Raw genomic sequence first — 230,686 nt, forward strand, 5'->3', positions numbered from 1 at the left:
TGATACAGAATATGATCTAATCACCCATGAACAGGCCATGAAAGACCTAGAAGAAGCCATGCATTCTTTTAAAAATGGGTTTACCACAATACGTATTCCACATATTGTTATAAAATACAATCTATATAAGACTGTAAACAATATTTTGGGAATTGTGGAAGGACTAAAAGCCAATATAAAAGTCATTTAAACTTTTACATTGGGCAGAATAACCTAAAAACTAAAGCCTTATGTCTAACCAAAAAAAATACCTTACAATTCCTATTAGGATATCCCTGTTACTGATTCTTGTAGGAATGCTTTTTAAAGCGTTACATTGGATACCTGTTTTCACCAATGGCATAATCCTTTGTAGTTTTGTAGCCATAAGTATCTTATACTCATTGCGTTTTTCTAAAAAACAAACCAAAGGTTCCATAGCCTATATAAAATTGGTCTTGGTTATTTTTTGGTCTCTAAATGGTATTTTTACCATTCTTCATCTTCCTTACGGAGAAGTTTTTCAAATAGTGAGTCTTATAGCTTTCCTTTTTTGGACAGCTATGGAAGGAACTAGTTATTTCTTTAATAAAGAAGCCCAGGAAAACAATACGAGCTATCTTTTATGGAACGGCATCATGATCTTGGGTGCATTCTCCATTGTATTGGGTACCCTTTTCAGTTTTCTTAATTGGGACTATGCCGTACCTTTATTAGTTTTTGGTATTTCATCCGTGGTAGTTTATATTCTAAGAGATGTTTTTGCCCAAAAACAAGAAGGAGAAACTTCTTCCTAGTCACTATTACTAATTACAAAAATTTGATGTCTTAAAAAAATTGCTTCCTAAATTAGAAAGCAACAAGATTATGTACTTCAAATCCATAATATGAAATAACTCAAATTTATCTTTTGAGCCTTCCGTATATTCTCCTTAATTTTTAATATATTTCATTAGACTTCAATGGAATATCATGAAAAAAAGGGACTTTATAAGACATTTGGGAAGTGCAGCGGTTGGGTTGCCGTTTTTATCTTTTGACATACCTAATAAAAAATCTGAAACCTTTAAACCATACCCAACTAATGATGAGGCATTCTGGAAACGAATTAGAGCAGACTACACCTTAAAAGAACAGTATATAAATCTTGAAAATGGGTACTACAATATTATCCCCAATCCCACCTTAGAAAAATTTACGGAGCATGTAAAAATGGTTAATAAGGAGGGTGCATATTATATGCGTACTGTACAGTGGGACAACAAGAAAAAAATGGCATCCAAATTAGCTAATTTTGTTGGATGTAAATCCAATGAGCTGATTATTACCCGGAATGCCACAGAATCTTTGGATATGATTATTGCCGGTTTTCCATGGAAAGAAGGTGATGAAGCCATTTATGCATTACAAGATTATGGTTCTATGGTAGATATGTTTGAGCAAGTTGCCAAAAGACATGGGATTGTAAACAAAGTTGTTTCTGTTCCAAATCATCCAAAATCTGATAGGGAATTGGTTGCATTATATGAAGAACAAATAACCCCCAAGACCAAACTTTTGTTTGTCTCTCACATGATAAACATTACAGGTCATATTCTTCCCATCAGGAAGATATGTGACATGGCCCATTCATACGGTGTGGATGTTTTGGTAGATGGGGCTCATTGTATTGGCCATTTTGATATTAATATTTCTGAGCTTAATTGTGATTATTATGGCTCCAGTCTACATAAGTGGTTGAGTACTCCTTTAGGGGTGGGCATGTTGTATATAAACGAGGAAAAAATTTCAAAAATTTGGTCCTTATTGGCAGAGCATGAACGCGACCCTGGAGATATAACCAGATTGAACCATACAGGAACTCATCCTGTCCATTCCGATCTGGCCATTGAAAATGCTCTGGAATATTTAAACCTTATCGGAATACAACGAAAAGAGAAAAGAATGCGTTTTTTGCAACGATATTGGTCCGACCAATTAAGGGAAGTAAAAAACATTGTTGTAAATACTCCTATCAATGAACAACGAAGTTGTGGTATTGGCAATGTAGGGATAGCCGGACTTGAACCAACAGAACTTGCCAAAATACTTTTGAATGAATTTCAAATTTATACAGTTGGGGTAAATTGGAAAAATGTGGTTGGGTGTAGAATCACTCCCAATGTCTATACAACTACAAAAGAACTGGACCATTTTGTTTCATCTATGAAAACCATAGCAGCAAGGGTTTAAAGGGTTATCCTAATTTTCTATATCTTGTAATTTAAAACAACCAACTAAGTAAAACCAACTCCTATAACTAACTCAAATGAAAAAAATCTTATACTTCCTATTGGCTATTATTTTATTAATAGCTGCAGTTCTGTTATTCAACACACTTAGATTAACTTCCAAACAAGTAGCTTCTGAACCTATTAAAGAATTAAATATTACAGATAATGTGTTCCAGAACCTTTCTCAGGCGGTTTCTTACCCCACAATATCTTTTAGTGAAGAATCAATACCTGATTCTACCGCCTTCAATGGATTTCATCAATTTTTGGATAGTACCTTCCCTTTGATACGTAAAAATCTTTCCCTGGAAAAAATTAGCGAATATAGTCTTCTATATAAATGGGAAGGAACTGATTCTTCCAAAAAACCCATTATTTTAATGTCACACCAAGACGTTGTGCCAGTAGATGAGCCTACACTGGAAAATTGGGAAGCAGGCCCATTCGAAGGAAAAATTTCCAATACCCATATTATAGGGAGAGGAACAATGGATGATAAAAGTTCTTTAATTGCCGTAATGGAATCTGTAGAAAAATTGTTGCAAGAATCATTCGCCCCATCCCAAACCATCTATCTGGCGTTTGGCCATGATGAAGAAGTTGGCGGTAAAAATGGAGCAGCCCAAATTGCCGCTCATTTAAAGAAAAAAGGGATTCATGCAGCCATGACCTTAGATGAAGGTGGTTTTCTTGCAGATGGTATGATTCCAGGAATAGAAAAATCAGTGGCCATGGTCAATCTTGCAGAAAAAGGGTTTGCGTCTTTTCGTCTTATTGTTGAAACTGAAGGAGGGCATAGTTCCCAACCTCCGCGAGAGAATACTATTGGTATGTTGGCACAGGCCATAGTGGACTTAGAAAGCAATCAATTGCCCTATAAGCTAGAAAAACCTGTGGACTATCAATTGGAATACATTGGAGCTGAACTATCATTTTTTAAAAAAATGGCCTTTGCCAATCCATGGTTGTTTAAAAAGCCCATTTTAAAAGCCCTAAATGCACATACCACCACGGCGCCCACAATCATAGGTGGTGGAGTAAAGAACAATGTAATACCTACAGTTGCAGAAGCCACTATTAACTTTAGGATTCTGCCTGGGGAAAGCATTGAATCTGTTAAAAAGCATATTGAAGAAACCATAAGTGATAAAATTAAGGTAGAGCCTGTTGGTTTTCTGACTAATCCTTCCCCTGTTTCAAAAATTGATTCTGACGCTTACAAAACTTTGGAAAAAACAATACGTTCTGTATTTCCAGAAGCCTTAGTGGTTCCCGGACTTGTGGGCGGTGGTACAGATGCCCGGTATTTTTATGATATTTCTGATGATGTATACCGCTTTTATCCCATGCGCATTAATGCCGATAATATGAAAGGCTTTCATGGTATCGATGAAAAAATAACCAAGGAGAACTACAAGGAAATTATTGCATTCACCTATAATTTGATTAAGAAATTTGGTTGAATATGATATGAGAAGCTTAGTTGGAATATTTATCCCAACCAACCTTCCCTATCCAAACTACGGTATTGTATGGCCTCGCTAATGTGATTACCACTAACATTTGGCGCGTTCTCCAAATCGGCAATGGTACGTGCCACTTTTAGAATACGGTCATAGGCCCTAGCAGAAAGGTTTAAACGTTCCATGGCATTTTTAAGTAATTCTTTGGAAGCGTCATCCAACCTACAGTATTCCCGTATCTGTTTGGTGTTCATCTGTGCATTGTAATGCACACTGTCCATTTCCTTAAATCGTGTAGTTTGTTTTTCCCGCGCTGCAGTCACCCTTTTTCTAATATCCACACTACTTTCCCCTTTTCTATCTTCAGAGAGTTTTTCAAAGGGTACTGGTGTTACCTCTATATGAATGTCTATTCTATCCAGTAAGGGCCCTGAAATTTTACTCAGATACCGTTGCATTTCCATGGGCGAAGAAGTCACGGGAGCATCTGGGTCGTTAAAATAACCACTGGGACTTGGGTTCATGCTTGCCACCAGCATAAAACTACTGGGATAGGTTACGGTAAACCTGGCACGGGAAATAGTTACTTCCCTGTCCTCCAAAGGCTGTCTCATTACTTCCAATACGCCCCTTTTAAATTCTGGCAACTCATCCAAAAATAAAACCCCATTGTGTGAAAGAGAGATTTCTCCCGGTTGGGGATACGCGCCCCCACCAACCAAAGCAACATCACTAATGGTGTGATGAGGGCTTCGAAAAGGTCTTTGGCTCATTAACCCCATATTCTTTACCTTGCCAACCACGCTATGTATTTTGGTGGTTTCCAAGGCTTCGTGCAAAGTCATTGGAGGTAAAATAGAAGGCAAACGTTTGGCCAGCATTGTTTTTCCCGCTCCTGGAGGACCAATCAATATAATATTATGTCCTCCTGCAGCTGCAATTTCCATACAGCGCTTTATACTTTCTTGACCTTTTACATCAGAAAAATCAAACTCAGGAAAATCCAAATTTTTATAAAACTCGGCACGGGTATCAATTATGGTTCTCTCTAGCTCCGCTCCCTTATCAAAATAATCAATTACTTCCTTTATATTCTCAACTCCATATACTTCCAAATCACCCACAATTGCAGCTTCCTTGGCATTTTCTTTGGGAAGGATAAATCCTTTAAAACCTTCTTGTTGTGCTTTTATGGCAATGGGCAACGCACCCTTTATGGGCTGTAAGCTACCGTCCAAGGAAAGTTCTCCCATAATAATATACTTCTCTATGTTTTCTGATTGAATTTGGTCAGAAGCGGATAAAATCCCCAATGCCAGGGTAAGGTCATAAGCAGAACCTTCCTTGCGCATGTCCGCAGGAGCCATGTTGATTGTGATTTTCTTCCCTGGGATTTTATACCCATTATTTTGAAGTGCAGCCGCAATACGATAATTACTTTCCTTTATGGCGTTGTCCGGGAGTCCCACTAAATGATAACCAATGCCCTTGTCAATGTTCACCTCAACTGTAATAGTTTCCGCTTCTACGCCAAATACAGCACTACCATAAATTTTTGTAAGCATAAAAAAGTTTATGGGTAAAAATAAGGTTTATTTTAAACTGATAAAATATACGGAATCTACTCCACAACAAATGTCTGTGTTAGGGTAAGTGGTTTGCCATAGGTTGTAAAGCCATTTAAGGTAATTTCATAAACACCAGAAATATCTGAAGTATAAAATTCAAAAACCTGGTTACTATTGTCTACAGTAAAGTTAGGGTTCCAATATAGCTGATTTCTATAATCTGGTATATGTTTATATTTCTCCATGGACATTTCATCATATGACTGATTATAATATCTTTTAGGTACCTCTGCCTTAAATAGTTCAAGGCTTTCTATATTTTCATTGGTCAATATTCCTTCTAGGCCCACTCCCTTCTTTGTCTCAATATAAATCATTCCCTTGTATTCCTTTCCTGCAAATACAAACTTTTCCCTAACCAGGCTAATGGTTTCCACCAAATTAGAATCGAACTCCATTAACTTTTCCACATTTTGAACCATTAATCCATTTACCAAAAACACAGGCGGAAAATCAACGTAGTCTGTGTAATTGTTTTCATAATCTTCTCTTACCCAAGCCGTTAATTTTCCATCTTGCCTTTTTACTCCCACATTCTCCACTACTTCTATAAGGCTTTCCCTTACTGTAGGAAATCTTGTGTATTCGTCCAAAATAAACACATCTGGAATACTTCCATTAAATGGCACTCCATACTCCATACTAATAATGGTGTCCTGTTTTATTTGGAAATATGCATTTTCTATTTGGTTATAAATACTACGTTTTACAATACTTTTTTCCATCTCTGGATTTATTTCCAATGTAGGAAATTGCAATTTTGAGTATTCTATATTGGGTTTAGAAAGAGGTTTAACTTCAAAATTCTCGGAATTATTTCCCATTAATTGAAAAAAGGCATTTTCTGCGCTTTGCTCCTTTTTAAAATAGCTATAAAAAATACCATTCTCAGTTGTATTAACCGCCCTTAGAACAAAGTCCTTTCCTGGCAAGGAAATAGCAACCGACTGGTTTGCCATTACTTCTTTGGTTTCTGCATTCCATACTTGTCCTGCCAACAATTCCCCTGTTTGCTCAGGAATTATGATACTATCATTTATTTTTTGGGGGATTGTTCTTTTAAGGTTTGGATATTTTTTTGCAAAATTCACAGATGTATGCTCCCTTACTTTAATTAGTTCTTCCTTCTTCCGTACGGACAAAGAATAGTTTCCATATCCCAAAGCACTCTTGTAATTCTTAAGTCCCAGAATAATTTTATCCCTTGTGGTGAACCTTTTTTTATTCAATGTATATGCAAAAGTAGAATCTACAAATTCGGGTGTCTTACCGTTCTCTTCCTTTACAATATCCTTTTTGTCCATATTAGCAGCAATCCCGTTATTAGGCTGGTTATTCTGATACGGGTTTACAATTGCTACATCAGTAGAAAAAAGCTGTTTTATGCCTCCATTGAGCATCCATCTTGTATAACCCAGTAATTTATAACTACCAGAAGGTAAAGAAGCCGGTACAAAAAAATCGCCCTGCCCCCTTCCTTGGTCCAAGATAATCTTATGCTCAAAAACTATATTTTTATCACTATCAATTAATTCAACATATCCTATTTTACTAATATTGCTCAATCTATAGGTGCTGGCATTAATATTATAGATACTGTAATAGAGGTACTCTCCTGGGAAGAACAAGGGACTATTTACATGTATGTACATGGTTTCCATGGAGGTCTGTTGCAAGCTTCTAAGCTCATCGGCATTTTCAATACGTACTTGCCCGGACAAACACAATGTTTGCAATAGAATAAGGAAAACTATGAGATTCTTCATTTGCACTATAATTTAGTTTAGTCAACCCAAAATTCAGGTTCAATATTACTACCCAATGTCGTGCAATCACCGCATTCACTTGGGGTTATTAAATAGGGTCCTGGACATGTTCCGATATTGCTTCCATTTTCACCATCATAATTTATAATACCTGCGTGAATGCTTTCTATGATAGATAATGGGCAAGGATTGGGATCCGAAGGACCTGAATAACAATACGACACATGCTCTAATGGTGCAGAATGGAAACTATCACAGTTATATGGGTTTGTTGGTAAATCCTCTCCCGCAAAAAAGTCTTCATAATTAAAGAATAATCTTTTTTCAGTAACCGAGGTTACTTCAAAATACCCTAAAGTAGTGGCTTCGCTATTTCCAATTTGGTGCACATTGCTATTAAGCAAGCCGGGTTGAATTTGGGAGAAAATATTCCCTGATTCAGAAAATTTACCAAGGCGATCATAATATGAGTAGGCTTCTGCAGACTGTACATATTGTTTTACCAAAATACTGTACCTGTGTGTTAATATATAATCGTCCCTACCAATAAATCTAATGGGAAACCTTATGAGTTTATCAGAAACAAGGTTTTCACTACTTGCCTGAATTATTGAATTTGAAGCAACGGTATTGTAGCACACTCTATTTTGTACTTCCCTAGGCACAATTTCCAAGTCATAGGTAATAGTAGGAAGTGCGCAGGGATCATAATTGGTTAGTTTAAAGTCATACTGGTTCCAATTCTCCGCTATTATCTTATACGTTTCCTCATACTCGTACTTATAATATTTGGATGCACTTGTCGAGTCATCATTGTCAATGAATATGGACATGCCCTCTACTCCCAAATCGTTTGTAATACGTTCTGCATAAAGATTGGTGATTTCTGATGTACCAACAATACTCATTTCATCAGATGTATATGATTCCCCATTCACTGTATTTATCTCTAAGCGATATGTTTTCCCCTCTTCTGCAGAAAAGGGGTTGCTAGATACATAGGTTCCAGGTTCAGATTCAAAAAAAGAGTATGTGGTGGCCTCGCTGTCTACTATGGACACCTCTGCATTTCTTTCAAAAGGGGGTACCGTATCATTCTCAAAACTGGATGCCCTACTCAACAGTACCTGCTGTTGTTTTATCTCGTTAGTGATAGAAGCCTCCACCACTAGGACATTTTCAAAATCCTGAGTCTGTACTTGTACACTTTCGGGTTCTATCTCCTCTATACAATTACATAGGATGACGCCTAATAAGGCAATTAAACAAGTTTGTATGTATCTTCTTTTTTCTTTCATAGTTACTCTTCTATCCAAAACTCTGGTACTACATTACTCCCCAAGGTGGTACAGTCCCCGCAAATATTTGGGGTAAAAATATGGGGCCCTGGACAAGCTCCCAAACCAATATCATTATCCGAAACATAAGATATCAAATCCATGTTCACTCTTTCAATGACAGATTGAGGGCAAGAGTTCATTGACAGTCCGGAAAAGCAAAATGAAACATGGGATTCTGGTGCCGAAAGCAAATTGTCACAATTAAAAACATATGGCGGCAAAGGCTCATTGGGGAAAAAGTCCTCGTAATTAAAGAACAACCTTCTTTCCGTTACGGAAGCCACTTCAAAATAGCCCAAAACATTGTCCCCCAAATCATTTTTGTTGACAATATTGCCATTGAGCAAACCGGGCTGTATTTGTGAAAACAAGGACCCTGTCTGCGAAAACTTCTCCAATCTATTGTAATAGGAATAAGCCGGTGCCGATTGCACAAATTGCTTCGCCAATATACTATATCTATAGGTTAAGATATAATCATTCCTGTTTATAAACCGTATAGGGAATCGCAAAACCTTGTTTTCCGACAACTCCACTGTACTGTTCTGTATTATGGTATTGGAATCAACAGTATTGTAACATACCCGCTCTTCCTCCTCCCTTGGGATAATCTCCAAATCATAGGTGGGTACCGGTAATGCGCAGGGCTCATAATTAGAAAGCTTAAAATCCATTGGCGCCCAATTTGGCGCTATAATCTTATAGGATTCTTCATAGGTATAACGATAAAACTGGCTATCCCCCTGAACCTCCTCACTATTTATATAAATGGACATACCCTCTTCCCCAAGGTCATTTATTATGCGCTCCGCATATAAATCCGTGATTTGGGAAATCCCTGCAATCGACATCTCATTGGAAATATATTGTTCCCCGTCCTTGGTGGTAATTTCCAAATGATAGTTCTTGCCCAGTTCCGCTTGGAACGGTTGCAGGGACATATAGGTCCCAGACACCACTTCTTCAAAATCAAATTTATTTCCCAATTCGTCCAAAATCATTACACTCGCATTTTCTTCCGTGTCCACCCCTACCCCTTTATTATAGTTTATAGGTGTGGCAGGATCATAAATTGTATCCGTTATTATATCCAACCTATTTGTAGCACGGCTCAACAATACCCTTTGCTTTTTCATTTCATTGGTCAAAACGGCTTCCACTACCAATACATCATCAAAATCATTAGTATCCAGTCTCTCCAGTTCCAATTCTTCTATGCACCCCACAAGAAAAACACATGGGATAAATAAGAAAATTAAAGAACATTCGCATCTCCTTTTTTCATTCATACCTAAAATTTAAAGTTATAGGTGATGGATGGGACAGGGATTGAAAAAATAGAACTTTGATACGCCTTTACTTCTCCATTCTCTGTTACAAAAAACACAGAATATGGATTATTCCTTCCCAATACATTGTATACAGAAATGGTCCAAAAACTATGGGCAAACTTCTTTATTTTATGGTTTCCCTCTATATTGAGTCCCAAATCCAACCTATAGTAATCAGGTATTCTAAACTCATTCCTATTGCTATAATATACATAATCAGCATTGTTGAATCTATAAGTCCCTATGGGATAAGTAACCGGTCTCCCTGTTTGATATACAAAATTGGCGGAAACACTGTAGCGCTTTGTAAACTTATAGTTGGTCACTAAACTAAGGTCATGCGGTTTGTCATAGTTTGAAGAAAAATATTCTCCATTATTAATGCGCTCATCGGCATATTCACTATCGAACTTTAAAAAGGACCTGGAATAGGTATACCCCAACCAACCGTTCAACTTCCCAGTGTTTTTTCTTAATAATAATTCCACCCCATACGCCTTGCCATCCCCCTGCAGGACTTCCGTTTCTATGTTCTCATTTAGAAGCAATTGAGCTCCTGTCTTAAAATCAATGGCATTTTTAAACTGCTTGTAATATCCTTCCAAACTATATTCATACATATTATCCTCAGAATTTTTGTATAGCCCCAAAGCATATTGGTAGCCCTGTTGAGGCTTTATATTAAGGTCAGAAAGTTTCCAAGTATCTATAGGTGATACAGTTGTATTGTTCGATAATGTATGAATGTATTGATAGCCACTATTAACGCTTCCTTTAATAGAAAATGTGGGTGTAAACAAGTATCTGGTTGAAAATCTGGCTTCTGGTCCTATATAGGTTTTAATAAATTCATATTCCCCATACTCCTCACTTCCCGTTCTACTACCATCATTTCTGGGCTCTCCTTCTTGATAGATATTTTGTGTGGAAGCCCCCAAAGCTGTAAAAAGGGAAAGCCTAAACCCAGCATCAATCAAAAGTTTATCATTGACTTTATAAGCATCTGAAATATAAATGGCAGATTCCAAGCCCTTCTCTTGGTCAACCGCCCTTGCTTCAATAGATGAATCCGACCCAGAAGGTTCAATACTTCCTGGCTCTACTACATATAACTTTGAGGCTATTCCGTAGTCAAATGTATGTTTAGAGTTGTATAGGTATCTTAAGTTGTATTTTAATTCAGTTTCGTTTACTTTATAACCTAACAAAAAATCTGTATTGGCTTCACCATCATAATCTATGTTAAATTGATAATTACTATTGGACAGGATTAAATCCCCCCGATTCTTCTCGCTATATGCATGTTTCCATTTTAAAGAAAAAAGTCGGTTACTGTATTTATATAATGAATCTGAGGTAATACTAAAAGCATCCTTACTATAATAGCCCATAGCACTTATACTATGCTTATCACTTATCTTATGGTCATACTTAGCAATAACATCATAAAAATTGGCAGAGCTATTTGCGAGATCAGGCTCATCTAAAGATTTCAATATCCAATCAGAATAAGTCCCTCTACCACCCAAGAGCAGCGATGATTCTTCTTTTTTCATGGGAACTTCCAACGCAATATTACTAGTCACAGGACCAATAGAAGCTTCCCCGCTAAATTTCTCCGTATTTCCTTCCTTACTTTGAATATCAAAAACCGAAGAGAGCCTACCTCCAAATTTAGCGGGAACGTTTCCCTTATAGATATCCACTCCCTTAGTGGTATAAGGGTTCAATGCCTGAAAAATTCCGAAGAAATGTGATGGATTATAAATTGTGGCATCATCCAATAATATTAAGTTTTGATCCGTTTTACCTCCTCTTACATTAAAACCAGCAGCACCTTCACCTGCAGAAGAAATTCCAGGAAGGTTTCTAGCTACCTGTAAAATATCCCGTTCTCCCAAAACCAATGGAATATTCTTGGATTCTTCAGAATCTATCTGGGCGCTACCTGTAGTAGCTTCTTCCACATTTCTAAAGGCATCTGCTTCCAGAACAACTTCATCCAACTGTTCCAGTCCTTCATTTAATGCAAGGTCCACGGTTCCTGAATTATAGACATAAAGTTCAAAAGTGGCATCTTCGATTCCCAATGCCCTGGTATTCATACGATTAATCCCATATGGGAGCTCTAATTCGTAATATCCAGTCTCATCTGTGGTTGTCCTAATATTTTGATTTTTTATTTGCACCACCAAATCCGGAATAGGTAAACCATTGGAAGCGTTGATGGCAACGCCAGAAATTTTTGCCAAACTGGTTTTTACTTCTTTTGAGGCTTTTCCTACTTGAATTTTCTGTACTCTATTGTCATTGGCAACCAACCGATCTGAATAAAAAATTGGGCGCAGTTGACGCTGATCTGTACCTGCTGTTGTTAGAATGGAGCTAGAATCTCTTTTAATAAAAAAATTGTTTGGTAGCTCATCATAAATAATATTGTTCTTTGTTAGAATAACTTTGTCACCATCAAGAATATAGAAATTAAGCTCTGTTTTACTTAAAAGTTCTTCTAAAACAACGGGCAAAGTTTCATTTTCAAAAGCTATGGAAATTAACTCATCACCAAACCATTCTTCAAGATAAAAGAATGTAGCATTGGTCTTGGTTTCCAGACTATCAATTACATTCTTTAAAGATTCATTCTCAACAACTAAAGTTATTCTTGTTGAATCAGACTGAGCTAATGAAAAGTTGAAGCATAAAGCGAACAATAAAAAAAGAAAAAAATGCTTGTAAAAATTATGAATAACATGATTAATTTTCAAACAAAATAATTTTAGTTCCTTCATTATATTCTTTTGATGCCCTAATATAAAAAAAGTGATTTAATATCATTGCTCTACAGGTGCAAATGTTAAAGAAGACTTGGCAGTTTTCTCAATCTCCTTTTTATTCATCATCATTTTTCTGAATTCTCCATTAATGTACATGTCTGCTTGATCATCATAATGGGGACTAAAAGGATTACCTGACTGACCCGTGGGCAATATGCTCATACTATTTTCTACATCAGAAAAATCTATGACCCGTCGTGTAGATGGTCCACCTGTTACCTTATATTTACCTGTACCATCATACCCAAAGGCCATATTGTTAATTACCTCTCTAGAGCCTTGTACGGGAAAAGGTCCTACATTAAAGTAAGAACGTAAAGATTCCACTTGCCCAATTGGATGACCATGCTCAATGGTATGTACCTTGTCCCATGTCCAGCTACTAATTTTATTTCCAAAATCATTTCTTAAGGATTCCATAGCTTCCACATAGGACTTATGAACAACATCTTGAAGAGTTTCCTCCTTATCTACTGTACGTATATCATTCCACCAAATGGAATTCTTATTTTCCAACAAAGGAGCAATTAAGCGTTTATGGAAGTGGGTGGATAAAAACTGCTTGAACATCTCTTCTCCCAATTCATCGTGAAAAGTGTTCTTTAAAACAAAATAAAGCCATCTTGTATATACAGTGGCCTCAATGCTATTAAGGGTATATGTCCCATTCCATAAACTAAGCTTATCCAGTAAAATTATTTGCTCATCTACCAACTCCTTTACTTTGACACTATTATACAAGTTCAAAAGTATTCTCGGATCAACTGCGGAGGTTACATCAGTAATCATTTCTCCAACAGCATCCCTATCCCAATCGTTTTTAGGTTCTAAGAGCTGGACTATTCTTTTTGCTCTATTCTCTGGTAGATAATACCCTGGATACAACATTCCTGCGATAGAATCGGGCTGGTTATTAGCAGAGTAGACATAATCCCAGGGAGGGTTGACCGCCTGTGGGTTTTCCGAAAAATCTATATAATTAACAAGTTCTTCTTTCCCAGATTCACCATTCAAAATAAACTTGGTATGCACACTATCTGACATGTGATAAAGCTTGGCACTAGCAAACCAAGCTACATTATTTTCTGCATCACCATACATTATATTTAAGCCTGGTGCGTGTAAATTAGGAAGCGCAGCCTTAAATTCAGTTAAATTATTGGCATGGGACATATCATAGACCACATCCAATATTTTGTTTTCGTGCTTTGTATACACCCAGGACATACTAATAGGTTCTTCTCCTTTGATTTGATTCGCTATTCCATTTAAAATAGGACCATGGTGTGTTTTTTTATAACTGAAGGTTACATCAACACTATCTTTTACTTTAATAATTTTATTTACAGTCTCATAGGTATTCCACCCACCAGCGGTTTGGTATTGAGTAGAGTCCTCTGGGTTTGTCTTTTCATAATAAAAATCAATATCATCATTCTCGAACATGGTCAATCCATAAGCCAATTTTCTATCATGTGCCAATAAAGGAAAAGGAACTCCTGCCAAATGATAACCATATTTTTCATACGTTGGTGTATTGAGATGGGCTTCATACCAAACTGAAGGTTGGGCAAAACCAATATGGGGATCATTAGCAAATATAACTTTACCATTCTTTGTTTTACTGGCTCCAATGACCCAACTGTTGCTTCCTTCAAATTGAGGTATGGGCAAACCTTTTAATGCATTGGTAACGGCGGCCATAACATTACCCAATAAAGAGTCTGAAGGTTGTTTGTTGTGGTTTTTTATCAATGTTGAGTTAGGATCTATGTCAATTGCAAGGTCCATTAAATACTCCACCCCCAATTTATTTTTGATATCAGTCAATAATGGATCTGTCTTATGGGCCTGCGCAAAACTAAAGGCCATATAGCCGAATGTATTATAAATATCAGTAAGGGTAAATGGTTCTTTGTCAATTCCAGTGAGATAGAACTCTATAGGGGTAGGCCCCTCCTCTATAAACTGGTTTATCCCATCTAAATAAGCCTCTGATAACTGAACCTTTTTGCTGCTCATGTCCAACTTTTTCAATGTTTCTTCAGTGGCATCATCTATTCCAAGAGAAAGAAAAAATTTATCGGTACCCAGCATATCCTTTCCAAAAACCTCAGAAAGTCCACCCCTACCTATTCTGCGTAATAATTCCATTTGCCAAAGCCTATCTTGGGCATGAACATAACCAAGTGCTCTTATAGCATCTTCTTCATTTTCTCCATAAATATGGGGAATTCCATAGGCATCATAATGCACAGTGACTTCTTGGGTGAGTTTTGATAGCCCTTTTTTTCCCTTATAGTCAGGTTTTAACGTATTGGCAAATATTCCGGCTCCTAAAAGCAGTATCAATATCAGAATGCCCAATATGGCAAGTACTCTTTTAATATTTTTCACAAACAGAATTATTAGAAACTTAAAGGTAATTGTTTTTAAAAATAACCAAAAACAAAAAGTTCCTATCGTCTATAATTCTTCAAACCTTTCTCCAACCAATGCTTATACGTATCCTTATCCACATATTGCATGGATGAATTAAGCACTTCCATTTGCGGTGAGAGAAGCACATAAAATGGCTGTGAAGCTGCATTAAAGTTAAGGGTTTGAAAAGTGCCCCACTTTTTTCCCACTGTATTGATGGTCTTTACCCTTCCAGAATTAAATTTATAATCAAATTGCTGGTTTTCAGGTAATTCTTTTCTGTCATCCACATAGAGTGAAATCAAAACATATTCTTCATTAATGATTTTGTATACATCTGGCTCACTCCATACATTCTCCTCCATCTTGCGGCAATTTACACAAGCCCAACCTGTAAAATCCAATAAAATGGGCTTACCTGCATTCTTAGCATGAGCAACCCCCTCATCAAAATCCTTATAACAATCAATCCCTAAAGGGCAATCACTTTTTTGCTCAAAAACACTGTAGAATTTAGGAGGTGGAAATCCACTTAATAATTTAAGGTCGTTTACTTTGAACAACCCCAAAATGAGGTACAACGAAAAAACAGCACTGACAATCCCTATAAATATTCTAGGTAATGATGGTCTCTGTTTTGGCGCATCATGGGAAAAACGAATCAACCCAAAAAGGTATAGGGTCAATAAAATGGAAATAACAATCCATATCCCCATAAAAATTTCCCATTTCAAAAATCCCCAATTACCAACCAAATCAGCATTGGATAAAAACTTAAGTGCCAATGCCAATTCCAAAAACCCTAACACCACTTTGACAGTCGTCATCCAACCACCGGATTTTGGTAAGGAATTTAACCATGCAGGAAAAAGAGCAAACAATGCAAACGGCAACGCCAAAGCAACTCCAAATCCAAGCATCCCGACCGATAAATTTGTAGCTACATCGCCTTCGGCTAATGCAGTACTGCCCAAAAGACCTCCTAAAATAGGCCCGGTACAAGAAAAAGAAACAATGGCCAAGGTAACTGCCATAAAGAAAATACCAATAACACCACCTACTTTGGAGGATGCATTATCCATTTTATTGGCCCATGAACTTGGTAATGTCAATTCATAGTATCCAAAAAAAGAAAAGGCAAAAAACACAAAAATCAAAAAGAAAAACACATTAAGCCATATGTTGGTTGCAATGGTATTTAGTATCTGTGAATCAACGGAATCAAACAAATGAAAAGGAAGACTCAATAAAAAATAAATGACCACTATAAAAAGACCGTACAAAATAGCATTTGCAATGCCTTTGGATTTAGTCTTGGATTGTTTGGTAAAAAAGGAAACAGTAAGGGGAATCATAGGAAACACACAGGGTGTCAAAAGAGCTATTAACCCTCCTAAAAAACCAAGCCCAAAAATGGTCCACAATCCTGAACTACCATTGGCCACATCCTCCACCCCTTCATTGAGACGTTCTTTATTCTTTAAATCCAGCTCCATTGAGGCACTTAACGTTTTGCTTAGGTCATCAACAACCTTATCCTCCAAAACAACTGTATTTCCTCCAAGGGATATAGTAAAATCGAATTCCTTATTAAAACAAACTTCTTTACATACTTGATACCATAGATTTACATCAATTAAATCAATATCAGGTTTTAAAAGTTTTATTTTCTGGGTAAAAACAGCAATGTCCGAGAAAAAAGTTTCATCCACTTCAAAAGCCTCACTATACTCAGTATGTGTCTCACTTTCCAATGTTTCACCAACCAACTCATAATCCTCACCTGCATTTACATAGGTAAACTCACTAGGTAGCGAACCTCCATCCGAGGTGTGTTGGGAATATACATGCCAATCCTTTAATATTATCCCTGTAAAGATCAACTCGTATTCGGTATCGGAAAGTTTGTTTACCGTATGGGACCAGGCCACTGGGTCATCCTCCTTTTGCGCATTCCCAAATGCAAATGCCAAAATAATGATGAATAGAGTTACTACATTTTTAATCACAATACCGAAAACTTTAAAATTGATTTGGTCTTATTACTTATTTTATAACGTTCATCCGCTCTTTTTCCTATAATCCAGACAATATTATTCTCCGAACACAGGATCCATTGCTTTTCTTTTTCAATAAGGCTCATCTTCTCGTCCTTAAAAAATTTAGAAACTTTTTTCTTTTGTCCTTTCATTCCTATAGGATAAAAATAGTCGCCTTTTTCCCATTTCCTTATCGTTAAAGGATATTTTAACGTTTCCTCATCAACATACAATGTAGTTCCTGATGTTTTTGTCATTGTCTTTACCTCAGAAATGGACATATGGAAAGGAACTTTCAAATCAATCCGATCACTATCAATTTGATACCTCTGATTGACTTCAGTATTCAAATTTTGCAGTAAAAGATACTCTCTATTCTTAAGCAATCTATGGGTTTTAGAAAATACCTCCTTACCACTTTCACCTACTAAGAGTCCAGCAACATCATCCCATTCCGTAAACCCATATTCTTTAAACAACCCATATAAGTAAGCATTCAACGGAACACATTTTTTAAGCTCAGCAATTTCAATCTTTACTATATCCCCTTCTTTTTTTAAAAGCTTCTCTTTTACTTGTTCTAAATAATCTTCAGCCAATATGGAAGATTGCTTCAAATAGTCTTGGGTCTTTATAAAATTGGCCAAAAAAGTAGGGTTTAGCTCTTTAAGTAATGGAACTATTTGATGCCGAATTTTATTCCTCACATACTTAATTTCCTTATTGGTGCTGTCCTCTCTCCATTTCAGTTTCTCTGAATTTGCATACTCTAAAATTTGCTCCCGTGAGAATCTTAACAAAGGTCTGGAAATGGTATCAGTTTTAGCAGGAATTCCGGTAAGACCATCAATACCTGTACCTCTAGAAAGATTAATTAAAAAAGTCTCTAAATTATCATCTGCATGATGGGCCGTTACCAATTTTTCAATCCCATTCTTCTCCATTACTTTCGCAAACCAATTGTATCGTAATTCTCTAGCTGCTACTTGTAGTGATACTTTATTTTTTGAAATATATTCCTTTGTATTAAAACTAGTTACAAAACATTCTTTTTTTAATTCAATAGCTAAACTTTCTACAAACTTTTCATCCCCATTGCTTTCTTTTCCCCTTAAATTAAAGTTGCAATGTGCCAAGGCATATTGCAAATTTAGTTTTGCGAAAAGATGTGCCAAAACCACACTATCCAATCCACCACTGCACGCCAATAAAAATACTGTGTTCTTTAGTTCTGGAAAATGATTCTTAATATGTAAATGGAATTCTTTTAGCACTGGACAAAAGTACTCAAAGTTGTTGCTGTAACCAATTCTTAACAGTCTCTAACATTTCATCCCTACAAAGGTCATAATGTAATTCGTGATACCCGCCTTCAAAAAGTTTTAACTCAGTTACACTGGCGTTATCATGAAAGTCGACCGTTCCTTTATAATCTATTATAGAATCAGCCGTACCATGAAGCAATAGGGTTTTTATCTTGAGTTGATTTGCTTGTTCTATGGCCCATTCCCCAGCATTGATTACTGGAAAAGTGTACATAGGACTCACTTTGTCATGTGTCAAAGGGTCGTTTATATACTTTTCTACTTCGTTCGAAATGCTTGAAATTCCTTTTGGGTCCAATCCAGAAGGCAATGTAATTGCTGGCCATATGGTCATCATAATTTTTCCCATAATCATTTTCCACTTTGGTGGCACCATAGCCAACCTTAGATATGGACTTGTAGCAATAACTCCCCTAATGTTCGGTGATTTTCTTAAGGCATAGTTTAAAACCAAATTCCCCCCCATACTGTGACCATAAAGAAATAACGGCTTGGTAGGGAATAAAGTTTCCGCCTTTATCAATACCCTGGTAATGATATTTAATAGGCCATCATAGCTTGGACAATGCCCTCTCTTACCTTCCGACTTTCCGTGGCCAATATTATCATAAAGCACTACCGCCAAGGAGCACTTTAAAAGCATGGGGACCACATGTTCTAAATAACGGCCAGAATGCCCTCCCATACCGTGGATTACTACAACAACACCTTTTACTTCTTCTGGTTGAGTGTGTTTTCCAAATATGGAGGCTCCATTATATTGGAAAGAAAATTCTTCAAGCTGCATTGGTTCAATAGTTTGGCAGCCTCAATTTAAGGAATTATTTTGAAGTATCAGCACCTTCCAAGACCTCTCTCATGGCCTTTGCCTTAATTAAACACTCTTCGTATTCTTTTTCCGGTATAGCTTTTGCCGTTATGGCCCCTCCAACGGAATAGGAAACATATTTATTTGTAGCATTGTATAATATACTGCGAATGACCACATTAAAGTCAAATTCATTATTAGGGGTAAAATAACCTACAGCTCCACTATACAAGCCACGTTTGGTTGCTTCCAGTTCTTCTATAATCTTCATTGCGGAGACTTTTGGTGCCCCTGTCATACTGCCCATGGGAAAGGTTTCCTTTATAATTTCCACTGGGTCTTTGGATTTTGAAACTTTGGCGACAACTGTAGAAATCATTTGATGTACTTGTTCAAAAGTATATACCTTGCATAGCTCCTTCACCTTTACACTTCCTTTTTTAGCACTTTTAGAAAGGTCATTGCGCACCAAATCCACGATCATGATATTCTCTGCTCTTTCTTTTGTATCATTTTCAAGGCTTTTGATCAATAAAGCATCTTCCTCTTTGTTGGGGGAACGTTTGGCCGTTCCTTTTATGGGTTGCGAAACCACATTGTTCTTTCTCCTTTTTATATATCTTTCTGGCGAAGCAGACAACAAATACTTATCCCAAATTTTTAAATAGGTTGCAAAGGGGGCTCTTGAAATTTCATTAAGTCTATTATATATTTTAAGAGGGTCTATAACAGTATCTTGTGCATAGAACTCCTGACAAAAATTAGCTTCATATATATCTCCAATTTGAATATGATTCAGCATTTTCTCTACCCTTTTAAAATATTCATCCTTAAAAATTCTAAGCTTTATTTTTACAGGATGCGTTTCAATTATTGGATGTGGTTTTTCAAAAAATCCTTTGGAGATTAAATTAAAATCATCTTCAATTTCATCATTAACCATCTTTAAATAAAGGAAATCCACTTTATTCCCTTTTATTCTGATTATTTTTTTAGGTTGAAAAAAGCAGAGTTCCGGAAACTCCAAACCATCAAAATTACTAGAAGAAAGTACTTCAACATCATTTTTTAAATCGTAGGATAAATACCCAAAAATCCAGTCCTTGGCACCATTCTGGTACTCCTTTAAATCATTGAAGGCATCTTGGGAGTCGGTCACCAAACTTGTTAGGGCATCCACTGCCAACAGTCCATCAAAAGAACTGTATTTATCATTGTGCCCATTGCTATCCAGCCATACAACTTCATCAAACTGTTGGGCCCATTGGAGTAAAGCATGCTTAAAACTAGTACTTTGGGGGACAGTAAAAGAAACCTTTTTGCGCAAGTTCTTTGTTTTTAGATGGAACTTAAAAAGTCATTCAAGGCATCCTTGTAGGCATCGGACAATTCAGAATCGGTAATTCCCTTTTCTTCGTTAAAATTAGTGTTGAAAGAAGGCAATGAAAAAGAAGAAACAATCTCACCTCCAAATCTTGGAAAAGAAGAAGATATAACACCCAAGGAACTTTTGGCCCCTCCTTTTCCAGGAGAAGTGGACATCAACAATATTTTTTTTCCTTCTAAAAATTTTCGCTCTACTCGTGATAACCAATCCAACAGATTCTTAAAATAAGCAGACGGATTTCCATTGTGTTCATTTACAGATACAACCAGTGCATGAGCAGACTTAATATCATTTTTAAGTTCAATCAATGAGTTGGAATAGCCATTTTCTCTTTCGTAATCTTCACTATACATGGGAAACGGAAAGTTTGCCAAATTAAGAAGTTGTATATCATGCCCATCTATTTGGGATATAGTATGTTGTACTAATTTAAAATTAATAGAGGTAGAAGAATTGCTTCCAGCAAATGCCAATATCTTTGCCATAGTTTTGTGTTTAGATGGACTAAAATACCCAAATAACGTCAATTTGTGAGGAATTTGCATAATTTTACGCCGCTAAAAACCCGAAGTCACTGACTTATAAGCACATTGAGGATATTCCATAGTAAATGAAGCAAAGAACCGGTCGTTTATATTTTATTGATGCCATGCGTGCATGGGCCATTCTAATGATGCTGCAAGGGCATTTTGTAGATGGTCTTTTGGATAACTCTTTTAGGGATGATGCCAATTGGGCGTATGCTACATGGAAATATTTTAGAGGGATTACCGCTCCTGTATTTTTTACAGTATCAGGCTTTATTTTCACATTTTTGTTGACCAGAACGGACCGCATAGGCAAGAACAATCCTAGGGTTAAAAAAGGGTTAAAACGGGGTGTACAATTACTGCTAATAGGGTATCTACTTCGTACTAATTTTGGAGGGCTGTTCAAAGGGCACATTTATGGTGGGTTTTATCTAGTGGATGTATTGCATTGTATTGGGCTGTCATTAATTGGCATCATCATTATTTATCTGGTAAGCTATAGGAGTATCAAATATATTTTCCCATCGCTATTGCTTGTCATCAGTTTATTGCTTTTTCTGTTAGAACCCCAATACAAGGCTCTATCTTACTCCTTTCTTCCTGAAGCTTTGGCCAATTATTTTACGAGGGCCAACGGCTCGGTCTTTACTGTAATTCCTTGGTTTGGCTATGCCGCTATTGGCGGATTCCTATCTACTCTTTTTAACCGTTTTAAGGATGCTAAGCATTTATATATTTACACCATTTCTATAGCTTCTATTGCAGGGTTATGGCTCATTTATAAGTCATCCGCTTTTTTTGTTAACATGGAAAGATGGACCGGCTTGGAGCTCTTCAAAGGCGTCTATTCCAATAACTACTTGTTCATAAGGTTAGGTGATGTTTTACTTGTTTTTGCGGTATTTATGCTGCTTAGAAGGTTAATGGAGAACAAAACATTGTTAAAAATAGGACAGAGCACCCTTTCCATCTATGTGGTTCATTTTATAATTCTATACGGTAGTTTTACAGGAATGGGGCTGTACCGTTATTTTAATCATTCCCTCGCACCCCAAGTAGTAATTCCCTGTGCCATTCTATTTATGTTTATTTGCACATTTATTGCCCTCCAGTACGAAAAGTATAAAGAAACAATAAAGGGTTTACTATTAACACTACGTAAATATTTTTGGGAGCACCTAAAGGCCTGGTACAGAATGGGAATACAATTGCTTAAACGAAGATAAAAACTTACGCTATTTTTTTGTAGATTTCATCTAGTTAAATAGTCCAACATACAGAGATGAAAAATCTAGACGACAATACCTTAGATTGGAATGATTTCATGAAAGTTGAAATAAGGGCAGGTACCGTTATTGATGCAGAAATTTTCAAGGAAGCAAAAAATCCAGCCTACAAACTCATGGTAGATTTTGGGGAACATGGATTACGAAAAACCTCAGCTCAAATAACCAAACTGTATGCTGATTCCAAAACCTTAATTGGGAGTCAAGTTATAGCGGTAATTAATTTTCCTCCTAAACAGATTGCCAATATTATGAGTGAGTGTCTTGTTTTGGGTTGTGTTGGTGAAAATAAAGAGGTTACTTTAATTCAACCTGAAAGAAAAGTTGAAAATGGCACTAGAGTAGGTTGATTTTTAATTTGAGTTGCTCTAAAAGTTTTAAAATCTGGTCCTTTATGTATAAAAGGTGAATTTGATATAAATTAAAAACAAAAGATTATGAAACCAAAGTTTTGGACAAGTGAAAAAGTACTCAGCCTATCAGCCCTGTTGGTTAGTTTATTGACTTTGGCGGTTTTCATATACCAAACACAACTAATTAGAAAACAGCAATATATGTCGGTCTACCCTCATTTAAATTTTGCAAACATTGGGGGGCATACCTTGGAATACACCTATGTATTAAAAAATGATGGTGTTGGACCCGCATTTATACGGTCGGTAAAGGTCAATGGCCCCAATGGAAAGTCTTACAAAGATGTAATTAACTACGTAGAAGAAAATTTAGCTAAAAATGATTCCGTCTTGTTCTACTACGCAAATCTTTCAGAAGGACGTTTGGTTTCTGCAGAGGAAGAAATTCCTATAATAACACTTATGAATAAGGAAAAAACCCGGGAATTGAACTTATCGGACAATACATTGGAAAAATCAAACAAGTTGTATGACATCTTAAATAATGATAGTCTTAAAATTGAGATTGAATACGAATCCATCTATGGAGAAAAATGGGTTCTAAAAAATGGAGGAAGCGGGCCTGTAAAAAAGTAGCTCCCTTTTACACCCTAAGACATTCTATTTTTAATTAAATTTGAGTAAAACCAATTAATCAAGATATTATGAAAAAAATTATCGTGGCACTATTTGTTGCCACTTGCTTTGTTCAAGTTAATGCCCAAGAAGTGGGTATTATCATGGGCACGGCCAGAGAACTAATGAGAGATGATGTTGAGGATGGACTCATTAAGCTAAAGGAAATGGGCGTAAAGTATATTGAGGGTGCAGGAACCAGAAGTATGCCAAGAGAACAGTACAAAGCGTTGTTGGACAAACATGGTTTTGATGTAGTTGCCGGTGGAACTGGGTTTGAAATGTTGCAGCACCGAGATAGTGTGGCCAAGGTCATAGAAAATTTAAAATTCTTTGGCGCAGAGTATGCCACCTGTTATTGGATTCCCCATGATGGAAACAATTTCACCTTTGAGGACATGAAAAAAGGGGTCGAGGTCTTTAATAAGGCTGGAAAACAATTTGCTGAAGCGGGCATATCCTTTTTGTACCATGCACATGGATATGAATTTAGACCCTATGATGGACCGGGCACCATGTACGACTATATGATGGAGAATACAGACCCAAGGTATGTAAACATAGAAATGGATGTGTTTTGGATGAGAAACCCTGGGCAGGACCCAGCCGCACTTTTAAGAAAGTATGCAGGCAGGTACCCAATTACACATTTAAAGGATAGACTAATAGGAACAGAAGACAATTTAAATGGTAGACAGGACAAGGAGAAAAATGTGGTGTTGGGTTCTGGAGATGTAAACATTGCCGCGGTAATGAAGGCTGCCCGAGAAACAGGGGTAAAATATCACTTTATTGAGGATGAATCCTCTAGGGCTGCCATACAATTACCCATGCATTTGGCCTATTTAAAATCATTGGATTATGATGTTAAAGCTGTGGATGCCACTGTTGTAAAACTACACAAAGCTATGGTGGAAGCCGATTCTCTTAACCTGTACAACCTTACATCAAAGGAGCTTACTTATGGCCATTCCAGTGGCGCCATAGAAGACCAAGATGCCTATGTATATGCCTTGGTAAGTGGTGGGTCCGATTTTGCGAAAATTGAATTTGCAGACCAAGACATTACCGTAAAAGGCAATGTTGCTTGGGTACGTGGAGTTATGCAGGCAGATTTGGTGAATGCAGGGGTCACAAGTCCCATTACACTAAAAATGTTGTATGTGTTTACCAAAGAAAGTGGGTACTGGAAACTGTTGGCAAGACAGGCCGTACGATAAATATAGTATTCTGAAATATTGAAAAGCACCGTGATTTTAACTCTTGGATAAAGGGATGAAAAAGGCGATTGGCTAAAGAATCTAAAAAAAGTAAGAACTCCAAAAGAAGGTTTTCTTGTGGAAATCAAGTAAAATTCTATCAATTAAGATTTAAAGACAAAAGCGGTCCAGAAATATCTGGACCACTTTTACTTTTTTATCATTCTAAAAAATAGTACCCTAAAAACGTTCTTAAGAGAACATTTTAAATATGCATAGCTCTATCCGCTGTAGCGGCCATTGCTGCTTCTTTTACAGCTTCCGCGTATGTTGGGTGTGCATGGCTCATTCTGGCAATATCCTCTGCAGATGCCCTAAATTCCATCGCAGTTACCGCCTCGGCTATTAAATCGGCCACACGAGCACCAACCATATGTATTCCCAATACTTCATCAGTAGCTGAATCCGCTAAGATTTTTACAAATCCATCTATATCCATACTGGCTCTAGCTCTACCCAAAGCACGCATTGGAAACTGTCCCACCTTATAAGAAACCCCAGCTTCTTTTAGCTCTTCTTCAGTTTTGCCAACAGCTGCAACTTCAGGCCAGGTGTAAACCACTCCAGGAATCAAATTATAATCAATATGTGGTTTTTGCCCTGCCAAGATTTCAGCAACCAAGGTTCCTTCTTCTTCTGCTTTATGGGCGAGCATTGCTCCTTTTACCACATCTCCAATTGCATAGATGTTAGAAACATTGGTCTGTAAATGTCCGTTAACCTCTACTCTACCCCTATCATCCAATTTTACACCTGCAGCATCTGCATTTAATCCATCTGTATAAGGTTTTCTCCCTACAGAAACCAAGCAATAATCGCCTGTAAAAACTACTTCTTCTCCTTTTTTGTTATCGGCTTTTACAATAACCTCATCCCCTTTTCTCTCTACAGACTTTACTTTGTGCGAAAGGTTAAACTTCATTTTACCTTTTTTAAGGACTTTCATTAATTCTTTGGAAAGTGCCCCGTCCATTCCAGGGATAATACGGTCCATATATTCCACAACAGTTACCTCTGCTCCCAATCGTTTGTATACCTGACCCAATTCCAGACCAATAACGCCACCCCCAATCACAATCATGTGTTTTGGAATTTCTTTAAGCTCTAAAGCCTCTGTGGAAGTAATGATTCGTTCCTTATCTATTTTGATAAACGGTAAAGAAGAAGGCTTGGAACCGGTAGCAATAATTATATTCTTGGCTTCAATCGTTTCTACCTTACCATCATTTTTGGTTATGTTTACGTGAGTGGTATCTTTAAAACTGCCCAAACCCTCAAAAACATCAATCTTGTTTTTATCCATTAAAAACTGAATGCCTTTTGTAGTTTGGTCTACCACACCTTGTTTACGGGCCACCATTTGCTTTAAATTCACTTTTATCTCACCTGGAATATCAATACCATGCTCCTCAAAATGCTTTATAGCATCCTCATAATGGTGAGAGGAGTCCAACATGGCCTTGGAAGGAATACAACCCACATTTAAGCATGTACCACCCAAAGTGGAATATTTTTCAATAATTGCAGTTTTCATTCCTAATTGTGCGCAACGTATTGCTGCAACGTACCCTCCTGGGCCAGAGCCAATAATGGCCACATCATATTGAGTCATATTGTAAATTTAATGAACTATAGTAGTACAAAAGTACAAATGTTTTTGTTTAGAAGGCAATGAAGATTCTAATGAATTACAAGGCCATGCATGGTATTATCCATAAATCTTTATCATAGTTTCCTTGGCGCCAAGAGACTCTAAGTATTCTTTGACCTCCAAGGCGTCATCACCTCCTTTTTCCGCATGGTGCAATAAAGTAAAACCATGGGGACCAATGGCATGTACTGTTTGTGGAAAAGCCGTAAGCATGGGTTTTACTATTTCTATTTTACCAAAAAGACAAGCGGTAAAGATATTTGCCTGTGCTCCATTATTCAAAAGATGTTGCGCCAGTTCCTTATATCCAACATGACTGGCCGCTCCCAAACCAGTTTCAAAATCACCCCGTTTCCAGTCATGTGCGGCATTGATTAAATTAGGGAACTCTTCTAACATAGCACTTACTTTATCCAAATTCTTATGGGATTGAGTAACAAATTCCTGAACTATTTTTTTATCAAAGGACTCTCCTTCTTGATCAGTGAAAGACACTAAGGGAAGCGCAGCCAAAACCATACCCGTTCCAACGGATGTTTTTATAAACTGATTTCTATTCATTGTGGAAGTTTTACTAACCAATATAACGATTAATACAATCACCACCACCTGTTTAACAAGACTTTAGATGTATTGGCTACAAGGAAATTGCTGTGGTATTCTTTACTTCATTAATTACAAAGGAGCTCTGTGTACTGCCTATGTTGGCAATTGCCGTAAGCTTGGTAACCATAAAATCTCTATAGGCTTCCATATCACTTACATTAATTTTTAAAATATAATCATAATCACCACTAATATGGAAACATTCTGTTACCTCTTCAAGTTGTTGAACCTGTCTTTCAAATTGAAGTACAAACTCCTTAATATGTTGCACCAGTTTAACATGGCATAAGACCAAAAATGATTTGTTAACCGCCTTCTTATTAACCAATGCTACATATTTATCTATCACATTATTCTTTTCCAAACGCTTAATACGTTCATAAACAGCGGTGGTAGAAAGCCCTAACCTATGTGCATATTCTTTGGTTGTCTTTTTGCTATCAGCCTGTAAAAGACCCAACAGTTTCAAATCCAGTTCATCTAGCTTTAACATGATTTATTTTCGGTTTATTATAACAACAAACGATTTGTTAACGATAATATTCTACAATATAAATTAAATATAGTTTTATTTTCTATAAAATGTATTTTTTATTGATTTTAAAACCAATTAAACATATTTTTATAAAAAAAAACAACCATGAAACATAACTCATCCGACAATATTCAAGATTTACAATATTTTGGTGAATTTGGAGGTGTAAACCCTTCAATATCAGATTCATCTACATATACGTTTATATCAGCCAAAACCATGTTTGATACCTTTGAGGGCAATACTGAAGGATGTTATCTATATAGTAGGCATTCCTCACCATCGAACTTATACCTAGGGGAAGCTTTAGCGGCATTGGAAGGAACGGAAACTGCCAATGTATATGCAAGTGGCATGGGAGCCATTACCTCTGTAATTTTACAACTTTGTGATACTGGGGATGAACTGGTAAGTAGTCGCACCATCTATGGGGGCACTTATGCTTTTATGAAGAATTTTCTAAAGAAATTTAATATTGGAACTTCATTTGTGGATATCACGAATATAAAACTTGTAGAGAAGGCCATTACTTCAAAAACTAAAATGATATACTGTGAAGCAGTAAGCAACCCGCTTTTGGAGGTTGCAGATATTAAAGCTTTGTCAAAGCTGGCGAAAAAACATAATATTCCTCTAGTAGTGGACAACACATTTTCTCCATTATCCATAGCAGCTGGAAAACTTGGGGCCGACATTGTTATCCATAGTCTTACCAAATTTATAAATGGCACTAGCGACTGTGTTGCTGGAGTGGTTTGCGGTACGGCCGATTTTTGTTTGCGGTTAAAAAACGTGAACAGTGGTGCAGGAATGCTATTAGGCAGTACCTTGGACAGTCTACGAGCTGCTTCCATTCTTAAAAATCTCCGTACCCTGCACATAAGAATGAAAAAACATAGTGAGAATGCTCTTTATCTAGCACAAAATTTCGAAAAAGATGGATTAAAAGTGGTGTATCCCGGATTGAAATCACATGCAGGACATACTACTTTTAAAACCCAAATGTGCAGTGAATATGGCTATGGTGGACTTTTAACTATAGATGTGGGATCTTTGGAGAAAGCCAATAAGTTTATGGAACTCATGCAAGAAAAGAATTTAGGTTACTTAGCGGTAAGTTTAGGATTTTACAAAACATTGTTCAGTGCTCCAGGCACTTCCACCTCTTCGGAAATACCGTTGGAAGAACAAAAGGAAATGGGGTTGTCCGATGGATTAATCCGCTTTTCAATTGGTTTGGACAATGATATACACCGAACCTATGAAATGATGAAAAACTGTATGGAAAAATTGGGGATTCTCCATAAAAAGACAATGTCCATATAATCTGTTTGCAGAACAAAAGGCAAAATCGTAATATTACGAACAAACCAAGTAAATATATATGCAAAGTCAGAATATCAACCCAACAGAACCTCAAAACGAAAATGTTGTAGAAAATAAAGAACTTAATATTTGGGAAGCCTTGATTCCTGTTATTGCCTTGGTGGGCATGCTTTTTTACAATGTCTATTTTGCGTTTGGTGACGATGCTTTGAGCGGCAGCAACCAGTTTATTCTACTTTTGGGTGCCGCAGTAGCTGCCATTGTTGGTTTCTTTAATAAAGTATCCTATAAACAGATGTTGGAAGAAGTGGCAGAAAATGTAAAATCGACCACAGGTGCTCTTCTTATTTTACTATTTGTTGGATCTCTGGCGGGAACTTGGCTTATTAGCGGCATTATCCCTTCCATGATCTATTATGGTTTAAAAATCTTGAATCCTTCTATATTTCTTCCGGCTTGCGTTGTAATATGCGCCATTATTTCCATTGCCACAGGAAGTAGTTGGACCACTTCTGCTACTGTTGGTATTGCATTGATAGGTATTGGTAATGCGTTGGGCATCAACCCTGGAATGACGGCGGGTGCCGTGATTTCTGGAGCCTATTTTGGAGATAAAATGTCTCCCCTTAGCGACACCACCAATTTAGCACCTGCGATGGCGGGTGGGGAACTGTTTAGCCATATAAAGTACATGACCTATACCACGGTTCCAACTATAGCGGTCACACTTATCATATTTATAGGTATTAGCCTTTCTTTGGATGTTAGTGGTAGTACAGATACAAGCAGTATGCTTAATGCCATTAAAGCTTCTTTTAATATTAGCCCTTGGTTGTTTTTGGTTCCTGTTGTTGTTGTCCTTATGATTATTAAGAAGACCCCGCCCCTAGTAGCTTTAATGGTCGGTACTTTGTTGGGGGGCATATTTGCATTGATCTTTCAACCAGAAATTGTTGCCAATATTACAGGAAGTTCCAAATTGGATTTTTTATCTGGCTACAAAGGCATTATGACAGCAATGACAGTGGATACATCTGTGGAAACAACAAATACAGTTTTAAATGATTTGTTCTCGTCTGGAGGTATGAGTGGTATGCTTGGAACCATTTGGCTAATTGTTTGCGCAATGGTCTTTGGTGGCGTTATGGATGCTATTGGGGCATTATCAAGAATTAGTGGAGCCATTCTTAATCTTTTTGATTCCATTTTTGGCCTATTTTTAAGCACCGTAATAAGTTGTGTTGGTTTAAACGCTATTGCGTCCGACCAGTATTTAGCAATTGTAATTCCCGGTAGAATGTATGCCAAGGCATTTAAGGACAAGGGGTTGGCTCCAGAAAATTTAAGCCGAACTTTAGAAGATTCTGGTACAGTAACTTCCGTTTTGATTCCATATAATACATGTGGTGCGTATCAATCTGGGGTTTTGGGCGTTGATACCCTGTCCTACGCGGGCTATGCATTCTTTAATTGGATGAGTCCAATAACAACGCTTATTTTTGCTGGCTTCAGAATAAAAATAAAACAACTGGCGTCATCTAAATAATAAGAGAGAACTACTCTATTCAATATTTTGTTTCATTTATATTCTTTAATTTCGCAGAGAATTAAAACACTATGCAATGGCAATCGTAACCTTAAAAGGAAATAAATTAAATACTATAGGCTCATTACCCACAATTGGTAGTTCTGCACCTCATTTCAGTCTAACCAAGAATGACCTATCTCAGGATAGTTTAGATAACTACAAAGGAAAAAAAGTAGTTCTTAATATTTTCCCGAGTATAGATACGGGTACATGTGCGCAATCGGTTAGACAGTTTAACCAAGAAGCTGCAGAATTGGATAATACTGTAGTTTTATGTATCTCCAAAGACCTTCCATTTGCCCAGGCCCGTTTTTGTGGAGCGGAAGGAATTAGCAATGTTGTAATGCTTTCGGACTTTAGGGATGGTTCTTTTGGCAAAGATTACCAAGTGGAATTTACGGATGGGCCTCTATCAAGCCTACTTTCTAGATCTATAGTGGTTATTGATGAAAACGGCACTGTTTCCTATACAGAACAAGTTCCTGAAACAGTAGACGAACCTAATTACAAAGCTGCCCTAGAAGCATTGATGGATGCCTAAAGAAAATTTTTTTGCAAATAGAATCCGTAGTGTTGGCTATGCCTTAAAGGGGGCTGTTTTACTTATAAAAACCGAGGCAAGTATTAAGGTTCAGGTATTTATTGCCATTTTAGTCACTGCAGCAGGATTCTATTTTGAAATTTCAAGCATAGAATGGATAGTGCAATTATTGGCAATTGGGGTGGTAATGGGAGTAGAAGGCGCCAACACGGCGATTGAAAAAATGGCAGATTATATTCAGCCCAAATATGACGAAAAAATTGGGTTCATCAAAGATGTCTCAGCTGGGGCAGTAATGTTGGTTTCCATTGTGGCTTCTATAATAGGGCTCATAATTTACATTCCAAAAATATTTTAAAAGCACATAACCAAAGCTTAGATTGTAAATTTGTAATTTAGTCCCAAACAATTAACACTTAATGGCAAAGAAAAGAACAAAGTCAAAGCCAAAATCCAAACCCACTAAAAAAGGCTTTTCTTTTAAACTGTCCAAGCAAAACAAGATTATCCTAGGAAGCCTTCTTATTCTTCTTAGCATTGCTATGTTCTTTTCCTTTGTTTCCTTCTACTTTACTTGGCAAGATGACCAAAGTTTATTGTCAGAATTTGCCAATAGGAACCAAGAAGCCAAAAATCTATTAAATAAATTCGGGGCCAGCGTTGGACATTTTTTTATGTACCAAGGTTTTGGGCTTTCCTCTTTCATATTTCCCTTTTTAGTCTGTATAACAGGGCTTTACATGTTTTTAGGGTTAGACAAAAAGGGGTTGCTGAGCAAATGGATTTGGGGGATTGTATTTGTAATTTGGATATCCATAGCTTTAGGTTTCTTTGCAATTACCAGACCTCTTATGGGAGGTCTAATTGGTTATGAAATGAATGATTTTTTACAGGATTACACTGGAAGAATAGGTGTCCTTCTACTTCTTATGTTTGGGTTGATGATCATTTTGGTTCGCTTGTTCAAATTTACGCCCGATGGAATTGTTAATTATTTCAAGGAACAGAGAAAAACGGTAGTATCGGAATTTAATACGGATGAACCTGATGAAGAAAATGGTGTTGTATTTAAAAAAGAAGACTCGACCCCGGTAATTCTTGACACCTACACACACAAAGAGAATATTCCCAAACTCAAAAAAGAACCAAAAGATGACTTTGAAATAAAAGTTATCGAAGAAGAGGTGATTGAAGAGGAAAAGCTAGAAATGAAGGTGGAAAAAGTCACTACAGAAAAAGAGGAGACAAAAAACATTGCAGATAAATTGGTTGCCGATTATGGCGAATTTGACCCTACTTTGGAATTGGGCAATTATAAATTCCCAACATTGGATTTATTGGAACAACATGGTGCCGGTACAGGCATTACCATTGACCAAGATGAACTAGAAGAGAATAAGAATAAGATTGTTGACACGCTTAAGAATTATAAAATAGGAATCGCCCAAATTAAGGCAACCATAGGGCCAACCGTGACCTTGTATGAAATTGTTCCAGAAGCCGGGGTGCGTATTTCCAAAATTAAAAATCTTGAAGATGATATTGCCCTTTCCCTAGCGGCATTGGGTATTAGGATAATTGCCCCAATCCCAGGTAAAGGAACCATAGGTATAGAAGTTCCGAACAAAAAACCATCTACCGTATCAATGCGGTCGGTCATCGCTTCTAAAAAGTTTCAAAATTCAACAATGGAATTGCCCATTGCATTTGGAAAAACAATTAGCAATGAAACCTTTGTGGTAGACTTGGCAAAGATGCCTCACTTGCTTATGGCCGGTGCAACCGGACAGGGTAAATCGGTTGGGCTCAATGCTGTATTAACATCCCTACTGTATAAAAAACATCCCGCAGAAGTTAAGTTTATTTTGGTAGATCCCAAAAAAGTGGAATTAACTCTCTACAACAAAATAGAGCGTCATTTTTTGGCCAAGTTACCAGATTCAGAAGAGGCCATTATAACCGACAATACCAAAGTAATACACACCCTCAATTCACTTTGTATTGAAATGGATAATAGGTACGAATTGTTGAAATTAGCTATGGTTCGAAACCTAAAAGAATATAATACCAAGTTCAGGGCACGGAAGTTAAACCCAAATGATGGGCACAAGTTTTTGCCCTACATTGTTTTGGTCATTGATGAGTTCGCAGATTTAATTATGACTGCTGGTAAAGAAGTGGAAACTCCTGTTGCCAGACTGGCACAATTGGCACGTGCCATTGGAATTCATTTGATAATAGCGACCCAAAGACCATCCGTTAACGTAATTACTGGCCTAATAAAGGCAAATTTTCCGGCCAGAATTGCTTTTAGGGTAACATCAAAGATAGATTCCAGAACCATTTTGGACTCTCAAGGAGCCGACCAATTAATTGGTCGTGGAGATATGCTTTTTACACAAGGAAATGACATAACTCGAATACAGTGTGCTTTTGTGGACACCCCAGAAGTGGACAAAATAACTGCTTATATTGGCGCCCAACGTGCCTACGCAGATGCACATTTATTACCAGAGTATGTAGGTGAAGATTCTGGCACAAGTCTTGATAATAATATATCAGACAGGGATGCCATGTTTAGGGAAGCGGCTGAAGTTATTGTAATAGCACAGCAAGGCTCTGCTTCTTTAATACAGAGAAAGCTAAAATTGGGTTACAACAGAGCAGGTAGAATTATTGACCAATTGGAAGCTGCTGGAATAGTAGGCCCTTTTGAAGGCAGTAAAGCCCGGCAAGTATTAGTTCCAGACATGTATGCCTTAGATCAATTACTGAACAATGAAATAAATTAAAAAATAGATGAAACAATTATTTCTTTTTACAACACTTTTAATCACCTCTATATCTATAAATGCTCAAAACTCCTCAAAAGCAAAAGCCTTGTTGGATGAGGTATACAACAAAGTAAAGAGCTACGATAATATTTATATTAATTTTAAGCATAGCCTTAATAATGAGGAAGCCAATATAAACCATGAAACCAGAGGTGATGTCACAATGGAGGGAGACAAATATCTTTTTAATTATATGGGCTCACTACAGATGTACGATGGCAATAAAGTTTACACTGTTGTTCCAGAAAACGAAGAAGTTACCATTGAGAATAAATCAGAAGATGACAACACAATAACTCCTTCAAAAATGCTCACTTTTTACAAGCAAGGGCATACCTATGCATGGGATATTCTTCAAAATGTTCAAGGAAGGAAAATTCAATTTGTAAAATTAACGCCGATTGATACCAATTCAGAAATAAAGTCTATTTTATTGGGCATTGATGTTGAAACAAAACATATTCACAAACTTATAGAGACTGGTAGTAATGGCACCAAAACAACCATTACTGTTAATTCTTTTAAAACTGACCAAGCATTGTCAAAAACCTTGTTTACTTTTGATGAGAATAAGTATAAAGATGAAGGGTACTACATCATAAGAAGTTAGCCATTGCGAATTCTAGACCGATATATACTACATAGGTTCCTATTTAATTTTTTCAGTTCGTTTGTTATATTGATGTTTATCTTCATATTTCAAACGATTTGGCTTTTTATTGACGACTTGGCCGGAAAAGGTTTGGACATTGTTATTATTGGTAAGTTCATATTTTATTTAATGCCCAACCTAACAGAAAAGGTTTTACCACTTACTGTTCTTCTCTCCTCCATATTGACGTTTGGGACTTTTGCCGAAAACTACGAGTTTGCGGCAATGAAGGCATCAGGAATTTCCTTGCAGAGGGCCATGTTAAGCCTAATTGTTTTCGTAGTCTTTTTAGGTGGTGTTACTTTCTTTTTTGCAAATAGCGTTATTCCAGCATCGGAACAAAAGATATACAACCTAAGAAAGAATATTGCTAAAGTAAAACCGGCAGTTGCCATTGCGGAAGGGGTTTTTAGTGATTTTGAAGGTACCGGGGAAGGAACAAATATTAAGGTCAGCCGAAAATATGGGGACAATGACCGTTTCTTGGAAGACGTCATTATTCATAAAAAAAATAAGGTCAACGTTAATAATACGGTTATTAAAGCAAAAACAGGAGAATTGGCAAGTAGTGAGGATTCAGATATTCTTCAACTTATTCTAAAGGATGGACATTATTATGAAGAAGTAAAATCTGATGGAAAAAGTAAAAGCAATGATGCGCTTTATCCCTTTGCCAAATCCAACTTTGAAACGTATACTATAAATATTGATTTGTCCGATTTTAACAATGTGGATTTGGAGGAAGAGGGAAATGTGAGCACGGACAAAATGAAAAACATCTCTCGTTTATCGAAAGATATAGATTCCATAAAAAAGGACAACCACAAAACCATTACGGCTTTTTCCAAAAACATTACCAACAGAATGGGAGCTTTTATTCCCAATACTCCAGACTCACTAAAGAAAAAGAAAGTTTCTACAGTAGATAGCCTTAAAAAAGCTAACGCCAAGTCATTTAGCGAGAACAATAAAAAATCTGTGGATTCCCTTCAAGACATCATAGGGTTGGTTAAAGAGTGGCAGCAAGAACAATTATTGACTCAGGCCAAAAATTCTACTACCAACATTCTAAACTCCATATCCGGAAGAAAAGAAGATATCGATAGGCGTTATAAAATTTATAACCTCCACATTTTATCCCTTCACAAAAAGTATGCATTGGCCTTCTCATGTATTATTCTCTTTTTTGTGGGTGCCCCCTTAGGTGCTATTATTAGAAAAGGAGGCTTGGGATTACCCATGGTCATTGCCATTATTTTGTTCCTGACCTATTACTTCATTGGCGTTTTTGCTGGAAATTATGCAAAGGAAGGAGCTATACACCCAATGTTGGGCGCATGGGTTTCTACATTAATAATGTTACCTTTGGGTGTTATTTTAACCAAAAGGGCGACGGCAGATAGAGGACTTACAAGTTTTGGCAGTATTATAGATTCTATTAAAAATCTGTTCAAAAAGAAAGAAAAAGAAGAAGCTACGATATGAGTGTGACAATGGAAAAAAATATTCAGCTCAATACAATAGAAGAAGCCATCTCTGATATTAGAAATGGCAAGGTCATAATTGTAGTTGATGATGAAAATAGGGAGAATGAGGGGGATTTTGTAGCGGCTGCCGAATTGGCAACTCCTGAGATGGTGAATTTTATGGCCTCTCATGGAAAAGGGTTAATATGTGCTCCCCTTACTGAAAGTAGATGTACATCCTTGGGGCTCCATATGATGGTAAGTCATAATACGGATGCCTTGGAGACCGCTTTTACGGTTTCTGTTGATCTTAGGGGAAATGGTGTCACAACAGGAATATCAGCTTCGGATAGGGCAAAAACAATAGTCGCCTTGACTGATTCCAAAACTAAATCACATGATTTAGCTAGACCAGGGCATATTTTTCCATTAGTGGCAAAAGAAGGGGGTGTTTTGCGCAGAACGGGCCATACTGAAGCTGCCATTGACTTTGCCCGTTTGGCTGGATTAAAACCGGCTGGTGTCATAGTCGAGATTATGAACGAAGATGGCTCTATGGCCAGATTGCCGCAATTAGTAGAAGTTGCCAAAAAATTTGATTTAAAAATAGTTTCCATAGAATCATTGGTTGCCTATAGAATGGAACACGATAGCCTTATCGAAAAAGCCAATGATTTCAATATTAAGACCCGTTTTGGAGAATTTAGGCTGCGAGCTTACAAACAAACTACCAACAATCATGTGCATATTGCATTGACAAAAGGCAACTGGGGAAAAGATGAAAAAGTGCTTACAAGAATAAATTCCACCTTAATTAACAATGACATACTGGGCACATTGACCAACAACCCTGATCAAAAGCTGGAAGATATGTTCAATGCCATTAACAAAGAAGAGAAAGGTGCTTTTGTGTTTATAAACCAAGATTCCCAGTCATTAGATTTATTGAACCGTTTGTCCCAACTAAAAGAACTACAAAGCAACAATGAATTAAAAGCTCCAAAAATAGAAATGGATACCAAGGATTTTGGTATTGGAGCTCAGATTTTACATGACCTCAACATCAACAAAATGAGATTATTGACCAACTCTGCACAAACTAAACGTGTAGGTATGGTTGGTTATGGTTTGGAGATTGTAGAATACGTTCCTTACTAACAAACTAAATTATATTCTTTAATACAATGGCCATTTTCATGGCCCGCTCCTTTACTTCTTCTTTGGTCCATCCCAATTTTATCAAGCAAGAAATATTTCTGCCCACCCAATGGTCAGACAGTGAGAAATCAGATTTAGTGTAATCAGGCAATTGTTCGTATACTTCTTTCGGTAATTTACCCAGAGAGGTTAGATTGGTTAAATGTGACCATTTTTTGTAATAGTGCCAATTATTATCATACCAATAGAAACAAGCATCCAAACCAGCATGGGCCAATTCTACTGACGCCTTTTTTGCCAATTCTTCCGTAGGCATAAAGAAACTTAAAAAGGAATAATTTTCAACCCCTCCTTCTGGAACTGCCCTGAAACTAATTCCATGAATACTACTTAAAGCATTTTTTAAAATAGTATAATGTTTTTCTTGAATTTTTAAAAACTCGTCCAATCGTCCGATTTGTGCAACTCCCACGGCCGCATTAAGCTCAGAAATGCGATAGTTATATCCCAAAAAGGGATGATCCTCTGCTCCCCTATTATTTCCAACATGATCATGTCCATGATCAGAATAATGGTCAGCATTTTTATGGAATATTGAATTATTGGTAATTACTGCCCCACCTTCACCACACGTAATGGTCTTTACATAATCAAAAGAAAAGCAACCCAAATCTCCAAAACTTCCCAAAGGTTTCCCTTTATAACTGCCTCCAATTGCTTGGCATGCATCTTCTAACAACAATACGTTGTGCTTGGCACAAATTGCTTTTAGGGCTTCCAAATGTGCCATGGAACCACACATATGGACGGGCATCACTACCTTGGTCTTTTTATTTATAGCTTTTTCAACAGCTGCTGGGTTCAAAGTAAGAGTATCATCCACATCCACTAAAATAGGAATGGCCCCCAAAGCCAAAACAGCTTCAAAACTGGCAACAAAGGTAAAAGTGGGCAAAATAACCTCATCCCCTGCGCCCACTCCAGCACTCGCCATTGCAATTGTCAAGGCAGCAGTACCACTGCTTACCAATTGGGTATGTTCCACTTGCATACGCTTGGATATTGCTTTTTCCAATTCCAAAGCTTTCCAGTGTCCATTTCTCATTCCATCAAATCCATAGCGCATTAATACGCCAGAATCCAACACATCTTGTACTTGTTTTTTTTCACTATCTCCAAAAAGTTCAAATCCGGGCATAAATATTCTTCTTCTATGAAATTTCTATTACACTATCATTTATATCTTTTCGAACTTTTTTAAATTCTGAAAACATATCATCGGGCGCTCTATAACCAACTGGCATTACCAATACAGATTGTAGTCCTTTATTTCTTAAACCAAGTAATTCATCATAGGCAGAAGGTACAAAACCGGCCATTGGGCATGCATCTATTCTTTCAATGGCGCAGATGGTTAATAGATTACCCATTGCCAAATGAGCCTGATTAACGGCCCATTCCCTAATTTCCTTCGGGCTTTGACTTGAAAAACTTTCAATCATTCTTTCCTTAAATGGATCCAATATTTCATCACTTGTACCCCTGACTTCTTTCACCCTTTCAAAATAGTTGATAATGTAGTTTTTATCAATCTTCTCTTCTATACAAATAATTAATACATGTGAGGCTTGGTACACCTGAGCTTGGTCAAAAGAACTGGCTACAAGTTCCTTTTGTAACCCTTTATTTTGCAACACAACCAACCGTATAGGCTGGAGACCATATGAAGTAGCAGTAAGGTTAAATGCTTCTTTTAATTTTTCTATTTTGGATGCCGGTAATTCCTTTTTCGAATCAAATTTCTTAACCGCATACCGCCACTCCAAATCTTTAATACTATCAATCATTCCTATCAATTAAAAAACCATAATTTAATAGCCATTACAACTACCATAATAATCAAAAAAGTTTTTATAAAACCATCTCCTTTTTTTACTGAAATCCTACTGGATACCCATGCTCCGGTACCGTTACCTATGGCAAGTATCAATCCAATTTTCCAATTCACCTTATCATTTAAAACAAATACCGCCAAGGCGGATAGCGTATAGATACAAACCACTGCAACTTTTGTGGCATTGGCCCTCACCAAGGTCATATGGTTAACATAGTGTAAAAATAAGATAATTATAAATCCGAGCCCAGCATTGATGAACCCACCATAAATACCAAAAAAGAAAAAAGCAAGAATACCCAACCATAAATATTTTCCCGTTACTCTTTCTTGCAAATCAGTAACATTTATTTTGGGCATAAATAGAATAATGAACACTACGGTTACCATAATTATGGCCAAAATCTTATTGAAGACCGCTCCACTAATATCCACTGCAATAGTAGCCCCAACAACAGCACCCAATAAAGCCGAGATCCCCAAATACATATTAAAAGGAAATGTGGAAACTCCTTTGCTTTTAAAACCTGTTGTTGCCAAGGCAGTCTGTATTATAATAGCCACTCTATTGGTGCCATTGGCCACGCTTGGCGGTAACCCCAAAAAAATAAGCACAGGAAGAGATAGTAAAGAGCCCCCACCAGCTATAGTGTTTATAAAACCAACCGCAAAACCAGTAACAATGAGTAGGATATAATGGTACCATTCGTCCATGGCACAAAAATACGGGCAAAAGATTAAAAGGAATGAATAATAAATTAAAACTTAAAGCAAAAAAGTACCCATCTACCATTTATGATAGACAGGTACCAACAATCACCCTGGAATTAAAAAAATAATTTCTATAATTAAAGTATCTTTTCTTCTATAAGTTATTCTTTTGCTTTATTGAATCTCCTGTAGCTTTAAAAGTGCTTCAGACTTGGAATTAACATTCAGTTTTAAATATATATTCTGAATATGAAAATTTACAGCACTCGTGGTTATGAATAACCTGTCCGCTATAGTTTTATAGGTTGCACCCTTACTTAGGTGTTCTATAATTTGGTTTTCCCTTTTTGAAAAAATGTCATATGATTTTTGTTGAAACATGGACATAACCTTTTTGGCAATATCATTGGTGATCACCGCACCATCCAATCTTACGGAATCCAATGCATGGAAAAACCTCTCTGCACTAAGCGGTTTGGACACATATCCGTCGCAACCACTTGAAAAGGCTTTTTTTATTGATTTGGAATCGGAATCTTCACTCATCATCACAACTTTTACATTGGGATCCCTTTGCTTAAACATTTGTATACCGGCAATACCAGATACAACAGGCAAAGAAACTTCCGAGACTATAATATCTGGTTTAATCTTATTGTAACTGTCAAGAGCATCATTTACTGAAGCGTAAATATCCATAAGGGAATAGTTCTTGGTTTCCTCAAAATATTCCGTGTATCTATAATTGCTTACCGGGTCGTCATCAATCACGATAATTTTTAAAATATTAGATTTCATAACTATTGGGGGATTTAGGACATTCCGATCTTTAAAGGTGGAACTATCCATGGTTATAAATAAAATCTTTAATGAATTAAATCTTTGGCATGAATTTCTTAAATAGGTATCCAAAAAGCCCTATGTATAAAAGAAGGTAATCTTTCACTCCTACTTAATGGAAAACCAAATACAATGAAACGACCAAAGTATAGCCAATTCCATATAGTTGATTTTTGAGCCTTTAACTATTAAGAAGAAAATGAAAAATGAATTCTTTATCAATAGAGTTCTAAACCCTAGCTCAAGAATTTCAGCTTTTGATGACCTCTGCCCAAGAAGGCTGAAGCGGTTCTGTTTTCAAATTAAAGCTTTGTTTACCATGAAAATCATGGTCAGCGTTGCGGTTAAGAAGTAGTTTTCTAATCATAAGTTTGGGGGTTTTAATACTATAACTATATATAAATCAGTAATAAACTTATTCAAATTTTAATAAAATTGGGAATTATATTAAACTTTTTCGATGAAATACAAGTAATATTTGTAATCCTTTTCCTATAAAAGTACTTAGGCCACATACAGTTTTATGTATGTGGCCTAAGTACTGGAATAAAAAAATGTTCTCGTTTAGTCAATAAAAACAGGGGGTCCCTGCATTTTATTAGAAAAGGACATGTAAATTATTCATCTTCGTAAACCGAGGTGGAATAATCAACTTTCCAACTTTTACGAATAGCCTCCATGGAATTGTATTTTCCTTGCTCTTGGGTATCAGTATCCAATCTATCGCTAGATGTGAATGCAACCCGTTGAAGATCAGAATCACCACCTCGGTTAGACATTACAAAACCTCCTTTATCATTCTTAAAGGAGATTGAAAAATCATCTTTTTTACTGTTTATAGGACTTCCCATATTCATAGCCAGGTCAACCCTGTTTTGACCTACTTGTGTCATATAAATATCTAAACCTCCATGACCTTTTCTTCCTTCAGAAGCAAAAAACAAGGTGCTTCCATCAACTAAACTTGGATAGAGGTCGTTTTTCTTTGTGTTAACTTTTTGTCCCAGGTTTTTAGAAACCCCAACCTTTCCATTCTTGTATAGATCGGCAACATAAATATCATATTCACCAAAGCTTCCTGGCATGTTTGATGCAAAAAACAAACGCTTTCCATCGGCCGACACAGCTGGGTGTTTGGCAGAAGAGTTCTTGGGGCATACTGCAACCTTCTCAAAATTGGTCCATACTCCATCAACCTTTTCAGCTTTGTATATTTTGTGTACCAATTCCTTTTTGGAAAACATACCGTACATAGGCTTTACATAATCAGTTTTGCTGAAGTATGCTGTTTTTCCATTCGCAGTCAAAGTGATTGGTGCATCGTATTCTTTAGAATTTTCTTTGTTTTTTCCAATAAACGAAAGGATTTCCTTAGGCTCTTTTTCCTCTATAGAGAATTGTGCATTTGCTGGCTCAAAAACAAGTTCTTTAAATCTATCTTCCGAAGAATTATCATAATCTTTTTTTAAATACTTCTTTTTAAGCAAGTAATCTGCCTTTACAATAGCCTCCCAATCTTTTTGTTCACTAGGGCTTAAAGCTGTTTTACTATTTAATTGTTTTAATGAATACTGATAACGTTCTTGACAACCAGAATTTAAAGAACCATTGACACTTGAACTCATAAGTTTATCGTACCAAAAGATGGCCTTGTCATAATTTTGGGTCAAAAAATTAGCGTTGCCCAAATCTTCATAAATCTCTAGATCATTAAAACCTAGGGCTTTTAATTTTTCATAGTTATTGGGACTGGTTGCTCCATCCGTAATTTCACTTTGGGCAATTATTACGTTACAACAAAATAATGTAATAATAGATCCAATGATTGCCTTGTAGGTAGTGGCTTTTTTCATAAGAGTAAGATTTAGAGTTATTCGTTATAACAAATTTGAGCAATTGTTTGTAATGTCGTACTAGCAAAATTTCATAGGTTTTCATTAATTTGTAGGAAAATACATCAAAAATAAAGTTTAAAAACTGCATTTCGTCGTAATTAGTAGAACATTTACCGACAATTATGTTTTTTTAAGCTGTGGAATTATGTGGTACGCTATAAGTTTAAGAAGAAAGTATAAAAGGGATAATAAAAAAGCAATAAACTCTTTATAGAATAGAAAAAGCTTTTTATATTTGCAGCCGCATTAGGAGAAATGGCAGAGTGGTCGAATGCGGCAGTCTTGAAAACTGTTGAGGGTCACACCTCCGGGGGTTCGAATCCCTCTTTCTCCGCTGAAAACGCTATCAAATAGCAACAAAAGCCTACAAATAAAATTATTTGTGGGCTTTCTGTTTGTAAATAAAGTGCTTAGACTGTGTTCACAATGTTTTTTGGTATAGTTTGTACTCGTTTGAATTCAAATGATATCAAAAAAGAAGTGGCTCTCACGGTGTCACTTCTTTTTTTCTACTACTGACACCTCACTAATCATTTTATTTACGCTGATTTATAGTGAATTATTATCTTTTTTGATAGTAAGATTTAGGTTCGGGAGTAAACATTTCATATTTGTTAATCATGCCGAATAAGTTTTTGAAGGAGAGAGAGTAAAGGGGGATCAGTAATTCGATGAGCATTTTTACAAATAAATTTACTCACCTATTTAGCTCTAGTGTATTATTAATAATACTAAATAAATGTTAAAACAGAACAGACTTGTCTGTTCTTTAATTTTTTTTTATAAGTTTGTCTCATGAAAAAAGTAGGAGTAAAAGAAAGAATTATTGAAGCTGCATCGCATTTATTCTATTTTGAGGGCTATAACCAAACGGGAATAAATAAGATTTTGAAAGAAGCGAATGCCTCTAAAGATAGTATGTATCGTTATTTTAGATCGAAAGAAGATATAGCAGTGGCTTACTTGGTAAGAAGACATACTATGTGGATGGGAAAATTGAATGACTGTGTGGCAAAGCAAAATACACCTAAGGGTAAGGTAATTGGTTGCTTTGACTACTTAGTGGAATGGCTTACTGAAGTTCATTTTAGAGGCTGTGGTTGGCAGAATATTATTGTTGACTTGCCTGAAGGACAGCAGAAAATAAAAGATCAAGCTATTTATCATAAAAATGAACTCCGCAGCTGGATACATGACCTTTTAGCTCAAGAAAATCAATATTCACAAGAACAAGCGCAGCAGTTGGGTGATGAGGTTTTAATATTAATTGAAGGAGCCATAATACTTTCGCAAATACAAAAAAATTCTTGGCCTATTGAAACAGCCAAAAGATCATGCGTAAAGTTGTTATCATAATACGACTAAAATTTTGATTAATAAATACAGACTTGTCTGTACTAAAATTAATAGAAATGAAAAATTTAACACCTCCATTTACAAAGGAAACGGCTAAAGCTAAGGTACAACTAGCAGAAGATGCTTGGAATAGTAAGAATCCTGAAAAGGTATTCCTAGCTTATTCGAAAGATTCGCAATGGCGTAACAGAGATGAGTTTTTTATCGGTAGAGATTCCATTGTAAAATTCTTAACTAAAAAATGGGATAAAGAACAACAATATAAACTAAAAAAACATTTATGGTCATTTACTGATAATAAAATATCAGTTCGATTCGAATATGAATGGTTAGATGAGACTACGCAACAGTGGTATAGAACACATGGAAATGAACATTGGCAGTTTAATAAAGACGGCCTAATGGAAGTGCGCGATATGAGTGCCAATGACATAAAGATTACTGCTGCAGAGCGAAAATTGTAAACACATTATTAATCTTTAAATATTTTAAATTATGAGAACACAAATTTCAAAACTATTGCTTACACTAATTGTAACAATAACAACGAGTACAAGTGTACTTGCACAATTACCAGATCCAGGGTTTACAATCGATGGAACAACTGCAATTGTGATTACCGATCCGCAAAACGATTTCTTAAGTCCCAAAGGTGTGACTTGGGGAGTTATAGGAGAAAGTGTGACAAAAAATAATACTGTTGAAAACTTAGAAACACTTTTTAAACTAGCCGAGGCGAATAATATTAAGGTGTTTATCTCTCCTCATTATTATTATAAACATGATCATAGGTGGAAATTTGAAGGGGCTTTAGAAAAATTAATGCACGACATAAGTATGTTTGATAGAGATGATCAAATATCTGCAAAAGGATTTGAAGGTTCTGGAGCAGATTTTCTAGACCAGTATAAGAAATATATCAATAAAAATTTCGTAACTGTTGTTGGTCCACACAAAGTATTTGGTCCTGAGCAAAATGATTTGAGCTTACAATTAAGAAAGCAAAAAATCGACAAAGTAATCCTTGCCGGAATGTCTGGCAACTTATGTGTTGAATCTCATCTGCGAGAATTATTGGAAAATGGATTTGAAGTAGCAGTAGTGGGAGACGCAACAGCATCAGCTATAGTTCCCGGATATGATGGAAACGCAGCAGCACAAACTAACTATCGCTTTTTATCCAGTCATGTGTACACAACACAAGAACTTAAAAAAGAACTCAATAAATAAGTATAAAAATGAAAACAATTATCAAATCAGCATCAACATTAGTAATTATTACGATACTGTTTCTAGGGTTTATTTCCTTTAAGAGTAATCCAGTTACTAAGAATGTATTGAAAACGGAGCTTAACACTACCAAAACCTTTCATAAAACATTGAAGGTCAATGGATTAAATATTTTCTATCGGGAGGCAGGTGATGTGAGTAAACCAACCATCCTTTTATTACATGGTTATCCTACTTCGTCACATATGTTTCGCAAATTAATTACAGACCTATCTGTACGTTATCATGTGTTAGCACCTGATTATCCCGGATTTGGAAGAAGTGATCAACCAAAAATGAAAGATTTTGAATACACCTTCGATAATATGGCAACAATCATAGAAGGATTTCTAAAAGAACTAAAATTAGATCGCTACAGTATTTACCTAATGGATTATGGAGCACCTATAGGTTATAGAATTGCAGCTAAATATCCTGAAAAAGTGGATGCATTGATCGTTCAAAACGGAAATGCATACGACGAAGGTCTGCGTGATTTCTGGAAGCCAATAAAAAAATATTGGAAAAACAATACGGTAGAGAACGGAAAAGCCCTAGAGGTTTTCCATTCCCCGGCAGGTTTAAAATGGCAATATATGCATGGTGTACAGGATACTTTAATGATCAGTCCCGATAACTGGCATATTGACCTCCAGCATTTAACACGCGAAGAAAATAATGAAATTCAATTGGCCATGTTTTACAGCTACAGAACCAATGTACCCTTGTATCCTAAATGGCAAGCATATTTCAGAGAGTACCAACCACCAACATTGATCGTGTGGGGCAAGAATGATTATATCTTTCCGGCGGAAGGGGCTTATCCCTATAAAAGAGATTTAAAAAACCTGGATTTTCATTTGTTAAATACAGGGCATTTTGCCCTAGAAGAAAAAGGTGATGAAATCGCTAAGTACATTCTTAATTTTTTAGAAAAAAACAATATTAAATAACACCTAAAACAATTATCATATAATCTATTAACAAACAACACAGTGCAAAACTCCTTGACGATACAAGCAATCAAAATGACAAAACACAAATGAGGGTGGCTTGGAGAAACAGACGGCGATACACAATGGGTTATTGGGAATCTGCTGTACATTCAAAATAATGGTATAATCAATCAACATAAATGGGAACCTGTCAAAGAGGATATCGATTTGGCAGGTTCCAATTATCAAATGAAACCTATGCGATGTGGTTAGTACAGTCTAGTAAAATCTATATTGATTTGTAAAATGACGTATTAACGCTATAATGATATAAGGCCTTGAATAGAAGTTGCTTCTTTAAAGGATACTTAAAACACAACCAATGAAAGTAAAAAGAGCATTAGAAGAACAATGTCATGTATTATCTAAAGAATTTAAAAATAAAATAAAGTAGATATGGACACTAATAATTTTAAATACACCAGTGATATTGCGTTCACTCGGGCTGTAAAATCTTTACAAGAGCAATATGGGTCACGTCAAGGATATTCACAAATGGAACGATCAGGCGGTTGGCAAAATGAAGTAACACCAGCCTTAGTAGATTTCTTGAGTAAAATGGATTCATTTTATTTTGGCACATCAAATTCGAATGGACAACCTTATATTCAACATCGTGGTGGACCAAAAGGATTTATAGAAAAACTGAACAGTAAGCAATTGGCCTTTGTCGACTATCGAGGAAATAAACAATTCATTTCATCAGGTAATTTGAGTGAAAACAACAAGGCTTTTATCTTTTTAATGGATTATCCTAATCGTACACGCATTAAAATTTGGGGAACGGCAAAAGTGGAATATGATGATAAAGAGTTAATAACTTCATTAGGTGATCCAAATTATAAGGCACACCTAGAAAGAGCAATTATATTTACAGTTGAAGCCTGGGATGTAAATTGTCCGCAGCATATCAAACCACGTTTTACCGAAGAAGCTATCGAAAAAATGACCAAGCCTTTACATGAGAGAATTAAAGAACTGGAAAGGAAGTTACTCACAACTACTCAATCAAAAAAAAGAAATCATGAAGAAAAATAAAGTTAAAGTACAAATCCTTAACGCATTTGTTGATAACGACAAGGGAGGTAATCCTGCAGGTGTTGTATTAGATGCAGATCATTTATCTAATAAGGATAAGTTAGAAATTGCCAGAAAAGTTGGCTTATCAGAAACAGCGTTTGTGTCCACTTCTAAAAGTGCTGACTTCAAATTAGATTTTTTTACCCCAACTAAACAAATTGCACATTGTGGTCATGCTACTGTTGCTACTTTTTCATACTTAAGACAATTAGGATCAGTGAGAGCCATAAAATCTTCAAAAGAAACTATTGATGGAAGAAGAGAAATTAATTTTGATGGTGATTTGGCATTTATGCAACAAACGGCACCAAAATATAAAAATGTTTCTGACCAAAAAGATTTAGTACTTGAATCACTTAAAATTAAAAATTCAGATTTAGTACCAAATACCTCTATAGAAATAGTAAATACTGGCAACTCATTTATTATAGTTCCCGTTAAGGATGCTGAAGTATTAAAAAATATTACTCCCGAATTTGACTTAATAAATAAAATTAGTGAAGAATTTGATTTAATTGGTTTTTATGTATTTACGAATAATACTGAAAATCTTAAAAGAGATGCAAGCGCAAGAATGTTTGGGCCAAGATATGGTATAATAGAAGAAGCCGGAACAGGTATGGCAGCCGGCCCCTTAGCATGCTATCTCTTTGATAAATTAGAAATAAATAAAGAACGGTTATTAATACAACAAGGAGAGTATATGGAAACCCCGTCACCAAGTTTAATTATTGTGGATTTAAAAGTTGAAGATAATAGCATTATAAGTTTGATGGCAGGAGGAAAAGGAATTGTCAAATCTAATATGGAAATTGAATTATAACTTCATTAAAATTACTATTTTAAATTTTAACAAAACTATATATCATGAAAAATAGCAGAAATTTAAAAATTAATACTTATACGATTCTTGCCGTTTTTGCTTTAATTTCCATTGCAGTTAATGGTCAAATATCCAAACGCATTGATAGCTTAGCTTTAGAGTATGTATACAAAGGTTTCAACGGTAATATTCTTTACTCAAAAAATGATTCAATTTTGTTTACCGGTAACTATGGCTATATAGACCTTGTTACCAAAAAACCGTTAAATGATAACTCATTATTTGAATTAGCATCTGTTTCTAAGCAATTCACGGCTTTAGCCATTGTTCAGTTGGCGGAAAAGGGTCTTTTGCAATATGAAACCAAAGTATATGAATTGATAGAGAGATTTCCATATAAGAATATCACAATAGAACATTTACTAAGACATCAATCAGGGCTTCCTGATTATCAAAAGCTTCTTTACGATAAGAAGATTTGGAACCGAAAGAAAATGGCTACAAATCGAGATGTGGTGAAGTTGTTAACCCAGTTGAAGCCAGATTTGGTTTTTGACCCTGGTAGTAAATATGATTATGACAACACAGGATATGTCCTACTCGCAATCATTATAGAGCAAGTAAGTGGTCAATCATACAGTAAGTATATTAAAGAGCACATTTTTATCCCTTCCGAAATGGTAAACTCGAAAACTTATTCGTTTACTGAAAGTCCAGAAGATTTTCAAAATGTAGCCAAGGGACACACCTATAATAAACGAACTAAAAAATACCAAAAGGTAGAAAAAGATAAAAACCATAAACATATTCATTGGATGAACGGAATTGTTGGAGACAGAGGAATTTATGCTTCAATTATTGATCTTGAGAAATGGAAACAAGCATTAAAAAATAATGTCTTAATCACTAAAGACGGTTGGAAGAAAATGACTTCTATTGATAGTGTATCTACAAAGTACGGTTACGGTTTTGCCATCTACAATACGAAAAGTAAAGGCAAATGGATATATCATAATGGTAGTTGGTCGGGCTATAAAACTTCCGCCATTTATTTACCCGACAGCAATGAATATTTGGTAATCTTAAGCAACAATAGGTATAAAGAAACCTACAAAAAATTTGAAGAAGATTTATATAAATTAATACAATAAATATGAAAGTAGCAATTAATGGAATGGGACGCATTGGTAGAGCAGCCCTAAAAAAGTAATTTTAGAAACACCGAAACTGGAATTGCGCCCTGTTTCGATTTTATCCAACGCTTACCTATCTGGACACTATAAAATCGAAACAGGGCGCAAGGTAAGTTATGGTAAGATTTGTTTTAAATATCCATTACAAATCGTTTTTATTGACCTTGGCCACACTCGTTAATCCTTCCATAATTTTAGGCAGCCCTAAAGAAGAGGTCGCGATTAAATTCTTTAAACTTTCTTTTCCTATTTTTTCTTCTATTTCAGCATTTGAATAAAACTCGAATAGATTTTCCATTTTTCTGAACTTATCAAACTCGGGCTCATTTGGTAATTTATCTTTCATCCTCTTCACCCAATCTTTCATAGCCTTTCTTAATCTATTTCTAGATTGATCATCAAATACTATATAATACAAACTCTCTTCAAAACCGTCTCGTCTGTTTTGTTCTTCAAATTGATTTAAACCCTCATTGCGATGAATACTAACGGCAAACAACGAAGTGCTTAACTTAGAATAAAGCGATTTACCTCGACTATCTTTTCCTAAGTCAAACATTTCATCGTTGTAATAAATGTTTAGCACAAATAGTGCAGATAGAATGTCCAAAAGATTTTTAATTGAAGCTTCCTTTACAAATTTCCCCCTATTATGCTTTATATTTTGATACGCAATGTTCCACCTAAATTGCATTTTTCTATTTCTTTTATTAAGTGTTTTGGAAAATGGCCTCAATTTTGTTTCTGAAACGTGAAGATTTGGAGAGTTTATCATTAATAGCTTTTTGTTAAGTTTCCATTTTTTATCGAGATACTTCAGAGCATCATCATATCTTAAGTTGTTAACTTCTTTACCCCCCTCGCGATAATAAAGTTCCTTTGAAATTGATTCAATTTCAATAGCCGACCTCAAAATCAATTCAGAAATTTTATAAGAGTATGTATCCAATTGATTATCATCAATAAAAATGTTAAAAGATAATTGAGTAAATTCTTTTTCGAGGTTTTCATAGACCGGCCAATATAAATTTGGCTTTCCACTTTTTAAGGGAAACATGAGATTGTAATCTAGCTTTTTAACGTTGACCATTGTTAAAGGTTTTGTAAACACATTTATACTTTACTATTTTACCAAAGGTAAAGCCTTGGGAATTGTCATAAAAATATCTATAATACATAGACCTAATTAAAGAATTCTATGGCTTGCAAAGTTTAAAAGGTGGAAATAATACATAATAAGCAATTGATTTTTAATTGTTTACAAATAAAGTTCTTGTCCCTCATCCTCCGCAATATGGAAACCCATAACGGAAGTTATGGGTTTTTTATTAAAACTAAATTCAACTTTCTACTAATCCCGTGGGCATGAATCCTACCCTTCCCATTTTAGTTAAATAATATTCTTAGCCAATACCAAATAGGTTTTATACTTTTTCAATGAAAACAATCTTTCACGAGAACATTTATACCATAAAACTAATACCATTAAGCATGTCGAGAATATTGATTTACTGGACTATTGTATAAAAAAAACTAATTACTTTAGACAACAAATTCCTTTTAAAATAAATCATTGACTTAAATGCATAAAATTGAATTTATTAAGAGTTATGCGCTTAGGGTCTTCGATATCAAAGAAGAAGAACTAAAGAAAACATTATTACTGCAGCTCAATATTTTTTTAATAATTACTACACTACTAATTGTTAAACCTACAGTAAATTCTTTATTTCTTTCTGAACTTGGTTCTAATGCATTACCACTAGGTTATGTTTTAACCGCTATTGCAGCTGTTATAGGTTCTTACTTTTATAACAAGGCACTTGAAAAAGCACAATTAAATAGAATCATAGTTTTTACACTTTATATCTCCATAACCTCATTGATCGTGTTTGGTTTGGCATTTAAATATCAAATGGCAAAAGGTCTTTTACTTTACATACCTTATATATGGGTTGCTATATTTGGCTTGTTGGCAGCATCTCAATTTTGGATTCTTGCTAACTTAGTTTACAATATAAGAGAGGCCAAACGTATATTTGGTTTTATTGGTTCCGGGGCCATTGCCGGAGGAATTTCAGGTGGTTATATTACCTCTATTCTTGCCAAATTCATGGAGGCCGAAGATTTATTATTTGTAGCTGCCTTACTTTTGTTGTTCTGCGTTCCTATTGTACGCTATATCTGGAAAAAAGAAGTCTTGAAACTTAATACATTTCAGGTTGGTTTGCGTTCAAGTACTGAAAGTGAAAATTCTTTTAAATTAATTCAAAAATCAAAGTTACTCTCTTTAATAGCAGTAGTCATTGGATTAAGTGTTCTAGTAGCTAAATTAATTGATTATCAATATAGCGATTATGCTTCTACTCTAATAGAAGATCCTGAGGAACTGGCTTCTTTCTTTGGATTTTGGCTTTCTACTTTAAGTGTGGTTTCTTTAATAGTGCAATTGTTTTTTACAAAGAAAATAGTTGGTATGTTTGGTGTTGGCAAATCATTATTATGGTTACCTACAGGTGTACTTCTTGGGTCTATTTTACTCTTAATAGTTCCCCAACTCTGGGTCGTTGTCTTTATTAAAATAATTGATGGTAGCTTAAAACAATCCGTAAACAGGGCTGCAACAGAATTACTTTCCATTCCTATTGCCATTGACATTAAAAAGAAAACTAAAACATTCATTGATGTCGTTGTAGATAGCATAGCAACTGGGATAGCCGGTTTTATTCTTATTTTTTTCATCAATGGTCTAGACATTCCTTCAAAGTATGTAAGTTTAATCATTATTGGGTTGATATCGTTATGGATATACTTAATCCTACTTTTAAAACGAGAATATATAAATGCCTTTAAAAATTTAATTATAAACATTAATGGCAATAAAAAACCCAATAAAGTAGAGGCTCCTATTACTTCAATAGTTGATTCAGTAAAAAAGGTTTTCAAAACAGGTACTGAGAATCAAATTCTTTATATGCTCAAAAAGACATTGGAAATAAAAGACAACCGTTTCTTCTACGAAATACAACCTTTATTAAACCATTCATCCTCAAAAGTTCGGGCGTTGGCCATAGAAAACCTATACTTTTTAAGCAAAGAAAACCTATGTCAGCAAATTGAACCTATGGTACACGACTCTGATCAACTAGTAACCACTGCTGCCTTTAGATACTTATTAAAACATTACGAAATGGACACCATTCAATTATTTGATAAATACTTAACCAGCAATGACCTTACTATACGCAATGCCGCATTGCTTGGACTTTCCCTTGAATTAAGAAATCACGAAAAACTACAATTGGAATTCGATTTAGAAGCGAAAATAGGCACTGTTTTAGTAGCAATTAGCGAACTAACCGATCCAACAATAGTGAAGGATAAGACTTTAATTGTTTTAGCCTCTATTGGTAACGGAAAGGTCACAAAATATTATTCTGCTATTAGCAAACACCTTCACAATCAAGATCAAGAAATAGTAAGAATGGCGTTACGAAGTGCTTCTAAAACACTTGACGCTCAATTTATAGATGACATTGTCAAAAATCTTTCAAAAAAAGACAATAGAGATTCTGCTTCAGAGGCATTGTTAAATTATGGGGAATCCATTATCGATATTCTTACAAAGAATACCATTGACGGTAAATTTAAGATGGAAGATGCACGATTAATCCCCTCTGCAATTGCAAAATTCAATTCTCAAAAAGCGGTAAAATCATTAATTACGTTAATTGAAAGTACTGAACACGATATAAAGATAGAGGCTATTGAATCACTAAGAAAGTTAAAATGGAACAATAGTGGTCTAGAAATAAAAGATCGTCTGATTATTGATAAAATTCTTGATGAATGCAACCTCTACCAAGATACGCTAGCGGCCATTCATTCCCAGATTGTTACCCAATACAAAAAGAAAGATACCAACAATGAATCGGCCCTGGAAAAAAAAGCCAGAACCTCGCTTATTGAGTTGTTGGAAAACAGATTGGATAGACAATTAAAACGTATTTTTAAGTTTCTTGGTATGAAATATCCACCAGAAGATATAGATTCTGTATTAGAAGTTATACTAGATGGAAAAGAAGAACAACGAATTCATGCCATCGAGTTTTTAGATAATATTCTGGACATACAACTTAAAAGAGAACTTATCCCAATTGCAGAATCTACACTTATAGACATTGCATCCGAAGAAAGAGTAAAGAAGTTGAACATAAGAGTTCCAAGCGAGTTGGAATGCTTCACAAATTTGTTACAACGCAATGATAATAAATTGAGACTTGCGGTTCTTAATTTAATAGAAAAAACCAACGATAAAAAATTTATACCGTTGGTTAATCTTTATACAAACGACCAAAATAACACCTTAAAAAGACAGGCCAATCTGGTATTAAAACAATTATTTAATGCCTAGTTTCCAACAACTTTATCAATAACTTGATACCATTATCAAGTAATCTCCTATAAAATTTTTATTAAGTACATGGTTTTTCTATTTTTTAATATGTAGGAACCGTCAATTAATAAACTTTAGCTTTTTTTCTATTGCAGTTATCATGCTATCTGCAATGTCCTTACCAGTAGCTTTTTCTATACCCTCCAAACCAGGGGATGAATTTACCTCCAATAATAATGGTCCCTTATTGGAACGTATTATGTCCACACCGGCAACAGCAAGATTTAAAACTTTAGCGGCCTTTATGGCCAGTTTTTTTTCTTCTGGGGTAATTTTAATTACAGATGCCTTTCCACCTTGATGGATATTGGCCCTAAACTCCCCCTTTTCTGCCTGCCTTTGCATGGATGCCACAACCTTGCCGTTAATTACAAAACAGCGAATATCCTGCCCATTGGCTTCTTTTATAAATTCTTGTACTAGTATGTTTGTCTGCACACTCTTGAAAGCATTAATTACACTTTCTGCCGCCTTATTGGTTTCGGCCAGTACAACTCCTTTTCCCTGAGTGCTCTCAAGCAACTTAATTATTAGAGGTGCTCCATTCACCATCCGAATCAAATCTTTAGTATCCATTGGGGATTTTGCAAATCCCGTAGTGGGGATATGAATATCGTTCTTGGAAAACAATTGTGATGCAAAGAGTTTATCCCGGGATTGGGTAATGGCCTCTGCTGAATTTAAACAATACACCCCAAGGTTGTTAAACTGCCTAATTAAAGCACAGCCATAGAAAGTTACTGCGGGTTTTATTCTAGGGATGATCGCATCAAACTCATTAAGGACATTTCCTCCCCTATACCGTATTTCAGGAGAATTTGCATCCAACTTCATGTATACATGCTCTACATTTAAGAAGACTATTTCGTGCCCTCTGGCATTGGCAGCTTCCATTAACCTCTGATTGCTATATAAATTTGGGTTACTGGCCAAAAGAGCAATCTTTAAACCGGTTTTCTCTTTTATGAATGATTTATATTTTTCAGCAATATCACTATCGGAAAATGGTTGCAGGGAATAACTTTGGGCAGGGTTGACCATGTAACGCTGATTAAGGGCTTCCCTTCCCAGCAACATACGGAATTCCATAGTATCCCTGTTGGCAAGAGTTAATTCAATATCAAACGTAGTGTCTCCTATGGTCACAGGGGTTTTTACCACCAAACGTTCTTCGGATATACCCAATGAGCTTTTAACCGACCGTCTATCTACAAGTTTAGCTTCACATTCTATGTTAATACTACGGTTCTCTTGGATTGGGTTTACATCAAACTTTACCCAATCTACTCCTCCTTTATTGTATACCTTTATATTGGTGGCCTGTATGGATGAGGTTTTTGCACCAGAATCAACCCGCGCCTTTATCGCTGGAATTCCCAGCTGATCAAATACGCACCATTCCTCACTACCAATAATCTTTAAATCATTCAAATCCCTATCTTTTTCTAAGTTCAAAAATATCTTTTCTTCTATCTCTTAAATTTTTTACTGCGCCAAATTGATTAAGTTCCCGTAAAAGGGCAATATCCACATCGGCAATCAATATCATTTCTGTATTGGGGGTAGCCTCCGCTTTTATACCATTTGTTGGAAAGGAAAAATCACATGGGGTAAAAACCATGGATTGGGCAAATTGTATATCCATATTTTGCACGTTAGGCAAATTGCCTACACTCCCAGCAATGGCAACATAGCACTCATTTTCAATGGCTCTTGCCCTTGCACAATTTCTGACCCTTGAATATCCGTTTTGAGTATCGGTCAAAAAAGGAACAAACAAAATATCCATTCCCTCATCTGCCAAGATACGGCTCAGTTCTGGAAACTCAGAATCATAACAGATTAAAATACCAATCTTACCGCAATCTGTATCAAAGGCCTTTAATTGAGTACCTCCCTGCATTCCCCAAACTTTTGACTCATCTGGGGTTACATGCAGTTTTTCATATCGCTCTAAACTACCATCCCTCCTGCATAAATACCCTACATTATAAAGTCGGCCATCTATTACTTCTGGCATGCTTCCTGTAATAATATTTATATTATATGATATAGAAAACTCCGTGAATTTTTGAACAATGTCCTTGGTATGCTTTGCCAGTTCCCTAATAGCCTCAGGAGTGGACAAATGGTTATTAACCGCCATTAGTGGTGCATTAAAAAACTCTGGAAACAAGGCAAAATCCGAGCGATATCCAGAAACTGCATCAATAAAAAACTCTGCCTGTTGCAATAAGTCCTCCAAATTGTCATAAGGTCTCATTTGCCATTGAATAAGTCCCAAGCGGACAATAGTTTTTTTTGTTGCCGCTTTTTTTGTTGGTTTTTGATAATAAATATTATCCCATTCCATTAGTACCGCAAACTCATTGGAGGCCTCATCCCCCTCCAAATATCCCTTCAATACTTTTGCTGGGTGAAAATCATTGGATATTTGAAAATTTAGGACCGGATCATGTATTTCTTTTACTTTTACCTTATCTATATATTCTTTTGGAGTAAGAGTATTGGAATATTTATGATAATTGGGAATTCTACCCCCAAAAACAATACTTTTTAAGTTTAATTTTTCACAAAGCTCTTTTCTATAATCATACAACCTACGGCCCAACCTAAGCCCACGAAATTGTGGTTTTATAAAAATCTCTATACCATAAAGCACATCGCCGTTGTTGGTATGCGTATTAAACGTATAATTACCAGTAATTTTATTGTAAGTCTCGTTTTCCTCCATAAAATCTTGGTCCACGATTATGGATAGAGCCACTCCTGCCAATTGCCCATTTATTTTAATGACCACTTGTCCTTCAGGGAATTTTTCTATCAACGTCTTTATCTGTTCCTCTTTCCAATAAGAATCGGGCATGTTTAAGTAAGAAGAAAGCATTGCTTCCTTAAGCTCTTGATAATCATCAAGGTCCAAAAACTTTAAATCTATATTTTCTATGTCCTCTACTTTCATATTAAGGATGATTATGTTAGTGATAAATGAGTAAGCCCTTTCCCACTATTAAAAGTATAGGAAAAACAGGGCTTTTAATCAAGGAAAATTTATAACAGAGAAAAAGAATGGTTAATCGTTTTCATTCTCATCCCCTATTTCATCCGGGTCCACTACTGCCTCTGGATCATCATCATCAAAATCTTCATAATCATCTTCATCATAATTTTCCATGGTTTTCTCCAGCTTGGCACTAATTTTTACCAAAAACTTGGTGTCCTCAGTTAGAACTTCTACTGCCTCTATACGTTCCCCATGAGCATTTCGGAAAGAAATGATATCATCATCATCATACCCATCCGGGTATTTATCAACCAGCATTTTTAACACCTCTGGGGTTAGTTTTTTAAAATCTACGATTACCTTTTTTAAATGTGCGTGCTTGTCCATAATTACATATCTAATAAGTAGGCAAAAATTAATGGTGCAACAATGGTTGCATCACTTTCTATTATAAATTTTGGGGTATCAATATCTAGCTTTCCCCATGTGATTTTTTCATTGGGCACGGCACCGGAATACGAGCCATAACTAGTTGTAGAATCACTTATCTGACAGAAATAGCTCCAAAATGGAGTATCTGTTCTTTCCATATCCTGATATAGCATAGGCACAACACAAATAGGAAAATCGCCTGCAATACCACCTCCAATTTGAAAGAAACCAATACCATTGTTGGAATTACCTGTGTACCACTCTGCCAAAAAGGTCATATACTCAATTCCAGATTTCATTGTACTTGCCTTTAACTCTCCTTTGAGTACATAAGAAGCAAAGATATTGCCCATTGTACTATCCTCCCATCCTGGGCATATAATAGGCAGGTTCTTTTCTGCAGCGGCATACATCCATGAATCTTTTAAATCTATTTCATAATATTCTTCCAAAACACCGGACAATAACATTTTATACATAAATTCATGTGGAAAATACCGTTCTCCAGCTTCCTCTGCTTCTTTCCAAATTTTATGAATATGGCTCTGTAACCTTCTAAAGGCCTCTTCCTCTGGTATACAAGTATCCGTAACCCTGTTTAATCCTTTTTCTAAAAGGTCCCATTCTTGTTGAGGGGTTAAATCCCGATAGTTGGGTACCCTCTTATAATGGGAATGGGCCACCAAGTTCATAATATCTTCCTCCAAGTTGGCGCCTGTACAGGATATTATTTGCACTTTGTCCTGACGGATTACCTCTGCGAAAATTTTACCCAATTCTGCCGTACTCATAGCACCAGCCAAAGAAACCAGCATTTTGGCTCCATTTTCCAACTGCTCTTCATAACCTTTGGCTGCATCTACCAATGCTGCAGCATTGAAATGTAAATAGTACTTCTCTATAAATTTAGAAATTTCTCCTTTAGTCTTCATCATCTTCTATGAATTTTGATTGACTTGGTTTTTCGTTTGTATCATAAGTATTGTCATATTCATCCTCTACCGTTTCTTCGGAAAACTTATAGCTCAACATTTTATAGTACAGTTTGGCTGCCAAAAAATCTGAGGATTTATCAGATGGATTTGGACATAGTTCCACCATATCAAAACCCACTACATTTTTTTCTTCAAATACTTGTTTTAGAAACTCTAGGGTTTCGTACCACAAAAGTCCCCCAGGTTCTGGTGTTCCAGTAGACGGCATTATAGATGGGTCCAGTGCATCCAAATCAAACGTAATAAATACATTGTCTGTCATTAACTCAATAACACTGTCCATCCAATATTCGTCATTAACCATATCATGTGCGAAGAAGGTTTTATCTTTATCCATGTATGTGGTTTCAATAACATCCATACTGCGAATTCCAACCTGAATCAAATTTGTTGTCTTTGATGCTTCGTGTACAGCACAAGCATGATTATATGTTGTACCATCGTAGGATTCCCTTAAATCTGCGTGTGCATCTATGTGCAAAACTGTAAGGTTGTTAAAACACTCACTAAAAGCTCTTATAGAGCCAATAGAAATTGAATGCTCCCCCCCAAAAAGCGTTACAAATTTGTTTCTTTTTATATACTCTTTTGCAGTTTTGTGCACCTCGTTTACTACTGCTTCCGGGGTAGCTTTTTCTGTTATTTTGTCTGCCAAATAGACCCCTTGCAAATACACCTCCGTCCCTGTCTCTATATCATACAGTTCCATATTTTCAGAAGCTTCCAAAAAAGCCTCTGGTCCTTTATCTGCGCCTTTGCCCCAAGTACTGGTTCCATCATAGGGCACTGGTATTAATACTATTTTAGATGTGTCCAGTTTTGCATATTTATCTGGAATACCGGCATAATTTTTAGTTGCACTCATATCCTAAAATTTTAAGCATGTCTTTTGATTTCTGCTGTTCGCTAAATAATTTTATGGTTTGTTTTCCTTTTTTATCTAAATCTATCAATAAATGTTTTGGATGTGGAATTAAGCAATGCTGTAGCCCTCCATACCCCCCTATGGTCTCTTGGTATGCCCCAATATTAAAAAAACCAATATATAACGGTTTGTCCTTTTTGTATTTGGGCAAATAAATGGCATTCATATGTTGCTCACTGTTATAATAATCGTCACTATCACAGGTTAATCCACCTAACAATATCCTTTCGTACTCATCATTCCACCTATTTAAGGGAAGCATTATAAACCTTCTGTTTATTGCCCATGTGTCTGGTAAAGTAGTGATAAAGGAAGAATCTATCATATTCCATTTTTCTCGGTCATTTTGTTGCTTCTGGTATAGAATTTCATAGATGGCCCCTCCACTTTCTCCCACCGTAAAGCTGCCAAATTCTGTGAAAATATCAGGAACGGGTACGTCTGCTTCCTGGCAGGCAATGTTTATTTGGTTTATGATTTCATCAATCATATATTGGTAATCATAATCAAAAGCCAATGAATTTTTAATTGGAAAACCCCCGCCAATGTTAAGACTGTCCAAAGATGGGCATACTTTTTTCAAACGCACATAGACCTTAAGACATTTAACCAGTTCATTCCAATAATAAGCATTATCACGAATACCTGTGTTTATAAAAAAGTGAAGCATTTTAAGTTCCACCTTTTCATTATCCCGTATTTGACTTTCATAAAAGGGAACAATATTTTTATACCCAATTCCCAAACGTGAGGTATAAAACTCAAATTTGGGCTCCTCTTCCGAGGCTATTCGTATTCCTACTTTGAAATTGCCCTCTATTGCATCCGAAAGCAAACTAATCTCTTCATAGTTATCAATAATTGGAATACAATTCTGATGTCCTTTATTAATTAGACGGGCAATGTTTTCAATATACTGAGCTCTTTTAAAACCATTGCATATAACATACGTATCATCTTTTATCTTACCTTTTTCTTTAAGCTCCTCTACAATATCTATATCAAAGGCAGAAGAAGTCTCTATATGGATATCGTTCTTTAAGGCTTCATTTAAAACAGGCTGAAAATGGGAGCTTTTAGTGCAATAACTATAGTAGTATTTTCCTTTATACCCTCGCTTTCCTATTGCAAACTGAAACCATTTCTTTACTTTATTGATGTTTTCGGAAATTTTTGGCAAATAAGTAAACTTTAAAGGACTGCCATACTCCTTCATAAGTTTCATAAGGTCAATATCATGAAAATGCAAATTATTTTCATGTATAGAAAACTCCTCTTGGGGAAAATCAAAAGTTTGATTGATTAAATCAATATATTTTGTATTCATTAAATTGTATTGAAAATTGAACTTAAATTATTTGTGCGCAAATGATGCCTGCACCTTGTGTATTATTTAAGCTCTCAGATATTGATTTGTTGTTCAGTAGTAGGAACAAAGAAATAGTCGTGTTGACTAGATATAATCTCAGAAGAAAAATCGGAAGTTAGCCTTAATATTCGGTCACTTATCCTATAAGCTGCCTTTGGGTTTGACTTCCTAATTCCCATTGGCCCGAACATAGAAACATGGTTCATAATGTTCGCTAAATGCTGGGGCAAAGAAAACAAAAAAAATGAAAAAACAACCTTTTAGAAAAAAAAAATTAACCTAGCGTTATTTTTATAATAATGTGGCAAAACAATACAGTTATTGCACCAATAAAATACCCCAAACAAGCAATAGAACAGCACTCTAAGAATACGTCCTTAATTGCAAAGGTTTTCCTTTGCAATAAGTTATTTATTTTCTTTTTGCAAATGATTTTCATAACTTTAATACCATATTGTACTTACCCCTATATATAATAGTATTAACAAAATTAAGTATGGCAAATTTTAACTTAAAAGTAAACGGAAAAAACGAGCAAGTAGACGTTGATCCCGCTACACCTATGTTATGGGTGTTACGGGATCACCTTAAATTAGTGGGCACAAAATATGGCTGCGGTATCGCCCAATGTGGTGCGTGTACAATTCACCTTGGCGATAATGCTGTGCGCTCCTGTCAATTACCTGTTTCTGCTGTTAATGACCAAGACATTACCACTATTGAAGGACTATCTGAAAATGGTGACCACCCTGTCCAAAAAGCTTGGATGGAAGTAGATGTGTACCAATGCGGTTATTGCCAAGCTGGTCAAATAATGAATGCAAGTGCATTTCTAAAAAACAATCCAAATCCTACGGATGAGGAAATTGAAGGGGCTATGAACGGTAATATTTGCCGGTGTGGTACCTATACACGAATTAAGAAAGCAATTAAAGAAGCTGCCAGTTCTGAAAACGCATAAAAATGGTTAGGTGCATCTTAAAACAAAAATCATGACAAAGATAAAAACACAATATAATCGTCGCTCATTTATTAAGGTCTCTGCGGCCGCTAGTGGTGGCATGCTTATAGGATTTAGTTGGCTCAATGGATGTAAGCCAAATACTTCATTGGATACAGGAGTGGCGATTCCAAAAGAATGGTTCGATATTAATGGATATATAAAAATTGGGGACACAGGCATGGTCACAATCTTTTCCCCCAATCCCGAAATTGGTCAGAACGTAAAAACTTCAATGCCCATGATTGTAGCGGAAGAACTTGATGTTCCGTGGGAAAATGTGGTGGTTGAACAAGCACCACTGAATACAGGTTTTTACCAAAACCAGTTTGCAGGAGGCAGTTTATCAATTCGTTTAAGTTGGAATGCCCTTAGAATGGCCGGTGCAACAGGTAGAAGAATGTTGTTGGAAGCAGCAGCAAAAGAATGGGGTGTAGAAGTTTCCAGTTTAACAGCCAGCGAAGGAGTAATAAAGGAAAATAGTGGAGAGCGTAGTGTTTCTTATGGTGAAATAGCCTCGAAAGCAGTGGGCATTGAAATACCCGAAGAGGTTGACCTTAAAGACCTCAAAGACTTTAAGTTAATTGGAACCAGTAAAAAAAATGTAGATGGAAGGAAAATTGTCACAGGCGAACCCTTATATGGTTTAGATTTTCATAGGGAGGGTATGAAGCTGGCTATGATACAACATCCACCAGCATTTGGCATGACCGTTAAAGACTTTAACAAGGAGGAAATAAAAAACATGCCAGGAGTTACAGATGCCTTCATTATTGATACAACAATTGACGAACCCGGTTGGTTCGATGAGAAAGGTTTTAACCATTTAATTGCCATTGTAGGGGATTCTACTTGGGAACTTATGCAAGCCAAAAAGGCCATTAAAGCAGAATGGGAAACTGTAAGCGAACCTGAAAATTCTGATATTCATATAGAAAAATTGGAAAAAGCCCTTGTATCTGGTGAAGTAGAGGAAAGTAGAAAGGATGGTAATGCTGATGCGGCTTTTAAGAAAGCGGCTAAGATTATTGAGAGAACTTACAGTGCGCCATTTATTGCGCACAATACTTTGGAGCCAATGAATTTCTTTGCCAATGTTACCGAAAATTCAGCGGAACTAGTTGGGCCTACCCAAACACCGGAATCTCTCGAGGGCTCGGTTTCCAAATTGTTGAACATGCCCCTTGAAAATATTACCGTTGACATGACTAGAATTGGTGGAGGGTTTGGTAGAAGGCTCTATGTACATTTTGGGGTTGAAGCCGCGGCCATTTCTAAAAAAATAGGTGGTCCGGTAAAGCTGATTTATACAAGAGAAGACGACATGAGTCAAGGCACCTATAGGCCTACTTACCGTTCAACATACAAAGCAGGTCTGGATGAAAATAACAATCTAATAGCGTTTTCAGTTAAGGGCGCAGGGTTACCAGAGGGTCCCGTATTCCCAAACCGTTTCCCTGCTGGAACGGTAGAAAATTATTCTGCCGAAAAAATTAAAGCAGAAACCAATGTAACCACAGGAGCATGGCGGGCACCAAGATCTAATTTTACAGCAGGTGCTGAGCAATCATTTCTTGATGAAGTAGCAGAAGCAGCAGGCAAAGATCCTATAGATTTCCGTTTGGAATTATTTAATCGGGCCATAAATGACCCTATTGGAGAAAAACATGATTATGAAGCAGAAAGATATGCTGGAGTGCTCAAATTAGTAAAGGAAAAAGCCAATTGGGGAGAAACAAAACCAGGTGTTCATCGCGGAGTAGCAGCCTATTTTTGTCATGCTAGTTATGTTGCAGAGGTTATGGACATAATTATGGAGAATGGGCAACCCATAGTGGATAAAGTTTGGTGTGCAGTAGATTGCGGTATTGTTGTGAATAAAGATGGTGCAAAAAATATAATCGAAGGCGGGGTGGTTGATGGCATTGGACATGCCATGTATAGTCAGTTGACCTTTGAAAATGGAACAGCCAAAGAATCAAATTTTGATAAATACCAATTAATTCGCCATTCACAAGCACCTAAAAAAATAGAGGTTTTCTTTGTTGAAAATGAAATAGACCCAACTGGATTGGGGGAACCAGGACTTCCTCCAGCTATGGCTGCGTTGGCAAATGCCTTATATAAGGCAACTGGCCAACGACACTACCATCAGCCATTTTCAACTGAGAGAAAATTGGTTGGATAAAAAAATATAGATTATATAAGAGCTTACACATTACAATAAAACCCTGTAAATAATTAATTTACAGGGTTTTATCTTGGATAATCTTCGGCGTTATGGTCATTTCATAAAACCACCAATAACCACTAAATAAAACTTATTATTTAATTTTTAAAAAGTACCACTCATCTATAGAAATGAACCTACAGCCTAACTCAATACTTCCATTCATCGTTTAATAACAGTTTTTACTTTTTATAATTAGAGTTTTGCAATACTAGAAACAGCTATCCTATGCTTTCTATAGGATTAAGCATATAATTATGGAAAATAATACAACCCAGTTAAGAGCTGCTTTTTTTGACATGTCTCATTCACCCTATATCATTTTGGATGAAAATCTCATTCTTATTGATATTAATACTAATGCACTAGCAAATATTCCTGTCAACAAAAAAGACATTATTGGTAAAAAGTTTACCGATCTGTTTCCAGATGCACCAAATAATAGGCTTAACGCATATAGAGAAGTTATTAATACAGGGGTGCCTATTGATGTTGAAGAAGTTAAGCTTTGCTTACCATCTGGGGAGTTTGTATTCTTCGTAAAAGTATTTAGAGTTGGTGAAGGGATTGGTTTTGCTGCATTAAATATTACTAAAATGATCAATACCATTGACAGCCAAAAAAAAGTAGCATTAAAACTTAAAGATTTTAATACAAGACTAAAACAAAGAAACAAAGATCTTGAGGTATTTTCATATGTGGCCGCCCATGACATAAAAGCACCACTGACCAATATTCATACTTTATTGTCCTTTCTAGAAAATGAGGGACTTATAAAAAAGTCCGGTAGGCCTGTTTTTTTAAAGGTTATTCAATCCTTAGATATAATGACTTCAAAGTTAAAGGCACTCAATGATGTGATTGCCCTAAAGTATAGCCTGTCCGAAAAACAAGAGCTTGTGACTTTCAAGGAAATTATAACCAATGTCAAAAGTGAAATATCAGAGGATATAAAAAAATTTGATGTTCAAATTCGTGAAGATTTTTCCCAATGTAATGCGATTTTATATAATCCAGAACAGCTACATAGTGTACTTCAAAATTTGCTTACAAATTCAATTAAATATAGAAACCCCAATATTTCACCCATAATAAAAATATCAACAAAAAAGGAAAACGGAAAGTGCGTTTTGAAAATATCAGACAATGGAATTGGCATTAATATGAAGTTAGGACAGAATAAAATGTTTGGTCTTTTTAAAAGAATGCATACCCATGTGGAAGGGTTGGGTGTAGGCCTATATATTGTAAAATCCATAATAACCTCCCATGGTGGTAGTATAAAAGTTACAAGCAAAATAAATCAAGGAACTAAATTTAAAATTGTACTATAATGAACAGCACTAACTTAAATCAAATTAAAATACTGGTGGTTGAGGACGACCCAATAACAACCTATATTATTTTAAGTAATCTTAAAACTCTTGGAATAGAACAAATTGACTCGGTTGAAAATGGGTTAATGGCTTTAGAATATCTAAAAACCCAAAAGCCTGATCTTATTCTACTAGATTTAAATATGCCGATTATGGATGGCTTTGAGTTCTTAAAAGCAAAAAAAAGGAAGAAGATTTGCCCTAGAACATCTGTAGCTATTTTAACGTCATCCATCCGCCCCAATGACCAAAAAAAGGCCAGTAAATTCAAAAACGTAATTAAATACCTAGAAAAACCCATAAATATGGACTCAATGTCACAGATACTTTTTAAAATACTTAAGGATAAATCACACTTACAAAGTTCAAAAACTCTGACCCAAACTTAGTGCTCGCCCAATAATATTGGTAGCCGGGGTAAATAGGTAAGGTTTTGACCTAAGGAAAATTGCCGTCTATCTAATTTCCGTTCAAAATGTACTAGATGAACTTTAAATTCACATGAACTAAATAATATATCCTCTACTAGTTTACTTATTGAAAGAGAATTTGAAATAATGATAAAAGAATTATATGAAAACTGGAATAATATTTACTTTTTACAATCAAGAAAATAAAATTAATAGAAATGAACTATTTCAATTTATGAAGGACAATGACAACATTCACTTATGTCTTATTAATAATGGAAGTACAGATAATACCTTACTTAAATTGGAAGAACTAAAGAATGCCTTTCCTAACAAAATAACATTGGGAAACATTAGGGCCCACAAAGGGCGATTGGCCGCATTAAGAATAGGGTTTAGAATTTTGACAAAATCCCAAAAAATAGATACTTTGGCATTTTCATCTGAATTCAATGGCAAGCAAATAAATAAGTTAGCTAGTCTCTATAATAGTTAGATTTCTATAGATTAAGCCATTGCTTAAATTCAGCAGCCTTATTTTTACTTATTATTATATCTACTTCAGAATTTGGGTTTACAAGAATTTTAAGTTGGTTGTTACCGTATTTCACAATCTTATCTATTGCTGATATTGCAATTATGAACTGCCTATTGGCCCTGTAAAAAAAACTACTGTCCAGATTAGAAAATAATTCATCCAAACTTACATTTGTTGTAGAGCGTTTTCCATCGAAACAAACTACGTAAGTAATTGTATTTTCGGTATATATATGGGCAATATCTTCTGTTGCTATTGGTAAAAGTTCATTTCTAACATAGGTAAGAATTCTTTTTTTGTTCTTATCGTTGGTATTGTCTGTAATTTTTTCGGGTTGAGTTTCACTAACTTTTTGTTGATAATCACCAACGGCCCTATTTAATTTGGAAAGATTTATCACCTCATCTTCCAGTTTTTGATTCTTTAGTTCTAATCGCTTTTCATAAGCACTGCCAATAAGCCTCACGGTAATCACAGAAGAAAGAATAATGATGAAACCCATTATCAGCAATATGTTATAAAATTTATTTCTGAGGGCATCTATCTGAGATGATATCTTACTGGTATTTGCGTGAGCAGCTATAATCCAATCAGAATTAGCTACTGGGTACAAATAGATTACTTCTGATTCCTGTTCGGAATCCTCAAAATTACGCACTCCCCCGGCCTCTTGTTTGTTTTGTAACAAATCATAGAAGTCTTCAGAGGACAAATCATCTGTCACAGAAGAAACAAAAGATTGGTTTGGGCTTACCAACTGCCCCACTCTTTTAATATCCGGATGGCACACCTCTTTCCCAGACCAATCAAAGACAGAGACAAAGCCGGTTTCTAGATTGGTACTTTCAATGCTTTGCTGTACATTTTGTATTACGATCTCTTTGTTGATTCCATTTTCCAATTCGTACCCAACTAAATTGGCAATTTCCTTTGCTTCCCGCTTACTGGATTCCAATTGGGTTTCCAGCAATTGATTTGCGCTTGCCTTTACAAAAAACTGTATAGCAATACTGGCTATCACAATAAAAATGATGGATATGGATAAAAAAGTAAAAAAGTAAAGACGGTCCTTTCTCATATAAATGGTCTGGCTGACATTTTTTGATGTCTAAGATAGGGATTTGATAAAAACTAAATGTATGATATAGATAGTCCTAACAATTTTAACCAATTAGCCACTTAAAAATATTCCCTTTTAAACCCCATTTTTCCCTTTCACGAACATTTTGTCTTTAGGAGCCCCAGTTATATGGTTGTTTTGGGAAAAATAATAGAACATCAATAATCACAAAAAAACAACTATGACAAACAAAACGAAAATGTTATGTGCTTTACTGTCCTTCATTCTATTGGCATGCACCAATGACAGCGAAAGCGACCTGTTACTGGAACCTGAAACCAACTCTGAACAAGAAACTGAAGAACCCAGTGGAATCATTACTTACAACGCAAACATAAAAAGTATAATAGATGGCAATTGTTTGGGGTGCCATTCCAATCCACCTCGTAACGGAGCACCTTTCTCTTTAACAACCTATGAGCAAGTAAAGACAAGAGCGGACAATGGTTCTTTACTAAGTTCTCTATCCAAACAAACAAGTGAAAATGGCTCTATGCCTCCAGCCAATAGGTTACCACAATCAACTATTGATCTTATTGAACAATGGATACAGGACGGAACATTAGAAAACTAATTAAACAGTAAAAAACAAAACATTATGAAAAACAAAAAAAATAAACTAGTAGCACTTTTGGTGGTTGGTCTTATTGGAATAAATATGGTCAGTGCGCAAGAAAAATATATTGATAAAAATGGAACCTTGGTTTTTGAGGCTTCAGAAAAACTATTTGAAGAAGTTAAGGCAGAAAATACATCGGTAACGGCAATTTTAGACACTAAAACGGGAGAAATTGCAGCCTTGGGTCTCATGAAAGGCTTTCGTTTTAAAAACTCTTTAATGGAGGAACACTTCAACGAAAATTATATTGAATCTGAAACCTATCCAAAAGCAATTTTCAAGGGCAACTTAATAGATTTTGAGTTTAAAAGCCTTAGTGAAATTGAGCAAAAACTAACAACAACCGGAATATTGGAATTACATGGAAAAGAGAAAGAAATCTCTACAATCCTAACGATTAAAAAAATTGACAAGAGTATCTCCATACAAGGGAATTTCGCAGTCACTCCCGAAGATTTCGACATAGAGATACCAAAAATTGTAAAAAATAAAATTGCAAGGGAAGTTCTGGTACAACTCACATTTAATCTTATAGAAAAATGAGCAAGAAAAAATATTACCTACTAGTTTCTCTAATAGCATTACTCTTTTTTCTGGCCTTATTGGTAAAACAATACTTATATGGTGAGCATAGAAACATAGCCAGTGAAAAAGCTACTATGGAAATCTCCGCTACGGAATTAGAGTCAAGGTTTGCATCTAACCAAAGTTTGACTTCAAAAAACCTCTTGGATAAAGTTATTGCAGTCCACGGTAAAATTAATGCAATTGAAATCAACAGTGTCATTATAGATAATAAAGTACAAGCAAATTTATTAAATGGAAACATGGACAATATCGCTGTTGGTGATATAATTACGGTTAAAGGTAGGTGCATAGGCTATGACGACCTACTTGAAATAGTGAAAATTGACCAAGCAACACAAATACTCAACTAATAAAAATATAGAAATATGAAAATCTTAAATATTCTCCTCCTTATTTTTCCCGTCCTACTCTTTTCACAAGATGACCTGTTTTCGGAAATAGACACCGACGTTGCCGACGAGTTTGAAACTGCAGCTTTCAAAGGTTTAAAGATTGTGAATTTTGAATCTACCAAGATGATATCAAATAAAGAGCTTTACTTTGTTGTATCGCACAGGTTTGGTTCTGTAAAAACAGGATTCAAAGACTTTTTTGGCCTTGACCAAGCTGTTACCCGTCTCAATTTTATATATGGGGTTTCAGATGGAATAAATATTGGAGTCTCTAGAAGCTCGTTTCTAAAGACTTATGAAACTTCGATTAAGTTGCGATTACTACGTCAAAAAAATGGCGGTTCACCATTCACGATTGTATCATTCAATACGCTACTAATAAATTCTGCTTTGGAAAAAGAGAACCTACCTGGATTGGAATTTGACCATCGACTAGGATACACAGTGCAATTATTAATCTCCAGAAAGGTAAATAAAAACTTCTCATTGGAATTAATCCCTACTTATTTTCATGATAACCTGGTACAATTGGATGAGCAGGAAAATTCACAATACTCCCTAGGTCTTGGGGGCAGACATAAACTTTCTAAAAGATGGTCCTTAAATGCAGATTACGGCTATCATTTGAATAGAGCGGAAAACTCCCCATTTAAAAATCCTTTTTCAATTGGTTTTGACCTTGAAACCGGTGGCCATGTGTTTCAATTACATTTTACAAATGCTCAACCCATGAATACCAATGGTTTTCTTGGTCAGGCAATTGGAGATTGGGGAGAAGGTGATTTTTTCTTTGGTTTCAACGTATCACGGGTATTTTAAATCTAAAACCATGAATTCAGGATTCGCCACAGTTCACGTTCAAAACGCATTCTGTCAAAAATGTTCGTCAACTATCAAAAAAGAGCTTTTAAAAATTATGGATATTACAAATGTATATCTATACCCCACGGACTCTCTTGTGGTATTCAATTTTGTAAAGGCCAATGAGCTTTCAACCGCGTTAAATATTCTAACAGATTTAGGCTATCCACCAGAAGGAGAAAGAATAAATTCCAAAAAACCATCTATTACAGCATGTAACTGTTAATCTTTTTCTTTCTTGAAAGAAAATTTTAACCAACCTCCAATTGAATAATCTATTGGAGGTTTTTTTTTGCATATAGATTTTATAAGTATGGTTAAAAGTCATTTTCAGGGTAATAAATTCTAAATGTATACCATAGCTATTCCTTATCATTTTTTTTCCTTGGTTTAGCTATACTTCGAAGTTTCTCATTTCTTAGCCAAATACTTAACCAAACAAGTATTCCAAAAACAATTGGAAACAAAATATTAATGATGGGATCGTTATGGATGATATGAGTGGCTATTGCCCCTCCCAACCATGCTGTAAGTAATAAGCAACCTAAAAATGTCGTTTGTGGAATTGCATATAACACGGTTGAAATCAATAATACTATTCCTAAATAAATAACTGAAGCTTTTGGGTAACCCATTTCAATGGCACCACTAACTGCCATATCAGTCTGTAAAAGATTATTAAAAGCCCCCACTAAGAGCATTATGGCTATTAAGCTTTGTAAAATATAAGAAATCCACAAAGTTCCTTTGGATACTTTTCTACTTGTTTTCATTTATATTTTTGTATTTAACATATTCATCTAAATTCTTAAGGGCCATGGTAAATCCTTCTTTAAAGCCCATTTTAATTACCTTTTCAAGGTCGGAAAGACTTTCATAAGAGGCCACAATCGAAACTAGTGTTTTATTAGCTTTTTCTTCACTAAATGTATTTGTCCACTGAGTTCGTGGCATTTCTTCGTTCAGAACTCCATTTTCATCACAAAAGGCATCTAAACCAGTAAAACTACTTTTGGGCTTAATTTGCAAATAATTGTTTTTGCACCAATGTTTTTCGTTTTCAGGACTTACCATATAATACAACCACATACCTCCTTCTCTAAAATCCATGGATTTGGTTACCGTTTTATACGGTTTTGGTGCCCACCATTGGTCTAAGATTTCGGGTTTTGTCCAAGCGTCCCATACTAAATCAAGATTTGCAGCAAATTCTCGCTTTACATTAACGGTGTTGTTTTCTTTATTAACCTTAAATTTGAATAATAAATTAGCGCTCATATTTCACATTTTTTTGTTACACATTTCTTAAGCCCATCAACGTTTTACTTTAGGCCTTCTTCAACTTTGTATTCTTTAATTATAATTTCCTGCATTGGCATGGTCAATTCCATAGACCACTCTACTAAACAAGCTTTTCATGCATAGCAAGGGTACTCTTTTTGGCCCCTACCAATTGAAAATATGTTTTGGATTGGTCCAAATCTCCCTCACAATCATAATGGAAGCATTAAATGTTCGAGTCATTTGTATTTCCTTGTTCATGTTATTTGCTTATTTCCCCTCTTTTTGAATTTTATTTAAGTAATTGTCAAGATTGCTAAACCTATCTTCCCAACGTCCACGTAATTGATTTACCCAAATATCAATTTCATTTATTTTTTCAATTTTAATTTGATAGTAAATCTCTCGCCCCTTTTTATTTGATTCAATGAGTTCACATTCGTTTAAAATTTGAATATGTTTTGAAATTGTAGGTCTGGATGCATCAAAATTATTTGCAATTGCTCCTGCTGTCATTGTCTGAGATGCTAATAATGCTAAAATTGATCGTCTGGTCGGATCTGCAATCGCTTGATAAATATCTCTCCTTAATTTCATTACGAAGTCATTTGACTACAAATATATATGAAGTTATTTAGCTACACAATTTTTTTTAAGTACACTAGTGGTAATCATTATTCTAAGTAAACCCACTCCTATAGAAATAATGGAAATACCATGGGGATTCCCCAAAATTTCATTCCATTTTATTCCCTTTCAAGGGTCATTTTTCCCCTTCACACACCTTTTGTCCATATAAACGCCCAAGAAGCAGTTGTTTTGATCAACATTAATATTTAATCCTTTTAAAATTCAAACAAAATGAAAAAGCTTTTATTACTATTCGTCCTCTCATTAATTGTCATTAGCTGTTCTGATGATTCCGATGATACCTACAACAACCCAAATCCTAATCCAGATTCCGAAACTGAAACCGAAACCGAAGTTGGTAACTCGGTTGGTCTTAGGTCAGATGCAACTTTTGGTGAGGTATTAACAAACTCTGAAGGAAAAACATTGTATTTCTTTGGAAAAGATGCCAAAGGAGCATCTAACTGTAGCGGTGGATGTGCCGATGTGTGGCCCATTTTTTTTACCGATGACTTAACCCTGGATTCAGGTCTAAGTGCTTCTGACTTTGGGACCATTACAAGAGAAGATGGTGAACAACAAACTACTTACAAAGGGTGGCCATTGTACCTTTTTACAAACGATGCTGCCACAACCGATATAAATGGTGATAATACCAATAATTTCTTTGTTGCAAAACCAGATTATTCTATAATGATAACCGTTGCCCAATTGGTAGGAAGAGATTCCAGTGGAGGTGAAACCAATCTTACAAGTGAATTTATCGCTGGCGATGAAGAAACACTTTATATAACAGATGAAAAAGGAAACACATTGTACATTTTCATAAATGATAAGAAGAACCAAAACAATTTTACTGCTGAAGATTTTTCAAATAATGGGGTATGGCCAATATTCAATACCACTATTGGGAGCTTGCCAAGTATTTTAAGTGCTGATGATTTTGGAACCATTGATGTTTTTGGAGAATCCCAATTAACCTACAAAGGATGGCCTCTATACTATTTTGGTCAAGATCAGGAACGGGGTGACAACTTTGGGGTTGGTTTTCCAGCTGCTGGAATATGGCCAATCATAAATCCAGACACAGAAGAAGCTCCAGAACCAGACCCAAATGCCGTAAGAATTTCTGAAAATACAACTTTTGGAAATGTAATGACAAACGCAGAAGGCATGACCTTATATTTCTTTGGAAAAGATGCCAAAGGAACATCTAACTGTAGCGGTGGTTGTTCTGGTGTATGGCCAACTTTCTTTGCTGAGAACCTTACTTTGGATGCAGGATTGAATGCAGACGACTTTGCAACCATTACCAGAGAAGATGGTGCACAACAAACTACTTACAAAGGATGGCCACTATACTTATTTGCCAATGACGCAAGCTCTGGAGATATAAACGGAGACAACGCCAATAATTTCTTTGTTGCAAAACCAGATTATTCTTTAATGATTAGTGTTGCCCAATTGGTAGGTAGGGACTCTGACGGAAACGAAACCAACCTTACAGGTGAATACATTCCTGGTGATGAGGAAACTCTCTATGTTACAGATGATGAAGGGAACACTCTTTACACTTTTATTGGAGACAAAAAGAACCAAAACAACTTTACAGCAGATGATTTTTCCAATAATGGTGTATGGCCCATATTCCATACAAGTATAGAAGGGCTGCCTAGTATATTGGACAGTAGTGATTTTGGAACCATTGATGTGTTTGGAGAGTCACAGTTAACCTACAAAGGATGGCCTTTATACTATTTTGGTCAAGATCAGGAACGTGGTGATAATTATGGAGTTGGATTTCCTGCTGCTGGAGTTTGGCCAATAATCAACCCAGACATAGAGGAGGCTCCAGAACCAGAAGACACATCAAGTGTTGCGGCTACCTATGAGGTATCTAATAATGGGGCCACGGCCTATCTATTTAGCGGTAATGGATTAACAGATGCAAGTAACCCTGACTTTACGTTAAAAAGAGGGGAAACATATGAATTCAATGTAAATACTCCTGGGCATCCATTTTTGGTTAAGTCTGTTCAAGGTACAGGTACTGCAAACACATTTGATGATGGTGTTACCAATAATGGTGCATCAACAGGAACTATAAGCTTTACAGTTCCTAATGACGCTCCAAATACATTATTTTATAATTGTGAGTTCCATGGTCAAATGACTGGAACCATAACAATAGTTGATTGAGGAAGTTGAGTATTGGTGAAGAAACCTTGGGAAATTGCTATGCTTCCCAAGGTTTTACCATTAACAATTGGAAATAACATTTTCTATAATGCTTTTGTGCTAACTTTAGTGCAGTATAACCGCTTATTACTTGCTATAAACTTTATTTTAAATATGAATAGAATTACCAAAAGAATAATAATTGTTTTAACAATCTTAATACTTGGGGTGATTTTTTATTGGTATTTATCCTATGATTCACATATCAATATATTGGATAAAAAGACAGAAGTGCATACAAATGCAGAAAATTTGATGTCTTCATTTATTTTAAACAAAGAACAAGCAAATTCCGATTACAAGGAGAAAATAGTTGAAATTAAAGGTATTGTAACAAAAGTTAGTTATTTAAATAAAAAATGTACTGTATTTTTAGAAGCTGGAAAAAATAAAGAAGAAGGCTATATAATATGTGATATGCAAACCAACCAATTACACAATGTTCAACAAATAAAAAATGGAGATTCTGTTCTAATCAAAGGTATTTTTAAAGGATTCCTTATGGATGGAATCATGTTAAATTGTGTACTACTCAACACTTATATTGATGAATAAACTAATTAAGTTTCTTTTTGTTTTTTCATTTTTCACCGGAATTGGGCAGAACTCGGAACAAATAATTGCTCGACAGGGACAAGTATCCTTCTTTTCCTATACATCCGTTGAAAATATTAAAGCAGAGAACAACCAAGCGCTTAGTATTATTGATTTTTCCAATAATAAAATTGCTGCCAGTATGCTAATGAATGCTTTTATTTTTGAAAAAGCATTGATGAAGGAGCATTTTAACGAAAGTTATATCGAATCGGACATTCATCCAAAAGCCACTTTTGAAGGTGAAATCATTGATTTTGATGCTTCAATAAATGGTATACAAACGAAAATGGTACAAGGAATATTTACATTACATGGCATATCGAAAGAGTTGGAAATAAAAACCGATATTGATAGTTCTAGTGGAAAGTTTGTTCTAACTGGCACTTTTGAAACTTTTGTAAAAGATTATGATATTAAAGTTCCGCCATTACTGGCCGGTAACATTGCCAAAACAATTTCAGTAACCTTTAGATTTGAATATGAGCCTTATGAGAAATAGAAAATTACTTTTTGTAGTATTCCTAATTACTGGTTTATATACTCATATAAATGCACAGGATGATTTGTTGGGAATCTTAGATCAAGAACAACCCAATATAGTTGATTATACTTCGGCAACCTTTAAGATGACCAGAATATCTTATGGTCACTCAATTGAAACCAGAAAGAAAGGAATCCTCGAAATTTTTGTTGCAAACAGGTTTTGGAACATTCCTGACAGCAAAGCCCAGAGTTTTGCGGCTGATCGTCTAGCTGCCAGAATAGCTTTGGAGTATGGTGTTACAGACCGCTTTTCCATGGGGTTTGGAGGTTCTAATTTTGATGGTTTATTTGATGGGTACCTAAAATATAAACTAGTTAGACAGCGTAAGGGGGGCTCCCCTTTCAGTATCACCTTATTGCAAGGAGGTAGTTACAATAGCAATGCTTTTCCTGATGCAACCATTCAAGATGATTTTTCCAATAGATTATCCTTTACTACCCAAGCTTTAATAGCTAGAAAGATATCATCTAATTTCTCTCTCCAGGTTGCCCCATCATTTATTCATAAGGGTATGGTTCCATCCCCTATTGATCCAAAAAATGTTTTTGCCGTAGGTTTTGGGGGCAGGTATAAATTAGGGGGGCATGTATCTGTTGTATCAGAATATTATTATGTTACCAATCCTTTGGAATCTGTAGACACATACGGTCCATTTTCATTAGGTGTAAATTGGGAGGTTGGGGATTTAATGCTCCAGTTTATGCTTACCAATACCAGAAATATGGTGGAGGACACCTTTATAGTGCAAACCCCTAACAATTTTAATTTTAGGGATCCTAACCTAAACTTTGGATTTAATGCGACCTATGTTCTACATTTAAAAAGAAAAAAGTAAGTCCGTAAATTCCAAAAGACATGTTATTTAACTGATTTACAGTGTTTAAAATCACCCCTACGGCCTTTAGAGAACATTCACTTGGCTTCTCATTGGTAGTCAATCTTACAAAACCTTCGTTCCTTTCTTGTATAGAAATTGACAGTCCAGAATAAGGCGTCAACAGAATATAAGAAGACAAGGCTCCTATGTTTTTAGCCATTTTCATCTATCCATAAAACCTGCTTTAAAGCATAAATTACTAATATTGTGGCATAAAACATTTCTTTTCCATTACTTCCATTTTCTTTTTGTTATTTTTGGTAAATTTTGCACGAAAACTACATTAAATGAGAAAAATCGCTGTAATCCTTATTGGATTGATAATGTCCTGTAACTCTTCCCAAAAAACTGTGGAAGAAAAGAGTACAACCAAAGGTGTTGAAGCCAATACCATATATGCTAAAACAATAACACAAGAAGAACTAAAAGAACATCTATACATCTATGCTTCAGATGAGTTTGAAGGACGTGAAACAGGAAAACCTGGTCAAAAAAAGGCAGTTGCCTACCTTAAAGAAGCCTATGAGAAAATGGAAATTGCTGCTGCAAAGGATGATGGAGACTACATTCAAAATGTTCCATTAGAAATGAGCAACCTGCCTACCGGTTCCATTAACATAGACAATCAAGAATACCCCATAGGCGAAGATTTTGTTACTTTTTCCAAAGCAACCGGCACCTATTCTGATATTATTTATGCTGGTTATGGCATAGACGATGAAAATTACTCCGATTATAAAGGGTTGGATGTAAAAGGAAAATTGGTATTAATAAAGTTTGGAGAACCAAAGAATGCCAATGGTTCTTATGCAGTATCTGGTACGGATGAAAAATCCGATTGGAGCAATATGTCAGAATCTTTTGGAAAAAGGGCTAAAGCAGCAACAGACAATGGTGCAGTTGGCATGCTATACTACGATGATTCCAATTTTGGAAGGTACAAAGGATATTTTGACTTTTCCAAAAGGAACAACAGGGGTAGAATGGCATTAAAAAGTGAATCCACGGATTTTTCTAGTTTCATTATTAATTCTGAAATTGGAAAAAAACTATTGCCCAATATTGATGATAATGATGTTCCAAAAACAGTTTCTGTTCCATTAACATTGAAAATAGAAAGCTCTAATGATGAAGTTAGTTCAGAAAACGTAGTAGCCTATATCAAAGGGTCAGAAAAACCAAATGAGTATGTGGTTATCTCCTCCCACTTGGACCATATTGGCATAACTAGTGATGGCGAAATAAATAATGGTGCCGATGATGATGGTTCCGGAACAGTGGCCCTTTTAGAGATTGCACAAGCATTTAAAAAAGCCAAAGACGAAGGAAATGGGCCAAAAAGATCCGTCGTGTTTTTGCATGTAACAGGTGAGGAAAAAGGGTTGTTTGGCTCACAATATTATACGGACTTTGAACCAGTTTTTCCATTGTCTCAAACTGTGGCCAATTTAAATATTGATATGATTGGTCGTATTGACCCAAAAAGAGAAGGGGACAGAAACTACATTTATCTTATTGGTTCAGATAAATTGAGCTCAGATTTGCATGAACTCTCAGAAGCCATCAATGAAAAGTACACCCAAATAGAATTGGACTATACTTATAATGATGAAAATGACCCCAATCGTTTTTATTATAGAAGTGACCATTACAATTTTGCAAAAAACAATATTCCTATTATTTTTTATTTTAACGGTACCCATGCGGATTACCATAAGCCAAGCGACACACCCGATAAAATAAATTATGACTTGTTAGAGAATAGGTCTAGATTAATTTTTTACACTGCTTGGGAGGTTGCCAACCGAGACCAAAGGGTTATCGTAGATAAAGCTACCAAGTAAACTCTTTACATCCTAAAATAAAAAAACCCAATCATAATGATTGGGTTTTTGCCTTTCTGGGTGGAAGACCGGGTTCACTTCGGCTCCGCTCGGCATAAACTTCTCACCCTAAATTCTGACCACAAAAAAACCCCGCCATAAAATATACAGCAGGGTAATTTTCTTGCTATTGGGTGGAAGACCGGGTTCGAACCGGCGACCCTCGGTACCACAAACCGATGCTCTAACCAGCTGAGCTACAACCACCATTTATAAGCGGTTGCAAAGATAATTTTTTTTGTGCCATCTTTCAAAATAAAACAGCGTATATTTTTTAGTAGAATATCCATTATTAGGGTTGTCCTACTAAATAAGTGCAGACTTCTTTTTGATAAAATCGATGAAATACACTCTTAACATCCTATAACACACAAAAAATAGTGTTTCACAACATTAATTGGCAATAGGTGAATACATAGGTTATTTTTAAAACCGTAAACTATATTTTATTTTTTTAGTGGCACACAACTGTATTTTTAATCATCGATACTCAAAGCAATGGTTGGCAATAACCATTTTTATATTTTTTATTGGGCAAACTTATGCTCAACAAAAAATAAAAGATAGTATTGAAAAGGAAATAGAGGTTGTCCAAGCTAAAAAGAATTTTAGTGTAAAAGATACTACCTATATAAAACTTCTTAATAATCTAGGAAAACAACTTAGGTTCATTAAAACAGATAGTTTATTTCTTCTTTCTCAACAAGCTTTTAAATACAGTAAATCTGCAGGATACAAAAAAGGAGAGGCTCATTCGCTAATTCTAATGAGCCGTTATTACTCGGACAAGGGTGATTATGCCGAAGCGATAAATTACTGTAGGTCTGCCCTATCCATTGCAAATGAGCTTAAGGACTCAAATTTAATACTCAATATTCAAAATGATTTGGCAGGACAGTATGCCTACATGGGTGATTATGCCAAAGCCTTAAACGTTTATTTAATAAGTTTGGAATTTGCTGAAAGAGTGGACAACAAGCTGATGCTTTCTATAATTAACGAAAATGTTGCTAACCTTTACGCCTCCCAAAAAGACTATGATCAGGCATTGAGTTTTTACAAAAAGGTGAAAAGCATTAATGATGAGATTGGCAACGATATATACTCAGCTGAAACAATGAGTAATATAGCGTCTATTTATGCGGATATTGGCAATTTGGATTATGCCATGTTTAACATAAACAAGAGCATTACTATTTTTGAAGCACACAATATTATAGATTGGTTGGCATATGCCTATGAGGTAAAGGGTAAAACGTACCTCAAAAAAGAAAAATATATATGGGCTCTACATTGGTACCACCAAGCGGAAATGATTCATGATAAAATTGAGGACGATAGAAGTAAAATTGATTTGGTAAATGGAATGGCCGAAGCATATTATGGGTTAAAAAGAGATAGTATTTCAGAAATTTATGCCTTGGAAGCTTACGAAATATCCAGTAGGATTAAGTTTAAGGAGGGAATTGAAAAATGTGCAAAAACTCTTTACAAAATAAGTAAGAACAAAAAAGACTATGTCAATGCCCTAAAATATCACGAGCTCTTCCAAGCTATATCGGACACACTATCAAGAAATGACAATAAAAAAGGGCTTACCATGTTAAAAACACAGTTGGCCCATGATAGGCAAAAAGAAGCTCTAATACTACAAAACGAGAAAGCGCTAAGAAAACAAAGGAGCTATATCTATGGAGGTCTGGTAATTCTTTTAATTTTAGGATTGATAACTTTTCTAGTCTATAGAAATGAAAAAACCCAGAAAAAGTTAAATAAGGAATTACATGTTAAACAAGATATTCTGGAAAATAGAAAAGTAGAATTAAAAGGATTAAATAATACCAAGGATAAATTATTCTCCATAATCGGCCATGACCTTAGAGGACCTATTGCAGCTTTAGAAGGACTTCTAAAGTTATTCAAGGATGGAGAAATGCATAAAAATGAATTCTTAAAACTTGTTCCTAAATTATGGGACGATGTAAGCCACATCTCTTTTACACTTAACAATTTGCTTTCATGGGGGCAAACACAAATGAATGGGGCTGTCACAAAACCAAAAGCAGTAAATATTGATAACATTGTTGAGGATAATGTTAATTTACTATCCGAAATAGCAAATAAAAAAGCAATCAGGATTGTAAATAGAATTTCCGAGAATATCGTTGTTTGGGCCGATAAGAATCAAGTTGATATTATTATTAGAAACTTAATGAGCAATGCCTTAAAATTTACTCCTGAAAATGGCATGATTGTAATTGAGGCTAAAGAGAACGAAAATAATTGGGAAATCTGTGTTCGCGATACTGGAATAGGAATGACGCAAGAAGTACAGGAAAAGTTATTCATTAAAAATTCAAACTTCACAACATATGGCACCAATAATGAGAAAGGGACTGGATTGGGCCTTTCGCTTTGTATAGAAATGGTAGAAAACAACAAAGGGGAAATATGGGTGGCAAGTGAAATAAAGAAGGGAACAAGTTTCTTTTTTACTTTACCAAAGGCCGAGGATGAAAAAAAATACAAAAACGTTGGCTAGCTAAATTAAAGCATCGAGCCCATTTACTGCTATATATCGTTCACTTGTAAATCCTTCTGCATACTCCACTCCCACAATTCTTCCCAAATCCCTTGCTCTATAACTTACACTATCAGTGAAATTTTTACTACTTATAGGAGTTTCTGGCTCTTTACTGTTGGGATCATAAAATTGTGAACTATATGCCAGAATAGCTTCAACCTTTTTATCAATATACCCAGAAACATCTACAACAAAATCGGGTTCAATACTTTTCCATTGAATATAATGGTACACCTGTTTTGGTCTCCATGGATCTTGCCATTCATCGTCCCCTTCAAATTTTGTATCAATCTTTATCAATCCACTTAAAAAACAGGCGTCACTTACCAAATTACTTCCCTTTGCATGGTCTATATGTCTATCTACTATTGCATTGCATAAAACAATTTCTGGGCGATACCTTCTAACCATTTTAATAACTTCTAGTTGGTGCTGCTTGTCATTCACAAAAAAACCATCTGCAAATTCCAGATTCTCCCTAACGGACACCCCAAGAATTTTAGCGGCTGCCATGGCCTCCTTATCCCTAATTTCAGCAGAACCTCGAGTACCCAGTTCACCTCTCGTTAAATCTACAATACCCACTTTTTTTCCACTTGCTATTTCTTTGGCAATAGTTGCTCCTGCACCTAATTCAGCATCATCTGGATGTGCCCCAAAAACTAATATGTCTAATTTCATGTATTTATTTTACGATTGTAGAACAACCTTTTTTATTGATTTCACCTTTTTTATTGCCTGCTCTATATCGTCTATTAAATCTTGTGGTTCTTCTATCCCAACAGAAAAACGGATAAGTCCGTCCGTAATTCCTTGAGCTTCCCTTTTGCTTTTTTCCATTCTACTATGTGATGTCTGTGCAGGTGTTAGAATTGTACTCTCTACTCCTGCCAAACTCATAGAAGGTTTTATCAATTTTAATTCTTTTTGAAATTGTGTAGCGTCAATCTCATTATTCAATTCAAAAGACATCATGCCCCCAAAACCGTTCATTTGAGTTTTAGCAATCTCATGTCCAGGGTGAGATGCCAAACCAGGGTAATGAACCCTTGTTATGTCTTTATGGGCATTTAAAAACTGAGCCATTTCCATAGCATTTTCATTGTGTTGTTTCACACGAACACCCATCGTTTTTATACTTCGCTCCAACAACCAGACTGTATATTCGCTTAAATTACCTCCTAGGTCTATGGCTATATCGTACACCTTTTTCATATGCTCTCTTGAGCACGCCACAGCTCCGGCACTAATATCCGAATGTCCTCCCATGTATTTTGTAGCGCTGTGGAGTACCACATCAATTCCAAAGTCGATTGGGTTTTGATTTACAGGACTTGCAAACGTATTATCGATCATGGTGGTTAATCCATGCTTTTTTGCAAGGCTGGAAACAACCTTCATATCCGTAATCGTCAATAAGGGATTGGAAGGGGTCTCAATATACAGAACTTTGGTATTAGCCTTTATTTCTTTTTCAAAATCAGAAGCTTCCCATCCTTCCGTAAATGAATATTCAATTCCAAATCGTTCAAAGTGTTTGGTAACTAAGGCATACGTTCCTCCATACAGGGTTTGCTGAAGCACCACATGGTCACCTGCACTTAAAAAACCAAGCAATGTGGTACTTATTGCTGCCATTCCACTACTAAATATAAGAGCTGTTTCTGTATGCTCCAAAGCGGCTATTTTTTTACATAGTGCTTCTTGATTGGGAGTATTATAATTTCTAGGATATCTTTTTACATCTACATCCATGTAGGCGTAAGAGGTGCTCATATACAATGGAGAAACTGCCCCTTTGTACTCTTTATCCTCTAAATCCCCTATATGCGTGCAGATGGTATTCAATCCTTTTCTGCCAGTATCCATACGCTAAAATTTATAATATCTAAGGTACAAAAAACGGTTAAATCATAGTCCTTTTCCATTGTCCCTTTTTAAACCAGACTATTGCAATTATAGCTAAAGCTACTTCCGCCAAAGTAATGGCCCAAAAGACACCAATAACTCCAAAATCAAAAGTAATAGCTGTTAAATAAGCAAATGGTAGTTGAAATAGCCAAAAAGCGATGAAATTTATTTTTGTAGGAGTTTTTGTGTCCCCTGATCCGTTAAAAGCTTGGGTCACTACCATTCCGTATCCATAAAAAACATACCCGGCCGCCATAACTTGTAAACAAATCGCTCCATATTTAACCACATCAGGTGTTCCATTGAACCAACCAATTATAGTTTTAGCAAATAACAGATAAATCAAAGACACTATGAACATAAAATAGGCGTTGTATTTTCCTGTTACCCAAACGGATTTTTCTGCCCGATCTGGTTGCTGTGCCCCTAGGTTCTGTCCTACCAAAGTAGCGGCTGCATTGCTCATTCCCCAAGCGGGCATTAACGTGAACAACATTACCCTTATGGCAATGGTATAACCTGCCAAAACCTCGCTGCCAAATTCGGATACCATTCGCATTAGAAAGACCCAGCTGGAAGTTCCTATTAAAAACTGAGCTATTCCCCCAAGAGACACTTTAATTAAATTAAACATCACCTTAAGGTTTAGAACAAAATCTTTAAATGCAATTTTTATTCTACTCCAACCAAAAAATAAAATACCAAATTGAAATAATACAGCAGTTCCCCTACCAATATTGGTTGCGATAGCAGCGCCCATAACTCCATATTCTGGTACAGGTCCCCAGCCAAAAATAAAAATAGGGTCCAATATGATATTGAGCCCATTGGACAATACCAAGGTCCACATGGCCACCGAGGCATCTCCTGCCCCCCTAAAAATGGCATTGATAAGAAACAAAAGAAGTATAGTAACGTTACCGCCAATCAACAATTGGGTATATCCATATCCTTCATCGATTAAATCTTGCTCCGCTCCCATTAGGGCCAGTATGTCTCTAGCATATAAAAATCCTATGGCACCAACAATCAATGCCACAACAATTCCTAAAAGTATGGCCTGCACTGCAGATTCCTTTGCTCCCTGAATATCCTTTTCCCCAACTCTTCTTGCTACCAATGCCGTTGCCGCCATACTTAAGCCAATGGCAATAGCATAGACCAAAGTAATTACAGACTCGGTCAACCCAATAGTAGCTACGGCATTTACACTCACTTTGGAAACATAGGCAATGTCCACAATGGCAAAAATGGACTCCATCATCATTTCCAAAATCATGGGGATGGAAAGCATAAAAATTGCCTTACGAATACTCCCAGTGGTGTAATTGGTTTCTTTGCCGGTAACCGCTGTTATAAAATGTTTAAATAGTTGTTTTAATGAAAGTCTATTTTGTGTCATTAGAATGAAATTATGTTAAAAAAAGGAAGTGTAGATGCTAGTGACCGTAAAAGTGTTTACGGTTAAATTCTGGTCATTTCGACCCCTGTGACATCTATGGTATACATAATTTCTATAACTTCATGATGAAACAAAGATGGGAAAAATATTTAAATGAACTAAAAACTAAGTCTTTTTTTTCACTGAATATTCAATCTACTTAACAAACGGTTATTCCATTCCACAGGGATAATTATGGTTTTTTAATTTTTGCTGCATGTTTTTTTATATTTTTTACATAGATTAATTTATGTCTGCTTTTAGGTGTTTCTCTCTGTTCAATTTCAAACCTTTCTGTAGATTTAATCAGTGGCGTTAGTTTTTCAAATCCATAATTTCTTGAGTCAAAATTCGGTTGTTTTTTCTGTATTAGGCTTCCTACATCTCCCAGAAAGGCCCAACCATCATCATCTGACAAATCATTGATTGTTGTTCTAATTAGATTTATTTCTTTTTCTGTTATCCTATCTACGGAGGGTTCTACGGATTCTTTGTCCCCCACCTTTTCTTCTGTTTGTTTTTTTAAAATCTCAATATAAACGAATTTATCACAGGCCACAATAAATGGATTTGGCGTCTTTTTCTCTCCAATACCTATAACCTGCATACCAGCTTCTCTTAATCTAGTTGCTAACCGAGTAAAATCACTATCGCTGGACACCAAGCAAAATCCATCTACTTTTCCACTATATAAAATATCCATTGCATCAATTATCATAGCCGAGTCAGTGGCATTCTTGCCCGTTGTATAGCCATATTGTTGTATTGGTGTTATGGCATTTTCCAAAAGCAAATTTTTCCATTTATTTAAACCTGGTCTTGTCCAATCCCCATAAATTCTCTTTATGGTCGGATTACCATATTTGGCAATTTCTTCCATCATCTCCTTCACATGAGCTGATGGAATATTATCACCGTCTATAAGGACCGCCATGTTGATGTTTTGATTCATTTGGTTCTTTTTATTGTTATTGCTTAAATTTAGGAATGTAGACTATGAAACCCTATTATTCTAAACTTAATAAAAACAGAACTTTATTTTTAAAATATAAGGCAAAGTGCTCTCCTATTTAGAATAATTCACTCTATAACGCCACCAGCTAACAGCACCCAAAACCAACACTCCAAAGACCGTATACCAAATAAAGGTAGGGGTAATTACCTGCGCACCACTGGCATAACTATGAAGTCCCACCAAGTAAAAATTAACTCCAAAATAGGTCATCATAATACTTGCAAAGGCAACTACACTCATAAAATTAAAGACCCATCTACTTCTCAATCCTGGAACCAAACGGGAATGTATTACAAAAGCATAGACCATAATGGAAATCAATGCCCAGGTTTCTTTGGGATCCCAGCCCCAATAACGTCCCCAACTTTCATTTGCCCATTGTCCTCCTAAGAAATTACCAATAGTAAGCATTACCAATCCAACGGTAAGGGCAAGCTCATTAATGATTGTCAATTCCTTTAAATTGAGCTCCATTCGTTTTTTGTTCTTTTTATTGGTCAAAATAATAAGAATAAGGGATGTCACACCTAGAATCATTCCCACTGTCAAGGGGCCGTAGCTACCGACAATCACAGCCACATGAATCATAAGCCAATAACTATCTAGCACAGGAACCAAATTCGCAATGGCCGGATCTACCCAACTTTGGTGGGCAATCCACAACAACATAGAAGTAACGAAAGCACTGGCCGCAATGGTAAGGTCACTTTTTTTACTAAACAGGAGCCCCATTCCCATAGTTGCCCAAGAAACATAAAGAATACTTTCATAGGCATCACTCCAAGGTGCATGACCAGAAATATACCATCGCAAGACAAGTCCGGCTGTATGCCAAATAAAAAATAGGACAATAATTCCTTTAAAGAAATAAGTGGCCACTTTCCATATTTCACGGTCCTTAAAAATTCTAAAAATCAACACAAAGAACATAGAAAGGCCTACTAAAGCATACCATTGATACAGTCGGTTAAAAATATCCAGTCCGTTATAAATAACTTCAGTTTTTATTCTGCTGTCCGAAGGCAACACTTCTTCTCCATGATTTACTTGGTTCTGCTTAAATGCCTCCAAAAGCTTATCAGAGCCAGTATAATCTCCTGTTTTAATTGATTCTTGAAGAGACATTAAGTAATAGGGCACTGCATTTTTTACAAAATTTCCATACAATGAATCTGAAATTTGATATTGCCCTGAACGATACTCCACAGCTGATATCCATTTATTGTTCTCGTCATTCAACAAAGGAAATATCTTAACTATATCCCCTCCCAAAGCTCTATTAAGAAGTCCTAAACGTAGGTCCGCATCCTTAAAGTCTTTTTCGAACTGGTTAGGGTTACTTTTTGCATATGCCTTTTCCACGTAAGGGGCCAACTTATAATTGCCTTCTGCATCAAAAAAATCAGTGGCCTTTACCTGCTCTTGGTCTTTGGGCACTCCAATAATTTTCCTAATACTATCATTTTGCCCTTTTTTGTCCAATGCCATAAACTCAACATTGTACCAAAGTCGAGGGTTTAACATCATGGAAAGAAACACTTGATCCGTATTTAAATCCTTGTACTTATTTTTAAGGCTCAGTTTCCTAATCAGTTCTGAAGCAAAAGTATTGATAGGCTTCATACGGCCATTATCATCCTGAATCACCAAATGGGCAAACTTGGCAGCATGCTCCTTAGAGGCTATTGTGGTTTGCAAAAGAGAATCCAACAATTCTTTTGTAGGCGGAGCTATATGATTGTGGGTATCGTTTTGATCTTGGGCAGCACCATTGAACATAAGGCCAACTAAAAAAATAAGGGTCAAAGCTGCCTTTTTATGTTTTAATTTATCCAATGACTGTCCTAAATCCTTAAAACGAGTCTTACCAAAGAACATAATCCCTAATAAGCCTATATACAAGAGGGTATAGCCTGTATAGGTAATCCACTTTCCCCAAAAGTCATGGCTTACAGACAAAATAGTCCCCTTTTCATCAGGATGGAAACTGGATTGGAAAAAGCGATATTTTTGATGGTCCAAAACATGGTTCATAAATATGTCATAATCAAAAGGGCGCTCGTCTTCCACAGTAACCTTGCTCATGAAAGAAGCATATCCTTTTTCCGTTCCTGGATATTTCTCTGCAATGAAATCATTTAGTTTTATGGCAAAAGGCAGTTCGTAGACTTTGGAGCCATAACTTAGGTTAAAATCCAATCCCCCAACATTAAATTTTTCGGTAAAATTTGCGGAGCCCTGACCTCCCAATACTTTTTTTCGTATTGTTTCACCTCCAACAGCCACATCCAAAACCAAGGCATCCAAAGAAGCTTCCGTAATTTCTTCTTTTGGTAGCTCCACTACTCCATAAGAACCCTTAATAACAGGGTCTGGAATTACAAATTGCATTCCAGCTGTATTATACAAAGACCGTAACTGTAAAGTTTGCAGGCTATCTTTTAGCAATTGACCTTGAAACTGGTCCGCCATACGCATAAAATTTCCTTCAAAAGGCGAATGAATTAAATACGTACTATCCGTTTTATAAATATTGATGGCCCCATTGGTTTCCTTGTTCAACGCAAATAGTACATTGTGGATACTGGCAACTTGTCCATTTTCCAAAAAGTGTTCATGGCGCTGCCCATCACCCGCTTCTACAATTTTTAAATATTCCTTCCCATTTTCATTCTCAATAAGTCCTTCTTTGGCCCCATGAATGAAATCAACATAGGAAATAGAAAACGGCACCCCATTAAAATCCGATTTCCATGGAAGATTGGATTTTAGGGCTTCTGGTGTAACTATTAAGTCGTCCTCAAGTATTTTTCTTTGAGGTTGTCCTTCTATTTCACCATCAATATAAGCAGTAAGAAAGGTTTTATCTGAATAAAATACATTCTCGGAATTCCCTTCGCGAATGGGCATCATTCCCTCAAAACTTATATAGCGCGTTACAAAAGCTCCCAAAATGATTAAGATCCATGAAAGATGGAGAATCAATACAGCCCATTTTTCTTTTCTAAAAAGTCGGTATCGAGAAATATTACCAATAAAATTGATAACAAAGAGCACCATAATCCCCTCAAACCACTTGGCATTATAAATCCATATTCGCGCAGTTTCCGTGCTGTACCAGCTCTCAATGAAGGTGCCAAATGCCATGGCGGTAGCAAAAACAATAAAAAGAACGGCAGTTAAACGGGTAGAAAAAAGAAGATTTTTGAGCTTATTAAACATTCAGCAAACGCTTTACAATTCTTAGCATGCAAAAGTAAGGCATGGATGGCTAAAACACTATTCTATTTCAGAATTCTTATCGGGCCTAGCGTTAAAAATTCCTATATGAAAAAATGTTCCCATATTCCTAGCTCTATTCTTAGCAATATTTGCCTTCTCTCCTATAAAAAGTTCATCTACTGTTTGAAACCACAAATTTAACCATGCCCCAAAATGATGTTCGTTAATAGCATAATTTTCATCCTTATCTACCAAAATATGTTTATGCATAGGACTTCCTTTAAACTTTCTTACAAAAAATAAGTTGGTCTCCCAAAAATCGGTCAGTTTTTCAAAATGACCTCCCCAATCATTTATATGCCTATTAAAAATAGGTCCCAATAGTTCATCTTTACGGACTTTTCCATAAAAAGTGGTGACCAATTCATACACTTCCTTCCGTGAGGAGATTTCCTTCTTCATAACACCAAAATTAGTTCTTTATTCCTAATTTTGCCCCATGATCAATGTGGTGATTCTTGGTGCTGGCAATGTAGCAACCCATTTGCTGAAGGCCTTTGAAAAAAGTAATGAGGTTTCTGTGTTACAGGTGTATGCCAGGTCTAAAAAAATACCCAAAAGCACAGTACCTTATACTACAGAATTCTCAAAAATAGTTGATGCGGATATTTATATTATTGCTGTAAGTGATGATTCTATACAATCTGTATCGAAAGAACTTATAAATAAAAAAGGATTGGTCGTGCATACTTCGGGGAGTGTGCCCATGAAAGCTTTGCATAGGAATAAAAATTATGGTGTATTTTATCCATTACAAACATTTAGTAAGGATGTGGAAATAGATTTTAGTACCGTTCCTATCTGTCTTGAAGCTAAAACCAAAACCGATTTGAATCTTTTAAAATCTTTGGGGAATTCAATTTCTCAAAATGTTTATGAGGTGTCTTCAGAGCAAAGGGAATCACTACATTTAGCTGCCGTTTTTGTAAATAATTTTACAAATCACCTATATTATTTAGGTCAAGAAATTTGCCATGAAAATAATCTTTCTTTTGACTTGTTGAAACCCCTAATTTTGGAAACAGTAAATAAATTAGAAACCTCATCACCCTTTAATGTGCAGACAGGGCCTGCAAAACGTGGGGACAAAGGCACTATTAATAGTCATTTGGAGAGGATAAAAGATGAAAATATTAAGAATATATATTCAATCATGAGCCAATCTATCAGTAAAACCTATGGGAAAAAGTTATAAGGAGTATTTAAGCAATATCACCACTTTTGTCTTTGATGTGGATGGAGTGTTCACAGATGGCAGTATTATGATAACTACAAAAGGGGAAATGCTCCGAAAAATGAGTATAAAAGATGGTTTTGCGCTTAAAACAGCCATCAACAAAGGATATAATGTATGCATTATTTCTGGTGGAACCAATGAAGGGGTAAGAGAACGATTTAAAGGCTTGGGGGTAACCGATATCTATATGGGTGCCCATCATAAAATTGAACCACTAGAAGAATATTTGGATATTTATAATTTAGATTCTAAAAATGTACTTTATATGGGCGATGACTTGCCAGATGTCCCTCCCATGCAATTAGTTGCTTTGGCATGCTGTCCACAAGATGCAGCACCAGAAGTTAAGGAAGTTTGCCATTATATTTCACATAAAACTGGTGGAAACGGTTGTGTTAGGGATGTTATAGAGCAAGTTTTAAAAGTTCGGGGGGATTGGGAAGGAAATTTTAGCGCAAAAAATGATTAGCGATGCTTACTGATAAACTTGCGACGTACACCTTAATCCTCGCCTCTGGCTCACCAAGAAGACATAAATTTCTAAGGGACATGGGATTGGATTTTAAGATAGAGACACATCCTGTAGAAGAAATTTATCCTAAAAATTTAAAATTGGAAGCCATTACCAATTACTTGGCAAAGCTAAAAGCTTCACCTTTTAAGGAAAAGCTTGTTCCAAAACAGATAGTTGTCACATCCGATACAATTGTATGGCACAACAAACAATCATTGGGCAAACCAGTTGATAAAAATGAAGCTATAAAAATGCTACAAACATTGTCCAATGATTGGCACAAGGTTATTACTTCCATTTGTTTTACAACATTGCAAAAGCAAAAAGTGGTGCACTGTGTTACCAAAGTAAGGTTCAAAAAACTCACCGACGAAGAAATTCGCTACTATGTTGAAAATTACAACCCTTTGGACAAGGCAGGAGCTTACGGCATCCAGGAATGGATAGGGGCGATTGGTATTACAAAAATAAAAGGACCATACAACAATGTTGTAGGGTTGCCCACGCATTTGTTTTATAAGACATTATTGGATATAGTATCTTAATGGATTTTTAATTCTAAAAACTATGAAAACCTTTCTTAAGCATAAATTAAACGGAGTGATTTTGATATTATTTCTTTTTGGAATTAGTTCTTGCCAGAACAAGGACAAAACCAAAAAAAATAGTGGTATTGTCACCAAAGAAGTTGAAGTTCAACCAAAAAAGAAACTTTCTAGTCAGTTTAAAGAATATTGGTATGCCGGCAATGCAGAAATAACCTCGTACAACCTAGAAATGGCCCGTTATGGAGAAACTAGGGAAGGAAAATCGGTATTAATTTTTGTAACCGAACCATTTTTGGAAGACAAACAAGTAAAAGCAGATAGACCCAATCCAAGCAATATTCCTGTTTTAAAACTAAATAGCACAAAAAAGTTTTTAACCGGCATCTACCCCTACTCTATTATGACCAGTACATTTTACCCTGTTCATGACAACCAACATGCCATGAAGGTTTCAACTTCTGTGCAAGAATGGTGTGGACATGTCTATTCACAACTAAACAATAGGGAGGAATTTGAAATACATTCTTATTCCTATTTTGAAAGTGAAGCAGACCAAGATTTCTTGTTGGAAAAAACTGTACTGGAAAATGAGCTATGGACAAAACTAAGAATTAACCCCAGTGATTTGCCTTTAGGAGATTTTAAAGCAATTCCCTCTTTTGAGTACTTAAGATTAGGGCATAAAGAGTTTAAATCATATGATGCAATTGGCTCATTAACCGTAAATAAAGGTGTTTCAACATATAAAATTACATATCCTGAACATGAACGTACACTGGCCATTAATTTTAGTTCAGACTTTCCCCATACTATTGAGAGTTGGACAGATACTTATAAAAGTGGTTTTGGTTCCAATGCAAAAATGATGTCTACAAAAGCAACAAAAATAAAGCGGCTTAAAACCCCATATTGGGAACAAAACAAAAATGAACACCTTTTTTTAAGGGATAGCTTAGGAATATAACAACTATGAACGAATTTATTACCAATCACCCAAATGAACTGCTTAGCACGATTATCTGTCTTGCGGTTTTACTAATGTTAAAATTTGCCGCCTCCAAAGCCATTCGGAAAATTGGAAGAATTAGCGAGTTGAATAAAGCCAGAACCAAACTCATTATAAAATATGCCTCTTTTTTATTGTCGGTAATTGGCTTTGTTGCTCTCACTTTTATTTGGAAAGTGGATTTTAAGGATTTAGGCCTCCTTTTAACCTCAATTTTTACAGTAATTGGGGTTGCCCTCTTTGCATCTTGGTCAATTTTAAGCAATGTTACTGCGGGAGTTATTCTTTTCTTTTCCTTTCCTTTCAAAATTGGGGATAGAATCAAAATACATGATGCAGATATTCCAGAAGAAGCGGTTATAGGCGACATTAAGGCATTTCACGTCTATTTAAAAAAGGACAATGGTGAGCTTATTACCTATCCAAATAATTTGTTGCTTCAAAAAGGAGTAACGCTTATCCAAAAGGAAGATGATAGTTCTCACTAGAAAAAATATTAAACTTGCTAAAGTATTTAAATACGTGAAACAACTTATATTAATATGATCAAATGGAGAACCCTGCACCTTGGATTATTTTAATCTCCTACATTCTACTACTTCTAGCAATTGATTTCTTCATATTCAACAAAAAGAACAAGGTAGCCTCTGTTAAAAGTGCCATTCTTGAGACTATTTTCTTCATAGGAAACGCCTTGATATTTTCAGGAATTATTTATTGGTTTTATACCCATTCTATCATTAACAATGTAAATAACCTTGCACCATCGCAAGCTGTTGTGAAATACTTAACAGGGTATATCATAGAACTATCTTTGAGTGTGGACAATCTTTTTGTGATTGCCATCATCTTTACCTCTTTTAAAATTCCACGTCAATATCAGCACAAATTGCTTTTTCTAGGTATCCTTGGAGCAATTATATTTCGTGCTATTTTAATAAGTGTCGGGCTAATTCTTATAAATAAAATAGATGGAATGAGTATTGTTTTTGGATTGTTCTTATTGTTTACAGCTCTAAAAATGTTAAAAAAAGAGGCCGACCACAAAGAAATTGAAGAGCCCAAAGGAATTATGAAATTATTCCGCTTCAGTAAAGAATTATACGGAGAAAAATATATAACCAAAGTTAATGGAAAGAGAGTTTTTACCGCTCTTTTTGGCGCATTGCTTACCATAGAATTCACCGATCTACTTTTTGCATTGGATAGTATTCCTGCAATTTTTGCGGTCACTACTGACCCGTATATTGTTTATAGCTCAAATATATTTGCGATTATGGGCTTACGCTCGCTTTACTTTTTTCTTTCGAATATGTTAGAAAAATTTATTTACCTAAAATATAGCGTTTTCTCCATACTTGTATTCGTGTCACTAAAATTGATTACTGCCAAATGGGTCGAAATTCCCGAGTGGTTTTCATTATTGTTTATTGGAATTTCATTAATAATTGGAATTTACATTTCAACAATCAAAATAAAAACTGATTAAAACCCTTCTAAACATGAAGTGGAATTTAGTCTAATACCTTAATTTCATGTTAAAGAAGTTCTAAATTTAAAGGGCAAGATAGTTATCTTGTTATCTTTGGATACCATCATAAATATCCAACCCATGCGAAAGATACTGGTATTCATCCTAGGAATACTTTTTGGAACTTCATCAATTTTAGCACAGGCCCCAAAAAAACTCTCCTCATCCGAGATTCATCAATCCATACAAAAATTAAATTTTTTGGGAACGGCACTTTATATTGCAGCGCACCCAGATGATGAAAATACACGATTGATTTCCTATCTATCTAATCATGCTAACGCTAGAACAGCATATTTGGCCCTTACAAGAGGTGATGGTGGTCAAAATCTTATAGGACCCGAGTTAAGAGAGCTGTTGGGAGTTCTAAGAACGCAAGAATTATTGGGAGCAAGACGTATTGATGGTGGTGAACAATACTTCACCAGAGCCAATGATTTTGGTTTTTCCAAACATCCAGATGAAACTTTAAAAATTTGGAACAAGGAAGAAGTTTTAGGCGATGTTGTTTGGACCATAAGAAATCTAAAACCAGATGTTATTATCAATCGTTTTGATCACAGAACACCTGGTTCTACACATGGACACCATACTTCATCTGCCATGTTAAGTGTTGAGGCTTTTGATTTGGCAAACGATGCCAGCGCCTATCCAGAACAATTAAAATCAACCTCTGTTTGGCAACCCAAAAGGGCCTTTTTTAATACTTCATGGTGGTTTTATGGAAGTCAAGAGAATTTTGAGAAGGCTGACAAATCTAATATGGTGAGTATGGATGTTGGAGTATATTATCCGTCCAAAGGGCTTTCCAATAATGAAATTGCCTCTTTGGCAAGCAGCAATCACTTATGTCAAGGATTTGGAAGAATGACAACAAGGGGCAGTGAAAATGAATATATAGAATTGATTAAGGGAGATATGCCCAATGACCCAAGCAATGTGTTTGATGGTATCAATACAACATGGTCTAGGATTAAGGGAGGAAAAGCTATTGGTGAGATTTTATATGATGTTGAAAAACACTATGATTTTGTAAATCCATCAAAACATTTGCCCCAGCTCGTTGAAGCCTATAAATTGATTCAGAATATTTCCGATGAACATTGGAAAAAAAGGAAAACTCTAGAGATAAAAGAAATCATTCAAGCAGTATCCGGATTGTATTTAGAGGCTTCGGCACAAGCATCCTTCACCAATCCTGGTTCATCTGTAAAAATCAATATTGAAGCATTGAATAGAAGCAATAGCAAAATCACTTTGTCTTCTGTTTCTTTGGTGCCAGAAAATGTTTCTATAAGCAATACTCCTCTAGAAGAAAATGAAAAAGTTACTTTGGAATTAAATCTAAACGTCCCTGAAAACGCTTCTTACTCCAGCCCTTACTGGCTAAATGAAGAAGGAAGTTTGGGAATGTATGCGGTAAAAGACAAAAGCCTAATTGGAAAACCTGAAACGCCACGTCCCTTTAATGTCCATTTTGTATTGGATTTTAATGGTCAACAAATCACTTTTGTAAAACCAGTAGTGTATCGTTACTCAAAACCGGATAAAGGCGAGCTTTACCAACCCTTCGAAGTTTTGCCCATAGTTACGACCAGTATGGCTGATGATGTAATCATTTTTGCGGATGCAAAAAGCCAAGATGTTTCTGTAAAAATAAAAGCTGGCAAAAATGACTTAACTGGACAAATACAATTGAATACTCCAAACGGATGGGTAGTCGCTCCTGAGAAAGTTGATTTTGCGATCAAACAAAAAGGGGATGAACAAACTGTTATTTTTAGTGTTTCTCCGCCTTCATATGAAACCGAAGGAGAAATTAACCCCATTGTAACAGTTAATGGTAAAGCCTATACAAAGGAACTAATTGAGATTGCATATGACCATATCCCAACTCAGTCTGTTTTATCTCTCTCCAAAGCAAAAGTGGTAAGGCTCAATATTCAGAAAGTTGGTGAGAACATAGGCTATATTGTTGGTGCCGGCGATAAAGTTCCCGAAAGCCTAGAACAAATTGGATACAAAGTGCACACCATTGATGTTAACTCTATCCAAGAAGGCACATTGAGCAAATATGATGGAATTGTTGTTGGTATAAGGGCATACAATGTTGTATCAGAGTTAAAGTTTAAACAGCATTTTTTACTGGATTATGTAAAGGAAGGTGGTAATTTAATACTTCAGTACAACACTTCTGGGCGGAACGGACTCAATGTTGAAAACCTTGCTCCATACCCCCTAAAAGTATCCCGAGATAGAGTTACAAATGAAAATTCCAACGTTACCATATTGGCTAAAAATCATGCTTTGGTAAATTTTCCAAACCCTATAACCCAAAAAGATTTTGATGGTTGGGTACAAGAGCGCGGATTGTATTTTCCAAATGAATGGGGAGAAGAGTTTACCTCTATTTTTTCAATGTCAGATGAGGGGGAATCTGTTAAGGAAGGGGCCTTATTGGTTGCTCCATATGGTAAAGGAAATTATATCTACACAGGGCTTAGTTTCTTTAGAGAATTACCAGCGGGTGTTTCTGGAGCTTATAAGATATTTGCCAATATGTTATCTTTGGGCAAAGGAGATTTGGATAAGGATATAGAAATTAAAGGGTAATTATGGAAAATAAATTTATTTGGAAGAAAGAGTACTCCATTGTGCTAATACTAAATATTTTTTACATTTTGGCCTTTTACTTTTTGATGACCGCAAACAATTAATATGGCTATACTAGATTGGATTATCCTTGCCGGAACACTATTTTTTATTGTTGGTTATGGTGTCTGGAAAACCAAAGGCAGCAAGAATGTAAAAGATTATGTTCTTGGTGGCAATGAGGCAAAATGGTGGACTATTGGCCTTTCGGTCATGGCAACACAAGCAAGTGCCATTACCTTTCTGTCCACACCTGGTCAAGCTTTTCATGATGGGATGGGCTTTGTCCAATTTTATTTTGGGCTTCCGTTGGCCATGATTATTATTTGTGCGGTTTTTGTACCACTTTACCATAAACTTAAAGTATTCACTGCCTATGAGTTTTTGGAAAATCGTTTTGACCTAAAAACAAGAACGCTTGCCGCAATTCTATTTTTGCTACAACGGGGACTAGCAGCGGGTATAACCATTTTTGCACCTGCCATTATTCTTTCTGCAGTTTTAGGATGGAACTTGCGTTTACTTAACATTATTATTGGAATACTGGTTATTATTTATACGGTTACTGGCGGAACTAAGGCGGTTAGTGTCACCCAAAAGCAACAAATGTTTATTATAATGATGGGAATGTTCATAGCCTTTTTCTTTATTCTTGGTTATTTGCCTGCAGACATTTCTTTCAGTAAGGCTTTAAAAGTAGCTGGTGCCAGTGATAAATTAAACATATTGGATTTTGAGTTTGACCTTAACAACAGGTATAATTTCTGGAGTGGAACATTAGGGGCGGTATTTCTCTTTTTATCATATTTTGGAGCCGACCAAAGTCAGGTTCAACGATATTTATCAGGCAAATCGGTAAGAGAAAGTCAGCTAGGGCTTCTTTTTAATGCCGTACTAAAAGTACCCATGCAGTTTTTTATTTTGTTGGTTGGTGTTATGGTTTTTGTTTTTTACCAATACAACTCTTCCCCTCTAAATTTTAATCCCGTAGCCACAAAAACTGTCATGGAATCTGAGTATGCTGAAGATTATGCTGCTTTGCAATTAGGTCACAGGGAATTGCAAGTTGAGAAAAAAATGGCGCAAGACCAATTTTCTGCCGCTTTGGATTTAAAGGAATATGATGCCATTGTAGAAGCCAAACAACATATCATAAATATAAATGCCAAGGACAAAAGTAATAGGGAAACTGCAAGAGCACTTATAAAAAAGGTTGGAAGCAGTGTGGAGACCAATGATAAAGATTACGTTTTTATACACTTCATATTGCATTATCTACCAAGGGGATTGGTTGGATTACTATTAGCTGTAATTTTATCGGCTGCTATGTCCTCTACGGCATCAGAGTTAAATGCTTTAGGCACTATAACTGCACTTGATATTTATAAAAGAAACAAGGTAGGCAATTTTACAGAGGAGCATTATGTAAAAGCTTCCAAGTTTTTTACTTTAGTATGGGGTATTATTGCTATTGCTATTGCCTGTGTCGCCAATTTATTTGACAATTTGATTCAATTGGTAAATATAATTGGCTCCATTTTTTATGGTAACGTCTTAGGTATTTTTCTTTTGGCCTTCTTCTTTAAGTTTGTAAAAGGGAATGCCGTTTTTGTTGCCGCCATAATTACCCAGGTTATTGTTATTATTGGTTATGCCAATGACTGGATGTCCTATTTGTGGCTGAATGCATTTGGATGTTTTTTAGTGATTCTATTGGCTTTTATTCTTGAAGCATTTGACAAACTTTTGAAAAACCCTCCTATTAGAACATAAAAAAAGCCCGCTATTTGCGGGCTTTATATTTTAAAAGTATCAACTTTACTTAGCTCCCCATTCTTTTAAAGAGTCTTTGTTCATTTTTACATAATCCATATTTCCAGCTTCTTCGGCCCCGGCCAAAGATTGTTTAGCGATAGCAATGGCTCCCTTTTTATCCCCTGCTTTTGCATAAATTAGGGATTGTTGCCTTAACTGCCAGTATGCTGGAGACTCATTCATTGACATGGCTTTATCTATCCATTCCTTTGCTTTGTTTATGTCCTTTCCTGCACTAAGATAATAGACAGCAGAAGCAAAATAGTCATTTGCACTTGGTCCTGTCATAGCCCTATCAATTCCAGCCATCACTGTGGCATCTGTAGGTACTTCAAAAGTAACACCCACATAAACATTTGCCCATAATATCCCAATTGCGGCTGAACCATCTGTAACATCATCGATTGTAATTGTAAAAGATTGTATATCTACTGGCATAGGTATCACCTGAGCAGTAGTTTTAGCAGCGACTTTACTATCGTCCCATTCTTGTGGAGCACCACCACCTTGATGCTCTGTATAGAAATAAACTTCCCATGAAGTAGCACTTGGTTTAGTGAAAATAGCATATGAGCCTGCTTTTAATGTTTGCCCATCAACAACAACATCATCACTAAAAGTAACCTTGGTTCTTGCATTGGCACCTGTACGCCATATAGCACCATAAGGAACTAAATCCCCAAAAATAGTTCTGCCACGCATGGCAGGTCTGGAATACTCTATAGTAACATCTGTTAATCCAACTTTTTGTTCCAATCTAGAAAACGGACTTGGGGCCGGTGTTTGTATTTGTGCTTCAATTGAAAAAGAAAGAGAAGCGATAAACATAAATAGAATTAATTTTTTCATTTTAAATATGGTTTTGAGTTTTAACAAAACTAAAGATAAAGAATTGGGCTATTTGTTAATAAATCCTTAAATAATAAACATTAATTTCTTATAAATGCTTTTGAAACAACACCACTTTGTAGATAAAAAGTAAGGTAATATATAGCAGCTTCATAGTTGGACATATCAATGGGGGATACCAATATTTCATTCCCTTGTCTATGACTGATTATCTTTCCCAAACTGTTAAATATAGCTTGTCCATAGACTTCATCATTGGTATTCAACTGGTAATGTAGTTCATTGGAGCCGTTGGCTTTATATAAAATCAATTTTTCTTGATTTTCTTCCTCCACTACAACCTCTTCCCCATCCTCTCCTTCTTCCTCAACGGGAATTTCAATTTCGTTTTCCTTCTTAAAAGAGAATAATTTAGCTTCTAATGTAATGGAAGGTGTATTGTTTACAAATTTCTCTGATGAAATAAAAAAGTGGTTTTCATCTATTTGTGCTATACCCTCTATTTGTGCCAACCCAACATTTAAATTTACTTTGTCAACCTCACTAAAAATAGATTCGTTGGATACATTGGCTGCAACTGCAATAAAGGGTGATAAGGTATGTGAATAGCCAATCATAAAAAGCTCTTTGGTTTCCCCGTTAAAGGTAGCTCCAGTGACCATGCCAGCTATAGGAAAGTCTCCTATGTTTTTAGCAAAATAGCTACCTGGTTCTTTCGGCATAGAATACGCTGATGTGCCCTTACTTTCCCATTGCTTTGTAAGTACTACCAGCTCATTGTTCATGACTACCAAAGCCTCAGCATCCCAATCACTATTTTGAGTAGTAGAAAAGTTTATTTGGTCTTCATAAGAGAACAATATAATGTCGGCTGTAACATTAGTAGAGACACTATAATCAGATTTAGCAATCCTATAAACCTTTAAATCTTGTCTATCCCCAGTATTATTTCCAAAATCCCCAACATAAATAAAATTTTCATCTTGGGAAATATCTTCCCAATCCACATTCTCAGCATTCGAAATGGTGATTGTTCTGGTAATGCTCATTGTTAGTGTATCAATTTCAAATAATTGAGCTGTGTTCCCAGAATCATTATGAGTTATAAGCTTTCCCTTATAGAATAACAAACCTGAACTTTCGTATACATCCATCGGCAAATTGCCCATCTCTGACATATTTTCTTGGGAAAACAGTCCTAAAGTCCATAAAAAAAGTAAAAAAACTATGTTTTTCATTGTATAAATCCAGAAAAGATTGATAAAATACAAAATAGAATCTTTCCCTAATAAAATAATAGTCAATGAGTTCTCTTTTAACGGTACAACTAATAAGATTCCAGCTAGTAGTCTTTATCTATCCCCTTGGTTCTTTTGAGTAAAAAACGTACTTTCAATAAATAATACTCTAGCTAATTTGAATAATATGAAAACCAAAAAAAACCTCTTATTGGGCACCCTTCTCCTTTTGTCAGCAACCATTTCTTATGGTCAAAAATTGAATGCCAATAAAAAAGCGGTTATGTCCGCAGTAGAAAACCACAAAACGGAACTCATTAAAATAAGTGATTCCATATGGTCATTGGCAGAAACGGCATTTGAAGAACACCAATCATCAGAAATATTGGCAAATTACGCAGAAAAAAACGGCTTTATTGTGGAAAGGGGTGTTGCTGGCATGCCAACCGCTTTTGTTGCTACTTATGGAACTGGAAGTCCCGTTATAAGTGTCCTAGGAGAATTTGATGCATTACCTGGCATTTCACAGAAAGCGGAGCCCACAAAAAACCCACTTGTTGAAGGTGCTGCTGGTCATGGATGTGGACATAATCTTTTTGGCGCAGCCAGTTTAGGCTCTGCAATAGCCATTAAGGAGCAAATTGAAAAGGGAAAGCTTAAAGGCACTATAAAATTCTTTGGAACACCTTCCGAGGAAAAATTCTTTGGGAAAATTTGGATGGTTCGAGAGGGCCTATGGGACGGTGTAGATGTGAATCTTAGTTGGCATCCTTCAGCTGCAACAGAAGCGGATGTACAGAGTTCTTTAGCATTAGTGGATTTTAAAGTGGAATTTTTTGGTCAAGCAGCACATGCCTCCGCAGACCCATGGAACGGACGTAGCGCTTCTGATGCGTTAGAACTTTACACCACAGGAATAAATTATTACAGAGAACATATAAAACCCACTGTTCGTATTCACTACCATATTCAAGATGGTGGTCAAGTGGTAAATGTTGTTCCTGATTATTCCAAATTATGGGTGAGAGTTCGTGACACTAAAAGAAGTGGAATGATGCCTGTTTATGAACAAGTTAAAAAAATGGCCGAAGGGGCGGCAATTATGGCCAACGTAGACTATGAAATTTCATTGATTTCTGGTATATACGAAGTCTTGGTTAATCGTGCAGGAGGGGAAATCATGCAAAATAATTTAGAATTACTTGGAGAGATAACCTATACAGATGAAGAAATTGCGTTTGGCAAAAAAATACAGGAAGTTACAGGAAAGCCACAAGTAGGAATGGACAGTAAAATTTCCCCTTTGGAAGAAACAAAAGAACATCCCGGTGGTGGATCTACAGATGTTGGTGATGTAAGTTGGAATGTTGCCAATATTAATCTTGGTGTTACTACCGCTCCCAAAGATACTCCATGGCACTCATGGGCAGTGGTCGCTTGTGGGGGAATGAGCATAGGCCACAAAGGAATGATTTATTCTGCCAAGGCCATGAGTATGACCATGGTTGATTTATTTGAAAATCCGAAAATGGTACAAAAGGTAAAAGATGAGTATATAAAAAGAAAAGGGAATGAAGTTTATGAAGCTATTGTACCAGATGGCCCTCCACCTATAGGCACAAACTAACACTCACCCCTATTATCATTTTCAGAATTGAACCGGTTGCATATAAGACACCATAGTATTAGAACCATTCCCTATTTCAAAACATGGAGCATTCGTCACCGAGTAATGTGGCCGGAACAATCACTTGACTTTGTTAAGTTACCCGATGATGAGAATGGAACCCATTTTGGATTTTTTATAAATGACAAATTGGTTTCCGTTGTATCCTTGTTCATAAACCTAAGTACAAATGAGGCTCAATTTAGAAAACTAGCAACAGAAATTAATGAACAAGGAAATGGTTACGGAACAAAACTATTGTCACACCTCCTAGAATATACAGTGCAGCAAAAAATAGAAAGAGTATGGTGCAATGCCAGATTAAATAAAACCTCTTTCTATGAAAAATTTGGTATGGTCGCTACCCAAGAAAAATATATAAAAGAAGGAGTTACGTTTGTTATAATGGAAAAAACAACGTCTAGCTTAGCTTAAGCTACTTATAAATTCATTTTTTGTTTAACTTTTATATTTTTTTGTTAAACATAATTAAAGTAGTTTTGTAGAAACAAAATTACATGAAGTTATATCAACTTAAGGCTTCTCAAGCATTGCCTATTACCATAGATAGAGCCTGGAAATTTATTTCCAATCCTAAAAATTTAAAAATAATAACTCCTGACCATATGGGGTTTAACATAATTTCGGGAATGGAAAGACCCATGTTCCCCGGCCAAATAATTCAATACAAGGTGTCTCCCTTCAAGGGTTATACCACTAAATGGGTTACGGAAATTACACATGTAAAAGAAGGGACCTATTTTGTTGATGAGCAACGCTTTGGTCCTTATGCGCTATGGCACCATAAACACTTCTTAAATCCCGTAGAGGGAGGCACCTTAATGGAGGACGTTATTGATTATAAGATTCCGTTTGGTATAATAGGCCAATTGGCCCATCCGTTACTGGTAAAAAAACAACTTTTAGAAATTTTCAATTATAGGGAGCAAAAATTACAGGCCCTTTTTGGAAAGATTGAAGGATGTTCAACAGAATTAAAATTGACATCAAATTAGAATAGAAATACTATGAAAAAGAATATTTTAATGATTGGTGGTAGCTGTGGTATTGGAAATACAATTGCCAAAATTTTAATGATAGACTATCAACTTTATGTGGCATCTAGAACACAAAAGGGCTTAGAAAACATTGATGCTCAACATATCCTTTTTGATGCTACAAAGGATTCCTTAGACAAATCATTGCTGCCAGAGGACTTACATGGGTTCATTTTTTGCCCAGGAAGCATTAACCTTAAACCCTTTAAAATGATGTCTATGGATATATTTAAAGATGATATGGAACTAAATTTCTTTAGTTTGGTGAACACTGTAAAAGAAATTATGCCTATCATGCAAGAAGGAAGTAGTATGATATTCTTTAGTACGGTGGCCGTGAGTGTTGGAATGCCATTTCATACCAGCGTAGCTGGAAGTAAAGGGGCAATAGAAGGTTTTGCAAAATCTTTGGCCGCAGAATATGCCCCAAAAATACGTGTTAATGTTATAGCACCTTCCTTAGTGGATACTCCATTGTCCAGCCGATTATTAAGTAATGAAAAAAAGAGAGAAATGATGGCCCTGAGACATCCATTGAAACGGATAGGTGAAAAAACTGATATTGCAAACGCAGCAGAATTTTTGATAAGTGATAAAAGTTCGTGGATGACTGGGCAAGTTATTGGTGTTGATGGCGGAATTTCTACCATAAAAACTAATTAAGCAAAATTCTTCATGGGAAAACTATCTATTTTTTGGTTTAGAAGGGATTTACGCTTAGATGACAATACAGGGTTACTGGCTGCGCTTAAAGGGGGGGTACCCATCATGCCCATTTTTATATTTGATTCAGAAATCCTTGATGCTCTTCCACAAGATGACCCGCGTATTTCCTTTATTTATAAGGCATTACAAAAAATCAATAATGAGCTTAGAAATACCCATGGAAGTTCATTAGCTATGTTTAAGGGAAAGCCTACGGATATATTTCTTAAGCTAATTAAAACTCATGAAATAAGTACCGTATATACAAACCACGATTATGAACCCTACGCCATAAAAAGGGATACCACTCTAATGGATATGCTTAAAAAAAACGGCACTGTCCTTAAAACATATAAAGACCAAGTAATATTTGAAAGAAATGAGATTGTAAAGGATGATGGAAATCCTTACGTAGTCTATACACCGTTTATGAGAAGGTGGAAACAAAAATTCAATCCGGAACAACATCTAAACATCCAAAATACCCTTCCCTATTTAAACAATTTTGTTAAGAACAAAGAACTTCCAAACCTTACTCTTTTGGATATTGGTTTTAAACAATCAAGTATAGTAGTTCCTGAATACAATGTTTCCCCAAACTTGATTGGAAACTATGAAAAAACAAGAAATATTCCTTCAATAAACGGCACTTCCAAATTAGGACCTTATTTAAGATTTGGAACCGTATCCATTAGAAAAATATTAAAAAAAGCCATTATAGAAAAAAATGAGACTTTTTGGAATGAGCTGATATGGAGAGAATTCTTTATGCAAATATTATGGCACTTTCCATATACCCTTAATGAGGCATTCAAGAAAAAATATAATTATATTAAATGGAGAAACAATGAAGAAGAATTTGAAAAATGGAAAAATGGCCAAACGGGGTATCCTTTTATAGATTCAGGAATGAGGGAATTAAACAAAACTGGTTTCATGCACAATAGGGTACGCATGCTAACCGCTAGTTTTTTGTGCAAGCACCTATTGATTGATTGGCGTTGGGGTGAAGCATATTTTGCAGAAAAATTAGTTGATTATGAAATGGCAAGTAATGTAGGTAATTGGCAATGGGCAGCAGGTAGCGGTGTGGATGCAGCACCCTATTTCCGAATTTTCAATCCTATCACACAAGTCGATAAATTTGACAAAGACAAAAAATACATTCAGAAATGGGTTCCAGAATTACAGGAACTATCATACCCATCTAGAATGGTAGACCATAAATTGGCAAGAGAACGCTGTCTTACAGCTTACAAAAAAGCATTGGTATAAGGATTTAATACAAATAAAATCTAATTTTATATAAAACGTAAATACAATGGGCTCTCAGATAAAAAATATATTCCCCCTTGGTTTTCCTTGGCGAACCCAAGACCCTTTCCTGTTTTGTGTATATCATTTGGACCTCTACCCGAAGGGTAATGAAGAAATGGGCCCGGCTGAATCTTTGGATGGTCGCCCTTTAGGGAATGACTTTGTTGGGAAAGATGGTTGGCGTATGTATCACGGACAAACGGTGCCCGGTTTTCCTGCACATCCACATAGAGGTTTTGAAACCATAACCATAGTAAACAAGGGATATTGTGACCATTCTGACTCACTTGGTGCGGCAGGCAGGTTTGGTGATGGAGATGTGCAATGGATGACTGCCGGTGCTGGTGTTCAACATTCTGAAATGTTTCCTTTACTTAAAACGGAGGAAGAAAATCCATTAGAGCTTTTTCAGATATGGCTCAACCTGCCCAAGGCAAACAAGTTTGTTGACCCGCATTTTAAAATGCTTTGGCACGAAGACATCCCCTTTGTCCAAAAAAAAGGTGTAAAAATCAAAATAATCTCTGGAGATTATTTTAATACAAAAGCACCCTTGCCAGCGCCAAATTCATGGGCATCAAATCCGGAAAATGAAGTGGCAATATGGAATATTTATATGGAACCCAATGCGAAATTGGAATTACCCATGACCGCAGCTGAAGTCAATAGAACTCTTTATTACTATAAAGGAAACAATGTAACTATTGGAAATGAAAAATTAACCCCTAATCACGGGGCAGAACTAGATTCTCAAACTAAAACTACTCTAGTCAATGGAGATAAGGCATCCCATTTTTTGGTACTACAAGGAAACCCTATTAATGAACCTGTAGTGAAATATGGTCCCTTTGTAATGAATACTGAAGAAGAAATTCAACAATCCATGCAGCAATACAGATTAACCCAATACGGTGGATGGCCTTGGCAGCATTCGGACAATGTTCACCCTAAGAAAAAAGGAAGGTTTGCGAAATATCCAGATGGAACCCTGGTAGAAAAGTAAATAAATTAACTTACCCTATCAATTTTTGCTCCAATTGCACGTAACCTAGTATCTATATCCTCGTAACCTCTATCAATTTGTTCAATATTATGAATGATGGATGTTCCTTTTGCAGACAATGCCGCTATTAAAAGAGACACTCCAGCTCTAATATCAGGAGATACCATTGTGGTTGCTTTTAAAGTGGATTTAAAATCATGCCCCATAACAGTTGCCCTATGAGGGTCGCACAAAATAATCTTTGCTCCCATATCTATGAGCTTATCCACAAAGAACAATCTACTTTCAAACATTTTTTGATGAATAAGAACTTCACCTTTAGCCTGAGTGGAAACCACTAGTATAATGCTCAATAAATCTGGTGTAAGTCCCGGCCAAGGAGCATCCGCTATAGTTAAAATAGATCCGTCTATATAGTTTTGAATTTCATATCCATTTTTGTGTTCTGGAATAAAAATATCATCTCCCTTTCTTTCCAATGTTATACCAAGCTTTCTAAATACAGCAGGTATTTGCCCCAAATCATCCCAGCTTACATTCTTAATTGTAAGTTCACTTCTGGTCATTGCAGCCAATCCAATCCAACTTCCTATCTCAATCATATCGGGCAGCATGGTATGCTCGGTACCTCCAAGAACATCAACCCCCTCAATAACCAATAAATTGGAACCAATTCCAGAAATCTTGGCTCCCATTCTGTTTAACATTTTACAAAGTTGCTGTAAATAGGGTTCACATGCAGCATTATAAATAGTGGTTGTACCCTCCGCTAGAACGGCCGCCATAACTATATTGGCCGTGCCCGTAACAGAAGCTTCATCTAAAAGCATGTAAGCTCCTTTTAGCTTTTTAGCCTCAACCCCATAAAAATGCTCTTCTTTGTTGTAACGAAATTTGGCCCCAAGATTAATAAACCCTTCAAAATGAGTATCCAATCTTCTCCTTCCAATTTTATCCCCTCCTGGTTTGGGTATATATCCTTTTCCAAAACGAGCCAAAAGTGGCCCTACCAACATAATAGAACCTCTAAGTCCTCTACCATCTTGTTTAAACTGGTCGGATTGTAAATAGTCCAAATTAACATCATCGGCCTTAAAAGTATAGGAGCCTTTGCCTTTTTTTTGAATCTTCACCCCCAAATCTTCCAGTAAAGCAATAAGTTTATTAACATCCACTATATTGGGAATGTTATTTATTGTAACTTTTTCTGAAGTAAGTAATACAGCGCAAAGAATTTGTAACGCTTCATTTTTGGCACCTTGTGGGGTAATCTCACCATGAAGTTTGTGCCCACCCTCTATTTTAAATGTTCCCATTTATGGAAGATAGTTAATATCGTTTTTTACCTCTGTTGTTTCTCTGGTTCTTTTTCCCTCCCGTATTTCTACTATTGGATTTACTGGATATATTTTTTAGAAATAGGGAACTATCGGTAAGTGTTATATCGGCCGAAGCCAAATCAATTTGACCGTCACTTAATTCCAATAAATGTTTAAAAATCACATAATCTTCAACCGTGTCCTTGTTCCAATTTAAATAGCACTTTTTCATATGGTTGGCAATAGCATACTCTAAACCCTCTCTCATATCACCTTTTTCCCAGCTAATGGCAACATCAATCATTCTTTTGATATTGTTACCATAGAAACGATATTTTGGGAAATTCTGCGGATATTCTAAAGGCTCCGGTCTTTCTTGCAACATTTCCTTTGTGGTAATAGGGAAAGGAGAGTCCACATCCAATTTAAAATCGGACATTATGAAAAGTTGATCCCATAATTTATGCTGAAAATCAGGAACATCCCTTAAATGTGGTTGTAGGTTACCCATTACACTAATAATGGACTGGGCCACCTTATTTCTTTCATCTCTATCTGCTATGGAAACGGCATGGTCCACCATTTTCTGAAAATGACGACCGTATTCTGGAATAATGAGCTGTGAGCGCTCAGTATTATATTCTAAATTTTCTACTAAGTTCAAATTGATTTTTTTGATTAAAATGTACTATGGAAGTGTTCTAATAACGTCTGCAAATTAACAAAATTATGCCACAAATACTATTTTATAATGATATTACGCCTTTTACCTTGCCAACTTCCCTATACTTTTCTATTACAGCATCGGGTCCTGGCAAGTTAACAGTAATAGAAATACTGGTATATTTTCCTTTTTTTGATTGCTTAGACTCTATAACGGCTCCTGTGTTGTCAAAAATTTGGTTGATTTCAGCAATTTTGGATGTATCGGTTGGAACAATAAATTTATACAGATAATCCGCAGGCCATGCATTATGGTCTGCCAATTGCGCTCTTAATCTTTTGTAAAATTCTTCAGATTTTTGAGTTTCCATCACTTTTTTTTGCAAATATAATGTAACACTTCTGATTTTTTAGTCTTGTGGGGATTTCATTACTTTGCACCACAAAATTTCTTCATTTGGATTCAAAAAGAATTGTTATTACAGGTGGTCCTGGAACAGGAAAAACTTCAGTGGTAAATAAGTTGGAACATGCTGGCCATTATTGTTTTCATGAGATTATAAGAAGTATGACTTTAAAGGCTAAGGAAGAAGGCAACCCAAACACTTTTGTATCCAATCCATTGGCATTTGTATCCGACCCCTTTGAATTTAATAGACAGCTCCTTGCTGGAAGGTTGGAACAATATAAAAAGGCCTCCGAAATTAACAAAGAAACTATTTTTTACGATAGGGCCCTTCCAGATGTTTTGGCATATATGGATTATTTTGAGCAAGAATATGGGAACGATTTTATTGATATCTGTACGTCCCATAGATACGACAAGGTATTTTTATTACCTCCTTGGGAAGACATTTATATATCTGACAATGAACGATTGGAAAATTTTGAAGAAGCAACCCTTATTCATGACCAATTAGAAAATACGTATCAGAATCTAGGGTACAATGTTATTGAAGTCCCAACAGGGGCAGTTAGCGAAAGAGTCCAATTTATACTTAAAAAATTGAAATAGTGCATACAGACCCAAAAGACATTTTATTGCACTATTGGGGGTTTTCGGCATTTAAAAGCTCACAAGAAAAGGTAATCGATGCCGTAATGAACAATGATGATGTTCTTGCCTTATTACCTACTGGTGGAGGAAAATCTATTTGTTACCAAATACCCGCTATTGCGAAAGAAGGAATTTGTGTTGTTGTATCACCTTTGGTTGCCCTAATTCAAAATCAAGTAGATGGCCTAAAACAAAAAGGAATTAAGGCCATCGCATTAACGGGAGGCATTTCCCATGATGAAATAATAGACCTTTTGGACAATTGCCTATATGGTAAATACAAATTTCTATATCTCTCCCCTGAACGCTTGGAACAGGACATTGTAAAGGATAAAATTCGTCAAATGAACGTAAACCTCATCGCTATTGATGAGGCCCATTGTATTTCCCAATGGGGAAACGATTTTAGACCTGCTTATCTAAATTGCCATATATTAAGAGAATTAGCACCAGAAGCTTCATTTATTGCTCTAACTGCAACCGCTACAGCCAAGGTTGCAAAAGATATTGTTGAAAACCTAAAATTTATTGCCCCAGTAGTTATTAAAAATTCTTTCTCTAGAGAGAATATATCCTTCAATGTAATTTGGGAAGAAGACAAACGTTATAAATTAAAATTGTTGTGCTCCAGGGCCGAGAAAAGTTCTATTGTTTATGTTCGTTCAAGGCGATTGGCAGAGGAAATTTCCACCTATTTAAATCAACATAACAATAAAGCCAGTTTTTTTCATGGTGGAATGACCAAGAAGGAAAAAGAAAAAACATTGCATAATTGGCTGGAAAACAAAACCAAAGTTATGGTGGCCACAAATGCTTTTGGAATGGGGATAGACAAATCCGATGTGGAAATGGTCATCCACTATCAGATTCCTGATAGTATTGAAGATTACTACCAAGAAGCAGGAAGAGCAGGTAGAAATGGCCAACCTTCGAAGGCTATTTTAATCACCAATACCGATGATGAACGCCTAGTACAGAAACAATTCTTAAGCGTATTGCCAGACGTATCTTTTATAAAGCTTTTATACCAAAAGCTAAGTAATTATTTTCAGATTGCCTACGGCGAAGGGCATAACGAAACTTTTCAATTTAGGTTCAATGACTTTTGCAATACCTACAAACTGAATTCAATTTTAACCTACAATGGATTGCGATTATTAGATCAAAACTCCGTCTTGGCATTATCAGAAACTTTTTCCAAAAAAACCACTATCCAATTTATTGCCTCTAAAAATGTATTGTTTGAATATCTGGAATCCAACAAAACAAATGCTCCAATTATTCAAACAATTTTAAGAACATATGGAGGTTTGTTTGAATATGCCACAAAAATAAATACCCTTTTAATTTCTAAAAAAACCGGTGTAGAAGAAGTAGTAGTTTTTAAAGTATTGGAGCAACTAAAAAAAGATGAAGTCATTGAATACCAGAGTCAACAAGGCGATTTAGAAATCACATTCCTTGTCCCCAGGGAAGACGAACGGACCATAAATCGTTTTTCTGATAAAATTGTAAGTCAAAGACAGCTTAAAATTGACAATGTAAACAGCATGCTTAACTACGTGAAAGACAATAATGAATGTAGGAGCATACAATTGCTTAGATATTTTGGGGAGAAAAGAACAAAAAGGTGCGGTATTTGCGATGTTTGTACAAAAGACAAAAAACCCAATAAGGAATTGTTAAATACCATTGAAAAAGAAATAGTTGCTGCTTTAGGGAAAAAGCATAGTTCTTCAAGGGAATTAATCAGTTCTTTGAACTATGATGAAGGTATTATTCTCACCATTATCCAAAATCTATTGGAGAATGAGCTGATTTCAATAAATACAAAAAATGAATATCAACTTAGATAAAATGAATAAATTAAGAATTGTATTTATGGGAACGCCGGACTTTGCCGTGGCCACCTTAAGCACTCTCCACCAAAATTCCTATAATATTGTTGGTGTTGTCACCACTCCGGACAAACCTGCCGGTAGAGGTAGAAAACTAAGTGAATCCGCGGTAAAAAAATATGCCATTGACCACAGTCTTAAGGTGCTGCAACCAAAAAACCTTAAAAGTGAGGACTTTATAAAAGAACTTACTCTTTTAAAACCAAACCTTATTGTTGTTGTAGCATTTAGAATGCTGCCCAAAATAGTTTGGGGCATGCCCAAATATGGAACTTTTAACCTACATGCATCCCTACTCCCACATTACAGGGGAGCCGCTCCCATTAATTGGGCAATCATAAATGGCGAGACAGAAACAGGGGCAACAACTTTTTTTATTGATGATAAAATTGATACAGGAGAAATAATACTTCAAGAAAAAACACATATAGGAAAAGAGGAAACGGCCGGCAGCCTGCATGATAGATTAATGGTGTTAGGGGCGGAACTTGTTCTAAAAACTGTAAAACTTATTGAAAAAAATAATGTTTCCACAATACAGCAGAAGAATATATTAGGCTTAAGGTCTGCCAATAAAATACATAAGGAAACCTGCAAGATTGATTGGAATAAACCTTTAAATGACATATATAACCATATTCGTGGCTTAAGCCCCTACCCTACGGCATGGACCAATCTTATAAATGGAGATGAAAGCACACTTTTAAAAATATATAAGGCCTCTATGGAAATAGAGGAACACAATTATAAGATAGGTGCACTTATTCCCTCTAAAAAGGAGTTGAAAGTTGCAACCAAAGAGGGGTATATAAATCTATTGGAATTACAACTCCCGGGAAAGAGGAAAATGGAGGTCAAAGATGTGCTAAATGGGTTGGTATTGTCAAAAAATGCCTATGTCTTGTAAACCCTTGCTATCACTAGGCTGAGAAGAATAGTAAAAAAACCCTTACTTTATTAACAAACACTCCAAGTTATCAACAAAAATGCGGATTTCCCTTGGATTTACTTGTGTTAATGACAAATCCATATAAATTTGTTTAGATATAAATTATTTTAACAACAATTAATTTACTTACATTATGAACAAAACAGAATTAATCGATGCCATGGCAGCTGATTCAGGCATCACAAAAGCAGCAGCTAAAAAAGCATTGGAATCTTTCTTGGGAAATGTTGAAGGATCACTTAAAAAAGGTGACAGAGTTTCTTTAGTTGGTTTTGGATCTTGGTCAGTTTCTAGAAGAAATGCTAGAGATGGAAGAAACCCACAAACAGGAAAAACAATTAAAATTGCAGCTAAAAATGTTGTTAAGTTTAAAGCTGGTGCAGAATTAGGCAAAGCAGTAAACTAAACCATCTTTTTAAATATATAAAAAGCATTTCCCCAACAGGAAATGCTTTTTTGTTTAATATTCTTTGCCAATTATAAGATTTATCTTATTTTTAATTGTACCATAACTATACAACATGGACGGTCCTGAGCCTAAAAAAGGTGAACTTCTAATAGCTGAACCCACCCTAACGGGGGATGTTTCCTTTAATCGGTCAGTAGTTTTATTGGCGGAACATAATGACGAAGGCTCTATTGGGTTTATACTGAATAAACCTTTGGATTATGACATTAGTGATCTAATTAGTGAAATACATGTTCCTTTTCAAGTCTTCAATGGTGGTCCTGTAGAACAGGACAATCTTTATTTTATACATAATGTACCACATTTGATTGATGATAGTATTGAAATTTCAAATGGAATCTATTGGGGAGGAAATTTTGAAAAAGCCGTAGTTTTAATCAATAAGAAAATGATTACCGCTGATGATATCCGCTTTTTTTTGGGGTATTCTGGGTGGGATTCCCTTCAGTTACACCAAGAACTTTCTTCAAAATCTTGGGTAGTGGTACAAAATAAGTATAAAAGTAGTATTATACAGAAATCAACCAATGCCTTTTGGAAAGAAAAAATGATTGAATTGGGTGGTGATTATCTTTTATGGTCCAATGCTCCCGAAAATCCAAACCTTAACTAGTCTTCTTTAGCTATTTTATTTAGTTCATCCAGTAGTTTCGTGGCCACCGTACTATGGTATTCTTTTTTTCTATATTTGGTCACCGGTTGTATCCCTATAATACTATTTGTAACAAACAGTTCATCTGCTTTTTGAAGTTCAAAAGGAGAGATTGAGGTTTCTTCCAGTATTAATTCTTCATGTTTATCAATAATAGCAATAAGTTTTTTTCTAACTATCCCATTTAAGCAGCCATCCTTTTTGGGAGGGGTTTTAACAGTTTTTCCTTTAATAAGAAATACATTCCCGTTAAGGGCCTCTACCACCTGTTTGCTGCCGTTCAATAGTATACAATTGTCATAACCATTCTCTTTGGCATAAATACTCCCCACAACATTAATTGCCTTATTATTGGTCTTTAATGTGGAAAGCATATCTGCGTTGATAAAAAAATCTTTGAAGAGTTCTACTTCATATGATGAACCATCAATTCTAAACCTTCCATTTGCTAGTACATTTGCTTCTATGACATACGAAACATCGTTATCTTGGGGTAAATAAAGACCACCATTGTTTCGAAAGACAGTTAAACGTACGCGAGAAAATCCATCTGTTAAACCATTACCATCAACCGTCGCTGTAATTTGACTTTCTAGAAACTCCATGGTAAAACTCATAGGAATATTCATGCGCATAATTCGCATGGACGCCATTAGGCGCAAATAATGGTCTTCCCAAAAGGCAATACGCCCATTGATTACCCTTATACTTTCAAACAACGCATCGCCATACCTTAATCCCCTATTCAGATGATTTAGGTACAATGAATCTTTTGATATTATTTTTCCAGAAAAATTAACCATAAAAAAAGCCTTGAAAATGCAAGGCCAAAGATACTCTTATTCTATTTTAATTTTTAGGTTGACCCCAATACATGTTTTAAATCTGATATTTGGTTTGTCCATAACATTTTGGCCTCATCCAATTCATCTTCTTCGGCAAAATCAGAAATAAACAAGGAAACATCCTTAGTTATTTCGTCAACTATTATTTTCATTTCAAAAAAGCTATCATCTTCATTATCCACCCAAGTAAACCTTACAAACTCATCTGTTTTTCTTTTTAAAAGTTTTGCCTCTTCCTCTGAGCCATCCCAAATAAAACTAAAAAGCTCACCTCTAGAATTTACATTGTCTGCAAACCATTCCGACAAACCTGAGGGAGTAGATATATATTGATAAAGTAATTGCGGTGAAGATTGTATTACGAACTCAATTTCAAATTTTATTTTTTCACTCATTCTCTAAAACATTTTCCTATGGGCAATATATATATTTCTTTATGATTAAAAAATAAAACCCCAATAATAATTTAATCGCACTAATTTTGATGGAGCAAAAATTAAACTTTATATTTGCAGCCGTTTTAGAGTACGCGGCGAGGTAGCTCAGCTGGTTAGAGCGTCGGATTCATAACCCGGAGGCCGAGGGTTCAAGTCCCTCTCTCGCTACAAATGGAAAACCCAAGGTATGTCCTTGGGTTTTCTTTTTCTTTCAATATTACTACTCCCTCTTTACTATAACCCTTTGATATCGCGTTAAAGCAGGGAATCCGGCATCCGTACCTTCAACAATTACATGAAACTCCTCCCCTATTTTAGCATTTTCGGGCAATTGAACCATGACAGATTCTTCTTCGGTATTGTATGTAACAATTGCCGTTCCATCACCTGCTTCTGCATAGGGCCACACTTTAAAAGACACATCATGCCCATCTGGATCATCAAAGGCAAGATTCAGCGTGATTTTTTCACCGATAGTTGCTCTAATATTTGTTCCTTCGGCAACCTTAATCAGTGGAGCGTGGTTGGCCGCCTTAAATGATTTTATACACCAATCTGCACGGGCGGCAAAATCCATTTGCATAGATTTTATCCAGCGAGTTTGCGGATAACTGGTATCCATCTCACCGGTTTCCGGATTTAAATCCGAGGCAGCTTTACCATCCTCATAGCGAAAAGGGTTTTCTTTAGACTTTACAAAACGACCACTCCAGCCACCACGCGAAGGATTCTCGTAATTGGCCAAGCCCACATCAACTAAATGTAAAAAGGCAGGGGAATCACCCTCAGAGATAAAATCATATTTGGAAAAACTACCACGTTCTGTTTTTGTTATTTTTGAAATATCTCCCTCAAAATGGTTGGGATCACCCATTTGCTTTTGACCATCGCCATACGTGTAGTATTTTTTAAACAAGGGCCCATGGTTATTAATAATGTTAGGCCCCATAAAACTACCTTCCAAATAAGGTTGTTGGCTTTTGGGCACCACCATTTTCCATGGGTAAGCAAAGCACCAAAATTGATTGGCATTGTAAAAAACCCTAATCTCTGGCCAATTTGGGCCAATGTATTTATTGTAGGTGGCATCTTGATCCATAATAGTGTAGATTATCGCTTTTTTAGAAACCTTTTCCTTAATTGCTTTCCAGTTTCTTTTCTTGGAATAGTCTTCTTCAATGGATTTTAAGGCACGGGCAATGGTATTGGTACCTCCCCAAGCCTGCAAAAAGATTTCTCTCGTGTCATCGTCCAATAATTTTTGGGCAATCCATTCTGAACCCTCGGTGCGTTGATCCATTTCACCTTCAAAATCAATGTTACCCACCTTCACCAAATCCAATAAATCTTCAGCGGATGGATAATTTTTATCATGCAACAATAGATTGGGATGTACTTTTTTATATTCTGTCAACAATTCTTCTATCCAACTGGTTCCGGGCCAACGTAAATTGGTGATGTTTTCCCCGTAAATATTTCGAGTCATCTCCATTTCCGAAGTGAACTTGGTCCCCTTTCCATCTCCCTTCCAGTGCCACATGGAACTAGAATACACCAAACCTTCTGTATCAAACTCATTGGTATACATAAGATAACGGATAAACGTATCTACATCGTCTATTTCTCCATCTGTGGTAACAATAGTTCTAGGTTTATCGTTTTGTGGCTGCGCAATTGTAAACAAAGGTGTTATGAGTATAATTACTTGAACTGTGAGGCAAAAAATCTTTTTCATGTTAAAGTCATTTTCTATAACTGTTTTAATCTTAGGTTTTCTTTTGTAATTTCTGTTTAGACTATTATTCATTAAAATTCTAAATAAACATCAAAAAAAGGAAGCACTTGCTGGGGAATACGACCTTCTTTGGTATAAATATCACTAACATGTGTACCTATGTATTCTTCCGAAAAATGGGCAACTCCCACATTTTCCAACTGTTGACTAAACATTTTACATTGAATAGTAAAACGTTCGCCAGCATTCCTGCCCCAGTCTAATTTAATAGCCTTTAACTTTTTTAGATTGTCAATATAGTCCGGTACCATATATAATGGCATGTTTTTATGCCATTTTTTCAACACTTCTTGATTCACTTTTAACTGTTCATTATCGTATTCAAAAGGAAGGTCACAATAAAAGGGTGGTTTATTGGAGTTTGGTGACCAAGAACGTCCAAAAGCCATCATAACCTTACCAAAATAAGTCTTAGAAAGACCTTCTAGAGTATTTATTTCAGAAAGCTCTTTAAAGGTGTTGCTGTTAGGTCCATATTCACGAACAATAGCCAAAGCACCGGGACTTATTGCATAAACGGTCCCAAACACCTCAGGGTATTTCATTGCTATTTTTAAGGCTCCGTAGCCACCCATACTGTGCCCAGTGATACCACGACTTTCCTTTTTAGCAAGAGTTCGATAATTTTTATCTACATGATTTACAACATCAAAAACAGTAAAATCTTCCCAATTACCAAAAACACCTGAATTAGAATAAAAACTTCCGTCATAAGTAGTTTTTTGGTCCGACATAACCATAATAAAAGGATCAATTTTATTTTCTACAATGGCATAATCCAATATGCCCTGCATTTGTGTTAATAATTTATCGTCAGTAAGAAAACCATGCAAAAAATAGATGACAGGATATTTTTTATCTGATTTTCCATAATTTGGAGGCAAATACACTGAGACAGAACGTTTAGGATTTTCCCCGAATTTATTTTCTAAATTTTTTGAATAAATAGAATCAATTACAACTTTTCCCTTGTCAATTGTTTGGCCATGAGCCAAAACACAAACACTTATCATTAAAGAGAATACTATTATTTTTTTCATATTATTTGGTTTTAATGGACATATCCATTAAATGTCCCCCTAAAGATTTACCATGTTTGTCCAAAGCTAAAGAACGTGTTACTCCTCCTCCTAATGCATCATACAAGACAAAATTAAGAGCTGAAATATTTGGCAACTCATACCTAATAATTTCACCTTTAACCACTTCCGAAAAATGTTTTTTTACTTTTTCCACGGTTACTTCTTTAAGTAACAATGAATAATCCTTGTCGTGATAAGCAACAACTGAAATATTGGCAATATTTCCCTTGTCCCCTGTTCTGGAATGTGCTATTTCCCTTAATTTCATTTAGAGAGATTTATAATGGACTTCTGGTTGAACTAATGTTTCCTTTATTAATATGGATTGTATGGCCACAACTTTTTGGACATTTTTAAAAACTCCTCCACCACCTGCAGGCCCGTTGGTATATAGTGCCTCTACTTCATTCCCAATTTTAATAGCCTCTTTTCTTGTTGATGTCCTCGCAGCCACTCGTACTCTTATTTCATAGGGATTTATATCTAATTTAGTATTCCCATATAGGGAATTTTGCCCAATACAATCAAAACGCACCTCTTTTACCTCTGGCAAATATGTAGAAATTCTAGTTTTAAGAATGGATATTGCCAATTGCGCTCTTTCAATGGCCCCAGGTCCTCCGTAACTAATTTGGCCTTCTCCTATAAAACCATCTTCATAGCCAATAGATACTTTTAATTTGCCCGTTTTCTCCTTACCCTTACCTCCTATTACTTCAATTTTATTCTTTTCAACTTCCTTAAAAGTGACTTCACTAAAATCAGCAATTACATCGGGCGTTAGATAATTTTTAGGGTCATGAATTTCGTACAACAATTGTTCTTTACAGGTTGCTGTAGTAACCATTCCACCAGCATTGGGTAATTTGGAAATAGTAAAACTTCCTTGGGAGGTTACTTCAGCAATGGGGAAACCAAGGTTGGCCAAATCTGGAACATCTTTATAACCTGGATCAGCAAAATACCCCCCGGTAATGTGCCCTCCACACTCCATTAAATGACCTAAAATTGTGCCTTTTCCAAGGAGTTCATAATCATTAAAAGACCAACTAAATTCGTACACGAGGGGTGCAATAAAAAGGGAAGGGTCTGAAAACCTTCCAGTAATTACAATATCTGCTCCATTTTCTAGAGCTTCTACCGCAGCACTTGCCCCAATGTAGGCATTGGCGGAAATAATGGAATTCCCCAAAGAGGACATGGTTTTTTTAGTTTCTAAAAGCTCATAATCATTCTTTTGCACAAAAGTTAAAACCTCATCTCCTGTTATGGCGGCCACTTTTAACTTTTTCAGTCCCAAATTTTTCGCTACTTCTATTACCTTTTCCATGGCCGAAACAGGATTTGCAGCACCCATATTTGTTATGATTTTAACCCCATTTTGTATACACGCAGGAAGACACATATACATACGCTCTTCCAATAAGGGATCATAACCCATTTTTGGATTCAATGATTTTCTTTGTTGCGCCAGAGCTATGGTACGTTCTGCCAAACATTCAAAAACCAAATAATCCAATTCCCCTTTCTTGGCAAGTTGCAATGCTGGTTCTATTCGGTCACCAGAATATCCGGCACCCGAACCGATTCTAATTTTTTTATTCTTCTTATCAATCATTTAATCTTTCTCTATACTTCTATAATAAGAATCCCATACCTTCATTTTTCCTAAATCGGGCAATTGCTTTGTCTCAATTCTTTTGTCTATAATTACGACCTTGTTATTTATTGAATTATAAGCATTCCAAATAGGTAAGTTTTTTCCATTTGGATTACCATATTTGACAAAATTGGTCCAATAGGTTGACATTGTATTGGCAATTTTATAATCTATTTTTTCCCAAGGCCTATCAGATGTATTCAAATTATCGTAGGCATATACTATCTCACTAGAATGAAAGGCCCCAAAATTTGTACTTTCATCATAAAAAGGAAGATTCCTATTAAAATTATAAAGGTAAACTTTTGAACTACCTGTAGTGCTTTGCATACCAGCCCAAGTATATACCTGTAAACCAAATGTTTCGTCTCTACCTAAATGCTTTTGGGCAATACTTGCTTCTTTATCCGAATCACCTGGATATTGCTCTAAGAAAGTATCTGCCATACCTCCAAAACGAGATATCATCCATGCTTTATAGTCAGCTGAAGATCTATTTCCACTACCTACAAGATCATCTTTATTCCATCCCATAAGCATAGGTACATCATTCTGTATTCCTTCTTTATAGGTATTGTATATACTTTTAGGAATTATATATCCATCTATAACGGGCCAAGAAGTTCCGCCAGACTGTGCTAATAACTCCTCCGCACTCATTTTTCTAAGTTCTTTCAAAGAATTTACCTTCAATTCATTGGCGTATTCCAAACCTGTTGTTTCAGCACTGGCCAAATTCTGTTTTGGTCTATTGGGTTGTGTTCTAAAGCTTCCACCACTTTCAGCAATAGCTTTATGAAAGAGACCTTTTGCCAATGGAGAGGTAGTTAAATAATTTACAGCAAAAGCACCAGCCGATTGGCCGGCAATTGTTACGTTGTTAGGGTCTCCTCCAAAGGCACTAATATTACCCTTTACCCACTTTAATGCCGCAATCATATCTAACAGAGCATAATTCCCAGAAGATTTATTTTTAGACTCTGCAGTTAACTCTGGATGAGCCATAAATCCAAAAACGCCAACACGGTAATTAATACTAACAAATACTACGTCTTTTTTTGCAGTAGACGTACCATCATATATAGGGCATCCGCTACCTCCACTTCTAAATCCACCACCATATATATAAACCAATACAGGTTTTTTAACTTCTTTTTTTATTGATTTTGTCCACACATTCAAATAAAGGCAATCTTCACTTATAGGAGCTTCTGGAATAAGATATTCCTTAGGCCAAAACATAAAAGGGGTTGGTTTGGCCTGCATGGGGCTTGCCCCAAATTCATAACATTTCTTAATGTCCTTCCACGGTTTTTTGGGAATAGGAGCTTTCCATCTCAATTCATTTATAGGAGGTTCGGCATAGGGAATACCCTTAAAAACCTTAATGTTTTCTTGAAGCAGAACACCTTCTACTTTTCCTGAGTTCGTCTCCACTATGGGGCCCTGGGCGATTAAAAACATAGGAGTTAATATCCATACTAATAATATGTATTTATTCATATTGTACTTCTTTTCTAGGTTAAATGGGTATTACTCCAATTAAAATAGCAACCAAAGCCATTACAATAGTAGTTGCAAAGGCATATTTAAAAGTGAAGCGCTGGTGCTCTGCCAAATCTACTTTTGCCAATCCAATTAAAAGAAATGTAGTTGCCGTAAGCGGGCTCAGTGGGAATCCTGTAGTCATTTGACCTAAAATAGCGGCTTGTCCCACACTTATTTGTGCCACTCCCATTTGCCCTGCTACCTCGGCTATTACAGGTAAAAAGCCAAAATAAAAGGAATCTGGATCAAATACCATACTCAATGGCATACCTGCAACTGCCATTATAACGGGTATTTGCTGTCCCGCACTTTGGGGTATTACATTGGCTGCGGCATTTGCCATTTCCGAAATCATTCCGGATTCCTTCATAATACCCGTAAAAACACCTGCTGCCAACAAAATACTTGCCATTAACAATGAAGCCTTGGCATGCGCATCTATTCGCTTTTTCTGCTCTGAAAGACTTGAATAATTTACGGTTAAAGCGATAATTGCTCCAAGCATAAATACTAATGCAGGAGCTATTTTTCCAGAAACCAACGTGGTAATTACCAGTATCGTCAAAGTAATATTAAACCAAAATAAATTTGGTCTACGTAATTGACGCTCTTTATACGAAAGTTCCCTTGAGTAATGTTCATTTACATGTTTCGAAGAATCAATTTTTAACCTTTTTGCTTCTTTTTTTCCCAAATACCAAGCTACCAGAATCACAAACAATAGCCCAAACAACTGAGGTATCATAACTGGTGTGTATAAATCTGTAATTTCAACTTGCAATGCAGTTGCTGCTCTAATTGTAGGCCCCCCCCAGGGTACCAAATTCATAGTTCCTGCCCCCAAAGCTACAACACAAGCCAATACTCTACGATCCATTTGAAGTTTCTCAAACAACGGCAACATAGCAGGTATGGCAATCAAAAAAGTTACTGCTCCAGAACCATCTAAATGTACAATCATTGCAAGAACCGCCGTGCCTATTGTTATTTTGGAGGGATTGTGCCCCACTAATCTTAGAATAGTATTAATAATGGGATCAAACATGCCTGCGTCTGTAAGAACACCAAAAAAAAGTATGGCGAACACAAACATGGCAACCACAGGTGCAATGTTCTTAATACCTTCCACTGCAAATGTTGCAGTTTCCAAACCAAATCCCGCTAGTAATGACCCTGCAATGGGGACCAAAATTAAAGCAGTTAAGGCGCTCACCTTTTTAGAAAGGATGAGCGCCAGTAAAAGTATTGTTATTCCTAATCCCGTATAGAGAATCAATTTTTAAAAGCTTTATCCAAAAACTCATACCGAGCATCATTCGTTGCTTTAATCTGCTTGCTTTGAGTATCTATTATCATTACAGGAGGCATTTTATCTTTTGCTTTTGCAGCATCCCATTGAGGGAGACCATCCATATTTGGATTTCCAGTTTTTATAAAGTTTGCAAAATAATTGGACATGTCTTCAGATACTTTAAAATCATCTTCTGTCCATGCATAATCGTCCACTAAATGAAGGTTGCCCATACAATATTCAATTTCACAAGCATGTGGTGCTCCCACAGGTTCTGGAGCTTTAGGGGCATCTTCACTCTTTTTGACCGTCCCTCCAGCAAGTCCCGAAGCTAACGTATTGTCTCTCAATGGAGGTCGCTTTTTGCTATATAGATAGCGATAAACAGGTTGGTCGCTATGTTTTCTATGAAGATCAAACCATTTCCACGTACTGTAAGCAATAAATCTATCTGAAGATAAAGCAGTCGCGGATAATTCAATTTCCTTTTCTGTACCGGAAGGATACAATTCAAGAACCCTATTATATTCCTTAGGGTAAGCCTCCTTTACTTTGTTTTCATAATTCTCTTTTGTATAAGGGCCTTGAGTAAATGCCATTCCAGGAATTTCGGCCGAGTTCCATCCCAATAACAACGGTACCATAGCTTGTTCTTTGCTTTCAAAAATTTCGGTTAAGGTTTTAGGCAAGAAATAACCATCTAAAACTGCTGGAAAACCAAACCTTTTGCTTTCATTATAGATTTCATAAACATCCCTTGTGCTTAATTTTCTTAAATCTGCTATTGAGTTGTAACCTGCTTTTAATGCAAATTCCACTCCTAATTTCTCTGCTTCTTCCAGAGATACGGGAGCCATTGTAGGGTTTATACCTGCTCCGCTTTCACCAATTGCCCCAGCTATTAAATTCTTGGAAAGAGGGGAAGCCATTTGTTGGCTTACGCCTATTGACCCAGCTGACTCACCGGCGATGGTCACTTTGTTGGGATCACCCCCAAAAGCAGCTATATTTTTTTGCACCCATTTTAATGCCGCATTCTGATCTAACAGACCATAATTGCCAGAACCTTTATAGGAAGTCTCTGCACTTAAATCTGGATGTGCCAAAAAGCCAAACACATTTAGTCTATAATTTACCGTTACAGCTACAATGCCTTTCTTGGCCATACTTTCACCATCATATCTATATTCTGAGGCATCTCCAGCAACATTGCCCCCTCCAAAGAAGTAAACCAAAACTGGCAAATCTTTTGTATTTCTTTTAGCTGGAGTCCATATATTTAAATACAGACAATCTTCACTTACACCATTGGAGCGGGATTTCATATCACCAAAAACCATAGTTTGCATGGGTCTAGGTCCAAAAGCTTTTGTTTCTTTTACACCACTCCAATTATCCATTGGCTGAGGTGCTTTCCATCGTAAATCCCCTACAGGTGGCTTAGCAAAAGGTACACCAAAATAGGTTTGTATTCCTGTATGGGTACTGTAGTTTCCCTCGATTATCCCATTCTCTGTTTTCGCCTGAACAGGAAACGAATTTAAATTCTGGGCATTTGTTTTGTAATACGCCATTAGTGTTAAAACACTACATACTATTAATTTCTTCATTCTGTATAAATATTAATTCTTCTTTTTGATTAGTTATTAGTTTTGTTTCTTTTCTGTATAATTTCTTGCAGTTTTTCTTCATTTACCCCAAAAATTCCGTTCTTTCCCACATCATTCATAAACTCATTGATATACTGCTGGTTTAGCTCATCACTATCTCCATATTTTGTGCGTATTTGCTCTAGTTCTTTATGAAGTTTTTTCCTTATGTCCACATAGGCGGGATCATTATATACATTTGTGAGTTCCTTTGGATCCTTTAAACGATCTATAAGTTCCCAATGATCCATATCAAAATAGTAATGAATCAGTTTATACTCCTTGGTCACTATGGCATAATGTCTATTTACCATATGTTCTGCTGGATATTCATAGTAATGATAATACACAGATTTTCTATTCCAATCCTCCATTTTTCCTGTAAGAATGGGCACCAGACTTTCTCCCTGCATATCCGCTGGCTGTTCCACACCCGCAACATCTAAAAAAGTTTGGGCAAAATCCAAGTTCTGCACCATTTCATCAGATTTGGACCCTGCCTTCACTTTACCTGGCCATGCTACAAGCAAAGGGGTTTTAAAAGACTCATCATAGATAAATCTTTTATCAAACCACCCATGTTCCCCTAAATAAAATCCTTGGTCAGAAGTATAAACTATTATAGTATTCTCCATCAAATTATTTGTTTCAAGATAATCCAAGAGCCTTCCCACATTTTCATCCACAGCCTTGATTGTCCCCAAATAATCCTGCATATATCTTTGATATCGCCACTTCATCAATTCTTCTTCACTCATCTTAGGGTAGGCTTCTTTAAATTCATCGTTTATTTTTTGGTAGGCATTTTTAAAATTTGCCATTTGTGTAGTGTCTAGGCGATCTTTAATACCAAAACTATATCTTAGTTTGTCTATGCCGATTTCAGGAAGTCCCATTGCATCAATGGTTTCAGGAAAAATTTTGGAGTCCCCCGTCCAGCTAAGATGTTTAAGAATACTCATTTCTGCCTCTTTCGCTGCAGGCCTTGATTTATAATCATCAAAAAGTGTTTCTGGTTCTGGAATTATTTTATTGGTAAACTCTTCCATATGGCGTTCCGCCATTACCCATGACCTATGTGGTGCTTTATGCAAATACATCAACATAAAGGGATCCTCTTCTTTACGTTCATTTTCAAGCCAATCAAGGGTCATATCCGTAATAATATCCGTTACATACCCTTTCACATTTATCTCCCCATCATTTTTTGTTATAAAATCCGGATTGTAGTAGGCACCTTGCCCCGGAAGAATTTTAAACTGATCAAAGCCTTTTGGGTTGTTTCCAAAATGGAGCTTGCCGAACATTGCTGTTTGATACCCTGAATTTTGTAGAATTTGAGGAAAGGTTACGTTGGTGGTATCAAATGGAAAGTGGTTATCTATTTTACCATTAATGTGGGAATGTTTTCCAGTTAAAATAACAGCTCTAGATGGTGCACAAATTGAATTTGTAACACTTGCATTGGTAAACAGCATACCCATTTCTGCAATTCGGTCAATGTTTGGTGTTTTTATTAGGCGGTTATCATAGGCCGATATCGCCTGATAGGCATGATCGTCGGACATAATGAATATAATATTGGGTCGCTTATTTGTTTTCTCTTCTTCTTTTGTTTGGCATCCTGAAAAAATAAATAGTATAACTAAGGGCAATACTGCTGAATATTTATTCATGGAAGAGTATGTTTAATTGGTTCGGTTTTTATCGTTATAAATTAACACAAATTTTTATTGTCTCAATTTATTACAATAATACTTTGTTTTCTTGAATTATTGTTCTTTATTTGAGAAAAAATCAGTTTTTGACTTAAAAAAATATGGATATCCCATCTAAAGAAGGCTTTCTTTCCAATATTGCATATGACTCTGTAATATTTGGTTTTTCAGGGAACACCTTAAAAATCTTAATTCTAGAATATCACAACACAGGTTTTTTTGCTTTGCCCGGTGGTTTTGTAAAAATAGATGAGGACTTAAATGATGCTGTGAAGAGAGGACTAAAAGAGCGAACAGGTCTTGACAAAATTTTTTTAGAGCAGTTCTATACTTTTGGAAAAACTTCCAGAAAAGATTCAGCTGCCATGGAGACCATTTTAAAAGCAAATGGTTTTAAAGTGGATAAGCAAAGTTGGCTTCTTGATCGTTTTATTTCTGTAGCATATTATGCGCTAATTAATTATGAAGATGTTTCTCCACAACCAGACGAACTTTCAGATTCCATAAACTGGTACCCCATTGATGAATTACCACCCCTAATTTTTGGTCATGATGAAATAGTTAAAAAAGCCATTCAAACTTTAAGGGACAATCTGGAAAGAAAATTGGTTGGAATCAACCTACTGCCGAGTAAGTTCACCATGAAGGAGCTCCAACAAGTGCATGAAGCTATTTTAAATAAAAAACTTCGAAGAACAACTTTTCAGCGTAAAATGTTGGGTATGGAAATATTGGAACGACATGAAAAACAATTTTCCGGAAAGGCCCACAAAGCCCCATATCTATATAGTTTTAATAAGGTTACTAGTGGGCAACAATGATTCAAAACCATATCAAAATATAATCCGATGAACATAACAGTGCGGAACGGTATAGTTAAGCCTTTTAAATAAACTTGTTATCTGGTATTTTCCAAGAAAACTTTATTAATGATAACACGATGTTGATGATAAAAACAAAAAACTACAAAGCGACAACCTATGCACTGTTTATAGTTTTGCTATTTCATAACCTTTTATGTTTTTCCCAAACAGAAATAGGCAATTTAAAAGTAGAGTATCAAAAAGAACCATTGGGAATTGATATTGAAAAACCTCAGTTCAGTTGGCAAATGATTGCGATTGATGAGGCCAGAAACCAGTATCAAACTGCTTATAGACTTGTTGTAAAAAGCGAGAATGACGAAATAGTGTGGGATACGGAGAATGTGATTTCCGATGAATCCCTGGCCATTCAATACAATGGAAAACCTTTAAAGTCATCAACACGATATAACTGGACTGTTTCTGTATGGAATCAAGACCAAAAAGAAATTAAATCCTCTTCTTGGTTTGAGACGGGCTTACTGAATCCAGATTCGAACCTATCAGCATGGAATGGAGCAAAATGGATTGGTGGCACTGCTGAAGATATACCATTTAACTCCCATTATTTATCCGTATTTAAAGTGCACTATGAACTTCAGCTTGATGAAAAATCCAAAAGTACCAAAGCGGCATTTGTTTTTGGAGGAAATGATTCTCGGTTAATGGATCACAACAAAAATATACAAGGTGTAGAGTCTAAGGTAAATGGAAATTATATTGCTTTTGAGTTGGATATTGAAAACATAGATGGTACACCAGAAGGTCTGGCCAAATTCAATGTGTATAGAGTAGGTTATGATAAGGCCGACACAAAAGATATTCCTTTTAGAAGTTTTGATATTCCACTTCAACTAATAAATATTGAAAACAAATATGCTTCACACGAATTTAATGTAGAATCTAATTTTGGCATTTTTGAAGTTTTCCTCAATGGCCAAAAGAATGAAAATAAAATAGTCAGAACAGAAAACCCTAGCCCTTCACCCTACGCCAATAATGGTATGAACTTAAATCCTGTAGGAAAAGGGAATGATTATATCTGTTTTCCTGTGGTGGGAGACATTGGATTTTCCATAGAAAAAAAGCAAAAGGCATATTTTACCAATTTTCAAATTAAAAATTATAGGAGTCCATCAAACAATTTATTCCTTGAAGAACTGGATGAAGACTACAAGGGTATTTTCAAAAACATTCCAATTAAAAATGAATCGTACTTTCTAGATGGCCGTAAAGAAGGGTTGCTTTTGCTAAAGAACCCAAGCAAAAATTCTACCCCCATACTTAGAACTACATTTTCAACAAACAATAAAAAGATCAGCAAAGCACGTTTGTATGTGACAGCAAGGGGTATTTATGAAATGTACCTAAATGGTGAAAGAATAAGTGAAGACTATTTTAATCCAGGACTTACACAGTACAACAAAACCCATATGTACCAAACCTATGATGTGACCAATAAAATACAGAACAACAGCTCCAATTCAATAGGCGCAATGTTGGGAGAAGGATGGTGGAGCGGAAATATCACCTACAGTGGAGAACATTGGAACTACTTTGGGGACAGGCAATCCTTATTGACCCAACTTATTATCACTTATGAGGATGGTAGCGAACAAATAGTTGTTTCCAAACCGAAAACATGGAACTATTTTAATAATGGGCCCATTGTTACAGGAAGTTATTTTCAGGGAGAAGTATATGATGCTAGAAAAGAGAAGGGTATAGAGGGTTGGGCAACCGCTGCATATGATGATCATTCGTGGAAATCCGCTGTAGAAATTCCAATTGAAGGTACTACCTTTTTGGAATCCAGTACAGACTTGTCTGGAACCCCAACAAATTTTAATTATGATGATTTACAATTGATCGGTCAGATTGGCAAGAATGTTCAAATTGTAAAAACATTGTCTGCGCAAAGTGTAGAAGAAGTGAGGCCGGGTGTTTTTGTTTATGATATGGGTCAAAATATGGTAGGATTCCCAAATATTTCCTTGGGAAAAGGGCAAAAAAATGATACAGTTACCTTGCGCTATGCGGAGGTGAAGTATCCCGACCTATCCGAATACAAGGATAATGTGGGGATGATTATGCTAGAAAATATTAGAGCAGCATTGACTCAAGACCTGTACATTAGAAAAGGTCAATTAAATGAAGTAATACAACCAATATTTACTTTTCACGGATATCGGTTTTTAGAAATTACGGGAATAAATGAACCCCTTCCCTTGGAAGCGGTTAAAGGAAAAGTGTTAAGTTCCATAAATGGGTTGGCGTCCAGTTATGAGACTTCTAATGAGCTGGTGAACAAACTTTGGGAAAATATAACCTGGTCTATGCGTGGCAACTTTCTTTCCATTCCCACAGATACTCCTGCAAGAAATGAACGTATGGGTTGGAGCGGGGATATTAATGTATTTTCCAAAGCCGCCACCTATATTGCAAATGCAAATCCTTTTCTTAAAAGACATATGATGGCCATGAGAGATATCCAGGCCAAGAATGGACGTTTTACAGATGTTGCACCAGTTGGTGGAGGTTTTGGAGGTACTTTGTGGGGAAGTGCAGGTATTATTGTAGCTTGGGAAACCTACCGGCAATATGGAGACAAGCAGCTTCTTAGGGAGCATTATCCTGCGATGAAAAAGTATATTGCGTTCTTGGCTTCTAAAGAAAATGAAGAAGGTGTTATAGAAGAAGGTCCCTTAGGCGATTGGCTAAGCCCAGAAGGAAAAAAGAATGACAATACCTTACTATGGAATGCCTATCAAGTATATGATTTGGAAATTGTATCTAAGATAGCTACGCTATTGGGGTATAGTGAAGATGCAATTAAGTTTAAAGAAGCCTACACTAAGCGCAAAGCATTTTTTAATAAAACCTATGTGCACCAAACTAGTAAGAAGACCATAGGTACAGGGAGGGAATCATTTAGTTTTGGACCTCCATTGCCAGCAGAAAAAAAGCCAAAACCTGGGGATTTAGTGGATAGTCAAGCATCCTATGCCATACCATTGGCACTAAATGTTGTGGATGATGGTAGCAAGGTCAAGTTTGCCGAGCATTTAGCCCATACCATTTCTAGAAAAAATATAGATGATAGTGGCATGGAAAGACCTGCCTATTCTCTAATGACAGGCTTTATAGGCACAGCATCTATTAGTGAGGCACTATCACAAAACAATTACAATGCCCATGCATACCGTTTATTGCAACAAGAACAATATCCATCATGGCTATATTCTGTGAAAAATGGCGCCACTACTATTTGGGAACGCCTAAATTCTTATACCGTTGAAAATGGTTTCGGAGGCAATAACAGCATGAATTCTTTTAATCACTATTCTTTTGGGGCGGTTGCTGCTTGGATGAACAATTATTCTTTAGGTATTCAACGACATGAAAAAAAACCCGCATTCAAAGAATTTATTCTACAGCCAACGCCAGACCCGGATGGTGTAATGACCTGGGCTAAAGGCCACTATGATTCTATGTATGGCACTATTAAAAGTGAGTGGAAACAAGTAGATGGTACATTGTACTATGTCGCAACGGTTCCAGCCAATACTAAAGCAACCCTTTATTTGCCATCAGACTCTTTAAAGAAAATTACAGAGAGTGGTAAAAAAGTAAAGAAAAGCAAAGGAGTTAAGTTTTTAGGTAAAGAGGAAGATAAACTTATTTTTCACCTAAAATCTGGCACTTATGAATTTGAAATAAAAAAGTAATTTAATTAAACTAACACCAATGAAAAAAGTAAATCTAGTAGTTATGCTTCTTGCTTGCATAACAAGTGTTTTTGCCCAAGAGGTAATAACAGGGAACAATGTAGCTGTGACCAATACCGAGTCCGGCAAAGTACGCGGATATATTCACAATGATATTTATACCTATAAAGGTATTCCATATGCACAAGCGGAACGTTTTACGGCTCCTTCAAAGCCTGCGCCATGGGAGGGTGTAAGAAGTTCAACCATGTATGGGCCAGTCGCACCATTATTAAGTCCTACAACTTCTATCCAGGATGAATCAGAATTTGTTTTTGACCATGATTGGGGGTATACAAATGAAGATTGCTTACGAGTAAATGTCTGGACCCCTGGGATAAATGACGGCAAAAAAAGACCTGTCCTGTTCTGGATTCACGGAGGTGGTTTTACAGCAGGCTCTAGCCAAGAACTTCCGTCATATGATGGAGAAAATTTAAGCAAAAAAGGAGATGTGGTCGTTGTATCCATAAACCATAGATTAAATGTGCTGGGCTTTCTAGATTTATCTGCCTACGGAGAAAAGTACAAGCATTCCGCAAACAACAGTATTTTGGATATGGTCGCTGCCCTAGAATGGGTAAAAACCAACATTTCCAACTTCGGTGGAGACCCCAACAATGTAACCATTTTTGGTCAATCAGGAGGAGGTGCCAAAGTAAATACATTAATGGCAATGCCAAAAGCCAGTGGACTGTTCCATAAGGCCATTAACCAAAGTGGAGCTTTTAGAAGCGGTATTTTAGAAAAAGAAGACACACAACGGATTGGAGCAGAGACTTTAGCTGCATTAAATTTGGATGCCTCACAGGTAGATAGTCTACAAACTATTCCTTTTGCCGAGCTATCTGCAGCAAGTAGCAAAGCCTTAGAGGTAGTGGCCGAAAAAATGAAAGCAGAAGGGAAACCAGTTATAGGCTTTGGTCTAAGTTGGGGACCAAGTAGAGACGGTAATGACCTTCCGTATCAAGTTAATTCAGAGGAGGCCTACGCTTTATCAAAACACATTCCTCTAATGATTGGAACGGTAAAGAACGAATTTGCTCCTTTTGCCAACATGCGGTTTTTAAATGCTAGCGAAGAAGAAATCATGGCTCATATTAAGAATCAATACAAAGAAAAGGCAGATGCCTATTTAAAAGCGGTTAAAAAGGCATATCCAAATGATACCGCACCCAAAGACTTATTGGATGTTGACACAACTTTTAGGCCTGGAGCAGTTGCACAAGCCAATACTAAATCTGCTTTAAAAGGAGGAGCTCCTGTATACATGTATTTATTTACTTGGCAATCACCGGTATTTAATGGCAAATACAAATCCCTTCATTGTATGGAATTACCTTTTGTATTTGACAATATTGAAAAGGCCAATAAGATGACTGGAGGTGGTAAAGAAGCTCATGTATTAGCAGGGAAGATGAGCCAAGCTTGGATAAATTTTGCAACAACAGGAAATCCAAATAATAGTAGTTTGCCAAATTGGCCAACCTATACAAGCAGTAATACGGCTACTATGCATTTTGATACTACTTGTGAAGTGAAGCCACAATTAGATAAAGAATTATTTGAAATAGTAAGTGGAAATTAAAAAAGTAAAAATGATGAATACAAGGAAGAGGCTAGGATTGTACGTAACGGTCATTAGTGGAGCACTACTAAGCAGTTGTGGAGAAAAATATACCGAAGAAGTAAAGGAAGAATACACCTTAGTAGTTAATAAGGGGGGTGAAAATTTAGGGTATCATCCAAGTTCAGGAGTTGCTTTACTAGTTGACAATGGTTTTGCTTTTAAGGATTTAAATAAAAATGGAAGTGTAGATGCCTATGAGGATTGGCGCCTATCTGCTGATGAAAGGGCCAAAGATTTGGCATCTCAAATGAGTATAGAGCAAATTGCTGGCCTCATGTTATATTCTGGCCATCAATCTATCCCTGCAAGGCCGCAGGGTTATTTCTCCGGCACTTACAATGGTGAACCTTATACAGAAGGAAAAACCGACCCATCCAATCTAACAGATCAGCAAAAAAAATTTATAGAGGAAGATAATTTGCGACATGTACTATTGACCACTGTTAAATCGCCAGAAATAGCAGCGAAATGGAATAATAAGTTGCAAATTTTTTGTGAGGGTATAGGTTTGGGAATACCGGCCAATAATAGTTCAGACCCTAGACATGGAACTATAGCCAGAATGGAATATGATGCGGCTGCAGGTGGAGCAATTTCCATGTGGCCCAGTTCATTGGGCATGGCAGCAACTTTTAATCCAGAACTGGTAGAACAATTTGGAAGGATTGCTTCAAAAGAATATAGGGCTTTGGGCATAACTACAGCATTATCGCCTCAAATTGACATTGCAACTGAACCAAGATGGGCAAGGTTTAATGGTACTTTTGGAGAAAGCCCTAAATTATCTGCAGCTATGGCACAGGCTTATACTGATGGTTTTCAGTCATCTGAAGATGGTGATTGGGGCTTTGAAAGTGTAAATGCAATGGTTAAGCATTGGCCTGGTGGAGGGTCTGGTGAAGCTGGTCGTGATGCACACTATGGTGCTGGCAAATTTGCAGTATATCCTGGAAATAATTTTGATGAACATATGGTGCCTTTTCTTGAAGGTGCATTTAAATTAAAAGGAGGTACAGGTAGCGCTTCTGCTGTAATGCCATATTATACCATTTCATGGAACCAAGATGTTAAAAATCATGAAAACGTAGGGAATGGATATAATAAATACATAATTACAGATTTACTTCGTGACAAGTATGGCTATGATGGTGTGGTATGTACGGACTGGAGCGTAACTCACGAACACACGGTAATGGATAATTTTATAGATGGAAAACCTTGGGGGTTAGAAACTATGACCGAAGCAGAATTGCATTACAAAGCCTTAATGGCGGGAGTAGATCAATTTGGCGGTAACAATGATGCAAAACCCATATTGGATGCCTATCAAATGGGTATAGAAGAGCATGGAGAAGAAGCTATGAGGGCGAGAATGGAAGTATCTGCAGTTAGACTTTTAAAGAACATTTTCAGGGTTGGCGTTTTTGAGAATCCGTATGTGCTACCTGCTGAAACTAAAGAGTTTGTGGGGCAACCATCCTTTATGAAAGCCGGTTTTGATGCTCAAGTTGCATCTATAGTCATGCTAAAGAATGCTGAAAATGCACTCCCAGTTCAAGACAAAAAAACAGTCTATGTTCCAAAAAGATATGTCCCTGCCAGTAGAAACTTCTTGGGTATGGAAACACCCGAATCTACGGACTACCCAGTAAATATGGAACTAGTAAAAAAATATTTTAATGTTACCGATAGCCCTGAGAGTGCCGATATTGCATTAGTTTTTATACAAAGTCCTTCTTCTGGAATTGGTTACAGTAAGACAGATTTAGATGCAGGAGGAAATGGTTATTTCCCAATAAGCCTTCAATATGGTGATTATACTGCAACAGAAGCCAGAGAAGTTAGTATTGCCGGAGGAGATCCCCTAGAGGATTTTACAAATAGAGGTTATAAGAATAAATCCATTTCAACACATAACGCAACAGATGCAGAATTGGTACTAACCACCAAGAAAGTGATGAAAGACAAACCTGTGTTGACGATTATCAATACAACCAATCCTATGGTTTTTTCTGAAATTGAACCATATTCTGATGCTATATTGTTAAGTTATGGAGTTCAGGACCAGGCACTTTTAGAGGTTATTGCTGGTAAAGCAGAGCCATCTGCCTTACTGCCCATGCAAATGCCAGCAGATATGGTTACGGTAGAAAAGCAATTTGAAGATGTGCCTTTTGATATGACGCCCTATACGGATTCAGCAGGAAACACATATGATTTTGGCTTTGGAATGAACTGGAATGGGATAATTTCTGATGAGAGAACAACAAAATTTAACTAAAATATAGGGTAACAGATTAAACCTTTTTTTAAATAAGGCGTCTAAAAGAATGTGTCTTTTAGACGCCTTTATCCTACACTTTTAATGAGAATGAATAAGATGAGAACATGGCTACTTACCCTTATGGTCCTTTTTAATGGGGCTTTTATTTTTGCCCAAAATAGTACAGTGGAAATTAGTGGTAAAATAGTTGAGGAAAATGGGGAGCTACCTATAGAATTTGCTACCGTTTTGGTTGGTGACAATGAAACAAAAAAACCTATTGTTGGAACAACAACTCTGGAGGATGGCAGCTTTTCCCTAGAGACAACTGCCACTAATTTTTATATAGAGATTAGTTTTATTGGTTTTGCAAAAAAAACTATGGATAACCCAGCCATTTCAAATGGAAAAATAGATTTAGGAACCATTTCCTTATCTGAGGATTCACAGCAACTAGACGAAGTAGTCGTCGCAGGTGAAATATCCCAAACGGAATTTAAGCTAGATAAACGTGTTTTTAATGTAGGTAAGGATTTAAGTAGCACAGGAGCAAGCGCGCTAGAGGTTTTAAACAATGTGCCTTCTGTTAATGTAAGTATAGAAGGAGCAGTAAGCTTAAGAGGTAGCACGGGTGTCCAAATGCTAATAAATGGGAAGCCATCTGCTATTGCCAATGACCAAGGAAACGCTCTAGGGACTCTTACGGCGGATATGATTGAACGTATTGAGGTAATTACAAACCCTTCTGCAAAATATGATGCAGAAGGCACTTCGGGAATAATTAACATTGTCTTAAAAAAAGAGGAGAAAAAAGGGCTTAATGGGGCCGTTACCTTAAATACGGGAGTACCCAATAATCATAGTATAGGACTAAGTTTAAATAGACGTACAGAAAAATTTAACCTTTTTAGTCAACTGGGTTTTGGCAGAAGAACATTTCCTAGTGACGACGAAAGTGAAAATCGTAATCTAGTAGACAATACTTCTGTTCTAAGTAGAGGAGAGAGTGATAAGAACGAAACTTTTTTCAATATAATTCTGGGTACGGATTATCATATAAATGACTATAACGTCTTAACCCTTTCTGGGCATTATGCATATGAATGGGAAAAAGAAAATTCTGATGCAAGTTTTGATTTTATTGACGCAGGAAATAATATGACCGATAGCTATAGAAGAATAGAACTGACAACAGCTACCAATCCAAAATACCAGTATGAATTACAATATAAAAAGGATTTTGAAGGAAATGAAGACCAATCTTTGCTGCTCAGCGCAACTGGAAATCTATTTGCTAAAGACCAGTCTTCTGAATTCGCCAATACAATTACTCTGGGAGATGGGGAAGACAACGAGCAATTGACTCGAACCGATTTTAGTCAAGCAGAATATACCTTTAAAGCAGATTACACACATCCCTTCTCAGAGGTTTACACTATAGAGACCGGAACACAGTACCAAATAAACGATGTGGCCAATGACTATGCTGTGAGCGACTTAGTAAATGGAAGTTTTGTTGATAATGAATCGTTAACTAATGTATTTGAATGGGTACAAAAAGTCTTAGGGGTATATGCAACCGGAGCCTATGAGGCAGATAAGTGGGGTGTTAAACTTGGACTTAGACTGGAGAACACCGATTTAGCCACTTTACTAGAAAATACAAATGAGGAGAGTAAAAGAAACTACACCAACATTTTCCCTAGTGGACATACTTCCTATAAAATAAGCGATAATTTTTCACTACAGGCAGGATATTCCAAAAGGATATTTCGTCCAAGATTATGGGATTTAAATCCTTTTTTCAATATTAGAAATAATTTTAATATTCGTACTGGGAACCCAAATCTTTTACCTGAGTATACCGATTCTTTTGAAATGACAAGCATTAACAAATTCGGGAGGATCACCCTAAATTTAGGCGTGTTTTACAGACATACTGATGATGTTGTAGAGCGGGTAACTGTTTTTGAAGACAATGTTAGTACCTCTATGCCCGCTAACGTGGGTACAAATGACCTTACGGGAATAGAGTTCAACGCCAAGTATATGCCCAATAATTGGTTGACCATAACCAATGACTTTAATTACAGCTATTTTATAAGAAAGGGAATCTTTGAGTCTAATTCCTTTGATTTTAATGGAAATCAATGGTCTACTCGCTTAACAAGTAAAATTAAACTACCTGCAGATGTTGATGTTGAACTAACAGGAAACTATCGTTCAAGTGTGAAAACTATTCAACAAGAAATGTCCGATAACATTTTTATGGATATGGGTGCAAGGAAAAAAATACTAAAGGGCAAAGCTATACTCAGTCTTAGTGTTCGGGATGTTTTTGCGTCTCGTATTTTTGAGAGTGTTACCAGTCAACCGGATTTTTATTTGCGAGATTATAGAAAACAGGGAAGATTTGTCACCTTTGGCATTAGTTTTGGCTTTGGAAAAGGTGAGGCCATGGAGTTTTCTGGACAGAAGCATTTTTAACAATTAACAAAAAATACAATGAAGAAATCTACTGGATTATACATGCGCATCATACATAGGTATTTGGGCTTTTTTTTAGCCGGCATAATGGCTATGTACGCCATTAGTGGGATAATCATGATATTTAGGCAAACTGATTTTTTAAAGAAAGAAGTTTTGGTTGAGCGTACAATTAAGCCCAATTTATCAGCAGAGGACGTGGGCAAAGAATTAAGAATACGAAATTTAAAACCTCAAAAAAAAGAAGGAGCTATTATATACTTTCAACAGGGTCAATACAATGTTGCTACTGGGGTTGCAAATTACTCGGAAAAGAAGCTTCCCTTTTTTATTGAAAAAATGGAACATTTACATAAGGCAACCACTAATAGTCCTATTTATTGGCTTAATATTTTCTTTGGAGTATCCTTATTATTTTTTGTTATTTCCGCTTTTTGGATGTTTCTGCCTAAGACCTCAGTATTCAAGAAAGGATTATATTTTTCTCTGGCAGGTATATTGCTGACACTATTATTACTATTTATATAAAATCTATTGTTCATTAATTAACCCATTAAAATAAATACACTATGAAAAATTCAATGACTGTTTTAGTATTGTTGGTATGTGCTACCCTAACAGCTCAATCCACATGGAAATCGGACGGAGCCCATTCTAGAGTAGGTTTTGACATTGCCCACCTTATGATTTCTGAAGTAAGTGGTAGTTTTGGAGAATTTGAAATTACGGCAACAGCTGATGACAAGTTTGGAGAACCATCGTTTATGGTGGAAATTAAAACAGCGAGTATCAACACTGAAAATGATAGAAGAGATGATCATTTAAGAAGTGCCGATTTTTTTGATGCGGAAACTTACCCTTCTATATCCTTTAAAAGTACTTCATATGAAAAAACGGGAGAAAAAACTTTTAAGGTAAAGGGAGATTTAACCATGCATGGCGTTACAAATGAAATTACCCTAGATGGAAAAGTAAATGGTATAATTACAGACCAACGTAGTAAGAAGTTAAAAGCGGGGCTAAAATTAACGGGGACAGTTGATAGGCTAGCTTTTAAAGTTGGTGGAGATACACCAACATTGGGTGACGAAGTAGAATTGACAATTAACTTGGAAATGGCCCAACAATAAACAAACCTATAATTTATTGAAATATGATTCCTCAAACTCCCTTATATCTTAAGGGAGTTTTTGCTTAAGCCCATTAAGAGTTTTATCGTGTGTTTTCTTCCTGTTTTACGTAAACATAGTTGTGTAAAATACAAACACTCTTTTACCGAGCCTTCTTCTGTAGTATCTTACTAAATATTAAAAACAAGAATCCGCATAACAACCATGCAGGAAGCGTCACAAATGACAAGAAAATATCAAATTTCACCGATATAAAATAGAACAACACAAATGATAGTCCCCATGCCGCAATCATAGAAGTGTTAAAAGGTATTCCAGCCTTTTCCGCATAAAATTTTTGAATCCCAAATTTATCACCAAAGAAGTGTTCGAATACTATAATGGCCCCAACCGGTGCAAGTACAAACCCGTAAAATGCTACAAAATCCAACAACTTCATTGCAAAAGCAGGAAATAACCCTGCTATAGTGGCAATGGTTCCTGCAATTATGGTCACCCAAAAAGTAGAAAGCTTTGGCATAATGGCCTGAAAGGCAAGTCCCGCTCTATAAATAGTGGGGTTAGCTGTGGTCCATCCAGCCAATATTACCGCTATAATTCCAAAAACACCAATTGCATTGTAGGCTAATGGCCCTGGCGCTACAGAAGGTGCCTGCCCCGCTGTCAATAAGGCTTGCGCTTCTGGTGTTCTAATATAAACAGCATACAATAAAGCAGCTGCAATCCATGCCATATAATGTCCAACGTACATACCAGCTGCGGTAGTCCACCCGGAACTAGCGTTCTTCGCAAAACGAAACACAGAAAGATCGGACATTCCTATGTGCATAGCTCCATTAGCAAACCACGACCAGAAAACAATATGCCATATCGTATATTTTATCTGGCCTGGAAAAGGTTCTGAACCTTCTCCCCAAATATTCCAAAAATCCGAAAAACCAGTAACCCCAAGTTGTTTTAGGGCCACAAAACCACAGGCAAGAAATGCGGTTATAATTATAGGGGACATCCAATTAGCAGCCTTTGAAACTGTAGTAAAACCTTTTGCTGCAATCAAAGAAATCAATGCGCCTATAATGATTACAATCACAATCCATGTTGGACCGTTTGGCATGGTATCGGTAAGCTTTGGCATTTCCATATCAAAAGGAATACCTACTGCGGTTGCAGAAACAGTAATCATTGCTCCTGCCAAAAAGCAGAACAAAATTCCATTGGCCAAATTATATCCAATTACCAATTTTTTACCAACAATTTTCTCTAAATGATAGTATAGGGTAAGCCTATATTTAACAGCTATTTCAGATGTTAAAAACCGCCAGCTAAGAACCGCCAGAAGATTCCCGATCAATAACCCAATAATCAAATCAAAAGCACTGACTCCAGCCGTTAAAAAAAGTGGTCCAATAACAAACTCGGTTCCTGCAGCATGTTCCCCTGCATACATACCTAAAAAGCTTTTCCAACTTTTCCAGTTTGATTGTGGCACTGGGGTTCTTTCAAATTCTCCTCCTGCTGCCGCTTCAATATCTTCTTCAATATTATACTGACTCATAATTTAGTTGGTTTTAGATATTAAATGGTTTGGGAAATCTTCAATTCGCTCACAGCAAACTTGTTCCATAACTTGTTGCAATTGTGTTTTTAAAATAGAAATGGTATGATTGCCTCCTTGGTTTCCAAGAGCGGAAACCCCATACATAAATGACCTGCCCAAAAAGGTAAATTCTGCTCCAGTTGCAAGGGCTCGTGCTATATCCGGACCGGAACGCAGACCACTATCCATCATTACTTTTATTTTGTCCCCGTACTTTTCTGATATTGGAACTAAAGGTTTTATGGTAGATTGGCCGGCATCCAATTGCCTTCCCCCATGGTTGGAAACTATAATACCATCCAACCCCAATTGTATGGCCTTTTCCGTATCTTCTTCACTTGCAACACCTTTCAAAACAATTTTACCTTTCCACATATCACGGATGGGCTTTATTTTCTCCTCGTTCAATCGACCAGAAAAAGTATCATTCATGAACTTGCCCAACTGCTTTAAATCCAGATTCTCTGGCATATAAGGCTTAAGGGTTGCAAAATTAGGTTGTCCATACTTAAGTGTTTTAATTGCCCACTCTGGTTTTCCAAGAATTTGCAACATATTTTTTAAAGACATTTTTGGTGGCATTGCCAAGCCATTTCTAATATCCCTTGGTCTGTATCCAAATGTGGGCACATCACTTAACAGCACCAAAACTGGATACTCGGAAACTGCGGCCCTTTTTAACATATCATCTCGCAGGCTATTTTCTGCGGGATGGTACAATTGAAACCATGCCTTTCCTTCTGTAATTTCGCCAATACGCTCAATACTACTTGTACTTACTGTACTTAAAATAAATGGGATATTATGGTCAAAAGCTGATTTTGCCAGTATTTCAGGAGAGTTTGGCCACATTAAGCCTTGTAGCCCCACAGGTGCTATCCCAAAAGGTGCATCATATTCATGACCAAAAAGATTGGTTTTCATGGAAGACCTAGTATGTTTGGTAAGGTAATATGGTTTTAGTTCAACTTCTCGAACTTCTCTAGTATTCTTATCCAAATTCACATCTTCATTGCAACCCCCGTCCAGATATTCGAAAGCAAATTTTGGAATCTTTTTTTGGGCTCTATTTCTTAAATCTTCAATAGAAGGATATTTAGAATTAAAACTGTCTTGTATTGTTTTTGGTATTCTCCCCATTATTATGCCAATTTTAAAGGAATAAGCTTGTTCATCTTATAGTTTTCCTTTAGGAATTTTTTATTCAATTTTTTGTTGGATATCACCATTGCAGCTCCTAAAGCCGAGCCTAAGGGAGAAGCTGTGGTCCTAATGGTAAATTTCTTAAAATGAAGCCCCATTAGTTTTACAAAAATATCATTGTCCGTAAAACCACCATCAATGTATATTTTCTTTACAGCAGTATCTCCTATGGCTGTTTTTATCATTTTAACTTGTAATTCCATTAACTCGATAATCAATTGATGATAGGCTTCTTCAAAAGTTATAAAGGGTTCCAAGTTTGTTTTCTGAAGTTGTTTTCTTTTTAAACGTATACCTTCAAACTTAAAATAAATGGAGGGTACTTTTATTAATTTAAGATAAATTGACAGGTCAAACTTTACAGTTTTGTGATAACCATATTTTTCACCAAAGTGCTCCCCTATTTTTTTTACTTGAATTTTGTACTCATTTCCCATAAAAAAACGAGTTGCCTTAATACGAGTGCCATCAATTCGCATATAATTTAGGCAATCATCAGCTATGTCTCTATCATTGAGCTTTTCATCATTAAATGGATTTAAGGCAATACTCCAAGTGCCTGTTGACAATAGTAAAAAAGGTTTGCTTTCCCCAAAAAAATAAGGTAAAAGTGCCGATGAGCTATCGTGCACCCCTACTCCAATCTTAATCCATTTTTGATTGTATATCATATTGATACTGGTCTGAGTAGACACAATAGCAGGAAATTTTTCATTTATTTTTTCAGCATAAACCCAATCGTGATAATCATTTTTTTCATAATTCCACAAGGCGGTGTGGCAACCAATACTTGTGTACTCACTTAAAGGAATACCTGTAAACAAATAAGAAATGTACTGTGGAAAATGCAATGAATACTTTATTTTTTTAAAAATATCTGGTTTGGATTTTTTTAACCAGTACAACTGCATTCCAGAATTTAACATGCCCGATTTTGGTGAACCTGTTTCCGAAGGAACGGAAGGATAAGTGCTATGAAACTCCTCATTGACCTCCTTTGGAATAGGCTTTAGGTAATTATATAAATGATTAAGCACATTGCCCTCCTTGTCCAAATGCACAAAGCTGGCCCCGTAAGTAGAGAAATTTATTGCTTTTATATCGTAAGTTTCCGCACTTAGGATTCTATCGAACAATTCTTTTAACCAATGTTCCAGTGCAGGTAAGTTTTCTGTAGGGAACCCATCTTCATCATTAATCTCTTCAAAATGAATGTATTCCCTATAGACTTCCTGAAATTTCGCATCGAAAAGAAAAAACTTTTTATTGGTCTTGCCTATGTCAAAAACAGCGGTAACCTTAATTTTCCCCATATCTTTTATTATAATCCTGATGCTTTTGAGTTAGCTCCACGTTCATTAATTAGATTTTGACGAATGCCTAAATTTCTATAGGCCTTAATTGGATTAATAGCTCCTCCTTGGATTAGGCGTGCTTCGGCTATTAAAGGTCTAACATCGGTTCTATATGCTCTCTGTAAAATCTCTTGGCATAACGTTACATCATTGTCCTTTTGAGCCTCTTTCAGCATTTTTTGGTCAATTAACAAGGCCTTGGCGTATGCCTCTTGGATAGCATCCAAAGATTGGATTAAATCCTCCAAAGGGTCTTTTAAATTGTGGCTGGCATCTATCATCCAAGACAACTCCGGATTTTTCGGATTGTTTTCCATACCATAAACCAGCTCATTAAAAATAAGAAATAAGGCGTAAGGTTTTATGCTTCCCACGGTTAAATCATCATCACCATATTTGCTATCATTAAAATGAAATCCACCCAATTTACCTTTGTACATAAGTGTTGCCACAATTTGCTCTATATTGGTATTGGGCAAATGATGCCCTAAATCCACAAGGGTAGTCGCTCTTTCTCCACAGGCATTGGCCAACATAAAAGACGTGCCCCAATCTTGTATGATTGTGCTATAAAAATTGGGCTCATAAGGTTTGTACTCTATCAGCATTTTCCAATCTTGTGGCAAAGAAGCATAGATTTTTTTTAGGCTACTTTCCGTATTTCCGAGTGACTCCTGAAAATTGTTTTGCCCTGGAAAAGATGCCCCATCGGCTAGCCATACGGTTAAGGCTTTGGAACCCAATTTCTTCCCAATATTAATCACATCAATATTATGGGCAGTAGCTTGTTCCCGCACAACAGAACTTCTATCTCCCAAAGAACCATATTTATAACTTTCCTTTTGGTTTAGTTGGTCTTGAAATGTATTGGAATTAACAGCATCAAAAGTAATATCCAGTGAACTTGCCAATTCTGAAATTGCTTTATAGTCTTCTGGAACGTCCCATGGAATATGTAATGATACCGCCCCTGCAGTTTTAGTTAATGCATGTAAAACGCCCACATCCTCCAGTTTTTGTCCTAAAGTGGAAGGCTCTCCGTAATATGAAAATCTTGCAAAACGCGTACCTCCCGCTCCAAGCGCCCAGCTGGGAATTGCCACTTGAAATTGGGATAGTTTTTTTACCACCTCATCAACTTCATGACCCTGATTGGTTAACTGAGCTCCCAAAAAATTATAATGATCTTGGTGGCTTTTTAAATCCCTCTTGTTAACTTCTTCTATCTGTTTTTTTTCTATTCTCATTAATATAATAACTGTTGAAGTTAAAAAAACCTTCCCCAATATTCGCTATTATGTATCAAGGAAGGCAAATTAAAATAACTTAAAACTAGCGTAAAAAGGCGTTGGGCATTCCCCCATCGACATTTATCGTATTCCCCGTAGATTTATCTAAAATGGCCACCAAGGAAAACACTCCATTGGCAATATCTGCTGGGTATATTATTTCATTCAGTAAATTTCTCTTGGCATAATGTGTCGGCAATTCTTCTACTGTAATTCCATAAGCCTTTGCCCTTCCTTCTGCCCAATCACCTTCCCAAATTTTACTACCTACAATAACACCATCTGGGTTTACGGTATTCACCCTAATTTTATCTTTTCCCAATTCAGCGGCCAATAGTCTTGTCATGTGCTGTTGAGCTGCTTTTGCTGTTCCATAGGCAATATTGTTTGGCCCCGAAACCAATCCATTTTTACTGGCAATGTGGATTATATCTCCTCCTAATTTTTGCTTTCTAAGAATGGAAACCGCCTGTTTTGCCAATTCAAATTGCCCTTTCACCAATACATTTTGAAGTATATCCCAATCCCTTTCTGTAGTTTCCTCCAAAGGTTTGGAAATGGCCAACCCGGCACTATGCACAACAATATCAACGCCTCCGAATTCCAAACATGCATGTTTATATGCATCGATAATCGACTCCGTTTTTGTTACATCACAAACGGTATAACTGGCGATATCGGCAGAATAAGTATTAAACGCTTTCAACAAGCTATCTTCGGCAATATCGGCCAACACCACATTGGCACCTTCAGCAGCCAATTTATCAGCTATAGCCTTACCAATTCCTCCACCGGCTCCAGTTATTAAGGCCACTTTTCTGGATAGTGGCTTTTCTTTGGGCTGACGTTGAAGCTTTGCTTCTTCCAACAACCAATATTCAATATCAAAAGCTTCTTGTCTAGGTAAAGAGGTATACTCTGTAATTGCCTCTGCCCCTCTCATTACATTGATGGCATTGATATAAAATTCGCTTGCCACTCGTGCAGTTTGTTTGTTTTTTGCAAAAGAAAACATACCCACACCAGGATAAAGAATTATAACAGGGTTAGCATCCCTAATTGCAGGACTGTTGTTCTTCTTGCAGTTTTCGTAATATTCTCTATACTCTTTTCTGTACTGATCAAAAGCTGGATTAAGTTTCTTTAAAACAGCTTCTGTATTGGTAACATCCTCCGAAGTGTCCATATCTAATACCAAAGGTTGAATTTTTGTTCTCAAAAAATGGTCAGGGCAAGATGTACCCATTGGGGCAAGACGCTCAAGGTCATTACTGTTAATATATTCCATAACAATTTCGGTATCCGAAAAATGGCCTATCATTCTAGCTTCTGAAGAACATAATCCTCTAAGTAAGGGCATTAGTTGCGAAGCTTTTTCTTTGCGCTCATCAATGGAAAGTGATTTTACTTTTTGCCCTCCAAAAACTGTTCCTTGCTCCTTAATTTTCTTCTCAATGTATTCAGAGGCCGTTTCAATGACCTCTAAACTATTTATATAACATTCATAAGAAGTGTCCCCCCAAGTGAATAAACCGTGACTGCCCAATACAATTCCACGAATTCCCGGATTGTCATTTAGACATTTTTCCAATTGCAACCCTAAATCAAAACCAGGTCGTTGCCAAGGAACCCAGCCCATTGTATCACCCCAAATCTCTTTGGTTACTTTTTCACTGTCTTTTGCAGCTGCAACCGCTATCAATGCGTCTGGGTGCAAATGGTCGATATGTTTAAATGGTAACAACCCGTGCAATGGTGTATCTATAGATGGGGCTTTACTATCCAAATCGTAAATACAATGGTTAAAAAGGCCTACCATTCGGTCTTCATCTGCCAAACCACCGTAAACATTCTTTAAGTTACGAAGCCTTTCCGTATACAGCCCCGCAATACCTGCCTTAGTCAATGTGCCAATATCTCCCCCAGAACCTTTTATCCACATAACCTCTGCCTCTTCATTAGTAAGAGGGTCCTTTTCTATGGTCTTACAACTGGTATTACCTCCACCATAGTTAGTTACTCTCAAGTCGGCTCCCAATATGTTGGAACGATATAAAAATAAGGCAACTTGGTCATCACCAAGTTCAAGTGCTATTTTTTCGTCCCATAGATAATTTACGTGGCTAAAAATTTTAACTCCCATTCAGTTTATTTTTTTATAATTGCAGTAAAAGTAGAAAAGCAAAATCTATTAAGTGTTCTGTACTGTTAAGTAATTTAAGATAAAATTAATGAAATGTTGAAACTCATTGTAATAAAAGAAGAATCTAAAGTACCTAAGTATAAACAGATTATTGATTCAATCTTATCGGCAATTGAAAATGGGAAAATTAAACTAGATGACAGATTACCTTCCGTTAATGATCTTTTAATCGAGTTTGATATTTCCAGAGATACAGTGGTAAAGGCATATAACCATTTAAAGAAAAACAAAATTATAGATTCAATTCCTGGCAAAGGTTTTTACGTAATTAAAGACCAGCTGGCAATTAAGGCAAAAGTATTTCTCTTGTTTAACAAACTAAGTCCCCACAAAAAAATTATATATGATTCCTTTGCAACAACTCTTGGTGATAATGCAACTGTAGATTTTTTTATTTATGAAAATAACTATAGACATTTTAAGGATTTAATTATGGAGTCCAAGAAAAGGGTATATACACATTACGTAATTATTTGTCATTTTGAGGAAGGTGGTGATGATGTCCTTAATTTTGTAAAAAAAGAAATACCATTAGAAAAATTAATAGTATTGGATAAAAAACTTGATGGTTTAGCTGGTAAGGTTTCTAGTGTCTATCAAGACTTCGAAAATGATATATATTCTGCTTTAGTACAATTAAACTCTAAGCTTAAAAAATACAACCATATTAAATTACTTCTCCGCAAAAAAACATACCACCCAGTAGAAATAAAAAATGGTTTCTTTAAATTTTGTGGTCAATTTGCATATGATTTTGGGATTATTGAAGAAATCGAAAACAGTAAAATTGATAAAGGAACTGTTTATATAAATCTTAAAGAAAGTGATTTAGTTGTACTCATTAAGAAAATTAAAGAGTCTAAACTTTCACTTGGGAAAGATATCGGCATTATTTCCTATAATGAAACACCCCTCAAAGAAGTTTTGTTAGACGGTATTACTGTTATTTCCACTGACTTTGAAAATTTAGGCAGAAAAGCCGCTGAAATCATACTAAACAATCAGTTTTTACATATTGATAACCCGTTCCATGTTATTCCTAGAAACTCATTGTAAATCAATTAATTATCTCTTGTCTATTAATTAGGTTCAGAACAGTACAGAACGGAATAGTTCTCCCCTAACATTAGTTTAACATTGTATTGAACAATTGCCACTAAGGCTTGTTCATTACCCATGACAATCTGATTTTTAGATTGTTACTACTAATTTAATTAACTTTTAAAATAAACTAATGAGAACTAAAAAAACTTTAATGTTACCGTTTCTCTTATTGTTGTTTTTTTGCATCATCACTACCCAAGCTCAGCAAAATATAACAATTAGCGGAACTATTACGGATGCAGAAAGTGGGGAGCCACTACCTGGAGTTACAGTCATAGTACAGGGAACTACCAATGGCACCAGTGCTGACTTTGATGGAAATTATTCCATATCAACTTCATCCAATGCTACTTTGGTGTTTTCTTATGTAGGTTATGGAACACAAAACATTTCGATTAATGGAAGAACTCAAATCAATGTCAATCTATCTGTTGACAGCCAGCAGTTAGATGAAGTTGTAATTGTGGGATATGGTACTCAGACCAGTAGAAAGGTTACGGGTTCGGTTCAGCAAATAGATTCTGAAGAACTTGCTGATATTCCCGTTCCACAAGTTACGCAGAAGCTCCAAGGTCGATTGGTTGGGGTTCAAATAAACCAAACAACGGGAAAACCCGGCGAGGGCATGCAAGTTCGTGTAAGGGGTCAGGCATCTATTTTGGCAGGTAGCGACCCGTTGTATGTTGTTGATGGATTTCCGATTGTAGGTGATATAAGTACTATAAATCCTGATGAAATTGAAAGTATAAGCGTTTTAAAAGATGCAGCATCGACCTCTCTTTATGGTTCAAGAGCGGCAAATGGTGTTGTGTTGATTACTACTAAATCAGGAAAATCTGGACAGGCAGGATTATCCTTTAGCTATTATGCAGGTATTCAGGCAGTACCCCAAAAAGGGCGTCCAGATATGATGAATGGTACCGAGTTTGCTCAATTTAGAAAAGAATCTTTTGAAGATTTGGGGCAACCAGTTCCTGAACCCTTTCAGAACCCTGAACAGTATGGTGAGGGATATAATTGGTATGATGCAATGCTCAGGAATGCTCCTATGCAAAGCTATAATCTAAATTGGAATTCTAGTACAGAAAAATCATCTGTTGCCATTGTAGCAGGATTTTTTAACCAAGAAGGTGTGATGATTAATTCTGATTTTAAAAGATATTCTTTACGAGCAAATTCTAATTTTAAGTTAAGTGATAATCTTAATCTTGGTATTTCAGTAGCACCGTCTTATTCTATAGATAATATACCTAGTTCCGATGGTGCTTTTTACGCCACTAATGTTGATGCGGCCATACCTGGAGGTTTAATTACAAACGCTTTGCAAACATGGCCAATTCTTCCCTTTAAGAATAATGATGGAACATATCCTTTATCGGCTTGGATACCAGGTATTAGTGCTTTTCCAACCCCAAACTGGGTATATGCTGCACAAGAGATTACCAATGAAACCAAAGAAACAAGAGTCTTAGGGAATCTGTTTATAGAATATCAACCTATTGACGGGTTGCGACTGAAAAGTACATTAAACGGTGACATGGGAAACACCTCTTTTTTTAATTTTAGTCCATCAAATGTGTCAACTACTTTTGCTGCGTTGCCTCCAACAATTGCAACATCTATTAGAAGAGAAAGCAAATATGTTAGTTGGCTAAATGAAAATACGGTAAACTATTCTAAATCATTTGGTGATCATAGTATTGCCGTACTAGGGGGAATCTCTTTTCAAAAATTTAATGCCGATAATTCTCAAATTTATCTTTCCAATTTCCCAGATGATCGTATTAGAACCATTCAGTCTGCCTTGAACATAGATCGGACACGATCTTTTAACAATATTAATGAATGGAGCTTAACATCATTTTTCTCAAGACTTAATTATGATTATAAGGGAAAATATCTTTTTTCCGCTTCATTAAGGCGAGATGGTTCATCAAGATTTGGTTCAAATAATCGTTGGGGTAATTTTCCGTCAGCTTCTGTTGGATGGGTGTTTTCAGATGAGTCTTTTTTGGAAGATTCAAAATTCATGAGTTTTGGAAAAATACGAGCCAGTTATGGAATCATTGGAAATAACAATATTGGTAATTATACCCAATATGCTTTAGTCGATAATTCTTTGAACGCGGTTTTTGGTAATTCGATTGCGAGCGGGGCAGCGATAACCACCTTTGGCAATTCCAATTTGGGCTGGGAACGTACCAAGCAGATGGACATTGGTCTGGACCTTCGATTGTTCAATGACAGAGTAGAATTCATTTATGATTATTATAAAAAGAACACAACGGATCTTTTGTTCAATGTTTCCGTGCCTCAGGAATCTGGTTTTGAAGATTTTAATGATAATGTAGGTGAATTGGAATTTTGGGGTCATGAATTTGCCCTTATAAGTCGCAATGTAGCAAATGACAATTTTACTTGGACTTCTAACTTCAATATTGCCTTTAATAGGAACAAGGTGGTGTCTTTGGCAGAAGGAGTGGATAGAATTTTTTCTGGAGGAGCTTACGGCAGTATAACTCGCCCAGGTGAACCTTTGGGACAGTTTTGGGGATTGATTCATGATGGTGTCTATGACAACCAGCAAGAGTTTGATTCTTCTCCTAAAGCTGTTGAATCTGAGGTTGGTACGATTAAGTTTGTGGATACCAATGGGGATGGAGTAATTACCAATGGAACAGAAAATGATGATAGAACAGTGATAGGTAATCCATTTCCGGACTACATATTTGGTCTTACCAATGATTTTAGATACAAAAATTGGGATGCAAGTATTGTCATTTCTGGATCGATAGGTAATGATATAGCCGTAACAAATGATCAAGGAACTACCAATTTGGATGGTCCGTTCAATGTTCTCAGGGAGATTGAAGATAGGTGGAGATCTCCTGAAAATCCTGGAAGTGGTAGATACGGAAAGACTACTAGCGCAACTTTTATGGAGCGAGACTGGTTCAGCTCCAGATTTATTGAAGACGGTAGTTATTTGACAGTAAAGAATATAACACTAGGGTATTCTTTACCATTAAATAAAAAATCATTCCTAAAAGCAGCTCGACTTTATGGTTCGGTTCAGCAAGCTTTTGTTTTTACTGGCTATAGGGGTGCGAATCCTGAAATTAGTACTACAACCCAGGGAGAACAGGCAACTGCCTTAGCTCTAGGTTTTGATTGGGGAGCCTACCCTGTTCCAAGAACATTCACTTTTGGTTTTAATCTTACATTTTAAAAAAAACGGTCATGAAAAGAATTAATATAATACTAGCAGTTTTTACAATTTTCACCTTTTTGTCGTGTGAGGAGGACTTTTTGGAAATTCCCCCAGAAGATTCACTTAGTCAAACTATTTTCTTCCAAAAGCAGGGTGATTTTGAGCAGGCCATTAATGCCACCTATGCCCCCTTAAGGGATTTGTATAACATTGGAGGGAATAATCAAGGTGCATGGGGAATGGGAGAACTTCCATCTGACAATACATATTACAGATACAATCCTAGCTATAGGGCGGTTCAGGCCGGTGAGAGTATAGCTGATTTTTATGTAAATGATGGAAATGCAACCATTGAAAATAAATACACTATCAACTACTTGATCATAGCCAGGGCAAATCAAATACTTGATTTAATTGACGATGTTGAGTTTGAGGATGATTCTATGAGGGATAATATCAAAGGGCAAGCGTATTTTTTAAGAGCGTTGTCTTATTTCGACTTGGTTCAGTATTTTGGTTCAGTTCCGTTACATTTGGTTCCTGCAACAAGTAGAAATGATGCAGCTTTACCCTTATCAACTTCCGAAGAGATACTCGCTCAAATTCTAAATGATGCTAATGACGCAGTTTCATTTTTACCTACAAAATCCAATCAAGAAGCAGGTAGGGCAACAAGAGGTTCGGCTCAAATGTTGTTGGCCAATGTAAACCTAGTACAAGAAAATTGGAGTGGAGCGGAGTCAGTGTTATCAGATTTGCTTACTTCAGGAGAATATGATCTTTTGGGAAATTATGCCAATGTTTTTGATTTGAATAACAAAAATAGTGTTGAGTCTATATTCGAGGTGCAATTTTTGGAGGGAACAGATGGGTTTGCCAGCTCTTTTATGTACTCATGGTTACCAATGCCTTTAACAGCAGAACAAGTTGCCACAATATCAGGGGTGACCAATTCTCAAGCATCTAACAACCAGGGATTTAATATCCCCACACCAGACGTTATTGAAAGTTATGAAGACAACGATTTAAGAAAAACAGTGTCTATAGATAGTATTGATCTTGATGGTAGATACTATCCCTATATCAATAAATTTTGGCAGCCACACTCCAACCCAGGGTTAACTGGTGCTAATTGGCCTGTTTATAGGTTTTCTGAGGCATTATTGTTTTATGCAGAAGCTATTAATGAGCAAGGCCGTCCTGGAGATGCAGAACCATATCTGAATCAAGTAAGAAATCGAGCGGGACTTGCCCCACTAAACGGATTAAGCCAAGAAAATATGAGACAAGCAATAATGAATGAACGTAGAGTAGAGCTTGCCTTTGAGAACAAAAGATGGCCAGATCTTGTAAGGACGGGAATGGCTCAATCTGTAATGTCAGATTTTGGAACAAGGGTAAAAGCAAATCCACAAGATTATTATTTTCCTGATGGTTTTGCTCCTCCTGCTGCGGCTTTCGGAACTATATATGAGGTATTTCCATTACCAGCGAGTGAAGCATTGTTAAATCCAAATTTTTAATTAGCTTAAATTATATTGGTATTAGTTAGAGTGATTTTAAAAAATGGATGTTTGGCTATCCCGGTATAAATTATACCGGGTTAGTTCTTTTGCTAGGTTATTTAATTACAAATTTTAATGTAGATTTTAAACAGATGAAAGAAAATAGTAAAAGAATGAAAGTCGTCTTTTGAGAAAATTGATTGGAGCATTAGGAATTGACTTTAATATTAGAACTTAATAAGTTTTAGCACTAACAAAAGAATTTGGGAAAAAAGAACGATTTAATTAACACAATGAATACCAGAAGAGAATTTATAAAAAAAATGGGGGCATGTTCCACATCTCTAATGTTACCAGGTATATTGTTTCCCTTTACTTCTTTCTATGGTAATCGTGGGACCTCAAATTGGGTTACTACAGAAATAAATACCGGAAAGATACGAGGAATTCGAAATGATGGGGTTAGTGTGTTTATAGGTATTCCCTATGCCGGAAAAGTCTCTGGAAATAGAAGGTTTCGCAAACCAGGCGTTATGTCCGCATGGACCGGGATTCGCGATACATATGAACTGGAAGCACCTGCAATACAGGGCCCTAGAAGAGGTGAACCCACTCCAGCTGAGGATTGTTTGTTTTTGAATGTATGGACACCAGCGAACGATGGAAAAAAACGCCCGGTCATGTTCTACAGCCATGGTGGAGGATTTGTAATTGGATCAGGAGGTTCTGCAGGGCAAGATGGTTCTAACTTGGCTCGAAATTTTGACGTTGTAGTTGTTGAAACCAATCATCGATTGGGGATGCTCGGTTTCATGTATTTGGATGAAGTAGCAGGATCTGAATATGTAGGTTCTGGAAATATGGGATTATTGGACATTGTTGAGGGATTGAAATGGGTTCATGAGAACATTCATGTATTTGGGGGAGACCCGAATAATGTTATGATTTTTGGTGAATCTGGAGGAGGTGCCAAGACATCATGTCTCTATGCCATGCCCGATGCAGCTCCTTATTTCAATAAGGCTTCCATAGAAAGTGGTCCTGGAGTGCGTATGCTTACTAAAGACATGGCGGCCCAAAATACGGAATATGTTTTGCAAGAATTTGGTCTTACTAACAAAACTTGGCGAAAATTACTTGATATTCCAACAGATGAAATTCTAAAAGTACAGGCTAAGGTTCCTTTTACACCTCCGTACCAAGGCAAAAGTACAAATCAAAAAGCAGCTGATCCTACCCCAGTAGGTTTCGGACCCGTGGTTGACGGAATAGCTCTTCCCTATCATCCTTTTGATCCTATTGCTCCTGATATTTCAAAAGACAAGCCATTAATGGTAGGGTGGAACGAGGATGAATTTACTTTTTTTATGTGGGAACGCAGAGATACAGAATTTCCAACTCTTGATTTTGATGGTTTGAAAGTTAGATTGGAATCACAGTTTGGTGAGGATACACCCAAAATTATTGAGACTTATAGAGACTCACTTCCAAATGCATCACCTGCCGATATTTACATAGCTGTTTCTTCGATTACAATGATAGGTTTGGGCTCTGTTGAAATTGCCCAACGCAAATTGGAACAAGGAGGGGCACCCGTATATCTTTACAATTTTGGTTATAAGTCGGAAGTTAAGATACCAGGAACTGATTACGCAATGGGAACACCCCATGCTATGGATATTTCATTTAAGTTCAATAATGAAATACCCCCAAAAGAGGGCGAACCTGATAGACCAAGTTTTTTTGGTGGTGGAAGACCTGAGCGTTTTCAAGCTTCACATAACATGGCGGCATTATGGACAAGTTTTGCAAAAAATGGACGTCCGTTAGTAAAAGAGTTGCCAGAATGGCCTGCCTATAGTCTGTCCAACAAGGCAACTATGCGTATAGATGCCCAGTGTGAAATAATTAAAAACCGTTATGCCAAGGAATTGGAAATGTGGACTGAAATAGGAAGGCTTAATGAATGAAAATAAAAGCGAGAAATAAATATTAAACCGATAAATCTATTGAACATGAAAAAATTAATAATATTGATTATTGGCCTCGTTGCCTTTAACATCTCTGCCCAATTTGGTACCCCATCTGGACAAATGGAGTGGAAAGCAAGTTGGATTACATTGGGCGAAGCAAATAATGAAGAAGCTGGCTTATATCTTTTTCGAAAATCCATTCAACTGGAGTCGGTACCTCAAACATTCAAAGTGCATTTATCCGCAGATAATAAATATAAGCTGTTCGTCAACGAAAAATTAGTGTCGGTTGGTCCTAATTGGGGAGACATCAAAAACTGGAACTATCAAACCATGGATTTGGCGCCCTATCTTAAGCGGGGAAAAAATACACTTGCAGTTAAGGTATGGAATGAGGCGGAATTGAGGCCCGTGGCTCAATTTTCATATAAGACAGCATTGATTATGCAAGGAGATGACGAAGTAAGCAATGTTTTAGATACCAATACGAGTTGGAAAGTTATTGAAGATAAAAGCTACATACCCTTGGCGCAGAATGTTCCAGGCTATTATGCTGCTGGAGCAGGAGATTTTATAGATTTCAATAAATCAGTTGGAAATTGGAAAAGTCAAGATTTTGATGATAGTACATGGAAATTGGCAAAATCGGTCTTTGAAACTGAAGCTAGGGGCTTTGGGTTTCGTCAACGTGATGGTTGGAATTTAGTGCCGTCCATTTTACCGGAAATGGAATTGACCAAGGAAAGGTTAGAAACTGTGCGTAAGACAGAAGGAGTGAAAGTCCCATCCTCTTTTCCAAAAGAACCGGCATCAATTAAAATAGATGCAAATTCCAATATAAAGATTTTGTTAGATCAAGAACATTTGACCAATGCATACCTTACGTTGTTGTTCAGCAAAGGAAAAAACAGCGAAATCACAATTTCCTATGCAGAAGGCCTTCACGACAGTGAGGGTGCCAAGAATAACCGAAACGAAATTGAGGGAAAAACTATAATAGGAAGAAGGGATAGTATTATCTCCAATGGTTTTGATAATCAGGAATACACGACACTTACTTATAGGACGTATAGATATGTTGAACTTAACGTTAAGACCAAAAATGAACCATTGTTCATTAATGATATTTACGGTACATTTACGGGTTATCCTTTTCAAATGAAAGCCAACTTGGTATCTGATAGAAAGGAACTTGCAGATATAATGGAAATTGGTTGGCGCACTGCACGACTTTGTGCTGTGGACACCTATATGGATTGTCCCTACTATGAGAGGCTACAATACGTTGGGGATACACGTATTCAACATTTTGTTTCCTTCTATAATAGTGGGGATGATAGATTGATTAAGAATACAATTAATCTGTTAGATTATTCGCGGCAACCAGATGGATATACCCTGAGTAGATATCCCGATCGTCAAAACCAAGTAATCCCAACATACGCTTTGTGGTACGTTAGTATGTTGTATGATTATATGATGTATGGCAATGATTCTGATTTTCTAAAGGAAAAACTTATGGGGTCACGACAGGTATTGAACTATTTTATCACATATCTTGATAAGGACGGGTCTTTAAAAAATGTTCCAGGTTGGAACTACACGGATTGGGTGCCAGAATGGAACTTTGGTATGGCACCAATGGCTGAGGACGGATCATCATCAGCTTTAGACCTCCAAATGCTACATGCATTACAATCAGGGATTGCGCTTGAAAAAGAGTTGGGAAGAAACGAGTTTGTAGCCTTATATTCCGAAATGGCAAAGCAATTGGCCCTAACCATTAAAAACAAATATTGGGATAGTTCCAAACAACTATTTGCAGATACACCAGCAAAAGATAAGTTTTCTCAGCATTCCAATTCTTTGGCAATTTTGGCAGGCATTGTAGATGATGATACTAAAAAAGCTATAGGTCAATCTCTTTTAGAAGATAGTTCGTTGGCACCAGCATCTATTTATTTTAAATACTACCTACACTTGGCATTAAATGAAGCCGGCTATGGAGACCAGTATCTGAATTGGTTAGATATATGGAGGAAAAATATGGAACTAGGACTTACTACTTGGGGAGAAACATCTCAAGTAGAAAATACACGTTCTGATTGCCATGCATGGGGATCAAGCCCTAATATTGAATTCTTCAGAATTCTTTTGGGAATCGAAAGTGCATCGCCCAATTTTAAGACTGTCAAAATTGAACCACATTTAGGAAATATTGAAAAAATAGGTGGAGAGATACCTCATCCATCCGGAATGATTTCTGTGGATTACAAAAAATCAAGAAAAAAACTAAAAGCAACTATTAATTTACCTTCTGGGACTTCTGGGACTTTTGTTTGGGAAGGTAAAAATTATGATTTAAAGGAAGGTGAAAACACTTTTGAGATATAAACTAAATATTAAAATTTAGAACAAAAAAAAATGAAAAGACACACTATAATATTGTTCTTCTTGCTCTCTACCTACATGTTTTTTTCACAGTTTGGACCTATGGGACCCTAGAGCAAGGTAGCTCCTGATGTTTTAAAAGTTGCTCTTTCCAGCGACTTCTTCAAAGCAAAAAAAAGAAAACACCCTAAAGGTTTTCAGTATAGGCATCATTAACTTTGAAGCAGTTAATGATGCTGATTTTTTCGATGCTGCCAATCTCAGTTCAATCAATTTTAATTCCATATCATACAAGAATACGGGTGAAAAAACATTTAAATTAACTGGAAATTTTACTAGGAAAGGAGTGACCAATGAGATTACATTGGACACTAAGCTTAATGGTATTATTATAGATAAACGTTGTGAAAAAATTATTGATTTTTAATATCAATATTCCAATAATTATCCCAATGGTTTTACCATATTCCTCTACCTCATTGCAAATATATTATATTATCCCTCTATTTTTCTTCCATCCAATAAGTTAATAATCCGTGAGCCATACCCTGCATTTTTTTCAGAGTGTGTTACTTGGATTACTGTGACCCCTTCACTATTTAATTGTTTAAAGATTTCCATAATCTCCTCTCCTTGCTGGGAGTTTAAATTTCCTGTAGGTTCATCTGCCAAAATAAGCTTAGGTTTTCCTATCAAGGCCCTGGCCACTCCCACCAATTGTTGTTGACCTCCACTTAATTGAGTTGGAAATAAATCCTTTTTACCCACAATATTAAATCGGTCCAACATATCCGCAACTACTGCCTTTCGTTCAGAGGATTTCATGTTTTTATATAAAAGTGGCATTTCCAAATTTTCATAAACCGTAAGTTCATCTATTAAATGATACGCCTGAAAAACAAAACCTATGTACTGCTTGTACAAATTGGCCCGGTGTTTTTCTTTAAGCGTGTGCACCGATTCATCCATAAAATTATATTCTCCTTCGTCAAAAGCATCCAACATTCCAATGACATTTAATAAAGTTGATTTTCCTGAACCCGATGGTCCCATTATGGAGATAAATTCTCCTTCTTCTACTTCAAGGTTTATATCTTTTAACAAGAAGACACGTTGCCCCCCTGAATTTACCCATTTAAAAATATTATTTAGTTGTAGTAGCATTTTTTTAGTATTAAGTAATTAGTCTTATTTTTTATTCTGTTCGTAAACTTTTTACAGGGTTTTGTAATGCGGCTTTTACGGTTTTACTCCCGACGGTAAATATCGCAATAACCATTGCCAAAATGCCCGCTGCTGCAAAAAACCAAACAGTTAAATTAATTTTAAAGGCATAATTTTCAAGCCATACTTTCATGAACCACCATGCTATTGGTGAGGCAATTAAAAAGGAAATGAAAACCAATTTTAGAAAATCTTTTGTAAGCAATACGGTAACCGACGTTACGCTAGCACCCAATACTTTTCGGACTCCAATTTCTTTAGTTCGTTGCGCCACAATCAGCATTGACATTGCAAAAAGTCCAATGCAGCTAAGAGCAATAGCAATGACCGAACCACTAGTAATCATTGTGGCCATTCTTTTTTCCCGGCCAAATGTACGGTCAACATTTTCATCTAAAAACGATCCTAAAAAGTCAGCTTGTGGTTCTATTTTTTTCCAAGCCCGTTCTACATCATTAAATGATTTAGCCATATTTTCAGATGAAATTTTAACAAAACCGTAGTATAGACCCGAATTTCGATCTAAGAAAAAAGTCAAAGGTTCAATGGCTCTTGAAATATCTTGAAAGTTATAATCCTTTACTACGCCTATTATTGGTGATCGAAGACTATCACTCATTGGAAGGAAAGCGCTCAAAGGATCGGCTTCGCCTAATTCTTTTGCCATACTTTCATTAATAATTACGGCTTGGACGTCCCCTGGGTAGTTTTTATCAAATGATCGACCCTGAATGAGTTCAAGGCCTAAGGTCTCTAAATAATCATAATCGACGGTAACGGCATTTGTACGAACGCCTCTGCCCTGATAATCAAAACCCCAGACACTAGTAAACTGACTTCCATCTTTGCCTCTGCCCAAGTTATTGTCAGCAGCAGTTACGCTCAGTATATTTGGATTACCAGCAAGTTCGTTTCGCAATAATTGAATGGCTTCATAACTGTTCTTTTTGCCATCAATAGGAAAAGAAAGCACTTGTTCTTTATTAAACCCTAAGTCCATATTACGCATAAAAAATACTTGACTCCATAAAACTAATGTTCCGCTGATCAATAAAATAGCAATCCCAAATTGAACTACCATCAAAATATTTCGCACACGGTTACTGCCCGAAGTTTCTAACTTCCCTTTCAATGATTGAATTGTGCCCAAACGACTCAATAGTAGTGCAGGATAGCCCCCAACTACCAACGTTATCAGAAGTACCATTACTAAAAAACCTAGAATGACCTTAGAAGAGGTCATAATTTCTAAAGAAATGTTGGTACGGAAAACTGTTTTAAAATCATCAATAAACAAAACACTCAAAAGAATTCCTATGCTCACCGATGCTATAAACACAAATAAGCTTTCACTCCAGAATTGAAAGAATAGCTGCTTTTGGCGAGCACCTAAGGTCTTACGCATTCCTATTTCCTTAAGTCGTTGTGCGCTTTTTGCTATACTCATATTAATAAAGTTCACACAAGCAATAAATAGAATAAGAAATGCAACACCTAATATTAAATAAGGTACAACGCGACTAACCTGAGCATAGCCTTTTCTAAAACTGGTAAAATGAACATCTTTCAGCGGCAATAATTTCAATTGCAGGAACAATCCATCGACATCAGCTACTGCGCCATCACGTTTTAAGTTATCAATGCCTTCTTGGTAATGTAATTCTACAAAGGAACGTGTATTTTGTTCAAATTGCTGTGGCGAGACCCCATCCTGTAATTTGAGGTAAACCTGATGATATTGTGAGTTCCAAGTTTCCATACTTTCAGCGTAGCCAGCATGGTTCTCAAAAGGAATTGCCATATCAAATTCTAGGGTGTTTTGAGCATTATTATCTGCAACTATAGACGCTACAGTAAAAGGCACTTCTTTATTATCTATTAGAATATTAACAATTTGGCCTACTGCCTCAGTACTACCAAAAAGCATATTGGCAGTATTTTCGCTGACCACCACCGACTTCTTATCATGTAAAGGATTGTTCTCAATACCTTTTAAAGCCGGAAACGTAAACATTTCAAAAAAATCGCTATCCACCCAAACCGCATCAAGGTTGATTTCTTTATCCTTATAAGTAGTCAAGGCTTCCTGTTCAAGAAATCGGGTGATTTTATCTATTCCAGGTACTTCTGATTGCAAGGCCTCTGCAAACGGAGCTGCTTGACTTGTACCTGCTTCTGGGCCTTTCGGAGTTTGTTGAGTAACATAAGTCTGATAAATTCGATCTCCATTTTCATGAATGCTGTTATAAGAAAGGTCATAAAAAGCGGCCATTGACAGTAAAATGGCAACTCCAAAGGCTACTGAAAGTCCAATTACATTGATAAGTGTAAAGGTTTTATCTTTCATTAAATTTCTCCAGGCAATTTTTAAATAGTTCTTTATCATGATTCTCGCATTTTGATTGGTTTATTCCGTTTGTAGACTTTTAGAAGGACTAGTTCTTGCCAACTTTAGGGTATGATAACTTACCGTAAACAGAGTGATGAACAATATAAGGGCACTGACAAGGCCAAACATCCACCATTGAATTTCAATATGAAAGGCAAAATCCTGTATCCAACTGTTCATGACGTACCAGATTAAGGGAATGGCTATCAAAAGAGCAATTCCTACCAACTGTAGATACCCTTTGGAAAGCAACTTGAACAACGATCCAATATTCGCCCCCAATATTTTTCGCACCGCTACTTCCTTTAAGCGCTGTTGGGCCGTAAACATGGCCAGACCGAAAAGCCCCAAACAAGAAATAATTATGGAAACAACAGCGAAAATACCTACCAGTTGTTGTACCCTATGTTCATTCGCATATCCTTTTTCAATAGCTTCGTCCAAAAAGCGAAAATGAAACGGGAGTTCGCTGAACATTTTGTGTGATTTTTCCATATGAGCTAAGGCACCCACTGTTTGGCCTGGTCTTACTTTCACATATAACAGATAGGTTTCCTTTGGCCTACAACGTATAATCATAGGGCCAATGGAATTATGTAGTGACGCGAAATGAAAATTGTCTGTTACACCCACAATTTTACCACCTTCATCTCCCCAAAAACTTAGTGATTTTCCAATGGGATTTTTTAGCCCCATCACTTCTACAGCTTCCTGATTAACAAGATAATTAAGGGTGTCCGATGCAAAATGGGATGAAAAATTACGTCCTTCCTTTATCGGAATATTGAGCATCTCCGTAAGTCCGAAATCACTGGTAATAATTGAAAACCACTTTTGCCCGTCTTGAGGGGTCCCACCTTCCCAAACAGGGTCCGAAGTAGTACCTCCTTGATCAATAAAATTGGAACTGGCAGAACTCACTTTTTCAATTCCCGAAAAATTGGCCAATTCGGCCTTTAATGCTCCAGATTGTAGATACGTAGCATTATCCATCGGCATATAAACGATATGTTCTTTGTTAAGCCCTAGATTCTTGTTCTGAATATACCGAAGTTGTAAATAAACGACCAGAGTGCCCATGATCATAGCCATGCAAAGGAAAAACTGAAGTACAACCAGCCCTTTACGGATAGTAGTCTCCCCTCTGCTATCCTTTAACTTTTCGTGCAAACCATTTCTGCTTTTTAAAGAGGAAAGGGAAAAGGCGGGATATAGCCCTGAAAGAAGGACCGTCACCAATGAAATAACTGCCAGGATACCATAAAATCGAATATTTGTAAAATCGATGTGAAGTTGTTTTTCGGTAATAGTATTGAAGACAGGCGTAGAAATTTTAGTTAAAAATACCGCAATACAGACCGATACCAACACCAATACCATTGCCTCCATTAAAAATTGGGCAATTAATGTCCATTTACCAGCTCCCAAAACTTTTTTAATACCAATTTCCTTGGAACGTTTTACCGCCCATGTGGTAGTCAGGTTGATAAAATTGAAACATGCGATAAGTAATATAAAAATGCCGATTAAGGCAAAAAGAATAACATTGTCTATTCGACCCCCTATAGGTAATCCATTCTCAAATTTAGAATAGAGATAACGATCTTTTAAGGGCTGAAGGGATAAGGTTCTAAAGTCATCGTCACCCATTTGAGCTGGGAGGTGCTTCATTTTTTCTCCCAATTGACCTAAAGCTGCATTTTCACCATAAAAAACAAAGGTCTTTACCCATGTATTTCCCCAACTTTTATTGTTCATTGGCAAAAAGTTGTCCAACGGAACCACAGCATCGAAGCGAAGCGTAGATTGTTCAGTAATTTTTTTAAAAACACCCGTTATTAAAAAAGGTTCCGAGACTTCATCCAGCATCAGGTTAATTGTTTGCCCCATGGCATTGACATTGGGAAAGTAGTGATTCGCCATTTCCTCAGATAGTACAATGTTCTTTATATCCTGCAAACATTGATTTGGTTGTCCTTCACTCAATGGGAAAGAAAACATGTCAAAGAACCCGGTATCAGCGCCGATTACTTGTGCACCTATTGATTTTTCCACTTGGCCCAAAATAGATTCCCTTGGCCCTGTCCTTCTGATAACCGCCTTAATTTCCGGAATCTGTTCAGATAGTGCCTCTGCAACCGGATATCCGGTTCCATCCCAAGTAGCCATTGATCCATCATCATTTTTAATATTGGTCAGCACTTGGGCGATTTGATTTCCTTTGGAATGGAAATTATCCTTTCCGAACTCGTCCATAATCCAAAGTGCAATCAAAAAAACACACCATAGTCCGACTGCAAGACCGAAAATATTAATAAAAGAAAACACCCTGTTCTTCAATAGGTTCCGCCAAGCAATTTTTAAATAGTTTTTTATCATGATTATGTTATTGATTAAACTATGTTATTCTTCTTTCAAAGACTCAACAGGGTTGGCCATTGCAGCTTTAAAGCTCTGCCAACTTACCGTTAATAATGCTATAGCTAAAGCCACAATACCAGCCAAGGCAAAAACCCACCAACTAATATTAGTTTTATAGGCAAAGCCCTCCAACCATTTATTCATTGCATACAATGAAATAGGTACAGCTATAATAAATGCCAATGCTATCCATTTTACAAAATCTTGGTTCAACAATTTCATAATACCAGCGACACTTGCCCCATTTACCTTTCTTACACCAATTTCCTTTTTACGTTGAACAACAGTATAGGATGTTAGACCAAAGAGGCCCAAGGAGGCAATAAGTATTGCAAGTAATGTAAAAACCTGAAAAGCAATACCAAATGCTTTATCATCATTATACTGGGCTTGAAATTTTTTATCTAAAAAAGTATAGTTAAAACTACTTCTTGGAAATATTTCATTCCATTTTTTTTCAATTTGATTTATTGAATTTGTGAACCCAGATTCCGATATAGCGGTATCATCAAGTTTAATAAGCAAGTTGTATACGTCATATTGATTTCGAATTATCATTGGTAAAACAGCCCTCTTTGAACCAAAATGATGGTAATCTTTAATAATCCCTGTTACTTGCCAATCACTGTTTCCCCAAAACTTTAAATTCTTACCTAAAATTTCATTTACAGAAGTTATATTATGTAATCTTAGGAAGGCTTCATTCACAACAACTTGATTGTAATTCTTGGCTGCTGTAGGTATAAAAGTATGCCCAGCCAAAAATTCTATCCCAACTAGGTTAAAGTAATCCGGTCGTACATGGTACGAATAGAAAACATTATTATTATCTACATCTCCGTTTGGCAATGTTACCCCTCTAGAAGAAGACAAATTATCAAAACTATCACCAGGATATGTTTGTGCAATAGCAACGTTTTTAACAAAAGAAAGATTCTCTAATTCTGATTCTAACACATTGTATTTGCTAATTACTAAAGAGTCTACTTCTTTACTAACAACTTCTCCATGCAGCGCAATAATTTGGTTTAAATTTGTGCCAATAGGCTGATTTTGAAGAAAATTTATTTGCTTGGTAACCACTATGGTACCTACCAATAATATAATAGTTGCTAAAAATTGTGCTACTATTAGCCCTTTTCTAACATTTAAACCTCCTGTAGAAGTTTTAATTTTTCCTTTCAACGCTTTTGCTGGCGAATAGCTACTTAATACTATTGCAGGATACAATCCAGCTAAGACCATCCCAAATAAAATAAACCCAAAAATGGGTAAAAAACTTTCTATATCTGCCCACTCCAAGCTTAAATTTTTACCCGTATAATTATTATAAAGAGGTAACAAAACAAGAGTCAATACTAGAGCTATAACTATGGCGACCATGTTTAAAAGAATAGATTCCACTAATGATTGCATCATTAATTCTGGTCTTTGCGCACCAGAAACTTTCCGTATTCCCGTTTCTTTTGCCCTTTCCAAAGATTTGGTGGTAGACAAATTAATATAATTTAGCCACGAAAGAATTAATATGATAAACGCAATAGCAGATAAAAATTTTATTCTTGTAATACTTCCATTAGCTTCAACTTCATAAGGTTTATTGGAATAGAGATGAATGTCCTCAATAGGTTCTATATTATGACGCTCTTCTGTATCTTCTTCTATATCACTATCTATGATTTTTTGCCTTAATTGGGCTGCATTTGTATTGGAAGCCGTTTTAATGTAGGTATAATAATTATTCATGTTCCAATTGGGCTTCAATTGGTGCTCATTAAAAATACCCCAGGTGTTTTCTGTATTAAAAGAAATTAGAAAATTATTTTTAAAATGAATATTCTGAGGCGGATCTGGCATAACTCCCGTAACAGTTAAAACAACTTCAGTACCATCCCAAAATGCGGATACCGTTTTTTGGAAAGGATCTTCAGAACCAAATAATTTTCTTGCCAAAGTTTCAGAAAGAACAACGGTATTTGGGTCTTTTAAAACAGTTTCTTTTGTCCCCTTTAATAATGGGTACTTAAAAATATTGAAATAAGAAGCGTCAGCTAAAGACCCCATTGGTTGTTCAAAAATATTGTCTCCTAAAACAAAAGTCACCTTCTCAAAATAATAGAAACGCACATAATCTAAAACCTCAGGAAATTCTTGCTTTAAAGATGGCCCTGATGCATTATAAGTCATAGCATCACCTGCCTCAAATGTATCCCCAACAAGGTAATCCATGTAGGCACGATATACATTTTCTGACCCCTCAAATTTATCATAGCTGCGTTCGTTTTTAATATAAATCATTATCAATACAAAAGAAGCAATGCCTATGGCCAAACCAAAAATGTTTATAAAGGAATACAGCTTGTTTTTCAATAAATATCTTGTAGCGATTTTTAAGAATAGTTTATACATAAGTATTTCTTGTTTTTCTTTTGAATTACATCGTGGTCATTCCGACAGAGTCTTGATTTCAACATCGAGACGACGAGGAATCTTAACCCACTTTGTGTTTATTCATTTTTAGATTTCTCATATGCATCTTTCGGATTCAATCCGAAATGACATTTTGTCTCTCAAAATTCTATTCTGTACGTAGACTCTCCACTGGATTTTGTTTTGCTGCCCTGATTGCTTGAAAACTGATTGTAAAAATGGCTACTAATAATACACCCAAGATAGCGGCTCCGAATACCCACAATGGTATGGCGATACGATAGGTATAGTTTTGCAACCACTGCTCCATAAAATAATAGGCAACGGGAATCGCTATCACGCCTGAAACCAAAATCAATACCGCAAAATCTTTTGAGAGCATTTTAAATAAGCTCGAGATAGATGCCCCCAACACTTTTCGAATACCAATTTCCTTGGTACGTTGTTCGGCCATAAATGTGGCCAATCCAAATAGTCCTAAACAGCTTATGAAAAGTGCGAGAAAGGAGAATATTCCTGACAATTTTCTCATTCGCTCCTCTGTTTTAAATTTGTTTCCGAAGGCGGCATCTACAAATTGATATTCAAATGGAACGCTGGGTGCAAACTTTTGAAAGACCGTCTCGATCTGGGCCAACGATTCTGTGGGGCTTTTACTTGGAGCCAATTTTAGATTGATCAAATTGGTTTCGTCGTAACGTATCGTATAAATGCACTGCTTCACGGGTTCAAAGGGCGATTCAGTTATCAGGTTTTTGACTACGCCTATAACTTTATGCTCCCCGTCAGACCATCGTATGGTTTTCCCGATAGGGTCTTGCAGGTTCATATACTCTACGGCAGCCTCGTTCAGGATGTACGCCGTGGAATCTGAAGCAAAATCCCTTGAAAAATCCCGTCCCTGGGCCATTTCCCATCCCACGGTTTTTCCAAAATCGTGCGACACATAATTACTGTTAATATTGGTCATAAAACTGGGGTCCTTTCCTTCCCATTCATAGCCGCCGTTACTGTGCCAAATCTCTGTTAAAGGACTTGAGGATTCTGCCATTTCAGCTACTACTCCTGTTTTTTTCAATGCTTCACGAAGCGAATTATACTTACCCTCAAAATCTTCAGTGTTTTTTTCAACCATGATAAGTTCGCTTTTGTCATAGCCTATAGGCTGATTTTTGGTATGTTGAATCTGCCGATTGACCACCACTGTGCCGACTACCAAGATTATGGAAACTGTAAATTGGATAATGACCAAGGCTTTTCGGAAAGACATTGCCGATGTTCCTGTTAGAAGGGATCCCTTTAGTACTTTCATGGGGCGGAACGATGAGAGGTAAAGCGCCGGGTAGCTTCCGGCCATAATACTTGTTGCCAAGACCAACCCCAAACCAATGGACCAAAAGATGGGATTGAAAAACGGTAAAACTATTTGTTTGTCCGCCAATTGATTGAATAGCGGCAATAACAACGCAACAAGCACAATGGCCAGTACAAATGCGCTAAGAGTAACCACAAAAGATTCGAACATAAACTGCCCGACCAATTGATTTTTGTTAGACCCAACGGTTTTTCGTATACCTACTTCTTTGGCTCGTTTCTGTGCTCGAGCTGTGGAAAGGTTCATAAAATTGATACAGGCCAATAACAGCACAAAGATTCCGATGATGCCGAACATTCGCACATATTGAATCGCTCCACCTACGGATACACCGTTTTTAAAACTTGATTTTAAATGCCAATCTTTCATGGGGTGAAGAAAGATTTTTGGATCACTTTGTTTGCTACCCTCGGGCACATGATCGTAGAGTATATTCTTTATTTTATCATTCACAGCATGCATAGACGACCGATCGGATATCTGCACATAAACCTGATAGGAATTATTGTCCCATAATTTTCGATCGCGTGCTGTTTTCACCCAATCGTTCGAGGCCACGTAAAGGTCCCATGGAGCTATAAATTGGAGTTTTTCTGATTCTGTAAAAGCCCTAAGTGCGTCAAAAATGTCAGCATTAGTGGGTAGCTCTTCAAAAACCCCTTTTACGGTAACGTTTCTGTCATTATTTATCTTCATGGTTTTGCCCATGGGGTCTTCATTTCCAAAGAAGGCTTTGGCCGTAGATTCAGAAATCACGATAGAATTGGGGTCGTTTAGGGCATCATGATTTCCCTTTAGCATATGTAACGAGAACATACGCAGGGCATCTTTTTCCATAAAGGCACCATATTCGTTCAGGTTTTTTTCTTCGACGGATAGTATGTTGTCTCCAGGGAAGGAACCCATGACCACATGTTCAAAATCTCCTGCGTACGTATTTCGTAATTCATCGGCCAATGGATAGGGTAAGGTAAATCGGGTACGGGTCTCGCCATTGTTTGTTTTATTAACCAATATCTGCGCAATGTGCCCATGGTTTTTAAAATTTGTATTGTAAGTTGTTTCGTCAAAAATCCATAAACCTATAAGAATAGTCACGGTAAGACCCAAGGCCAGTCCCCCAATATTAATAATGGAATATCCTTTGTTCTTGGTTAGATTCCTCCAAGCGATTTTTAGATAGTTTTTGAACATGATTCTTGTTTTTCTTTTGAATTACATCGTGGTCATTCCGACAGAGTCTTGATTTCAACATCGAGACGACGAGGAATCTTAACCCACTTTGTGTTTATTCATTTTTAGATTTCTCATATGCATCTTTCGGATTCAATTCGAAATGACACTTTTTTTACCTCAAGCATCTTTCGTCCTTATTATTCATTTCATTCCGTTCGTAAGCTTTTTACGGGGTTTACCATAGCGGCTTTTATTGCCTGAAAACTTACCGTCAACAATGCGATACAAATGGCCGCAAATCCGGCAAGGGCAAAGACCCACCAATTGATTTCTATTCGATAGGCAAAGCTTTCCAGCCAGTTTTGCATTAACCACCAGGCTATAGGGCCTGCAATCAAAAGAGCGATAATGACTAGACCTATAAAGTCCTTGGAGAGTAGTTGTACAATTCCGGAAACACTTGACCCTAACACCTTTCTAACACCAATTTCCTTCTTGCGCTGGTCTGCAGTATATGCCGCAAGTCCAAATAACCCTAAACAAGAAAGAATGATGGCCAGAACAGAAAATATCTTAGCCAACTTCCCAACCAATGCCTCGTTTCTAAACCTAGAATTAAACAAATCGTTTTCAAAACGATACTCAAAAGGAAATGCAGGATTATATTCTTTTAGAATTTTCTCGATGGAGGCCAATGCATCCAGTCTTGATGATTCTGGTTTTATTTTTATATACATGCTATTTGCATAGTCGTAATTGTTATAGAACATGACGGGACCAGTTTTTCCATTGCCGTACATATCTCCATAAAGGTAATCCTTGACCACACCTATAATAGTATAATTGATGTCATTACGCATTACCGTTTTACCAAGTGCGCTATTATCTCCCATAAGGTTCGCAAAGGATTGGGTTATAATAATATTGGTACTATCTACAGCTCTATTATCATTAAAACCATGACCCTCAAGTAATTCCAACCCTACAGTGCTAATAAAATTTGGACTTACATATCTAAATCGGACAAGTACATCGTCTGTGTCCATACCTCCTTGCCAACTTAAACCAGACCCATTATTACCGCTGGATAGCATATTCGTATTTGTTAACGCAACATCCTCTACCGTACCGGAAGCGATCATGGCCTCCTTTATTGGATCAAACTTATCTATCATGTTTCCATTGATCGGTACATTGACCAATCTTTCTTTTTCATAACCCACATCACGGGCTCTAACATGTTGTATTTGCTGATAAATTATAATACTGCTGATAATAAAAACTATAGAAACTATAAATTGGGTAATTACAAGACCTTTTCTAATGATGGCCGCATTACCTTGACTTTTACTAATCCCTTTAAGTACGTGAACAGGTCTAAAAGAGGAGAGATACAAGGCAGGGTACCATCCCGCCAAAAGGCCACAAACCAATGTAATACCCATAAGGGAAAACATATGTAATGGTTGGAACAATCTCAATTCAATCTGTTTATCGACCAAGGTGTTGAAAGATGGTAGTAACATTACCAAAAAAGCAATACTAAGAATAGCGGCAATACTTGCCAAAATGACCGATTCAATCATAAATTGACCAACCAATCTTCTCTTATTGGACCCCAATACTTTTCGCACACCTACTTCATTGGCTCTTTTTCCGCTTCTTGCTGTTGATAAATTCATAAAGTTTATACATGCTATCAATAGAATAATTAGTGCAATAAATGCTAATGACCTCACCAATTTAATTTGGCCCCCTACTTTTTTCCCTCCCCTAAAATCCGAACGTAAATGCCAATCCTTTATAGAATGCAGGAAAGCCACATTAGGGTTTTCATCATCATCAGACCTTTTTGAGGCAATCATACCCCTTACCTTAGTATCTACTTCCTTAAAATTAGAATTAGGTGCAAGTTCTACAAAGGTATCCGCGAAATTATTGCCGTATTCCTCAGTCCAGGACATATCTGTTTCTCCTAGCTGAAATCTTTCGAATGGTAAAAGCCAATTAAAACCAAACGTAACATTCCTAGGTAAATCTTTAACAACTCCGGTAACGGTAAAACTATATTCATTGTTAATTTTCAATACACGGTTCAGCACTTTTTTGTCCGGACCAAAAATTGTATATGCCGTTTCTTGAGTCAGAACAATTCCATCTGGTCTAGATAGCGCGCTTTTCATTTCCCCTTCTATAAATGTTAAACTGAAAATATCCAAAAAATCAGGATGTACATATCTACCATATCTGTTGATTCTATTTTCTCCAACCGTAAGTAAAATCTCCCCACCCCAAGTTGTAGACGACTTTGTAATCTCTGGTATTTCGTTTTTTAAGTCTTTAGCCAGCGGTCCGGGAGTGGAGTAAAAAGTGTACACCTCACCTTCAAAGGTTTGGTTAGTAGGTACGATATAGACCAAATCTTGTTTAGGAAAAACGCTATCAAAGTTTAGTTCATCCTCAACCCAAAGAAAAATTAGGCTTGCACAAGTAATGCCAATGGCTAGCCCAAAAATATTGATTGCGCTAAATCCTTTATTTCTCCAAAGGTTCCGCCAAGCGATTTTTAGATAACTTTTAAACATGGTTTTCGTTTTTTGATTGGTTTATTCTGTTCTTAAACTTTTTACTGGGTTTGCATTTGCAGCTGCAATGGTCCGAATACTTATGATTGCCAGTGCAACCAAAAGCATTGCAATTCCGCTAATGCCAAAAATCCACCAACTTATATCTGTTTTGTAAGCAAAATCCTGTAACCAATTATCCATACCGTACCAAGCAATTGGGGCGGCGATGACAAAGGCTATACTAACCAAAACCAAAAACTCCTTGCACAGTAATAGGTTGAGTTGCACCAAAGAGGCTCCCAATACTTTCCGTATTCCAATTTCCTTGGTTCTCCTTTCCGTTGTATACACAACCAATCCCAAAAGACCCAGGCAACTAATGGCTATGGAAAGACCTGTTGCCCAATTTAAAAGAACTGATGTTCTACGTTCTTGTTCATAGAATCTCCTTACCATATCGTCCATGAAATTTACTTCAATATCGGAATCGGCATACACCTTATCCCATACCTTTTCAATTTGCGTAATTGTTTGAGGCCAATTTTGTGAATCATTGGCTTCCAATGAAAAATGAATGGTGTTAAACCTTGAGCGATTATTCCAGCCCCAGTCTCCAGCAAAGGCCATTGGCTCAATCCCCGCCTTTAGCGTACGCTGATTAAAATCTTCCATCACTCCAACAATTGGGTAAGGTTCGTCACTCATTTTAAGTACCTCACCCAAAACATCCTGGGGGTTATTAAAACCTAACAACTTCATATAGGTTTCATTGATTACCATTTCCTTGATAGTGTCATTTAATTGCTGCCGACCGGCTATGAGTTCAATATCATATAGATTTAAATAGTTTTTATCACCATAAAGAAATTGTAATTCAGTATGAACTTCACTTTCATTTTTAAAATAAGTTACATGAGAAGTATTTGTGCTATTGGATGCGGGGGGATTACCACTTAGGCTTATTTCTTTTATCCCTGGCAAGGCCCCAATCTCATTTAACAACCTTACTCTTTTTTCCATAGATTGATATTGCCATGGAGTTCTTATACTAGCAAGAGCCTCTGTCCTTATGCCCATATCTTTGGACATTAAAAAACTTAATTGTTTCCCAACCAGTAAAGTCCCAATAATGAATACCTGCGCAATTACAAATTGAAATACGGTTAGGTATTTTCTTAAAGCGGATTTATCCCCTTTGAATAAAGACTGGTTTTTAAGTACAGAGGCCGCTTTAAAATTTGACAGAACAAGAGCAGGATAAAATCCTGATAAAAAAGTTACCACAAGCAGCAGGATAAAAAGAATTGAAATAACTACTGGTTCAGAAAATATTTGAAAATCCAGTCCTGAAGGAATAAAATCTGAAAACAGCCTCAACAACCAAAATGAAAAGGCCAAGGAAAGTATGCCTGCTGCGAATGTCAATATAAAGGTTTCTCCCAAAAATTGAAACACCAGCTGTTTTTTAGAACTGCCCAATGTTTTTCTAACCCCAATTTCTTTAGCACGTTGTGTTGCCTGTGCAGTATTAAGGTTTATAAAGTTTATACAGCCCAGTAACAGTAAAAATAATGCAATACAGGCCAGACTTATCAATGTTGACTTACTGGCCCTACCAGTACTAAAATCAAATGTATAATAGTTGGTATCAAAATGCATATCCCCTAGTGGTTGCATATAAAACCTTCTTTTTTGACCAAAAGCAACAGTTTCAGGATCTTCATGTTCTTTTACAATTTTGTCCAATTCTTCCTGAATTGTGGTAACATTGGTACCATCCTCTAGCTTTAAAAACAATTGCGAAGCTGAACTTGTACTTCCCCATTGGGGGTCCCGTAGCAAATCGGACGAATCTAAATTACCGGCCGTTTCTACCGAAATAAACTCCTCAAAAATAATATCTGTTCGTTGTTCAAAATTGGCAACAATCCCAGTGACAGTTAATGGAACACTGTCATTGTACATCAACGTACTACCAATTACATCTCCCATTAACTTATCTGGAAAATACATGCTAGCCCTATTTTTAGTTAGTACAACTTCATTCGGGTTTTCGAGTATATTCTCACCAGAACCTGCAAGCCACTTATAATCGAAAAGCCTAAAGTATTCACTATCGGCATACACAACGAATTCTGGGTTTTTGAATAATTGATCTGTCTTGGTATTTTGAACATTTAAGGGATACGTTAAGAACAAAGGGGAAACCACCTCCAAACCAGGTACATTTTCTTTTAAGGCAGGGGCCAAAGGAACTGTAACCCCAGGATTGTAAAAATTACCGTCTGGGTTGGAAAACTCAGTTGTTACACGATAAATTCGTTCCCCATCAGGGTGAAACTTGTCAAAGGTTAAATCGTAATATACCATTAGGCCTATAACAAAAGAAGCACTCAACCCAATAGCTAGACTACTAATTTTTATTAAAGAAAAAAACTTGTTCTTAGAAATACTTCTATACGCTGTTTTTAAAAGGTTCTTTAACATGTCCTAAATTTTATTCTGTCCTTAAACTTTTTACAGGGTTCACAATTGCAGCCTTTATGCTTTGATAACTCACTGTTACAACTGAAATTAAGATCGCCAAAAATGCTGCCAAGGCAAACACCCACCAAGGGAAATCTATTCGGTATGAGAAATCCTCCAACCATTTATTCATGGCGAACCAACCTAATGGGAGTGATATCAAAATGGCCACACCTACAAGTTTTAAAAAATCCAATGTAAGCTTCAGTGATATTTGCCCCACTGTGGCACCCAATACTTTGCGAACGCCAATTTCCTTGACCCGCTTTTCTGCATTAAATGCCGCCAGGCCAAAGAGGCCAAGACAGGCTATTATGAGGGAAAGCACCGTGAAAATAATGAAAATGTTCCCGAGCCTTTGTTCACTTTCGTAAGTGTCATTAAAGGCATCATCCATAAAATAATAATCAAAGGGCTGGCCGGGGACAACATCTTCCCAAACACTTTTAATTTGCGATATTGCATTGGTAAAATCTCCAGCCTGTATTTTTACGGCCATGGCATAGGCATTATCCTCTAAATGAAGACTAAGTGCATCTATCTCTTCTTTTAAGGAGGAAAAATGAAAATCCTTTATCACACCAATTATATTGAAAAAGCTAGGATTCTCGCGAGAGAAATCAGGAGTATAACGTTTGCCAATAGCTTCCTGTGGACTTAGCTTCATTATCTTAACGGCCGTTTCATTCACGATAATTGCTGTGGAATCATTACCGAAGTTCTTATCAAAATTACGGCCTGCCACAAATTCAAAATCCATGGTGGAAACATAATCATGATCAACTCCCCATTGCTGCATACTCACCGCACTTTCTTGATCGGTAAGCCCTTCTTCTGGACTAAAAGTGGAATCACTTCTGCTAGATGGAGTTGGAAAATAACTGCTCAAGGTGGCATTCTTTACAAAACCCAATTGTTTTACTTGGTCTTTAAAGGATGTTACTTTAGACCCTGCGGCATAAACATCATTTACAATAAGCACCTGATCTTTAGAGAATCCCAAATCTTTTCCCTGTATATATTTTAATTGTTGATACACCACTAAGGTGCTTACTATTAAAAAAACCGAAATGGCAAATTGAAAAACAACAAGAGAGTTTCTTACTTTTCCACCACCGGCACTACTCTGTCCTCCTCCTTTCAATACTTTAACAGGCATAAAGCGTGACATAAAAAATGCAGGGTAACTGCCCGAAAACAGCCCCAGAAAAATGACCAGCCCAATTAGAATCAACCAGAAAAAAGGGTTTGCAAAAGGAATGGATATATCTTTATTTGCAAGTGAATTGAAAAATGGTAGGGCTATCAATGCAAATACCAAGGCCAAGGCCAATGATAAAAAGGAAATCAATCCTGATTCCACCAAAAACTGCCTTACTAAATCAATTTTGTTGGATCCAAGTGTCTTTCTAACACCAACCTCCTTTGCACGCTTTAGGGAATGAGCAGTGGACAGGTTCATAAAATTCACACTAGCCAAAACAATGAGAAAAATGGCGATGAACGAAAGAATATAAATACTTTGAATATCATTGTTGGGACTAATTTCAGCCACTAGGTCAGAATGTAAATGAATGTCCGTCAGGGGAATTGTACTATATATCAAATGGTTTCCTGCTGCCTTAAATTGCTCCTCCGTAATGCCGGGCATAAACTGCTGCACTCCTGGCACCACATATTTGCCCAAAAATCCTTGTAGCGGTTCTTGCATAGCAGCAACATTAGCAGAAGGAATTAATTTCATATAGGTTTGGTAGTTATTACTGCCCCAATTCACAACCTTAGAGTCATCATATCCTTCCATAGACTCAAAAATGGAATAATCCCTTAAAAATGAATTTCTTGGAAAATCATCAACAACTCCAACTACTGTATAGGTTTCAGAATTGTTCAACAATAAATTTTGACCAATGGCATCGGAAACTCCAAAATGCTTTTCAGCAGCGGTTTTGGTCATGACCAGCGTATTGGGATCTTTTAAGGCAGTCTTTACATCCCCTGCCAGTAATTTTATCCCGAACATTTCAAAAAAGGTAGGGTCTACATAAGTGGTCTGTTCTTCTTTTACATTGGCTTCTGCATCTGATTTTCTGACTAGTGCACTGCCCCTTGTTCTAAAACGTGTGACCAATTCAACTTCGGAAAAATCGCTTTTTAAGGCCTCTGCCATAGGTGCCGGACTTACGGCATACTTTCTGGCATCCCCTCCAAACTTAATGTCCCCATTTATTCGATGAATGCGATCTGCATCCGCAAACATTTTGTCATAGCTCAATTCATCATAGATGTATAATGAAATAAGAAGGAACCCGGCCATACCAATGGCAAGGCCAAAAGTGTTTAAAAAAGTAAAAAAAGGCTGTTTTTTTAAACTTCTCCATGCAATTTTAATGTGATTTTTAAACATGATTTCTCGTTTTTTGATATTATTTTGCTTGTAAACTTTTTACATGATTTCTAATAATTACTTTCAAAGCGTTGTCTTGGATATTAAAACATATACCCAACCCTAAGTTCTATGTATAAAGAATTCAATCCTAATTTCATGCCATATTATTAAATCCCATTAAATCAATTAGTTAAAGCATTTTTAACGAAATATAATCTCTTGAAGTGTAAAATAATTTGACAAAAAATGTCAACTATTTATACAGTTCTTTTTGTAAAAAAAGAAGTCAGCTTTACTCCTTTCGAAGACTTTTTACCGGATTTACAATTGCAGCTTTAATTGATTGAAAACTTACGGTGAACAGAGCTATTGCTAAGGCAATAATGCCTGCAATAACAAACACTGACCAATTCATTTCAATACGATAGGCAAATTTTTGCAACCAATTCTGCATACCAAAATAAGCCAAGGGAAAGGCAATGACCATGGCCATACCCACAAGTTTTAAAAAATCCTTTGAGAGCATTTGGGTAATGCCTAAAACACTAGCACCCAAAACCTTTCTTACCCCTATTTCCTTTTTTCGTTGTTCTGCGGTAAATGCAGCCAGCCCAAAAAGACCTAAACAAGCCACAAAAATGGCCAATAGACAAAAAACAAGACCTATATTGGCGGCTTTTCTTTCACGTATATAGAGTGTCTCCATCTTTTTATCCAGAAAAGTATACTCAAATGCTGAGTCGGGCACAACCTTTTGAAAAATAGACTCAAGCTCACTAAGAGTGTTAGAAAGTGCTGCATTACTTAATCGTACCAGCAGATATGATTTTGGCTCCCTATTGCCGTTATGAAAAGCATAGGCCCCTATTGGTTTATGTAACGATTCAAAATTAAAATCATCTACAACACCAATGATATAGGCATTGTTTCCCAACCACATATTCACCTGCTTTCCCACGGCTTCCTCTGGACTATATCCTAAGTAATCTATTGCTTTTTTATTCAAGACAACATCAACCAAGGTATCACCTTCTTGCTTAACCTTTGGCAAAGTTTTCCCCGCCAGTAACTTTAACTGTAGAACATCTGTAATACTAGCATCAGAAACATTGGTCTGTATATTCAAACCTTGTTCATCGTTCTGGTCTTTAAAAATAGAACGGCCACTTACATCAAGGCCTGGAAAACCTTGTGCCATACCTACTTCTGACACCGTAGTTAGTGCTTTAAACTCTTGAATAAGAGCTTGTTTATTAGCATCAATACTTACGCCTCCTGTGGAAATGGCAATTACATTTTCCGGGTTATATCCTAAGCTTTTGTCTTGCATATAACGAATTTGTTGATATACCACAAGTACGCCGACAATTAGAATTACTGAAGCGGCAAACTGCAAAACGACCAGCCCTTTTCGTATTAAACCATTTCCTCCTCCATTTGATTTGTCATTTAATATTTTCTTTGGGGAAAAACGTGAAAGATGAAATGCCGGGTAAGAACCTGAAACTAATGTTGTAAATACCCAAAACAATATAATACCAATTGCAAATTCAAAACGAAAAAGGTATTCCAATTGTAAATCGCTATTGGTAAGTTTATTAAAAATAGGCATCAGAATAACAGCAAAAAGTATCCCAATAGACAATGCTATGAATGTGATGAAACCAGTTTCTGCATAAAATCTACCTATTAAATTAGATATTGAAGCGCCCAAGGTTTTATTAATTCCCACATCCTTAGCTCGTTTTTGGGAGCGTGCGGTCATTAAATTCATATAATTGACACAGGCAATCACAAGAATCAAAATAGCAAGAAAGGACAGGTTCCTAATTTCCTTTATGTCACCAATTCGGGAGGCATATGTCTCGGAGTAATCTGAAGAGTACAGATGAACCTTTGACAAGGGTTGCAGAGAGAAGGTAAACCATTGGCCGTCTTTATCCACATTTTTATCCAATACTTGCTGCATTTGATTTTCAGCAGAAGCCACCGATGCATTGGAATTGAGCAGTAAATAGGTTTCAAAACTCGAATTGCCCCAACTTGGATTTTTGGAAAAATATGTTGTACCGAACGACGCTATTAAATTACAATCAAGTGTACTATTAGACGCAAAATCCTTAAAAACCCCTACAACTTCCAACTGGTCCTTATTGTCTACTTTAATCGATTGACCTATAGGATTTTTTACGCCAAAATATTTCTTTGCAGTACTTTCAGATATTGTTACGGTATTTGGTCTTTTTAAGGCCTCTTCACCATTTCCCTCTATCATTTCAATATCAAAAATGCCGAACAACTCAGGGTCGCACCAAAAAAGGCCTTTCTCCAAAAAATTGGTATTATCTACATTGATAAATGCTGTTTCTCCAAAATTGTGTTTTAGCATTCGGGCCCCATATTTTATAGCAGGGGCATCATTTTTTAAAGCTGGAACCAAAGCTGCTGGAGCCTTGCACCAAACCTCACTATTGAACATATCACCTTCGGTATTTACCAATACCCGATAGATATTTTCTTTTTTGGCATACCCATTATTAAAACTAAATTCAAAACTTACAAAGGCAAATAGCAAAATAGTAATGGTGAGACCAATAGATAGCCCTAAAATATTAAGCACCGAAAACATCCTGTCATTCTTTAGGTTCCGCCAAGCTATTTTAATGTGGTTTTTAAACATGGTTCTCTTTTTTAATGATTTGATTGATGATGATTACTCTGTTTGTAGGCTTTTTACAGGGTTCACAATTGCCGATTTAATCGACTGAAAACCAACAGTAATCAATGTTATAATTAAAGCGAACCCCCCTGCCATGGCAAATACCCACCATTGGACCTCTATCTTATAGGCAAAATCTTCAAGCCAATTCGTAGTGAGAAAATAAGCGAGCGGTGAGGCAATAAGAAATGCAATAACAACTAGCTTCAAAAAGTCTTTAGAAAGCAAAGCAGTAATGTTGCCTACACTTGCACCCAATACTTTTCTAATTCCTATTTCTTTAATACGTTCTTTCGCCATAAAAGCCGCCAGACCAAAAAGCCCCATACAAGAAATAAAAATAGATATCAAAGCAAAATAATAGGTCAATGAGCCTGTAAGGGTTTCACTTTTATATTTTGTGGCATACTCTTCATCAACAAAACTGTAATGAAGCGGTACATCTGGCAATACCTTGGTAAATATCGATTCTAAAGATGTAAGGCCATTCTTAGTCTCATTCGCCTTTAATTTCACGAACATAGCGCCTGCATCTTTAGGATCTAAAAAGAAAATAGAGGGCTGTATTGCTTCATAAAGTGACCGATTGTGAAAATCTTTAAGAACACCAATAATCTGCCTTTGGCTACCCCAAACCTCAATAGTTTTGCCTACCGGGTCTTGAATATTCATAATTTCAACCGCCTTTTGATTGAGTACGATGTTCAAGGTATCTACAGTACCCTCTTTATAATAACTCCCATCGCTTAACGAAATCTCAAAAACATCTGGAAAATTATGTGCCGTCCAAAGCATTGAAAACTCAATATGTTCTTGATCCTCTCTTTTCCCAGCCCAACTAACACCACTTGTAGAAGCTCCCATATCTAAAGGAGAAGGGCCCACTAAAGTAACATCGGTAATTCCATTAGAAGCAATCAATTCATTGTGTAAAACTTCATATTTATCGGTAAGTTTTTGATCTTGGTGAATGGATACGATATGATCTTTCTCGAGACCCAAATCTTTTTGATTAATAAAATTCACCTGCTGTTTTACGACTATTGCTACCACTATCAATAAAATGGATAGCCCAAATTGAAGTACAACAAGTCCTTTTCTAAAGGAAATAGTATTCTTTTTTTCTTTACCCATTCCTTTTAAAGCCGAAATTGGTTTAAACGAAGAAATAACAATAGCTGGGTAAATTCCGGACAACAATGTGGTAATAATGAACACAAGTAAAATGCTGATCCAAATACCAAGGTCTGTAGCACCAATGGCAAGATTCTTACCCGCAAAAACATTAATGCTGGGCAAGAGCATGAATGTTAACATATAAGCTATGACAAACGAGATAAATGTAATTAGCGTGGTTTCGGTCATGAATTGACTTATTAGCGTGTTTTTTCTTGCGCCGATTACCTTTCTTACCCCAATTTCACCAGCCCTTTTTGTTGCATAAGCCGTAGATAGGTTTACGAAATTTATACAGGAAATTATTAGTAGAAAAATAGCCGCCCAAGTGAAAATTTGAACATATTCTATTCGGCCTCCGCTTACTTGAGCTTTTTCATTAAACTCACCATAGAGGTAGTCGTCAGAGAATTTTTGAAGAAAACAACCTTCTTTAACTTCGCCTTCAATATTGTTTTGAAAAAGTGTATTGAGTTTGGCTGAAACTTCTTGAACATTGGCCTTTTTCTGCAACAAGAAAGCTCCTTGCATACCATTGTTTCCCCACTCTAACATCCATTGATTATCTTTTAAATACTTGTCAAAACTGAAATAAAAATCGTTTTGAATGGAGGAATGCCTTGGTAAGTTTTCATAAACGGCCTCGACCATAAAATCACCGTTGTCATGAATGGTTACGGTACTACCGATAGCTTGTTGCATCCAATTTTCACCCCAAAAACGTTTGGCCAGATTTTGAGAAATAGCAATAGCTTCTGGTTTTTTATCCAACTGGGTAATATCTCCAATTAGAACAGGAAACGAAAAACTGGCAAAAAGCCCGGAATTGGCAAAAGTGCCCGTTGCTCTATAGTCGGTATTATCAACCTCTAAATTATCTTCAAAACTACGTCCTATTGTAATGTATTGCTCTATTTCAGGAATTTGCTCTTTTGCCGTTTTTAATAATTGGTAAGGTGCGCTTTCATAAACCTCGAACACACCCTCTTCTAAAGGTATTGTCCTTTTTACACGAAATAATTGATCATTATTTGCATGGAATTTATCCATGCTATATTCGTCATACACCCATAGTAATAGAAGAAAAGAAACCGTTAAGGCTAAAGAAAGCCCAAGTACGTTTATTAGAAAGTACCCTTTATTTTTAAAAAGATTTCTCCAAGCGATTTTTAAATAGTTCTTTATCATAGTTTATTAGATTCTAGTTCAGAAATATTGAGTGTTCCTCTCTCATGATCATTGCCTTTTAGAATAAACAGGTTTTTAGATTGTCCGTAAACATCTAAGTCTCCACCATCCATCTTAATATTTAAATCTTCAATATCTACCATAATATCGGCAGCAGCATAATCATTGACTGTTATAGAAAGTGATTTTACTTTTATTATATTGACTGAGTGAAATTGAGCGGCATCATCAACTATGATGTCCTTAAGATTTAGACTACTCACATATACTTTAACCACCTCTTTTTGAGCTTCACCTTTAGTATCAATTTCTAATAAACCATCTTTATAATTAATAATGATTTCGGGTGCTGGTTTGCCACTTACTATTTTTTGTATTTTCTCTTTTGATGGCTCATGAGTAAAATATACCTCAGTAACACCACCTACTTTTATAGTTTCTATAATGTCATCTTTATATTGTGCTATTGAATAATTTGAAATGGATAAGAGTAAAATAACTAAGCCTAATTTTTTCATGATTCTTATTTTTTGTTCCAATTACTAGTGGAGTGATTTTATTTATTCCGTTCTTAAATTATCTATTGGGCTTTTAGTTGCAGCTCGTATTGCCTGCATACCAACAGTTATTAAGGCAACCAACAGTGCTAAAAATCCTGCTCCTATAAAATACCATACTGCCAAAGGAATTCGGTATGCGAATCCTAAAAGCCAATCGTTAGCTAATAAGTAAGCTACCGGTAGCGCAATAAGTATAGCTATAAAGACTAGTTTAGTGAACTCCCCTGAAAGCATTAATATTACTTGCGATACTGTTTGCCCTAATACCTTTCTAATACTTATCTCCTTTTTTCTTCGTTCAGCCGTAAAAGTAGCCAAGCCAAAGAGTCCCAAACAGGAAATTAAAATGGCAAGTCCTGCAAAATATTTAGAAAGGCTAGAAACTTTTTGCTCAGATTCATATAATGCCTCATAATTTTCATCTAAAAAAGAATACTCAAAAGCGTAATCTGGATTAAATTTGGTGTATACTTCTTCTATTCTTTTTAGTACTTCCCGCTCCATACCTTGTTCTAATTTTACTAGATATAAATGTGCTCTTTCTTCGGGAATCAACCTTAGAAACGTTGGTCTAATGGCTTCATGGAAAGATTGAAAATGAAAGTCTTTTAGGACTCCTATAATTTGCCTATCCGTTCCCCATAAATTTACTGTTTTGCCAATTGGGTCTTTCAATCCCATTGCTTTTATCGCCGTTTCATTTAAAATAATTGCGGTACTGTCCGCTGAAAATTCTTTTGAGAACGTTCTTCCTTTATCTACTTGAATATTCAAGGTTTCAATAAACCCATAATTTGTTCCTATATCGTAAAAATCAACATCATTTCCCTCTTCTTTACCAGGCCATTGCATTCCTGTTGTTGTATTTAAATTGCCCCCAATTATATTTTGTCCTGTACTAGATATTTTTACTATACCAGGAATAGCGTTTATTTCATTAAAAAAAGCATCTGTATTTTGCACTAGCCTACCTTCTTTACTAAATAGAATAACATTGTCTTTGTTCAATCCTAAATTCTTAGTTTGAACAAATTCTATTTGCATATAAACTACAGCAACAGCAACAATCAGAATTATTGACATAGAAAATTGAAATACCACCAGTCCCTTTCTAACCCAAACTTCACCAAAAGAGCTTTTTAATTTTCCTTTTAAAATGCTCACTGGATTAAAACTAGACAAATGCATTGCTGGATAACTACCCGATAACAGACCCGTTAGCAAGACAATAACAAGAATTAAACTGGATACCTGAAGTCCAAAATCTAAAGAGAGTGTTTTTCCCATAATAACATTGAATTTCGGAATAGAAATGGTCACAAAAATCAATGCAAATGCTAAAGCAATAAAAGCTGTTAAAATAGATTCTCCAAAATATTGCCTCATGAGCATTCCACGCTTAGAACCCAAAGCTTTTTTTATGCCTATCTCTTTTAAACGTCTAGATGCATTAGCAGTAGATAGGTTCATGAAATTTATACATGCAATCAATAAAATAAAAAAAGCTATTACGGAGAAAAGATAAATATATTTGATGCGCCCGCCTACTTGATTTCCGTTTTCAAAATTTCCATACAAGTAGTTAGAAGAATACTTTGTAAGCATAAGGTCAGCCTCTACATTATCATCTTGCAATTTGGAAAAGCCTTCAATTTTTGATTTAAATTGAGTAATATTAACCCCCTCATTCAAAACTATATATGTAATTGGGTTATTAAATGTCCAACTAGATTCACTACCATTATCGGAAGATATTTTTTTAAACATTTTAAAAGGAAGCGCAAAATCCAATTGGTGGCTTGAAGCAATTGGCATATTCTCAAAAACACCCGAAACTTGATAGCTTTTTTTTGCATCCAATGCATCTACTTCAATTGACTTTCCAATAGCATTTTGAGTAGAGCCAAATAAAGTCCTAGCCAATGTTTCTGATATCACTATAGAATTAATACCTGCCAATACTTGGCTTTTATCTCCAAGTAATAGATTATAGGAAAACATTTTAAAAAAATCTTTATCAGCAAAAGCTCCTGGCGCATTTACGACCTTATCATCTACGGTTATTTGTGTATTTCCAAAGCCTTCAGAAATGTAGGCAGTAGCATATTTAACTTCAGGAAGTTTTTCTGCCATGGTTTCTGCCAACAAATCTGGTGTCCAATAAAAAAGGTCAATTCCATTGGGAGTATCAAACTTATTCCACACTTGATATAGCTCATTATCATTTTCATGAAATTTATCAAAATTAAGTTCATCCAACACCCAAAGTGCAATCAATAATACACATGCCAAACCAGTAGATAATCCAACAATATTTATCAAAAAAGTACTTTTATGTTTTTTGATATTTCTAAAGAAAAGTAAAAAATTATGCTTTATCATGTTTTCTCTTTTTTGATGATGATGCTAATTCATTCTGTTTGTAAACTTTTTACAGGATTCACAATTGCTGCTTTAATACTCTGAAAGCTAACCGTAAGCAATGTAATTACCATAGCACCTAGTATTGTGACTACAAAAACCCCCCAACTAATGTCAGTTCTATAAGCGTATTTTTCCATCCATCCGTTCATATAGTAGTTTCCAATAGGAACTGCAATGCAACAAGATAACAGCACCATTAATACAAATTCTCGAGATAGCAATTGCCAAAGATTATATACTGAAGCCCCCAAAACTTTCCGAACACCTATTTCCTTGGTACGCTGTTCCGCAACAAAGGCAGAAAGTCCAAAAATTCCAAGACAGCTTATGAAAATGGCCAAAAAAGCAAAAAAGCTAGCCAAACGGCCTGTACGCTCCTCATTGACAAAATTCTTAGCGTATTCTTCATCCAAAAAACTATAGAAAAAAAGGCTTTCTGGATCGTGCTTTTTAAACACTTTTTCTATATGTGCCAGGGCCGACTTAGTATCTCCCTCTTTATTAATCTTAATATTAATATAGTTTAGAAAACGACCATAATGCAAAATAAATAGCATAGGTTTTACCTGATCAAAAGGTGATTGGGTAACCATATCCTTAACGACTCCCACAATTTTAAAACTACCATTATCTCCCCATTTTACCATTTCACCCACAGGGTTTTCAAGCCCCATATACCTTACAGCAGTTTCGTTTACTATAAAGGCGGTTGAATCGCTTTTAAACTCCCTAGAGAAATCTCGCCCCTCCTTTATTTCCCAATTCACCATATCACCATAACCATAGGTAGCCCTTAGCGTATTAAACTCCTCACTCATATTGGGGTCTTTTCCTTTCCAATCAAAACCACCATTAGTAGTATAAGCGCCAGTATTCAAAACATCCGACGCAGCCACCTCTTTAATATCAGATGAACTTAAAATTTCATTTCTAACAGCATCAAAATGGGTAACTATTTCTGGCGTATTAATGGGAACATATAATAACTGATCTCTATCGTAACCAATAGATCGGTTTTTTACGTGTTCTAATTGTTTAAAAATAGTTAGTGTACCAAAAATGAGCATCACCGAAATAGTAAATTGAAAAACGACAAGAACCTTTCGAAATCGTGAAGCTCCCAGACCACCATCTAATTTCCCTTTTAACACTTTTATTGGTTTAAAAGAGGAAAGATAAAAAGCAGGATAACTCCCAGAAATTATGCCAGTAAACAAAATAAAAAGCAAAGCAAAAACCCAGAAAAAAGGGCTTTCCCAGGGAATATTCATTGTTTTGCCTGTAAGGTCATTAAAGAAAGGCTGTGCCAATAAAACCAAAATACAGGAAACTATAAAAGCAATAAAAACCACCAATAGAGACTCACTAAGAAATTGAGTCATTAATTGAGATTTAACAGACCCTATAGTCTTTCGTATACCCACCTCTTTGGCACGTTTCACCGATTTGGCCGTGCTTAGGTTCATAAAGTTAATACAGGCCAACAACAAAATAAAAATACCAATTATACCAAACAGCCAAACACGGTCAATAGCTCCACCTGTATTAATGCCATTCTCAAAACGAGAATACAAATGCCATTTGTTCATGGGGTGTAAATGAATAACGGGCTTGGTTTTAAGTGAACCACTTTCTCCATTTTTAATGTTATTGTATTTAACATCTTTAATTAAGGTTGACACCATATTTAAATTTGCTCCATCTTCCAACTGGGCATAGACCTGAAACCAATTGTTTCCCCATCCCAATCTTTCCTCAAAATTTGCTGTTTTATTTAGAAGTTCCCAGGGGGCTATAAAACTTAGATTTTTAAAGTCACTATTCTGTGGCAAGTCCTTATATATACCAGCCACTTGGGTTTGCATTGATGTTCCTATTTTTACCGTTTTACCCATAGGGTCGACATCACCAAATAAAACTTTTGCAGTAGACTCGGATATAAGTAAGGAAGTTGGGTCTTCCAAAGCACTTCTTGTTCCTTTTAGCATTTTCAAAGACAACATATCTGTAATCCCCGGTTCCATAAAATTACCAGTACGAGATACTTTATGTTCCCCTACACTAAGTAATTGATTTCCTCCAAAATTGCTTGTTACTATATGTTTAAAATAATCTCCATATTCATTTCGCAGTACAGGGGCTAAATGAAGTGGTTGGTTTGTTCCCGTATTTATTTCCTCACCAAAAGTCTGGCTTTGCATAACCTGAACAATAGAAGCATAATTTTCAAATTCCTTATTATAAGAAAGTTCATTATAACTCCATATTCCAATAAGCATAGTGGTTGTCATTCCTAAGGCAAGCCCACCTATATTCAGTGCGGAATAGCCTTTTCTCTTTAGTAAACCTCTACAAGCGATTTTTAAATAGTTCTTTACCATGTTTTCTCTTTTTTGATGATGATGATACTAATTCATTCTGTTCGTAAACTTTTTACTGGGTTCACAATTGCGGCTCTAATGGATTGAAAACTTACCGTAACTACTGTTAAGGCCAAGCAACCAAACCCCGCAAGGCCTATCATCCACCATTTTAAATCTATATGGAATGCAAAATCTGAAAGCCATCCTTGCAATAAATACCAGGTTATGGGTGTTGCTATCAATAGCCCTATGAACACTAATTTCACGAAATCTTGAGACAATAAACGTGTTAATTGCAGAACGCTTGAACCCAACACTTTTCTAATCCCTATTTCTTTTGTTCTGCTTTTAGCAACAAAGGCGCTCATTGCAAACAAGCCCATACATGCTAAAAAAACAACAATGCCAGAAAATAAGTTCAATAGCCTAAAACGTAGTTTGTCCTGCTCAAAAAACCGCTCAAACTTATCTGATAGAATATTGATTTCTGCAGGTGTTGCCTGGTCAAATGAATCATTCACAGCGTTTAAATCGGCCATTGTTTTTGACCAATCTGTTGTACTTACCTGCATTGTATAGTAGTCGATACTTTGAATGGGATTGTTCCAATTTCCTATTATCAAGGGTTTTATTGCTGTTCTAAAATCCTCCATCTGAAAATCCTCGACCACCCCAGCAACTTGTACCCGTAAGACTTCATTCTCATCACCTAATATTTCAATATATTTCCCTGTTGGGTTTTCTAACCCCAAGGTTTCCACCACCTTATTGTTTATAAGTACCTTGGTACTATCTGAAGGTATGCCCGAGAAATTAACCCCATCCACTAAATTAATTTGAAAGGTTTTTAGAAAGTCCTTGTCCGCACCAATAAATAATAAATCCTTGGCATCGGCACTAGCTTCTCCCATTTGTACTGCTTGTATGGATGCAATGTTCTTCCACTCCCCTGGTACTCTTGAAACAACACTAACAGATTCAACCTCGGGAATTCTTATAAATTCTTCTTTTATGGCTTCAAATTGACTCCTTAAAATTCTACTATTTATATCAACAGTGACAATCCCATCCATTTCAAAGCCAAGCTCCTTATTTTCCAAAAAATTCATTTGCTTGTTAAAAACAAAAGAGGCCGTTAAAAATGCAATTACTGTAACAAATTGAAACACCAACATAAATCGTCTAAATGGCAATTTAGAACTCGCAGCTGAAACCGTTTGTTTTAAAGTGGATGACGTTCCTGTTCTAATAATTAACCAAAAAGGATATAGTACGGAAAGCAAACTTAAAATTAGACCCGTAGCCACCGTAAAAAGCATGCCTTTAATAGGAATTCCGGATAAACTAATGGTAGTATCGAACCAACTCTTAATCAGTGGTTGCGAAGCCCATAATAAGGTATATGCCAAAACCACGGAAATAGATACCAGCAAAAAACTTTCGGTTAGGAACTGCCATAAAAGTTGCCTTTTCCCAGCACCTATTATTTGCCGAAGCCCTATTTCTTTGGAACGGTCCATAAAGGCAATGTTCAATAATCCTGCATAGTTAAAACAGGCAACTACTAAAATTAAAAGTGCAATCCAGAAAAACAGTTTTACATACAATTCATTGCCCTTATTTTTGTTAATTTCCCCTTCAACTTCATTTTCATATAAATGAATGTTTTGGATGGGTTGTAATGAGAAGGAACTGTTAAAGACTTCATCGGCAGGATAATTTTCTTCTGTTAATTTGGTGATTTTATTACCTAAAACAAGTAAATCAATATTAGGTGAAGTCCTTACATAAGTTATCATATTGTTGCTAGACCAATCTGAAGCAATAAAATTATCCCAATCATTAAAAACATTGGGCATTATATGGGTTGTAAAGAATATAAGGTTTTGAAAATGGGAGTTCTCTGGAAAATCTTCTAGAACCCCAACAACAGTGTATTCTCCATAACCTGTTTTTAGAATTTTATTTAAAGCCAATTCTTTTCCAAAATATTTTTCTTTTAATGTCCTTGTCAATATTACCCCATGAGGTTCATCTGTAAGGGCTTCAACACTTCCTTCCACTAAAGGGAAATTAAACACCTTCAAGAAATTATCATCCAATACAGCTAGCTCTTCATGAGTAGTATTATCTGGGTTGTTACCCACATTTGTCCTGCCAATTGGAACTATTTGGGTCTGGCTTTCAATTTCATTAAAATGTGATTGGGCCTCTATGCCCACTCTTGCCGCTGTTTGGGCCAATTCTCTAGTAGTTCCGTTTTCCTCAGTCTTTTTTTGAAGAAGACGATACACTCCTTTTTGGTCTTGATCAAAAGAAGTTTCCTTTAGTACATATATATTTAGAAGAAAAAAGCAAAAGAAACCTAAGGTAAGCCCCACCACATTTATGATTGTAAACTGGAGGTGGTTCTTTAAATATCTAAAGGCTATTTTAAAATGATTTTTTATCATGACTACTGCTTTTTTGATTTGATTGATGATTTATTCCGTTCGTAAACTTTTTACTGGATTGGACCTAGCTGCTTTGACGCTCTGAAAACTAATAGTTGTAAATGCTACCAATGAAATACCCATACCAACCAGAACAAAAACCCACCATTGAATATCTATTCTATACGCATAGTCCATAAGCCAATTATTCATGAAGTAATAAGCGATCGGTGTGGCAATAACCAATGCTATTACAACTAGTTTGAGAAAATCTTTGGCCAATAGGTTTACAATTCCAAATACTGATGAACCTAATACTTTTCTAATCCCTATTTCTTTTGTTCGCTTTAGCACATGGAAAGAAACCAGGCCAAACAAGCCCATCCCTGCAATGAACAATGCCAAAAAAGTAAAAACACTAAATGCCCTGCCCAAACGAGTTTCACTATCATACATTTGAGAGTAAGAATCTACCATAAACCTTGCCTCATATGGTGCTAAAGGGACTATTGCTTTCATTGTTTTTTCGATAAATTCCTTAGTGTTCTTATAATTATTTGTATCTATTTTTAAGATGACCTGTCCAAAGTTTCGGAGCTGCGGTATATTGCGCATGGTCATATATTGTGGTTCAATAGCCAAATCAAAAGTTTGTAAGTGGAAATCCTTTACAACACCTATAACTTTACCGTCGTGGAATTTTTTCCCAGCAGCGCTTGTCCAGCCCATTTTCTTTACTGCTGCCTCATTTAGAACATAGGCTTCTGTAGAATCGGTATAAAATTCTTTTGAAAAACCCCTGCCTTCTATCAGCTCCATTTCAAAAAGGTCTAAAAAATCATAATCCACATAGGTTCTATATATAAAGATTTCTTGGTTGTCGGCATTTCCTTCCCAATCTCTAACAATACCTTGGCTTGTTACATTCATAGGTAACTGAGTACTAAAGGAAACTTTATTTATTCTTGGATGGCTTAGCAGTTGAGAGCGAATTAGGTCCTCTTTTTCGGCAATTTCTTTCTCAAAATATGGCACATGAACCACCTCTTCTTTTGTGTATCCTAAGTTCTTATTCTGGACAAATTCCAATTGTTGGTAAATAACAATACTACCAATAGCCAAGACCATAGCGACTACAAATTGTCCAACAACCAAGGAATTACGTAAAAAAGCACCTTCTTTGTGGCTTTTTAAAAAATTTCCTTTTAATGCCTTTATTGGATTAACTGCAGATAAAAACAATGCCGGATAAAGCCCAGACAGTACCCCAATAATAAGAGCAATGAACAACATGCCTACAAAAGCCCACCAATTACCCACAATTGCAAAAGGAATTTCTTTGTTCAACAACCCATTGAAGGATGGCAAAAGTAATTTGGCAAGCATAATAGCAAGTAATAGGCTAAACAGTGTTAGAATAAATGATTCCCCTAAAAATTGAACAACCATATGCTTTTTACTAGCTCCAAGTACTTTAGAAACTCCAACTTCCTTTGCTCGTTGGGCGGATTTGGCCGTTGCAAGATTCATGTAGTTTATAGATGCCAAAAAAAGAATTATCAGTGCTATGAATGAGAAAAAATAGATATACCTAATATCACTATTCACCCCAATCTCCATATTCATTTTAGAATGTAGATAAATATCTTTTATAGGTTGAAGTAAAAATGTAGGAAAGAAATTAAGGTTGTATTGTTTATATGCTGGTACAGTAAACTTTTTATAGGAAATCATTTTTTGTTCTAATTCCTTATAGTCAAACCCTTCCGCCAATGTTAAATAAGCATGATAGTTATTACTGGCCCAACTTCCTACATCATTTGGGTAATAGTCCGTGATTTTATATGAGACTATATAACTGTAATTGAAATGTTGGTTTTTGGGAGGATCCATAACAATACCGCTTACTGTTAATGGTGTTTCATTCCCAAAAAGAATAGATTGCCCAATGGGCGGAGTATCACCAAAAATCTTTTTAGCAAGTGACTCGGTAAGAATAATCGAATTGGGGTCTTCCAACGCCTCTTTACCTATACCTTGAATTAGTGGAATTGTAAATACATCAAACACATTTTCATCTGTATAAAGGCCCCTTTCTGCAAATGATTTATTATTCTTGACCAATAAGCCACCCCCAAGATTTAAATTTGTCACAGACTCTACCTCAGGAAAATCTGCCATTAAAGCCTCTGATAAAGGCAAAGGAGCCAATGCAAACAAATCGGTGCCCCTATACTCGTTTCCCTTTTGTTGTTGGGCAATTCTATAAATCCAGTCCGCTTTTTCATGATTTTTGTCAAAGCTGGTTTCAAACTGAATGAATAATGCAATCAAAATAAAACAAGTCATACCAATAGTCAATCCTGTTAGATTAATAGCAGAATACATTTTGTTTTTAACCAGATTTCTCCAGGCTATTTTTACATAGTTTTTAAACATGACTTCGCTTTTTTAATGATTATGATTACATACCCTTTCTATTTAAGAAATCCCTCTGTCATAGCCCATACCGCTTTCCAATTGCAGTAAAAAACTACATGGCCACAACCCGGAATTATTCCAACATTCGATTTTTCGATAAGCTCAGCTGCTTTCAACACTTTTAGTGGGCTAGCATACTCATCGTTTTCTCCTGCAATAACCAAAACAGGACATTCTATTTTCTCAAAAGTTTCTTTACTAATTAAATCTTTTTCATAAAGTTCATTCAACCACTGTAAACTTTCATTCCATCTTTCTGGCTCCGGCATCGACTCTAATCTCCCCTTAAAATAACCACCAGCATCTTTCATTAATTTTTCTTCTGAGTATCCATAGTTCACCCCTGAGCCTTCGGGCTGGTCACCTACTCCAACAACCACCATTTTAATAACTTTTTCTGGATAGTTGGATGCTAATTTAAGGGCCGAATATCCCCCATCCGAAAAACCTATGACTCTAGCCTTTTCAATTCCCAAGTGTTCCAAAAATTTCTTAGCATCATCGGCTCTTTGATTATAGGTATAAGGTTCATGGCCTATGTCTGATTTTACATGTCCCCTAGTACCTAAACAAAGAACTTTGTTTGTCTTAGACAGTTCGGCTATAAAAAATTCAAACTCATTTATATAGCCATATACACCTCCATGAAGCAATAATATGGGGTCCCCCTCTCCATATACCTCATAATAGAGATTGGTTTTTGGATCTACTTCAAAGTATTTTCCCACTTTTTCATTGTAACCATAAGGTATTTTTTCACTTTCCTGAGCGCTCAATGTACCTAAGGCAACTAAAACCAATAGAACTATAGTTAACTGTTTCATACTATCATATTATTCTGTTCTTAAACTTTTAATAGGATTAGATTTTGCCGCTTTAATGGCTTGAAAACTTACCGTTACCACTGTTACCAACATGGCCCCAAACATGGCAAGCAAGAAAACCCACCATTTAAGATTGATATGATATGGATACTCCTGTACCCACCCATTCATTATGTAATATGAAATGGGCATAGCTATGAAGCAGGAAATAATGACCAATCGCAAAAAATCCTTGGAAAGCATGTTCCATACATTGAAGACCGATGCGCCCAAAACCTTGCGGACCCCAATTTCTTTTGTTCTTTGCTCCGCAACAAAAGAAGTAAGCCCAAAAAGTCCCAAACAACTAATTAAAATGGCCAAGGCGGTAAATATGCTTGATAGGTTTCCTATACGCTCTTCTGATGCAAATTTTTCACCATATTGGTCATCCACAAATTGATATTCAAACGGTATGTCCGGAAAATGCTCCGTAAAGACCCTCTCTATGGTGGCAACGTTTTCACTTGCACTTCCATTGGGGTTTAGCCTTAGATTATAGTAGCTAAAGTTATCATGTCTATCATATACATAAACTGCTTGCTTTACAGGTTCATAAGGAGATTGTGCTATCATATCTTCAACAACACCGATAATTTTTAATGGGGGTCCAGGGTCTTCCTCATCATCATCCTTTAACAACATCCCAATGGGATTTTCAAGACCAAGATATTTCTTGGCGGTTTCATTGATAAGAACCCCAAGTGAGTCCGTGGCAAACTCTCTTGAAAAATCTCTTCCCTCAACTATTTTAAGGTTTAAGGACTTGGCATATTCTGGAGAAACTTCGGTCCATGCCAGATCTTCTTGGAAACCTTCTGGTTTTCCCTCCCAAGTAAAACCGCTTCTGTTGGACCATATCCTAGTGGTAGGGCTACTGGAGGTGGACATTTGGACCACTGCCCCTGAACTTAAAAATTCAGTCCGCATCAAATCTGTTTTTCCAGAAAAATCCTCGCTAAAGGTAGGCACCTGTATTAAACCCTCCTTATCATAACCAACTGGACGGTTCTTTGCATAATTTATTTGCTGCATTACAATGACCGTCCCAATAATGAATGCAACAGATACCGTAAATTGGAACACAACCAGAATCTTTCTTGGCAATCCAGAATATTTACCAGCCTTAAAAGTTCCCTTTAAAACCTCTACAGGCTTAAAGGAGGATAGATATAAAGCAGGGTAACTTCCTGCCAGTAAGGATGTAAATAGAATAAAGCCCAAAGAAATCAGCCAAAAAAGACCATTGCCCCAAGGAAATTCTATTTCCTTTCTGGCCAAATCATTAAAACCGTTTAAAGAAAGAAATAAGATACATACAGAAATGACAAAGGCCAATAAAACAACTAAAAATGATTCGCTCAAGAATTGATAGATCAATTGCCCTCTCTGTGAACCAATGGACTTACGTATACCAACCTCTTTAGAACGTTTCTCCGATCTTGCTGTGCTCAGGTTCATAAAGTTGATGCATGCCAACAACAGAACAAATGCTCCTATGATACCAAACAACCAAACGTATTTTATTCTACCACCTGTTTGTTTTCCATTTTCAAAACTGCCCCTCAAATGCCAATCCTCCATAGGGAACAAGAAAATTTGTGGATTGAATTCAGCAGTATCTTCGTTCAAATCCTTTTTAACATTCCTAATAGTCTCTGTAACTGTATCCATGAAAGTATTGTCCGCAATTTGTACGAACATTTGGAAAGAATTGTTCCCCCAACTGTCTTCAGCATTTTTGATCCACTCGTTTTCAATAAGGTATTTTTCCCAAGGAATTATAAAATTTGTTTCACTAAAGGAAGAGCTATAAGGAAAATCCTTGTACACACTGCTGACATTTAAGTCAAATTCATTTCTTACTTTGACTGTTTTGCCTATAGGGTCTTCGTTACCAAATAGAGCTTCTGCAGTAGATTCAGAAAGCATTATCGAGTTTATTTCCCTTAGCCCATCTTTTTCCCCTTTAAGTATATCCAGTTCAAATAGTTCAGGGGCTTGTCGTTGCATATAGTTTCCAGGTCTTGAAAGGCTTTTTTCACCATATTTTAAATAATGGTCACTGGTCCATGAAGACATAATAAGATGTTTAAAATTATCCCCATAACCATCTCTTAGTGCCTTTTCCAGTGGTCTTGGAATAGCCGGTCCGGTACCGGTATTACCATTAAAAGTCTGGGATTGGTATACTTGAGCTATTTTGTCTTGGTTTTTAAAATAGTTGTTAAACGACAATTCATCATTGACCCAAAGGCCAATCATGAGTGTCACAGCCATGCCCAAGGCAAGTCCGCCAATGTTAATGGCCGAGTATCCTTTGTTTTTAATAAGATTTCTCCAAGCGATTTTAAAATAGTTCTTGATCATGGCTTATTGTATTTTTTGTATTGTTGCTTCACCTATAATAATTCCTCTATTCACAGTAGGATTTCCTTCATAAGCTACAATTGCCTCCCCATAGGCCGTAACTTTTAAATTTTCTGAGACATGTACCCGGTAACTCCCTTCTCCATAAGCTTTGATTTTTGTTTTTTGGCTATTTACATCTGCTGTATTCACCGTTGTTTCACCGTAGGCTGTTATTTTTTGTTCATTTATGGTTCCTTCTTTAATCTCGAGGTAGCTCTCTCCATATATAGTAGCTCTCAAATCCTGTATATTTACCTTGTTCAGATAAACTTGGGACTCACCATATATTTTTAATCGAAATTTTTCTACATCCAAAAAGCTTTCGCAAACAAAAGTTTCCTCTCCCCGTAATGAAAGCTCTTCCAAATTTTTATACGTGACTATTGCTGTAACAATTGTTCCTTTATAAATAGACTTCTTGCCTTTCCACTTATCATCCTCTACCCTTTCTGATTTTGTCACCACTTTTGCTCCATCCAGATATAAATTCAATGTCTTTCCCTGTACTTCAACATTTATTTTATCCATAGGAACACTGCTAGTTTCGATAAAGACAGATTCGCGCTCTCCTTCAATGAACTTTACTTGAATATGGGGACTAACAACAACCTTGTTGAAAACATCAACAGGAAAAGTTTTAGTTTGTGCCAGCGTCCTTCCAACACCCAAAATGACAAATAGCAGAAGAGCTATGGCTTTGCCCTTTAACAATCTTCTGCCCTTTTCTATGTTTCTTTGATTTTTCATGATTATTTTTTTTTGATTGATGATTATTCCGTTCGTAAACTCTTAATGGGGTTTGCCTTGGCCGATTTAATAGCATGATAGCTTACAGTCAAAATAGCAATTGACAATGCCATTGTTCCTGAAAGTGCAAAAACCCACCAGCTAATATCAATTTTATAGGCATATATATTGAGCCATTCGTACATAGCGTACCATGCAAATGGAGTGGCGATAACAATAGAAATCAGTACCAGTCTAATAAAATCCTTGGAAAGAAGTGCTACTATACTGGAAACCTCGGCCCCCAAAACTTTTCGTATCCCAATTTCTTTGGTTCGAAGCATGGCGCTATAGGTAGCCAAGCCAAACAATCCCAAACAAGCGATTAAAATTGCCAAAAAGGAGAAAAGTGTAAACAGTTCCTTAAATCTAAAATCTGCTTTATATTGCTGGTTAAAACTATCATCTAAGAAACTATAGAGAAATGGTCGATGAGGAGCCAACTCGGTCCACTTATCCTTAATTTTGCCAATTGAAGCAGTAAGATTATCAGACTTTATTCTTAGTGATAAAAACTTACTGCTATTGGGCTCATAACGTAAGGTAAGAGGAGCAACTTTTTCATGAAGGGATAAATAGTTAAAGTCTTTCACCACGCCAATAATAGTTCCTTCTTTACCCCATTGCTCAAATTTTTTGCCCAGGATTGTTTCCGCGTCTGCATATCCAAATTCCTTAACTGCCGACTCATTAATCACCATGGATGAAATGGTATCCACTGGGAAATCCCTTGAATAAGGCCTGCCTGCTACCATCTCCAACTTATAATGGGGAATAAAATCTACATCAATTTCATAAAGAAAAGGGTCGTAATTTATCATTTCGCCTTCCATACTCTCAATATTTGTCCCGGCAGCAGGGAAATGCGCTCCTGGAACTGTTCTGGAAGCCGAAATAGAGGACACTTCTGGCAATGTTAAAAATTCATTTTTTATAGTTTCTAAGTTTTCCCTAACATCACTATCATAATTAAAATCTATGACCAACTGTTGTTCCCTATCAAAACCCAGGTTTTTATCCAGCATATAGCCCAATTGAAAGTATACTATTACCGTACTGGCTATTAGTGCAATTGAAAGACTAAATTGAAAAACCACCAAACCCTTTCTAAGGCTTATTCCTTGTTGAGAGGAGCTAACAAGACCTTTTAAAACGCTAACAGGCTTAAAGCTGGACAAAACAAAAGCCGGGTAACTTCCTGCCAATAGGCCTGTAATTAAAGCTGTTCCAAAATAAAGCAGCAGCATATAGGTGTTAAAAATATCCTTCATAACAAATTCTTTTCCAGTAATGGCACCCATCCAAGGAAGACATACAGAAACAATCATTAAGCCGATTACTGCAGCTACTAATACCATAATTAAGGACTCTCCCAAAAACTGGTAAATGAGCCCTTTTTTATCGGCCCCAATAGCTTTTCTAACCCCAACCTCTTTTGCACGTTCCATTGATCTGGCAGTAGCCAAATTCATAAAATTAATACTGGCAATTATTAAAATGAAAAGACCAATAATGGCAAAAATGTAAATATTGGACGAGCTGCCTGTAATTCCAGGTTGGCGAGAAGCTTTTGAGTTTAAATAAGCATCTTTTAAAGGTTCAAAGGAAAGGTTGTAGTAATATTTTTTATCTTCTTCGGATAAACGTTTATCAAGAAAACTGGGCATTTTAGACTGAAAATCCTTAACATCAAAATTGTTGTTCACCAAAAAATATGTGTAAAAATCCACGTAGCCCCACATCTCAAAAATGCTTGGTCTTGTTTGATAAAAAGAACTCATGGACATTAAAAAATCAAATGTAAAATGGGAATTGGAGGGTACATCCTTCATTACACCTGTTACTGTATAAATTCCATCATTGGCTCTTCCTCCTGCTCCATCCAAGGTTTTACCCATTGGGTCCTCGTTCCCAAAATATTTTTTTGCCATACTTTCCGTAAGGACAATGGAATAAGGTGCTTCCAATGCGGTATTAGGGTTTCCTGAAATCAATGGCCAACTAAAGACATCAAAAACAGTAGCATCAACATAAAAACAATTGCTTTCTTGAAAAGAGTTGTTGTTATATTCCAATAGCACATCGGATCTTCCTGAAAATTGTACCATTTCCGCCACCTCGGAAAAGTCGGCCTTAAGCGCAGGGCCAACAGGGGCATTACCCCAAATCCATTTATCTTCTACTTCTTCAGATCCAGAATGATGAACAATTCTATAGATATTATCTCCTTTTTTATGATAGGTATCATAAGAGAGTTCATTATTAATGAACAAGGCTATCATTAGAAAACATGCCATACCAATGGCCAAGCCGCCAATATTTATAACTGAATATCCTTTGTTCTTAAGTAAACCTCTCCAAGCTATTTTAAAATAGTTCTTGATCATGGTTGGTAAATTAAAACTAATGGGTGTGATTTCTGCTTTCTGACCATTTTACCCTCTTACTATCTTTAAAATTAGAAAAGTAAGTATGCCTTCTTGATTCCGTTGGTGTGTGATTGATAAATGTTTTCATGATGTTCGTTTTTTGATTGTTACTATTATTGATGATTGATTGATGAATAAACTTCCTTAAGCCATGAGCTTGTTTTTGTATTTATATCATAGCTCCTATCTCCCTATTTTTACTTTCTGTAACTATTTGACCATCAAACAGATTTACAACACGGTGTGCGTAATGGGAATCTCTGTCTGAGTGGGTTACCATAACAATGGTAGTTCCTTCTTGGTTTAGTTCTGTCAACAGGTTCATAACTTCAATTCCGTTTTTGGAGTCCAAGTTTCCTGTTGGCTCATCCGCCAATATTAATTTAGGATTTGTAACCACTGCTCTGGAAATGGCCACACGTTGCTGTTGCCCACCCGATAATTGCTGTGGAAAATGTTTTTCCCTGTGTGCAATTTTCATACGTTCCAGCACTTTCATCACTTTTTCCCTACGTTCGCTTTTGTTCATTTTTAAATAAATCAAAGGCAGTTCAACATTTTCATAGACGGTAAGCTCGTCGATTAAGTTAAAGCTTTGGAATACAAATCCTAAATTTCCCTTTCTAAGTTGCGTACGTTGGCTTTCTTTGAGTCCGGCAACTTCGTGGCCCGCAAAGTTGTAACTACCCTCTGTAGGGTTGTCCAACATGCCAATAATGTTCAATAAAGTAGATTTACCGCAACCTGAAGGGCCCATAATGGCAACAAATTCACCTTCCTCCACTTTTAGGTTTACGTTGTTCAATGCCAAGGTCTCTACTTCCTCGGTTCTAAAACTCTTTTTTAAATTCTGTATTTGTATCATTTTTTAATTGATTAGTATGTTTATTAAAGACATCTAGACTACGCTCGATGTTACACTTTTTATTTATTGGGCCAACTACCCTATTTTAATACTATTTTTTCTGCCTCACCAAAATTGTCATAGTTACTGGTAATCACCTGTTCTCCAGCTTGCAATCCTTCCAATAATTCATAATATCTAGAATTTTGCTTTCCTATTCTAATGTTTCTCTTTAAGGCTTCACCACCAGAAGGGTTCACAACAAAGATCCACTGTCCTCCCGTACTTTGGAAAAAACTCCCTTTGGGCAACAAGAGTGCATTACTGGACTCTCCCAATTGCAACTTAATATTGTAACTCTGCCCTGTACGGATTGTTTCTGGTCTGTCTGCAGTAAATACCAAGTCAACTCTAAACCGCCCATTACGTACTTCTGGGTATACCTTTCTAACTCGCAAAGGATATTCTGTTCCATTACGCTCAAAAGAGGCAACTAAATCCCTTTTTACACGATCTATATAGTGCTCATCTATATCTGCTTCAATTTTATAATCTGTAAGTACATTAATTTGTCCTATCCGATCTCCTTGACTAATATTCTGTCCTATTTCCGCATCAAGAAACCCTAGTTGCCCATCCGCAGGAGCCCTAACATTTAAATGGTCCAATCTCTGATAAACCATTCCCAAGGTTTTTTGCATTCTGGAAAGATCGGCATCCAATCCTGTTAAGGAAGTCTTACGCAATTCATCATCATTTTCAGTTTGCATTTTTACAATATCATATTGCTTTTGGGAAAGCTCATAATTTTCTTTGGACAATTGATATTCTTCCTTGGAAATAAGTTCATCATCAAATAATGCTTGGTTCTGTTCAAAATTTCGCTTTAATCGTTGTAAATCTGTACTAGCAGTTGCTAAAGACCTGCGGCCTTCTACCTGGCGGGAGTCAAATGTCAATTTGGTAGATCTTAAATCATTTTGTTTTAAGGCCAAATTACTTTCGCTTGCCAAAATTTGCTCATAAAGATTGGTGTTTTCCAACTTAAGGATGATATCCCCTTTTTTGACCATGGTACCTTCTTCAATTAGCTTTTCAGTCACCCGCCCTCCTTCATAGGCATCCATATATATTGTTGTAATTGGTGCTACAAAGCCATTTATTGTAATATAATCATCAAACTTACCTTGTGTGACCTCAGCTATGGAAAGCTTGTCCTTTTCCGTTCTAAAGGTGGACAAAGAGGTGCTAAAAAGCATTTTATATCCTACAAATAATAGAAGTAGTCCTAAGGCAATATATCCATAATGCTTTGGGCGCAGTCCTTTTTTCTTTTCGAGTTGTATATCCATTATAAAATTTAATTAATATTAAAAATAGGTAGTCCACCATAAAAATCCAGTGTCTTTTCATTGACCCTAAGGCGCAACCGCACCTGCAAATTTTCATTTTGTGCCGTTCCAAATAAATTTTTTGCTTGGAACAGTTCCAATGCATTGATCAATCCCTTGTCATATCTTTTTTGGGCTATGGTAAAGGCCAACTCTTGGGATTCCATTCTTTTTGCACTCTGCTTTACCTCATTCTTAAGTGCATTGTTTTCTTGTACCAATTGTTGTATCAATTGAAAGAGTTCCTGTTCCTGTATTTTAACCGCATTATTGGCCCTTTGCATGTTTATTTTCTGCTGCTTAACCCTAGAGCGTCCAGACCAACCATTACTGATGGGAACATTCAAAGAAACTCCTATATATCGAGATGTATTATCTTTAATCTGGTTGTTAAAAGGGATTAATATCCCCAGAGAATCCACATTGGTCTCAAAGTACCCCGTTCCAAATCCAGAAAATATAGATAATGAGGGTGACAGCAACCCCCTAGCCGCCGCCAATTGTTTTTTTGCTGCCTTTGCCCTCAGTTCTTGTCCTTTTAAAAGTGGAATAAATTCCTTGGCAGAATTATAGACTGAATCTATATCCAGGTTTCTATCCATGGTTACAATCATATCCATTTCTTCCGTTAATTCAATGTCCTCAACATTTTCCAAATTCATTTCCTGTAATAAGGTAAGTTTACTAGCGGCAAGAAGGTTCTTATTCTGTGTAACCAATAATTGATCACCCAACAAAGCTGCTTCCGCCTCATACAGATCAGCACCCGCTTTTAAACCTAATTCAATTTGCTTTTTAACCAGATTATAATTGGTCTGGGATATTCCGGCCTGTTCTATTGAATTAATAACTAATCCCTCGTAAAATTTAATATCGTAATAGGCCGTCATGACCCTAAAGGCCAAAAGATACTTTTGTTGCTGCACATCTTCCATAGCTGCTTTGTACAAAAACTTGGATGCCTTAATTGAATTTAGTTTTTGAAAACCTTGAAAAAGGTCCATGGAAGCATTTACTGCATAATTGTTTGAAAAGAAATCGGTATTGACATATCCTCCCGTATTTGGATCTTCAGACCTACCATAGTTAATGTTATAATCAACAGACCCATTAACCGATGGCAAAAGATTCCTTACTGATTGTCTATAGGTTTCCTTACCAGAATTCATAGTATACTTAAAATCGTTGAGCTGTAGATTATGTTCCAGAGCATAGGAAACACATTCATCCAAAGTCCAAGCTTCTTGCGCAGACATTCGAATTGAAATCAGCAAGAAGAGAAATAGAATTATATATTTTTTAAACGTCATATCTTTTTATGTGTGCCAAACTGTATTCTATAGTCGTGCCATAAAATTAAATATCTGATAATCAATTATTTAAATGTATTTTCATTTTACATAGACCCTATCCGTGTAAAAAATTTATACAAATAGTGTAAAAATTTTATACACTCCTATGCTGTAAATCATTTCAAATTGTAGCTTTACATAACTCACAATACAATTTTTAATGATTGATGGTAAAATTTTATTGGTAGATGACAACAAAAGTATTTTAAGCGCTTTGGAAATTCTATTGCAGTTTGAGTACAAATCTGTCCATACCATTTCCAATCCAAATCAAATTACATCCTATCCCAATCTAGAGAGTTTTGATATTGTCTTGCTGGATATGAATTTTTCTGCTGGTGTAAATACCGGTAATGAAGGACTCTTTTGGTTAAAGGAAATAAAGAAAAAAACACCTCATACCTCTATTATTATGATGACGGCATATGGAGCTGTCGATTTAGCCGTGAAGGCACTAAAAGAAGGTGCTGCCGATTTTATTCTAAAACCTTGGAACAATGAGAAGCTTTTGGCAACGGTAAAATCTGCCTATCAATTACGAAAGTCAAAGAAAGAGGTGTTTCAACTTAAACAAAAAGAGAATAATCTAAAGCAAGTCATTAATCAGAACAAAAACTTGATTATTGGGAATTCAAAGCCATTAAATTCAGTCTTAAGTCTGGTCCATAAGGTAGCCAAAACGGATGTAAATGTATTGATTACTGGTGAAAATGGCACGGGAAAAGAGCTAATTGCCAGAGAATTACATCAAAAATCTCCCCGACAACAAGAGGTGTTTATCAATGTGGATATGGGCTCCATCTCCGAAAATTTATTTGAAAGCGAATTGTTTGGGCATACCAAAGGTTCTTTTACCGATGCTAAGGAAGATAGGGCCGGTAAATTTGAAGCGGCAAATGGAGGCACCTTGTTTTTGGATGAAATTGGAAATCTTTCTCTGCAAACCCAGGCAAAATTGCTTTCTGCAATTCAAAATAAAACAATCGTGAGAGTAGGCTCCAACAAACCCATTCCTGTAGATATTAGACTTGTTTGTGCTACCAATTGCAATTTGGAGCAAATGGTTCTAGAAGGTATTTTCCGTGAAGATTTATTGTATCGTATAAACACCATACATATAGAAGTTCCTGCCTTGCGCGAACGGGAAAATGATATTCTTTTATTGGCTGATTTCTACCTTAAGAAATTCGCTTCCAAGTATGGAAAACAAGGGCTTAGAATTAACAATGCTGCCGAAGAAAAATTAATGGCGTACCAATGGCCAGGCAATGTAAGGGAGTTGCAGCATACTATGGAAAGAACTGTTATTTTGAGTGAAGGAAATATATTAAAAGCTTCGGATTTTCTATTGAATCCTAAAACAGCAATTGCTATTGATAGCGGTCCAAATACTTTGGATGAAATGGAGCAATTAATGATTACAAAAGCTCTGGAAAAGCACAACGGGAATTATAGTGCAGCAGCCAATCAATTAGGTGTTTCCAGACAAACATTGTACAACAAAATAAAAAAATCAGGGAACTAATGGTAAGCAGGCATATTTATTTTCAACTGGTGCTTCGAATTGTTTTTATTACTGCCTCTGCCATGGGTATGGCCTATTTTATATTTAACGCCCAATACATTCTATTTTCCATCTTTTTGATCGCTTTGGTCACCCAAACCTATTATTTGATTTCATATGTAAACCAGACCAACAGAAAGATTGCCTATTTTTTTGATGCCATTAAAAATGAGGATTTCACGCTCCGATTCCCTGAAAAATTAAGTGTTAAGTCCTTAGAGGAATTAAACCACAGTCTAAACTTGCTTAACGAACAAATACAGAACATCCATTTAAAAAAGCAGGCGCAGGAACAATATTATCAAGAAATATTGAAGCAGGCCAATATTGGTATTTTAACTTTTAATCAAAAAGGGCATATTCTATTTGCCAATCCCACAGTGGAAAAGTTGTTGAACCATAAGCCCTTAAACCACATTAAACAATTACAGCAAGTGGATCATAAGCTATACGCCATATTTTCTGAGCTGAAACCTTTTGATCGAAAACTTTTTCAATTGACCAATGAACGTGAAAGAACTCAATTGGCCATAAAATGTACCTCAATAGCCATTGACGACCAATCCCTATTACTTGTGGTCATACAGGATATCCATCAAGAATTGGACGAAAAAGAAACTGATTCTTGGGTAAAATTGATTCGGGTACTTACCCATGAGATTATGAATACCATCACTCCCATTACGTCCATTTCTGATTCTATTTTGAAGTATTTTAGAGGGAAAAACGGAATGGTATCAGTTGATAATTTTACCGAAGACCAATTAAACAATACCGCAAAAGGCCTGGAAGTTATTAAAGAACAAGGAACAGATTTAATGAGTTTTGTGCAATCGTATAGGACACTCCTAAGTGTTCCCGAACCAGATAAAGAATTGGTCTCTGCCCAAAAGCTGTTGGAAAAGGTGAAAATCTTAATTCCTAAAACCGAAGAAAATCAACATATTACAATAGAAACCATTATAGAACCCAAAGACTTGGAGTTTTTTATTGATGAAAAACAAATCACCCAAGTATTGATGAATTTAAGTAAGAATGCCCTACAATCGGTAAGCCTACAAGAAAATGGACAAATCAAAATAAAGGCGGGTATTAATAATGAGGAAAGTAAATATATAGCCGTTTGGGACAATGGCCCTGGAATATCCCCAGAAGTCATCAATGAGGTTTTTGTTCCTTTCTTTACCACAAAGGATACTGGGACCGGAATTGGTCTCAGCCTCTCCAAACAGATTTTACATCTGCATGGTGGTAGTTTAAAAGTTAATTCTATCCCTAATAGGGAAACGGTTTTTTTACTAACCTTTTAAGAACTGAAAGGATGCACCCATGGTCCTCTATATTCTCTTTTTAACAAGGCTGTTGCCTCCTCGTCATCCACAACTATTTTTTTACTTGGGTCGTATACCAAGGGTCTCCCGGTCTTCATGGCGAGGTTGGCCAAAATACAACTGGCTGTGGAAATATGTCCTTCTTCTATATCAGCCACAGGTAGTGTCCCTTTTTCAATAGCAGCTATAAAATCCAACATATGAAGCCTGGTAGCTGGAGCAGCATTGAGCTCTATCCTTTCTTCTGTTAAATCTTCAGGGTACTTTTCTCTTTCATAAACAACATCTTTATGTATGGCACCTTCCTTATCATTTCCAACTGGGATAAAATCGTACTGCATGGTGCTTGCTTTTAAAGTTCCTTTGTCTCCATACATAATAAATGACCAAGGGTAATCTGGATCTGCAGGGGTACCCCATGTTCTATGTTGCCAAACACAATTTAAATCATCGAACTCAAAAATAGCATGTTGGGTATCAGATATATTGGATTTAGCATCATTCTGAACATAGATTCCTCCTGTAGAAGTAATACGCTTGGGCCATCCCAATTTAAGCATCCACCTTACCGTATCCAACATATGCACGCACATATCCCCCATAACACCATTTCCATATTCCATAAAGGCTCTCCACCATCTTATGTGTGGTATTCCATCATAAGGTCGCATAGGGGCAGGACCTGTCCACATTTCATAATCAAAATGGTCGGGAACTTCTTGCAAGGGAGGGTTTCCATTATTTCTCATAGGGAAGTAACAGCACATTTCTACATGGGAAATAGTTCCTAAAAGCCCCGCATCCACAATGTTCTTTTTAGCATCGATCAAGTGCGGGGTACTTTTTCGTTGTGTACCAACTTGAACCACGCGATTATATTTACGGGCAGCAGCCACCATGGCCTCACCTTCCAAAACATCCACGCTTATTGGTTTTTGTACATACACATGGGCACCCGCCTTTAAAGCGTCGATCGTTTGTAGTGCATGCCAATGATCGGGAGTTCCTATTAAAACAATATCCAATTCGTTTTCGGAAAGCATTTTTCTATAATCAGTATATTTTTTTGGTTTTTTACCCGATTTTTGTCTTTGGCTTACAAGTGTTACGGCTTCATCCAGAAAATGCTTATCCACTTCCGCAATTGAAACCACTTCTACATTGGCAACTTGTATCAATCTAAAAAGATCACTTTTACCATACCATCCTGCTCCTATTAATGCTACGCGATAGGTTTTCTCACTGTACATTAATTCCAGTCCATAAGCTCCAAATGAGGATAGGGCCAATGAGGCCGTTGTCCCTTTAATAAAATTTCGTCGGTTGATGTTGAATACTTTGTTTTCCATAGGTAAAAGATATGAAATTTTGATAAAAAATAGGGCAATATTTTTTCAATATTACATTGACAATATGAAGTTTTTCCTTTCCTACAATCAGAAATAAAAATTATAGAATAACAACAGTAGCCTTTTTCTGTCCAAAGAAGTAACTTTATCATTCATAAACCTAAATAATGAAAAACACTATCTCTGAAAGGGTAGCGGATTTTATCAAAAAATTTCCTCCTTTTAATGAATTGAGTCAACAAGATGTAGCGTCCCTATCTGAAGAGATAAGCATTCTTTACAAAGAAAAAGGAGGTGTTGTTTTTGATGAAGGAGAAGCCCCACATAGCAATTTCTATATTGTTCACAAAGGCGCCGTATCCCTCAAAAAAAAGGAATCAACGGACATTATTGATATTTGTGATGAAGGGGATATATTTGGTCTTCGTCCCCTAATTGCCAATGAAAACTATATCCTTGAAGCCAGTGCTCTTGAAGAAAGTATAATCTATTCCATTCCTATAGATATATTTAAACCCGTCGCAAAAAAGAACAAAGAAGTAGGCAACTTTTTAATTGAGAGTTTTGCCTCTAACACAAGAAACCCATATTCCAGAAGTCATAGAGGCCATCTTTATGGCGATACTGATATGTTGGAACCCATAAACCCCAATGCCAAATTATTGGATCTACAACCTATTAGATTCTCAAAAAAAGTTATTTCATGCGCAGAAAGTACCCCTATAAAAAAGGTGGCTGAAAAGATGACCAAGAACAATATTGGGGCAATGCTGGTAGTAAAACAAAAACTGCCTGTAGGCATGATTACCGATAAGGATTTGCGCAATAAGGTAGTAACAGGAGAATACCCAATTACCACCCCTGCTAATAAAATAATGTCTTCCCCTATAATTACCTATCCCAGTAAACTTACGATTACCCAAGCACAAATGGCCATGATGAAAAACAACATAAGTCATTTATGTCTTACCATCGATGGAACTCCAGACACCGAAGCAATCGGAATATTATCTAAACACGATGTCATGGTTTCTTTGGGAAACAACCCAGCGGTACTAATAAAAGAAATAAAAAGAGCTAAAAAATTTAAACAAATAAAGCCCCTTCGTAAAAGCATAATGAATTTGCTAAGTGGTTATTTAGAAGTAAACATTCCTATGCGGCTCACTTCCAAAATTATTTCTGAACTTAATGACGCCTGTACAAAACAAATTATAAAAATCGCACTTTCTAAAATGTCCACACCACCGCCTGTTGCTTTTAGCTGGTTGGCAATGGGCAGTCAAGGAAGAAGTGAACAATTACTGCACACGGATCAGGACAACGCCATAATTTTTGAAGATGTCCCTGAAGATAAATTGCCAGAGACCACATCCTATTTTCTAGAATTAGCCAAACTGGTCAATAGGGGGTTGAATGTTATTGGTTATGAATACTGTCCAGCAGAAATGATGGCCTCTAACCCTCATTGGTGCTTAAGTTTTTCTGAGTGGAAGAATGTAACTTCCCATTGGATCATTAACCCTGGACCAGATGAAGTACTCTTGTCTTCTATATTCTTTGACTATAACCTTGCTTATGGAAACAAACAGTTAGTGGATGATTTGTCCCAACATATTTTTGATAACGTAAAGAAGTACCCTATTTTTTTAATTCATCTTGCTGCAGGGGCCCTACAAAATCCATCACCCACTGGTTTTTTTAGGCAATTTTTAGTGGAACAAGATGGGGAGCACAGAGATTTTTTTGATATTAAAATGCGTGCTTTAATGCCTCTAACAGATGCAGCCAGAGTTCTCATTTTATCGCATTCCATTAAATCCATAAACAGTACGGAAGAGCGTTTTGAAAAATTGGCGGAACTGGAACCCAATAATGCAGAACTTTATATGTCCTGTTCCTATGCTACTAAAGCATTGCTTAAATATAGAACTAAGCAAGGGCTGTTGCACAATGACTCAGGTAGGTATATTTCATTGGATACTTTAAGCAAAGAAGAAAAGATTAAATTAAAAAGGACATTTAAAACTATTAAAGAAATTCAGGAACTTGTTTCGTTACGCTTTAAGGTTGCAAACATTTTAGGATGATATCACTTTTTAAAAAGAAGGAAAACAATTTGCCCCAATTCTGGAAAGCCTATGAAGGCACCTTTAGTGAGCCTATTCCCGAAAAAGTGGAGAATGTTAGGTTTGTTGTTTTGGATACAGAAACCACAGGTTTTAATTATAGCACCGACCGTATGCTCTGTATTGGAGCCCTTATTTTGCTCAATAGGACCATATCCATTAAAGAAGTTTTTGAAACCTATTTACAGCAAAAATATTATGACAAGGATACCGCCAAAATTCATGGCATTCTTAAAAAAGGAAAAATAAAACGTGTGTCAGAATTTGAAGCATTGCAACAGTTCTTGGCCTATATTGGGAATTCGGTCATTGTGGCGCACCATGCCAATTTTGATATTACCATGATAAACAAGGCTTTAAAAAGACAAGGGCTTCCCAAGTTGAAGAATAAAGTATTGGACACTTCGACCCTATACAAAAGATCTTTGCTAGCCACACCTCTTTTGCACAAAAAAGAGCATTACACATTAGATGAATTGGCAGAGAAATTCAGTATATCCAAAAAGGACAGACACACAGCAGTTGGTGATGCCTATATAACCGCCATTGCTTTTCTTAAAATACTGGATCGCTTAAAGCCAAAAAAAACAAAAAGTCTTTTTTATAGTTAAAATCATTTTGATCAGAATGCTATAAGTATGAGAAATCCAAGAATAAGAGTTTAGATTTCTCGGTCTTTTCCTCCTTTGAAATGGCATATGGGCAATACTTATCTACAACACATTATCCATTATTTCTTTCACAACCTCTGGGTTTAATAGTGTTGATGTGTCTCCCAAATTATCAGTTTCATTGCAGGCTATTTTTCTTAGAATTCTCCTCATAATCTTGCCGCTGCGGGTTTTTGGAAGTCCAGGTACAAACTGAATTTTATTCAATTTGGCAATAGGGCCTATGTGTTCCGTAATCATTTGGTTAATTTCCTTGCGTAGATTATCCCGATCACGTGATTCTCCTGTTTCCTTTAAAATAACATAGCCATAGAGTGCATTTCCTTTGATATCATGCGGAAATCCAACAATTGCAGATTCTGCCACCGCTGGATGCTCATTAATGGCATCTTCAATAGGTGCTGTTCCCAGATTATGACCAGAAACTATAATAACATCATCTACCCTACCCGTAATTCTATAGTAGCCTACCTCATCTCGCAAGGCACCATCGCCTGTAAAATATTTTCCAGGAAAGGCTGAAAAATAGGTCTCTTTATATCGTTCATGGTTCCCCCAAATACTTCGGGCAATAGAGGGCCAAGGAAATTTAATGCACAACCGGCCATCTACTTGGTTTCCTTTAATTTCTTTTCCATTTTCATCCATCAATGCAGGCTGAATCCCCGGCATGGGTAAAGTGGCATAGGTCGGTTTTGTGGGTGTGGCAAATGGTATGGGAGAAATTAATACCCCCCCTGTTTCTGTTTGCCACCAAGTATCTACAATGGGACATTTTTTCTTGCCTACATGGTCATTGTACCAATGCCATGCTTCTTCATTAATAGGTTCTCCAACAGTTCCCAGCACTTTTAAAGAAGAAAGATCGTGCTCTGTAACATAATCCAAATTCTCCTTTGCCAAGGCCCTAATGGCCGTGGGTGCCGTATAAAATTGTGTTACTTTATGCTTTTCCACAATATCCCAGAAACGACCATAATCAGGGAAAGAAGGTACCCCCTCGAACATCACTGTTGTAGCTCCGTTTGCCAAAGGTCCGTACACAATATAGGAATGGCCTGTTATCCAACCAATATCTGCAGTACACCAGTACACATCATCTTCCTTGTATTGGAACACATTTTTAAACGTATACGCTGTGTAGACCATATAGCCCGCGGTAGTATGCAGCATGCCCTTGGGTCTACCGGTGGAACCCGATGTGTACAAAATAAACAAAGGGTCTTCTGCATCCATGATTTCCGGAACACAATCTGCATAAGCATCATCCAGTAAAGGTTGTAACCATTTGTCCCTACCTGCTTTCATATTAATTTTGGAATTGATGCGCTTGGCAACCAACACCGTTTGCACACCTGGACATTGTTCCAAAGCTTCATCTACTATTCCTTTAAGGTCAATCGTTTTAGCACCTCTATATGAACCATCTGAAGTAATCACCATTTTTGCCTTACAATCGTTTACCCTTGTTGCCAAGGCAGTTGCAGAAAACCCGGCAAAAATAACGGAGTGAATTGCCCCAATTCTAGCACAAGCCAAAACCGAAATTGCCAGTTCTGGAATCATGGGCAGGTAAATACAAACCCTATCCCCTTTTTTAATTCCATTTTCTTTGAGCACATTGGCAAATTTGGAAACCCGTTCATGTAACTGACGGTAAGTAATATGCTCTGCCTCCTCTTTTGGGTCATTGGGTTCAAACAAAATAGCCGTTTTGTCCCCACGGGTATATAAATGTCGGTCTATACAATTTTCTGTAATATTGAGTTGGGCACCCTCAAACCACTTGATTTCTGGCTTAGAAAAATCCCAATCAAGGACATTATCCCATCTTTTGCGCCACATAAAATGCTCTTCTGCAATCTCTTCCCAAAAACTCTCTGGATTACGGACCGACTTTCTATATACTTGATAATATTCTTCTAAATGTTTAATGTGGTAATTACTCATTTTTACTTTAGGCTATTGGTTTTATTATTTTAGGAAGTGTAATTTGTAAAAAAATACACAAGAAATAAAGTTACAAAAAGAAGAAGTAATATTTGTGTGCATTCTATTATTTTTGGTCAAAACTTACTCAGTTCAAATATTGATATGAAAATGATTATATTTAGTGTTAATATAATCATAGAACAGACATATGGAGAGAAGAAATTTTATTAAAAATTCTGCTGCGTTGGCATCAGTAAGCCTTTTACCCGCTTCTGCTTGGGCACTTACTAAAGGCAAAAAATTAAGAACAGCACATATTGGTTTGGGGGCAATGGGAAAAGAAGACCTTTTGGCCATATCATCCCATGCACATGTAGAAGTCATGGCTTTATGCGATGTAGATGGAACTAATCTTGCAGCTGCCAAAAAACTTCACCCAAATGCACAGGTTTTTTCTGATTATAGAAAAATGCTTGCAGAATTAAAAGGCTCAATCGATGCTGTAATTGTTTCTACACCAGACCATACTCATGCGCCAGCATCTATTATGGCTATGGATATGGGAAAACCTGTATATTGCCAAAAACCACTGACCCATCATGTTTCCGAAGCAAGGGCGATGAGAAAGTTAGCTTCTGATAAAAATTTAGTTACCCAAATGGGTATTCAAGTACATTCTTTTTATGATTATAAATTAGCAACTTTATTAATTCAATCTGGTATAATTGGGAAAGTACATACAGTACACGCCTGGTCCCCTAAAAATTGGGGAGACGATGGACCTACTCCTGAAGGTTCTGATACAATTCCTGAAAATTTGGACTGGAACCTATGGTTGGGAACTGCTCCTGAAAGACCATACAAGGAAGGAGTCTATCATCCAGGAAATTGGAGAAAAGTCTTAGATTTTGGCTGTGGAACCCTTGGAGATATGGGAGTACATATTTTTGACACCCCATATAATGCCTTAGAATTAGATGTTCCAAAAACCATTATAAACAATTGTAGAAAGCCAACTGGTTTTGGGTTCCCTGAAAAAAATATGGTAACGTATGAATTCCCTGGCACAAAATATACGGCGCAATCCTTAAAATGGATTTGGTATGATGGTCCTGGAGCTCCAGAAATGGATGAGGACCTAAAACTTCCAAATGCCTCATCACCAAAAGAAGCATCCAAAACTAAAAATGACGAATCTGTGGAAGACAAAACTTCTTTGGATGCCAAAATTTCTGGAGATGGTAAGCTGCCTGAACAAGGGGCTATGTTTGTAGGTGATAAGGGACGCTTATTGCTGCCACATTTTATGCAATTGCCAAAAAAAATAGTAAATGGCGAGTACGTTGATATTTCTGCAGAAATTGCAGAGGTTGAAAAAGTAAATAAAATGGGGAAACCAATACGAAATTACTCGTCTGAAGGCCCTAAGCACTATCACCAATTTGTAGATGCTTGTCTAGGGAAAGGAGAATGCACAGCGCCATTCTCATATGCGGCACGACTTACTGAAACTATTCTTTTGGGAGTTATTGCTGGCCGTTTTCCAAATCAGACCTTACATTGGGACAGTGAAAAAGCAAAATTCGCAGAAGAAGAGGCCAACAAATTTCTAGATGCCTCTTATAGGGATTTTTAATTCTCTTTTAGTAACAAAATGAAAAACTGGGATGATATCAATATATATCATCCCAGTTTTTCTTGTAATAAATCTAGTGCTCAACAGCCTCACCTGCTCCACTAGGTATCCTAATGGTCTCAACAAGTTCTTGAACATCTTCAGGTGGATTGGGAGTAAACCTGGAAATTACTAAGGACACCACAAAATTAAGTATCATGGCAACGGTTCCAAATCCCTCTGGCGAGATTCCAAACCACCAATCCTCTTTAGTGCCGCCGCCAAACATATCAAACTTAAATTTGAGCATATAAAATAGCATGGCAAGTATTCCTACTACCATACCTGCAACAGCTCCTTCCTTGTTCATTTTCTTATTGAAAATTCCCAAAATAATAGCTGGAAAAAAAGAGGCTGCGGCCAAACCAAATGCAAGTGCCACCGTAGCTGCCACGAAATCGGGCGGATTAATACCAAAATAACCTGCCACACAAACTGCAACTACTGCAGATAAACGTGCTGCAATTAATTCACCTTTGTCAGAAATATCAGGCTTAAGTTGTTTTTTAATTAAGTCATGGGAAATAGAAGTGGATATCACCAATAACAATCCTGCTGCCGTGGACAATGCCGCAGCCAAACCACCGGCAGCCACCAAAGCTATAACCCAATTGGGCAAATTAGCAATTTCAGGGTTTGCAAGAACCATGATATCAGCATCAATTGTCAGTTCATTTTTATTTTTATCGGCCACATATTGAATGACTCCGTCATTATTTTTATCATCGTATTCTATAAGTCCTGTTTTCTCCCATTTGGAGAACCAAGCAGGCATTTCTTCATATTCCTTATTGCTCACCGTCTCGATTAAGTTGGTTCTTGCAAACACCGCAATTGCAGGTGCCGTTGTATACAAGATGGCAATAAACAACAAAGCATAGCCAGCAGATTTCCTAGCATCACGTACTTTGGGAACCGTAAAGAACCGTACAATTACATGGGGAAGTCCGGCCGTACCTACCATTAACGCTGCCGTGATAAAGAAAATATCTATCATGGATTTAGAACCATTGGTATATTCGGCAAAGCCTAGATCAGTAGACAATCCATCCAATTTATCCAATAAAGAAACACTCTCTCCCACTACTGTGCCACCCATTCCAAATTGAGGAATTGGATTCCCCGTCATTTGTATGGAAATAAATATAGCGGGTACCATAAAGGCAAAAATCAGCACGCAATATTGAGCCACTTGCGTATACGTAATTCCTTTCATACCCCCTAAAACAGCATAAAAAAGAACTATTATCATTCCAATAAAAACACCTGTATTGATATCAACCTCTAAAAATCTTGAAAATACCAAGCCCACACCTCGCATTTGTCCAGCTACGTAGGTAAACGATACCAGCAGGGCACAAATTACCGCAATGGTCCTTGCTACATTGGAATAGTATCGATCGCCGATAAAATCTGGCACTGTAAACTTCCCGAATTTTCTTAAATAGGGAGCCAAAAGCAAAGCGAGAAGCACGTAACCGCCTGTCCAGCCCATAAGGTATACCGAACCATCATAACCATTAAAGGAAATTAATCCAGCCATTCCCAAAAAGGAAGCTGCCGACATCCAATCTGCAGCTGTGGCCAATCCATTTGCTAAAGGGGATACTCCTCCTCCTGCCACATAAAATTCTTTGGTTGAACCCGCTCTAGCCCAAATTGCAATTCCAATATATAGCCCAAAAGTGAGCAGCACAATAATATATGTCCAAGTTTGTACATCCATCTTTTATTCGTTTACGTTGTATTTTTTATCCAACTTATTCATTAAGCGAACGTAGATAAATATCAGTAGTACAAATACATAAATGGAGCCTTGTTGGGCAAACCAGAAGCCTAGTTTAAATCCGCCCAGTTTAATTGTGTTAAGTTGGTCTACAAGTAAAATACCAAAACCGAAAGAAACCAGAAACCAAATGGTTAGAAGTATGGCAAGGTATCCTAGGTTTTCTTTCCAGTATTTTTTTCTTTTTTCAATATCCATTGAACCTTTGGTTGGTTGATTAAGGTGTTAAGATAAGTAAAAGTCTTTGGGAAAAACAAATTTATTCGCTCAAGAAATTGAGGACATTTTGCTCAATTCTATTCTGAATATCAGAAATATCCGCCTTTACAAAGGTTTCCCCTGTAATGTTTTCATACAATTCTATATATCTTTCTGAAACGGTTTCTATGTACTCATCGGACATTTCTGGAACAGTCTGTCCTTTCAACCCTTGAAAATTATTGGATATTAACCACTGACGAACAAATTCTTTGGAAAGTTGTTTTTGAGGTTCGCCTTTTTCTTGACGCTCTTTATACCCTTCTTTATAAAAATACCTGGAAGAATCAGGTGTGTGGATTTCATCAATCAGGACTATTTTCCCTTCTTTGGTTTTTCCAAATTCATATTTGGTATCCACTAAAATAAGACCTCTTCCATCGGCAATCTCAGTTCCTCGTTGAAACAAAGCTTTTGTATATTTTTCTAAAACAGCATAATCTTCTTCGGAAACAATACCTCTTTTCAAAATATCCTCACGGGAAATATCCTCATCATGATCTCCCATTTCTGCTTTTGTTGCTGGAGTAATAATAGGTTCTGGGAATTTATCGTTTTCCTTCATTCCTTCTGGCATAGGAACACCACAAAGCATTCTCTTACCAGCTTTGTACTCACGAGCAGCATGACCGGACATATATCCCCTAATTACCATTTCTACCTTAAAAGGCTCACAAGCATAGCCTATAGCTACATTAGGGTCTGGAGTTGCAAGTAACCAATTGGGGACAATATCGGCAGTATCTGCCATCATTTTTGTAGCAATCTGGTTCAGAATTTGTCCTTTATATGGAATCCCTTTTGGCATTACTACATCAAAAGCCGAAAGCCTGTCCGTAGCTACCATAAGCAATAGATCATTACCAAGGGTATAAACCTCTCTAACCTTTCCCTTGTATATGCTTTTTTGTCCTGGAAAATTAAAATTGGTATCTATAATTGTATTTGCCATGAAAGTACCCTTAGTTTTGATGTTCTATATTCTTGTAGGCATCAATCACTTTTTTAACCAATTTGTGGCGAATTACATCCTTGTCGTCCAAATAGATGATTTCAATACCCTCCACATTTTTAAGAATCAATAAGGCTTCCTTTAAACCAGAAATAACCCTTCTTGGTAAGTCTATCTGCCCAGGATCTCCTGTTATTAAAAACTTGGCATTCTTCCCCATTCTTGTAAGGAACATTTTCATTTGGGCATGGGTGGTATTCTGTGCTTCATCCAAAATTACAAAAGCATTATCCAAGGTACGCCCTCGCATAAAGGCCATAGGCGCAATTTGTATGGTACCATTCTCAATAAAGTGCGTCAATTTTTCTGAAGGGATCATATCTCTCAATGCATCATATAGTGGTTGCATATATGGATCCAACTTTTCTTTTAAATCCCCTGGTAAAAACCCAAGATTCTCCCCTGCCTCAACCGCAGGTCTTGTTAAAATGATTCTTTTCACCTCTTTGTTTTTCAATGCCTTAACCGCCAATGCAACTCCTGTATAGGTTTTTCCTGTCCCAGCTGGTCCAATAGCAAATACCATATCTTTAACCTTGGCAGCATCCACCATTTTTCGTTGGTTAACAGTTTGTGCTTTTATTAATTTTCCATTGACACCATGTACCAAGACCTCACCACTGCTCTTTGAGGAAGCATAATCCTCTTCTCCATTGCTTGTCAATACCCTCTCAATTACATTTTCATCCAATTTATTGTATTTGGCAAAGTGGGATGTTAACATATCAAAACGTTTATCAAACTCCTCCAGAAGTTCTTCGTCTCCATATACTTTTATCTTGCTACCACGGGCAACAATCTTTAGTTTGGGAAAGTATTTTTTTAATAAATCTATATTCTCATTCTGATTCCCAAAAAACTCTCTTGGGCTAATTTCGGTAAGTTCTATTATAAGTTCGTTCAAAGAAAGAGGTGTTTTAAATGTTTTGGTTCTAAGAATATATTTTTGTTGCCTATTTTTTTGTGTAATTTTGTTTAACAAACTTAAGTAAAAATCAGTTTGCAACAGTAAAAAACATATCAACAGTGCTTGCATGGCAATTATTACATTAACTACTGATTTTGGACTCAAAGACCATTTTGTAGGCGCTATAAAAGGAACTATCTATACTGAGCTGGAAGACGTCAAAATTGTTGATATTTCCCATTCCATTAGCCCTTTTAACATTCAAGAATGTGCTTATCTGCTTAAAAATTCATACAAGGCATTCCCAGAAGGCACTGTACATGTTGTTGGGATAGATTCTGAGCCATCTCCTGAAAACAAACATATAGCTGTCTTGGTAGATGGCCACTATTTTATTTCTGCCAACAATGGCGTCATTGGGTTGATAACTTCAGAGGTAAAACCAGATAAGGTAATGGAAATAGATATCCCCAACCCCATACAAGGCTCTTTCCCCGTCTTAGATGTGTTTGTGAAAGTGGCCTGCCACATTGCACGAGGGGGCACATTGGAGGTTATTGGAAAACCCTTTGCCCAGTTAAAGGAGTTAAAAGAATTTGCACCAAGAGTATCGGACAATGGAAAAACCATCACGGGAAGTGTTGTCTATATTGATAATTATGGGAATGTAGTGACCAATATTCAAAAGAGTTTGTTTGAAGCCTATAGAAATGGAAGAAAATTTGAACTGAGTGCCAGAAACAAAAAAATTGGAGAAATCTATAATAAATACAGTGATATCATCAATTTTGACCTAGAAAAAAGCAGGCGCAAGGGCCCTGGTGATTTATTGGCGCTTTTTAATTCGTCCAATTATATAGAACTTGCCATATATAAAAGTGATTTAAATACGGTTGGTGGCGCCTCTACCCTATTGGGACTTGATTATAGGGATACCATCACTATTAATTTTATATGATATTAATCTAATTTTGAACAAAGAATAAAAAATGCTTGCCATATACAAACGCGAAATACAATCCTTCTTTACCTCATCTATTGGGTATTTAATTATCTCCTTGTTCTTAGGTCTCTGTGGACTGTTTTTATGGGTTTTTAAAGGTCCTTTTAACCTTTTTGACTATGGTTTTGCTGACCTAAGCAACTTTTTTTTATTGGTTCCATGGGTGTTTCTTTTTTTGATTCCGGCTATCACTATGAAAAGCTTTTCCGAAGAAAAAAAACAAGGAACATTGGAACTGCTTTTTATAAAGCCCATTGGTTTATGGCAAACTGTTCTTGGTAAGTTTTTTGGTTCACTTACGTTAACCCTAATTGCTGTCATTCCTACTTTTCTTTATGTATATAGTATATCCCAATTGGGCACTGTTGGTGGCAATTTGGACATAGGAGTGGTCTTTGGTTCTTATTTTGGCTTGTTTTTCCTAATCTGTAGTTTTACTGCCATGGGGCTTTTTGCATCAACCCTGTCAGAAAATCAAATAGTTGCTTTTATTATAGGGGCATTATTGTGCTTTTTGCTTTATTATGGATTTGAAGGACTTTCTACACTTTTCCAAACTGATGCTACTTGGATTACAATACAAAAAATGGGTATGAAATTCCATTTTGATAGTATAGCACAAGGAATTTTGGACACTAGGGATTTAATCTATTTTATAGGTTTAACGCTGTTTTTCTTGTATCTCACAGTTGTTCAAATTAAAAACCACAATCGATAATGAAGAAGAAATTGCTATCCATTCTAAAAGCATTGATTATCCTTGTGGCATTTAATATTCTAGCAAGTTTTGTCTATACTCGTTTTGATTTGACCGAAGACAAACGGTACACTTTAAGCCAACCGGCAATCCACGCAGCTGAAGCCTTTACATCTCCCGTAATAGTGGATGTGCTTTTAGATGAAAATCTGCCTCCTGAATTTGCAAAACTAAAACTGGAAACAAAAAATATTCTAGAAGAATTTGCTTCTAAAAATAATAACATCAAATTTAGCTTTGTTAACCCTCTAGAAGATGAATCTCAAACCGAAACTACAATAGCAGAATTACAAGGATTGGGACTTACTCCTGCCAATGTCACGGTTGGTGATAATGGTAAAGTATCACAGGAAATTCTTTTTCCTTGGGCAATGGTCACCTTTAATAACAAAACGGTTAAGGTGCCTTTGCTCAAAAACAAATTAGGCGCCTCTTCTGGGGAGAGAGTCAACAATTCTGTACAAAATTTGGAATACGCCTTTGCCGATGCCTTTACCAAGGTAAATCTTAAGGAAAAAAAGCAAGTTGCCGTTATTAAAGGAAATGGAGAGTTGGAAGATATGTTTGTGGCCGACTATTTAACCACTATTCGTGATTATTATAATATTGGTGCCATAACCTTGGATTCTGTTGAAAGTAATCCCCTTAAAGTATTGGAGCAATTAAAGAATTTTGATTTGGCAATCATTGCCAAACCCACAGAAGCTTTTACAGATGCCGAAAAATATGTTTTAGATCAATACATAATTCATGGTGGAAAATCCATGTGGTTCATAGATAATGTAGCAATAGAACTGGATAGTCTTTTTAATGAGAAAGGAAGTGCCATGGCCTTTCCTAGAAATCTAAACATGACAGATTTCTTTTTTAACTATGGAGTGCGCATTAATCCCGTTTTGGTAAACGATATGTACTTTACGCAAATAGTGCTAGCATCCGGTGAAGGAACCGATTCACAATACAATCCCGTTCCCTGGTTATATAATCCTATGGTTTTTTCTAGGAACAACCATCCTATAAATAACAATTTGGAAGCGTTACGTTTTCAATTTGCCAATGTAATTGACACCTTGCCCAACGCTAACAAGAAAACCATTTTATACTGGAGCTCGCCATTATCCAAAACTGATGGTGTTCCAAAAGAAATTAGTTTGGACATTATTAATTCACAACCTAATAAAGATATATACACCAACGGCAACAAACCCCTGGCCGTATTACTAGAAGGTGAGTTTACCTCTTCCTTTTCCAATAGGATAAAACCATTTAAACTAAATGATGGGCTAGAAAAAGGGCCTGAAAATAAAATGTTGGTGGTTGCGGATGGAGACATTATTAAAAACCAAATAAGAAATGGAAGGCCTTTGGACTTAGGTTACGATAAATGGACCAATAACTTCTATGGCAACAAAGAGTTCTTGTTAAACAGTATAAATTACATGTTAGATGATGACGGACTTATAAACATTCGTAATAAAAAAGTAGCCATTCCCCTATTGGACCCAGAGAAAATCGCAGATCAAAAAAGTAAGTGGCAGTTGATGAACATTGGTGTTCCCATACTCTTAACCCTTCTTTTTGGTTTTATTTTCAACTACATCAGAAAGAAAAAATATGGCACTTAAGTGTTAATAAGTTTGTTTCCTTAAAAAGGTCAATTCAAATATCTTTGTTTCTAGGACTTTTTGAAGATTATTGGGTAAGTAAAAGATAATATAAGTCCTTTTTAACACAGATTATATAAAATAAATACGAATGAAATTTATAGTATCCAGTACCTATTTGTTAAAACAATTACAAGTTTTAGGTGGCGTAATCAATAGCAGTAACACCTTGCCTATTTTGGATAATTTTTTGTTTGATCTAAAACAAAATAAACTAACTGTCTCTGCTTCTGATTTGGAAACCACTATGAGCTCTGTATTGGATGTGGATTCCGATAATGAGGGAACTATTGCCGTACCAGCCAGATTATTGTTGGAAACCTTAAAAACTTTTCCAGAGCAACCCCTAACATTTGTTGTAGAAGAAAACAACACCGTAGAAATTAGCTCCAATCACGGTAAATATGCCCTAGCCTATGCTGATGGGGCTGAGTTTCCAAAGGCTGTGGAATTATCCAATCCTAGCTCCACAACCATAATTGGTGATATATTGGCAACAGCAATAAATAAAACAATTTTTGCTGCCGGAAATGATGATTTAAGACCGGTAATGAGTGGAGTCTTCTTTCAATTTTCTCCAGAGAACCTAACTTTTGTTGCTACCGATGCCCATAAGTTGGTAAAGTATCAACGTACAGATGTTACAGCCTCACAAGTTGCAGAATTTATAATGCCAAAAAAACCACTAAATCTTTTAAAAGGAATCTTAGCAGGGAGTGAGGAAAATGTTACCATAGAATACAATGAAAGTAATGCTAAATTCACTTATGGTGATACGGAATTGGTCTGTAGATTAATTGATGGAAAATATCCCAATTATGAGGCAGTAATACCTAAAGAAAACCCAAATAAATTGAGCATTGCAAGAACTCAACTTTTAGGTTCTGTAAGAAGAGTTTCCATATTTTCAAACAAAACAACCCACCAGATAAGATTAAAGATTGCAGGTGCGGAATTAAACATATCCGCTGAGGATGTTGACTATAGCAACAAAGCAGAAGAGCGTTTAACATGTTCTTACCAAGGTGACGATATGCAAATTGGTTTCAATTCAAGATTTTTGGTTGAAATGCTAGGCAACCTAACTTCCGATGAAGTATCATTGGAAATGAGTTTGCCCAACAGAGCAGGTATTTTGACCCCTGCTGATGGATTAGATGAAGGCGAATATGTTACTATGCTGGTAATGCCGGTTATGTTGAACAGCTAAGACCTATATATAACGTTACATAAAAAAAGGGCAATACTTAAAAGTATTGCCCTTTTTAATTCATTGGATATATTAAACAAATTTTATAGTAAGGGGATAATAAGGAGATTCTCCATTACTCGCCCTAACTGCGTTTACTATTGGAAAAACAAATCCCATAATACCAACTCCAATTAAGGTTAATATTCCCAATCCAAGTAATAAAATTGCTGGGATACTAAGGATAATATATAGTAACATACTTAATTGGAAGTTTATAATGGATTTTCCATGTTCATCCATATTAGCTATAGAATCTTTGGAAGTTGCCCAAATAATTAAAGGAATAATGAGTCCTCCAAATCCTGTAACATAATCTACTAATTGTGTAAGATGCGTAATTGCTAATGTTTGATTGTCAACCCGCATTGATTTTTGATTGATGATTTCCATTTTAATTGTTTTAAGGGGTTATACTTATAAGTAGAGTATTTTGTCAAAATGTTACAATAGAAAAAGGAAATTTTACGTTTATTGCTTTCTAATCAACCTTTTAAGCTTTTCATTGTCTTTTAAAAGATCTGCTTTCAGTTTTATAATCTTACTATTCAGTTTTTCAATATCCACAGGGGACAACTTACCTTCAGCTTCTCCTTTTACCAGTTTTCTTTCCAATTTAGCTAGCCTGTTTTCATTTTTAGAAATAACTTTCTTTTTAGAAGAAATACTATTATTTAATTTTTCCGCTTTTTTTAGTTCTTTTTCCAGTTTCTTTTTCTCTTTTTCCCCCTTGGCTGCTTCCTTTTCGGCCTTGTCCACTTTATTTTGTATTTCTTTGGCTTCCTTTAAAGTAGCAGCATCTTTTGCTATTTGAACTGAATCGATAGATTGTCCCATTTCTTGGGAATAGGAAAATGTAAGAGAAAATAAAGAGAATACAACTCCTGCAATGATACATTTTTTCATAATTAGTGCTTAATTTTTAGTTAATGGAGGGCGAATATATAAAATAATCAATTACACATATTTAACTATTTTTGCAATTAAATTTCTAGGTTTGATTCTTAACGATACTATTGTAGCCTTGGCGACACCTTCTGGCGCAGGTGCAATTGCTGTTATCCGTATTTCGGGTGAAAAAGCGATTGATTTAACTGCTCCATTATTTAAATCAGTAAGAGGAAAGAATTTAAGAAAACAAAAAAGCCATACCATTCATTTAGGGCATGTTGTTGATGATGGAAAAACTATGGATGAGGTCCTGTTGTCTCTCTTTAAAGGACCAAATTCATATACTGGAGAAAATGTGGTTGAGATTTCCTGTCATGGTTCTCCTTATATTCAACAAGAAATTATTCAATTACTTATTAGAAAAGGATGCCGAATGGCAAATCCTGGAGAGTTTACTTTAAGGGCCTTTTTAAATGGAAAATTGGATTTGAGTCAGGCTGAAGCTGTGGCAGATTTAATCGCCAGTGACAATGAAGCCAGTCACCAAATAGCCATGCAGCAAATGAGGGGTGGCTTTAGTAATGAAATAAAAAAACTTCGGGAAGAGCTTCTCAATTTTGCTTCGTTAATAGAACTAGAGCTCGATTTTGCTGAGGAAGATGTGGAATTTGCAGACAGGACCCAATTCAAAAATTTACTGAAAAGAATTCAAGAAGTTCTAAAGAAATTGATTGATAGTTTTGCTGTGGGAAACGTTATAAAAAACGGTATTCCAGTTGCCATTATTGGCGAACCCAATGTGGGGAAATCCACACTGTTAAATGCCCTGTTAAATGAAGAGAGGGCAATAGTAAGTGAAATTGCTGGCACCACCAGGGATACTATAGAAGATGAAATCTCTATTGGGGGAATTGGTTTTAGGTTTATTGACACTGCTGGGATACGGGAAACCAAAGATGTCGTGGAGAGCATTGGTATCAAAAAAACTTTTGAAAAGATAGAACAGGCACAGGTTGTCATTTATCTTTTTGAGGCAGATGTCATTTCGAATGATAATGAGAAATCTCAGGCAATACAGATAGAGATTGGGAAACTTAAAAACAAATATCCGCGAAAACCTCTTCTAATCATTGCCAATAAAGTTGATTTACTTTCAGAAAAAGAATTGAATTTTATAAAAACTTCTATTGAAAATATTCATTTGTTATCGGCAAAATCTGGTTTGGGAGTAGACGAATTAAAAAACAAATTACTGTCCTTTGTAAATACAGGCGCCCTAAGAAACAATGAAACCATTGTCACAAATTCCAGACATTACAACTCTCTTTTAAAAGCCTTGAAAGAAGTGGAAAAAGTACTATTTGGGCTGGATGAAGATGTCCCTGGGGATTTACTGGCCATTGATATAAGGCAAGCACTCTATCATTTTGGAGAAATAACGGGTGAAATTAGCAATGATGATCTTTTAGGGAATATTTTTGCTAATTTCTGTATCGGAAAGTAACCCCAGTCAAGAATCCAAAACTTGACCTCCAATTAATAGGAAGGAAAACTAACGCAATGCCCAAAAAAATACCCAAGTATACATCTTATAATACCTTCTACATAAAATGTCTATTCCTTTATGGGAAAAACATATATTTTGTTTAAGAATTAACCATAAATTGGTTTTTTAAAAGAATTCGATTTTAAATATTTCAAAATCTGTCTTTGGGTGTAAAACCATTTATAGTCCTATTCCTAATTAAAATGGTTACCTTGAACAAACAAATTACGTTTACAACACTATAAAATGGATTAGGTATCCATTAAAATTAATCTTTAAAACTAAAGTTATGCCAATTTTCATGGATCGCCACGAAATACCTAAAGAAATATCTGCAGAGCATGTTGCGCAAATGCACAAAGAGGATATGAAAATTGAACACCTGTATAATTGCAAAGGGATGACCTATTGGTGTGATGAGAAAAGACATACTGCTTTTTGTTTGATTGAGGCTCCTAATAAAGAGGCTATTCAAAAAATGCACAATCATGCGCATGGTGATTTTCCTCATAGCATTATTGAAGTAGATGATGCCATAGTGGAGTCTTTTTTGGGTAGAATTGCAGACCCAAAAGTATCTAAAGACACAGAATTAAATATTATTAAAGACCCTGCATTTAGAATTATAATGGTTATTAGTATTAAAAAAACATCGTTCGAAAATACGATGTCTCATCAATTAATATCTGACACCATTGCTTACACAAATTCGATTATTATATCTTTAGAAAAGTTTAGAGGAAGAATTGTTAAACAAAAATCCGATTATTTTCTATGCTCATTTAAAGATATTAGCAATGCTGTTTTGTGTGCTTTAGAAATTCAAAAAGGTGTAAACAAAACTAAGAAACAGAGTTCCAGTTTAACTTTAAATATTGGTTTAAGTGCTGGAGCACCTGTAACTGAAAAAGATAGCATTTTTGAAGATACCATAAGAATGGCAGAACGTTTATGCGACAATGTAAAAGGACAGATAGCAATGACCTCTGAAGTTAAAGATTTGTTTGAAAGTGAAAATTTAAAATTGTCAATTGATGATAAAATTGTAAAGGTTCTTAATACCAATAGTGAAAAATTCCTAAACATGTTGATGGATTATACCGAGAATGAATGGTACAACCCAACGTTAAGTGCAGAAGGCCTAAGCAAACATTTAGGATATAGCAAATCTCAATTATACAGAAAAATGATTGCTAATACTGGAACCTCTCCCAATACTTTTATTAAAGAGTATAGATTGGGAAAGGCATTAAACCTATTAAACAAACAAGCAGATAATATATCTGAAGTGGCCTTTAAAACAGGGTTTAACAGTCCTGCCTATTTTTCTAAATGCTTTCAGGAAACCTACGGAATCTTACCATCAAAGTACATTCAACAATACATTTAATCGTTCTTAATTATATGCCATGCCCTTATATTTGGACTTTCATAAATTAGGTTCTGAAGAAATTTTATTAGAAGATCTTGTCAAAGCGCATGCTGAAGATGTTGCTATACAAGAAGATTTTGGAGTCTTTGAAAAAAAATATTGGGTAAATATTGAAGCAAAAACTTTGTTCTGTTTAACAGAAGCGCCTAATAAGGAAGCTTGTAACGAAGTGCATAGACGTTCACACGGAAACACCGCTTGCAATATTATTGAGGTGTCAGAAGAGGAGTTTAGCATGTACTTAGGTATTGGTACAAGTGAAAACGATATGGCCCATACACTTTCTGGAGAGTTGGATACGGGCTATAGGACCCTTTTGATGATAAGCACCTATGACTTTACCGGTAATTATAAGGACTATTCAGATAAAATACACGGATTGTTAAAAAAGCATAATGGTGTTATCGTCTTACAACCTAAAGACGATATTCAGGTTTCTTTTATCTCTGCCTTGGATGCGGTGAATTGTGCCGTTTCTATTTTTGAATTATTAAAGGCTATTCCAGATGATTACTTATACAAAGTAGCACTTGTAACGGGAAAACCTGTTGATGAATTTGGGACTGATATGTATGAAGACGCAAAGAAAAAACTTCATCATTTAAATAAAATTGGTTCTGAAAATGCTATTTATATAGATACTGAAACTAAAGCATTATCAGAAAAGGAGTCCAGTTCAGCAAAAATGAACAATAAAAATATCAAGGTTTTAAATGAAAAGAATTTTTCATTTTTGGATACGCTATTTAAAATTCTTAATCGCGAATTATACAAATCTGACTTTAAAAGTGACCAATTATATACACCTTTAGGGTTAAGCAAATCACAGGCGTATAGAACTATTAAGTCATTAACAGGAATGGCACCAAACAAACTTATCCAAGAATTACGGCTTCACCAATCTCTTGATATGTTGAAAACCAATGTAAAAACAGTTTCCGAAATAGCATACGATCTAGGCTTTAACAGCCCAACTTATTTCACCAGGGTATTTAGAAAAAGATTTGGTATCCTACCAACAACTTTCTCCAATAATTCTATTGAATAATATTCTTTTTGAAATTTATAATGAATCAATTGTATCATTTTTTGAACCAAAACTAACATACGTTCATAAAATTATATTACAAATTTGCATCGTAGAGTAATACCGAAAGAACAATTTCCTACTTCCCCCAAGTAATTGTTTGTATAATTAAAAACCAAAAGTATGCCAACTAATGTAAAAGATTTGGAAGCTTCCAAAATTGAAGACTTCGCCTCGCAACTAAGGGGGAACATTGTTACACCTAACAATGCCAACTATAACGAAACACGTAAAGTGTATAATGGAATGATCGATAAACGACCAGGATTATTTGCCATGTGCGTTGATGTAGCCGATGTTATACATGCAGTAAATTTTGGACGGGAAAATAACCTTCTGGTAGCCACAAGAGGTGGTGGCCACAATGGTGGAGGATTAGGATTGTGTGATGACGGTTTGGTCATTGACTTGTCGGGTATTAAATATGTAAGAGTGAACACCTTGGATAACACTGTACGAGTTGGTGGAGGAAATCTTTGGGGAGAAGTTGACCATGCCACACATCCTTTTGGATTGGCTGTGCCAGCGGGCATCATTTCAACCACCGGCGTTGGGGGATTAACACTTGGTGGAGGGGTTGGTCATTTATCAAGAAAATACGGATTAACTATTGATAATTTGTTAGAGGCAGATATGGTTTTGGCAGATGGTTCCTTTGTAACTGCGAACAAAAGTCAAAATTCCGATTTGTTTTGGGCCATACGTGGTGGTGGTGGAAACTTTGGCATTGTAACCTCTTTTAAATTTCAAGCACATCCTGTCAAAACTGTTTTTGGAGGGCCAACATTATGGCCCATAGAACAAACAGAGGAAATTATGGAATGGTATCATGAATTTATACATAACGCCCCAGATGAGCTAAATGGCTTTATAGCAACTATGGTAATTCCTGGAGCTCCTTTTCCAGAACATTTGCACAAAAAACAATTTTGTGGAATTGTTTGGTGTTATGCTGGTGATATAGATAAAGCAGAAGATGTGTTTAAGCCTATATTGGAAAAAAAACCTTTGTTTGCTCATGTGGGAGAAATGCCTTATCCTGCTATTCAGACTATGTTTGATGGTTTATTACCACATGGATATCAATGGTATTGGAGAGCAGATTTTTTTAATGAATTGCCTTCAGAGGTTAGAGCTCAACATTTAAAATTTGGATCTAATATACCAACACCGCTATCGCAAATGCATTTATACCCAATTAGTGGGGCGGTAAGCAGGGTTGGCCCAGAAGAAACACCATGGGCTTATAGGGATGCAAAATATGCAGGTGTTATTGTTGGGGTAGATCCAGAGCCTAAAAATGCAGATAAAATTACCAAATGGTGCAAAGCATATTGGGAAGCCTTACATCCTTACTCATCAGGTGGAGCTTATTCTAACTTTATGATGAATGAAGGTCAAGAACGTGTAAAGGACAGCTATAAACATAATTATGCGAGGTTGGCTAAAATCAAAAAGAAATACGACCCTGCGAATTTCTTTAGGGTCAATCAGAACATTAAACCGGCTGATTGATACTCAATTAACCATTACAACACCTTATATACCAGTATCTTAAAAGTTAAAGACAAGTCCTAAGGGTTTGTAAAATTTCACTCCCCCATTTTAAATTGAAAAACTCATTTTTACAACTCACGTTGTAAGTCAAAAACTTACGCATTAATGAGTGAACACTAAAATTAATATAAAAGGAAATTAATATTCCAACAACTATGAAAATACTTGAAATTTTTTATAAAAATATTTTTCTGACTAAGATTGTTATAATGCTCTTTTTTGTTACAAGTATAATGAGCTGTAGTAAGGATGATGGCTCAGAACCGGAATCAATTCCTGTTATAACAGATGTATATGTGGCAGGAACTATGTTAATAACTGGAGATATTTTTCAAGCGACACTTTGGAAAAATGGAGTAGAAATACCTTTAACAGATGGCACTAATAATTCCGAAGCTGGATCAGTATATGTAGTAGAAAATGATGTTTATGTAGCGGGATATGAACATAATGGCACAAATAAGATTGCTAAAGTTTGGAAAAATAATGTTGCAATACCACTAACAAATGGAGACAATAAAGCAGAAGCTTATTCTGTATATGTTTCGGGCAATGATGTATATGTTTCTGGTTTTGAGTCAAATGGACTTAAAAATATAGCCAAAATTTGGAAAAATGGTGTGGAAACTGCACTAACCGACGGAACTAATTCCGCAGCTGCTAATTCAGTGTATGTTTCTGGCAATGATGTATATGCCGCTGGTTTTGAATCTAGTGGGGGGAAAAATGCACCCAGAGTATGGAAAAACGGTATAGAAACATCATTGGATAGTGGCACTAAAATATCACAAGCCACTTCAGTATATGTTTCGGGCAATGATGTGTATGCGGTTGGGACTGAATTTGTAGCCACAAGATTTATTGGTAAAATTTGGAAAAATGGACAAGAAACCTATTTAACCAATGGTACAAACTATTCATCAGCCAACTCAGTGTTTGTTTCTGGAGATGGTGTATATGTAGGTGGTAGTGAAGATAAAGATGGAATAGGTATTGCCAAAACATGGAAAAATGGAGAAGAAACACCTTTGACCGATGGTACTATTAATTCTGACGTTGGTTCCATATTTGTTTTAAACGATGATGTATATGCCGTAGGCTCTGAGGCCAATGTAGCCAAAATCTGGGAAAATGGTGTAGCAACAACTTTATCAAATGAAGCCTTTGCAAGTTCTGTTTTTGTTGTAACAAATTAATTAATAGAGATCATGAAAACAATATACTCAGTATTGAAAGTAATTATTAAGCCAAACCTTATTTTTCTTTTAGTGGCCGGTTTAACAAGTTGCGGCAAAGATGATGGGCCAGCACCTATACCCGAATCACCAGAAATTGTAAAAAGCTTGGAAAAGGAAATAATAAGCTTTAGTTTTTTATCCGCTAACAATACCGTATTAGCTGTCGATATTACTGCAATTATAAATGCTACGGCAAAAACCGTTGCTGTTAATTTACCTAGTGATACGGCACTAACCGCTTTAACACCCACATTTTCAATTTCTCCAAAAGCAAGTATTTCCCCAGAGGGAGAACAAGATTTCACTAACCCCGTAACCTATACCATTACAGCAGAAGATGGCTCAACCAGTAGTTATATAATAACTGCAACCAGTAAGAGTAGTGCAAAACAAATTACAAGTTTTGTTTTTCTATTGACCAACAATCCAATAGAAGTAAATGTTGTGGGCACCATTGATGAGGAAAACAAGACCATTTCTGCCACCATGCCTCCTGGGACCAATCTCTCAGGTCTTTTACCAGAAATTCAACTATCTGACCTGGCCACAATAAACCTTACTGCGCCACAAGACTTTACAGACCCATTGGAATATATAATAACCGCCGAGGATGGATCAACCAGCACCTATACGGTTACGGTTCACGTTGAACTTACACAGCGTCAGGTTTTGCAGGCCATTTTAGATGCCAATCCGGAGTCCACTCTAAATTGGGATCTTGTAAACACTGCGGACTTAGGCAGTTTAAGTGGTGTAACGGTAGATGTGGAAGGGAATATTGTAAAATTACAGATCTACGAAAAAAAACTTAGTGTTTTACCGCCTGAAATTGCTTTATTGACGCATCTCACATCATTTAGCATATATGGTAATTATGTATCATCTTTCCCTGTAGAATTATGCCAACTTACTAATTTAACAAGTTTAACACTAACTCTAAATCAGCTTACTGCATTACCTCCAGAAATAGGGCAATTAACTAATTTAACATATTTAAATCTAGAAGTAAACCAACTTACTTCTTTACCCTCTGAAATAGGTCTATTAACAAATTTAACCTATCTGGATCTAGGAACAAACCAACTTACCTCTTTACCCTCTGAAATTTGGCAATTGACAAATTTAACTACATTATCCATGTATTATAACAGACTTACTTCACTTCCAAAAGAAATAGGCCTATTAACAAATTTAACATTCTTGGGTTTAAGTGAAAACAAATTTTCCATCCTACCAGATGAAATAGGTTTATTGACTAATTTAACAAGCTTGCAACTTTTTCAAAATAGTTTAGTTACAATACCTACGTCTATTTTTTATTTAAGTGAATTTAATGACTTGTCTGTTCTCAAAGATGATGGCATTCCGTACGGAAATACTTCTCAAAATAGCGCACTCATTAGTATATATGCTGCAAATCCCGATAATACTTTGGGATGGACCGTTGATAATTATCCAGATGTTACTTTTAATACCAATGGCAATCCTACTATTTTACAAATGGGTAAAAAAGGCCTTACATGGTTACCTGTTGAAGTAGGTCTACTTACCGCTTTGGAAACCTTAAATGTAAACGACAATAGTTTGGAAAGTTTCCCTGCAACACTTGGTAATATAAATACACTAAATGTTATAACAGCTGCAAATAATAAGATAGGAACAGTCCCTGCAGAATTAGGGCAACTATCTAACCTAGCATTATTGTCCTTGACCCAAAACCCTATAACAAGTATCCCCACAGAAGTTTGTGATTTACAAGTCTCAAATGGTGGTATACTTACAATTTTAACTGATTCTGGCAAAGGTTGTGATTAATTAAACCCATTCACAGATACTGCTAGTAAATGCATAAATCAATGAAGTGTGTACCACATCTATTATTATTAAACTTGCGTACCTCTCCATATATTAAAAATTAAAGAAGTAGAACTCTCTCTATGAAAGATGAAACTACATATTTATTTAAAAAACTGAAACGGCAAATTAGCCTTTGTTGTGGCTCAATGGCCTTGGTTGTGGTTATTACCATTCTGCTTTCCTATGGGGTATTCAGGAGTAATCCAATGGAATTGGAAGAAATAGCACTTAATCCTATTGAATCAAAATATGACATTTCGCTACTGGACAATTCAGGTAAAAATGAAATTATAAAATTTGGTCATGAACTTTTTACAAATACACCCAAATACCTTGGTCCAGATAATGGCAAACCGGACATGGTCTATTCTGGCAATAGATTGGCATGTAACAATTGTCATTTGCAATCAGGAACAAAACTCTATTCCGCTCCCCTTATTGGTATCATCAATAGGTTTCCACAGTTTAGGGGCAGGGAAAACAAAATAGGGACAATTGAGGAAAGAATCAATGGCTGCTTCGAACGGAGCATGAACGGTAGGGTAATTCCGGTTGACGGAAAAGAAATGAACGCATTGGTGCAATACCTAACCTGGTTAAGTCGGTTTGCGCCCGAAGATGGAAAAATAACCGGTCAAGGGTTTGTTGAAATCAATATTCCTAATAGAAAAGTAAATCTTGCAAAGGGTAAGCGGATTTTCACTACAATTTGTACAAAATGTCATGGAAGTAACGGCCAAGGCGAAAGAACTCCTGATGGGTTCACCTATAAATATCCTCCTTTATGGGGTGAAGATTCCTATAACAATGGAGCTGGTATGAATCGTGTGATAACCGCTGCCCAATTTATAAAAGGTAACATGCCCTACGGCATCACCTATGATAATCCACTACTGACCGATGAAGAGGCCTATGATGTGTCTGGTTATATTAATCAACAAAAAAGACCTGAAAAATTAAACAGAGAAAAGGACTTTCCTGATTTAAAGAAAAAGCCGGTATCGACCCCCTATCCGCCTTATGCAGATTTATTTTCAATTGATCAACACCAAATGGGACCCTTTCAACCCATTATGGAATTTTATAAACAAGAGTATAACATGATTAAAAACAAATAAATAATTTATTATGAAAACACAAAAAAGTAATTCAAGAAGAAATTTTATGGGAGCAATGATGCTTGGAGCAACGGCCAGTACGCTTTCACTATTTACCAATGCTGTACATGCCAATTTACCATCCTATGATGATAAAAAAATGGATGAAGCTGATGAATGGTTCAAGAAAATTAAAGGATCGCACCGTGTTGTATATGATGGTTCTAAGCCCCATGCAGGATTTCCAATAATCTGGAACTGGGCTTTTTACCTGTCCAACAACGAGACAGGATCTACTGATGATGACATTACCGCAATGACTGTTTTAAGACATGATGCCATTCCTTTTGCCTTTAACTCCGCTTTGTGGAAAAAATACAACCTAGGAGAGGTTTTTGGTGTTACCGATAATACTACAAAAGAACCAGCATTACGTAATCCTTACTACGAACCTCAAGAAGGTGATTTTCCAATGCCTGTAATTCAAGGGATTAAGGATATGCAACAACGCGGTGCGTTATTTTGTGTATGCAACCTTGCCATATCTGTATATAGTGGGGTTGTTGCGCAAAAAATGGGGCTGGATCCAAGTGAAACCTATCAAGAGTGGATAGATGCCGTTCAACCAGGAATACAGGTTGTACCATCGGGCGTATGGGCATTGGGTAGAGCACAAGAAAATGGCTGTGGTTACATTTTTGCAGGCGAATAATTATTGTAAAATATCCTTATGAAAACAATAATAAATATATTAATAACATTCCTGTTCAGCACACTAATTTTTGCCCAGGAAAAACCGGTTAAAATCGTGTTTGATGTAACAAGCAGTGAAGCCAGTGTCCATGAATCCGCGGTAAAACATGTAAAAATGATGGCCGAGGCTTATCCAGATTCCAAGTTCGAAATGGTGATGTATAGTGGAGCTTATGGTATGGTTGTTAAAAACACTTCAACTGTTTTAAATCAAATGGAGGAACTCGGCACTATTGAAAATGTAGATTTAGTGGTCTGTCAAGCATCACTGAACCGTCATAAAATTGAGGCAACCCAATTGATTGCTGGAGTAAGGGCAGTTCCCGATGGAATTTTAGAAATAATTCAGAAACAAGGAATAGGTTGGGGTTATATAAAAGAAGCAAAGTAATCAACTTTCTTTTGAATTCTAAGTAGAAAAAATGGATGCCGTACAGATTTTAGGTTATTTAGGGGCATTGTCCGTTGGAGTAGTTTTAGGTTTAGTGGGGAGCGGGGGTTCAATTATCACAATCCCCATTTTAACCTACCTATTTCATATGAGTCCCATTACAACAACTGCTTACTCTTTATTTGTTGTTGGCACTTCTGCTTCGGTAGGTGCTGTAAACAAATTAAAGAAAGGTTTGGTTGATTTCAAAATTGCTGTTGTTTTTGCAATACCCGCTTTTATATCGGTATATATTGTCCGTAAATATTTACTACCTATAATACCTTTTGAGATTGTTACCATAAACGACTTTGTAATTACAAGGGACATGGGTATCATGGTGTTTTTTGCTATCATAATGCTTTGTTCTTCTATTTCTATGATATGGAAAAGGGAGCTGTCCACTAATATAAATGTCTTTAGTGGCAACAACTTTCCATTGTTAATACTAGCGGGAATAGTTATTGGTATACTTACAGGCATTGTTGGTATAGGTGGCGGATTTTTGATCATTCCCACATTGGTTCTATTATTAAAACTGCCTATGAAAAAAGCAGTGGCAACCTCTTTGTTCATTATCGCAATAAAATCAATAATTGGATTTATAGGCGATTTGGACAATGTGGAAATTAACTGGCATTTTCTCTTACGGTTTACCATAATATCTATCTTAGGCATATTCTTGGGCATTTACCTTTCGTCTTTTATCAAAGGTGAAAAGCTTAAAAAATACTTTGGTTGGATGGTGTTATTAGTTTCTTTTGGTATTCTATTTAAAGAGCTCTTTGCTTAAATTGCTTTCGAGCAATAAATAAAACGTAAATGAACAAAAGTAGAAGTACACCCGTAGAAATTAACAAGTCCGACTTTAAAAAAATAGGTTATGATTTAATTGATACTATAGCTGACTTCTTTGATACTATTGAAAGTTATAAGGTTACATCAGGTGAATCGCCCGTACAATTACAAAAGACTTTAACTGCTACTGGTTTACCTGAAGAAGGTAAGTCGGCCGCAGAAATCATTTCAAGATCATCAGACTTATTACTAAACCATTCCCTATTTAATGGGCATCCAAAATTTATGGGGTACATTACCTCCTCTCCCGCTCCCATTGGAGTCTTGGGAGATTTACTTTCTGCCGCAGTGAATCAGAATGTGGGCGCCCAGATTTTGAGCCCTATGGCCACTGAAATTGAAAAACAGACAGTTCAATGGTTGGCGGAATTCATTGGAGTATCTCCAAGTTATGGTGGTGTTTTGGTCAGTGGAGGCAATATGGCAAACTTCAATGCATTTTTAGTGGCAAGAACAGCTAAAATGCCCAAGAGCCTGAAAGAAGAGGGGCTTGTAAACACCAATTCAAAACTTGTGGCCTATTGCTCCAAAGCGACCCATACTTGGGTGGAAAAGGCAGCCATACTGTTTGGCCATGGTTCAAAATCAATTCGTTGGATACCTACAGATTCTGAAAATAGGATGAACAACGACCTATTGTCCAAGACTATACAACAAGATTTGAGAAATGGCTACCAACCTTTTATGGTAGTGGGTACCGCAGGAGACGTAAGTACTGGAGTAGTTGATAATTTGAAAGAAATTGCTTCCATATGTAACAAAAACAATCTTTGGTTTCATATCGATGGTGCCTACGGTGCCCCAGCAGCAATTATACCAGAATTCAAAAGTGTATTTGAAGGTATGGACTTAGCAGATTCCATTGCAATTGATCCCCACAAATGGC

The 230,686-nt window shown here is 36.3% G+C and carries 179 protein-coding genes and 3 tRNA genes (2 of these 182 only partly in view); 94 read left to right on the forward strand and 88 right to left on the reverse strand.

Annotation, left to right across the window (positions count from 1 at the left end; genetic code table 11):
- The 4 genes from GGR42_RS02660 to GGR42_RS02675 all read left to right on the forward strand — a co-directional run.
- Positions 1-190 carry the 3' end of a hypothetical protein gene (locus GGR42_RS02660; protein WP_167960582.1) on the forward strand. It extends 254 nt beyond the left edge of the window, so only the last 190 of its 444 coding nucleotides appear in the window; its start codon lies beyond the left edge, outside the window; the stop codon is at positions 188-190.
- A 40-nt stretch (positions 191-230) separates the two neighbouring features.
- Positions 231-776: a hypothetical protein gene (locus GGR42_RS02665; protein WP_167960584.1), complete on the forward strand. Its 546-nt coding sequence runs from the start codon at positions 231-233 to the stop codon at positions 774-776.
- A 175-nt stretch (positions 777-951) separates the two neighbouring features.
- Positions 952-2,211, forward strand: coding sequence for an aminotransferase class V-fold PLP-dependent enzyme (locus GGR42_RS02670; protein WP_167960586.1), 1,260 nt, complete (start codon positions 952-954; stop codon positions 2,209-2,211).
- 76 nt (positions 2,212-2,287) lie between these two features.
- Positions 2,288-3,715 carry a M20 family peptidase gene (locus GGR42_RS02675; RefSeq protein WP_167960588.1) on the forward strand — a complete coding sequence of 476 codons (1,428 nt, stop codon included), beginning with the start codon at positions 2,288-2,290 and terminating at the stop codon, positions 3,713-3,715.
- Between the two features lie 29 nt (positions 3,716-3,744).
- Here GGR42_RS02675 and GGR42_RS02680 read toward each other — a convergent pair whose 3' ends face one another.
- The 11 genes from GGR42_RS02680 to GGR42_RS02730 form a co-directional block, all read right to left on the reverse strand.
- Entirely contained in the window at positions 3,745-5,280 is a 1,536-nt protein-coding gene (locus tag GGR42_RS02680; RefSeq protein ID WP_167960590.1) for a YifB family Mg chelatase-like AAA ATPase, read from the reverse strand.
- Between the two features lie 56 nt (positions 5,281-5,336).
- Positions 5,337-7,109, reverse strand: coding sequence for a hypothetical protein (locus GGR42_RS02685; protein WP_167960592.1), 1,773 nt, complete (start codon positions 7,107-7,109; stop codon positions 5,337-5,339).
- A gap of 17 nt (positions 7,110-7,126) precedes the next feature.
- Positions 7,127-8,407 (reverse strand): DUF4249 domain-containing protein, encoded by a 1,281-nt coding sequence (locus GGR42_RS02690; protein WP_167960594.1) that lies wholly within the window; start codon positions 8,405-8,407, stop codon positions 7,127-7,129.
- Positions 8,408-8,409: 2 nt separating this feature from the next.
- Positions 8,410-9,738 (reverse strand): DUF4249 domain-containing protein, encoded by a 1,329-nt coding sequence (locus GGR42_RS02695; RefSeq protein ID WP_167960596.1) that lies wholly within the window; start codon positions 9,736-9,738, stop codon positions 8,410-8,412.
- Between the two features lie 2 nt (positions 9,739-9,740).
- Positions 9,741-12,545 carry a TonB-dependent receptor gene (locus GGR42_RS02700; protein ID WP_245201378.1) on the reverse strand — a complete coding sequence of 935 codons (2,805 nt, stop codon included), beginning with the start codon at positions 12,543-12,545 and terminating at the stop codon, positions 9,741-9,743.
- A gap of 66 nt (positions 12,546-12,611) precedes the next feature.
- Positions 12,612-15,011 (reverse strand): penicillin acylase family protein, encoded by a 2,400-nt coding sequence (locus GGR42_RS02705; protein ID WP_167960600.1) that lies wholly within the window; start codon positions 15,009-15,011, stop codon positions 12,612-12,614.
- A gap of 62 nt (positions 15,012-15,073) precedes the next feature.
- Positions 15,074-17,044 carry a protein-disulfide reductase DsbD family protein gene (locus tag GGR42_RS02710; protein WP_167960602.1) on the reverse strand — a complete coding sequence of 657 codons (1,971 nt, stop codon included), beginning with the start codon at positions 17,042-17,044 and terminating at the stop codon, positions 15,074-15,076.
- On the reverse strand, positions 17,041-18,348 hold the full coding sequence (gene tilS, locus GGR42_RS02715; protein ID WP_167960604.1) for a tRNA lysidine(34) synthetase TilS: 1,308 nt from the start codon (positions 18,346-18,348) through the stop codon (positions 17,041-17,043). The genes GGR42_RS02710 and tilS overlap by 4 nt, the downstream gene beginning before the upstream one ends.
- A gap of 13 nt (positions 18,349-18,361) precedes the next feature.
- A complete protein-coding gene (locus GGR42_RS02720; RefSeq protein ID WP_167960606.1) occupies positions 18,362-19,186 on the reverse strand; it encodes an alpha/beta hydrolase in 825 nt (274 codons plus the stop codon).
- A gap of 34 nt (positions 19,187-19,220) precedes the next feature.
- The gene (locus GGR42_RS02725) at positions 19,221-20,534 is read right to left on the reverse strand and encodes an anthranilate synthase component I family protein (RefSeq protein WP_167960608.1); all 1,314 of its coding nucleotides are present in this window, start codon (positions 20,532-20,534) and stop codon (positions 19,221-19,223) included.
- A gap of 11 nt (positions 20,535-20,545) precedes the next feature.
- Positions 20,546-21,079 carry an NADPH-dependent FMN reductase gene (locus GGR42_RS02730; RefSeq protein ID WP_167960610.1) on the reverse strand — a complete coding sequence of 178 codons (534 nt, stop codon included), beginning with the start codon at positions 21,077-21,079 and terminating at the stop codon, positions 20,546-20,548.
- Between the two features lie 125 nt (positions 21,080-21,204).
- On the opposite strand from GGR42_RS02730, the gene GGR42_RS02735 reads away from it, so the two are divergent.
- The 4 genes from GGR42_RS02735 (at position 21,205) to GGR42_RS02750 (ending at position 24,658) form a co-directional block, all read left to right on the forward strand.
- Positions 21,205-22,350 (forward strand): acyltransferase family protein, encoded by a 1,146-nt coding sequence (locus GGR42_RS02735; protein WP_167960612.1) that lies wholly within the window; start codon positions 21,205-21,207, stop codon positions 22,348-22,350.
- Between the two features lie 56 nt (positions 22,351-22,406).
- On the forward strand, positions 22,407-22,760 hold the full coding sequence (locus tag GGR42_RS02740) for a tRNA-binding protein (RefSeq protein ID WP_167960614.1): 354 nt from the start codon (positions 22,407-22,409) through the stop codon (positions 22,758-22,760).
- 87 nt (positions 22,761-22,847) lie between these two features.
- Positions 22,848-23,399 carry a hypothetical protein gene (locus GGR42_RS02745; protein WP_167960616.1) on the forward strand — a complete coding sequence of 184 codons (552 nt, stop codon included), beginning with the start codon at positions 22,848-22,850 and terminating at the stop codon, positions 23,397-23,399.
- A gap of 68 nt (positions 23,400-23,467) precedes the next feature.
- The gene (locus GGR42_RS02750; protein ID WP_167960618.1) at positions 23,468-24,658 is read left to right on the forward strand and encodes a TIM barrel protein; all 1,191 of its coding nucleotides are present in this window, start codon (positions 23,468-23,470) and stop codon (positions 24,656-24,658) included.
- Positions 24,659-24,902: 244 nt separating this feature from the next.
- Here the strand turns inward: GGR42_RS02750 and lpdA are convergent, their stop codons facing one another.
- From lpdA to GGR42_RS02770, 3 genes are all read right to left on the reverse strand, one after another.
- A complete protein-coding gene (gene lpdA / locus GGR42_RS02760) occupies positions 24,903-26,309 on the reverse strand; it encodes a dihydrolipoyl dehydrogenase (protein WP_167960620.1) in 1,407 nt (468 codons plus the stop codon).
- 96 nt (positions 26,310-26,405) lie between these two features.
- Entirely contained in the window at positions 26,406-26,909 is a 504-nt protein-coding gene (locus GGR42_RS02765; RefSeq protein ID WP_167960622.1) for an ankyrin repeat domain-containing protein, read from the reverse strand.
- Positions 26,910-26,985: 76 nt separating this feature from the next.
- On the reverse strand, positions 26,986-27,447 hold the full coding sequence (locus GGR42_RS02770) for an Lrp/AsnC family transcriptional regulator (RefSeq protein ID WP_167960624.1): 462 nt from the start codon (positions 27,445-27,447) through the stop codon (positions 26,986-26,988).
- Positions 27,448-27,594: 147 nt separating this feature from the next.
- Between GGR42_RS02770 and GGR42_RS02775 the strand changes: the two genes are divergently transcribed.
- The 8 genes from GGR42_RS02775 to ribB all read left to right on the forward strand — a co-directional run bounded on the left by GGR42_RS02775 (position 27,595) and on the right by ribB (position 37,054).
- On the forward strand, positions 27,595-28,815 hold the full coding sequence (locus tag GGR42_RS02775; protein ID WP_167960626.1) for a trans-sulfuration enzyme family protein: 1,221 nt from the start codon (positions 27,595-27,597) through the stop codon (positions 28,813-28,815).
- A gap of 58 nt (positions 28,816-28,873) precedes the next feature.
- A complete protein-coding gene (nhaC, locus tag GGR42_RS02780) occupies positions 28,874-30,361 on the forward strand; it encodes a Na+/H+ antiporter NhaC (protein WP_167960628.1) in 1,488 nt (495 codons plus the stop codon).
- A 76-nt stretch (positions 30,362-30,437) separates the two neighbouring features.
- Positions 30,438-30,944: a thiol peroxidase gene (gene tpx / locus GGR42_RS02785; protein WP_167960630.1), complete on the forward strand. Its 507-nt coding sequence runs from the start codon at positions 30,438-30,440 to the stop codon at positions 30,942-30,944.
- Positions 30,937-31,302, forward strand: coding sequence for a diacylglycerol kinase (locus tag GGR42_RS02790; RefSeq protein ID WP_167960632.1), 366 nt, complete (start codon positions 30,937-30,939; stop codon positions 31,300-31,302). Before tpx ends, GGR42_RS02790 begins: the two co-directional genes overlap by 8 nt.
- Before the next feature lie 61 nt (positions 31,303-31,363).
- Positions 31,364-33,736, forward strand: coding sequence for an FtsK/SpoIIIE family DNA translocase (locus GGR42_RS02795; protein WP_167960634.1), 2,373 nt, complete (start codon positions 31,364-31,366; stop codon positions 33,734-33,736).
- Between the two features lie 7 nt (positions 33,737-33,743).
- A complete protein-coding gene (locus GGR42_RS02800) occupies positions 33,744-34,388 on the forward strand; it encodes a LolA family protein (protein ID WP_167960636.1) in 645 nt (214 codons plus the stop codon).
- 72 nt (positions 34,389-34,460) lie between these two features.
- Positions 34,461-35,915 (forward strand): LptF/LptG family permease, encoded by a 1,455-nt coding sequence (locus GGR42_RS02805; RefSeq protein ID WP_245201379.1) that lies wholly within the window; start codon positions 34,461-34,463, stop codon positions 35,913-35,915.
- Positions 35,912-37,054, forward strand: coding sequence for a 3,4-dihydroxy-2-butanone-4-phosphate synthase (ribB, locus tag GGR42_RS02810; RefSeq protein ID WP_245201380.1), 1,143 nt, complete (start codon positions 35,912-35,914; stop codon positions 37,052-37,054). Before GGR42_RS02805 ends, ribB begins: the two co-directional genes overlap by 4 nt.
- 4 nt (positions 37,055-37,058) lie before the next feature.
- Here ribB and GGR42_RS02815 read toward each other — a convergent pair whose 3' ends face one another.
- The 5 genes from GGR42_RS02815 to GGR42_RS02835 form a co-directional block, all read right to left on the reverse strand.
- Positions 37,059-38,252, reverse strand: a complete 1,194-nt coding sequence (locus GGR42_RS02815; protein WP_167960640.1) for a DegT/DnrJ/EryC1/StrS family aminotransferase — start codon at positions 38,250-38,252, stop codon at positions 37,059-37,061.
- 13 nt (positions 38,253-38,265) lie between these two features.
- A complete protein-coding gene (locus GGR42_RS02820) occupies positions 38,266-38,901 on the reverse strand; it encodes a nitroreductase family protein (protein WP_167960642.1) in 636 nt (211 codons plus the stop codon).
- 5 nt (positions 38,902-38,906) lie between these two features.
- A complete protein-coding gene (locus GGR42_RS02825; protein ID WP_167960644.1) occupies positions 38,907-39,662 on the reverse strand; it encodes a sulfite exporter TauE/SafE family protein in 756 nt (251 codons plus the stop codon).
- 171 nt (positions 39,663-39,833) lie between these two features.
- The gene (locus tag GGR42_RS02830) at positions 39,834-40,457 is read right to left on the reverse strand and encodes a response regulator transcription factor (protein WP_167960646.1); all 624 of its coding nucleotides are present in this window, start codon (positions 40,455-40,457) and stop codon (positions 39,834-39,836) included.
- Between the two features lie 659 nt (positions 40,458-41,116).
- Complete coding sequence (locus GGR42_RS02835; RefSeq protein ID WP_167960648.1) at positions 41,117-42,352, reverse strand: TolB family protein; 1,236 nt, start codon at positions 42,350-42,352, stop codon at positions 41,117-41,119.
- Positions 42,353-42,643: 291 nt separating this feature from the next.
- On the opposite strand from GGR42_RS02835, the gene GGR42_RS02840 reads away from it, so the two are divergent.
- The 8 genes from GGR42_RS02840 (at position 42,644) to GGR42_RS02875 (ending at position 49,068) form a co-directional block, all read left to right on the forward strand.
- Positions 42,644-42,728, forward strand: a tRNA-Ser gene (locus GGR42_RS02840).
- 461 nt (positions 42,729-43,189) lie between these two features.
- Positions 43,190-43,750, forward strand: a complete 561-nt coding sequence (locus GGR42_RS02845) for a TetR/AcrR family transcriptional regulator (protein WP_167960650.1) — start codon at positions 43,190-43,192, stop codon at positions 43,748-43,750.
- Between the two features lie 56 nt (positions 43,751-43,806).
- Positions 43,807-44,214, forward strand: coding sequence for a nuclear transport factor 2 family protein (locus GGR42_RS02850; protein ID WP_167960652.1), 408 nt, complete (start codon positions 43,807-43,809; stop codon positions 44,212-44,214).
- A 31-nt stretch (positions 44,215-44,245) separates the two neighbouring features.
- The gene (locus tag GGR42_RS02855; RefSeq protein WP_209023918.1) at positions 44,246-44,980 is read left to right on the forward strand and encodes a cysteine hydrolase; all 735 of its coding nucleotides are present in this window, start codon (positions 44,246-44,248) and stop codon (positions 44,978-44,980) included.
- 8 nt (positions 44,981-44,988) lie between these two features.
- Positions 44,989-45,972 carry an alpha/beta fold hydrolase gene (locus GGR42_RS02860; protein ID WP_167960654.1) on the forward strand — a complete coding sequence of 328 codons (984 nt, stop codon included), beginning with the start codon at positions 44,989-44,991 and terminating at the stop codon, positions 45,970-45,972.
- A gap of 438 nt (positions 45,973-46,410) precedes the next feature.
- A complete protein-coding gene (locus GGR42_RS02865) occupies positions 46,411-47,052 on the forward strand; it encodes a pyridoxamine 5'-phosphate oxidase family protein (RefSeq protein ID WP_167960656.1) in 642 nt (213 codons plus the stop codon).
- Entirely contained in the window at positions 47,039-47,917 is an 879-nt protein-coding gene (locus GGR42_RS02870; protein ID WP_167960658.1) for a PhzF family phenazine biosynthesis protein, read from the forward strand. The genes GGR42_RS02865 and GGR42_RS02870 overlap by 14 nt, the downstream gene beginning before the upstream one ends.
- 44 nt (positions 47,918-47,961) lie before the next feature.
- Positions 47,962-49,068 (forward strand): serine hydrolase domain-containing protein, encoded by a 1,107-nt coding sequence (locus tag GGR42_RS02875; RefSeq protein WP_167960660.1) that lies wholly within the window; start codon positions 47,962-47,964, stop codon positions 49,066-49,068.
- Between the two features lie 184 nt (positions 49,069-49,252).
- On the opposite strand, the gene GGR42_RS02880 is transcribed toward GGR42_RS02875, so the two are convergent.
- Positions 49,253-50,200, reverse strand: coding sequence for a hypothetical protein (locus tag GGR42_RS02880; RefSeq protein ID WP_167960662.1), 948 nt, complete (start codon positions 50,198-50,200; stop codon positions 49,253-49,255).
- Positions 50,201-50,692: 492 nt separating this feature from the next.
- On the opposite strand from GGR42_RS02880, the gene GGR42_RS02885 reads away from it, so the two are divergent.
- Entirely contained in the window at positions 50,693-53,524 is a 2,832-nt protein-coding gene (locus GGR42_RS02885; protein ID WP_167960664.1) for an Npt1/Npt2 family nucleotide transporter, read from the forward strand.
- Between the two features lie 102 nt (positions 53,525-53,626).
- On the opposite strand, the gene rimK is transcribed toward GGR42_RS02885, so the two are convergent.
- From rimK to GGR42_RS02915, 6 genes are all read right to left on the reverse strand, one after another.
- Positions 53,627-54,997 (reverse strand): 30S ribosomal protein S6--L-glutamate ligase, encoded by a 1,371-nt coding sequence (rimK, locus tag GGR42_RS02890; protein WP_167964315.1) that lies wholly within the window; start codon positions 54,995-54,997, stop codon positions 53,627-53,629.
- A 4-nt stretch (positions 54,998-55,001) separates the two neighbouring features.
- Entirely contained in the window at positions 55,002-56,528 is a 1,527-nt protein-coding gene (locus GGR42_RS02895) for a bifunctional GNAT family N-acetyltransferase/carbon-nitrogen hydrolase family protein (RefSeq protein ID WP_167960666.1), read from the reverse strand.
- 111 nt (positions 56,529-56,639) lie between these two features.
- Positions 56,640-56,957: a hypothetical protein gene (locus GGR42_RS02900; RefSeq protein WP_167960667.1), complete on the reverse strand. Its 318-nt coding sequence runs from the start codon at positions 56,955-56,957 to the stop codon at positions 56,640-56,642.
- Positions 56,958-56,959: 2 nt separating this feature from the next.
- A complete protein-coding gene (locus GGR42_RS02905) occupies positions 56,960-57,934 on the reverse strand; it encodes a deoxyhypusine synthase family protein (RefSeq protein WP_167964317.1) in 975 nt (324 codons plus the stop codon).
- Complete coding sequence (gene speB, locus GGR42_RS02910; RefSeq protein ID WP_167960669.1) at positions 57,924-58,862, reverse strand: agmatinase; 939 nt, start codon at positions 58,860-58,862, stop codon at positions 57,924-57,926. The genes GGR42_RS02905 and speB overlap by 11 nt, the downstream gene beginning before the upstream one ends.
- Positions 58,849-60,249, reverse strand: a complete 1,401-nt coding sequence (locus GGR42_RS02915; RefSeq protein WP_167960671.1) for a type III PLP-dependent enzyme domain-containing protein — start codon at positions 60,247-60,249, stop codon at positions 58,849-58,851. Before GGR42_RS02915 ends, speB begins: the two co-directional genes overlap by 14 nt.
- A gap of 538 nt (positions 60,250-60,787) precedes the next feature.
- Between GGR42_RS02915 and GGR42_RS02920 the strand changes: the two genes are divergently transcribed.
- From GGR42_RS02920 to GGR42_RS02940, 5 genes are all read left to right on the forward strand, one after another.
- Positions 60,788-61,252 (forward strand): (2Fe-2S)-binding protein, encoded by a 465-nt coding sequence (locus tag GGR42_RS02920; RefSeq protein ID WP_167960673.1) that lies wholly within the window; start codon positions 60,788-60,790, stop codon positions 61,250-61,252.
- Positions 61,253-61,283: 31 nt separating this feature from the next.
- Positions 61,284-63,479, forward strand: coding sequence for a xanthine dehydrogenase family protein molybdopterin-binding subunit (locus GGR42_RS02925; RefSeq protein ID WP_167960675.1), 2,196 nt, complete (start codon positions 61,284-61,286; stop codon positions 63,477-63,479).
- Between the two features lie 299 nt (positions 63,480-63,778).
- On the forward strand, positions 63,779-64,855 hold the full coding sequence (locus GGR42_RS02930; RefSeq protein WP_167960677.1) for a sensor histidine kinase: 1,077 nt from the start codon (positions 63,779-63,781) through the stop codon (positions 64,853-64,855).
- Positions 64,855-65,286: a response regulator gene (locus GGR42_RS02935; RefSeq protein WP_167960679.1), complete on the forward strand. Its 432-nt coding sequence runs from the start codon at positions 64,855-64,857 to the stop codon at positions 65,284-65,286. Before GGR42_RS02930 ends, GGR42_RS02935 begins: the two co-directional genes overlap by 1 nt.
- A gap of 184 nt (positions 65,287-65,470) precedes the next feature.
- On the forward strand, positions 65,471-65,803 hold the full coding sequence (locus GGR42_RS02940) for a glycosyltransferase (protein ID WP_167960681.1): 333 nt from the start codon (positions 65,471-65,473) through the stop codon (positions 65,801-65,803).
- Positions 65,804-65,807: 4 nt separating this feature from the next.
- On the opposite strand, the gene GGR42_RS02945 is transcribed toward GGR42_RS02940, so the two are convergent.
- The gene (locus GGR42_RS02945; RefSeq protein ID WP_167960683.1) at positions 65,808-66,923 is read right to left on the reverse strand and encodes a LytR/AlgR family response regulator transcription factor; all 1,116 of its coding nucleotides are present in this window, start codon (positions 66,921-66,923) and stop codon (positions 65,808-65,810) included.
- A gap of 223 nt (positions 66,924-67,146) precedes the next feature.
- On the opposite strand from GGR42_RS02945, the gene GGR42_RS02950 reads away from it, so the two are divergent.
- From GGR42_RS02950 to GGR42_RS02970, 5 genes are read left to right on the forward strand one after another with little or no spacing between them, the layout of a single operon-like run.
- Positions 67,147-67,539 (forward strand): heme-binding domain-containing protein, encoded by a 393-nt coding sequence (locus GGR42_RS02950; protein ID WP_167960685.1) that lies wholly within the window; start codon positions 67,147-67,149, stop codon positions 67,537-67,539.
- Positions 67,540-67,563: 24 nt separating this feature from the next.
- Positions 67,564-68,127: a YceI family protein gene (locus GGR42_RS02955; protein ID WP_167960687.1), complete on the forward strand. Its 564-nt coding sequence runs from the start codon at positions 67,564-67,566 to the stop codon at positions 68,125-68,127.
- Positions 68,124-68,522, forward strand: a complete 399-nt coding sequence (locus GGR42_RS02960; protein ID WP_167960689.1) for an OB-fold protein — start codon at positions 68,124-68,126, stop codon at positions 68,520-68,522. Before GGR42_RS02955 ends, GGR42_RS02960 begins: the two co-directional genes overlap by 4 nt.
- 15 nt (positions 68,523-68,537) lie before the next feature.
- Complete coding sequence (locus GGR42_RS02965; RefSeq protein ID WP_167960691.1) at positions 68,538-69,383, forward strand: DUF5777 family beta-barrel protein; 846 nt, start codon at positions 68,538-68,540, stop codon at positions 69,381-69,383.
- Between the two features lie 10 nt (positions 69,384-69,393).
- Positions 69,394-69,651 carry a heavy-metal-associated domain-containing protein gene (locus tag GGR42_RS02970; protein WP_167960693.1) on the forward strand — a complete coding sequence of 86 codons (258 nt, stop codon included), beginning with the start codon at positions 69,394-69,396 and terminating at the stop codon, positions 69,649-69,651.
- Positions 69,652-69,787: 136 nt separating this feature from the next.
- On the opposite strand, the gene GGR42_RS02975 is transcribed toward GGR42_RS02970, so the two are convergent.
- From GGR42_RS02975 to GGR42_RS02985, 3 genes are all read right to left on the reverse strand, one after another.
- The gene (locus tag GGR42_RS02975) at positions 69,788-70,198 is read right to left on the reverse strand and encodes a DoxX family protein (protein ID WP_167960695.1); all 411 of its coding nucleotides are present in this window, start codon (positions 70,196-70,198) and stop codon (positions 69,788-69,790) included.
- Entirely contained in the window at positions 70,185-70,703 is a 519-nt protein-coding gene (locus GGR42_RS02980) for an SRPBCC family protein (protein WP_167960697.1), read from the reverse strand. Before GGR42_RS02980 ends, GGR42_RS02975 begins: the two co-directional genes overlap by 14 nt.
- A 273-nt stretch (positions 70,704-70,976) precedes the next feature.
- The gene (locus GGR42_RS02985; protein ID WP_167960699.1) at positions 70,977-71,303 is read right to left on the reverse strand and encodes a metalloregulator ArsR/SmtB family transcription factor; all 327 of its coding nucleotides are present in this window, start codon (positions 71,301-71,303) and stop codon (positions 70,977-70,979) included.
- 264 nt (positions 71,304-71,567) lie between these two features.
- Between GGR42_RS02985 and GGR42_RS02990 the strand changes: the two genes are divergently transcribed.
- Genes GGR42_RS02990 through GGR42_RS03005 form a run of 4 tightly spaced genes read left to right on the forward strand, consistent with a single transcriptional unit; the run spans position 71,568 to position 75,550 of the window.
- Complete coding sequence (locus GGR42_RS02990; RefSeq protein WP_167960701.1) at positions 71,568-73,535, forward strand: hypothetical protein; 1,968 nt, start codon at positions 71,568-71,570, stop codon at positions 73,533-73,535.
- A gap of 15 nt (positions 73,536-73,550) precedes the next feature.
- Positions 73,551-74,129 (forward strand): OB-fold protein, encoded by a 579-nt coding sequence (locus GGR42_RS02995; RefSeq protein ID WP_167960703.1) that lies wholly within the window; start codon positions 73,551-73,553, stop codon positions 74,127-74,129.
- Positions 74,122-74,670, forward strand: a complete 549-nt coding sequence (locus tag GGR42_RS03000; protein WP_167960705.1) for a YceI family protein — start codon at positions 74,122-74,124, stop codon at positions 74,668-74,670. Before GGR42_RS02995 ends, GGR42_RS03000 begins: the two co-directional genes overlap by 8 nt.
- Positions 74,660-75,550 (forward strand): DUF5777 family beta-barrel protein, encoded by an 891-nt coding sequence (locus GGR42_RS03005; protein WP_167960707.1) that lies wholly within the window; start codon positions 74,660-74,662, stop codon positions 75,548-75,550. Before GGR42_RS03000 ends, GGR42_RS03005 begins: the two co-directional genes overlap by 11 nt.
- Here the strand turns inward: GGR42_RS03005 and GGR42_RS03010 are convergent.
- Complete coding sequence (locus GGR42_RS03010; RefSeq protein WP_167960709.1) at positions 75,510-75,752, reverse strand: hypothetical protein; 243 nt, start codon at positions 75,750-75,752, stop codon at positions 75,510-75,512. The two genes, GGR42_RS03005 and GGR42_RS03010, sit on opposite strands and share 41 nt — an antisense overlap.
- Before the next feature lie 127 nt (positions 75,753-75,879).
- On the opposite strand from GGR42_RS03010, the gene GGR42_RS03015 reads away from it, so the two are divergent.
- Complete coding sequence (locus GGR42_RS03015; protein ID WP_167960711.1) at positions 75,880-77,436, forward strand: M28 family peptidase; 1,557 nt, start codon at positions 75,880-75,882, stop codon at positions 77,434-77,436.
- A 171-nt stretch (positions 77,437-77,607) separates the two neighbouring features.
- Here GGR42_RS03015 and GGR42_RS03020 read toward each other — a convergent pair.
- A tRNA-His gene (locus GGR42_RS03020) sits at positions 77,608-77,683 on the reverse strand.
- 294 nt (positions 77,684-77,977) lie between these two features.
- Between GGR42_RS03020 and GGR42_RS03025 the strand changes: the two genes are divergently transcribed.
- Positions 77,978-80,017, forward strand: coding sequence for a tetratricopeptide repeat-containing sensor histidine kinase (locus GGR42_RS03025; RefSeq protein ID WP_209023919.1), 2,040 nt, complete (start codon positions 77,978-77,980; stop codon positions 80,015-80,017).
- Here GGR42_RS03025 and bshB1 read toward each other — a convergent pair whose 3' ends face one another.
- The 6 genes from bshB1 to GGR42_RS03055 form a co-directional block, all read right to left on the reverse strand.
- On the reverse strand, positions 80,018-80,740 hold the full coding sequence (bshB1, locus tag GGR42_RS03030; protein ID WP_167960713.1) for a bacillithiol biosynthesis deacetylase BshB1: 723 nt from the start codon (positions 80,738-80,740) through the stop codon (positions 80,018-80,020).
- Between the two features lie 9 nt (positions 80,741-80,749).
- A complete protein-coding gene (locus GGR42_RS03035) occupies positions 80,750-81,928 on the reverse strand; it encodes a trans-sulfuration enzyme family protein (RefSeq protein ID WP_167960715.1) in 1,179 nt (392 codons plus the stop codon).
- Positions 81,929-81,965: 37 nt separating this feature from the next.
- A complete protein-coding gene (locus GGR42_RS03040) occupies positions 81,966-83,372 on the reverse strand; it encodes an MATE family efflux transporter (protein WP_167960717.1) in 1,407 nt (468 codons plus the stop codon).
- 232 nt (positions 83,373-83,604) lie between these two features.
- On the reverse strand, positions 83,605-84,363 hold the full coding sequence (locus tag GGR42_RS03045) for an NYN domain-containing protein (protein ID WP_167960719.1): 759 nt from the start codon (positions 84,361-84,363) through the stop codon (positions 83,605-83,607).
- A gap of 114 nt (positions 84,364-84,477) precedes the next feature.
- Complete coding sequence (gene ccsA / locus GGR42_RS03050; protein WP_167960721.1) at positions 84,478-87,648, reverse strand: cytochrome c biogenesis protein CcsA; 3,171 nt, start codon at positions 87,646-87,648, stop codon at positions 84,478-84,480.
- A gap of 57 nt (positions 87,649-87,705) precedes the next feature.
- Entirely contained in the window at positions 87,706-88,110 is a 405-nt protein-coding gene (locus GGR42_RS03055; RefSeq protein ID WP_167960723.1) for a group III truncated hemoglobin, read from the reverse strand.
- 37 nt (positions 88,111-88,147) lie between these two features.
- Between GGR42_RS03055 and GGR42_RS03060 the strand changes: the two genes are divergently transcribed.
- From GGR42_RS03060 to GGR42_RS03095, 8 genes are all read left to right on the forward strand, one after another.
- The gene (locus GGR42_RS03060) at positions 88,148-88,903 is read left to right on the forward strand and encodes a Rossmann-like and DUF2520 domain-containing protein (RefSeq protein WP_167960725.1); all 756 of its coding nucleotides are present in this window, start codon (positions 88,148-88,150) and stop codon (positions 88,901-88,903) included.
- Positions 88,887-89,414 (forward strand): KdsC family phosphatase, encoded by a 528-nt coding sequence (locus GGR42_RS03065; RefSeq protein ID WP_167960727.1) that lies wholly within the window; start codon positions 88,887-88,889, stop codon positions 89,412-89,414. The genes GGR42_RS03060 and GGR42_RS03065 overlap by 17 nt, the downstream gene beginning before the upstream one ends.
- Before the next feature lie 2 nt (positions 89,415-89,416).
- Entirely contained in the window at positions 89,417-90,004 is a 588-nt protein-coding gene (locus GGR42_RS03070; RefSeq protein ID WP_167960729.1) for a Maf family nucleotide pyrophosphatase, read from the forward strand.
- Between the two features lie 22 nt (positions 90,005-90,026).
- Positions 90,027-90,971: a septum formation inhibitor Maf gene (locus tag GGR42_RS03075; protein ID WP_167960731.1), complete on the forward strand. Its 945-nt coding sequence runs from the start codon at positions 90,027-90,029 to the stop codon at positions 90,969-90,971.
- Between the two features lie 5 nt (positions 90,972-90,976).
- Complete coding sequence (locus tag GGR42_RS03080) at positions 90,977-91,501, forward strand: mechanosensitive ion channel domain-containing protein (RefSeq protein ID WP_167960734.1); 525 nt, start codon at positions 90,977-90,979, stop codon at positions 91,499-91,501.
- 62 nt (positions 91,502-91,563) lie between these two features.
- On the forward strand, positions 91,564-92,502 hold the full coding sequence (locus tag GGR42_RS03085) for a TerC/Alx family metal homeostasis membrane protein (RefSeq protein WP_167960736.1): 939 nt from the start codon (positions 91,564-91,566) through the stop codon (positions 92,500-92,502).
- A 123-nt stretch (positions 92,503-92,625) separates the two neighbouring features.
- The gene (locus GGR42_RS03090; RefSeq protein ID WP_167960738.1) at positions 92,626-95,157 is read left to right on the forward strand and encodes a PIG-L family deacetylase; all 2,532 of its coding nucleotides are present in this window, start codon (positions 92,626-92,628) and stop codon (positions 95,155-95,157) included.
- A 105-nt stretch (positions 95,158-95,262) separates the two neighbouring features.
- Positions 95,263-96,969 carry a sodium:solute symporter gene (locus GGR42_RS03095; RefSeq protein ID WP_167960740.1) on the forward strand — a complete coding sequence of 569 codons (1,707 nt, stop codon included), beginning with the start codon at positions 95,263-95,265 and terminating at the stop codon, positions 96,967-96,969.
- 45 nt (positions 96,970-97,014) lie between these two features.
- On the opposite strand, the gene GGR42_RS03100 is transcribed toward GGR42_RS03095, so the two are convergent.
- Positions 97,015-97,860, reverse strand: a complete 846-nt coding sequence (locus GGR42_RS03100) for a DUF2911 domain-containing protein (RefSeq protein ID WP_167960742.1) — start codon at positions 97,858-97,860, stop codon at positions 97,015-97,017.
- Between the two features lie 80 nt (positions 97,861-97,940).
- Entirely contained in the window at positions 97,941-99,098 is a 1,158-nt protein-coding gene (locus tag GGR42_RS03105) for a T9SS C-terminal target domain-containing protein (protein ID WP_167960744.1), read from the reverse strand.
- 187 nt (positions 99,099-99,285) lie between these two features.
- Here GGR42_RS03105 and GGR42_RS03110 point away from each other — a divergent pair, with 187 nt between their 5' ends.
- The 6 genes from GGR42_RS03110 to GGR42_RS03135 all read left to right on the forward strand — a co-directional run bounded on the left by GGR42_RS03110 (position 99,286) and on the right by GGR42_RS03135 (position 104,847).
- The gene (locus tag GGR42_RS03110; RefSeq protein WP_167960746.1) at positions 99,286-100,725 is read left to right on the forward strand and encodes an amidohydrolase; all 1,440 of its coding nucleotides are present in this window, start codon (positions 99,286-99,288) and stop codon (positions 100,723-100,725) included.
- Between the two features lie 36 nt (positions 100,726-100,761).
- The gene (locus GGR42_RS03115) at positions 100,762-101,199 is read left to right on the forward strand and encodes a GNAT family N-acetyltransferase (RefSeq protein ID WP_245201381.1); all 438 of its coding nucleotides are present in this window, start codon (positions 100,762-100,764) and stop codon (positions 101,197-101,199) included.
- Between the two features lie 83 nt (positions 101,200-101,282).
- Positions 101,283-101,780: an SRPBCC family protein gene (locus GGR42_RS03120; protein ID WP_167960749.1), complete on the forward strand. Its 498-nt coding sequence runs from the start codon at positions 101,283-101,285 to the stop codon at positions 101,778-101,780.
- A gap of 12 nt (positions 101,781-101,792) precedes the next feature.
- Positions 101,793-102,485: an SDR family NAD(P)-dependent oxidoreductase gene (locus tag GGR42_RS03125; protein ID WP_167960751.1), complete on the forward strand. Its 693-nt coding sequence runs from the start codon at positions 101,793-101,795 to the stop codon at positions 102,483-102,485.
- A gap of 12 nt (positions 102,486-102,497) precedes the next feature.
- Positions 102,498-103,802 carry a cryptochrome/photolyase family protein gene (locus GGR42_RS03130; RefSeq protein WP_167960753.1) on the forward strand — a complete coding sequence of 435 codons (1,305 nt, stop codon included), beginning with the start codon at positions 102,498-102,500 and terminating at the stop codon, positions 103,800-103,802.
- Between the two features lie 46 nt (positions 103,803-103,848).
- Positions 103,849-104,847, forward strand: a complete 999-nt coding sequence (locus GGR42_RS03135; RefSeq protein WP_167960755.1) for a pirin family protein — start codon at positions 103,849-103,851, stop codon at positions 104,845-104,847.
- A gap of 5 nt (positions 104,848-104,852) precedes the next feature.
- On the opposite strand, the gene murA is transcribed toward GGR42_RS03135, so the two are convergent.
- The 3 genes from murA to GGR42_RS03150 all read right to left on the reverse strand — a co-directional run bounded on the left by murA (position 104,853) and on the right by GGR42_RS03150 (position 107,200).
- Complete coding sequence (gene murA / locus GGR42_RS03140; RefSeq protein WP_167960757.1) at positions 104,853-106,163, reverse strand: UDP-N-acetylglucosamine 1-carboxyvinyltransferase; 1,311 nt, start codon at positions 106,161-106,163, stop codon at positions 104,853-104,855.
- Between the two features lie 13 nt (positions 106,164-106,176).
- Positions 106,177-106,830: a DUF4290 domain-containing protein gene (locus tag GGR42_RS03145; protein ID WP_167960759.1), complete on the reverse strand. Its 654-nt coding sequence runs from the start codon at positions 106,828-106,830 to the stop codon at positions 106,177-106,179.
- A gap of 82 nt (positions 106,831-106,912) precedes the next feature.
- A complete protein-coding gene (locus GGR42_RS03150; protein ID WP_167960761.1) occupies positions 106,913-107,200 on the reverse strand; it encodes a DUF493 family protein in 288 nt (95 codons plus the stop codon).
- Positions 107,201-107,286: 86 nt separating this feature from the next.
- Between GGR42_RS03150 and GGR42_RS03155 the strand changes: the two genes are divergently transcribed.
- The 5 genes from GGR42_RS03155 (at position 107,287) to GGR42_RS03175 (ending at position 111,815) form a co-directional block, all read left to right on the forward strand.
- Complete coding sequence (locus GGR42_RS03155; protein ID WP_167960763.1) at positions 107,287-107,844, forward strand: AAA family ATPase; 558 nt, start codon at positions 107,287-107,289, stop codon at positions 107,842-107,844.
- Positions 107,844-109,742: a RecQ family ATP-dependent DNA helicase gene (locus GGR42_RS03160; protein WP_167960765.1), complete on the forward strand. Its 1,899-nt coding sequence runs from the start codon at positions 107,844-107,846 to the stop codon at positions 109,740-109,742. Before GGR42_RS03155 ends, GGR42_RS03160 begins: the two co-directional genes overlap by 1 nt.
- Before the next feature lies 1 nt (position 109,743).
- A complete protein-coding gene (gene fmt, locus GGR42_RS03165; protein WP_167964323.1) occupies positions 109,744-110,691 on the forward strand; it encodes a methionyl-tRNA formyltransferase in 948 nt (315 codons plus the stop codon).
- A gap of 175 nt (positions 110,692-110,866) precedes the next feature.
- Complete coding sequence (locus GGR42_RS03170; RefSeq protein ID WP_167960767.1) at positions 110,867-111,139, forward strand: HU family DNA-binding protein; 273 nt, start codon at positions 110,867-110,869, stop codon at positions 111,137-111,139.
- A 115-nt stretch (positions 111,140-111,254) separates the two neighbouring features.
- Positions 111,255-111,815, forward strand: a complete 561-nt coding sequence (locus GGR42_RS03175; protein WP_167960769.1) for a YqgE/AlgH family protein — start codon at positions 111,255-111,257, stop codon at positions 111,813-111,815.
- On the opposite strand, the gene GGR42_RS03180 is transcribed toward GGR42_RS03175, so the two are convergent.
- Together GGR42_RS03180 and GGR42_RS03185 are read right to left on the reverse strand one after the other, a co-directional pair.
- On the reverse strand, positions 111,812-112,657 hold the full coding sequence (locus tag GGR42_RS03180; protein ID WP_167960771.1) for an aminotransferase class IV: 846 nt from the start codon (positions 112,655-112,657) through the stop codon (positions 111,812-111,814). The genes GGR42_RS03175 and GGR42_RS03180 overlap by 4 nt on opposite strands.
- A 53-nt stretch (positions 112,658-112,710) precedes the next feature.
- The gene (locus tag GGR42_RS03185) at positions 112,711-113,094 is read right to left on the reverse strand and encodes an START-like domain-containing protein (protein ID WP_167960773.1); all 384 of its coding nucleotides are present in this window, start codon (positions 113,092-113,094) and stop codon (positions 112,711-112,713) included.
- Between the two features lie 136 nt (positions 113,095-113,230).
- Between GGR42_RS03185 and GGR42_RS03190 the strand changes: the two genes are divergently transcribed.
- A tRNA-Met gene (locus GGR42_RS03190) sits at positions 113,231-113,304 on the forward strand.
- A 52-nt stretch (positions 113,305-113,356) separates the two neighbouring features.
- Here GGR42_RS03190 and GGR42_RS03195 read toward each other — a convergent pair.
- From GGR42_RS03195 to GGR42_RS03230, 8 genes are all read right to left on the reverse strand, one after another.
- Positions 113,357-114,871 carry a DUF1593 domain-containing protein gene (locus GGR42_RS03195; RefSeq protein WP_167960775.1) on the reverse strand — a complete coding sequence of 505 codons (1,515 nt, stop codon included), beginning with the start codon at positions 114,869-114,871 and terminating at the stop codon, positions 113,357-113,359.
- A gap of 71 nt (positions 114,872-114,942) precedes the next feature.
- Positions 114,943-115,971 (reverse strand): alpha/beta hydrolase, encoded by a 1,029-nt coding sequence (locus tag GGR42_RS03200; RefSeq protein WP_167960777.1) that lies wholly within the window; start codon positions 115,969-115,971, stop codon positions 114,943-114,945.
- A gap of 1 nt (position 115,972) precedes the next feature.
- Positions 115,973-116,281 carry an AtuA-related protein gene (locus tag GGR42_RS03205; RefSeq protein WP_167960779.1) on the reverse strand — a complete coding sequence of 103 codons (309 nt, stop codon included), beginning with the start codon at positions 116,279-116,281 and terminating at the stop codon, positions 115,973-115,975.
- Positions 116,282-117,631 carry an acyclic terpene utilization AtuA family protein gene (locus GGR42_RS03210; RefSeq protein ID WP_167960781.1) on the reverse strand — a complete coding sequence of 450 codons (1,350 nt, stop codon included), beginning with the start codon at positions 117,629-117,631 and terminating at the stop codon, positions 116,282-116,284. It abuts the gene before it with no gap.
- On the reverse strand, positions 117,632-119,176 hold the full coding sequence (locus GGR42_RS03215) for a carboxylesterase/lipase family protein (protein WP_167960783.1): 1,545 nt from the start codon (positions 119,174-119,176) through the stop codon (positions 117,632-117,634). It abuts the gene before it with no gap.
- A 19-nt stretch (positions 119,177-119,195) separates the two neighbouring features.
- Entirely contained in the window at positions 119,196-120,497 is a 1,302-nt protein-coding gene (locus GGR42_RS03220; protein WP_167960785.1) for a CitMHS family transporter, read from the reverse strand.
- The gene (locus tag GGR42_RS03225) at positions 120,494-122,122 is read right to left on the reverse strand and encodes a carboxylesterase/lipase family protein (RefSeq protein WP_167960787.1); all 1,629 of its coding nucleotides are present in this window, start codon (positions 122,120-122,122) and stop codon (positions 120,494-120,496) included. Before GGR42_RS03225 ends, GGR42_RS03220 begins: the two co-directional genes overlap by 4 nt.
- 29 nt (positions 122,123-122,151) lie before the next feature.
- On the reverse strand, positions 122,152-123,837 hold the full coding sequence (locus GGR42_RS03230; RefSeq protein ID WP_167960789.1) for a sulfatase family protein: 1,686 nt from the start codon (positions 123,835-123,837) through the stop codon (positions 122,152-122,154).
- Between the two features lie 143 nt (positions 123,838-123,980).
- Between GGR42_RS03230 and GGR42_RS03235 the strand changes: the two genes are divergently transcribed.
- The 7 genes from GGR42_RS03235 (at position 123,981) to GGR42_RS03265 (ending at position 136,019) form a co-directional block, all read left to right on the forward strand.
- Positions 123,981-124,700, forward strand: a complete 720-nt coding sequence (locus GGR42_RS03235) for an NUDIX hydrolase (RefSeq protein ID WP_167960791.1) — start codon at positions 123,981-123,983, stop codon at positions 124,698-124,700.
- Positions 124,701-124,825: 125 nt separating this feature from the next.
- A complete protein-coding gene (locus tag GGR42_RS03240) occupies positions 124,826-128,470 on the forward strand; it encodes an alpha-L-rhamnosidase (RefSeq protein WP_167960793.1) in 3,645 nt (1,214 codons plus the stop codon).
- A 19-nt stretch (positions 128,471-128,489) separates the two neighbouring features.
- A complete protein-coding gene (locus GGR42_RS03245) occupies positions 128,490-130,097 on the forward strand; it encodes a carboxylesterase/lipase family protein (RefSeq protein ID WP_167960795.1) in 1,608 nt (535 codons plus the stop codon).
- 10 nt (positions 130,098-130,107) lie between these two features.
- Positions 130,108-132,420, forward strand: a complete 2,313-nt coding sequence (locus GGR42_RS03250) for a glycoside hydrolase family 3 protein (RefSeq protein WP_394352746.1) — start codon at positions 130,108-130,110, stop codon at positions 132,418-132,420.
- A 99-nt stretch (positions 132,421-132,519) separates the two neighbouring features.
- A complete protein-coding gene (locus GGR42_RS03255) occupies positions 132,520-134,889 on the forward strand; it encodes an outer membrane beta-barrel family protein (RefSeq protein ID WP_167964327.1) in 2,370 nt (789 codons plus the stop codon).
- Positions 134,890-134,907: 18 nt separating this feature from the next.
- Positions 134,908-135,417 carry a PepSY domain-containing protein gene (locus GGR42_RS03260; RefSeq protein ID WP_167960797.1) on the forward strand — a complete coding sequence of 170 codons (510 nt, stop codon included), beginning with the start codon at positions 134,908-134,910 and terminating at the stop codon, positions 135,415-135,417.
- 41 nt (positions 135,418-135,458) lie between these two features.
- Complete coding sequence (locus GGR42_RS03265; protein WP_167960799.1) at positions 135,459-136,019, forward strand: YceI family protein; 561 nt, start codon at positions 135,459-135,461, stop codon at positions 136,017-136,019.
- Between the two features lie 142 nt (positions 136,020-136,161).
- Here GGR42_RS03265 and GGR42_RS03270 read toward each other — a convergent pair whose 3' ends face one another.
- The 5 genes from GGR42_RS03270 to GGR42_RS03290 form a co-directional block, all read right to left on the reverse strand.
- A complete protein-coding gene (locus tag GGR42_RS03270; protein WP_167960801.1) occupies positions 136,162-137,574 on the reverse strand; it encodes a purine-cytosine permease family protein in 1,413 nt (470 codons plus the stop codon).
- 3 nt (positions 137,575-137,577) lie between these two features.
- Positions 137,578-138,756: an alpha-hydroxy acid oxidase gene (locus GGR42_RS03275; RefSeq protein WP_167960803.1), complete on the reverse strand. Its 1,179-nt coding sequence runs from the start codon at positions 138,754-138,756 to the stop codon at positions 137,578-137,580.
- A gap of 2 nt (positions 138,757-138,758) precedes the next feature.
- Positions 138,759-140,132 carry an FGGY-family carbohydrate kinase gene (locus tag GGR42_RS03280; protein WP_167960805.1) on the reverse strand — a complete coding sequence of 458 codons (1,374 nt, stop codon included), beginning with the start codon at positions 140,130-140,132 and terminating at the stop codon, positions 138,759-138,761.
- Between the two features lie 8 nt (positions 140,133-140,140).
- Positions 140,141-141,421, reverse strand: a complete 1,281-nt coding sequence (locus GGR42_RS03285; RefSeq protein WP_167960807.1) for a sugar isomerase — start codon at positions 141,419-141,421, stop codon at positions 140,141-140,143.
- Positions 141,422-141,506: 85 nt separating this feature from the next.
- Entirely contained in the window at positions 141,507-143,606 is a 2,100-nt protein-coding gene (locus tag GGR42_RS03290) for a bifunctional aldolase/short-chain dehydrogenase (RefSeq protein ID WP_167960809.1), read from the reverse strand.
- A gap of 93 nt (positions 143,607-143,699) precedes the next feature.
- Here GGR42_RS03290 and GGR42_RS03295 point away from each other — a divergent pair, with 93 nt between their 5' ends.
- The 6 genes from GGR42_RS03295 to GGR42_RS03320 all read left to right on the forward strand — a co-directional run bounded on the left by GGR42_RS03295 (position 143,700) and on the right by GGR42_RS03320 (position 154,277).
- Positions 143,700-144,722: a GntR family transcriptional regulator gene (locus GGR42_RS03295; protein ID WP_167960811.1), complete on the forward strand. Its 1,023-nt coding sequence runs from the start codon at positions 143,700-143,702 to the stop codon at positions 144,720-144,722.
- Between the two features lie 178 nt (positions 144,723-144,900).
- Entirely contained in the window at positions 144,901-147,999 is a 3,099-nt protein-coding gene (locus tag GGR42_RS03300) for a SusC/RagA family TonB-linked outer membrane protein (protein ID WP_245201382.1), read from the forward strand.
- A gap of 11 nt (positions 148,000-148,010) precedes the next feature.
- On the forward strand, positions 148,011-149,504 hold the full coding sequence (locus GGR42_RS03305) for a RagB/SusD family nutrient uptake outer membrane protein (RefSeq protein ID WP_167960813.1): 1,494 nt from the start codon (positions 148,011-148,013) through the stop codon (positions 149,502-149,504).
- 275 nt (positions 149,505-149,779) lie between these two features.
- A complete protein-coding gene (locus GGR42_RS03310; RefSeq protein WP_167960815.1) occupies positions 149,780-151,456 on the forward strand; it encodes a carboxylesterase/lipase family protein in 1,677 nt (558 codons plus the stop codon).
- A 45-nt stretch (positions 151,457-151,501) separates the two neighbouring features.
- Positions 151,502-153,853 (forward strand): alpha-L-rhamnosidase-related protein, encoded by a 2,352-nt coding sequence (locus tag GGR42_RS03315; protein WP_167960817.1) that lies wholly within the window; start codon positions 151,502-151,504, stop codon positions 153,851-153,853.
- Between the two features lie 139 nt (positions 153,854-153,992).
- Positions 153,993-154,277 carry a YceI family protein gene (locus GGR42_RS03320; RefSeq protein WP_167960819.1) on the forward strand — a complete coding sequence of 95 codons (285 nt, stop codon included), beginning with the start codon at positions 153,993-153,995 and terminating at the stop codon, positions 154,275-154,277.
- A gap of 68 nt (positions 154,278-154,345) precedes the next feature.
- Here GGR42_RS03320 and GGR42_RS03325 read toward each other — a convergent pair whose 3' ends face one another.
- The 22 genes from GGR42_RS03325 to GGR42_RS03430 form a co-directional block, all read right to left on the reverse strand.
- Positions 154,346-155,014: an ABC transporter ATP-binding protein gene (locus GGR42_RS03325; protein WP_167960821.1), complete on the reverse strand. Its 669-nt coding sequence runs from the start codon at positions 155,012-155,014 to the stop codon at positions 154,346-154,348.
- Between the two features lie 31 nt (positions 155,015-155,045).
- Positions 155,046-157,460: an FtsX-like permease family protein gene (locus GGR42_RS03330; protein ID WP_167960823.1), complete on the reverse strand. Its 2,415-nt coding sequence runs from the start codon at positions 157,458-157,460 to the stop codon at positions 155,046-155,048.
- Positions 157,461-157,481: 21 nt separating this feature from the next.
- Positions 157,482-159,842, reverse strand: coding sequence for an ABC transporter permease (locus tag GGR42_RS03335; protein ID WP_167960825.1), 2,361 nt, complete (start codon positions 159,840-159,842; stop codon positions 157,482-157,484).
- Between the two features lie 24 nt (positions 159,843-159,866).
- Positions 159,867-162,293, reverse strand: a complete 2,427-nt coding sequence (locus GGR42_RS03340) for an ABC transporter permease (RefSeq protein WP_167960827.1) — start codon at positions 162,291-162,293, stop codon at positions 159,867-159,869.
- Between the two features lie 169 nt (positions 162,294-162,462).
- The gene (locus GGR42_RS03345; RefSeq protein WP_167960829.1) at positions 162,463-164,883 is read right to left on the reverse strand and encodes an ABC transporter permease; all 2,421 of its coding nucleotides are present in this window, start codon (positions 164,881-164,883) and stop codon (positions 162,463-162,465) included.
- Positions 164,884-165,071: 188 nt separating this feature from the next.
- On the reverse strand, positions 165,072-167,450 hold the full coding sequence (locus tag GGR42_RS03350; protein ID WP_167960831.1) for an ABC transporter permease: 2,379 nt from the start codon (positions 167,448-167,450) through the stop codon (positions 165,072-165,074).
- A 21-nt stretch (positions 167,451-167,471) separates the two neighbouring features.
- A complete protein-coding gene (locus tag GGR42_RS03355; protein ID WP_167960833.1) occupies positions 167,472-169,919 on the reverse strand; it encodes an ABC transporter permease in 2,448 nt (815 codons plus the stop codon).
- A gap of 10 nt (positions 169,920-169,929) precedes the next feature.
- Positions 169,930-172,365 (reverse strand): ABC transporter permease, encoded by a 2,436-nt coding sequence (locus GGR42_RS03360; protein WP_167960835.1) that lies wholly within the window; start codon positions 172,363-172,365, stop codon positions 169,930-169,932.
- 274 nt (positions 172,366-172,639) lie between these two features.
- On the reverse strand, positions 172,640-175,027 hold the full coding sequence (locus GGR42_RS03365; protein WP_167960837.1) for an ABC transporter permease: 2,388 nt from the start codon (positions 175,025-175,027) through the stop codon (positions 172,640-172,642).
- Positions 175,028-175,060: 33 nt separating this feature from the next.
- Positions 175,061-177,430 (reverse strand): ABC transporter permease, encoded by a 2,370-nt coding sequence (locus GGR42_RS03370; protein WP_167960839.1) that lies wholly within the window; start codon positions 177,428-177,430, stop codon positions 175,061-175,063.
- Entirely contained in the window at positions 177,427-177,948 is a 522-nt protein-coding gene (locus GGR42_RS03375) for a GIN domain-containing protein (RefSeq protein ID WP_167960841.1), read from the reverse strand. The genes GGR42_RS03370 and GGR42_RS03375 overlap by 4 nt, the downstream gene beginning before the upstream one ends.
- Before the next feature lie 42 nt (positions 177,949-177,990).
- Positions 177,991-180,372 carry an ABC transporter permease gene (locus tag GGR42_RS03380; protein ID WP_167960844.1) on the reverse strand — a complete coding sequence of 794 codons (2,382 nt, stop codon included), beginning with the start codon at positions 180,370-180,372 and terminating at the stop codon, positions 177,991-177,993.
- A 29-nt stretch (positions 180,373-180,401) separates the two neighbouring features.
- Positions 180,402-182,795, reverse strand: a complete 2,394-nt coding sequence (locus GGR42_RS03385) for an ABC transporter permease (RefSeq protein WP_167960846.1) — start codon at positions 182,793-182,795, stop codon at positions 180,402-180,404.
- A 32-nt stretch (positions 182,796-182,827) separates the two neighbouring features.
- On the reverse strand, positions 182,828-185,230 hold the full coding sequence (locus GGR42_RS03390) for an ABC transporter permease (protein ID WP_167960848.1): 2,403 nt from the start codon (positions 185,228-185,230) through the stop codon (positions 182,828-182,830).
- A 30-nt stretch (positions 185,231-185,260) separates the two neighbouring features.
- Positions 185,261-187,648, reverse strand: a complete 2,388-nt coding sequence (locus GGR42_RS03395; protein ID WP_167960850.1) for an ABC transporter permease — start codon at positions 187,646-187,648, stop codon at positions 185,261-185,263.
- A 38-nt stretch (positions 187,649-187,686) separates the two neighbouring features.
- Positions 187,687-188,514 (reverse strand): alpha/beta fold hydrolase, encoded by an 828-nt coding sequence (locus GGR42_RS03400; protein ID WP_167960852.1) that lies wholly within the window; start codon positions 188,512-188,514, stop codon positions 187,687-187,689.
- Between the two features lie 9 nt (positions 188,515-188,523).
- The gene (locus tag GGR42_RS03405; RefSeq protein ID WP_167960854.1) at positions 188,524-190,923 is read right to left on the reverse strand and encodes an ABC transporter permease; all 2,400 of its coding nucleotides are present in this window, start codon (positions 190,921-190,923) and stop codon (positions 188,524-188,526) included.
- 3 nt (positions 190,924-190,926) lie between these two features.
- The gene (locus tag GGR42_RS03410) at positions 190,927-191,712 is read right to left on the reverse strand and encodes a head GIN domain-containing protein (RefSeq protein ID WP_167960856.1); all 786 of its coding nucleotides are present in this window, start codon (positions 191,710-191,712) and stop codon (positions 190,927-190,929) included.
- A 23-nt stretch (positions 191,713-191,735) separates the two neighbouring features.
- Positions 191,736-194,138 carry an ABC transporter permease gene (locus GGR42_RS03415; RefSeq protein ID WP_167960858.1) on the reverse strand — a complete coding sequence of 801 codons (2,403 nt, stop codon included), beginning with the start codon at positions 194,136-194,138 and terminating at the stop codon, positions 191,736-191,738.
- Positions 194,139-194,349: 211 nt separating this feature from the next.
- Positions 194,350-195,045 carry an ABC transporter ATP-binding protein gene (locus GGR42_RS03420; protein WP_167960860.1) on the reverse strand — a complete coding sequence of 232 codons (696 nt, stop codon included), beginning with the start codon at positions 195,043-195,045 and terminating at the stop codon, positions 194,350-194,352.
- Positions 195,046-195,125: 80 nt separating this feature from the next.
- Positions 195,126-196,376: an efflux RND transporter periplasmic adaptor subunit gene (locus tag GGR42_RS03425; RefSeq protein WP_167960862.1), complete on the reverse strand. Its 1,251-nt coding sequence runs from the start codon at positions 196,374-196,376 to the stop codon at positions 195,126-195,128.
- Positions 196,377-196,384: 8 nt separating this feature from the next.
- The gene (locus tag GGR42_RS03430) at positions 196,385-197,671 is read right to left on the reverse strand and encodes a TolC family protein (protein ID WP_245201383.1); all 1,287 of its coding nucleotides are present in this window, start codon (positions 197,669-197,671) and stop codon (positions 196,385-196,387) included.
- Positions 197,672-197,927: 256 nt separating this feature from the next.
- Between GGR42_RS03430 and GGR42_RS03435 the strand changes: the two genes are divergently transcribed.
- Entirely contained in the window at positions 197,928-199,292 is a 1,365-nt protein-coding gene (locus GGR42_RS03435) for a sigma-54-dependent transcriptional regulator (protein ID WP_167960866.1), read from the forward strand.
- Positions 199,292-200,641, forward strand: coding sequence for a sensor histidine kinase (locus GGR42_RS03440; RefSeq protein ID WP_167960869.1), 1,350 nt, complete (start codon positions 199,292-199,294; stop codon positions 200,639-200,641). The genes GGR42_RS03435 and GGR42_RS03440 overlap by 1 nt, the downstream gene beginning before the upstream one ends.
- Here GGR42_RS03440 and GGR42_RS03445 read toward each other — a convergent pair.
- A complete protein-coding gene (locus GGR42_RS03445; RefSeq protein WP_167960871.1) occupies positions 200,638-202,011 on the reverse strand; it encodes a Gfo/Idh/MocA family protein in 1,374 nt (457 codons plus the stop codon). The two genes, GGR42_RS03440 and GGR42_RS03445, sit on opposite strands and share 4 nt — an antisense overlap.
- A gap of 167 nt (positions 202,012-202,178) precedes the next feature.
- Between GGR42_RS03445 and GGR42_RS03450 the strand changes: the two genes are divergently transcribed.
- Together GGR42_RS03450 and GGR42_RS03455 are read left to right on the forward strand one after the other, a co-directional pair.
- Entirely contained in the window at positions 202,179-204,101 is a 1,923-nt protein-coding gene (locus GGR42_RS03450; RefSeq protein ID WP_167960873.1) for a DUF294 nucleotidyltransferase-like domain-containing protein, read from the forward strand.
- Positions 204,098-204,751 (forward strand): 3'-5' exonuclease, encoded by a 654-nt coding sequence (locus tag GGR42_RS03455; protein ID WP_167960875.1) that lies wholly within the window; start codon positions 204,098-204,100, stop codon positions 204,749-204,751. The genes GGR42_RS03450 and GGR42_RS03455 overlap by 4 nt, the downstream gene beginning before the upstream one ends.
- A 102-nt stretch (positions 204,752-204,853) precedes the next feature.
- Here the strand turns inward: GGR42_RS03455 and acs are convergent, their stop codons facing one another.
- Complete coding sequence (gene acs, locus GGR42_RS03460; protein WP_167960877.1) at positions 204,854-206,761, reverse strand: acetate--CoA ligase; 1,908 nt, start codon at positions 206,759-206,761, stop codon at positions 204,854-204,856.
- A gap of 190 nt (positions 206,762-206,951) precedes the next feature.
- On the opposite strand from acs, the gene GGR42_RS03465 reads away from it, so the two are divergent.
- Positions 206,952-208,379 (forward strand): Gfo/Idh/MocA family protein, encoded by a 1,428-nt coding sequence (locus GGR42_RS03465; RefSeq protein ID WP_167960879.1) that lies wholly within the window; start codon positions 206,952-206,954, stop codon positions 208,377-208,379.
- 73 nt (positions 208,380-208,452) lie between these two features.
- On the opposite strand, the gene GGR42_RS03470 is transcribed toward GGR42_RS03465, so the two are convergent.
- The 4 genes from GGR42_RS03470 to GGR42_RS03485 form a co-directional block, all read right to left on the reverse strand.
- Complete coding sequence (locus GGR42_RS03470; protein WP_167960881.1) at positions 208,453-210,144, reverse strand: sodium:solute symporter family protein; 1,692 nt, start codon at positions 210,142-210,144, stop codon at positions 208,453-208,455.
- Positions 210,145-210,147: 3 nt separating this feature from the next.
- Entirely contained in the window at positions 210,148-210,402 is a 255-nt protein-coding gene (locus GGR42_RS03475; protein WP_167960883.1) for a DUF4212 domain-containing protein, read from the reverse strand.
- 61 nt (positions 210,403-210,463) lie between these two features.
- Entirely contained in the window at positions 210,464-211,414 is a 951-nt protein-coding gene (locus GGR42_RS03480) for a phosphoribosylaminoimidazolesuccinocarboxamide synthase (RefSeq protein WP_167960885.1), read from the reverse strand.
- Between the two features lie 10 nt (positions 211,415-211,424).
- Entirely contained in the window at positions 211,425-212,378 is a 954-nt protein-coding gene (locus GGR42_RS03485) for a PhoH family protein (protein ID WP_167960887.1), read from the reverse strand.
- A gap of 130 nt (positions 212,379-212,508) precedes the next feature.
- On the opposite strand from GGR42_RS03485, the gene GGR42_RS03490 reads away from it, so the two are divergent.
- The 4 genes from GGR42_RS03490 to dnaN all read left to right on the forward strand — a co-directional run bounded on the left by GGR42_RS03490 (position 212,509) and on the right by dnaN (position 217,015).
- Positions 212,509-213,339: an SAM hydrolase/SAM-dependent halogenase family protein gene (locus GGR42_RS03490; RefSeq protein WP_167960889.1), complete on the forward strand. Its 831-nt coding sequence runs from the start codon at positions 212,509-212,511 to the stop codon at positions 213,337-213,339.
- Positions 213,340-213,370: 31 nt separating this feature from the next.
- Positions 213,371-214,102: a gliding motility-associated ABC transporter permease subunit GldF gene (gene gldF, locus GGR42_RS03495; RefSeq protein WP_167960891.1), complete on the forward strand. Its 732-nt coding sequence runs from the start codon at positions 213,371-213,373 to the stop codon at positions 214,100-214,102.
- On the forward strand, positions 214,102-215,766 hold the full coding sequence (gene gldG, locus GGR42_RS03500; RefSeq protein WP_167960893.1) for a gliding motility-associated ABC transporter substrate-binding protein GldG: 1,665 nt from the start codon (positions 214,102-214,104) through the stop codon (positions 215,764-215,766). The genes gldF and gldG overlap by 1 nt, the downstream gene beginning before the upstream one ends.
- Before the next feature lie 130 nt (positions 215,767-215,896).
- On the forward strand, positions 215,897-217,015 hold the full coding sequence (dnaN, locus tag GGR42_RS03505) for a DNA polymerase III subunit beta (RefSeq protein ID WP_167960895.1): 1,119 nt from the start codon (positions 215,897-215,899) through the stop codon (positions 217,013-217,015).
- A 72-nt stretch (positions 217,016-217,087) separates the two neighbouring features.
- Here the strand turns inward: dnaN and GGR42_RS03510 are convergent, their stop codons facing one another.
- Complete coding sequence (locus tag GGR42_RS03510; RefSeq protein WP_167960897.1) at positions 217,088-217,447, reverse strand: DUF4870 domain-containing protein; 360 nt, start codon at positions 217,445-217,447, stop codon at positions 217,088-217,090.
- 78 nt (positions 217,448-217,525) lie between these two features.
- Positions 217,526-217,960, reverse strand: a complete 435-nt coding sequence (locus GGR42_RS03515) for a hypothetical protein (protein ID WP_167960899.1) — start codon at positions 217,958-217,960, stop codon at positions 217,526-217,528.
- A gap of 91 nt (positions 217,961-218,051) precedes the next feature.
- On the opposite strand from GGR42_RS03515, the gene mnmE reads away from it, so the two are divergent.
- The 11 genes from mnmE to GGR42_RS03570 form a co-directional block, all read left to right on the forward strand.
- Positions 218,052-219,449, forward strand: a complete 1,398-nt coding sequence (mnmE, locus tag GGR42_RS03520) for a tRNA uridine-5-carboxymethylaminomethyl(34) synthesis GTPase MnmE (protein ID WP_167960901.1) — start codon at positions 218,052-218,054, stop codon at positions 219,447-219,449.
- A gap of 331 nt (positions 219,450-219,780) precedes the next feature.
- Complete coding sequence (locus GGR42_RS03525; RefSeq protein ID WP_167960903.1) at positions 219,781-220,881, forward strand: nickel-binding protein; 1,101 nt, start codon at positions 219,781-219,783, stop codon at positions 220,879-220,881.
- 19 nt (positions 220,882-220,900) lie between these two features.
- Entirely contained in the window at positions 220,901-221,971 is a 1,071-nt protein-coding gene (locus GGR42_RS03530) for a nickel-binding protein (RefSeq protein WP_167960905.1), read from the forward strand.
- A 162-nt stretch (positions 221,972-222,133) separates the two neighbouring features.
- The gene (locus GGR42_RS03535; protein ID WP_167960907.1) at positions 222,134-223,525 is read left to right on the forward strand and encodes an FAD-binding oxidoreductase; all 1,392 of its coding nucleotides are present in this window, start codon (positions 222,134-222,136) and stop codon (positions 223,523-223,525) included.
- Between the two features lie 251 nt (positions 223,526-223,776).
- Complete coding sequence (locus GGR42_RS03540; RefSeq protein ID WP_167960909.1) at positions 223,777-224,763, forward strand: hypothetical protein; 987 nt, start codon at positions 223,777-223,779, stop codon at positions 224,761-224,763.
- A gap of 12 nt (positions 224,764-224,775) precedes the next feature.
- Entirely contained in the window at positions 224,776-226,620 is a 1,845-nt protein-coding gene (locus GGR42_RS03545) for a leucine-rich repeat domain-containing protein (protein ID WP_167960911.1), read from the forward strand.
- Between the two features lie 122 nt (positions 226,621-226,742).
- Positions 226,743-227,780 carry a c-type cytochrome gene (locus GGR42_RS03550; RefSeq protein ID WP_167960913.1) on the forward strand — a complete coding sequence of 346 codons (1,038 nt, stop codon included), beginning with the start codon at positions 226,743-226,745 and terminating at the stop codon, positions 227,778-227,780.
- A gap of 10 nt (positions 227,781-227,790) precedes the next feature.
- Positions 227,791-228,471: a Tat (twin-arginine translocation) pathway signal sequence containing protein gene (locus GGR42_RS03555; protein WP_167960915.1), complete on the forward strand. Its 681-nt coding sequence runs from the start codon at positions 227,791-227,793 to the stop codon at positions 228,469-228,471.
- A gap of 18 nt (positions 228,472-228,489) precedes the next feature.
- Entirely contained in the window at positions 228,490-228,903 is a 414-nt protein-coding gene (locus GGR42_RS03560) for a DsrE family protein (protein ID WP_167960917.1), read from the forward strand.
- Positions 228,904-228,934: 31 nt separating this feature from the next.
- Positions 228,935-229,735 (forward strand): sulfite exporter TauE/SafE family protein, encoded by an 801-nt coding sequence (locus GGR42_RS03565; protein ID WP_167960919.1) that lies wholly within the window; start codon positions 228,935-228,937, stop codon positions 229,733-229,735.
- A 29-nt stretch (positions 229,736-229,764) separates the two neighbouring features.
- Positions 229,765-230,686, forward strand: the 5' portion of a protein-coding gene (locus tag GGR42_RS03570; RefSeq protein WP_167960921.1) for a pyridoxal phosphate-dependent decarboxylase family protein. The gene runs 578 nt beyond the window's last position; 922 of the gene's 1,500 nt are visible here — the first part of the coding sequence; its start codon is at positions 229,765-229,767; its stop codon lies off the right edge, out of view.

It is taken from the genome of Saonia flava, from assembly GCF_011927795.1.
GTDB lineage: Bacteria > Bacteroidota > Bacteroidia > Flavobacteriales > Flavobacteriaceae > Saonia > Saonia flava.

Coding starts and splice junctions, on each gene's coding strand:
- GGR42_RS03035 (WP_167960715.1), bottom strand. CDS start 81,928: ATGGATACTGGCAGAAAAGGATTGAATACCATCTGCACGCATATAGGG.
- GGR42_RS03535 (WP_167960907.1), top strand. CDS start 222,134: ATGCCAACTAATGTAAAAGATTTGGAAGCTTCCAAAATTGAAGACTTC.
- GGR42_RS03070 (WP_167960729.1), top strand. CDS start 89,417: ATGCTTACTGATAAACTTGCGACGTACACCTTAATCCTCGCCTCTGGC.
- GGR42_RS03110 (WP_167960746.1), top strand. CDS start 99,286: ATGAAAACCAAAAAAAACCTCTTATTGGGCACCCTTCTCCTTTTGTCA.
- GGR42_RS03530 (WP_167960905.1), top strand. CDS start 220,901: ATGCCCTTATATTTGGACTTTCATAAATTAGGTTCTGAAGAAATTTTA.
- GGR42_RS03295 (WP_167960811.1), top strand. CDS start 143,700: ATGTTGAAACTCATTGTAATAAAAGAAGAATCTAAAGTACCTAAGTAT.
- GGR42_RS03270 (WP_167960801.1), bottom strand. CDS start 137,574: ATGAGTCAGTATAATATTGAAGAAGATATTGAAGCGGCAGCAGGAGGA.
- GGR42_RS03435 (WP_167960866.1), top strand. CDS start 197,928: ATGATTGATGGTAAAATTTTATTGGTAGATGACAACAAAAGTATTTTA.
- GGR42_RS02670 (WP_167960586.1), top strand. CDS start 952: ATGAAAAAAAGGGACTTTATAAGACATTTGGGAAGTGCAGCGGTTGGG.
- GGR42_RS03335 (WP_167960825.1), bottom strand. CDS start 159,842: ATGATAAAAAACTATTTAAAAATTGCTTGGCGGAACCTATTGAAGAAC.
- GGR42_RS03250 (WP_394352746.1), top strand. CDS start 130,108: ATGATGAATACAAGGAAGAGGCTAGGATTGTACGTAACGGTCATTAGT.
- GGR42_RS02730 (WP_167960610.1), bottom strand. CDS start 21,079: ATGGCAAAGATATTGGCATTTGCTGGAAGCAATTCTTCTACCTCTATT.
- GGR42_RS03285 (WP_167960807.1), bottom strand. CDS start 141,421: ATGAGAATAGAAAAAAAACAGATAGAAGAAGTTAACAAGAGGGATTTA.
- GGR42_RS03330 (WP_167960823.1), bottom strand. CDS start 157,460: ATGATAAAGAACTATTTAAAAATTGCCTGGAGAAATTTAATGAAAGAT.
- GGR42_RS03430 (WP_245201383.1), bottom strand. CDS start 197,671: ATGTCTGCGCAAGAAGCTTGGACTTTGGATGAATGTGTTTCCTATGCT.
- GGR42_RS03540 (WP_167960909.1), top strand. CDS start 223,777: ATGCTCTTTTTTGTTACAAGTATAATGAGCTGTAGTAAGGATGATGGC.
- GGR42_RS02770 (WP_167960624.1), bottom strand. CDS start 27,447: ATGTTAAAGCTAGATGAACTGGATTTGAAACTGTTGGGTCTTTTACAG.
- GGR42_RS03130 (WP_167960753.1), top strand. CDS start 102,498: ATGGGAAAACTATCTATTTTTTGGTTTAGAAGGGATTTACGCTTAGAT.
- GGR42_RS03275 (WP_167960803.1), bottom strand. CDS start 138,756: ATGGGGAGAATACCAAAAACAATACAAGACAGTTTTAATTCTAAATAT.
- GGR42_RS03375 (WP_167960841.1), bottom strand. CDS start 177,948: ATGAAAAAATTAGGCTTAGTTATTTTACTCTTATCCATTTCAAATTAT.
- GGR42_RS02915 (WP_167960671.1), bottom strand. CDS start 60,249: ATGAATACAAAATATATTGATTTAATCAATCAAACTTTTGATTTTCCC.
- GGR42_RS03210 (WP_167960781.1), bottom strand. CDS start 117,631: ATGATTGATAAGAAGAATAAAAAAATTAGAATCGGTTCGGGTGCCGGA.
- ccsA (WP_167960721.1), bottom strand. CDS start 87,648: ATGTTTAATAAGCTCAAAAATCTTCTTTTTTCTACCCGTTTAACTGCC.
- GGR42_RS03225 (WP_167960787.1), bottom strand. CDS start 122,122: ATGAAGAAATTAATAGTATGTAGTGTTTTAACACTAATGGCGTATTAC.
- GGR42_RS03045 (WP_167960719.1), bottom strand. CDS start 84,363: ATGAATCAAAACATCAACATGGCGGTCCTTATAGACGGTGATAATATT.
- GGR42_RS03400 (WP_167960852.1), bottom strand. CDS start 188,514: ATGAAACAGTTAACTATAGTTCTATTGGTTTTAGTTGCCTTAGGTACA.
- gldF (WP_167960891.1), top strand. CDS start 213,371: ATGCTTGCCATATACAAACGCGAAATACAATCCTTCTTTACCTCATCT.
- GGR42_RS03005 (WP_167960707.1), top strand. CDS start 74,660: ATGAGAAATAGAAAATTACTTTTTGTAGTATTCCTAATTACTGGTTTA.
- GGR42_RS03550 (WP_167960913.1), top strand. CDS start 226,743: ATGAAAGATGAAACTACATATTTATTTAAAAAACTGAAACGGCAAATT.
- GGR42_RS02805 (WP_245201379.1), top strand. CDS start 34,461: ATGTTTATCTTCATATTTCAAACGATTTGGCTTTTTATTGACGACTTG.
- GGR42_RS03040 (WP_167960717.1), bottom strand. CDS start 83,372: ATGACACAAAATAGACTTTCATTAAAACAACTATTTAAACATTTTATA.
- GGR42_RS02795 (WP_167960634.1), top strand. CDS start 31,364: ATGGCAAAGAAAAGAACAAAGTCAAAGCCAAAATCCAAACCCACTAAA.
- GGR42_RS03365 (WP_167960837.1), bottom strand. CDS start 175,027: ATGTTTAAAAACCACATTAAAATAGCTTGGCGGAACCTAAAGAATGAC.
- GGR42_RS02985 (WP_167960699.1), bottom strand. CDS start 71,303: ATGAAATTAAGGAGAGATATTTATCAAGCGATTGCAGATCCGACCAGA.
- GGR42_RS03000 (WP_167960705.1), top strand. CDS start 74,122: ATGAATAAACTAATTAAGTTTCTTTTTGTTTTTTCATTTTTCACCGGA.
- GGR42_RS02980 (WP_167960697.1), bottom strand. CDS start 70,703: ATGAGCGCTAATTTATTATTCAAATTTAAGGTTAATAAAGAAAACAAC.
- GGR42_RS02680 (WP_167960590.1), bottom strand. CDS start 5,280: ATGCTTACAAAAATTTATGGTAGTGCTGTATTTGGCGTAGAAGCGGAA.
- GGR42_RS03340 (WP_167960827.1), bottom strand. CDS start 162,293: ATGTATAAACTATTCTTAAAAATCGCTACAAGATATTTATTGAAAAAC.
- GGR42_RS03290 (WP_167960809.1), bottom strand. CDS start 143,606: ATGGGAGTTAAAATTTTTAGCCACGTAAATTATCTATGGGACGAAAAA.
- GGR42_RS03205 (WP_167960779.1), bottom strand. CDS start 116,281: ATGAAATTAAGGGAAATAGCACATTCCAGAACAGGGGACAAGGGAAAT.
- GGR42_RS02740 (WP_167960614.1), top strand. CDS start 22,407: ATGAAAAATCTAGACGACAATACCTTAGATTGGAATGATTTCATGAAA.
- GGR42_RS03545 (WP_167960911.1), top strand. CDS start 224,776: ATGAAAACAATATACTCAGTATTGAAAGTAATTATTAAGCCAAACCTT.
- GGR42_RS03480 (WP_167960885.1), bottom strand. CDS start 211,414: ATGGCAAATACAATTATAGATACCAATTTTAATTTTCCAGGACAAAAA.
- GGR42_RS02895 (WP_167960666.1), bottom strand. CDS start 56,528: ATGAAAGTAGAGGACATAGAAAATATAGATTTAAAGTTTTTGGACCTT.
- GGR42_RS03065 (WP_167960727.1), top strand. CDS start 88,887: ATGGGAAAAAGTTATAAGGAGTATTTAAGCAATATCACCACTTTTGTC.
- GGR42_RS03515 (WP_167960899.1), bottom strand. CDS start 217,960: ATGAAAAAATGTATCATTGCAGGAGTTGTATTCTCTTTATTTTCTCTT.
- GGR42_RS03470 (WP_167960881.1), bottom strand. CDS start 210,144: ATGGATGTACAAACTTGGACATATATTATTGTGCTGCTCACTTTTGGG.
- GGR42_RS02905 (WP_167964317.1), bottom strand. CDS start 57,934: ATGAAGACTAAAGGAGAAATTTCTAAATTTATAGAGAAGTACTATTTA.
- gldG (WP_167960893.1), top strand. CDS start 214,102: ATGAAGAAGAAATTGCTATCCATTCTAAAAGCATTGATTATCCTTGTG.
- GGR42_RS03095 (WP_167960740.1), top strand. CDS start 95,263: ATGGCTATACTAGATTGGATTATCCTTGCCGGAACACTATTTTTTATT.
- GGR42_RS03310 (WP_167960815.1), top strand. CDS start 149,780: ATGAATACCAGAAGAGAATTTATAAAAAAAATGGGGGCATGTTCCACA.
- GGR42_RS03135 (WP_167960755.1), top strand. CDS start 103,849: ATGGGCTCTCAGATAAAAAATATATTCCCCCTTGGTTTTCCTTGGCGA.
- GGR42_RS03420 (WP_167960860.1), bottom strand. CDS start 195,045: ATGATACAAATACAGAATTTAAAAAAGAGTTTTAGAACCGAGGAAGTA.
- GGR42_RS02765 (WP_167960622.1), bottom strand. CDS start 26,909: ATGAATAGAAATCAGTTTATAAAAACATCCGTTGGAACGGGTATGGTT.
- GGR42_RS02920 (WP_167960673.1), top strand. CDS start 60,788: ATGGCAAATTTTAACTTAAAAGTAAACGGAAAAAACGAGCAAGTAGAC.
- GGR42_RS03390 (WP_167960848.1), bottom strand. CDS start 185,230: ATGATAAAAAATCATTTTAAAATAGCCTTTAGATATTTAAAGAACCAC.
- acs (WP_167960877.1), bottom strand. CDS start 206,761: ATGAGTAATTACCACATTAAACATTTAGAAGAATATTATCAAGTATAT.
- dnaN (WP_167960895.1), top strand. CDS start 215,897: ATGAAATTTATAGTATCCAGTACCTATTTGTTAAAACAATTACAAGTT.
- GGR42_RS03395 (WP_167960850.1), bottom strand. CDS start 187,648: ATGTTTAAAAACTATGTAAAAATAGCCTGGAGAAATCTGGTTAAAAAC.
- GGR42_RS03510 (WP_167960897.1), bottom strand. CDS start 217,447: ATGGAAATCATCAATCAAAAATCAATGCGGGTTGACAATCAAACATTA.
- GGR42_RS02800 (WP_167960636.1), top strand. CDS start 33,744: ATGAAACAATTATTTCTTTTTACAACACTTTTAATCACCTCTATATCT.
- GGR42_RS03060 (WP_167960725.1), top strand. CDS start 88,148: ATGATCAATGTGGTGATTCTTGGTGCTGGCAATGTAGCAACCCATTTG.
- GGR42_RS03010 (WP_167960709.1), bottom strand. CDS start 75,752: ATGGCTAAAAACATAGGAGCCTTGTCTTCTTATATTCTGTTGACGCCT.
- GGR42_RS03235 (WP_167960791.1), top strand. CDS start 123,981: ATGGATATCCCATCTAAAGAAGGCTTTCTTTCCAATATTGCATATGAC.
- GGR42_RS03265 (WP_167960799.1), top strand. CDS start 135,459: ATGAAAAATTCAATGACTGTTTTAGTATTGTTGGTATGTGCTACCCTA.
- GGR42_RS02870 (WP_167960658.1), top strand. CDS start 47,039: ATGAAGAAAAATAAAGTTAAAGTACAAATCCTTAACGCATTTGTTGAT.
- GGR42_RS02975 (WP_167960695.1), bottom strand. CDS start 70,198: ATGAAAACAAGTAGAAAAGTATCCAAAGGAACTTTGTGGATTTCTTAT.
- GGR42_RS03555 (WP_167960915.1), top strand. CDS start 227,791: ATGAAAACACAAAAAAGTAATTCAAGAAGAAATTTTATGGGAGCAATG.
- GGR42_RS03015 (WP_167960711.1), top strand. CDS start 75,880: ATGAGAAAAATCGCTGTAATCCTTATTGGATTGATAATGTCCTGTAAC.
- GGR42_RS02820 (WP_167960642.1), bottom strand. CDS start 38,901: ATGATTGATAGTATTAAAGATTTGGAGTGGCGGTATGCGGTTAAGAAA.
- GGR42_RS02860 (WP_167960654.1), top strand. CDS start 44,989: ATGAAAACAATTATCAAATCAGCATCAACATTAGTAATTATTACGATA.
- GGR42_RS03425 (WP_167960862.1), bottom strand. CDS start 196,376: ATGGATATACAACTCGAAAAGAAAAAAGGACTGCGCCCAAAGCATTAT.
- GGR42_RS03245 (WP_167960795.1), top strand. CDS start 128,490: ATGAAAAAAGTAAATCTAGTAGTTATGCTTCTTGCTTGCATAACAAGT.
- GGR42_RS03185 (WP_167960773.1), bottom strand. CDS start 113,094: ATGAGTGAAAAAATAAAATTTGAAATTGAGTTCGTAATACAATCTTCA.
- GGR42_RS03465 (WP_167960879.1), top strand. CDS start 206,952: ATGGAGAGAAGAAATTTTATTAAAAATTCTGCTGCGTTGGCATCAGTA.
- GGR42_RS03255 (WP_167964327.1), top strand. CDS start 132,520: ATGAGAACATGGCTACTTACCCTTATGGTCCTTTTTAATGGGGCTTTT.
- GGR42_RS03120 (WP_167960749.1), top strand. CDS start 101,283: ATGAAGTTATATCAACTTAAGGCTTCTCAAGCATTGCCTATTACCATA.
- GGR42_RS02955 (WP_167960687.1), top strand. CDS start 67,564: ATGAAAAACAAAAAAAATAAACTAGTAGCACTTTTGGTGGTTGGTCTT.
- GGR42_RS03090 (WP_167960738.1), top strand. CDS start 92,626: ATGCGAAAGATACTGGTATTCATCCTAGGAATACTTTTTGGAACTTCA.
- GGR42_RS02835 (WP_167960648.1), bottom strand. CDS start 42,352: ATGAAAAAAGCCACTACCTACAAGGCAATCATTGGATCTATTATTACA.
- GGR42_RS03300 (WP_245201382.1), top strand. CDS start 144,901: ATGAGAACTAAAAAAACTTTAATGTTACCGTTTCTCTTATTGTTGTTT.
- GGR42_RS03385 (WP_167960846.1), bottom strand. CDS start 182,795: ATGGTAAAGAACTATTTAAAAATCGCTTGTAGAGGTTTACTAAAGAGA.
- GGR42_RS03080 (WP_167960734.1), top strand. CDS start 90,977: ATGAACGAATTTATTACCAATCACCCAAATGAACTGCTTAGCACGATT.
- GGR42_RS03415 (WP_167960858.1), bottom strand. CDS start 194,138: ATGATCAAGAACTATTTTAAAATAGCTTGGAGAGGTTTACTTAAGAAC.
- lpdA (WP_167960620.1), bottom strand. CDS start 26,309: ATGACTCAATATGATGTGGCCATTATTGGCTCTGGCCCAGGAGGGTAC.
- GGR42_RS03560 (WP_167960917.1), top strand. CDS start 228,490: ATGAAAACAATAATAAATATATTAATAACATTCCTGTTCAGCACACTA.
- GGR42_RS02750 (WP_167960618.1), top strand. CDS start 23,468: ATGAAAAAAATTATCGTGGCACTATTTGTTGCCACTTGCTTTGTTCAA.
- GGR42_RS03315 (WP_167960817.1), top strand. CDS start 151,502: ATGAAAAAATTAATAATATTGATTATTGGCCTCGTTGCCTTTAACATC.
- ribB (WP_245201380.1), top strand. CDS start 35,912: ATGAGTGTGACAATGGAAAAAAATATTCAGCTCAATACAATAGAAGAA.
- GGR42_RS02945 (WP_167960683.1), bottom strand. CDS start 66,923: ATGAGAAAGGACCGTCTTTACTTTTTTACTTTTTTATCCATATCCATC.
- GGR42_RS03445 (WP_167960871.1), bottom strand. CDS start 202,011: ATGGAAAACAAAGTATTCAACATCAACCGACGAAATTTTATTAAAGGG.
- GGR42_RS03170 (WP_167960767.1), top strand. CDS start 110,867: ATGAACAAAACAGAATTAATCGATGCCATGGCAGCTGATTCAGGCATC.
- GGR42_RS02970 (WP_167960693.1), top strand. CDS start 69,394: ATGAATTCAGGATTCGCCACAGTTCACGTTCAAAACGCATTCTGTCAA.
- GGR42_RS02720 (WP_167960606.1), bottom strand. CDS start 19,186: ATGCAGCTTGAAGAATTTTCTTTCCAATATAATGGAGCCTCCATATTT.
- GGR42_RS02690 (WP_167960594.1), bottom strand. CDS start 8,407: ATGAAAGAAAAAAGAAGATACATACAAACTTGTTTAATTGCCTTATTA.
- bshB1 (WP_167960713.1), bottom strand. CDS start 80,740: ATGAAATTAGACATATTAGTTTTTGGGGCACATCCAGATGATGCTGAA.
- GGR42_RS02960 (WP_167960689.1), top strand. CDS start 68,124: ATGAGCAAGAAAAAATATTACCTACTAGTTTCTCTAATAGCATTACTC.
- GGR42_RS03240 (WP_167960793.1), top strand. CDS start 124,826: ATGATAAAAACAAAAAACTACAAAGCGACAACCTATGCACTGTTTATA.
- GGR42_RS02735 (WP_167960612.1), top strand. CDS start 21,205: ATGAAGCAAAGAACCGGTCGTTTATATTTTATTGATGCCATGCGTGCA.
- GGR42_RS03230 (WP_167960789.1), bottom strand. CDS start 123,837: ATGAATAAATATTCAGCAGTATTGCCCTTAGTTATACTATTTATTTTT.
- GGR42_RS03280 (WP_167960805.1), bottom strand. CDS start 140,132: ATGGGGAAAATTAAGGTTACCGCTGTTTTTGACATAGGCAAGACCAAT.
- GGR42_RS03440 (WP_167960869.1), top strand. CDS start 199,292: ATGGTAAGCAGGCATATTTATTTTCAACTGGTGCTTCGAATTGTTTTT.
- GGR42_RS03195 (WP_167960775.1), bottom strand. CDS start 114,871: ATGAAAAAGATTTTTTGCCTCACAGTTCAAGTAATTATACTCATAACA.
- GGR42_RS03380 (WP_167960844.1), bottom strand. CDS start 180,372: ATGATAAAGCATAATTTTTTACTTTTCTTTAGAAATATCAAAAAACAT.
- GGR42_RS03565 (WP_167960919.1), top strand. CDS start 228,935: ATGGATGCCGTACAGATTTTAGGTTATTTAGGGGCATTGTCCGTTGGA.
- GGR42_RS02675 (WP_167960588.1), top strand. CDS start 2,288: ATGAAAAAAATCTTATACTTCCTATTGGCTATTATTTTATTAATAGCT.
- GGR42_RS02880 (WP_167960662.1), bottom strand. CDS start 50,200: ATGGTCAACGTTAAAAAGCTAGATTACAATCTCATGTTTCCCTTAAAA.
- GGR42_RS03055 (WP_167960723.1), bottom strand. CDS start 88,110: ATGAAGAAGGAAATCTCCTCACGGAAGGAAGTGTATGAATTGGTCACC.
- nhaC (WP_167960628.1), top strand. CDS start 28,874: ATGCAAAGTCAGAATATCAACCCAACAGAACCTCAAAACGAAAATGTT.
- GGR42_RS02940 (WP_167960681.1), top strand. CDS start 65,471: ATGAAAACTGGAATAATATTTACTTTTTACAATCAAGAAAATAAAATT.
- GGR42_RS02850 (WP_167960652.1), top strand. CDS start 43,807: ATGAAAAATTTAACACCTCCATTTACAAAGGAAACGGCTAAAGCTAAG.
- GGR42_RS03325 (WP_167960821.1), bottom strand. CDS start 155,014: ATGCTACTACAACTAAATAATATTTTTAAATGGGTAAATTCAGGGGGG.
- GGR42_RS02865 (WP_167960656.1), top strand. CDS start 46,411: ATGGACACTAATAATTTTAAATACACCAGTGATATTGCGTTCACTCGG.
- GGR42_RS03405 (WP_167960854.1), bottom strand. CDS start 190,923: ATGATCAAGAACTATTTTAAAATCGCTTGGAGAAATCTTATTAAAAAC.
- GGR42_RS03105 (WP_167960744.1), bottom strand. CDS start 99,098: ATGAAAAACATAGTTTTTTTACTTTTTTTATGGACTTTAGGACTGTTT.
- GGR42_RS02685 (WP_167960592.1), bottom strand. CDS start 7,109: ATGAAGAATCTCATAGTTTTCCTTATTCTATTGCAAACATTGTGTTTG.
- GGR42_RS02885 (WP_167960664.1), top strand. CDS start 50,693: ATGCATAAAATTGAATTTATTAAGAGTTATGCGCTTAGGGTCTTCGAT.
- GGR42_RS03350 (WP_167960831.1), bottom strand. CDS start 167,450: ATGTTTAAAAGTTATCTAAAAATCGCTTGGCGGAACCTTTGGAGAAAT.
- GGR42_RS03100 (WP_167960742.1), bottom strand. CDS start 97,860: ATGAAAAAATTAATTCTATTTATGTTTATCGCTTCTCTTTCTTTTTCA.
- GGR42_RS02990 (WP_167960701.1), top strand. CDS start 71,568: ATGAAAAAGCTTTTATTACTATTCGTCCTCTCATTAATTGTCATTAGC.
- GGR42_RS03215 (WP_167960783.1), bottom strand. CDS start 119,176: ATGAATAAATACATATTATTAGTATGGATATTAACTCCTATGTTTTTA.
- GGR42_RS02665 (WP_167960584.1), top strand. CDS start 231: ATGTCTAACCAAAAAAAATACCTTACAATTCCTATTAGGATATCCCTG.
- GGR42_RS02830 (WP_167960646.1), bottom strand. CDS start 40,457: ATGAAATCTAATATTTTAAAAATTATCGTGATTGATGACGACCCGGTA.
- GGR42_RS02925 (WP_167960675.1), top strand. CDS start 61,284: ATGACAAAGATAAAAACACAATATAATCGTCGCTCATTTATTAAGGTC.
- GGR42_RS02875 (WP_167960660.1), top strand. CDS start 47,962: ATGAAAAATAGCAGAAATTTAAAAATTAATACTTATACGATTCTTGCC.
- GGR42_RS02825 (WP_167960644.1), bottom strand. CDS start 39,662: ATGGACGAATGGTACCATTATATCCTACTCATTGTTACTGGTTTTGCG.
- GGR42_RS02745 (WP_167960616.1), top strand. CDS start 22,848: ATGAAACCAAAGTTTTGGACAAGTGAAAAAGTACTCAGCCTATCAGCC.
- GGR42_RS03180 (WP_167960771.1), bottom strand. CDS start 112,657: ATGGTTAATTTTTCTGGAAAAATAATATCAAAAGATTCATTGTACCTA.
- GGR42_RS02930 (WP_167960677.1), top strand. CDS start 63,779: ATGGAAAATAATACAACCCAGTTAAGAGCTGCTTTTTTTGACATGTCT.
- GGR42_RS02965 (WP_167960691.1), top strand. CDS start 68,538: ATGAAAATCTTAAATATTCTCCTCCTTATTTTTCCCGTCCTACTCTTT.
- GGR42_RS03345 (WP_167960829.1), bottom strand. CDS start 164,883: ATGTTCAAAAACTATCTAAAAATCGCTTGGAGGAATCTAACCAAGAAC.
- GGR42_RS02790 (WP_167960632.1), top strand. CDS start 30,937: ATGCCTAAAGAAAATTTTTTTGCAAATAGAATCCGTAGTGTTGGCTAT.
- GGR42_RS03455 (WP_167960875.1), top strand. CDS start 204,098: ATGATATCACTTTTTAAAAAGAAGGAAAACAATTTGCCCCAATTCTGG.
- GGR42_RS03475 (WP_167960883.1), bottom strand. CDS start 210,402: ATGGATATTGAAAAAAGAAAAAAATACTGGAAAGAAAACCTAGGATAC.
- GGR42_RS02775 (WP_167960626.1), top strand. CDS start 27,595: ATGAAACATAACTCATCCGACAATATTCAAGATTTACAATATTTTGGT.
- GGR42_RS03410 (WP_167960856.1), bottom strand. CDS start 191,712: ATGAAAAATCAAAGAAACATAGAAAAGGGCAGAAGATTGTTAAAGGGC.
- GGR42_RS03525 (WP_167960903.1), top strand. CDS start 219,781: ATGCCAATTTTCATGGATCGCCACGAAATACCTAAAGAAATATCTGCA.
- GGR42_RS03125 (WP_167960751.1), top strand. CDS start 101,793: ATGAAAAAGAATATTTTAATGATTGGTGGTAGCTGTGGTATTGGAAAT.
- speB (WP_167960669.1), bottom strand. CDS start 58,862: ATGAGTGCAACTAAAAATTATGCCGGTATTCCAGATAAATATGCAAAA.
- GGR42_RS03075 (WP_167960731.1), top strand. CDS start 90,027: ATGAAAACCTTTCTTAAGCATAAATTAAACGGAGTGATTTTGATATTA.
- GGR42_RS02950 (WP_167960685.1), top strand. CDS start 67,147: ATGACAAACAAAACGAAAATGTTATGTGCTTTACTGTCCTTCATTCTA.
- GGR42_RS02935 (WP_167960679.1), top strand. CDS start 64,855: ATGAACAGCACTAACTTAAATCAAATTAAAATACTGGTGGTTGAGGAC.
- GGR42_RS03305 (WP_167960813.1), top strand. CDS start 148,011: ATGAAAAGAATTAATATAATACTAGCAGTTTTTACAATTTTCACCTTT.
- GGR42_RS02855 (WP_209023918.1), top strand. CDS start 44,246: ATGAGAACACAAATTTCAAAACTATTGCTTACACTAATTGTAACAATA.
- GGR42_RS02695 (WP_167960596.1), bottom strand. CDS start 9,738: ATGAATGAAAAAAGGAGATGCGAATGTTCTTTAATTTTCTTATTTATC.
- GGR42_RS03360 (WP_167960835.1), bottom strand. CDS start 172,365: ATGTTTAAAAATCACATTAAAATTGCATGGAGAAGTTTAAAAAAACAG.
- fmt (WP_167964323.1), top strand. CDS start 109,744: ATGAATAAATTAAGAATTGTATTTATGGGAACGCCGGACTTTGCCGTG.
- GGR42_RS03260 (WP_167960797.1), top strand. CDS start 134,908: ATGAAGAAATCTACTGGATTATACATGCGCATCATACATAGGTATTTG.
- GGR42_RS03370 (WP_167960839.1), bottom strand. CDS start 177,430: ATGATAAAGAACTATTTAAAAATCGCTTGGAGAAATCTTTTTAAAAAT.
- GGR42_RS03175 (WP_167960769.1), top strand. CDS start 111,255: ATGGACGGTCCTGAGCCTAAAAAAGGTGAACTTCTAATAGCTGAACCC.
- GGR42_RS02845 (WP_167960650.1), top strand. CDS start 43,190: ATGAAAAAAGTAGGAGTAAAAGAAAGAATTATTGAAGCTGCATCGCAT.
- GGR42_RS03355 (WP_167960833.1), bottom strand. CDS start 169,919: ATGTTAAAGAACCTTTTAAAAACAGCGTATAGAAGTATTTCTAAGAAC.
- GGR42_RS03490 (WP_167960889.1), top strand. CDS start 212,509: ATGGCAATTATTACATTAACTACTGATTTTGGACTCAAAGACCATTTT.
- GGR42_RS03150 (WP_167960761.1), bottom strand. CDS start 107,200: ATGGAAACTCAAAAATCTGAAGAATTTTACAAAAGATTAAGAGCGCAA.
- murA (WP_167960757.1), bottom strand. CDS start 106,163: ATGGGAACATTTAAAATAGAGGGTGGGCACAAACTTCATGGTGAGATT.
- GGR42_RS02900 (WP_167960667.1), bottom strand. CDS start 56,957: ATGGACAAGCACGCACATTTAAAAAAGGTAATCGTAGATTTTAAAAAA.
- GGR42_RS03085 (WP_167960736.1), top strand. CDS start 91,564: ATGGAGAACCCTGCACCTTGGATTATTTTAATCTCCTACATTCTACTA.
- GGR42_RS03200 (WP_167960777.1), bottom strand. CDS start 115,971: ATGAAAAAAATAATAGTATTCTCTTTAATGATAAGTGTTTGTGTTTTG.
- tpx (WP_167960630.1), top strand. CDS start 30,438: ATGGCAATCGTAACCTTAAAAGGAAATAAATTAAATACTATAGGCTCA.
- GGR42_RS02815 (WP_167960640.1), bottom strand. CDS start 38,252: ATGCCCGGATTTGAACTTTTTGGAGATAGTGAAAAAAAACAAGTACAA.
- GGR42_RS03450 (WP_167960873.1), top strand. CDS start 202,179: ATGAAAAACACTATCTCTGAAAGGGTAGCGGATTTTATCAAAAAATTT.